This is a genomic window from Hydrobacter penzbergensis, assembly GCF_900106985.1.
GTDB classification, from domain to species: Bacteria; Bacteroidota; Bacteroidia; order Chitinophagales; family Chitinophagaceae; genus Sediminibacterium; species Sediminibacterium magnilacihabitans.
This window is the reverse complement of record NZ_FNNO01000008.1, coordinates 1-197,996: the sequence shown is the minus strand read 5'-3', so window position 1 is coordinate 197,996 and position 197,996 is coordinate 1. Positions and strand designations below refer to the sequence as shown.

The following is a 197,996-nucleotide window of genomic DNA, read 5'->3' as shown; positions in this document are numbered from 1 at the left end:
TATTGTATGATAACCTATATCTTTTTATTCACCTCCATTGTGCACAAACCCACCCTTAAAAATAAAAAGAGGCTGCCCTTTTGAGACAGCCTCTTTTATTTTTTCTATAGAGATTAGCATCAGCCAAGTTTGAAAAGGCTGTCTACGAATTCGTGTTTATCGAAGATGATGAGGTCATCTATTTTTTCTCCTACGCCAATGTATTTGACCGGTATTTTAAATTGGTTGGCAATGGCCAATACCACGCCCCCTTTGGCCGTGCCATCGAGCTTGGTAATGGAAATAGCAGATACATCTGTAGTAGCAGTGAATTGTTTGGCTTGTTCTACTGCGTTTTGTCCGGTTGAACCATCCAGCACGAGCATCACTTCATGCGGCGCCTGCGGAATAAGTTTTTGAATCACTCGTCTGATCTTACTCAACTCGTCCATGAGGTGGGCTTTGTTGTGTAATCGACCTGCTGTATCAATGATGGCTACGTCTGCGTTTTTGGCAATGGCGCTTTGCACAGTATCGTAAGCAACAGCGCTGGGATCTGAGCCCATGGCCTGTTTTACAATAGATACGCCTACCCGTTCGCTCCAGATGGTGAGCTGGTCTACTGCTGCGGCCCTGAAAGTATCGGCAGCGCCCAGGATCACCTGTTTGCCGGCTTTCTTGTAATTGTGCGCCAGTTTACCAATAGTGGTGGTTTTGCCTACACCGTTCACGCCTACTACCAGTATCACATAAGGTTTCTTGCCTTCGGGGATATCGAAATCTTTGTAGTTCTGTTCGGGTGCGTCTACCAGTATGGCTTCTATTTCCTGTTGCAGCAGGTTGTTGAGTTCAGCGGTATTTACATATTTATCCTGCTTTACTCTTTTTTCAATGCGTTCAATGATCTGTACGGTGGTTTCAATACCTACATCGGCGCTCACGAGCGCTTCTTCCAGGTTATCGAGCACTTCTTCATCTACCGTGCTTTTACCGGCAATGGCTTTGGTGATCCTGGAAAAGAAACCTTCCTTGGTCTTTTGCAGACCCTGGTCGAGGCTTTCTTTTTCTTTTTTACCAAATAGTTTTCCGAGAATTCCCATATCAATTTATTTTTTGATCGTCATCCTGAGCGCAGCCGAGGGATCTGTCCGAGTGTTCAACAGGTCCTTCGACTCGCTTCGCTCGCTCAGGATGACGTGCACTAAATACAAAAAGCCTTCCGTTGGCTCGGAAAGCTTTTAATATCGTTGATACCCGATCAATTATTTTGATGACAGGAAATCTTTTACTTTGTCTTTGTGGACAATCGTCTCTTTAAAAGTATAAGCACCTGACTTGGGGCTGCGGATAGCCTTGATCACTTTAGTCCAGTTCTTAGCTTCAGCGGCTGCCTTCTGGTCTTTTACTTTCGCGTTTTTAGAAGCTGCTTTTGCCATGGTTATTTGATTTCTTTATGAACGGTTACTTTTTTCAGAATGGGGTTGAACTTTTTCAGCTCCATGCGCTCAGGAGTGTTCTTTTTGTTTTTAACGGTGATGTAACGGCTTGTACCGGGCTGACCGCTGGTCTTGTGCTCTGTACATTCCAGGATTACCTGCACCCTATTACCTTTCTTTGCCATTGTAGGTAGTTTACGTTGTTAATTGTTAGATTTTAGCTCCCTGGGCTCTCATTTCTTTGATCACCGTAGCCAAACCATTTTTGTTGATCGTTCTCAAAGCATCAGTTGAAACCTTAAGGGTAACCCAACGGTCTTCCTCAGCAAAAAAGAAACGTTTTTTCTGTAAATTAGGTAAGAACCGGCGCTTGGTCTTAATGTTTGAGTGAGAAACAGTGTGACCACCAATCGGCTTCTTTCCGGTAACCTGACATACTCTTGCCATGACTCTATTTTTTTCGGGACGGCAAAGGTAATGAAATACCCCAGATTTTCAATAGAAAAAGTTCCTTTTTTTAATATTTTCTCAACAGGGTGGTAGAAATACCATTTGGAAAATCTGCTAACCATTGATTATCCACATTTCCTGCCGCCGTAATAATATTCCGGACAATGCAAATCCGGAATATTATTATTGATAATGAACCCTTTAGCATAAAGCGGCCAATGCCTCTCCTTTCTTTAGTTGCAGTATGGCCACTTTAGGGTCTACATCCACCGTATCGTGGTCAAAATTGAGCTTAATACGCCATTTTTGTAAAGTAGCCGCTCCAATGATGGCCTCCTCGCTCAAATTGGGAACTACCAGAAATTCATCACTCAACAATATGTCGTGAATAAAGAAATCAAGTGTAATTCTCTCTTTGATCTCAATAAAATGGCCGTTACTGGCAGTCCCTAAACGTTTTACGCGTGAAAAAGCAGCAGCTCCGCCTAATTGTGCAACAAAAGACGAATTAATACAAGACAGGTTGGCTCCGCTGTCAAATAGCGTTACTAAACGGGCATCTCCTTTGGTCCCTTCATACAATAAGGGCAATTTAATTACTGACATAGCAATCGGTTTTAAGGTAAAATTAAGCACTCGCTCATAAAAAAAGCCGCTTCACAGCGGCTTTGGGAAAATTTTCGGCAAACACCTAACACTTTCCTATCAGGAAGCATACATTTCTTCACGCAATTCTTTCACACGCTTGTCATCCAGGTACTCATCAAACGTCATCAGCCTGTCGATAATACCCTTAGGGGTGAGCTCAATCACACGGTTAGCCACTGTTTGCATGAAAGTATGGTCGTGCGAAGTAAGCAATACCACACCGGGGAAAGTATTACATCCATCGTTGAAGCTCTGGATACTTTCCAGGTCGAGGTGGTTGGTAGGCTGATCCAGCGTAACTACGTTGGGGTTCTGCAGCATCATTCGGCTCACCATACAACGCACTTTCTCTCCCCCGCTCAGCACATTGGTTTTCTTCATGATGTCGTCTCCGCTGAACAGCATCTTGCCCAGGAAGCCGCGAATAAATGGCTCATCGGCATCGGTTACATGTGAAGGCACGAACTGGCGCAGCCAGTCCATCAGGTTCAGTCCCTGTGTAAAGAACTCACTGTTCTCCAACGGCAGGTAAGCCCTGGTAATAGTGGTGCCCCACTCATACTTACCGGCATCTGCTTTTGCATTGTCGTTGATGATCTCAAAGAAACTGGTAACCGCCGAAGGGTCGCGGCTAAGGAAAGCGATCTTATCGCCTTTGTTGATGTCAAAAGTTACTTTATCGAACAACACCCTGCCGTCTACGGTCTTCTTCAGGTTCTCTACATTCAGTATCTGGTTACCCACTTCACGGAGGGGTTGGAAAATGATACCGGGGTATTTACGGTTAGATGGTTCGATCTCTTCAATGGTAAGCTTCTCCAAAGCCTTCTTACGCGAAGTAGCCTGTTTACTCTTAGAAGCATTGGCCGAGAATCGCGCAATGAAGTCGAGCAATGCCTGGCGCTTCTCCTCGGTTTTCTTGTTCTTGTCGTTGATCTGTCGGCTCATCAATTGCGATGATTCGTACCAGAACGTATAGTTACCGGTAAACACTTTGATCTTGGCACGGTCTACATCGGCCACATGGGTACATACCGTATCTAAAAAGTGGCGGTCGTGACTCACCACCAGTACAATATTTTCATAATCGGCCAGGAAATTTTCCAGCCAGCCGATGGTTTCTATATCCAGTCCGTTCGTAGGCTCATCGAGCAGCAAGATATCGGGGTTACCGAAAAGCGATTGTGCCAGCAGCACCCGCACTTTCATGTTGGAAGGAATATCTTTCATCAGGCTGCCATGCATCTCGTCTTTGATGCCCAGGCTGCTCAGCAAAGTAGCCGCGTCGCTTTCTGCCGTATACCCGCCCATCTCACCAAATTCCGCTTCCAGCTCGCCTGCGCGGATACCATCTTCCTCCGAAAAATCGGCCTTGGCATAAATGGCTTCGCGCTCATGCATTACTTCCCACATTTTTTTGTGGCCCATCAGCACCGTATTCAATACGGTGTAGTCATCGAACTCGAAATGGTTCTGCTTCAGGAATGACATCCTTTCTCCGGGCGTAATTTCTACAGATCCCTTGTTGGGCTCTATCTCTCCACTCAGTATCTTCAAAAAAGTAGATTTACCGGCCCCGTTGGCTCCTATCACTCCATAACAGTTGCCTTTGATGAAATTGATGTTCACCTCATCGAACAATACCCTTTTACCATAAGCCAGGGTGATATTTCTTGCGCTGATCATTGCTTGCTTGATTTTTCCGGCGGCAAAATTAAGGGTTCACGGCCATAATCAATATCTTTAGCCATAACTTAACCTGACATGAAAACGTTTGCTCACCTGTGCCTGCTGGCGTTATGCCTCAGCCTGATGGCCTGCCGCAACAACCAGCCCGGTCAGCGCCTCGCCAAAGCCAGCCGCGAAAACAAAAACGGATGGATCTATGTTCACCTGGAAGGTAGTCCCGCCGATATCGGCTACCAGCACGGTTATTTATTGAGTGATGATATTGATACCTCCATACAGGCTGTCAGTTACCTGCTGGCGCACGATACGCAGAAGGACTGGAGCTTCTATCGCAGCTGTGCCAGGGATTTTCTCTGGCCCCACCTCGACCGTGAATACAAAGACGAGATCAACGGCATTGTAGAAGGCTTGCAGGCCCAGCACAAAAACTACGACAGTCTCGACATCACCGCATTGAATGCCGTTGAAGAACTGGCTTTTTATTATGTTCCTTCTTTGATGGAACAGGCGAAAGCCGGTAGTGGCAACAACAAAGCCCCCGGTAATTGCAGCGCTTTCATCGCCACCGGCAGTTATACCAAAGATGGTAAAATCGTTATAGGGCATAATAACTGGACCGAATACATCATTGGACAACACTGGAATGTGATTGCCGATATTGTTCCTGCCAAAGGCAACCATATACTGATGGATTGTATGCCCGGTTTCATTCACAGCGGCGACGACTTCCTCATCACCAACAATGGATTACTCATCACCGAAACCACCATCACCCAGTTCAAAGGCTTTGACACCACTGGTATCCCCGAATTTATGCGGGCGCGTAAAGCAGCGCAATACAGCAACAGCATCGACGATGTGGTGCGCATATTCACTACCGGTAACAATGGCGGATACGCGAACGACTGGCTCATTGGCGATACCAAGACCAATGAAGTGGCCAAACTGGAGCTGGGGTTGAAACATTACCGTGTATGGCGCTCAAAAGATACGGCCATCATCGGCTCCAATTTCCCCAGTGATGAGCAGCTGATCAAAGACGAAACAACTTTCAACGTGAACGACCCAACCACTTCACCCAATGGCCGCAAATTGCGCATGGAACAATTGGCGCTGGACCTCAAAGGCAAGCTCGATATCGGCACTGCCCAAACACTGGAAGCCGATCACTTCGATGCCACACAGGGAAGAAAGGCCAGTAACAAATGCGTGGTATGCGGACATATCGATGAAGATGCCAAAGGTTGCAGCGAATGGGACCTTGCTCCTTACTATCCCATGGGCGCTGTACAAGGAAAAGTGACCACCGCCGCCTTGGCAGGCAAGATGCAACTCTGGGCGCATATGGGGCATCCGTGCGGACAAGACTTCATTGGTGAAACCTTTTACAAAGCGCACCCCGAATACGCATGGCAATCGAAGTACCTGAAAAACCTGCGCGCTTATCCCTGGACTTTATTCTCTGCAAAATGACCAAACACTGCTCTATGACAAAAACGCTTTTTACTGCCTTCTGCCTGGGGCTGGCTACGCTCGTGCAGTCACAGCCGCTATCGGGCACAGCTATCGACAGCCTGGTGCAACGTTCCATGAAAGCCTTCAACGTGCCGGGCATTGCCGTATCGGTGATCAAAGACGGCAAAGTAATCCATTGCAAAGGTTACGGCGTTCGTTCGCTGAACACTATGCAAAAAGTGGATGAGAACACCCTGTTCGGCATTGCTTCCAACAGCAAAGCATTCACTGCTGCTGCATTGGGCATACTGGTTGACGAGAAAAAATTGAAATGGGATGATAAAGTGCGTGATTATATTCCCGAATTCAAATTGTATAGTCCCTTCGTAACCGAAGAATTCACCATACGCGACCTGCTCACGCACCGGAGCGGAATGGGCCTCGGCGCCGGCGACCTGATGTTCTTTCCCGATTCCAGTGATTTTACCCTGAAAGATATTTTATACAATCTCCGTTTTCTGAAACCTGTTTCCAGCTTCCGTACCAAATACGATTACGATAACAACCTGTACATCGTTGCAGGCGAAGTGGTGCACCGGGTGAGCGGCGAAAGCTGGGACGATTTTGTAACCGAACGCATATTAACGCCCCTGGGTATGACGCATACGGCTACTTCGTTTGAAAGGCTCCAAGACAAATCGAATGTGATCGATGGCCATGCACCGGTGGACGGCAAAGTGCAGGTGATCGCACGCAACACCATCGGGGAAAGCCACGCCGCGGGCGGCATCAATTCCAGTGTTGCGGACCTGAATAAATGGGTATTAACGCAACTCTCACATGGCAAATATGGCGATCAGCAATTGTTTTCAGATATGGTGCATGAAGAAATGTGGACGCCGCAAACCATCATCCCCGTTCGCAATCCCGGCCCCTATAACACGCATTTTGCCTCTTATGGGTTGGGATTTTTCATCAGCGATGTAAAAGGATACAAACAGCTTAGCCACACAGGCGGGCTCGAAGGCATGGTAACACAAATTACCATGATACCCGAACTGAACCTTGGCATTATTGTATTGACCAATCAACAGGAAGGTGGCGCTTTCTCGGCCATTACCAACCAGATCAAAGATGCTTATTTCAATATCAGTGGAACCGACCGCGTGAAAGAATATGCTGCTTCGCGGAACCAGATGCTTGCTTCGGCCAATCACCTGACCGATTCTATCTGGCATGAGATTGAAGTTGCACAAAAAGGCAGTAATGGTAAGATGGATTTCAATCAGTATGCCGGTACTTACCGCGATGTATGGTTTGGTGATGTGATGATATCTGTTAAGAATGGCAAATACTGGTTCGATTCTAAGCGCTCTCCTAAATTAACCGGTGAACTCTTCCCTTATAAAGGCAACAGTTTTGTAGTGAAGTGGCGCGACAGGAGTATAGATGCCGATGCTTTTGTAAACTTTGGCCTCGACGTCAATGGAAAAGGCGCTAGCATTACCATGAAACCGATATCACCGCTGACTGATTTTAGTTTTGATTTCCAGGACCTGGAGTTTCATAAGATTAATTAATTAGTTCGTCATCCCGAGCAACGTCACCCTGAGCGAGCGAAGCGAGTCGAAGGGGCAGCCGAGGGATCTACCCGAGTGTTCAGCAGGTCCTTCGACTCGCTTCGCTCGCTCAGGATGACGTTCTTCGCCCGCTCAGGATGACGGTCAGGGCATTACCACTCTGCTCTTGCTGAGGGGCTCGCTTCCAAACCAGTGAACTGCGAAGCCTGGTATTTGTAATAAGCAGTGATAGCAATCATCGCGGCATTATCGGTGCAGTATTCGAACTTAGGAATGAAGGTTTGCCATTTGTGTTTAACGCCCAGCTCCTGCAAAGCAGTCCGCAGGCCGCTGTTGGCGCTTACACCACCGGCAATGCATACTTGCTTTACGCCGGTTTCCTGCACCGCTTTTTTCACCTTCTTCAATAAAATATTGATGATGGTATGTTGCACAGAAGCGCAGAGATCATGCAGGTTTTGTTCTATGAAGCCCGGCTCCTGCTTTTGCAAAAAGTACAATACCGATGTTTTGAGTCCGCTGAAACTGAAATCCAGTTCGGGTATCTGCGGCTCGGCAAATTTGAAACGCAATGGGTCTCCCAACTTAGCGTATTTATCTATCAATGGGCCGCCAGGATATGGAAGTCCCAACAGTTTGGCTGTTTTATCGAACGCTTCTCCTGCTGCATCATCGATCGTTTCACCGATCACTTCCAGTTCCAGCGGACTTTTCGCCAATACGATCTGTGTATGTCCGCCACTCACCGTAAGACACAAAAAAGGAAAAGACGGCCGGTTCTCATCTATCAGGTTGGCCAGTACATGCGCCTGCATATGGTGCACACCAATCAATGGTTTATTCAGCGATAAAGCCAGCGACTTGGCAAATTGGGTACCAACCAGCAGGCTGCCAATCAGGCCAGGCGCCTGGGTAAAAGCAACAGCATCTATACTGGTTAAGTCAGGCGCACCAGGAAAAGCAGTTTGCAAGGCCGAATGCACAACGGGTACGATGTTCTGCATGTGCGCGCGGCTGGCCAGTTCCGGCACTACCCCACCGTATTTTTCGTGTACGGTTTGATTGGCAATATGGTTGGACAATATCTTTCCATCCACACATATTGCGGCAGATGTTTCATCGCAGGAAGATTCTATGGCGAGTATGGTAACCGGGCGCATGAAAAGTTAAAAGTTAAAACGCAAAAGTAATAAATGCCCGTTCATCCTGTGCATAAAACAGAGATCACATTAACTTGCAGGTTATATGAACCAGCTGCGCATACATTACTTACAGCATGTGCCTTTTGAAGGACCCGGTTATATTGAAACCTGGGCAAACAGCCATCATCATACACTTAGCTCCACACATTTGTTTGAAGATTTTCATCTCCCTTCATTGGATGCGTTCGACTGGCTTGTCATTATGGGTGGTCCGATGGGTGTTTATGAAGCAGCTAAATTTTCCTGGCTAAAAAAGGAAAAAGAATGGATACTGTCTGCTATTGAAGCAGGCAAAACGGTGATAGGCATTTGCCTGGGCGCGCAATTGATTGCAGCCGCCCTGGGCGCCAAAGTTTATCCGAACAAACAAAAAGAGATCGGATGGTTCCCTGTTTCATTAACAGCAGCCGCACAAACCCATGCGTTGTTCAAAGACTTCCCGCATTCATTTACGGTCTTTCATTGGCATGGCGATACGTTCGACCTGCCCAACCAGGCGCTGCACCTGATGCAAACAAGCGCTTGTGCCAACCAGGCATTCATTTATCAAAACAAAGTGATCGGATTGCAATTTCACCTGGAAGCCATGCCCCGCAACCTGCGACACATGATCGATCATGGAAGGGAGGAACTCGTACCGGGCAATTTTGTGCAGACCGGCGATGATATCCTTCATAAAGCCGATCAATGCAATTTGACCAATCAATTGTTGGCAAATTTGCTGGATAAATTAGCTGCTGCTTTCCCGCTTACTTAGTCCGGATGGCCACCACCGCATCCATGCGTGCTGCAATAGATGCCGGGATGATGCCGGAAATAATACCCAAAATGATACAAATGCTCAGGGCAAGCGCAATAATATTAGGTGCGATATAAATGGGAAAAGGAAGAATATTGCTCAATACCAACGACAGCACCCATACCAGCCCCAAACCAATCAATCCGCCGATGATGCACAAAAAGGCGCTCTCTAACAGGAATTCAGTGAGTATGGTACTGCGTTTGGCGCCGATGGCTTTTTTCAGTCCAATCTGACTGGTCCTTTCCCGAACGGTTACAAACATGATATTGGCCACCCCAAATGCTCCTACGATCAGGCTAAGACCCGCAATAGCCCATCCACCGGCACTAACCTGGCCGAAGAATCCTTTTACCTGTTCGCTGAACGTAGCCACATCGTTACAAGAGAAATTGTCCTCATCGGCTGGACTCAACTTCCGTATCTGCCGCATCACCCCTACCAGTTCATCTGCCAGCGCTGAAGAAACCACATTATTTTTCCCCTGCACCATGATGAACGGATTGCTGTAATCGGGATTATACACGCTGGTAAAATAGCGGTAAGAAACAATAAATGCCTTGTCATAGTCGAACCCGCCAACAAAACTTTGGCCCTGTTTTTTGATCACTCCTACCACGGTAACCCTTTTGCCGTTATAGGAAATTTCGGCCCCTACTGCTTTTTCAGGGTTATGGAAGAGCTCTTCAGCCACCTGGTACCCTACAACAGTAGTGGGCGTGCCACGCAGGAACTCTGCATCGTTGAGGTAACGGCCATAGGCGATATCGATGGTTTGGATATTGGTGAATTCCTCGGTTACACCGTAAATGTTTACGCTGTTCAATTGTTCTTCCTGGTACAATACGGTTACATTATTCGAAACGAACATAGAGGCATTGGCCGCCAGCTGACTTTTGACCTTGATGAATTTCATCTCTTCAATCTTCGGAGGCGGGCGCTTGATGTATTTCCACCAGGGGTAAGCACCACCCTCCCCGCCGCCATAATTCCACTTGTCTATATAGATGGTATTGCTGCCAAAAGATTTGATGTCGTTCTGCACCTTGCGTTCCAGGCTGTCTACCGTAGCCAGCACGCCGATGATACAGAAAATACCAATGGTAATCCCGAACAGCGAAAGAAAGGTACGGAGCTTGTTCACCCGCAATTCCTGCATGGCCATGCGGAAACTATTCCATAAGATGCTTAATAATTTAAACATATTCCAAATGTAACCCGCTAATATTACTTGCGGAACTATTTTTATGTGGACGGTTTCTGTTTCTGGCTTACTTTTGCACCGATTACTTCAAACACAAACTAGCAGTATGACCTGGAAACAAGTCTTCACCTCTTCCATCGGAAAGAAACTGGTCATGGGTTTCACCGGTATTTTCCTCATCCTTTTCCTGATTGTTCACGTTGGATTGAATGCCACCATTTGGGCGAATGACGATGGCGAAATGTTTAATAAAGCGGCCCATTTTATGGGCGCTACCGTGGTTCCGAGGGTATTGGAGTTCGGACTTTTCCTTGGTTTCTTTTTGCATATTATTCAGGGATTTATGCTTACTGCCCAGAACAAAAGCAAGCGCCCGGTGGGTTATGCGGTAGACTATGGTAATAACGGCAGCAAATGGTACAGCCGCAGCATGGGTATTTTGGGTACCCTGGTGTTGTTGTTCCTCATCATGCATATTTATCATTTCTGGACGCCCAGCCGTTTAGGCGGTTGGTTCCAGATCCACGAATTAACAACCGTTACCTATAATGGCCAGGAATACCACAATCTTTTTAACGAAATGAAGATGGTGTTCACCAACCCGCTGATCGTGGTATTGTATATACTCGGTTGTTTGTCCCTGGCCTATCACCTGGCACATGGTTTCCAGAGCGCCTTCAGAACCTTGGGTGTACACAACAAAAGATACAATAACATGCTCACCGGCATCGGTTATGGTTTCTCCATCATCGTGCCCCTGGCTTTTGCCATGATGCCTGTTAGTTTTTATTTCAACTGGATCTGATGACGGGCCAAGACCTGTGAGCCCTTCACATATAGACAGCAACTGATTAAACCAATAAACTCTCTCGTATGTTTGATGCGAAAATTCCGGCCGGCACTTTAGATGAAAAATGGAGCGATTACAAAGGCCATTGTAAATTGGTGAACCCTGCCAACAAACGCAAGTTGGAAATCATTGTTATTGGTACCGGGTTGGCCGGCGCGTCTGCCGCCGCATCGCTCGGTGAAATGGGTTATAAAGTAAAAGCATTCTGCTTCCAGGATTCTCCCCGCCGTGCGCACTCTATTGCGGCACAGGGAGGTATCAATGCAGCCAAGAACTACCAGAACGACGGAGACAGTGTATTCCGTCTTTTTTATGATACGATCAAGGGTGGCGACTACCGCTCCCGCGAAGCCAATGTACACCGCCTCGCCGAAGTGAGCGCCAATATCATTGACCAGTGTGTGGCACAGGGCGTACCCTTTGCACGCGAATATGGCGGATTGCTGAGCAACCGTTCATTTGGTGGTACACAGGTACAGCGTACTTTTTACGCAGCCGGACAAACAGGCCAGCAATTGCTGATCGGCGCTTACCAGGCGCTCGAAAGACAAGTGGCGCTGGGTACGGTGAAAATGTACAGTCGCCATGAAATGCTGGAGATCGTGAAGATCGACGGCAAAGCACGTGGCATCATTGCCCGCGACCTGGTAACCGGTAAACTGGAAAGGCATTTCGGTCACGCCGTATTGCTTTGCTCAGGTGGTTATGGTAACGTTTTCTATTTATCAACCAATGCCATGGGCAGCAACGTAACTGCCGCATGGAAAGCACATAAACAAGGAGCTCTTTTCGGCAACCCTTGCTTCACACAAATTCACCCTACCTGTATACCGGTGAGCGGCGACCATCAGTCGAAACTGACCCTCATGTCAGAATCACTGCGTAACGATGGCCGTATTTGGGTGCCCAAAGAAAAAGGCGATAACCGCAAACCCAGCGATATCCCCGAAGACCAAAGAGATTATTACCTGGAGAGAAGATACCCTGCTTTTGGTAACCTGGTTCCACGCGACGTGGCATCGAGGGCTGCCAAAGAAAGATGTGATGAAGGATATGGTGTAGGTTCTTCCAAACAAGCCGTGTACCTCGATTTCGCATCGGCCATTGAACGTTATGGCCGTACCGAAGCCAACAAACATGGCGATGACCATGCCAGCCTGGAACACATCATTGCATTGGGTAAAGAAGTGGTAAAAGAAAAATACGGCAACCTTTTCGACATGTACGAAAAGATCACCGGTGAAAATCCCTATGAAGTACCGATGCGTATTTACCCTGCGGTACACTATACCATGGGTGGATTATGGGTTGACTATGAATTGCAAACTTCTGTTCCCGGCTTGTATGCTTTAGGTGAAGCCAATTTCAGCGACCACGGCGCCAACCGCCTGGGAGCATCAGCGCTGATGCAGGGCCTGGCAGATGGCTATTTCGTCATTCCTTATACCATTGGTAACTACCTGGCCGAAGAGATATACAGCAAAGCGGTGGGTACCGATCACCCTGCATTCGTGGAAGCAGAGAAAACTGTATCGGATCGCATTCACCAGTTGATGAACATCAAAGGAAAGCAATCTGTTGAAAGCTTCCACAAGCGCCTGGGTAAGATCATGTGGGAGAAATGCGGTATGGCGCGCAACAGCCAGGGACTCACAGAAGCCATCAGCGAGATACAGGCGTTGAAGAAAGAATTCTGGAGCGACCTGCGCATCCCCGGTGATATTAATGAAATGAACCCCGAGCTGGACAAAGCCAACCGTGTAGCGGATTTCATTGAGTTGGGCGAACTGATGTGTAAAGATGCTTTGCTACGGAATGAAAGCTGCGGCGGCCATTTCCGTGAAGAGTACCAGACACCCGATGGAGAAGCCCTGCGCGATGATGCCAACTACATGTATGTAGCGGCATGGGAATACAAGGGCGATCATAACTGGGACCTCCACAAAGAGCCGCTCCATTATGAAGTGATCAAACCAACTCAACGTAACTATAAATAATTCGGCAATTTGGCAATCAGGTAATTCGACAATGTAAGGAAGAATGCAGAATCAGGCTGAAAATATTATTCTTAAAAAGACCATTGAGTTTTCACTCAATGTGATTGAGTATGTTGAATTGCTGGAAGAAAAGAAGAAATACGTTATTGCCAAACAATTATTAAGATCTGCTACTTCCATTGGTGCATCAGTACATGAAGCGCAGAACGCAGAGAGTAAAGCAGATTTTATACATAAATTTAAAATTGCAGCCAAAGAAGCTGAGGAAACCCAATACTGGTTGACGCTTTGTCAGGAAGCAAAAACTTACCCCAGCTGTGACGATTTAATGTATCTGTTGCATGAAATAGATAAAATAATTACAAAAATTATTTCTACAAGCAAAACAAAAGAATTGTCGAATTAACTAATTATCGAATTGTCAAATTGAATCACATGGAACATTATAGTATGAATCTGAACCTGAAGGTTTGGAGACAAAAGAACAACAGCGAGAAAGGCGGTTTTAAGATGTACCGGGTGGAAAACATTTCTTCTGAAATGAGCTTCCTGGAAATGTTCGACGTGCTGAACGAGCAACTGGTTCATGGCGGCGAAGAGCCTATTGCATTCGACCATGACTGCCGCGAAGGTATTTGTGGTACCTGTTCTATGTATATCAACGGTAAGCCGCACGGACCCTGGCAGGCCAATACTACCTGTCAGCTGCACATGCGCGCTTTCAAAGACGGCGATACCATTGTAGTGGAGCCCTGGCGTGCCGGCGCTTTCCCTGTGATCAAAGATTTGATGGTAGACCGCAGCGCTTTCGACCGCATCATACAAGCCGGTGGTTATATCAGTGTGAATACCGGTAATGCCGTAGATGGCAATGCCATTCCTATTGCCAAAGACAAAGCCGATGCTTCTTTTGCAGCAGCTATGTGTATTGGTTGCGGAGCTTGTGTGGCCGCTTGTAAAAACAGTTCGGCCATGTTGTTCCTCAGCGCTAAAGTATCGCACCTGGCGCTTTTGCCACAGGGAGAACCGGAGCGCAAGAGCCGTGTACTGGATATGGTGGCGCAGATGGATAAAGAAGGATTCGGCGCTTGTACCAACACCGGCGCTTGTGAAGCGACTTGTCCGAAAGAGATTTCGCTTAGCAATATCGCCCGCCTCAACCAGGAATACCTGGTGGCAAGTCTCACTGCAAACAAATAAATACACTTTGCACTACCATAGAAATAAAAAGCCGCATAATTCTTATGCGGCTTTTTATTTTTGACCATCATTGATCTGATTATGGCCAATACTTATTTCGGTTTCAAGGAATTTATGGTTTACCAGGAGCACTGTGCTATGAAAGTATGCACTGATGCTTGTTTATTCGGTGCCTGGCTGGCCGACAAAGTACAAACAGGCGCTCTTGGCGAGATCAAGAGCGCGCTGGACATTGGCCTCGGAACAGGTGTATTGAGCCTGATGCTGGCGCAGAAATGTGACGCCGTTATTGACGGGGTAGAGATAGACGAACTTACCATCCGGCAAGCGCTGAGTAATTTCCGTACCAGTCCCTGGGAAAAAAGACTGAATGTTTTTCATCAAACCATACAACGGTTCATGCCGGCACAATCGTATAACCTGGTATTTTCCAATCCTCCTTTCTTTGAACAACACCTGAAAAGCAGCGACAGTAAAAGAAACCTTGCCTTACACAGCGAAGAACTGAAACTGGATGAATTGGTTACTTCTGCAGACCGCTTATTGAAACCCACCGGGCACTTTGCCGTATTGCTTTCTTATGCAAAAACAGCAGCATTCATTCGCATGGCGGGCGATCATGGATTATTCCTGCACGATTCCGTGACCGTTAAACAAACGCCTGCACACCAGCCTTTCAGGTCCATGCTGCTTTTTGGTAAAACGCAGGTCAGCGCCCCCGGCTCAACTACCATAATCATTAAAGAGGGGGATGAATACACAGCGCCATTCGCCACGCTGCTGGAAGATTATTACATTAATCTCTGATCAGTGGGCAGCATAATCGCTCAGGTACATAAAGCCTGGCGTCAATTGTCCCTTTTGTAAGATGGTGGCCTTTTCAATAAGCGCGCTCCCACCCTTTCTCACATCATCGAGCACATATTTAATTAACTGTTCGCCAAAAAATTTGCTGGCATCGCGGGGTAATTCGTTGGGAAGGTTACCTACGGCTATCACATCTACACTTCCCGGGAGGTAAGGCACAGTTTTGGCGCCTGTACGCTTGTCTACACCGTATACGGGCGATTCAATGGTGGCGTCGCCCAAGTTGCATGGTACACTCCCATTTTTATCGTCAGTGATATCAGCGATTGTTTGCAAGCGGAAATCGGGCCGTTGCAGGTCTTCCATGGAAAAAAGGCGTGGTATCTGCTGGTCCCAGTAAATACCATTCATCAAAATATCGGTATGCGCCAGGTATTGATTAAATACGCACTCGTAGGAATCGGGGTGGGTATGGAATTCAGTTCTGTCATAAGTGCCATTTTGCCGGTTGTGGTAAAGATCGGTGCCTTTGAGGTGAACATATACCGGATAATCGAATTCCTGGCGCAGGTATTCGGCAGGTTCAGCTTCCTGTACATCGAGCAGGTTCATGATTTCCAGGATACCATGCGCCACGCGGCCTGTTCCGGTTACGGCAATTTTAATATTTGGCAGTTTCATACCGAAATAGGTATGGATGAGTTCGCGGTAGTCATGCACTTCCCTTACCCTGCCCAATTGGTACGCGCCGGTACGGTTGCCGTAGGCCATAATGCCGTTGTGCGCGCCCACGATGCCGGCAAAAAAGCCGAAGCCAATGATGCGCTGACCGTCTTTGTGTTCCAGGCATTCGTAATCGATGAGGGTAATGTGCCGGTCAACCATGGCATGCATCAGCGGCTGGTTATAGGCTTGTTTTTTCTTCGTATGGGAGAAGAAAAAGTAGATTTTATTGTCGATCAGCATGTTCACCGGCACTTCCTTGATGCCGAATAAAACATCGCAGGCCGAGAGGTCTTCCGTTACTTCGATGCCCGCCTGCCGGTACTCTTCATCGCTGAAACAGCGGTGGGGCGAAGATTGTACCAATATGGACAGGCCGGAAAAATGTTTCACCAGCCATTTGCACTGGCCCGGCGTAAGCGCCACCCGGTTATCCGAAGGAACTTTTCCCTCTCTAATAAGTCCGATGACAAGCATTGGTTTACATTTGCAGGCAAGATAAGAGATATGAATTATTTCGAGTTATTTGATATCCCGGTGGCTTTGCAGGTGCCTTCAGCAGGACTCAGCGACAAATATTTCGCCCTGCAGAAAAAATACCATCCCGACCGCTTTGCGCAGGCGCCGGAAGCCGATCAATTGGAGGCCCTCGAACTGTCTTCCCAGGTAAACAAGGGCTTCAGGATATTGAAGAACCCGGAAGAAACCATACGTTATGTGTTACAGTTGAAAGGTTTATTGCAGGAGGAGGAGAAATACGAGCTATCGCCCGCTTTTCTCATGGAAATGATGGAGTTGAATGAGCTGGTTATGGAAGCCGATGGAGACGCCGGCGCGCTACAATCCGTGACCAGAGCAATTGATCAGTTTAAACAAGATATCTATGAACCTGTTAAAAAAATTATGGCAAATTATCAGGAAGGTGTTACTTCCGAAGAAGAGTTGCTGCAAGTGAAGGAGTACTATTTTAAAAGAAAGTACCTGAATCGGTTAACGTCATCCCGAGCGTAGTCGAGGGATCCCTCAAAAGATTTTGCCCGTACCAATTCCTTCCGTAATATTGCACCCCATTCCCAAGCCCAGATGGCGGAACTGGTAGACGCGCTAGACTCAAAATCTGGTTATCGCAAGGTAGTGCAGGTTCGATTCCTGTTCTGGGCACAACAAAATTAACCAAACTCTTGTAAATCAAATATTTACAAGAGTTTCTTATTTTAAGGGGAATGAGCAGGGGAATAAATTGTTTGCTAAAATTTTCCTCACTTTCTTATTTCCTTGATGAGTTTGACAAATTCATCATCCCCTAAATTATTTCGAGAAATCACTACGTTTTGATAACTATTCAACTTGAAATACTTCTCCTTTAATTCAGGAACCTCTTCTAACCAAAGTTTCTCAGAACGAAGAACAATAATCATCTTATTATTTTGAATAGCTTTTCTGAGCAAATCGAAAGTATATTGTTGTGAATCCAGAACCTTACCTACAGATTTGTAGCTTTTTGAATGGTATGGGAAATATTGTAGTTCGCATATCTTTTGAGATAGCAATAAATGATTATTGTTAGTTTCTTCAAGAAGAGGTTTCAAAATTTTCCTCCACCATTTAGCTCCCGGTGAGTCAGAAAATCGTTCTTCCAAAAAAAACAAAGGATAATTAGTATTTTGATGCACAAGATTATTTAGCAATGCTTGATACAATGCTGGATTATTTTGAAGATACCCCTGTTCTTTGCCATCATATCCGGGATTTAAAGCAAGCAAAAAAATATCAGCCGTAAGTGGATTCCCAATATATGGCTCAGGAGGAAGATCCGTGTATATTTTATATTCGGTTGAATTTTTGTTATTGAAATTTTCTACCAGTTCTTTATCACTGTTTAAAATGTAAGGGTCTCGTTTGCTTAAGATTTCACTCCAAGGGTTCTTAATTATACTTTGAGATACTATAGGAATAGAATCTTTTATAAATTCTGATTTTTTTTCTTGTTCACTTGCTGCCCGATGCATCCCTTCATTGATAATATTGTTTTCAAATTTAAAAAATGGTGAATACCGTGCAACCAACGCCAGCATATCTAATACGCCTTTTATATCCATATCACTTCTGTCAATTGGATCGATATTCTCAAATCCTTCAGATATACTATCTATTTCTTTTTTCAGTCTTATAATCGAATCTGTTATTTTTTTCTTTTCATCATCTGATATAATATTGTCTGCCGGTTTAATAGCGTTTCTTAAAAATTGTAATAAGTAAATTAAAGATTGAGGGATCGTTTCAATAACATACGGTTTCTCTACATTCCTAACATAATCTATCTTATACCCTTCTATTAATTCAAGTAAATCATACTCTGAATGAACTGCTTTCTTAATAATATCAAATCGATAATAATCATCCTTGCTTTTGTATTCAGCAGAAGAGAAATCTAATATATTTCTAAAGCTTGTACCGAATTGATTAGATGCTTGATAATAAACGTTTAAGGGTTCTTTCATACTAATACTATCTGTTTTTTGAATTGGGTTGTCTTCGTCAAACGCCATATTCTCGTCCATTTCTGTCATTGCATTGGGAACAGAGTAATTATTAGGTTCGCTTTCTATTGAGTACTTATTGATGTTGTCTAAATCCACCAATGGCGGCAGTTCCGGAAAATCGCTTGAGACAGGGCATAGAATAGGGAATGAAATTCTACTCCTAAAAATCAGGTAAGAGATAAAAAAAACAACGACTGACCAAAAAGTCAGAATTAGAATGGTATTTGGATTCGATTTCATTAAGGCCATATCTCTCCTATTCAAAAAAACTAAAAATATCCAACATACAAATCCACAAAGAAACCCATATTCTAAAGCGTATGTGTCTTTATAATTTCGAGAAGCACGCAACCAAATATTCTTAATATTATTCCACTCATTTTTTGCTTCTTCCCATCTTTGCTGTGGTACTTTTTTTAGTGATTCATTCTGCCTACCCAATTTTACTAATGTTTCTCTCTTAATAGCTAGATCGTTTTCAATCTCTCGACCTAAGCTATTCCTTTTATCAAAAGAGCCATCTTGATTTATTGGAACCTTGTTGAAATATCCTTTGTGAAATAAAAGCCTACATTCTTCAGCTATCGAATCAAATTTTTTTGAAGAAAACTGAAACCTATTCTTTTCATCCTCGGTAAGCCAAAAATCGTTTTCATTATATTGAGTTTGATTAAAACTATCAATAGAGAAAGTTGAAACTTTCTTTTTTTGCTTTGCGAAATCAATTCTTTTCCAAATAAATCCACTGAGCATAACGACTGGAGTGACAAACGATATGATCAAACTTAGGTTAGTGCCGGTATTAAGAAAAACAGAAGCAAATAAAAAGACAGCTACTGATAGTATGATTATAAATACCAAAAAGTCATCTATTGATTTATTTCTTTTTTGCATCTAGTATTATTTTCAATTTGTCAAGATCGCTCAAGTTTTCATCCAAATTAAGGTTGTTTACGTCTTCTATTTTATCTCTTCCGGGTTGATCATTTTTTGCTTTTGAAGAACTATTGATATATGATATTCCTGTTCCAGGAATTCCTATTGCAACCCTTTTCTTATTTTTCCCAACTGTATATCTTAAACCCCTTGCACCAAATGAAAAAGAAATTCCCTTTTTTCCAATATTCAAAGTTCCGCCGGAAAAAAGTTTAATTCTTCTCCAAAATCTCAAATACCCCATAATACTCCTATTTAGCTTAGGCAAATTGACAGAGAAAATCTTATCACATAAATATACACAAATTACAATATAAAAGTTCGCAAATCACCCCCCCCGAACAGAGGCAAAATGCGAACTTGAAAACCTTGTCAGTTAAGCACCTTATAACAGTGGCTCGATTTCGTCAAGCGGGTCAGGCAGTATTTTATACACTTTGCAAGGCTGACAATACAGGAGTATATGCTGCTCCCAGTCATAAAAGTCAAAATCGTACTTTCTGTCTTCCGGCAAATCCTCGAACTCGATGACTTTCGCGTTATAAACACAAGCTTCACATTTTTTCAAGTGTTGGCTTAAAGCTTCCATACAATTCATAGCTTAAATATTTAAGTAGGCTAATGCCTGTTTTCTAATGTTGATATACTCCGATGCCTTATAGGTGAAGGCATCGTCATGATCAGGAGCTTTTCGATAGTTTTCAATATCGAGTATGGCGGCCTTGAAGAACTCAAACACTTCGATATGCCGGTGCATCAATATGGTCATCATCAAAAACTCATCTTCACCCATATCGGTGTAGAGGAATCGGAACTCTCCCTTTTCATCCCGAAAAAAGGTCAAGACGTTTGTAGCGTTACGAATCAGGTCAAATACTTGATCAAGTTGTATCAGTGTTTCTATTTTGGAAATGGTCATTTTGGGTAAACTGAATGCGCTTTTCATAGAATCGTCTTTTAGTCTTGTTCCTGCCATACGGCTTTGTTTTTTTCATCAATGCGGTTGTATAAATTCATCGTTCGCCTGTTGAGTGGTACGATATGGATATTGCAGAACTCCTGCGGGTATATCTTTAGCTCCCCACCTAACTGCCCTGATTTTTCAAGGGCTTCCAGATGCCGGAGGAAGCTGAGGCCTGAATAGAACTCTGTATACAGCCGGGAAATCTTCTTAGAACAGTTCCATACCTGACAGTCAAACTGCCCTTGATTCTTGGTCACATACTTGGTGAGGTAGTTGACAATCCCCTTGATGTTATTGGAGCTTACATGCCGGACATCGAAGGCCGAGGAAGGCTTTGAACCTGCTTCACGGGGTAGAATCCCGAAACGAGCCTGCACGTCGAGCCAGTAGGGCCACCACTTTTCCAGCTTCCAGTATTTGTTCGTGATCAGGTGGAAGTGGATATTGTTTTCAAATACTGTGTTCTTGGTCTGTCTCTCGGCTACCCACAGGTATTGAAAATCCTTGCTTCGTTTCTTGGCATTGTCGAGGAATACCCGCAGCACTTTAACGGCGGTACTATCCTGCACTTCATTGACAAAAGTCAAGGTCAGGAAACTCAGGTTCTTATGTATCCGGGCAAAAGCGATCAATTTCTTTCTGATCTTTCCCTTTGTCCTTGATGACATAGACCTGAGCTTCTTTTCCTTTTTCTTTTCGGTCTGCCCAAGCGGCTGTTTGAGCAGTTCAGCCATAGGATCATTTATTTTCTCTTTAGGGGCTGTTTTCTTCCGGTTGAGCGAAGAACCCCCTAAAGTATTAAGCAGTTCAGGGCCAGCAATTCTGGGGGAAATAGACGCACTGATCCCAAATGTGTTCTTGACTACGATCATAAAACACCTCCTTTTTGAAGGTCAGAGGGTGTCCAAATCGTCGCAGAATTATTAAAACCATTAATAAAGGTGAGGGCGTGAGATGGAGTAGGATTATTAAAGGTTAAGAAAAAGGATTGGCCCAATAAGAAGATCAAAGCAAGAAAGCCAGGTATAGGATTGCTGGGATAGAAACGTTTGAGGTATGCAGCCGTTCTACGGTCGTATACATTGAAGTACTTCCAGCCGGGGTGTTTTTGATCTAAGAACTTAGCATACCGACCAGATTTAGTTAAACCTTTAAAGCAATAAAGAGTTCTAACGAGAGCCATCCAAATATGTATAGTTATTAGGTGTCCTATTAGTTTGTTTGAAGGAAATGTTTTCTCCTTTAAGTGTAAAAAATATATTCTCCGTAAGAAAATAGTTTAGATTAAATGTATTCTTTAATTGTTTTAGGTTTTGTAGGTTATGGGCTTGTGTAGGCTCCCCTTTTTTTTAATTTGACGTTGTAGTCCTTATTACTAGCCTGTTCTAGAATAATCTCTTTCTTTTCTTCAGGCCAACTGTTTAAGAATTCAGAAATTAGATCACGTATCATATTTCCTTAAAGAATAATGAGCAATTCTCATTAGTGTCCGGTAAAAATTATGATCAGTTCTTTGAAAATCTTTCTGGATAAAGGTTTCATCGGATTTTAGGTCGGTGACGATTTGAAAATGGCAATTTTATAACTTTCTGAAAATCAGATAAGTTATGAATCAGGGCAAGTACGTTTTTGCACAGGTTGTTGTATATGCAAAATTTTCTCCGTATCCTGTGGTACCTGTTATTAACTGTTTTATGAAAAAGACGCCTATTGCAGGTTACTGCTTTTTGTTCTTCTTTTTTACGTTGCTGTGCTGCACCACAATAAAGAATGTTACTGGTGTGGATCTTCAGAACGCAGGCATTAACTCTTCCCTGTTTAACGATGTCATTAAACAGCCACAACCTATCAGTACCGGTTTTGCCAATGCTGCAAAAACACAGGTACTGCCAGATGATTTTGGCAATGATAGGCAGGCCCGGAATCTCTCGGAACTGCGTCGTACTGCTAACGGCGCTTTTATTTTAAGGCCCGGTTTTTATGAAACCTATTGCAAAAGTTTTTGTCTTCATGCCGGCACACATGCCCCTTCTAAAGGAGATGGCTACCTGTATGCCCCGCTTCTGGGAACACGAAGCAATATTATTCATTCCATACTCAGCAAGTCCGCACAAAACCCTTCCATCAAACAGACCGATGTTCAATACCTGATTTGGGCTATCCTGGCCAGGGCCAATTTCAAGCAGCTATCTCCCGAACTGCGAATAGTAGCTGCGCAACTTTTAAACACCAAAGAACTTTTTGAACTCAACGGCGGAATATTGGGCGTGGTTCCGGACAAGCTCATGGCTGAATGGAAAAAGAATCTTTCTGCGCCATTACAACAGGCGCTGGATGCCGAAAATAAGATCAGGGCAATGTTTGCTAGCGGCCTGTCAACCTACCAGGCCTGCCAGGACCTGGCCATCATTCCAGGTAATGCGTTGGTAGATAATCCTGAATATAAAAGGGGAAGATGGAGCCATCACCCCGATGGTTATTATATCCGTTTCTTTCCCGAAGGCTACCAGAGAACAAAAGTTCAGGTATATTTTTTACCGCCGTCTGGCAGCAGTACAATAATAACAAACGTTTCATTCACGAACACCCATGTTCGCGCTGCAGCCATAAGACCGGTGATCGATCTCAGTAGTATTGTGGCCGTTCCTGCCAATACAGGCGCACAACGGCTTGCGCTTAGTCCGCCGCCGGTAGATGAAGTAGACGACAATTATGTGCGTAAAAAGCTACCCGATTGTTTCAAGACGGCCATGGTGAATTTAGGAAGGAACCTGGATACGGTAGTATGGTTTTTCAGGGACTACCACAATGTAAGATCGGGTAAACAATTTTTTAACGATGCGGATGAGATCATTGAAAACAATCCCCATGGATTGAATGAGTGTGATGTTTATGCGCTATGGGGTTATACTACCAGGCTGTTTTACAGAGAACTCAACCGCTGGCTCAGGGAAGGAAGCCACAGAGACGAAACCCGTGAGATCACCCGCCTGATTAACAATGCGCTTGATAAGTTGCCCAATTACTCCAAGCCCAATGTATACCGGGGAGTTGAGATAAGGGAAGACCAACTCCAGGAATTTCTTAGAGATTACCGCGCAGGCCGCAGGAATGTCTGGGACGGGTTTATCTCCTGCGGGGGCACACTGGATGGCTCTTTTGCCGGTAGACCCAGGGTAAACATAATCTTTGAAATAACGCATCTCACTGGTAAAGATATTTCTGAACTGGCAGATGGGGTACGCTATGGCGGTATGGAACCACCCGAGGTAATGATCCGTGAAGGCAGGAACTTTGAATCGGTTGCCGACCCGGTCTTCGACGAAACTAGAGGAAAATGGATCATCCGGGTGAGACAGCTGAATTAATCTGTTAATTTTAGCGTATGGCAAAGCGCAAAAAAAAAAGCCAGTCTTTCGGAAAGATGTCGTTTGATGATATCCTGAACCTCGCCCCGGAAAAATTCAGGGAGTTGATGAAAGCAGAAGAAACGGCTTACTACCATGAGTTGAAAGACATGGGTGATTCGTTATATCCTGGCTATAACTTTGAAGAAAAAGTACGCTTCTGGGAAGCAGTACTGAACAGGCAAATGCGTCGCCAGGCTGAAAGCGGGCTCGATGAATATGCTATCTACTCCCCCAGCTGGTATGTAGCCATAAAAAGAATTGAACCGGCTTTCGATGAGATCATGGATAAGGTGTTTGAGCAACCGGGTTTCCATGAATGGAGCCGGCAGGAATATTTTAAAAGGATACAACATACCAGATCATAGTGATCATTATAGAAGTAACTTCATAACATATTGAATTAATACACAGATTCCATGTTATTTGCATGCACCATGCAGGTTTTTTGTTGTCATAATGTCGGCTCCCCTTTATTTTCACCCACGATCAGTTAGAGTTTTCTTAAATAATGTTTTTTAGGTCTTCCATCATTTTCGCACACCTGGCCGGCAATTGCAATCATTGCAAACCGAAAATTTCTTTCGCTTTTTTCCAATTCTTTTTTAAAATTGGTTTGCTTACTGAAGTTTCACCATTGGATGGCTCACCTGAAAAATGGCAAAATTTTTCAGCATAATCCGGGTCGCAGTATTTACTCCATAATTTGAAGGCTTCGTAACTCATGGGCTTTTCAACATTAAATGGAATTGGTACATTATATTTCTCACTGAAGGCATAATAGAACTCGTTTCCCGAATTTATTTTAAATGAAGCGATTATTATAAAAATAATGATTCCAAATCCTAAAAATGAAAGTACTCTTTTCATGATATTTTATTTTTAGTATTATTAGTTCTTCGACTCACTCGTCCTAATTTCAATCAATTATTATAAACTTCTGCATCCGTGCTTAGGGTATAACCTCATAAGTGCTAATAATCTTAATTTATTTACCCTTAATATCGTGAATAAAATTTCCTAGATTAATATCACCAGTACAAGGGGGGTAGGTTTTCTCAAGGTCAGGAGTAGTTTCGTAGGAAAACTTAAATTTATATTTGTTGCGATATTGTAGGGGAAATAAATAATTTATTTGATAATTTAAAAATACTTCCGGCGGAATAACAAATATAGAAGGTAAATTATAAGTAGTTACAGTATCAATGATTGTGGAATTTACATTGATTGACAAGGTTTCAATTTTCAATACCAATCCTTTTTTTGTAAGATCTGTACTTAATGCAGTACAAGGGTCAAATCCGATAATTGTTGCTTTGAATCGAGGTAAATCGGGATTTGATTTCTTACATTTAGAGAAATTGATAATACCAATTATCAAAAAAAATGATAAACTAAAATATTTTAGTTTATTGAAAAAGCGAAAGAGATAACAGTGATTTCTCATAATGCCCTCCTTTAGATTTGAGAGATTATCGGTACTAAACTCTTATAAACTTAGAGCCTGTTTAAAAATGGGAAAATAAAAGAATTAAAGGGCAAAAGTTAAAGGTCGAAAAGTCGTTTTATAAGTGACCAAACTCAAAAAGCGATGTATTCGACGAATTTAACTGATGCCCAGTGGGGCAATATTAAGGACTATTTGGGCAGATCAGGCAGGAAAAGGAAATACAGTCTTCGATCAATATGGGATGGACTGATGTATTTACTGAAAACGGGTTGTCAATGGCGGATGTTACCAAAAGAGTTCCCAAGAGGGTTGGTTGTTATGGAAAAAATAGAATGCAGGTTTGCTGTTCTATTCAACCTGGCAGGTTTTACCAGTTATTGCATTTTTTGCAACAACTGAATCTCTGTCCAATTCACGCTCCTTGAATAGATTTTATAAGCTTTTCCGCATGTGCAATAGCAAAGCGAATTATCGACAAGTGGTACCAAGTTGGTTTACAGTGGCTTACGGATTAAAAAAACAGGTCGCCAGCCGCGCGGAAAACCAATAGATGCTGATTTTGGAAAGTATCAGTAACTTTAAGTTCCAGCCAATATTCCTAGTGATGATCAGTGCCGGTGAAAGCTATAAGCAGTTGTTTGAAAACAGTCCTGCTCCGATGTATATTTACGACAATGAAACTTTCCAATTCATTGAAGTGAACCATGCTGCGCTGGAACAATACGGTTACACCCGGGAGGAGTTCCTATCCCTGAGCGCTTTGGACATCCGGCCGCCGGATGAGGTAACGCCCTTCAAAGCCGCCAATATCGGTGTGCCGGACAGCTACTAAGATTTCGGGCGCTGGCAGCACAGAAGAAAAAATCTTGACATTTTTTACGTACAGATCTATGGCTACAGCACAGACCTGGAAGGCCGGAGAGCGACCGTTGTAATGGCCGTTGATATCGATCAAAAAGTAGCGACTGAAAAAAAACTTGCCGAAAAAAATGCGGAGATAGCGGGCATGCTGGATAGTATCGCCGATGGTTTTTATGCCCTTAACCATAAATGGGAAATTACTTATTTCAACAAAACGGCGGAGCAGGTGCTGTGTTGTAAAAGAGAGGATGTGATCGGTAAAAATATCTGGGATTATTTTCCGCGTTCAAGGGAGGGAAAGTTTTACGAAGAATACCACCGTGCAATGCGCGAAAAAGTGGTCGTACAGTTCGAGGAGTGCTACTGGCCATTGGAGGTATGGGGATCTATCCGGGTGTACCCTTCTGCCGATGGAATCTCCGTTTATTTCGTCGACATTACTGAACAAAAAAAAGTACAGGAAAAAATATACAACAACGAGCAGAACTTAAGCGCCATTATCAACAATACAAATGATGCCATCTGGTCTATCGACCGTGATTTCCGCTATATTTCCGCCAATACAGCTTTCTGGGAAAGGTTACGCGCCAAATTTGGTACGCAGGAAGGCGCACTTACCAGGGGTGATTTTGACAAAGACAGGTTCCAGGAGTGGGCAGTCTATTACCAGAGAGCCTTTGCAGGTGAGACTTTCAAAATAGTGCGCAGCACAGAAACGCCGGAAGGAAAGGTTTATGAAGAAGTAAGTTTTAATCCCATACGCAATAAAAACCAAGAGGTCATTGGGGTCAGTTGCTTTGCCAGGGATATTACAGCTGCTTACCTCCATATCCAACAGATCGAAACACAGAACGAGCAATTGCGGAAAATCGCATGGACGCAATCCCATGAACTCCGGCTTCCTGTTGCCAATATCCTGGGGCTGTCTGAATTAGTGGACCAGGAAAACTGCGGTAATCCTGCCAACAGGGAGCTCCTGAAGCTAATGATCAAGAGTGTTACCCAGCTCGACCAGGTGATCCGGAAAATTACCGGTTACACGAGTAATCCGACCAGCCCATCCTGATGGCGACCGCGAAATGTTGTGACAGGTCCTGGTTTTTTGAAAGCGGATTCCAGGTTTTTCAGTTCAGCCGAACCCTCACCCTGAGGGATGCATGAAATCCTACGCCAGACAAATCAAAATGTAGTCTTTGGGACGTGTCGTTTCAGGAATGACAATTTCCAAAGCCCCCTCTAACGCAAAGGTGGTTTCCACCAAACGGTCGGTGATGTCAACCAAAGAATCAATTGCTGGTCCAGCGAGAGATGCACTTCGTAACTGCCTTTACCCGTGATTGACCAGTGAATCAATTTTAAAGAGTTGCGAAAAGCGAAAGTGTCCCCGAAATTTGGATTGTACGTTTGGCAAACTTTCCAATATTGATATATCTTGGAAACAGAAACCAAAAGAATGTAAGTGTCAAACAAAGTACAAGCATTCCTGCCATAGCGATTGGTTTTGCAGGATTATGTTGTCCGTTAATAGCATTTTCGTTTAGTAGGTTGCACCAATAATTATTTATCCAGCTAAATCCGATTGAATTTTTATCCACTTGTGAACCACCTGGATAAAAAAATGTCGCAATAATGTAAACCATAACAAAAATTATGGTTCCTAAAACCGGTGCTAATACCCAGATATTGTTCGTTTTTTTCAAAGGCACTTGGAATGATTATTATGAAATAAAAAAGCAACTTATTTGTAATGGCTAATACAGGGAATACAAACTAAACTGCGTCTGGGTCATACCTGGAGCCAAGTTGGTGATTTTTCAGTTGGCTGATTGACCTTGATTTGCCGCCCGTCAGAATCTCTGAAAACAATGGTCATCATACCTAAATGAGAATCTTTAGGGCCTTCGAAGGTAACGGATAATGCGTTTAGCCGTTCAATGACCTGATACAGATCGTCCGTTATAAAACTAATAACTACCTTTTCATTAGGATAATGAGAAGAGATGTTGAAGTCAAGCCCGGGGAAACCCGTTTGGAAAACCTGCAATTGCCCTTGATCGATCGCGTTTTCAAGGCCAAGCGCAGATTCATAGAAGCGCCTGCTTTTTTCAGGATCAATGCTATTAAGCTCGATCTCTTGAAGTCTTAGTTTCATACAATTAAATTTTGTAAAATTAGATAGAGCTACTTCGCGGGCTACGCTATCCACTCGAGGTAGTTTTCTTTATGGAATGTAACAAAATCAGCCTCCGGATATGCTTTGGAAAAAGCCGCAGGGATTTTATTCTTCTGCGCTTGCCATTTGCATTCCAATGCCTGTAAATGTTGTTTGTTGTCTAACTCCAACAAATCAATTTCCTGGCCGTCGTAGGTGCGCCAAAAAAAATATTGAGGTTGATAGTCCTGGTAGCCATTATGCTTCATTCTTTCGCTTAGTACATATTGTTCCCATAACTGACCAGTACCATTACGGCTTTGTAAAGGGCTAAAGTTATTAATCAGCGCATTTCGAATGCCATTATCCCAAAAGTACCATTTCTTGCTTTTGGTTACTTCTTTGCGCAAGTTGCCGCTGTACCCTGTTAACGGGAAAATGATGAACACTTTGGCAAGCAGATCCAGGTACCGTTCAACAGTAAGTTTGTTCAGTTGAAGGCTATTTCCAAGTTCCATGGTACTTACCTGACTGCCTATCTGCCATGCAAGTAATTGCAGTAATTTAAATAGTATATCAGCCCTTTTAATATTCTCCAGGATGAGCAGGTCTTTGAGCAAATAACTGTTAACCAGTTGCTTTAAATAATTTTCCTGTTCCTGTTGGTTCTCCAAATGCCACAATTCGGGATACCCACCATAGATCAATCTTTGTTCGAGATGGCGAACTGTACTAAGTTTATCTTCAATAGCAGATAGTTCGCCCTGGGCAATGGGATATAAATGATAAACAATATTCCGGCCTACCAGGGGTTCCCCGGTATTATATACCAGGTCAAAGCTGCTGCTGCCAGTTGCAATAATGGTAATCCCTTTAATGTTGCCGATCATCAATTTTAGCACTTTTCCAATTTCAGGTACTGCCTGGGCTTCATCTATAATGATGATTTTTTTACCCTTGGTTAGCTGGCTGTAATTTGCCACCGTTCGCTGTTGCAGTAGATTGGCTACCTGCATGTCCTCTCCTTGTAACATCAGCACATCATCTCCATGCCTGGCGGCAATGTTTTCTATAATGGTTGTTTTGCCAGTGCGCCGGGTACCATATAGCCTAATGACCTTTTGCCTTCCAAGTTGGTGTTCAATCTTCGTTTCCAGGAGGCGGGGAATATTCATAATTTACGTAAATTAAGTCATTAGAGTGACGCAAATATGGTCACTATAATGACTTTTTTAACAAAAACACTTTAATCTTGGCAGTTAAAGCATTGACTTTAAGGTTCTGAAACCATATAGAGGAGTACCATGGCAAACATAAGGTCGTTTGTCTTTATGCGAAAGCTTTTGAGCGCCAGGCTCATTTTCTTTTCAACCGTTTTTATCGAGATATTCAATTCTTCCGCAATTTGCTGGTAGGTCATCTGCTGTTCACGATGCATCCTGAAAATACGTTGTTGATCCGCAGGGAGACCATGCATGATTTCCGGAATAAGGGATTGCAATTCTTTAAAAAGCAAAGGATCTGTGAATAATAATTCATGAGAGGCTTGTGAAACCCTATCGAAAAATTTCTGTTGTGCTTTTCCATCTTTGATCGCCTGAAAAACCAGGAAACGTACCGATTGATGAAGGTAGTTACCCAGGTGTTCTATTTGTGCAACTTTTCGTCGCTGCCATAGCGATAAGAATGCCTCCTGAACGATATCTGCTGTATTTCCTGAACGCTGGAGAATGGTTTTGGCCCGTACGAAAAGAGATTCCGAATACCGTGCGTAAATCTCCGTGAATGCCTGGCTGTCATCCAACCGCATCCTGTTAAGAAGCTCATGATCACTAAAAGATATATAGTCGGAATTTCGCATAAAAACAAGCTTAGTCGCCTACTTAAAAATATGACAAATAACGACCGTTTTAGGCTGCGGGATGTAGATTTATGAAAAAAACAGTCCGTAAAACATTGTCTTACGAACTGCTTCAAATTGCTTGGCTTTTTATATAAAGGTATTCCCTCCCCCACTCGTGTTTTATCTCATCTATTCCCCCTTTGATATGGTCATTGCACCACTAGTTTATATATTCCTGCCCTGCCGGTTTTATCTGAAATATCAACGAGGTATATTCCCTTTCGCAACCCAGCCTGTTTTAAATTATCGATCCGGATAGTATTGATCCCCTCTGCAAGCGGGCTCCGCTTTTCCATAACCAGCCGACCTAACATATCCCGCACCCTGATCAAAACCATCCCTCCGGTACTTCGTACTGCCCTGATCGAAACATCTCCGGTTGTAGGATTCGGGTACAGGGAATAAGTATCTTTCCCCAAGACTGTTGTTATACGAAGGGCATTGAGGGCAGTTACCACAGGGCCGGCAGTGCAAGTAGTTACAAATTCCAGCGCTCCTGCATCAATGCGGCAACCCATGATCCTGTCATTAAAAATATAATCTACAAGGCCCGACACTGAATAGGATGCGGCAGGGTTACCTATATTATAAGCTGTGGAGCCTGAAACCAGTTTGAACCTGTCGGGGAAAACAGTACCTCCCACAAATACCGGGTCTGGCGAAGGAGCGGTAGCCAGTTCTATCCCGATTGAATTTGAGTCAAGACCCACCGTAGCTTTATAATTGACAGTGTTATACGTATTCCCTGTAAAGCCGGCAGCAGCGAAATCATAGTTAATGGCATTATTATACCCCGGTTCTATATAGTATAAATTATAATTCCAGTCAAGCAAGGTATTAATGTTGGTATTGATCAGGGCCGCACCTGTATATTGATTTGTTTTAAAAGGCTGCAACGCAATAATAGGTTTCCCTTTCCTCGACCTGAAAATATTATTCTGCACCACTATCTTGGCTCCCGGTAAATCATTACTATTACTCAGTCTTTGCGTGGTGATTTCAGAAGCATTGGGAAAAGTGTCGATAACGGCCACGCCACCCTGAATGATAACAAACCCGTTGGCGTCCTTTTTAGGGATCAGTGTTTTTACGGAAGTATTATTTCTGAACAATGTATTGTTGAGCACTTTGGTATTTTCAACCCAGGCGCTGTCGGCGTTACTTCCCAATATCATCCCTGTCCATACATTGTCATAGATGATATTGTTCCGGATAGTATGTCCGCCGGAATGGCTGTTGCTGGTTTCGTTACCTACCGAAACACCCACATGATTGTCGTATAGCCTATTCCTTTCCACCAGCACTGTTCTGGCCCCGTCGAGATAAATACCCGCAGAAGCTGCAATAGGAGAAAGGCAGTTGTACACTGTATTGTCTGTAATGGTACCATTACGGGCATAATTTTGTGAGGCTGGTGTGCTGAATCCGTTGGCCGGGTCGAGCACCCACCTATAGTTTCCGGCAGCCACAATACCGATATTTTTTATATCGTACACCAGGTTATTGGTAATCTTAAAAGTGTCCAGGTAACCGTTCATGGTAATGGCTTCTGTCCATCCCGGTATACAATGATGCACTTCGCTGCCATCGATGGTAATATTTGTCATTACGGTAGCCGCTGAACCCAGTACGTTCACAGGCCCCGCATTGTCATTCGGCCATGCATTCCGCAGTATTTTCTTTTCAGCTTCTGTGAGCAAACTGTCGGCTTTAAAGGGATCTACATTTGAAGTCCATGAAATATCGCTGATATCACTGTTTAATACACTAACATAGCGGCAATTACTTGCTACCTGGATACCAAATTTTACATCCTTCTTGCATTCATATATAGTATCGCCATAAGGCGTTCTTACCGGCTGACCATTGTACATAGATATTACAGTGGGCCTCGTGGCAGTGTATGTTCCATCGGTATTTTTCCATTTTGTAGAGTCAGGATTGTTGCGCAAACCGGCAATGGTAAAGCTCTGCAGTTTTACATATTGAGCGCTGTCGGTAAAAGTTACAATAGCCGCAAAGGTTTTTTTATACAGGCTGTCGCCTCTTATGGTAGCGGCAAACGGCACATCCGATTTGATGGTAAGCCATTTTCCATTCCTGCCGCAATTGTACCGGTTAACAATAACCATATCATTAGGCCCGGGGTAATAGGTACCCGCTCTTACAATAATCACTTCATCTGTTACCATACCGGCCAAACCGTTGGCCTGTCTTTTGTCCAGCGCCTTTCGTATGGTCTTAAACGGCTGGGTGCTGGAACCGGTTTCAATGGCGCCGGTGTACGCTGCATCTACATAAATAGAATCTCTGGTCTGGCTGTTTGCGGTGATGGAGAAAAAAAAGAAATAAATAATATGGTAAAATTTCAGTTTCATGTTATTAGGTTTTAGTGGAGATCATTGTTTTAATCCTCCATATTGAGGAAAAAGGCGGGTGTTCCGGGATCGGGGAATATTCCCAGGGTTGCACTCCAGTCGTATTTGGTGGCAGTCATGGCAAGTTTCAGTCCTTTACCGGTCAGGTTTTTAATCTTGGACCGTATCAATCTGCCTTCAAATTTCAGGATACCGCCACTGTCCTGGACCGTACCTATTTCATAAAAATCTGTAATAGTCTGGTAATCGAAAGTGAAGCTGTTTTGAGGACCGGTATGATAAAACATATCGAACCAGTTGTTCAGCGGCTGGCCTTCCAACAACACATCAATGCCAGCTCCTTTGGCAACCCATGTGGTTAATCCGGTAGCTGGGTTGTTATCGGCATCTATGTAAACGTCAAGAATGTCATTATTTGCTTTTGAGGATGCCATTTCAATGTAGAAATAAATGTTCTCCGCGTCATAATCCATTTTCACCTTGCGAAATATGCCGCCACCCGCGCCAGGCGCCGATATCCTTATATTATGTGTTACGGTATCCCAATCAGAAAAACTGTTGTCGTGCAGGTTGATCGATGAGCTCTTTGATATCCGCAGCACGGTAGAAGCATCATTTGTTTTGCCATTTCCGGAAGTGGCATAAAGCGTGGGAACATATTTCCCCTTTCCTGCATAAGCATGGGTGGGATTGGCATCTGTTGAAGTAACACCATCGCCAAAGTCCCATTTATACGAAACGGCGCCATTCGTCTTGTTCGTGAACTTTACCGTGTAGGCATTTACAGAATAGGAAAATAAAACATCAGGTCCCGGATCAACGGCATCCTTCTTGCAAGATGGAAGTACCATCATAAGGTATAAGGGCAGTACTATATAAAGTAAATATTTTGAGTGTTTCATAAAATTCATTTATGGTTATTGATTCTGACGGCATAAAGCGTTCACCTGTATCTCGTCGACCGGCAAATAATAAATGATGCGGTTATTGGTATATGGGATCAGCATATTGGCATAGCCGCTCGGCTGCTGCGATAAATTAATATCCGATTCTTTCAAACCAGGCAGGTGATAGCCCCAGTAGGTACGGTTCAGCGTTTGCTTATTCCGGTACACATCAAACACACGATGTCCTTCAAATGACAGTTCCAGTCTTCTTTCTTTCAATACAATATCCAGCGCGGTCTTGCCTGCAGGAACTGTACCATTGTACAGGGATGCAGACAAGCCCCTGTTATTGCGGATGGTGTCCAGGTCGCTCAGGGCGCCTGCAACATTTCCCAATTTGGTTTTAGCTTCCGCCCGGTTTAAATACATTTCGGCCAAACGGAACATGATAGGAGAACTCAATGTTGGGCTATTGTTCTGGAAAGAAAATTTAGAGACATAGTATATTTCAATTCCATTTTTCTTTTGTACTGCTCCGGAACTATTTTTTAAGGGAACGATGTATTTTAAGCGAACGTCATTAGGCTGGTCGCTCATCGTGTCTCTTAATGATTTTGATGCAAACTCTTCGCCCCAGCCTGAATTGCCATCCGAATACAACATGGAAGCAATAGAGCCGAATTTTCCATAATCATCTATACTGTTGAATGCGATACAAAATATGGTCTCCCTGCCCGCGAGTGCATTGGCAAACAAAGAAGGAAAACTTGCCGCAGTTTCAAGACTGAACCTTCCGGAACCAATCACTTTATTGGCATAATCAATGGCTTTTGCGTTATCTTCTTTATAAAGGTTCACCCTCGACAATAAGGCCCACGCAGCTTCTTTAGAAGCGAACTGAATGCCTCTCGGCACATTCATCAGGGAGGCAGATTTTTCCGCATCAGCAATTACTGCGTCGTAAACTTCTTTTACTGTTGCCCGGGCTTTCTGGGAAGCATCACTGGTAGAAGTTCTGATGATCACTCCCGGCGACTGCGGGTCAACGGTATAGGGTTTGGCAAAAAGCCTCACCAGGTTAAAATGCGCAAAAGCCCGTAAGAAATAACATTCCCCGATCAATTGTTGCGTTGCCTGGTCCGGATTGGAAATTTTTGAGGCGGCTTCAATTACCGTATTCGCATCGTTGATGATCTTATACGAAATGTACCAGAAGTACCTGGTATTTGTCTGCGCAGGTGAATGGTTCAAAGTGAAGCTGCTCATAAACGGATCGGTAGTTACCTGTCCGCATGCAATATCGTCGCTGGCAAAGTCGGCCATCTGGAAATATTGCCGCAGGTACATATTGGTCATATCTTTTGTACCATTGAAAGGCACATGGTCCTTGAATAAAGAATAGGCGCCGTTCACCGCGCTGGTAAGACCTTCTTTTGTCTGCACCAGTGAACTGGTTGTAATCGTATCGCTTGGCGTAATTTCTTTAATACAACCCGAAACAAGCATGCTGGTAAGCGTAAGCAGGCTGAATATTTTTTTCATGGTCATATGGTTTAAAAACTAAGGTTAATATTGAATAAAAACTGCCGATTGTTAGGATACTTGAAATCAGATACTCCCGGCATGATATAAGTTCCCGGTGTGATGGTCGTTTGAGGATCCTGCCCTAAAAATCTGGTAAACGTGTACACATTGTCTGCACTTACAGCAACGGTAGCCCCTTTCAGTCTCAATTGCTGGATCCATTTCCCGGGTAAAGCATAACTGAGCGTAACATTCCGTATAGAGAGAAAACTTCCATCCTTCAAATACCTGCTTGATGTTTGTGTTGAGTTGGCCGAGTTCTGCGGACTGGGATTGGTAGCCATATCTCCGGGCCTGGCCCATATACTATAGTCTTTGGGCAACACGATCTGGTTGAGATAAGGCTCACTTCCATCATTCATCACAAAACGAAGGTTATTGCTGAACACCTTATTGCCCGACAAAAAATAAGCGTTTACGCTCAGTGAAAAGTTTTTATACCGCAGCTGGTTGGTAATGCCTCCCTGGAAATTCGGCAAAGCGGAACCCACTTCCTGGAAAGAAGCCTGCGCATAGTCTGAAGTCATTTCCGTTTTGGTTACATTTCCCTGTGCGTCCTTGGTTTGTTTTTCCCATTGCGGCTGTCCTGTCTGGCTGTCTACTCCCGCCCATTTAGGCATGTAAAATTCATACAGGTTTCCTCCATTGCGATATACCTGTGATATGGCCCATGGACCTGTTCGGATAATGGGATTTTTCAGCCCTTGTATTTTATTGCTGTTGAAATTAATGTTGAAATCGGTTGACCATTCAAAGTAGCGATGCCGGATATTAACCGTATTCAGGCTCAGTTCGATTCCTTTATTTTCAATCTCGCCTGCATTTTCCCAACGTTGTTCAAATCCAATGGAAAGAGGTTGAGACACCTGTAATAATAAGTTTTTGGTGATGTTACGGTAAACATCCACCGTAATTCCTACCCTTTTAAAGAGTGTTATGTCTACTCCTCCGTTAAACTGATACTTGCTTTCCCATGTCAGGTTCGGACTGGGCAATTGTAAAGGTGTGGCGGCGGTTTGTGAATTGTACTGGCTTGAGAGGGAATACAACCCAAGATAGCGCGAGGCGCCTATATCCTGTGTACCGGTTATTCCATAACTGGCGCGCAGTTTAAGATCGCTGATGATCTTGCTCCTGAAAAACGATTCATTGCTGATCATCCATGCACCGGAAACAGAAGGAAAAGAAGCATACCGGTTGGATTTCGGAAAATTAGATGACCCGTCAACCCTATAAGAAGCGGTCAGGAAATACCTGTTTGCATACCCATAATTGACTTGTGACAACAATGACTGAATCGCCGTTTCACTGTTAAAACCTGTAACCCTTATATTGTTCGACACAGCATTCAGCACACTCAAACCTGGCGGCAATCCCCTGCCTGTGCCTCCTTGTGATTCTGTTCTGCTTTTTTCAAAAGCAGCGCCCACCAGGCCGCTGATATTGTGGTTATTATGGTTGAAATTAAACTTGAAGAAGTTATTGGAAACAATACCATAATTCAAAACATTGTTCTCATCAAGGTAACCGGTACCATGATAAGAACCCGCCACATCAGGTGAATAATAATTACTTCCCTTGTTGTAGCCTGCCGCAAGACGATTACTGCTGCTGAAATTCAGCCATTTGGTAATTCCTATATTCAGCACTACATCATAGTTGGCATCGAACCCTTTATAAACATGGTTTGAGTTTTTAATGGTATGAATGGGGTTTACCTTGTCTCTGCTCCACCATTTAAAGGAAGCATTACCATCCACATACAACACATGGCCGGCGCTATCGTACGGATTATCCCAGGGAAGATTCAGGTACGCATAATAAATATCACTGTAATCATAGCTCTTACCTGTAAAGGCGCTCAGGTTGATATTATTGGTGATGTTTATTTTTTTATTGAACCGGTAATTGGTGTTGCCCCGCAGGTTCAGTCGTTTGAAGTTGGTATTCATGAAAGTACCGTCCTCATTGTAATAAGTAGCGCCGAAATAATAATCGATCTTTTCAGATTTTGCAGCTACAGAAACATGGTAGTTTTGTATGATGGCCGGTTTAAAAATGGTGGTAAGCCAATCTGCATTGCTGCTTTCCAGCGACCGGGGCCTTTCGCTGTAAAATTTCAACAGGTCAATTTTATATGAATTACCTGTATCGGTAGGAATATAATCGCGGTACAATTCTTTTTGATAACGATAGAGCTGGCTTCCATTCATCATTTTCATTTTACCAAAATCGGGTGTACGAAATCCCGTAGTGATCCTGGCTTCATAATGCGGTTCTCCTGACCGCGCTTTTTTTGTAGTGATGATGATCACACCGCCATTTGCCTGCGAACCGTACATAGCGGTAGCTCCTGCGTCTTTCAATACGGTAATATTTTCCACATCATTCGGATCGTAATTCCCGCCGATAATGCCATCCACCACAAACAAAGGAGTTTGTGCAGCGTTTACAGATGAAATACCGCGTAACCGGATCTCAGCTGCCGATCCCGGAACACCTGAACTGTTGATCACCTGCAAACCAGCCACCTTGCCCTGGAGCATGGCTCCAACGTCGTTTGAAGTAACATCGTTCAGCTTTTTAGCATCAATGACCTGTACCGAGCTGGTCAATTCACTCCTTTTCTTATCGTTATAACCCAGCACAATTACGTCATTCAATTTATTCGTACTCAATTGTAAACGGATAACAATGACAGACCGGCTCAATGCGGGTTTGTTAGCGAGATGGTATTCTTCTGACAGATAGCCGGTAAAAGAGATAACAAGTGTGGCATTCGCATCAATACCTGTAAGCTTGAAACGGCCATTGGCATCCGTAACCACTCCTTTGCTGGTTGATTTAACAAAAACCGAGGCTCCTGCAAGCGCCTGCCCCTCCTGCGCAAGGACAATGCCCTCGATATCAATACCAGGCGGATCGATAACAGTTGGCTCGTTCAGGGGCGCCAGGGAATGAGAAGCCTGGTTTTTCCGGCTGATCACGATCGTTTTATTCATGATGGAATAACCAACGGGCTGGTCTTTCAGGCACATGTCCAGCACCTCATTTACGGGCAGGTCCTTAACGTGTAAGGTTACGTGCTTTGCATTCCTGATGGAGGCTGCATCGAAGAAGAAAATATACTCCGTCTGTTTTTCAATTGCAGAAAAAATTTTCTGGAGCGGCACATCCTTTCCCTTAACAGTTACTTTTTGTGCAGTGCTTTTTGCATGTACATGGAGAATGGCAGCAGTGAGTAAAATAAATGTAAGCCGCATAGCTTTCACCATTTGTCGGGATACTGCTTTCTTTCTGGATCCGGATCTTCCTTTTCTATTACCGGGAGGTGGTAGAAAGCAGGGTTCCCAAGTCAATAATTTCATAACTTGCAGTGTTTGGGCCTGCCTGGCAACAGGCGGGTTTTGAAATGAATAATTCCTACAGGTTTTATTTTCAACTTATCCAAACAGGCCAGGAGCAGCGCAAATGCTCCTGGCTGTTTTTTATACTTAAATACCAGCGCTCATTTTGCCAGGTTACTGAGCAGCTGTTACTAAAAGTTTTTTTCCTTCTACCCTGAACTTTACATCCATTTTTTGAAGAATTTCCAATATCTGAGACAACGAAAGGTCTCTCTGCATCTGACCTCCAAATTCTCTTTCGGGAATAGCGCCCTCATAAACAACCTCCAGGTCGTACCATCTCGCCAATTGCCGCAATACGGTAGACAGGCTGGCATTGTCAAAATTGAACCTTCCATTCTTCCAGGCCATCACAGCATCGAGATCCACTTCTTTTGTTATATGGATGTTTTTAGATACCCTCGCCTGCTCTCCGGGTTTCAGCAACCCGCTGCCGGTTTTATTACTTATTTTAACGGCCCCTTCTAACAATGTTACCCTGATATCCTGCTCATCATCATAAGCATTGACATTGAAATGGGTTCCCAGCACAGTAACTTTTGTATCTCCATGTGTAACGACAAACGGCCATGTTTTTGCTTTTTCTACTTCAAAATACATTTCACCGGTTGCAGTCAACTCTCTTGAATGCTGATTAAATACAATAGGAAAAGTAAGGGAGCTTTCGGCATTGAGCCACACATGGCTGCCGTCAGATAAAGCAAGATCGATTACCTTGCTTCCTTTGGGATTGGTAATGGTATGATAAGTAACCTTGTCTGAACTGCCTGAATAAGCGATCTTGCCATCCGCTAATTTGATTAACTGCACATTTCCTTCTGTGGCAAGACTGCCATTGGCTGCACTGTCAAGGTAAACTGTTCTGCCATTACCGAGCGTGATCATAGCACGGTTGGTCACCGGCGCCTGGATATCACTGATTTTGGCAATGGTATTAACCGGCTTCGGCTTTTCATTCCATAAGAAATAGGTGGTTGCGGCCATCAGTAACAAAATTGCTGCGGCCGCGGCAGTTGCCCGGCGTTTGTAAAATGGAATGATCCTGGCCTTGTTCCCGGACGGCTTTTGTACCAGCTCACTAAGATTACGCCCCACTTTTTCCAGCAGCCGGCGGTCGGCTTTGCTCAAGTCGCCTTGCCTGGCCGATAATTTTTCATAATACGCTTCCACCAGTCTCCGCTCTGCGACAGTGGCAGTCCCGTCAAGGTATTTGTCAAGTAACGCCTGGAATGTCTGTTTTTTCATGGGCCGGACAGGTTTGTAAACTCCCTTTATCTTTCAGAGGTGAGAGAATCAAGGTCATACCCTACGATCCACATTATTTTTTCTTGAATTTTTTTTTAAGGTGTAAGTCAACAGGAAAGGCTAAACCGTATTTTTTTGTGAAATCTTAACAATGAAGGGGAAATTGCCCCTGTTTGGAGGTCACTTACGATCCGGCAGAAGACAAAACATTTCTAGCTTTCTTAATCAAGAAAAAATAGTAAATATGACTATGCTTACAGCTAAAACACATACACCTGCTGGGAAAGGAAAAGAGCCTTCGTTTACAAAGAGGCAGGTTAAAAGTTCGTCTTTTAAAGAAAAGATCGAAAAAGCCAATGAATTATTAAGTGCCACGGTTTTACTTAAGAAAAAGAAATAGGTTACTTAGCGCTGAAATCCTGGTTACTGAATGGAGGTGCAGAAGGTATTGTAATGACATTAAATGCATGCCCTGTTGCCTGGTGACAGGTATTGCAAGTTGTTGTAAGAATATGAAAGCTATTTTTAAATTGAAGACTGTTTTTTTGTTGAATGGCATTGCTTACACTTTGAAGCGATGAATCGATCATTCCGATAAACTTGGTCTCCGGCCGGTCTGTACAATACATTTTTATATTGTCCATGCTCTCTTTGATCTCATTGATTTCAAAATCGGCCAGCTTCCAGTTCTGATTGACTCCCGCAAACCAAAGCTTGTTGTGATGCACCTGGATGCCGCTCATAAACTCTCCGAATCCCGGTTTGTACGTTTTATTGATTTGCGCTTGCAAGCTATCTATTTGCCTTTGCAATGATTGCGTATTCGAGTTGGACGAATTACAAGCCCAAAGCAATATGACTATAGTTAATAACAAAATACATTTCATAGCTATAGATTTTGTTACACACCTAAAGTTAACCCGTCAACGCAAATCAAAGAAGCCGTGAGCCCTGTTTTAATAATGTGCTCTATAATATTTGCACATGCTGCTCGCCCGGTTTCAACGCCAGCGTTTTCCCGTTCCAATTAAATGTTCCGGAAGTGTTAGCGGGCAGTACTATTGTGCCCTCAATTCCGTTTGCACCTTTTCGTTGCAGGTCAACAGCAATGGTGCCGTCCGGATGCGGCATGGTGCCTTTTATGGAAGTCAGTTCCCCTGGCGCCGGCGCGATATTTATTTTTTTGAAGCCCGGTGCCGCAGGTTCAATACCACAAATGGTTGCCAGGAAATCATACACAGGACTGGCGCTCCACGCATGGCAATCGGAACGCGTGGGATCCGGGTTTTCAGCAAAAGTGGTCAATCCATTCGCCAGCATATCGCGCCAGGGTTTCAAATTGCTGTAATAACTGTTGGACATGCCTGCTGCTTTCATAGCGCGGGTAAGATAGAACCGGTAATAAAAAGTGGCCTGGCTGAGGCTCTTATCGGTTAAAATGGTTTGCAACACTTTTTGCATATCATGCTGCGGAATACTGCCTGTTAAGATAGCCATGATACTGGCATGCTGGCTGAATGTATTCTTGAGCGGCGTATTGGCCATTGCATTTTTTGTTGCATCAAAACAATAACGGTAGGTGTTTTTTATGAGCGCCGATGCTAATGATTCATAATGCGTCGCCTCTTCTTTCTTCCCAAAATAATTGAACAAACCGGCTGCCTGTTTTAATGTGTAAGCATACTGTAAAGAAATGATGGAACTGTTGCCATCAGTAGCCCCATCGGGAACACCACCGGGGAAACTGTTGTTCCAATCTACAAAGTTCCACCACTTCATAGGGCCTAGCATCTGTTTGCCGGCATCTATCTTTTTTTCATACCACCCTAGCACTGCACGTACCGCCTGCAGCTTGTCTTCAATAAACGCATCATCGCGCCGCAGCATCCAGTAATCATGGATCATGCTAATCCAGAAAAGAGAAAAAGTGGGGATGATCTGGAAACGACTGCTCGGATAACGGCTCTGCGTTAACCCCTCTGGTACCTGCGAGTTGTGAAAATCAATAATGGCTTTACGCATCAGCCGGTCGTCTCCGGTAATGTACAAAGAAATCAGGCATTGGATACGGGTATCCGCCGCATATTGTAATTGCTCATAATAGGGACAATCGAAATAATTTTCCCCGGCGCAGAGCCTTGCAGTGCGCCAGCCCACATCCCAAATATTTTTTAAAGAAGGGTCGTTACTGCTGAATGATGCTTTCTGCACAAAGGGATAGCCTGTATACTGTCCATATAAGTCTTCTATCGTAAGCGGCTCATTGCCCGTTGTAATATCCAGTTGCAGGTAACGGAAAGTGCGGAACCACAGCGGCCTGAAAAGCCTGTTTTGGCCACCATCAGGCAAGAAAATATCATAGTTGCCTGCTATGTTTTTACCTTCAATCTCGTTCCGGTTGCCCTTGATATGATTGGTATCAAACAATGCTTCTGCATATGTAAGTTTTACCGCACTCCCCTTCCCCCCGCTTACATTCAATTCAGGATAAGCCACCGTATTAAATGTTTGATCGAGTAAAATACTTACAGTGGCATTTGCCGGAATAGTTACCGGATGATTGCCCGCAATAAAACCTGCATCCTCGATGCCCGATTTCCTCCTTACACTAACGATGCGTTGCAACGATTCTTCCATCTGCGGAATGGAACGCGGCGCGAGCGTCCATAAATTATCCGTACCATAACCTTCGGGCTGGGCTCCGGTTACAACCACAGCCTGCTGCCATTTACTATCGTCGAAGTTCCGGGTCTGCCATCCCCAGGGGTAAGCGCTGGCATCTACTTTATCACCCGGACCAATGACCATATAAGTACGCAGCTTTGCACCATTTTCCAAAGAGCATGGCGAGTAAGCGCTGTCTTTACAGGCTTTCCAGGAATTATTCGTGTTGAGTATCTGTTCCGCATCACCATCTCCCTGCAATAAAAAGCCTGTCTGGTTGCTCATCTGCGGAACCGCCGCATATTCTGCCATATTCCAAACCTGTGCGGCAATGATATTATCGCCTTCGTGTAATTGTGGGGCGATATCAACCGTTTCGAAATTCCAGTGATTGAGGTCACATCTGGCCGGGCCGGCCGACACCATTTTTTCGTTCACAAACAAGCGATACCGGTTATCTGCAGAAACATGTATGATGAACTGTTGCGGCTTTTTGTCTACATGCAGCACTTTCCTGAAATGATATACGCCATAGGCCCTTTGCGCTATTCCGGAACAACTGATCCACCGGGCCTTCCATAAGCCGTTTAATAATTGGGGATTGATAGGTTGCTGAGCCTGGGCATGTAAGATGATGAATATACCCAGCACACCTGTAATTTTTTTCATATGGCAGCGGTTTTGCTGAAATTACACAAATATTAAAAACAACTATCCCGTACTTACCGGCGATCGCTATCATAGTTTAAAATAAAGCATCTTTGCGTCTCAAAAATCAGCAACAACTGATGATACACATTAATAAAAACCATTCATTTCCCCTGGAGAATGTACTGTTCTCATTTGCACTGGCATCGGAAGCTGCCGATGTTTTTGAAGGATATCATACACTGATCACCGGAATAGGAAAAGTAAATGCGGCTTATGAATTAACAAAAGCCATTCAACACAAAAGACCCGCATTGATCGCTAATCTTGGATCGGCAGGAAGCAATGTGTTTCAGAAAGGATCGGTTGTTTGTTGTACCAAATTTGTACAAAGAGATATGGATGTGCGGGGCGTGGGATACGCACAATACGAAACGCCTTTATCTGGTTTGCCTCCCCTGCTCGAATATGGCTTAACGATGGATGGTTTGCCCGAAAGCATTTGCGGAACGGGTGATAATTTTGAAATGGGGCATTCCGCTACAGTTTACAACGTGGTAGATATGGAAGCCTATGTATTAGCCATGATAGCTATGAAAGAGCAGATCCCGTTCTTATGCCTCAAATATATTTCAGATGGCGCCGATGATGATGCAGCAGAAGACTGGACTGTTCAGGTTCATAAGGCAGCCATAGCCTATGGGAAGATTTTGAAATTGAATTAGTTCAACAGGCACACACATTAATCAACTTTTGTATTTATCTTTATATGGATTTAGTGTTCACTTGCCGTTCCGGCAGACTGAACACTAATCTTGCCAAAGTACAAATGCTCTTCCGTTAGCAGTAACGGTACAACTGACCCCGCGAGTAAAAAATTCTTAGATGTCAATGGATCAAATCAGGCAAACAATAAGACAAATGATTGAAATTTCAGATAAGGAGTTTGAAAATTTCCTGAGTCGTTGTATTGTAAAAAAATTTAAACGTTATGAAGTAGTGAGCCGGCCCAACATTGTTCCCAATGAAATTTTTTTTGTCAACAAAGGGCTCATTCGGGTTATTGTAACAGACAAAGATGGTACAGAACATTCCTTGCATTTCGCTTTGGAGAATCAATTTATTGCCGACTATTCTGCTTTCATGTTAAAACAACCTTCACTGTACACCTTGCAAACCGAAGAAGAAACGGAAACAGTTGTAATGCCCAGGGCAGCGATTGAATGGGGATACAAAAATTTAAAACAAGGCGATAAGTTAGGCAGATTAATTGCCGAGGTTTTTCCGAACATACATGACCGTGTACCACAACATATGATTGCCTCTTACCTGGGCATTACGCCGATTCATTTGAGCAGGTTGAAAAAAGCAAGTATCAAAAAAATCTAAACATTTGTTATCGTTTTAAAATTGCTCTTCAAATAGTTTTGCTGGCAAATGCTCCGGCTGTTTGCCGTGCTTGTTCTTGTTCAGGCATTGCAGGCCAAGCCATTTGTTATGCCAAAATAAAAACATCATGCAACTATCAGCTAAGGAAAAAAAGAGATTGAAAACCAAATACGGAGATTGGGCCATTGTTACAGGCGCCACATCGGGAATTGGCCTGGAGTTAGCAACGCAATTAGCAAATGCAGATTTCAATCTCATCCTCAACTCAAGGCATTTAGAAAAATTAAAGTCAGTCCAATATAATTTGAAGTTTAAAAATAACATTCAAATAAAAATTGTCGACGCAGATATATCAGAGCCATCAGGTGTTGAAAAAATTATCCAGGCTGCGCAAAACCTTGGTGTTGGCCTGCTTATCAACAATGCAGGTGTTGGCACTTCAGGATTGTTTGTCGACGCTTCGCTTCATTCAGAAATAAATATGCTTCGTTTAAATTGCGAAACAGTGCTTTCACTGACTCATTATTTTAGCCAAAAGTTTAAACAACAACAACGAGGTGGAATTATTTTTTTGAGTTCTTTGGTGGCGTTTCAGGGAGTACCCTATGCGGCCAATTATGCCGCTACTAAAGCCTACATACAATCATTTGCCGAGGCATTATCAGTAGAACTAAAACCTTTCAATGTTGTGATGTGCTGGCAGCGGCTCCAGGACCCGTCGAAAGCGGTTTCGGTCAACGGGCTGATATGAAAATGAATAAAGCATTAAAACCATCCGAAATCGGGGCACCCATTTTATCAGCACTGGGAAAACAAAGAAATGTTATTCCAGGGTTGCTTTCAAAAGTATTGGTGTATTCATTGAGAATTCTTCCGAGATCTGCAAAAATAAAAATCATGCAAACAGTGATGGAAGGATTTACGAAACATCAGAGAGAATAAACCGCAGAAATATTATCCCATATTTTTGCAACAATCTCTCTGAACCAACAAGTAAACTGTTCAGGATGTTTTTCAATTTCAGTCCTCAAATCTTTCCTGGAAATCCATTTAAAATCCTCTACCTCCATAATATTAGGTTTGGGCTGTAAATCTGAATAACCAATAAAGACATGGTCAAACTCATGTTCAATCAAGTTATTTTCAACCTTTGACCTGTAAACGAAAGAAAACAAAAAATCCAGTTCACAGCTAAGCCCCATTTCAAACATTAATCGTTCTCTGGCACTTTGTTTCACATTTTCACCCAATTGGGGGTGCGAGCAACAGGTATTGGTCCATAGGCCCGCTCCGTGGTATTTCTGCTTGCCTCTTTTTTGTAAAAGCATTTCACCCTTGCTATTAAATATAAGAATTGAAAAAGCCCTATGAAGCGCTCCCTTTAAATGAGCTTCCATTTTGTCCATTTCGCCAATAGCATGGTCCTGGCGATTTACTAATACTACATTATCTCTTTTCATTACTTTACACATTGAATATTTTGAATACTTCAGCTGTTTAATTAGCGTATTGGTAATTTTGCTTTTGAAAAAGTTTAAAAAAGTAAATATTCAGTAGAAACTGGCTGTAACCATAAACAACATCTTCAATCGGAATGGTCAAAATTTTAATTCCTAAAAAATCACCCGGATTGTAATTAACGACAGGTGATTCAATACAGGTGCCCGTTAATACGCCATTCACAGGAATAAATCCCAGCAGTAAAACAAAAAAAACAAACGACGCCTGCCCTATCCATTCTTTTTTAGCTATAAAATGCAGAAAAATAAGCACACACAGCGTTACCAGCGCCGTAATCAATGTGTATGTTTTCTGATAATGCAAAAAGGCGATAACCACCAGTACAACAGAACTTGTAAATACAATTAAGTTGTTTAATGAGTTCGCCCAGCCGAGATCAAAGAATTTTTCCAGGCAGAAATAGGTGAATACGCAAGCAAATGGGATGCACCAAAAGAACAACCATTCTTCTAGCGGTAGCCCGGCAATTACTATACCCAAAGTATAATTTCTATCAAACCACCAGACGCCCATTTTGGTGAACCAAACATCCCATAAAATATAAAGAACAGCAACAATGGTGCTTGACAATAAAAAATCGCCAAAATATTTATAGAACTGAATTCTTTTATCAAAAGATGCAATAAGGCAAATAATGATAGTAAAGAAATTAACCAGTAGATATGTGTAAGATTGCATCATCTTTTTTCAGGGGTATATTTTTTGAAATATTTAAAATGTGCCCACAAAAACCCAAAGCATTCGCCGTTTTCTTTACCTAAATGTTTGTGATGTTGCTTATGAGCCCGCCTGATTGCCAACAGATAAGGATTCTGCGTATTGCTCAAAATCTTTGCTCTTTGGTGGATAAAAATATCATGTACAAAAAAGTACGCCATTCCGTACAATGTGATGCCCAATCCAATGAAAAACAAATAACTAAAATCATGCTTCGCTCCGGCATATAGCAACGCAATGGCAGGAGTTGCGAAAATCACAAAAAAGAAATCATTTCTTTCAAGAGACCCCTTGTTGCTATGGTCATGATGGTCTTTGTGCAAGAACCACAGAAAGCCATGCATTACATATTTATGAATGAGCCAGGTAGCCCCTTCCATTGAAACAAAAACCGATAAAACGATTAAGAAGTTCATTTTGACGAACCTGTTTGGTTAAAAATCTTTTAAAGCTTCATCTATATTTTTCAGTACAGTTCTAGATGTAATTTCATTCCGGTGCATTTTAAGAAAATCTTTGTCTGACTTGATGTTTGAATAGTAACCCAGAAAAAAAGGTGCATTTTTTTTGATAGAAAACCTGATAAATCTAACTTCTACATTATTCGGCTCCTTTAAGACCGCTTTTTCAATATTCTTCCGGCCTTCTCTGAATGTATTGAGTTTGGCAATGGGATTAACCACATGATTCGCCCAAATTGCCTGCAAACCTCCTAAATAAGCTAAATACAGCGGTTCACTTTTAACCGGTTTCAAATCTTCAATCATTCGTGCACACAAGTTTTTATTTGCAACGGCCTTGTTATAATTGCTCCTTACATAATCCAGGTCAATACCGCCTGCCGGCACATTCATGTGAAGTATTGCATTCCATATCAATATGCTCCAAAAGCTCATCATAAAAAAGCCGCTTTATAGCGCAAATAACTTTTCAGGGCTACAAATGCTTTTTGAGAATTTGGGATGCGGATTCTGTTTTTCAGAATTTCCTGCGAACTTGTATTTTTAATTTTTTCAAACAAAGAGAGGTAATATTTATAAGCCAGGTAAACGCCAAACATCGATGAATTGGGAAGCTTTTTAATGCCGTTTAAAGCCTCTGTAAATTCTGTTTCTATTTCTTTTTCAATCTGACATTTTACAGCGTTATCAAATACACAGATGTTTATGTTCGGAAAATAAGTGCGCCCCAAAATTTGATAATCATCTTTCAAATCCCTTAAAAAGTTAACCTTCTGAAATGCCGAACCCAGCTTCATTGCATATGATTTTAGTTCTTCATATTTCTCCTTATTCCCCTCTGTAAATACCTGCAAACACATCAAACCAACTACTTCTGCAGAGCCGTAGATATACTCATTGTACAGATCAGAATTATAATCCATTTTTTGCAGATCCATTTCCATACTGTGCAAAAAGCGGTCAATCAGCGTTCTGTCTATTTGATATTTGTGAACGGTTTCCTGAAAGGATTGCAAAATGGGGTTTAGCGAAATCTTTTCTTCCAGAGCAATATTGGTCTCAATTTTCAATCTATTCAACAATTTTTCTTTGTCATAACCGTGAAAGCTATCCACTATTTCATCTGCCAACCTTACATATCCGTAAATGGCATAAATGGCCGGACGGATAGAAGGTTTCAGCGCCAGTATACCAAATGAAAAACTGGTACTGTACTTTTTAGTAGCTCTTTTGCTCACTTCGTAAGACAATTCATCAAACAGTTTTTTCATATTTTTCGATATTTAAACTATTCACTTCGTTTGCAACAATTTTTCCGGAGATGATGGATGGAGGCACTCCGGGTCCGGGCACGGTTAACTGGCCGGTATAAAACAAGTTGCTGATTTTCTTATTGCGGATTTTCGGTTTCAATACCGCTGTCTGACTTAAAACATTAGCAAGCCCGTAAGCGTTACCGCCATAAGCATTGTAATCCGAAATAAAATCACGCACGCAATAACTTCTTTTATATTCAATTTTAGAAAGCAGGTCTGTTACACCTGTATGTTTTTCTATTCTTGAAAGCATTTCCCTCAAATATTTCTCTCTTGTTGTTTCATCGTCATTGATTCCTATAGCCAGTGGCATCAGCAAAAAAAGATTTTCACCGTATTCAGGCGCTACGGTGGTGTCTGTTTTTGATGGGCAGCAGCAATAAAACAGTGGGTTTTCAGGCCATTTTTTCTTTTCGTATATGCACTGGATGTGTTCATCCAGGTCGTTTTCAAAAAACAGCGTATGATGTTTTAGGTTAGGGATATTTTCTCCAAACCCCAGATAATAAATAAGGCTGGAAGGAGCAAAAACTTTGTTTCTCCAATATTTTTCATCATAATTTCTAAGCCTTTCAGGCAAAAGTGTTTCCGTATGATGATAATCGGAAGACGCAATCACAACATCAAATTCGTGGTTGATACCATTAACCTGCAATGACTTAATTTTTCCGTCCTCTACGTTTATCTTTTCAACATTTTGATTGAAATGAAATGCCGCTCCTTGTTTCTCAGCAATATTTTGCATGGCCAAAGCCAACTGGTAATATCCCCCCATTGGATACCAGGTACCTAAAGCATAGCCCCCATAGTTCATGAAGCTGTATAAAGCAGGGATATTTTTAGGGGATGCACCCAAAAAAATGACCGGGAACTCCATTAAAGACCTCAATTTAGGGTTTGCAAAATATTGGGCTACATAAGTGCGAAAGTTGCTCAGCAAATCTAGTTTCAATGCACTACCTGCTATTTTAGGCGATAAAAATTCCCGCCAATTGTGACAAGGTTTATTTACAAATTCTTTCATACTTACCTCGTACTTGAATTTTGCCGATCGCATGAACTGGTCCAATTTGTTGCCGGAACCGTATTCTAACTGCTCAAACAAATTCCTTAACGCTTCATATTTTTCGGGCACTTCAATATTCCCATCAGCGAAAACCATTTCAAACTGAGGGTTCAATGGCACGAGCTTATAGAAGTCTGAAGATTGGTAACCGAAATCTGTAAAGAAACCCTCTATGATATCGGGCATCCAGTACCAACTCGGCCCCATATCGAAAACAAATCCATTCTCCGTAACAAACTGCCTGGCCCTGCCACCTGGTTGATGGTGCTTTTCGAAAACATGTACATCGTTGCCCGCATTAGCTGCATATGCCGCGGCTGACATTCCCGAAAAACCAGAACCGATGACGGCTATTTTTTTCTTTGGTATTATACGTTTCATAATCCGCTTAAAATTATCCTGGCAACTGACTTAGCCGGCTATGCGCCAGCTCTAATAATTCAGGTATTCCCACATTCATGCAATAAATGGAGTGATGGAAATCGTCCAATTTGGAAAGCAACCGTATCAGATCCATTTTTTCCGCATGGGTAAGGTTACCGGTAACCACCTGTGAAGCTTTACGTATCTTCTCCATTTGCTTTTCCAAAACATTAATACCTGCCGGGGTAATCTGGATTACTTTACTACGTTTATCTACCTCAGAATGCGTTTGCTCTGCCCACCCGTTTTGTATCAAACGATTGATGATCTGAATGCCTGCTGACTTATCGTGCACGTTTTTCTTAATAAGTTCTATTTTGGACATGGCACCGAAAGCTTTCAGGTTAATGAGGTAAATAAAATCTTCCTGCGTAGAGAATGCAGAGCCATTGATGGCAGATTTAGAATAATACTTAGCATACCTATTCATGTGCACGATAAAAGTGTTGATAACACTATCTGAACTCCTGCCGTTTTCTTTACCCTCCCATTTGGGCTCCGCTATAATTCCAGGTTCTATAGTAGTGCTGCAAACCCATTTTTTAAATCCCGCTACATCGTTACTATAATCACCTTCTTTATGATTTTCCAGTTCAAATTGATGAACCAGATTCATTACGTCTATTACTAATTGGTATTCCATTTAATTGAATAATTGTTTGTAAATATACTATTTTGTTACTAGAATAGTACAAAATAATACTTTAACCTAGTATTAATTATCAACTTTTATACCTCTCATAACCCCCGGAGCAAGTGTTGACAGTATCATCCCGGGCGTACCAAGGTGTTTAAGAAACCAGGAAATAACGGTTACTTTTATGAAACCCATTATGAACATGACAACGGGCACATTTGCATTAACGATACATATGGTCGCAAGTCTTGATGGGATGGTTGCCAAAAAAGACAACAGCGTTTCGTGGTTTGAAACATCTGATTATTACGAAAAAGGGGTTACCGGACAAGACCCAACCGAATTCCTGAAAACAATAGATTGTTACGTAATGGGTTCCAGAACTTATGAACACGCCCTGGAACTTTCCAAATCTTATGGATGGGCTTACGGAGATACACCAACAATTGTAGTAACACATAGAAACCTGCCAATAGAAAGGACAAATATTGAAACCTTCTCAGGCGATCTTAACGAATTGGTGAATGAGCACTTAAAACCAAACTACAAAAACGTTTGGCTCGTGGGTGGACCCATGCTTGCGAAAGATTTTATTCGCCTACAATTGGCAGATGTAATAAGATTATCCATTCTGCCTATAATTTTAGGCTACGGAACACCGTTTTTTAACCACATAGAACAAGAACACGCATTGCACCTGAAAGAAGTTACAGCCTACAAAAACGGAATGGTGGAACTATGCTATGAAGTAAAGAAATAGCGGAACCTGTCATTGCTGTTGCTGTACACCCTGGGTGCCATAATCCGTATCGTACAAAGCTTTTTCTTCATTAGGCGTACGGGGAGTGCTAACATCATTCAATTCTTCAAACACGGTTCCATCTTCATACCCAATGGAAACAAATGCGGTTAAATGTTGTTTGGAAATACCCGTGAACACACCTTTCACCGGCGTGCAATCATTAAAATCCCGTCCTACAGACAGTTTCACGTGCTGGTTGGTTACCCAAACATTGTTGGTGGGATCTATGCCTGCCCATCCAAACTGCGGTACATATACTTCTACCCAGGCATGTGTAGCCCCTTCACCGCGCATGCCATTTTTATTCGGACAGATATAACCACTTACATACCGGCATGGGATCTGCAGTGTGCGCAGGATCTGCAACATCAGGTGGGCAAAATCCTGGCATACACCCGACCGGTGGCCTAATATTTCGTCAACAGTGGTTTCAATGGTCGTAATCCCTTTGATATATTTGAAGTTTTTGAAAATGTATTCACAGCACTTCTCTGCAATAGCTGCAACGGTCTGTTGCGGATGTTGCAATAAACCGGCTGCAATATCCTGAATCGCTTGTTGGTGTTCGATCTGTTTAACAGTAGAAAGCTCCACCAGGTAAATATCCTCGTTAACTTCAGTTTTCAATTGATCAAACCCTGAATGGAAATTTATTTTCAACTGCGACGAAGCAGTTGTTCGAACAACCAGTTTACTTTCTATCACCAATGACTGATGCGCAGCCAGGTTGTTGAACACACCGGCTTTGTTTCCCCAATAATCGTAATAAGTGTTCACCTCGGGTGAATCGGTGATGACGATTTCATGCACCAGCACTTCCTGTTCATTACAAGGATATGGATATATCTTAATCTCGTTGATGCTTTCTTTTACTGGCCTGTCGTATTCGTATTTCGTTATATGATGGATCTGAAAAACCGGCATTTGATTTTAAATATGAAAATTACAAACTGTTATATCTTTTGTTACAAGTCGCGGGCATTCAATGATACGAAAAAAACAGTTGCCCGAATTGGGTACTGAATTTTAAAAGCTCTATCCGCAATTCCATCAGGAATGTTTTCAGGTCTACCTTTTCTATGTCCTCCGGGTCCATATACCGTATCCGGCTGTGTAACCTGCAAAAACTATTTACCAGCAGCATGGTTTCATCTGAAGGATTATCCTTGACAATATCATTCAAATAACGGCGAATCCGCTTGAACGAATATAAAATAGAGCGCGGAAAATCTACATTGAAAATCACCTGATGTAAAACATTCAGATTGATGTTTCCTTTTCTGTAATTCTTCAAATGCAATTCATAGCCCGATAAAGACAGCAACAGGCTTCTCCATTGCATCACATCTCTCTCCTGCGCAAGATTATAACCAATATGCTCATATTCCTTCTCGGTAAGTGCAATGGTTTCCAGGCTGCGCTCTATGTATTTCCCCAGGTTCATAAAATTCCAGCCCTGTCCGCGCGGCATGGTAATATCGGTTATTCCTGCATAAGCAACACACTTGCCCGACAACATTTCCAATGTCTGCAATGCATTCAACTCTGCCAGGCGTTCTGGCAGGTCAGGCTGGTTTACCATATGATACAGCCCGTTCACATCTTCCCAAACTTCCTTGGTGATGTAATCCTGTACGCCACGGGCATTTTCCCGGGCATGTAGCACCATGTTTTTTACAGAGTTAGCGTTTTCTGTTTGTGTAATCAGCTTTGGCAATGCAAGTGCCGCATCATTTTCGAGGTGCAAAATTTCATCTTCGTCAAGATGAGCAAATATCTCCAGCACCGGCCGCCATGTGAGGTTATGATGGATGTTCTTATCGAGCGATAAAATATATCGAACATAACTTACGCGCAATACACCCTGCGCACGCTCCATGTACCTGTTCAACCAAAATAATGAATCCGCTATCCTACTTAGCATTATCGATAATTAAACAATTTTAAAAAACAGAAGGCATATCCACTACCCAGGTATCTTTGCTGCCGCCGCCCTGCGAAGAATTCACCACAAGAGAGCCCTCTTTCAAAGCAACACGCGTCAATCCTCCCGGTACAATTTGAACACCTTTCGGGCCATATAAAGCATAAGGCCGCAGGTCTACATGGCGGGGAGCCAATTTCCCATCCACGAAACAAGGCACCGTGGAAAGTTGGATAATCGGTTGTGCAATATAATTCCGGGGATGTTCTTCAATGACCTTCCGGGCATCCCGCCATTCCTCATCTGCTATTTTATTCCCCATGATCATACCATAGCCGCCCGACTGGTTCGTACTCTTGATAACCATTTTATGAATATTGTCGAATATATGGTTGCGCTCATCGGCATTTTGCAAATGATAGGTAGGCACATTTTGCAAAACAGGTTCTTCATTCAGGTAATACCTGATCATCGCGGGTACATAAGCATACACGGCTTTATCGTCTGCAACACCATTTCCTACGGCGTTTACAATAGACACACTCCCTTTCCGGTAAGCATCCAGCAGCCCGGCCACACCCAACATGCTGTCTTTTTTGAATACCAGCGGGTCAAGAAATTCATCATCTACCCTGCGGTATATGACATGAACCTGTTGCAGCCCCCTGGTTGTCTTCATGAATACCTTATGATTATCCACAATCAGATCCCGCCCTTCTACCAGTTTAATGCCCATCGACCGGGCAAGAAAAGTGTGTTCAAAATAGGCCGAATTGTAAATACCCGGCGTCAGCAGTACCACAGTAGGGTTTGAAATTTGTGCAGGAGCTAATTGCAATAATATTTCATGCAGCATCGGCGGATAATTGCTTACACCACGGACATGACTCGATGCCAGTATGTTGGGAAAAATGCGTTTGGTTACCTCCCTGTTTTCCAACATGTAACTTACGCCGGATGGTGTACGCAGGTTGTCTTCCAGTATGTAGAACTTTCCGTCGTCGCCTCTAATCAAGTCGATTCCCGAAATATGCACATATATATCATAAGGCACTTTGATACCGAATACCTCCCGTGTAAAATGCGGACAGGAAGCAATCAATTCCGGAGGAACAATTTTATCGTTGAGGATTTGGTGTTTGCTGTAAATGTCTTTCAGAAAAAGGTTAAGCGCTTTCAGCCGTTGTGCGATCCCTTTTTCAATTATTTGCCATTCTTCTCCGGTGATGATGCGTGGAATGATGTCGAAAGGAAAAATACGTTCAATGCCTTCATTGTCGCTGTACACAGTAAATGTAATGCCCTGGTTCATGAAAAGTTCACCTGCCAATTGTGCTTTTTGCAAAAGTAAGTCTGCGCCAAACTTCTGCAATTGCCTGTAAACCGCTTTATAGGGTTCCCGTATTGAATCCCAGCCACGCATTTCATCCCATGTACCAGCATTCGGCGTATAAGATCCAAATAATTCACTTGCTTCATACATAAACAATTATTTAATTTGAACCTGGCAAGCAAACCTGAAGCATTTCTTTCAATCAAAATGACTCTTCGATCATATGATTCCTATGAATATATGGTAATCCGGGATACAATCCAAATAATAAGTTAGTTTACCTCCAGTTCATCCTTGCCTGGAAGTTTAGAAAACCTGCCATGCGGTTCTGTTTGATACCAGAATACAACGCTGGCTATATCATCTTGTAGTGGCAAATACCGGCCGCTGTTATCATTGTGCCAGCCCAAATCCTGTATGGTTACTTTCAGGTTCTTTTCAAACCGGATGGGGTCGGTGATATGCCAGCGGTACAAGCCGAATCTTTGCTGCGAGTTATAATGCCCATCGGGACGTATTACCTGCACCAGCCCGGCATACGGTGTATTGAACGCTGTATAATTGCTTTCCGTAACCCCTGCTGCATTTTTAGTCCGGGTATCGAAATCATAGCTTCCGCAGAAATAATCTTCCGTTCCGGTTCCGCATATTGTCGGGAACTGGCTGTCGCCATCCATAAAGAACTTGATCTCTCCCTCACCCCACCAGCCGTTGGCATGCACACCAATGGCCATATAGGTTCCCACGTATTGCCCCTTACCCGTTACACTATCCAGCAACACATAATCTTTCTTATAAGGATTGGGGTTGATACGCTTATACTGTGCGTGAAAATACGCTGCATCGCGGGCAATCTCTTTTAGTTCATAATTGATGGAATAATAAAGGGTCATATCCTTATCATCGATATTCTCCATCGTGATCTTGCAACGATGTCTGAACGGCATGGGCCAGTAACAGTTGAACGCACTGCCCGGATTCACGCAAACGGCCAGGGAACTGAGCGGCGCATATTGTCCCCATCCCATACAAAAAAAGTCACCCACCGGGCTTTCCACGCTGGGTATACTTTCTCCGTCCCAATAAAAACGGATGATGCTATTGCGCCAGTTGCCGGTCGGCGTCATCCAGATATGATTGATACAGCCGCTTGAGTCAATATCGGCCAGTGTGAATGTGGTGTGTGATTTGATCACTACAGAGGGACTCAGCTTCCAGGTTTGTCCGAGCTCCCTGGCTGCAGAAGCGCCGGTACCGGTGGTGGCCATTCCGCCCATACCTTTTGCTCCTGTAAAATTCTCCGGGCTGATGCTTCTGCTTTTGGCATCGGATAACTTATACAAGTTTTCCATGCTGTTTTGGCCATCGGCCTGCATAAACAAAACAACAGCAAGACAACCCATAAAACAGCGCTTGATCGCAATCGGTAGCTTTATCATATCGTATGCATTTATACAGTTAAGGATGAAATATACTACTATTTATAAAGAGATCATACAGCGCAATAAAAAAGCAGGCCGCTCATGATGAACGACCTGCCAGAACCAACATCAACGGTAATTTATGGTATAACAATCATCTTCTGTGCGCTTCTTATCCTGCCATGCGCCACCTGGTTAACAAAGTATACGCCCGGTAATAGATCATGCACATCTGTTTTGATCCTGGTACCGGTAACCGGTAACTGTAATAATAGCACGCCGCCCCAGATTTGAGTAAAGAGATGGCATAAACAATCGTTTTGAAGTGATTAAAATGGGGTTTTAGTTCTCTTCAAAAATAAACGCCATTAAAAGCGAAGCCGGGAGAATATCATAAAAGATTAGGTCGAAAAACGTAAATGTTTTTATCACAAAAAAATCCCCATTGACTTCTGTCAATGGGGATCAGCGTACTACCCCCTATCTTGCGCTTATTGAACAACCGGTACTACCATCCGGGATTATTAGGAAGGATATTACTGTTCACCAGCAATTCTGCCTGCGGAATGGGCGTGTGATATACTGATTCGGAAGGTTGCAACAGATTCTTGGTAATACCGGCCGGTAAATCATCTGCCAGGCGTTCTATATTGCTGTTGGTACGCCTCAGATCAAATAACCGGTGCCCTTCAAATGCCAGTTCTTTGTATCGTTCTGTAAGAATGGCCCTGATAAGATCCGTATTACTGGCGAAAGACTGGCTGGTATAACCTTGTATCCTTGCGGCACGTAGCGTATTCAGATCATTGGTACCATCTGCCAGTCTGCCCATACGTGCATAAGCCTCTGCACGTATCAGGTACATTTCCGCTGTACGAAATACTTTTACGTCTGCCAGGTTGAGAGCACCCGGCTGTCCCGCATATTTGTTGATGGTATTTGGCAATTGCCCGCCTGCTATCAGAGAGGAATCTGTAGCAAAGTAACTGCTGTAACGCACATCATTGGCGCTGTCATACAACCGCATCAGTTTGAGCGCCGGTGCAAAATATACAATACCTGTAGCAACATTTTTCCATACATCCCCCGGACGAAAAGCACTGCGATTGGTACGCTTCAGTTTAAAGATCACTTCCGCATCGCTTTGGTCCTGCCATATGGCAGGAAAAACATTCGGTGTTGCCAATGGAATTTTATTGATCAGCAGGGAGGATTTATCAATGGCTCCTTGCCAGTCGCCCGCATACAGCGCTACCCGCGCTTCCAGCGATTGCAGTGCATTCAGGCCCATCCTGATATTGGTGCTGCTTGTCTGTTGAGCAAGCAGGGTTTCTGCATCGGATATATCCTGTTTCAATAACTTGAAAAAATCAGCGGTAGCCGGACGGGAAGGTTTGGAATCAAGATCCGTACGTGTAATATAAGGAACAGCCGCTGCATCAGGCGTGTACACCGGCGCATAAGCATAGGCCCTGTACAAATCGAAATGCTGAAAAGCCCGGATGGCCAGCAGTTCCCCCTTCAGCTGGTTTCTCTTTGTTTCCTCACTTACATTCTTTACCGGTACTGTACCAATATGCCCCAGTATACTGTTGGCCCTTCCTATGATCTGGTAAGCAGTGGCCCAGGGGCTGGCAATCTCTTTGTCGCCAAGAGAAAAAGTCCACCTGAACAATGACTGTGCACTGCTGTTCACACCCGCATTCTTCAACCCAATGCGGCATTCATCTGTGGGCACACTCCCCAATTGCATGATATACTCTTCCTGCCAGTCGGCATACACACCCAGTACGCCCTGTTCCAGTGTTTGTACAGATGAGAAAACGGACTGGCCGTCTACCTGGTCAACAGGTGTTTTTTCCAGTTGCTTTGTGCATGACTGCATACCGGATACCAGTATGATCAGGAAAGAAAATACAAACCATTTCTTTATTATAATGTTGTTCATTGTGTACATGATGCTTTTGATTTAAAATGAAATGTTGATACCACCTGTGATCATTCTGGGCATAGGATATTCATATTGCGCAATGTCATTGGCATCTTCCGGATCAAATCCACGCCATTTCATGAATGAGAACAGGTTCTGTCCGTATGCAAAGACCTTCAGTCCGTGTATGTATTTCGACAGGTTCGCACCCAAAGGAACATGGTAAGCAATGGACAAGTTCCTGAGCTTGATGTAATCGGCGCTCATGATATCCCTGGAAGTAAAGAAAGTAGGATACTGTGCTCCTGCATAAGCAGCATGATCGCCAGGTTTCTGCCAGATATTCAGCATATCGGCCGATTGATTATACTGCCTGTAGTTGGCATCGCCCGAGTGCGCATACAAGTTGGGATAATTCAGCCTATACATGCCTTTGATGAAACTCATCAGCAACGAAAATTCAAATTGTTTATAGGTAACATTCAGGGTAAAGCCGCCTTTGTAAGGAGGGTCATATACTTTACCTGCCATGGGTACTGCATCACCTGAATTATATGTGTTGGTGGTCTTTCCATCTTTTGTTAAATAAATCGGGGCTCCTGTTGCAGGATCAACACCTTGCCAGCGAACAGCATAAAAAGTTCCCAGTGTATAACCGGGCAAACTCATCGATGCTTCATCGGCAAATATCTTGCTCTCATTACCCAGTGTTAACACCAGGTTCTGGTTATAAGCCAGGTTCAAGCCGGCAGTCACTTTCCAATCCTTTTGTTTGATAATGTCTCCTTCTATCATCAGTTCCACACCCCTGTTCCTGATCTTTCCCTCATTGGATGAAATGGTAGCAAAACCGGTTGTGAGGGAAAGGTTCCTGTTCACAAACAGGCCATCAGTAATACGGTTATAAAAATCAAGTTCTGTGCGCAGCCTATTCTTGAAGAATCCAGCTTCAACGGCCACGTCTGCAATACGGTTCATCTCCCAGTTATAAGCCGGGTTACCTGGGGTTTGCAACTCGTAAGCGCTTTGCCCTGCATAGTTGGCCGGCGCATAAAGCTCCCTGTATCCGTAATCGCTGGCAAAGCCACCAGCATTGCCGGTAAGACCATAACTGGCCCTCAGCCGCAAGTAAGAAAAATGAGTTCTCAATCGTTCGGCAAAGGATTCAGAAAGCACATTCCAACTGCCGCCTACAGCATAGAAATATTTATACCGGTTCAAAGCAGGCACCTGCGAAGAACCATCTCTTCTGAGGCTTGCCGACAATGTGTATTTATTGGAATAAGAATAACGGGCAATGGCTATCTGCGACAACAACAGGTTATCGGGTGTGGTTTGTCCGCTTATAGCAGGAATAAAATTATTATCAGCCGTACCCTGCGATACACCGGCAGGTGTATTGAGCAGCAGGCTGTTCAATCCGTAACCAGTAAAGCCAAAGCCTTCTCCTTTGATCCGGTTCATTTCAGCCAACAGGTTGGCTTCCAGTTCGTGGTCGCCCCATTTTTTGTTGTAGCGGAGACCTCCGTTTACAATCAAACCCAACCTGGTTGCGAGGCTGCGCTGGTAAGATCCACGGTTACCATTCGGTTCCTGCGCGCCATAATAGGAATCGGGATTGAGATAGTTGGTAAAATTGGACTGCTGGTAATCGATGCCCACCGTACTGATCAGGTGCAGGTCTGAAGACAAACGAAAATCCTCATTCAGAGAAACCACCGCTTTGATCTGGTTGTCTTTACGCAGGCTGTTGCGATACACATCCAGGGCATTGGAACCAAAATTACCGGGTCGGGCAGAATCAGTGGGCGACTGATATGGCAATGCATAATACAGTGAGGCGATGGGATTCTTTTCTGTAATACCACCACCTCCTACCGCTGCACCGCCTTGTGGCGCCACACCTTCGTCCTGTATATAACGCACAGAAGCGGTAGACAATCCAACAGACAGACTCGATTTCAAACGGCCGCTTGTGTTCTGGATATTGGCCCTCAAACTATAGCGTTTCAGGCCGGAATTCAATGCAATACCTTCCTGGTTCAGGTAAGAAACGGCAATATAAAACAGGGTACGATCATTACCGCCCGACAAGTTCAATGTATGCGATTGTGTAAAAGCTTTACGAAGTAAGTATTTACGCCAGTCGGTATTGATGGTTTTCAGGCTATCGAGGTAGTGCTTGCCAAATGCATAATCAGCGGCTGTTTTCGGCGTGCTCACCCCATTTACGATCTTATTCGGGTTATTCGCCGAATAAGCCCATCCCGGCATGTTGGGATCCTGTAGTATCTCTTCAAACTGCAAGCGCTGTGAGGTATTCATCATATCCCATTTGGAACTGTTGACCGCAGAAAAACCCATCTGTGTTTTATAGTTGATGCGTACTTTACCATCCGGCAGGGCCATCCCTTTCCGGGTGGTGATCACGACCACACCATTGGCCGCCCTCGACCCATAAGGCGCAGTAGAAGCCGCATCTTTCAATACGTTGATAGACTCGAAATCGTCTGTATTCAATGCGGCGAAAGAAGCGGCAGCAATGGGAACTCCATCTACAATATAAAGCGGGTTGGTATCGCCGTTAATGGAACCCAGTCCGCGTATGGTAACACGCCCGGCTTCACCTGGTTGCCCTGTAGGCGTTCCTACATATAATCCCGGTGCACGTCCTTGCAGCATCACATCGAATGAACCAACCGGGTTGTTATCTATGGCAGCAGCTTTGATGGTAGACACCGCGCCCGTGGTCTTGTTCCTGCTCTGCTGTGTATAACCTGTTACCACCACTTCTCGCATCTCCTGTACATCTGCGGCCAATGGAATCACGAGATCATTGTCCGACGAGGTAACGGTCATTTGTCTGGTTTCATATCCCATCGATTTGATCACCAGTGTACATAGCTGGTTAGTTATTTTCAGCGTAAACCGGCCCGATGAATCTGTGATTACATTGGCATGGTTTTCTTTACAGGAAACATAAACTCCTGTTATAGGTAAATGGGATGTTCCGTCTTGTACGCGCCCTTTTAAAAGCCGTTCTTGTGCATGTAATGGCACAAATGACAATAAGCCCGCCAACAGGAAACAAATACTGCTCAACATCAATTTCATAATAGATTATTTTGCGTGTTAACTATTTCAGATTCAATAGCGACGCAAAACTAGAAGCGGCTTATTAAGAGCGTCTTAGCCCGAGATTAGCCGGGCATTAGTATATCATTAGAATCCTTTAATGTTGAGGGAACTCCATGATCATATCGGTTCCATTTCCAGGTTGCGACCGAACGGTCAATAAAACATTGTGCAAGCGGAATATTTTTTCACTGAGCGATAACCCAATGCCCACTCCTTCGTATTTTTTTGCATTGGCTGCCCTGAAAAAAGGCCTGAAGATATGCTCACGATCCTTTTCATTGATACCTATTCCGTAATCGCGGATGATGAGGGAGGTCTTATGGTTGTTGGCTGTGAGTATGCAGTCTACTTTTTTCCCGTCTGAAAACTTGATCGCATTCTTCAGTATGTTTCCAATGGCCAGAAAAAGCAGGTGCCTGTTGCAGGAAAATGTGTACAAATGTTGATCAGCGGATAAATGATAGATGAGTTCTACCTCATGATGAGCAGCATATTCATCTTTTACCTGCCACATCAGTTCATCCAGGCGAACATCCTGCCTGTCTTCATCTACAATGGTTGCCTGGGCCAGTTCCAGCAGGCTGTTCAATAATTCATTCAAGTGTTCCGTTTCATTCAGTACTGTTTCCAGTGTTTTCCGATAGTCATCTTCGCTTCTTTTGGCACGCAGGCTCACTTCCAATGAACCAATGATGGAAGTCAGTGGCGTTCGCAGTTCATGCGACGCATTGCTCACAAATTGTTTTTGGGTCTCGAAAGATTGTTCCAGGTGTTCCAGCATGTCATTGAAAGAACGTATCAATTCGCTGATCTCGTCTTTGCCGCCCGATTCATTCAACCGCTGGTCTAAACTGGTAGAGCGAACGATCCTGATGTCCCGGATCATCTTTTTAATCGGCTGAAGTGCCACTCTTGAAAAAAAGTGCCCGATGATCAGGGTAATCAACAGGGAGCTCAGGAAGAACAGCAACATCACACGGAACAACTGTTGCATGGCTTTGATACCATATTGATCTACCGCCGAAATCAATACACAGAAGTCTCCGGAATTATCCTGGTACAATATCCCAACCACTTGACGATTATGATCAAAATAACGGATGCTTCCCGATGAACGTACTTTATGAATGATTGCACGGCTCCATTCGTGTGAAATGCTGTCTCTTAAAAAAACAGGCTGGTCGCTGCTATCGTAAATGCGTACTATTTCACCCGGAATGGATTGAGGGTATTTTTTGATGATATCCTTAAACTTATCCGACGGCAGATTGTCTTCTGCCAGAAATAACTGTGCTACAACAGTTGCACGTTCTGTTAACCGGTTTCTGAATTCGCTTTTCCTGTTGCTGTCGGTAATGAAATAGATACCAGTAAGCACTCCCAATAAAAGTATGGCGAATAACACAGTGAACTGCATCAACAACCTGTCCTTGATCTTCATAACGGCTCCTTTTATTGATGTGTTATGGTTCTTTGAGGGTATAGCCCATTCCAATAACCGTATGGATCAGTTGCTGCTCAAACCCCTTGTCTATTTTACTACGCAGGTAATTGATGTACACATCAATGAGGTTGGTTCCCCTGTTGAAATCAATGCCCCAGACCATTTCAGCGATCTTTGTTCGCGACAATACCCGGTTCTTATGGATCACCAGCACTTCCAGTAACGCGAATTCCTTGGCGGTTAACTGGATCTCTTTTTTATTCCGGGTCACCTTTTTTTTATATCCGTCTACTTCCAGATCGGCTACCCTGTAAATGGTACCGGGAGCTATCAGGGTCTTACGGCGGGTGAGCACCCTCAGACGGGCAATCAGTTCTTCAAAATGAAAGGGTTTAACCAGGTAATCGTCTGCACCGCAATCGAATCCTGCCATTTTATCCTGCATGGTGCCCAATGCAGTTAACAGTAATACGGGGAGTTCAGGTTTGAGGCGACGGAGTTCTTTGCACACTTCCAGTCCGTTCCGCTGCGGCAGGATCACATCCATCACCACCACGTCATAATCATTTTCCAAGGCAAGCCGCTCTCCCGTTAACCCATCATAGGCAACGGTTACGTCATATAATTGTTCTTTGAGTCCTTTTCTGATAAAATCAGCCACTTTCAGTTCATCTTCTACCAGCAGGATATTCATGCATACAAATTTCCTGCAAAAATACAGGTCAGCCGCCGCGTTAAAGTGCTACATTAATAAAATCTAATGTCAGGTATACACTTAATATTTTTGCTTATTCAGACGTTCCCTACAAGCCTGGCTATCAAAAAGGCAGCCGCAGCAGCCACCAGCCCAATCATGGTCACTTTCAACGCCCCGGCAACGGGTGCCTGGCCTGTGACCTTACTTTTGAAATAACCGAATACAAACAAACTGATCGTGGTAATGACCACGGAAACCAACAAGCCCTCATGCGGCGTATGGGTAAAAAAATAAGCCGACAGCGGCAACAGGCCACCCACGCAATACGCCAGGCCAATGGTGAGTGCAGAATTGCGCGCCCTGTTGGGATCGGGCTTCTCCAGTCCCAGCTCAAATTTCATCATGAAATCAACCCACTTGTGTTTGTCTTTAGCCATTTCTTCGGCTAACAGGTGTTGCCCCTGTGCACCGATCCCGTATTCCTCAAAAATCTCTTTTACTTCCTGTTTCTCTTTTTCAGGCACCCTTTCTACTTCATCGTATTCTCTCTTCAATTCACTTTGGTAATGTTCCAGTTCGGTTCTGCCGGCCAGGTATCCTCCCAAGCCCATCGCAATACAACCGGCTACAATTTCAGCGATGCCCGCCGTGATCACTATGGCGTTATTGGCTACAGCTCCACTCAAACCCGCAGCCAGTGCAAAAGGTACGGTGAGTCCATCGCTCATGCCGATGACAACATCGGTGATGAAAGCAGAACTTTTTAAATGTTGTTCGGTATGCGGCATAGGATCATAATTTGGCCATCATTTTTTCTACCATCTTGAACGTTGCCGGACAGTAAGCCACATTCTGTTTGTGCACATGAATGTAATCGGTCATTTTTTTCTTCTTCAGGTGAGGGAAACCGGCACAGTCATCCGGACGCACTTCATAAATGCTGCACATATTGGTGCGCAGGTCCAGGAACTGGCAAGGCTGCTTCACATTCATCCAGTCGCCATCGGCCTTGTCAAAATATAGCCATTTTTCTTTGAATTCATCGGTCGACATTTCCAAATGGGCTGCAATGCGTTTGATGTCTTTATTATTGAAAGTAGGACTCATGGTTTTGCAACAATTGGCACAACTGAGGCAGTCAACTTCCTGCCATACTTCCGCATCAATAGCTTCGGCTATTTTATCGAGATGGCGCGGCGGGTTCTTTTCGATCTTGGTTAAAAACCTGCGGAATGAGCGTTGGTTGTGACGCACTCTTTGCTTGAATGAACGTAAATTGACTTGCATCTGGGAAAAAAGAAATTTGTCCTCGCAATATCATGTACCTTTCCCGCAATTCCAAATCCATCATGTGGGAAGCTTATAAAAAAGGATACAAAGCCTACCTGAGGCTGGAAAAATCGCTGAGCGAACACTCGGTGGAAGCCTATCTGCGGGATGTAGAGAAACTGACTCAATTCCTGCAGGCGACCGGCCAGCTCAAAGCGCCAGGAGAGGTTGAACTGAAAGAACTACAGCAGTTCGTAAAATGGATCCATGAACTGGGCATGACGGCCACTTCCCAGGCCCGTATTATTTCCGGCATCCGGAGTTTTTATAAATATTGCCTGGCAGAACAGGTGGCACAAAAAGACCCTTCCTTGTTACTGGAAGCTCCGCGTACCAAGAGGGCCCTGCCCGATACATTGAGCTTTGCAGAAATTGAGACACTCATTGCACAGGTAGATCAAAGCACGCCCGACGGCGGGCGCAACAAAGCTATACTGGAAACCATGTACAGTTGCGGACTGCGCGTAAGTGAATTGATCGGGCTGAAGATATCCTGCCTCTATCTCGATGTTGGCTATGTGCGCGTAACCGGCAAGGGCAACAAAGAACGCCTTGTGCCCATTGGCGATGATGCGATCAAATACATCAAACAATACAAAGACCTCATCCGTTCACACCAACTGATCAAAAATGGTTGCGAGGATATTCTTTTTCTGAACAAAAGGGGCACCGGGCTGAGCCGGGTAATGATCTTTTACATCATCAAAGACCTGGCCGCGAAAGCGGGCATCACCAAAAACATATCGCCGCATACGTTTCGTCATTCCTTCGCCACACACCTGGTAGAAGGAGGTGCCGATCTCCGTGCGGTACAGGAAATGCTGGGCCATGAAAGCATCACCACTACAGAGATATACACCCATCTCGACAGGGATTATTTAAGAGACACTTTGCACCAGTTTCACCCGGCCTTTAAATAACAACATCGTCATCCTGACTAAGCGAAGAACGTCATCCTGAGCGAGCGAAGCGAGTCGAAGGACCTGCTGAACATTCAGGCAGATCCCTCGGCTACGCTCGGGATGACGATCGTTGAGCAGTCGGGATGACGATCGTTGGGCGGTCGGGATGACGATCGTTGGGCATTCCGGGTGACGACAAATAGTTAATCAGCATGAACAAGCTCTTTGCTATCAGATAACACAGCTGCCTTATCAATCAACCCGATCATTTCTTTTCTATACCCTTCCGCATCTTTGCCTATTGCGCCTTCAGCAAGTGCTTTCACGAAAGTATAATTGGCACTACCCTTGTATTTTGATTGACGAAGCAGCATACCAAACGAAGCAACCGATGCGGCAAAGCGGAAATTTTCTGAAGCCTGCTCTATTGGTATTACTTGTGATTGCACCGGCATCGATAATAATTTACTAGTCTCCTGGCCAGGGTCTTTGTAACGGAGTTTAACAAACATCAATTCACTGGTGTACCCGGCAGGTACATGCTTCTGTTCTTTGACCTTCTGGTAACGCAACGGGTCTACACTGGTACTATCGGGAAAGGCAACGCCAGGAGGAACAATTTCATACAAAGCGGTAACCGTATGCCCGCTGCCCATATCACCTGCATCCTTTTGATCGTTATTGAAATCTTCTTTGGTTAATATTCGGTTTTCATATCCTATCAACCTGTAAGCCTGCACTTTAGCAGGGTTGAATTCCACTTGCAGTTTAACGTCTTTGGCAATGGTATACAAAGTGCCGCCGAACTCATGTATGAGTACTTTTTTAGCCTCTGCTATTCCATCGATATAAGCGTGATTGCCATTCCCTTTATCTGCCAGCTTCTGCATTTTGGCATCCTGGTAATTGTCGGTACCATAACCGAGCACTGTTAAATAAACGCCACTTTTGCGTTCTCCTTCAATCAATCTCTCTAAAGCATCATCACTCGAAGCGCCTACGTTGAAATCACCATCGGTACAAAGGATCACCCTGTTATTTCCTTTCTTGTTGAAGTTCTCTTGGGCCACTTTATATGCCAGTTGAATACCGGCGCCTCCGGCCGTAGAGCCGCCTGCTTCCAAACGATCGATGGCATCCCGTATGGCGGCTTTGTGTTCACCATCAGTTGAAGGCAATACCAATCCGGCATTACCGGCATACACCACAATGGCTACTCTATCTGCCGGCCGCAATTGATCTACCAGTAATTTAAGCGAAGCTTTTACCAGGGGCAACTTGTCTTCCGAAAACATGCTGCCGCTCACATCAATGAGGAAGGTAAGGTTAGAAGGCGGCAGCTCCGATACCTCCATCTGCTTTCCCTGCAAACCGATCAATACCAACTGGTGACTGGTATTCCAGGGACAAACCGCTGCTTCCGTATGCACAGAAAACGGGGTATTGTCTTTCGGCTGATCGTAACGGTAATGAAAATAATTGATCATCTCTTCAATGCGTACCGCACCTTCCTCCGGCAGTTCTCCGCTATTGAGTATGCGGCGTACATTACTGTAAGAGGCTGCATCTACATCGATAGAAAAAGTAGACAAGGGATTATCGCCCGTCTTTAAAAACGGATTTTCTTCAATGTGATCATATCCTTCCCTGTTGAATGGTTCACGGGTTATAGGAAACAGATGAAGGTTGTTTTGTCGAACAGAGACACCTGCAGCAGCTTTACCTGCCAGCCTCAACCTATCATTGAATGTCGAGTAGTATTGATGCGTATTGATCGCAGCCTTACTCAATGAAGAACCCATCACTATCATATCCTGCAGCGGTTCCGGTTCTTTCAGTTTTGCCGGTAATGTAACCGCCTGTACCACAGATTTCAAATGAACGGTTACCTGTGTGTGCTTTCCAACAGGCTGTTCCCGGGTCTCAAACCCAGCCGCTGTAATGATCAATACGGCCTGGTCATTGTTCACCAACAAATTGAAACGGCCGAGGCTATCGGCAACAGCCACCGTTTGCGTTCCTTTGATCGATATCCTGGCTTTGGATACCGGCTTACCCGATTCGTTCACGACCCTGCCGCTCACCTCGCGCGATGAGGAAACAAAGGCTGTTGCCATCACCAACAGCAGGCAGCCCAATAGCATCTTGTATTTCATAGTGTTTTTTCAGAAAAGATGCCGGCACGGAAAGAATTACACAGGAAGGCGAAAAAAAATTATCTTCATTTCACTTTCATGGTTCCGGTAAAGCACATAGAGAATATAACAGCCAGTTCAGATGAAGCACTGTTGAAACAGTACCAGTCAAACGGCGATCAGCAACTGCTGGCCGCATTGTATCTCCGTTATACCGACCTGGTATATGGAACCGCGCTCAAATACCTCTCTTCTCCTGATGCGGCCAAAGACGCCGTGATGGATATTTACCAAGAGCTCGTTAACAAACTGCAAACACATTCGGTAGACCGGTTCAAAAGCTGGCTGTACGTGGTAACCAAAAACCATTGCCTGATGCAGTTACGTAAGTATAAAAAAGCACCTCCAATTGCATTTCAGCAGGAGTTTATGCAATCGGAAGATTTTTCGCATCTGGATGATATACTGGAAAAAGAAAAAGAATTGCAAAAATTGGAAGACTGTATAAAAGCCTTAAACCCGGAGCAGAAAAACAGCATCCAACTATTTTATCTGCAAGGTAAATGTTACAATGAAATTGTAGCCATCACCGGGCATGACTGGAACAAAGTGCGCAGCCTGGTGCAGAATGGAAGGAGAAACTTAAAAAACTGTATGGACAGCCATGAATGAACAGGCGCCACATAACAGATCGTATACACTGACAGATATTGAACAGTATCTGCAAGGTAGCCTGTCACCCGCCGAAATGCATGCCATAGAAAAAGCTGCATTGCAAGATCCTTTGCTGGCCGATGCCATCGAAGGGTACCGGGGATCCAGTATGCATATCGCCAGGACACACTTACAAAATATTCAACAGCAATTGCTGCAACAAAAAAACAGGCAGGCAACTGTAATAAAAGGCGGTTTCGTTGCCAAACGCTGGTGGCGTGCTGCTGCTGTTATCATTGCTTTGGCGGGTATTGGTGGTACAGGATGGTATCTCATGCATTCTTCTGCTGTCAAGCAGGAAATAGCTGTTGCTCCTGTTACTGCAAAAAAAGGAGTTGCGGCCGCTCCTGTAGCTACTGATACTACCACTCAACCAGTAGAGCCTGCGTTGGCACAAACATCACCCGCAGATAGAAAAAGATTGCCAACCCACAACCAGAACACAGTTGCTCAACCTCCTGTTGCTAATGCCAGTGCTTCAACAACCCTTTCCTCTGCTAAAACAGAACCGCCAGTAACCGCACTTGCCGATATCCAGTCTGACAAAGCCATGAAACATGCTTTCGTTCCGCTGGCGGCAGCGCCTGGCAAAGCAGTAGCAGCTGCTGCCGGTCAGCAACAGCCTATGATGCTGCGCGGACGAGCAACCAAAGATGTCGACTCTTCAAAATCGGAACTTTCTGAAGTAGTGATAGTAGGTGCTGCGCGTCAAGCGCCAAAAGAAGCTGCCGGTCATGCAACGCAACGTTCTACAGCGCCGGTCGACAGCCTCAACTTAAGTCCCGATGGAGGATGGAACCATTTCAACGAATACTTCGCCGGCAAACTGGGTGCAGACACGCATGGCGAAGTGGTGAGCGACCTGGTGCTGGACGAAACAGGTAAAATCAAAGATGTCATTATTATCCGTGCTTTCGATCGCAACCTCGATTCATTTGGCCGTGTGATGACACGGAAAATAAAGCAGGCATTACTGGATGGTCCTGTTTGGCTGGCAGGCAATGTAAAAAAGCCCGGCACATTCCGTCTCAACCTGGAATTCTAGTATCGCAAAAATGACTAGGTTTGTTTCCTAAAATCAAGAACGGTTATGAAAAAAACTTTTCTGGCAATGCTTGGCTTTTGCAGCATACAGGCATTTGCACAGCCCATTAAAATGCCTGCGCCCAGTCCGGAACAAAAGATCACACAAGCTTTCGGCATGGGCACCATTGAACTCACTTATTCACGCCCCAACATCAAAAGCCGCGCATTGTTTCAAGCGAACAGTGAACTGGCTCCCCTGGGCAAATTGTGGCGCACAGGCGCTAATGCCGCTACCAGGATCCATTTCTCCGATAAAGTGACTATCGGTGGAAAAATGCTCGACACCGGCACTTATGTATTATACACCATACCAGGAAAAGAATTCTGGGACATCATCATCAACACCGGTGTGAACAATTGGGGTACCGATGGTTATAAAGAAGCAGAAGATGTGGTACGATTTACCGTTAAGGCAGAAAAGTTTGGTACACCCATGGAGACTTTCACCATGCAGTTTGCCAATATCCAGCGCGAGACCTGCGATTTGAGATTGGTATGGGGCAATACCACCGTACGCATTCCCATCAGCACCAATACAAAAGACCGTCTGAGGGCACAGATAGACAAAGCCCTGAATGCCGATCCCGTAAACCCGAATGTATACCAGCCCGCAGCCAATTTTTATTATGAATGGGATAAAGACCTGCCCCAAGCATTGAAGTATGCCACCAAAGCTACCGAAGCCAATCCACAGGCTTTCTGGCTCTTCCTCCTGAAAGCAAAAATCCAGAAAGAAATGGGTGATAAGATCAGCGCCAAAGCAAGTGCCGAAAAATGCATCGCATTAGCCACTACGGCTAAAAACGATGAATACGTGAAATTAGGAATTGAGCTAATCAAAAAACTCTGAAAAAATTCGACAATTCGGCAATTCGACAATTAGCCAATGATGTCCAATCAGCAATAAAAAAAGCCCGAATGGGCTTTTTTTATTGCAATGCTAATATTGTCGAATTGACTAATTGCCGAATTGCCGAATTGATTAATTGGCTTCTGCCATATCTGGAATAGCCTCTACTTTATACGCCCCTGCATCAAGTTTGGCTTTTGTTTCAGTGAATGCTTTCAGTGTTTCTTCGATATCCGCATCAGTGTGTACAGAAGTTGGGATCAGGCGATAAATGATATGTCCTTTAGGGATCACAGGATACACTACGATAGAACAGAAGATATGATAGTTCTCACGCAGGTCCATCACCATGGCAGTAGCTTCTTCAACCCCGCCCTTCATATATACAGGCGTAACAGGTGAATCGGTTTTGCCAATATCAAATCCTCTTTCCTTCAAACCTCTTTGCAGTTTAAGCGCATTGCTCCACAGTTTTTCTTTCAGCTCAGGCATGGTACGCAGCATATCCAGGCGCTTGAGGTTACCCAGTACAATGGGCATCGGCAAACTTTTAGCAAATATCTGAGAGCGGATGTTGTAGCGTATATAATCGATAATGATCTTGGGGCCTGCCATGAAAGCGCCGATAGATGCCATTGATTTAGCGAAGGTAGAGAAGTAAAGATCAATCGCATCCTGGCATCCCTGCTCTTCACCGGCACCAGCACCTGTTTTACCCAGGGTACCAAAGCCGTGCGCATCGTCAACCAGTAAACGGAATTCATATTTATTTTTCAGATCGGCAATTTCTTTGAGTTTACCCTGATCGCCCGCCATACCGAATACACCTTCGGTGATCACGAGTATGCCGCCTGTTTTTTGTTTTTCTACAAGTGCCGCAGCGCGCTGCAGTTGTTTATCGAGGTCTTCCACATCGTTGTGCTTATACACATAACGATGGCCGGGATGTAAGCGCAATCCGTCGATGATACAAGCGTGGCTCTCTGCATCGTACACGATCACATCGTGACGTCCGCAAATGGCATCGATCGCACTCATAATACCCTGGTAACCGAAGTTCAACAATATCGCATCTTCTTTCCCTTCAAATTCGGCCAGTTCTTTTTCCAGTTGCTCATGGTAATTGCTGTTACCACTCATCATACGCGCACCCATGGGCAATGCCAGACCATACTGTACAGATGCTTCTGCATCTATCTTACGTACTTCGGGATGATTGGCTAATCCGAGATAATTGTTAAGACTCCAGACAATCATTTCTTTCCCGCGAAACTTCATCCTGCTACCGATTTCACCTTCCAACTTGGGGAATGCAAAATAACCATGCGCTCTCTCGCGGTGCTGACCAAGCGGTCCGTGGTTCTTAACCAGCTTCTCAAAGATATCTGCCATATTATTAAATTATTACTTTGGTTATAAAATTGGTGCAAAATTAACCCATTAAAACTTAGTCAGCAAACGGTTTTACAGCACCAGTCTATTCCCCCGCAATATTTGCAGGTCTATTTTAACCGCCAGTTGCCGTTTTTTAAGGCTTTCATCACTTACCTTCACGGCCTGTTAAAAATCTTGTAAAGACGAGCGACCATGAGAAAGACCTTTTTAGCCCCTTTGCTAGCCCTATCGATCATTACCGGCGTTAGTTATGCACAAAAAACCGTCAAACCGGCAACTATACAAGGCATTGCCCGGCCCAAACTGGTGGTAGGCATTGTAGTAGACCAGATGCGCTGGGATTATCTCTATCGCTTTTATGACCTTTACAAAACCGGTGGCGGTTTTAAAAGATTGTTGGGTGAAGGCTTTTCCTGCGATAATACCTTCGTTCCCTATTTACCTACTGTAACAGCCTGCGGACATGCCTGTATTTATACCGGCACCACCCCAGCCATTAACGGTATCACCGGCAACAATTGGTGGGATAATAACCTGCAGCGCGTGGTTTACTGTACAGATGATAAGAATGTGTCTACTGTAGGCAGCAATAACGAGAGTGCCGGACAAATGAGCCCGGCGAATGTATTGGCTACTACCATTACCGATGAGTTGAAACTGGCCAGTAATTTCCACAGCAAAGTATGGGGTATTTCCATAAAAGACCGCGGCGCCATCATCCCGGCGGGACATGCCGCCAATGGCGCTTTCTGGTACGATAGCAAGACCGGTAATTTTATCACCAGCACTTATTACAGCAAATCACTGCCAGCATGGATGCAACAGTTCAACCAGCGTAAGCTCGTAGATTCTTTTTATGAAAAGAACTGGACACTGGCACTTGATAAATCGGTGTACGAACAATATTGCGACAGCGACGAGAACAGTTACGAAGCAAGGCCCTTCGGTGATAATGCGCGCCAGATGCCCTATACACTGCAATCATACAAGGGAAAAGATTATGGTAAGATAGCCAGCACTCCTTTTGGCAACGACCTCTTGCTGGAACTCGCCAAAGCTACCATCGCCGGCGAACAAATGGGCAAAGGCAATAACACCGATTTCCTGGCGGTTAGTTTTTCTTCTACCGATTATGTGGGACATGCTTTCGGCACCCATTCATGGGAACTGCTCGATACTTATGTACGGCTGGATGAAACATTGGGTAAACTGTTCAGCTATCTCGACAAAACCGTTGGCAAAGACCAGTATACTGTCTTCCTCTCTGCCGATCACGCGGCCCCGCATATACCTGCTTTCCTGCAAAAGAACAGGTTACTGTCTGCCTCCTGGGATGATGGCGAGATCAAAAAAGACCTCACCGATTTTTCCAAACAACAATTCAATGGCCTGAACCTGGTGCGTTTCGTTACAGAATACGATGTATACCTGGATCACACGCTGATGGATTCAGCCAAACTCGATGCATCAAACGTGAAGAAAGCCTTCATACAATACCTGTTGAAAAAAGACCAGGTTTACCAGGTGATTGATAAACCCCATGCCGCTACGGCAACCGTTCCTGCCAAACTGCGCGAAATGATCATCAATGGTTACAACCCGCAGCGGTCCGGCGACCTCCAGGTCATTGGCAAGCCCGGTATCATGGATGGCGGTAAAACAGGACTCAGTCATGGTGTATGGAATGCCTATGATGCGCATATTCCACTGGTATGGTACGGATGGGGTATTAAGAAAGGAAGTACCAGCCGGGAAACCTATATGACCGACATCGCCGTAACACTGGCTGCCTTGTTGCACATACAGATGCCCAGCGGTTCTATTGGAAAATCAATAGAAGAAGTGATCAAATAAGCCCCGGGCGCCTACCTTTGTAATGAAATTTTGTTCATGAAAAGGATCCTGGTCCCCACTCTTCTGTTCCTGGCAGCTTGCTCTCCCGTTGCAAAGGAGTATCCTGTTGCTGAAAATTCGTTTGATGCCGGCAGGGAATTCATCGATGCCTGTTTAAAGGGCGATTTTGAGAAAGCCGAATTTTATATGCTGAAAGATTCTGCCAATAGTAGCTATCTTAAGAACATTGAATCCCTGTACCGCAAGAACAGCCGGGAAGGCAGGCAGCAATTGCGCGAAGCGTCGATCAATATCCGCGAAGTAGACGACCTGAGCCAGGACAGTTCCATCATCAATTACAACAATTCATTCGATACCACTGCACATAAAGTAAAAGTGCTCCGGAAGAACGGACAGTGGCTGGTAGACCTCAAATACACCTATAACCCTAATCTTTGACAGTATGCAGAAAACAATCCAAGTGCAGCACCCCTGGCATGGCGTTCCGCCCGGAGACCATGCGCCCCGCATCATAAATGCCATCATAGAAATTCCGCAAGGTTCGAGGTGTAAATACGAGATCGACAAAGAAACAGGACTACTGAAGCTCGACAGGGTTATCTTTTCTTCTTTCCATTACCCCATCAACTATGGCTTCATACCCCAGTCTTACGGCGGCGATAAAGACCCGCTCGATATCCTCGTCATTACTTCACTTCCCGTGCAGCCCCTGACGCTGATGGAAGCCAAAGTAATTGGGGTGATGCAGATGATCGACGGCGGCGATGCAGACGACAAGATCATTGCCGTGGCCAATACCGACCCGGGCGTGAACCACTACAATAATATCGAAGAACTGCCCAAACATTTCTTCGACGAACTGCGCCATTTCTTTGAAGAATATAAAAAACTGGAAAACAAGACCGTGGTGGTAGAGGATTTTGGCGATAAAGCCAAGGCCCTGCTCATCGTGGAAGAGTCCATTTCTTTTTACAAAGAGACTTTTGTGAAATAAACCCCGGCACCTATCTTTGCCAAAATTTATACCATGGAAGCAAAATCTTCAACCGGAAAATATTGGGCCCTTTGTTTTTTGTGGCTCGCTATCCTGATCCTTTTAATGTTCGTTTACCGTCAGTTCTTCTGGTTGGCTTTGCCTGGCACGGCTACTTATTTTGCCAAGGCTTTGGACATCATGTAATCATTCAAAAGCTTTCTATAGAAAAGGAGCCCGGTACAAACCAGGCTCTTTTTATTTTTACTGAAAGACTAATATCGCTTGATGATGCGCAGGCGGTGGGTTCGCTCTCCGGTTTCTGCATTTACAATACCGGCCTGGTCAATCGGGTCGATACGCACCTTACCCGATGAATGGATGATGGTAGATGCATCAAGCATCAGCCCAACATGCGTGATCCTTCCCTCCTCATTATCGAAGAATGCCAGATCGCCGCAAACAGCTTCCTGCAAAAAGCCAATGACTTCCCCCGGTTCTGCCTGCTGGTAAGCATCACGTGGCAGGGGTTTATTAAAAAAACGGTATACCTGCTGCACATAGCCGCTGCAATCGATGCCAAAGACCGACCGGCCTCCCCATAAATAAGGTGTATTTAAAAAAGTAAGCGCCACTTGCTTGATCAACGCTTCTGTAAAAGATGCAGTAGCGGCATCCCATGTTTGCCCGGTGTATACGGCATGATAAGGTCCCAGTTGCAATGATCCTTTATCGAACAACGACAAAGGCGTACCCATGGACACCCACATTGTAGCATCATTGATGGTAAGTTTGTTGGCCCATTCTGCAGATAAGAGTTGTCCGCTTTTTTCGGGCAACCGGTTTGTTTGCTGCAACTGGCTTGTCTGGCACCAGCCTTCGTATTGGTCGTAGCAGCAGCGCACCCTGGTAAAGTCACCGCTATGATCCAGCACTTCTGCCTGTTCTCCAAACAATAATTGACTCACCATTTCACTGCGGTGGGTTGCTTCCCTGCGCATGGGACTGGCCGCAACCATGCAAACAACAAAAACCATTTGCTTTCTTTTCCTGCAAGTTAACTGATGAGGATCAGTTTCTGGGGCAATGAGAAATATTCTTCCTTGATCTTTTCCAGGTTTTCTTTCTTGTTGAACAATTCATAATACTCATCCACATCAATGGAAGTATTGTCTTTGCTCACATAAACAGGGCCCGATACAGAGCTGTTCTCTCCGTTTTCAAACTGGGCAGTGCGGATCACACCGTTCACCATTGCATCGGCATGCAGGAGGCATTTGCTTTTGCATACCACATTACCATCAATGAGTCCGCCTATCACGATCTCGTGACAAAGGATGTCTCCACTCACAGTGGCTTTTTTATCAATGATGACTTTGTTGGTACAGAAAATGATTCCTTTGAAATCACCTTCTATACGAATAGGCGAAAGAGTTTTGATGATGCCAAAATAGACACCACCCGAGACTACCTGCACAGCAGGCAGTATGTCAGTAGTATTGGTTTTTTTCTGAAATAGCATAGGATAGAACCGGTGGGATTTGTTACCGGGAGGACAATCAAGGTACAATTTTTAGTTCTTTAATCTCATTTTCGAAAAGATTAATCGGCAAAATTCATAAATACATAATAAATACTTATCTTGGACTACCTCAAAACCAGGTAATTTTCTCTATTACCAGTCATCTTACAATCATCTGTCATATCCTAAAACCACATTGCTATGAACAAATTCAGGGAACAAATACTACATGATCCCAACTCCAGTTATCAACCCCAATCGTCTATAGCAGACGATAAACAACTGTTTATTACCAAGTCCACCAATATTTCAGGTGTGCTTGATTCCGAGAACGACATTACACTCGATGGCAATTTCAGCGGCGTGTTGTACAGCAAAAAGACCATCCACATTACCCCTACCGGTGTTGTAAAAGGCGTAATCATTTGCAACGATATCAAAGTAGAGGGCGAACTGGAAGGATCTGTTTACAGCCTGCGTGTAAACCTCTTCAAGGATTCTGTATTGAAGGGCAATATTCATTGTACCATCATCAATACTGAAATGAACCAGTTTGTAGATGCTAATATCAAGCTGTTGAGCCTGGAAAATTCCATATTTGAAACCTCTTCGCTCGATCTCTTCAACCAACTCAAAGAGATATTCAGCAAAAACAACAAAGACAACAATTACCTGTCTGTCTTCCAGGAAAAACTAGACCAGATCAAACCTTCCACCAAATTCTATCACCAGACTATTTATGTAGCGCCGAGTCACGAAACCAAGCACAGCAATAGTGGTATAGAAGACATTACACCGGAAGAAGGTAATTGATCAATCAAAAACCGCAACATATCATTAAAGCAACACCTCTTGTGTTGCTTTTTTTATGCTGTCTATATGGAATAAAATAAATCATGCATCTCATGGTAAAATGCTTTAATTTAAGGCGTGAGTCAGGATAAGTACACACATATCAGCGACCAGGAATTACTCGAACGGTTTTACACAGATTATAACAACCAGTGGCTGGGCATTCTCCTGCAGCGGTACACATTTTTATTGCTGGGTGTTTGTATGAAATACCTCAAAAATGAAGAAGCAGCCAAAGACGCGGTGCAGCAAATATTCCTGAAAGCCATTACCGAACTGGCAAAATACAAAGTGGTATACATCAAAAGCTGGCTCTACATGGTTGCCAGGAATCATTGCCTCATGCAGCTGCGCGACCGGAACATTTTCATCCCGGTAGAAGAAAAAAATGAGCTGGCCGCCGAATGGAGCGATAAAGAGGAAATGCTGGCCAAAGAGCAAAGCCTCTCGCTGCTGGAATCCACGCTAAATGAATTGAACGAAGCGCAGAAAACCTGCTTAATTTTGTTTTACCTGCAAAAGAAAAGTTACCAGGAAATTGTAGACGCCACGGGTTATAATTTATTGCAGGTAAAAAGTCATATACAGAACGGCAAACGAAACCTTAAGATATTGGTGGAAAAGAAAATGAACCCACATTCATGAGCGACCTGAAAGATATATGGAGCCCGGAAGGGGATTTGGATCATGAGGCGCTGAAGCGTTACCTGCAAGGTAAGGCTTCGGAAGAAGAACGCTATGCTGTTGAAAAACAGATGGCCGGCTCCGATTTTGTCAATGACGCTGTTGAAGGGTTGCAGCAGTTTTCCAGCACGCGGGAGGTGCAACACCTGGCCGAGCAACTCAACCGGCAATTGCGCAAAGAGACTTCCGCTACACAATTGAAAAAACGCCGCCGGCGTATCAAAGACCAGCCCTGGACCATCATTGCTATTATAGTTATAGTGGTATTGTGCATCCTGGGATTTATTGTAATACGTATGATGATGCATACAGAATAAGCCATGTGATCTGGCCTACATTAACGACTAAGATCCGGAAGCCTGCGGCCATGTTGCCTGCAGGCTTCTTTATTATATGCGAATGTTAAAGAAATTTGAATAATGATGTTTGGGGTAACACCTGATTAAACCGGTCAATCTGATTCATGTCTTTTATTTGAAAACAATTAATAAACAAAAAAATCTAGACCCCATGAAACAGTTATTATTCATCGCCGCCATGGTATTGACAGGTTCAACCATCGCTTTGCAAGCACAACCTCACAGGAACGGTTCCGTGGCAAGAATGCACGACATGAACCACGACATGAGAGACATCCGCCACGATCGTAAAGACATTCACAATGATCGCAAAGACGTCCATCACGATCAGGCAGACATCAACAAAGACAGGAAAGATGCCAATGCCGATCGCGCAGATATCAACAAAGACCGCAAAGACATCAATGCCAACAACAGGGACATCAATAAAGATAAAGCCCAGTTGAACCAGGAAATCAAAGAGCGTAATGCAGATGCTGCCAAGCACGATTACGCAGATGCTCGGAAAGAACAAAATGAAATCAATGGCATTCGTAAAGACCTGCAGCAAGACAGAACCGACCGGAACAAAGACGCCGCTGATCTTCGTAACGACAAAAAAGACCTGAACAAAGACGTAACAGACATCAACAAAGACAAGAAAGACATTAACAAGGACAAGCGCGACCTGAAGCACGATAAAAAAGACCTGCGTAAAGACAAAAAAGACCTCAGCGACGACGCCAATCATTTCTAAATAAAGCAGCATTCTTCAAAAAGCGACAGCCTGTCAATTTTTACAGACAGTCGCTTTTTAGTATATTTGTATTCCCGGCCGGGGTCGTATTGGTTTTGACAGCATATGGCGCGGTTGGTGTAAGCATGCAGTGCGTTGGATAATTAGCACTTAAATCTGAATATTCAAACTTCAAATGGCAATACACAGTATGCCATGGCTGCCTAATCAGTGATTAGTTAGTCATTTGGGCCGCCGAACAGGTTGACCTGTTACCAGGTTCCGCCGCCGACTCAAAACAAACACAGGTTGCTGCTGCAACAGGCTGTGCCTGCAGCTTAAGACCATCCAGCTAAGCTTTGAATTGGTTTGTTCATTTCCTGTTCATCGCCTACAATTAATAATGAAATAAGCATGTAGAAAGCCAATGGTGACGATGTTTGGACAGGGGTTCGACTCCCCTCGACTCCACTTCCCTATTTTTTGAAATGGCTAATTCCTTGGGATTAGCCATTTTTTATCGCTTTCCAGCTCTCTTTTCCATCCCATTTTTTTGATCTATTTTTACATCAAATGATCTCTGATGAAATCAGGCAAAAACTTCAAAATATCGTTAGAGGAATTAGCCTCGAAGGGACATCCGATCGTTGCACAACGGTCAGAAGTATCCTTATCGAAAGCTTTGGAGCAAGTTCGACTGTTAAAAGAGAATTCGAAAGTAGGTCAATCATTAAAGAAAAGCAGGCTGAATTCTTAGAACGTTACGCTCAAAAATCAGGTATATGGTTGGAATCATTACCCTCCAACACCGAGTATATCACGAGGGGTGGAGAATCAATGATTTATTTAGCGGCCGACAAACTGAATGTTCTTAAAGTCAATGATGCTATTTACTATGCTACATGGACTGAATATTTCAATAGCCTGATCCTTCATAATTTACTATTTCCTAACACAGCTTATTCATTACTTGGATTTATAAAGAGCGATGGCAATCTGCATGCTGTGTTGCAACAGCCGTTTATTGAAGGTGAACAGGCAAAATTGTCGGACATCAAAGATCTATTATCTTTCAATGGCTTTGAAAATACCAAACGGCAAGACTATTATAGTAAAGAGTTTGGATTGGTATTGGAAGATATGCACGATGAAAATGTGATATCCAGGCAAGGCCTTTTGTTCTTTATTGATACGGTATTTTATATAATGACTGTTTAAACTAAAAAGCCCCGGAATTGAATATCCAGGGCTTTTTAGTTATTTATTCGTTACAGCCGATTATTTAAAGAGTCGCCAGAAGTCCAGCCCCAGCGCGTAAGCCATTAAACCCATCAATAGGATCATACCTACCATCTGCGCGTATTCCATGAATTTATCGCTTGGTTTTCTGCCGGTGATCATTTCAATTAACGTGAACAACGCATGGCCACCGTCCAGCGCCGGTATGGGCAAGATGTTCATGAAGGCCAGGATGATGGAGAATATGCCCGTAAGGGTCCAGAATTTTTCCCAATCCCATTTGCTGGGGAAAGTATTTCCAATGCTGATCACACTGCCCAGTGAATCTTTGGGATCCACTTTGCCGGTGAACATCTGCTTGATGGCCGTGACATAACGGTCGAGCATTTCCCAGCAACGATTGAAACCAACAGGGATCGATTGCATGAGGCTGTAATTCTTTGTAACCACGCCCAATAACTCATACGGACTTTTGGTGAAAAAGCCCAGCTTACCCTTGCTGTCCACACGCGCCCTGATGGTTGCTGTGTCAATGCCTCTTAAAACATTGATCGACACGATGGAGTCTTTATATCCTTGTTTGATCTGGTTGAATTCGTTGTAATATTCAAATGTTCTTCCATTGATCGACAGCAATTTGTCTCCTTTCTGCAATTGTCCTTTCGAGAACACGGCGTCTCTTGAAACAGAGTCTACAATGGCGGGGAAACGGGGAAACACCATCCCACTCATTTGTTTGTTCTTGCTGAGCTTTTTGGCGAAATCACCGGGCACAGCAATGTTCACTGTTTGTCCGTTGCGTTCTACCTGGATGCTTTTCGCTTCCTTCAATAGGATCTCCGATTCAAGGGTAGCGAAATTATCCAGCGGTCTGTTGTCAACACCCAGGATATGGTCTCCATCCTGTATGCCGATGCTCCGGGCCAGTGAATCGGTGTACACGCCGTATTTCATATTCTTGGCCGGCAGGTATTCTTCACCCCAAACCCAGGTAATGCCAATGAAGATCACGATGGCGAGCAACACATTTACCACTACGCCGCCTATCATGATGATCAGGCGCTGCCAGGCCGGTTTTGACCGGAACTCCCAGGGTTGCGGCGGCAACTTCATCTGCTCTTTGTCCATACTCTCATCCACCATACCCGATATCTTCACATATCCCCCAAAAGGTACCCATCCAATACCGTATTCGGTTTCTCCTTTTTTCTTTTTCCAGAGGCTGAACCATGGATTGAAGAAGAGGTAAAATTTTTCAACGCGGCATTTAAACCAGCGCGCCGTAATAAAATGTCCTAACTCGTGTAATGTGACCAGTATGGAAAACGACAAAATGAATTGCGCTGTTTTAACGCCCACGCTACTCCAGTCGATAACTAATAAGCTCATAGAAATCCCCTCAGATTTTAACTTTTAAATTTTACTGTTGATTTTCTCCTACATGTGTATCAAAGACGCAGCGAAGTTACGGGCCTCTCCATCGCTTTCAAAATACTCTTCCAGGGTGGGTTTTTCGATGAATGCAATTTTCTGCATGGTCCTTTCCACCAGTTCGGTCATGTCGAGAAAGCCAATCCGGTTGCGTAAGAAAGCGTAAACGGCTATTTCGTTGGCCGCATTCAGGATACAGGGCATGTTTCCCCCCTTCTTCAAAGCTTCGGTAGCCAGTGTAAGATTGCGGAAGGTCTTTATATCAGGCTCTTCGAAAGTAAGGGTATTGGGTTTGCGGAAATCGTACCGCGGAAACTGGTTGGGAATGCGCTGCGGGAAAGCTAGGGCGTATTGGATAGGCAGCTTCATATCGGGCAGTCCCATTTGTGCTTTGATGCTGCCGTCTTCGAACTGCACCAGGCTGTGTACGATGCTCTGCGGATGCACCAGCACCTGTATCTGATCGGGCTGCAGGTTAAATAACCATTTGGCTTCAATCATTTCCAGCCCTTTGTTCATGAGCGTGGCAGAATCGATGGTGATCTTGGCCCCCATGCTCCAGTTAGGATGCTGCAAAGCATGATCGCGTTTGACATTCACCAGGTAATTGGGTTTCTTACCCAGGAAGGGGCCGCCGCTGGCCGTGAGCACGATTCGTTCAATCTTATTGCGTCCTTCGCCTACCAGGCATTGGAAAATGGCCGAATGCTCGCTGTCTACCGGAATCACCGCCACCCGTTGTTCGGTGGCTTTGCGCATGACGATATCGCCGGCCACCACCAGGGTTTCTTTATTGGCCAGGGCAATGGGCTTGCCTATGGAGATGGCTTTCAGCGTGGGTCTGAGGCCTGCATAACCTACAATACCAGCCAGCATCATATCATAACAATCGAGTGCAGCCACTTCTTCAAGTGATCCCTCGCCTGCAAACACTTTCACATCAGTAGCCGCCAACGCCTCTTTTACTGCTTCATATTTTTTCTCATCACCAATGACCACGGCATTGGGATTGAACTGAAGAGCCTGTTTGATGAGCAGGTCGGCATTGGTTTGCGCCGTTAATATCTCGGCAGAAAAAAGATCAGGATTAGCGGCAATGACATCCAATGCCTGTGTACCGATAGAACCTGTTGACCCGAATATGGCAATGCGCTTTTGACTCATTCCAACTGATTATTATACAATTTAAAAATTATTTTTTAATGATCGAGGAGATAGTTGTTAGATGTTAGTTGTTAGAATATATTTTTGGGTTGAATTGTCTAACATCTAACAACTCACACCAGAAAGCGCTGCAGCGCATCAGCCAGTTGCCGGTCGTTGCTCAGACGGGGCACTTTGTTTTGCCCGCCCAGCTTACCCACCGAACGCATGTAATCGATGAATCCATTCTTCCTTACCCTTCGCAGTTGCAGGGTTTGCAGGATATTACCGGAGATCAGGTCGTCGTAATACACATTTTTGTTGCGCAGGTTATGCTCTATCTTTTCAATAAAGGCCCGCATATCCGATGGTTCATTTTCAAATTCAACGAACCATTCGTGGTAGCTCTTACCTGCTCCCTGCTGGATCATGGGCGCCACGGTAAATTCCGTTACTTCCACACCCATTTCCTGTGATGCCTGTAATAAAGCGTTCTCCACTTCTTCTCCTATCACATGTTCTCCGAAAGCGGAGATGAAATGTTTGATCCTTCCGCTCACCACCAACCGGTAGGGGTTGGCGCTCACAAATTTGACGGTATCGCCAATATTATAACCCCATAATCCCGCGTTGCTGTTGATGATCAGGGCATAGTTCTCGCCCACTTTCACGTCTTTCAGGCTCAACCGTGTGGGGTTGTCTGAAAATATTTCACCGGCCGGTATAAACTCAAAAAAGATGCCACTATTGGTATTGAGCAACAATCCTTCTGCCTCCTGCGAATCCTGGAAAGCGAAGAACCCTTCGCTCGCAGGAAACAGTTCTATCGTATCTACTTCGCGGCCGATGCTATTGTACAACTTAGATTTATATGGTTCGAAGTTTACGCCACCCTGTACCATCACATGGAAATGCGGGAACAGTTCGCCTACTCTTTTACCGCTCTTTTCCATCAGCCGGTCGAAATACATCTGCATCCACGGTGGTATACCGCTGATGAGGGTCATATCCTGCCGGATGGTTTCTTCTACTATCTTGTCCAATTTGGTCTCCCAATCTTCAATACAATTCGTTTCATAGCTGGGCAGTTGGTTGGTTCGCAGGTAACGGGGAACGTGGTGGTTCACGATACCGCTGAGGCGCCCCGTGGGGATATCTGCTATCCTTTCCAGCTCCGGCGACCCGCTGAGGAAGATCATTTTTCCCTGTGCGAAAGCTGTATTACCCGTTTCGGCCATATAGCAAAGCAGTGCGTTACGGGCCGTATTGATATGGTTGGGGATGGATTCTTTGGATATGGGGATGTACTTGACCCCGCTGGTGGTGCCGCTTGTCTTGGCCAGGTAAAGCGGCTTGCCCTTCCAGAGAACATTCTGTTTTCCCTCCTTGATCTGGTTGATATAGGGCTTGAACTGCTCGTAATCCCGTATGGGAACAGCCTGCCTGAAGGCTGCATAGCCATCCACCTGGTCGAGGTGATGGTCTTTGCCAAACACGGTACCCTTACCCGATTTGAGCAGGGATTTCAGTATAAGTTCCTGATCCTCAACAGCAGATGACATGCTTTTCCGGATCTTGTTGTATATATAGGTGGCAAACGGACGTGCCAGCAAGGATTTCAAATTCATGGCGTTACGCAGGTATTGAAACGATGGGCAAAAATAGGGAGTAGCCCCTACGAAGGTCCATAATAGACTTAATTTTGTGGTAAATATTCTGGCAGCAGAATTATTTGAAAAATCTTTGCATATTTCCCTTATAAATGCATACCTTTGCCGTCCTAATTTTGGATAGCTATGTTAGCAGTTGTAAAAATCGCAGGTCAGCAGTTTAAAGTACAGGAAGGACAAAGTCTGTACGTACCTCACCTGCAAGGTAAAACCGGAGATAAAGTAGAGTTCAGCGAGGTATTGTTTGTAGACAATGGCGGCGCTGTAACCGCAGGTAGCGCTGTAAAAGCCACTGTAAAAGCCGAAATCATCAGTGATCTGGTGCAAGGTGATAAAGTGATCGCCTTCAAAATGAAAAGAAGGAAAGGCTTCCGCAAGAAGCATGGTCACAGGACCCACTACACCAGGATCAAAATCGAAAGCATCGCGTAAGCAAACGCATCATTAAAAAAGTAGTAAACCATGGCACACAAAAAAGGTGAAGGAAGCGTAAAGAACGGCCGCGATTCACAAAGCAAACGTTTAGGTGTTAAAATATATGGCGGACAGCCTGCTGTTGCCGGTAATATCATCGTTCGTCAGAGAGGTACACAATACCATCCTGGTAAGAATGTTGGCGTAGGAAGTGATTTTACTTTGTTCGCACTGGCCGATGGTATCGTTGAATTCAAGAAAGGCAGAAACGACAAGAACACGGTCTCTGTTGAGCCGGTTGCCTAACTGCATAAAAAAAATTTTTTGTAGTTACAAATAGTTTTTTATTTTTAATGCATATTTACTAACCATTAAATCTAAAAAACATGGCAACTGCAAAGAAGGCCGCTAAAAAAGCTGCGCCTAAGAAAGCTGCTAAAAAAGCCGCTCCTAAGAAGAAAGCTGCAAAAAAAGCCGCTAAGAAAGCTGCTCCTAAAAAAGCTGCAAAGAAAGCCGCTAAAAAAGCCGCTCCTAAGAAGAAGGCTGCAAAAAAAGCCGCTAAGAAGAAATAAGCACCAGCTTTTTCAAGCAGAAATAGATTTAAGAAAGTCCCGCGAGATGCGGGACTTTTTGTTTTCTTTACAATCATGAACAACGCTTCCATTGCCGATAATTTTTCGCTGCTTTCCAAGCTCATGGACATCCATGGCGACAACAGCTTCAAGGCAAAATCCTATGCTATTGCCGCTTTCAATATTGAAAAACTGCCCATGGAACTGGAAGGGCTGCCGCACGACAAGATATTCGCACTCAAAGGCATTGGCGATTCGCTTGGTAAAAGGATCGTAGAACAACTCGAGACCGGACAATTATCTACCCTCAACGAATACCTGGCCAAAACACCTCCCGGCGTACTGGAAATGCTGAACATCAAAGGCATCGGCCCTAAAAAAATCTCTACCATCTGGAAAGAACTGGAGATTGAAAACCTGGGAGAGCTACTGTATGCCTGCAATGAAAACAGGCTCCTCCTCTATCGCGGCTTCGGCGAAAAAACACAACAAAACATCAAGGAGTCGATTGAATTTTATTTCGGCTCACTGGGCAGTTATCTCTACCAGCAAATAGAATCTTATGCCCAGGCGGTAGATGCCAAACTGAAAAACGTTTTCAAAGGGCAGGCTTTTTTATTCACCGGCGAATACAGGCGCCAACTGGAAATCATCGATACGCTGGAATGGGTAACCACCGTTCCCATGAATACCTTGCGTGATTTTTTTACAAAATTGGGATTCGATATATTGAAGGAGGAAGGCGATTACCTGAGTTGTAAAGGAAAAGAAAATGTGACGCTGGGTTTTTATTGCTGCCAGCAAGAAGCACTCTACAGTTGCCTGTTCCGCACCAGTTGCAGCGAAAACTTTTTGGAAGCATGGACCAACACTACCCAATGGAATGCGCAGCAGGCCTATGTTTCAGAAGAAACAATTTTTTCAGAGGCTGGCATGGCATTCATTCCTGCTTTCCGGCGTGAGCAGGCAAACGTTATTGAACAGGCCCGCAACAACAACCTGTCCGAACTCATACAACCAACCGATATTACTGCCATTATCCATTGCCATAGTAAATGGAGTGATGGGGCCAGTCCGCTGGAAGACATGGCACAAGCCGCGATAGACCAGGGCTATCAGTACCTGGTGATCAGCGACCACTCTAAATCGGCATTTTATGCAAGCGGACTCAACGAAGAAAGGATACTGGCCCAACACCAGCAGATCGATGAACTGAATGAAAAACTTACTCCTTTCAAAATTTTCAAAAGCATTGAAAGCGATATACTGAATGATGGAAATCTTGATTACAGTCCGGAGGTACTCAACAGTTTCGACATAGTGATCGGTTCCATTCACTCCAACCTCAAGATGCCTGAAGAAAAAGCCATGATGCGTTTGATGAATGCCATTGCCAACCCTTATACCAGTATACTCGGCCACATGACGGGCCGCCTGTTGTTAAGCCGCAGTGGTTACCCAGTAGATCACAAGACCATCATAGAAGCCTGCGCACAGCACCATGTAGTCATAGAGCTGAATGCACACCCACGCAGGCTCGATATCGACTGGCGCTGGATCGAATATGCATTGGAGAAAGGGGTGCTTATTTCCATCAACCCCGATGCGCATGCCGTTGAAGGCTATGCTGATTGCCGTTATGGCGTGCTGGTAGCCCAAAAAGCCGGGCTTACCAAAGAGCAAAACTTGAGCAGTTTTTCACTTGCGGCATTCGAGAACTTTGTGATAGAGCAGAAACGTAAAAGAAATTAATGGCTCAATTCATTAGAGGCAGCCGCACAAAAAAAGTACTCCCTACCCCTTCCGTTGTTTCAAACCATATCTGTCCGTTGGCGTTTTCCACAATGCCGCGGCAGATGGCCAGTCCGAGTCCCGTTCCGGATGATTTGGTGGTAAAATTGGGAGTAAAAATATCATCTCGCAAGGCAGCCGGCACACCACCTGAATTGTCCTGCACCGATATTAATAATTGACCGAATTCTACCTGCTGGTTGATATGTATCTCTATTTTGCTTCCCGGATCTTCGTTTGCCTCAATGGCATTTTGCAGTAAGTTGGTGAACAGACGGCTCATTTGTGTTTTATCTGAATACACCAGGTAATGTTCCCGCGGCTTTTGCCAGTGAATCTTTACACGCGGATTGGCTTCATACAGGCGAAGCAATGACGACAATACTCCCATGATATCCAGTTTCTCCATGCGGGCATTACCGATATTGGCAAACTGCGAGAAATCACCTGCGATCTTCGATAACTGATCGATCTGCTCTATGAGGGTAATGGCCATGTTGGCCGACAACTCCTTCACATTGGGTGCGCCACTCTGAATAGCTTTCTGCAGGTACTGGATACTCAGCTTCATGGGCGTAAGCGGATTCTTGATCTCATGCGCTACCTGCCGTGCCATTTCGCGCCAGGCGCCTTCCCGCTCGCTTTTGGCCAGTGACTGCGCACTCTGATCCAACTCTCTCACCATTTTATTATATTCCGATACCAGCATGCCCAGTTCGTCGTCACGATCCCACTGGATCTCTTCATTGGTCTTGCCCAGGTTCACCTCGCGCATTTTTTCACCAATGAGGTTGAAGGAATCCGTAATGCGACTGGTAAGGAAGAACGCGATGGCCCCAGCAACCAGGAAAATAAAGGCATTCAAATAAATGAGCGTAGCGAGGAAACCGGATATCTCCTGGTCCAGCTCATTTTGCGAGTTCAGGTAAGGAATGTTGAGGTAAGCATAGGTAGTGCCATCTTCATTGATCAACGGCACATAAATGCTCAGGTATTCAAAAGAGCCGATCTTTTCCGATTGAATATAGCGGATACTGTGCTCATCATGCATTTGTTGAAAAGCCGCGGGATCCATTTGTTCACTCAGCAACCGTTTATTATAAATGTATGGCTGGGTAGACACTTTTAAGTTGCCATTGACATCATAGAAATTGATATCAACATTGTGCAGGTCGGAAATATCCGATATGACCTTGTTCAACTGATCGCCGGCAACGCTCACATTGCTCGTATTGATCACATCGTCGAAGATCAGTTGCGGCGTCATTTTATTGTTGATCTCGTTGGCCATCACCTGGATCGACTTCGACAGTTTTTCCTCGTTGTTGTTATTGAACCTGAAAATGAAGAACGAAATAGTTGACACACCGATCACCAGGAATGAGAATACGCTTAGAAAAATAATCGTTGCCTGTATCTGTGAACGGATATTGAGCAGGAAAATAGACCGGATACCGCTCCACTTGAACCGCGCCCGCACCAGGTTGCTGCATAGATGAAACAGGAAAATGATACAAAGGAAAGAACAGAACAGGTAAGCGAAAAAGGTGATGAACTCGGTAAACCAGGCGCTTTTCTTCACTACCACCACTTCTTTATCGCCACCGGTATTATACCACAATTCGCTGTATCCGGGTGGTTTCTTATAGGTGAAGTCCAGTCCCGGCATCTCAGCCCTGGTAAGCTTTAAAGGAAAATTATAATTATTGAAATGGTTGATCAGCTTGCCTCTGTTGTATATGGCATAAGCATAGCTGGTATTGAGGTCTGAAGAAATATCCTGCGACTGGCTGAATAATTCCGGGTAAAGCGCCTCACTTTTGTATCGCCTCGATTTGATGGTTACATAAAGATATCCCAGTGTTTGATCGTTGTTTTTTATGGCCTTCTGGTAGAGATAGCTGAAGCCATTGGCGGCATTATCGTAGCTGTACAACCCTTCTATAGCCGTGGGTTTGGACTTATTGAGGATGATCGTTTTGATGGCCGCATAAGAAGTTGAATCTTCATTATATAATGGATGGAACAAACTATCGTACGTGTAAATGCGCGTATCGTATTTATTGAGATAGCCGGAAAAATTCTGATTGATCAGGCTGTCTTTGATGAATTTGTTGGTGTATTCGCTTTCAAACCGGTGAAAATTACTGAGCAGGAAACGGTCATTGAAACTATTCGCGGCAATATTCAACAGGCTTTCACCAGAAGGATCGGTTTGTACGGCCAGTTGTTCTGCAATTTTTTTTCTTTGTGCCAACTCCAGTACTTTATTCTGATACATCACAATAGCGGAAATCGATAAAGTGAAGATCATCACCCAGAAAATGAAAAAAGAAGACTGCAACAGTGGAATACCCATATCCGCTTTCCGTGCATTCAGCAGCAGCAGGTAAGCGATCAGCCAGGCCAGGATCACCAGGTCTACGGCTATATCATTAAGCGAAACAAAAGCCAGCAGGTATGCAAAGCCTGTGATGGCTACCGCCGCCATCTGGTAATAAAGCGGCACAGCTGCATCGGTGAGGGGTTTTACCACGATCTGTGAAAAATGATAAAAGCTGAGCACCAGTAAGCATAGAATTACAAAACAGATGACGCTGTAAATGGTGAGGCTGAAAAAGCTGGTTACGTCCATCGATATCTTGGAATCCTGTACCAGACTCTTGATGATGCCGGCCAGCAAAAGACAGGTTACAGTAAGCAGGGCCAACCCGCCATAATGACGAACAGGTGCAGGGAGAGGCTTTTTAAACCAGCCCTTGTGGTCGTTGTGGAATTTATAAAAGCTGAGCATCCAGAAAAGCAGGATGGCATTCACCAGCAGGTCGCCCAACGAAGGGTGCAGGAAGTTGGATGCATAGATTGTTGGATCGAAGAGTGGGAGTTTACTGTAATCCAGCGGGAAGTTGACCTGGTATGTGATCAGCCTGATCAGGAAAACCACTGTTAGCAGGAAAAGGAACCCGCTCCGGAAACCGATCCGATCTACCAGTTCCTGTGCAATCATATTAAAAAACACCAACAGTAAGATCACCGCCAATACCCGTAAAACAATGGTTACACTATCATAGGCGATGAAAGATCTTCCTGCTTTCATTTTGATGCTAAAGATCTCTTTGCCTGCACTATTCAGGATGGGGATCGCATCCTTATCAAAATTGATCTCATATTGTTTGCCAAGCCCCGGGTAATGTGCAAAATCCGATTTCAGGTACTTGTTCTCTATGAAATAAGCCCAACGAATGGGTACCAGCCCTAAAACCGTGAGCTTCTGCCCCTTCAATTGAACGGTGCGTTTGATCAATTCAAAGTCGCCATTCTGCTTCACTGAAAAATAATTTCCATCAGGCTGGTGCAGGTCCTCGGAGTTCACATACATGCGATTGGTATTCCAATAATGCAATGTCTGCGTACCGCCTCCATCTGTCAGGTACAAAAAAAGCCCGAAGCTTTCCTGCCTGGCCTTTTGTTTCAACTTTTCATCGGCAGAATCCTTTACGAGTTTAGTCAGCAGGTCTTTCTCCGATAACAGCTCATTCAGCCTGGCTTCCTGTTGTGCCAGCGATCCCTCCAGCCGGTGTTTTACTTTCTCGGGTGAAGAATTATAGTTCCAGTAATTGATGAAAATAAAAGAGAGGGTATACAGCCAGGCGGCTGTAATGATCAGGTATCCATGCCTGTATATAGCTTTTTTCAGTGTAGGGATCAACTATCGTGCTTTTGTTTTTTGACTTCATTCCAGATGGCGTCCATTTCGGCGAGCGACAAACCGGCGAGGTTTTTACCTTGTTGCGCGGCAATGGTTTCCATCTGCTGAAAACGCCGGATAAACTTCTTATTGGTCTTTTCCAGTGCGGCTTCGGGATCGATATGCAAAAACCGTGCATAATTTACCAGGCTGAAGAGCAGGTCGCCAAACTCCTCTTCTATCCGGTCCTGCTCGTTTTGTTGAACCGCTTCCTGCAACTCGTTCGACTCCTCCTCTACTTTCTTCCAGACATCTGCTTTGTTCTCCCATTCAAAACCCACCTGTTTGGCTTTCTCCTGGATACGAACGGCTTTAACCACCGAGGGCAGCGAGCGGGGTACCCCGCTCAGCACCGATTTTTTGAGCTCGCCCTGTTCGTTGCGTTCCTGCAGTTTCAATTGCTCCCAGTTCCTTTTTACATCTTCTTCATCTTTTACCTGTACATCTCCGTAAATATGCGGGTGGCGATGAATCAATTTTTCACATACGCTGTTGATGGCTTCTGATAATGTAAAGCGATTTTGTTCTGTGCCTATTTTAGCATAAAACAACAGGTGCAGCATGATATCTCCCAGCTCCTCTTTGATTCCCGGCCAGTTCTCATCGGTGATGGCATCGGCCAATTCATAGGTTTCTTCAATGGTCATGTGACGAAGGGTATGAATGGTCTGCTTCCTGTCCCAGGGACATTGCGCCCGCAATTCATCCATGATCTTCACCAGCCGCATGAAGCTGTTTGCTGTTTCCTCCATAATACTAAATTAAATCGTAAACATTGAAAAGGCCCCAAAGATCATAAATATGAATAGCATGATCACAAATCCAAGCAGTAATAGCAATAAATATTTGAGGAATGTTTTCCTAGGCGATTGCCCGTAAAACACACTCATCGCCTTGTATCCATAGAACAGGATGAGCAATGATACAATACCGGTGAACACTGCGTTCAGATGCCAGTGGAAAAGCTTGAAAAAGCTGCCCAGCAGCAATGCACCCAGTATCATGATGAAAATAGCGCAATACAAGTGGAGGGTGAATACCACGTGATTCACATAATAGAATTGTTTGCGCCTTACATATAATAACGATAGCGCCAGCGCGAAAAGGGGAAGTGATACGAAAAGCATCTGGGGAAACAAATGTGTGAACTTTTCACTCAGTACTTCTACAATGGCTTTTGGGTTATCGTGGTATTTTTCATTTAAGGCAATAGACCGGCGCATCATATGCCGTGCGCCCCAATCGTCTTTCTTAGCTTCAGGAAGGGTATTCTGCACAGAATCATATTGCTGAACAGAACGGTAGTTTGTGGAACTATGACTGCTCAGATCCAACGTATCTTCATCCGTATTTTTCTTGACCGTACTAACGGGTTGTGCAACGCTGCGGAGGGTATCGGCATGATCCTTATTTGATTCAACGTAATTAAAAGGGTTATACTGGCTGTAAAAACTAAAGAAGAGCAGAAAAAAGAGCGCTGAGGTAAACACATACATCTTCACGGGGTGCAGGTACCCGGAGCGCCGCCCCTTGAAATATTCCCTCGACAAAAATCCCGGCCGGAACAGCAGGAACTTGAGTGTGCTGAAGAACTTACCATCAAAATGTGTGAGATCGTATATAAAATGCGTGGTCAGGTGCCAGAAACTTTCTTTGGGCTCAATATTCTCCTGTCCGCATTCATGGCAATACCGGCCATGCAGCAGGCTGCCACAGTTCAGGCAAACTTTTTCCTTTCGTTCAGGGAAATGCGACACTTGTTAATGTTTAACTAAAAATACAGAACTAATTGATAGTTGCAAGGCCCCACCCATTTTCCTTTTTTTGAATGTTGATAACTGTCACTGTACATTTGGAAAAAAAAATCGGCAGATGAAAGGGCTCCAGCTACTGGCATTATTGGCTTTGATCCATACCGGCTGTTTCGCACAGTATTATTACAACGACCTCGTTTCGATACAGCAAGGCGCGGCTCAATACAAGATCCTCCGCAACAATAAAGTAAAAACCTTCAAGGTGGTGAGCTATGACGCCGACGACCAGCCGGCCGAAGGCTTTTCCCTGGAGCAGGAGATCAGCCTGGACGGCAAAAAGATCACCATCACCGATGCTTCCATCAGCGGGAAAAAGAGCGTTACTGTTAACACTTATGAGCTGGGCCGGCTGAAAAAAGCAGTAGCAAGCGGTAACCGGATTGAAAACAAGACCGATTACCAGTACGACGATAAAGGGCGGTTGATCAAAATAACCCTCACCACATCCGACACTTCCATGAAATATACCAGTGTTGAAACGCATGAATGGGTATACGATGAAAAAGGACAGCCCGCTTCTATGTTGCGTGTAAAAAGCGGGACAGACAGCACTTTCGTGAGTTTTGTGCGGGATGAGCAGGGCAATATAGCAGAAGAGCACTGGAAAAGAAAAGGGTCGGCACCCGAAGTCTATTATTACTATTACAATGCGAAGAATGAGCTCACCGATATTGTCCGGTACAACAGCAAACTGAAAAAATTATTGCCCGACTTTTTATTCGAATACGATAATACGGGCCGCCTCAGCCAGATGACGCAGGTATTGCTGGGCAACAATAATTATTATACCTGGAAATACACATACAACGAAAAGGGCCTGAAACAGAAAGAGAGTTGTTTTGACAAAAGCCAGAAGAAGGCAGGCACTATTGAATACGTGTACACTTATTAAAAAGACGTCATCCCGAGCGAGCGAAGCGAGTCGAGGGACCTGCTTGAACATTCAGGCAGATCCCTCGGCTGCGCTCGGGATGACGATTGATGAAAAAGAGATGACGGTCAATTAAAAATTTACCAGAATAAAGTATACAGGGCAACCAGTAACCCGCCAACGATCAGGGCGCCGGCAGCAAAACTTTTATTCATACCAAACATTTTGGTATCTATTTCCAGTCCCTTCATTTCTACTCCCCTTCTCCGGTCGATCATACTGATGATATACATACCGATAATGCAGAACAGGAATACAATGCCCATCCTGTCGAGGAATGGTATCTCATAAACCCCATCGGCATTGGCTTTGGAAAAGCCGGAGGAAGCGAGGAAAGAAAGATCCATGAAACCAGGCAGCTTCTTGAAAAGGATCGAGAGGCCGAACCCGCCAACTGTAGCAAACAAAGCGGCATTGGAGCTGGTCTTTTTCCAGAAAAAGCCCAGGAAGAACATGGCGAAAATACCCGGCGACACAAATCCGGTGTATTCCTGGATGAACTGAAACCCTCCTTTTTTATCGATGCCCAGCATGGGGGCAATGATCAAAGCCAGGATCATGGCAATGATAATGGTAGCTTTTCCTATCCATACCATTTTCTTCTCATCGGCCTCTTTATTGATCACTTTCTTGTAAATGTCGAGGGTAAAGATGGTGGAAATACTGTTGGCCTTACCCGCAAGGGAAGCTACCACGGCAGCGGTCAATGCTGCGAAGGACAATCCTTTGAGTCCGGCAGGCAGCAGGTTCAACAATACGGGATAGGCTTTATCGGGATTGAGTTCCCCGCCTTGCATCATTTCTGTTTGGAAGCTGCCTTTCTGGTGCAGTACGAATGCGGCAATACCCGGCAAACAAACGATCACCGGCATGAGCAGCTTCAGGAAGGCGGCAAAAAGCAAACCACCCCTTGCCGTAGGAAGCGATGCGCCCAGCGCTCTTTGTGTAATGTACTGGTTACATCCCCAATAGTTCAGGTTGGCAATCCACATACCTCCTACCAGTACCGTGAGTCCCGGCAGATCGAGGTAGTTGGGGTTGTCTTTTTTGAGGATCATGTGAAAATGATCATCGGCCGAATTCAACAGGTGATGAAAGCCTTTTACAATACCTGTATCACCGAATTTTTCAGATACCAGGTTCAGGGCAAGATAAGTGGTTACCAATCCGCCCAGTACCAGGAAGAATACCTGGATCACATCGGTATAACCGATCACTTTCATACCGCCCAGTGTAATGATCACGGCAAAAATGGCCAGTCCAATCATACAGGCAGTAATACTGATGCCCGAGATACTGCTGATGGCCAGGGCGCCGAGATACAAAATAGAAGTAAGGTTCACCACCACATACAATAACAACCAGAAAATGGCCATGATCATGGCTACGGTTGAATTGTAACGCTGGTTGAGGAATTGCGGCATGGTATAGATCTTATTCTTCAGGTAGATGGGCATGAAGAATACAGCCACAATCAATAAAGTAGCAGCCGCCATCCATTCGTAGGAAGCGATGGCCAGTCCCATTTTAAAACCCGAGCCACTCATACCAATCATCTGCTCGGCAGATATATTGGAAGCGATGAGTGAGGCGCCGATGGCCCACCATGTGAGCGATCCTTCGGCAAGGAAATAATCTTTTGAACTGGTTTGCGCTGATTTCTTTTTCTTGTAGACCCAGAAGCCATAAGAGGCCACTACCAGGAAATAAAAGAGAAAGACCAGGTAGTCCAGACTTTGTAATGTTTTCATTGGAGCGATCGAAGGTTTGATTGTTACGATTTGGAAATGTAAGCTGAAAGATAAGGATTCATGCTAAAAATAATGTGCAAAATTGCTCAATAGCTCAATTCTACCGGCATCCAATTAAGCTGTACTATTGCAGCATGAACAATCCCGAAATCATTGCTGCTACGGTTACCTATGTACAAAAAGAACTGGAAGGTGCAGAAGGCGGGCACGATTGGTTCCATATAGAAAGGGTATGGAACAATACCAGGCGCATTGCCCAAACCGAGCCGGTGGATCACCTGGTAGTGGAACTGGGCGCCCTGCTGCATGATATTGCGGATGCCAAATTCCACGGCGGTGATGAAAGTATTGGGCCGCGAAAAGCGGGTCAGTTCCTGGAATTGTTACAGGTACCGGTTGAAGTGATCGATCATGTCAAAAACATCATCGCACATATTTCTTTCAAAGGTGGCAATTTCGAAGCGGCTTTTCATTCACCCGAACTAGCCGTGGTGCGGGATGCCGACCGCCTCGATGCATTAGGAGCCATCGGCATTGCCCGTGCATTTCATTATGGAGGTTTTAAGAACAGGGAGATCTATAATCCTGCTATTCCGCCCGATCTCAATATGAGTCGTGAAACGTATAAAAAAACCAAGGCTCCTACTATCAACCATTTCTATGAAAAGCTGTTGCTGCTGAAAGACCGCATGCATACAGAAACAGGCAAGCGCATGGCCCTGGAAAGGCACCGGTTCATGGAAAATTTCCTGGAGCAGTTTTACCGCGAGTGGAATGGGTCCTTATCGGCATAAACCAGCGAATGAAAGTCAGTGCGTGAATGCACGTCGCCTGGGCAAACCATACAGTATCTTCGGAAAAAGAAAAATCAACCCGTTCAATAAAATAAATGGAACGAAACTGATCTTCATTAAAGGGCGCCCCAGGTGTATTGCTGCATATTTGTCTTCCATGGTATAAATCCAAACCGTTACTGCAAAAAAGCCTCCGAACAGTATCAGGCAAACAACAGTAAACAGGTATAACCACTGGATCACAATCTCCTTCAATTTCATCAGCACTTCATCTTTCCGCATCCATTTATACAATACAATACTCTGCCCTACTGCATAAATAAAAATATGCCCCGGCCGGAATAAATAATTCACCATAGGTGTAATGAACCATCCTGTTTTTACATACGGAATCATGCCGATATCGTTGGCCAGCTGGGTTACATTTTGCACTTTATATGCGTAGGGCGTGAAAATATAAGGCAGCGCATTCACCAGTTGAACAAGGAACGGGACAAAATGAAGCATATCCCATTTACGCAACCGCGGATCGTTACTCAATACACTTCTTACATAAAAAAAACCGGCAGGTCCCAGTAAAAAGAGCAAAGGTGCTATGGTACCATATAATGGGGCCAACAGCCTGGCCGATCCGGAGTGTGCCAGTATATAAGCACTAAGACCATAAATGGAATTCAGAAAAAAGAAAATGGCAAGGTAGATATTGCTCTTGCCGGAACGCTTGATGTAGTACAAAAGCAAAAGTGACAGGAGTATCCCGAATAAGGAGGCAAACAAAATAAAATCTCCAACTAAATGATTCATAATTGTAGTAGAACCAAATATACCTGTTATGATCTTGTTATTGAAATAAATTAAGTTGATAATATGAAACGGGGCATCTAATCTATGCACGAACAATGGATAACTTTATGTCGCTATCGCAACAATATTAATAAATTTGAAAATATCAAGATGAACACAATCGAGATCAGAAAAGTAACCATAAGCGACCTTGAAGCGTTACGAAATATCAGTATGCAAACATTCAGGGAAACATTTCTGGAAGTGAATACCGAAGAAGACATGCAGATATACCTGGATGGAGCATTCAATTATGACAAACTGAAAGAGGAAATAAATAATGATCATTCGGCGTTTTATTTTGCCACTGATACCGCGGACATCTTGGGTTACTTAAAGATCAATTTTGGTCAGGCTCAAACAGAAAAGAAAGACAACAACGCTGTTGAAATTGAACGGATCTATGTACTGAAAGCGCATCAGGGAAAACAGGTTGGTCAACTGTTATTTAAACAAGCGCTACAAGTTGCCCGGGAGCGCAATGCCGATTATTTGTGGCTGGGCGTTTGGGAGGAAAATGCAAAGGCGATCAATTTTTATAAGAAGAACGGATTGGTGCCGTTCGATAAACACATTTTCAAGCTAGGCAATGACGAACAAACAGATATCATGATGAAACTGGCATTGCATTAACCTGCATCATGACCATGCATTTCGCAAAAACTGTAACCAGTTATTGTGCATGATATTGTCGATATCCGTTTGATTATATCCTTTTTGTAGTAAGAGCGCAGGTATCTTTTGCAAATCAGCAATCGTTTCGAGGTCATAAGGACATTGCTCTTTTCCAAATGCACCATCCAGATCAGTACCAATCGCAACATGTGCAGTATTTCCTGCAATCTGACAAATATGGTCTATATGATCTATCATTTTTGCCATATTGCAGTTCATGCCCTCGGGTGTTGATTGGCCACGTACCCAGCCAGGAACCATCATCCAGGCGTCCAGCGCCGCACCGATAATTGCCTTTCTTTCTACCAATGCTTTGATCATCTCATCACTGAACTGCCGATTATGGTTCACCAGTGCACGGCAATTGTTATGACTCGCCCATACCGGGCCCTTATAGATTGACAATGCATCCCAAAATGCATCATCACAAAGATGCGTTGCATCCAGTATCATCTGCAGACGATCCATTTCTTTCAGCAATTCTTTTCCTGCGGCCGAAAGTTTCCCGGTGGCGTCTGTTCCGTTGGCATAGCGTCCGGGGCCATAATGTGCCGGCCCTATAGCTCTTAAACCCATGCTGTAAGCCTTTTCAAGATATGCCGGTGTAACGATGGAATCCGCTCCTTCCAGGCTTAAAATATATCCGATGGGCTTTTGATCATTGGGTTCATCGTTGAGCCATAAAGCAACATGTGCATCAAGCGCAGTTTTGTTTTTGATCATGACCATTTCTCCGGCATCTTCCATCGTCTTGTACCATGCAAGCTGCCCCTGCGTTTGAGCCCAGGCCTGCTCGGGTGAATGCCAGCCGGGCAAAGGATTATTTTCAGCTACATAACGCGCGATCTGCGTTGCCACTACCAGACCGATATTTCCTTCCCGCAAGGCAGGTAATGACACCGTTGCTTTCGCTCTGTCGGGTTTATCGGTCATTCCTTTTTCCCGTTGATTGATGGCCGCTACCGGCAAACGCAGGTTACGGTTCCATTCCAGTGCATTCATGCTTAGATCCAGGTGCGCATCTATGATCAATCGTATTTTTTTGTCAGACATACGGCAATTTTCAGTAATGAATAAATCGGTCTCGGGCTATTACTTTCCACTCCCCCACTTTTCTCCCATCTTCTATAACATGCACCCTTTCATACAAAGCCACCGTTGGACATATATGTACAGGAACACCATACAACACAGTGCCGATGGGATACTGTGCACTGTCCGGCACGCGCAACACCAAATGTTCCTCACTCTGACCTACCGGTGTTGCTTCCGGTGCATTCAGAAAATGTACACGTGGCAAGGGATTTTCTGCGGCAACGGATTTATGTCCGAGATCAACGCAAACGGTAACAGTATCAATCACAGACACTACTCTTGTGATCAGGATGGCGCCATATTCAAAGGGTTGTTCCGGTGCATGGTGCTTATAATTCCAATCCCAAAATATAAATGTACCGGGACTACACTCTACCCCACTCCTTTTGATATGTGTTGGATAAGTAGGCGAACCGCCTGCAACAATGGTGAGCGGATGATCGAACAGCGGATCAACCTGTTCTTTCAGCGTTTGCACCAGTGCAAAGGCAGCATCGCTTTTCATTTGCCGGGTTGCCAGGTCGGCATCACGAATATGCCCATCATAAGCATGCAAGCCCACTATTTGAATGCCTTTCAGTTCCTTCGCATATTTGATCAGGGCCACTGCCTCTTGTGGCTGAATACCCGTCCGGTTCATGCCCGTATTTAAATCAATGAATACCCTGATGACAATATTATTTTCCAGTGCTGCACGGGATAACTCCAAAGCGCTGGCCTGGTTATCTATCAGGCAGGAGAATGTTGTAGCCGGATAAACTTTTGAAAGCGCTATCAATCGCGTTATTTTTGGGCCGGTGGGTTGATATGCCAGCAATACATCGGGTGCATGCAGACTGCCCAACATTTCAGCTTCCGCAATGGTGGCGCATTTAAATTTGGCAACACCCGCATCCAGCATGAATTGATTTACTTCTGCTGTTTTATTGGTTTTAACATGCGGGCGCAAGCGATTAACATCACCAATCATTTCTTTGGCAACGCGAATATTATCCTTTACAATAGCCGGATATACGAGTAATGCGGGAGAATCTATCCCTGTTACATCTGCCAGGTAACGATTATGCATTTGTGGGGTTTTAAAAGAAGTAACAATGGTTTATACTAATTCAAACAAAGCCTCGATCTCAACAGGTATGTTATCCGGCAAAGAACCAAATCCAACAGCGCTTCTGACCCCTATGCCATTTTCTTCTCCCCAGATCGAAGCGAACAGTTCACTGCAGCCATTGACCACATAAGGATGCCGTTTAAAATCGGGTGTGCAATTGACCATACCCAATACTTTGATCACGCGCTTTACTTTATTCAAGCTGCCCAGTTCCGCTTGAATGGTAGCCAGCATGGTTAATCCTACCTGGCGTGCGGCCAGTTTACCGGCTTCCATATCCATATCGGCGCCAATGCGGCCAATGATCAATGATTTATCATTTTGAACAGGGCCGTGGCCAGACAGGTACAAATATTTGCCATCAACCAGGCAAGGTTTGTACACGCCCAGCGGCGACGGTGCAGGCGGCAGTGTGAGGTTTAGCGCTTTCAATTTTTCATCTGCATTAACGGTTGTCATATCAATGAGGTTTTATTTTATGAATAGGTTCAATACCAATACGCCTGTTAGTCCAACTACAGAAACAATCATTTCCATGATAGACCATGAACGTAAGGTATCTTTTACTGAGAGACCGAAATATTCTTTGAACATCCAAAAGCCCGCATCATTCACATGCGAGAACATCAGGCTGCCGGCGCCTACCGACAATACCATCAGGTTGGGGTTGATATGCGATTGCATCATGAGTGGTAAAATCACACCCGCTGCTGTTAATGCCGCAACCGTTGCAGAGCCAACACAGGCGCGTATCAACGCCGCAATCAACCAACCCAGCACCAATGGGTGCACCGGTAGTTTTTGTAATGCAGCAGCCAGCTCGGCACTTACACCACTATCGGTCATCACCTGTTTTAAGATGCCAGATCCCGCAATGATCAGCAAGATCATGGCTATATCTTTCACTGCATGGGCATAGATGTCCATCACATGTTTCATGCTCATGCCTTGCCTTATGCCGATCGCATAAGTAGCTGCAGCCAATGAAACGATCATCACCACAGACGGATCGCTGATGAAAGCGAAAAGTGCGCTTCCCGCAAAAGCGTTGCTGGCACTGTGTTGTATAATGGTAAGCAATATCAAAAGGAATACCGGCAGTAAAGTGGCAAAGAAACTGTTTCCAATGCCAGGTTCCTGGTACGCATCTTTTTCGTGCTGCTGAAACAACTCCAGCGGCGCGGTATCTATTTTCTTCAGCGTTCTTGCAAAAACAGGTCCGGCCATAATGATAGCGGGTATTGCTACCAACAAACCATACACCAGGGTAAGTCCCACATCTGCTTTGAATAAAGAAGCCAATGCTACGGGCGACGGATGAGGTGGCAAAAAGCCGTGCGTAACGGATAAGGCCGCCAGCATGGGCAGACCAATGTAAACAGCGGGTAATTTGTATTGATAAACGATAGAAAAAATAAGCGGTACCAGCAATATGAATCCAACGCCGTAGTATAATGGGATGCCCACAATAAACCCGGTGATCATCAATGCCCATTGGATATGTTTTGTACCAAAAGCAGTTACCAATACAGACGCAATCTTTTTAGCAGCGCCGCTTTCGGCTACCAGCTTACCCAGCATGGCCCCCAGTACAATGATCACTGTTAATGACCCGGCAGTATCTCCAATGCCTGTTTTAACAGAATTACCTAATTGATTTAACGGTATACCAAGTGTCATGCCAGCAAGCAAAGACACTACCAAAAAAGACAGGAATGTATTGACCTTCATGATTGTAATGAATACGATCAGTAAGGCAATAAAAAATACAATGATGAATATCTGCATTATATAAGGAAGTGATCATCTGATGGCACTCCTTCAAAAGTAGGACAGACAGGCTGATATTCAACCAGAAATAGCAATATCATTTCAACTGCAGCAGCAATTCATTTTTTACAGATGCGTTGTTAAAACGTCCTCCATAAAAAGAGCTAACGGTGCTGCACCCGTCCTGCCTGATACCCCGCATGGAAACACACATATGCTCGGCATCAATAATAACAGCTACGTCCTCGGTGGAGAGTGCCTGCTGCAACTCCTGCCCAATCTGTACTGTTAAACGCTCCTGCACCTGCGGACGCCTGGCAAAATAATCTACGATCCTGTTGAGCTTGGATAAACCAATGACCTTATCGCCGGCAAAATAGGCAACGTGCGCCTTGCCGCGAATCGGCACAAAATGATGCTCACATTGACTAACAAAAGGAATATTTTTTTCGAGCAGGAGCTGACCGTAACCATAGCTATTGTTAAACAGCGAGATGGCCGGCTTATTTACCGGGTCGAGCCCGGAAAACAGCTCCCGCACATACATCTTAGCTACACGCATGGGAGTATCCTTCAGGCTGTCATCACTCAGGTCCAATCCCAACGTATGCATGATAGATCTGAAATGGTAGGCAATATCGTGCACTTTTTCCTCTGCACTCATGGCAAACGCATCCGGACGTAATGGCGTTTGAGACCCGCTGGAAAAATGATCTTCTTCACCGGAAACGGACGCCATTTGACCGGCTAAAGCTCTTTGATACTGAATTTGCATGATGTTTTGGGTAATATTAAAGCATAAAACTAGCCCTATTTTGTCTAACTAAAAAATAAAAAAGTTAGTCATAAAAAAATAACAAGCCATTAAAAAATAATTTTGTCTTACTTTAGTGCCGTATGAGCGTTACAGAACACTACTCCATCAAAGAGGTTGAATACCTAACCGGCATCAGCGCTTACAGTCTGAGAGCGTGGGAGAAACGCTACCGTGCCCTTCTGCCACACCGTACGGTAACCAATATACGCTACTATGATGGTACCCAGCTACGCCGCCTGCTCAATATTGCTACCCTTCTGCCACTGGGACATAAAGCTTCCAGGCTGATAGCATTGCCTGAAGAAGAACTGCAAAGTCTTGTTCTGAAAGCCACTGAGGCGCAGATTGACGCACCCATGCAGGCGCATATCAACAATATGGTAGCTGCTATGTTGTCTTTTGATGAAAATACGTTCGATAAAATCATCTCTTCGATGATCATCAAATTCGGACTGTATGAGGCTATGTTGCAACTTATTTACCCCTTCCTGCGCAAAACGGGCGTACTATGGACTACCAGTAACACCACCCCTGCGCAAGAGCATTTTGCCAGCAATCTCCTGCAACGAAAAATCCAGTCCGCCCTGGACGCCCTTCCATGCGCAAGTGATCTATCCAAACGTTTCCTGCTGTTCCTGCCACCCGGAGAAATGCACGAGATCGGACTTCTACTGAGCGATTATATCATCAGAAGCAAGGGGTTATCTACCATCTATCTCGGACGCGATTTGCCTTATGATAGCCTCGACTTTGCCGCGCAGCATGGCCGCGCTACGCACATGCTGACCTTTCTGACATCTGTAACAGATGCCCTGCAGCACGCGGAACATCTTGGTAAAATAGCGCACAAACAGCATTGTCAATTGCTCATCTGCAGTACCCTTAACTCCAACACAACACCTGTCAGTGATCATATACATTGGTTAAAAGAACCCGGCGATCTGTTTACTTTTTTATAAGCTCTTTTTACCTCTGAGCTTACGGCACGCATCACTGCAATATTTGACCTCAGTCCAGTTATGCTGCCATTTTTTTCGCCAGGAAAAGGACGCCTGCAAACGATACATAACTTCTGAGGCAGGAGCTTTCGATCTTTCAGCGGCATGGTGGACCCTTTAAATTTTATTGTCTATTAAATTTATCATAAATTTAGACAAAAAATAATACCCCTTTAAGCGCTCTCCGGCTTACCCCCAATTAATCAATCAATATAAAAATATCATTCATGGAACTTGCACTCATCACCGGCGTCAGCAGGCAACAGGGCCTTGGCCTGGAAACGGCAAAACAGTTAAAGAATAAAGGCTTTGAAGTAATTATTACGGCCAGGGACCTGGAAACAGCCAGGCAACTGGCTGCGCCACATGATCTGAAAGCGCTTGCCATCGACGTCCGCAACGAGCAAAGCATTGCAGTAGCTGCCCGGCAGGTGGAGCTGGATTTTGGAAGGCTTGATGTGCTTGTGAACAATGCAGGAGGCTATTATGACCAGGGAGGAACAGTGCTGGGTACAGATATGGAATATGTAGCAAATGCACTCGATACCAACCTGATGGGAGCCTGGCGTATGATCAAAGCTTTTAAGCCCTTACTCATCAAGAGCCCAAACCCTCGTATTGTAAATGTGTCAAGCGGCGCCGGATCTTTCTCAGATGAAGTTTTTGGGATGGCAGTCAACCCCGGCGGCGTACCTGCTTATGGAATTTCCAAGCTGGCACTCAATGGGCTTACGATAAAATGCGCCCGTGAATTCACCGCAGACAGTATCAAAATAAATTCGGTTTGTCCGGGTTTTGTGGCCACCTACCCCGGTACCGAAAATTGGGGCGCCAGGCCTGTTAGCGAGGGAGCTGCCGGCATCGTGTGGGCTGCCTCATTGCAGGCTGACGGGCCCACCGGTCAGTTTTTCAGGGATGGGAAAGTAATTCCCTGGTAACGCAGAGAACAGCAGAATTAACGCTTACAGGCAGTATGTCTTTTTAAAGGTTAAAGTGCTGCCATGTAATCAGGGAAGCGCAATAGCCGATAAGCCTCCGTCAACATGCATGGTTTGGGCAGTGACCCAACCGGCATGATCGCCCAGTAAAAACATCGCCGCCGCCGCTATATCCTGCGCTTCGCCCACACGTTGAAGCGGATGTCTGCCCGAATGCTGCCTCAATTTTTCCTCTGAATTCAACAAGCCTGCGGTAAGCGGGGTGTTGGTGAGCGACGGAGCTACACAGTTAACCCTGATCACAGGTGCCAGCTCTGCGGCCAATGCCTTCGTTAACCCTTCAATGGCTCCTTTGCAGGCTGCAACACTTGCATGAAAGGGAAAACCCCGGCCGGCAGCCACACTGGAGAACAATACCACTGACCCTCTTCCGTTCTCTTTCATCAGGGGAACCACATGCTGTAGTACTTTCAAGGCACCCACTACCTGCAAACGATAGTCTGCCTCATAGTCGGCCAGCGCTGTACGGTTGAATGGTCTCAGTCTCAGGCTACCGGGACAATATACCACGCCATCCAGCCTGGCGGGAAGAAAAGCAAAATCAACCTCATCGGAGGTAACATCCAGGTAATGGTAGGATAAACGATCCTTACTTTCTTTTTTATTGCGGCAGTAAGTGGCGAAGACCCGATGCCCTTCCATGTAGAGCATCTCTGCGATCTGCTTGCCAATGCCGGAAGAACCCCCAACGACTAAATAAGATTTCATAAATGTGATTGAACCATTGTTTGATTGTAGAACAGAGTTGTTGCCCCTTGCAAACGGTCTAACAAATTTAGCTAATTCTTAGACATTTTTACATAATTTGTGTAGCCTTCCGTGTTGCTGCCTATATCCAGATAACCTATCTCTTATGGGTAAGTTTTGCTTCTGTATTGAATCATGCACTGATACAACTCAATCATTAATGCCAGGGGATACTTTTGTCTAATTTATATTAAAAATAAATTCTACTAAATTAGTTTATTTTGGCTATAATGTTATTTCTGTCTAATTTTACAAGCGAAAATAATCATCAAAAAAGGCGCACCCCAACCTTTCCGCAGCTTCATCACCTGAAAAGTTCATCCCGGCTTCCGGAAAATTCACCTGAGCGCCATTAAAAAAATGCGCTATGAAAAAGAAAACAATTGACAAAAAAGAGCTGATGGAGCACTACAGCGATCATTTGTTAACAGAGGGCAAACCACCGGTAAATGTTTATCAGTTCACAAAAAAGCTGGGGATCAGCGAAGACCATTTTTATCGCTATTTTACCAGTTTTGAGTCTCTGGAAAGTGAGTACCTGGTGTACTTCTTTCAGCAATCCCTTGAACTGGTAATCCAAACCGATGGCTACGATGCCATGAGCCCGAAAGAAAAACTACTTCACTTTTACTTTGTATTTTTCGAAAACCTGACGCTGAACCGCTCCCTGGTATTACACCTGCTCCGCGCTCCCCTGACCAATAAACTGCAGCAACTGCGACCTTTACACCGTCAATTCAATACTTATATTCAGTCGCTTGGATTCAAGGAGCAGGGGTTCATTGCCAACGCGCCCGGAAAACTCAAACAGGTAAGCGAAAAAACAAGAACAGAGCTCATATGGGCGCACTTTCTGTCGGTCTTGCAATTCTGGAAAAATGACCGGTCACCCGGCTTTGAGAAGACAGACATGTACATAGAAAAATCCATAGAACTTGGTTTTGAAATCATCAATACTGCTATACTGGGTAAATTCTTCGACCTGGGAAAATTTCTTTGGTCTGAAAAAGTCCCTGCCATTTAACGAGCAACACCAGCCAGGAGAACGATATGAAAACACTAGATAAGATACCGAAAAGAAAAATAGAAAGGGTAGGCAACTTATTAAAAGCCGGCGCTAAAGTTGGTATCAATTACCTGCAATATTACGGCAGCAGGATATCTCTCGAAGATGAAGAAACAGCAAAAGAGCAACTGCACAAAAACAACGCACTCGATATTTACGACAGCCTGAAAACACTTAAGGGCTCTGCATTGAAAATAGCGCAGATGCTCAGCATGGAGAAAAACATCATGCCCCAGGCCTACGTTGAAACGTTTTCTTTGTCGCAGTTCTCTGTGCCGCCGCTTTCAGGCGCCCTTATAAAGAAAACATTCCGTAAATACTTCGGTAAAAATCCGGAGGCGCTGTTCGATACATTTTCTGTGGAAGCCATAAATGCTGCCAGCATCGGACAGGTGCATCAGGCCGAGAAGAATGGCCGCCGGCTCGCAGTGAAGATCCAGTATCCCGGCGTGCGGGAAAGTATCTCGTCTGACCTGGCCATTGTAAAACCCATTGCCATGAAGATGTTCCACATAAAAAAAGAAGGCTCTGCAAAATATTTCGAAGAAGTGGAACAAAAGCTTCTTGAAGAAACAGATTACCTTCTCGAATTAGAGCGCAGCAGACAGTTCGCCCACGATTGCCGGGAATTACCCGGCCTTCGTTTTCCCGGTTACTATCCTGAGTACTCCTGCGATAAGGTTCTGACAATGGACTGGATGGAAGGCGTACATTTTTCTGAATTTGTACAACGCACCAACAATGAGCCGGAATGCTTGCATGCTTTGGGACAGACCTTATGGGATTTTTATATGTACCAGATGCACGTACTCAAAAGACTCCATGCCGACCCCCACCCCGGCAACTTCCTGGTATCTGCTTCGCACGAACTGATTGTCATTGATTTTGGCTGCATCAAAGAAATACCACCCGAATTTTATATCCCTTACTTTGAATTGGCCATAAGCAGCCATCTCAACAACCCTCGCTTTTTTGAAGAAAAACTCTATGAACTGGAGATTCTTTTGCCGGGCGACACGAATGAGGAAAAAGCTTTCTTCACCACACTTTTCCATGATATGCTGACTTTGTTTACCCGCCCTTTTAACGAAGAGTTTTTTGATTTTTCCGATGAGCGTTTTTTTGAAGCGATTGCTGCCATGGGGCAGCGCTATGCAAGCATGAGCCAGGTTCGGTCTATGAATACCAACAGGGGTTCGAAACATTTCATCTACCTGAACAGAACCTTCTTTGGTCTTTATAATATGATGCATGCCTTGCGCCCGGGCAGGATAACCATTCGGAATTATGAGCGCCTGAACAGGCCTGCTTCCCAATAATCTTTATGTATCCAACATTTTACGCTTAACTACCGCTGCCATCGTATTTCCTAATAGCTTTTCACCGGGCATCGATGAAGTATTATGAAGTTTATCTTCGATCAAACGGTTACCAGGTAGAGTATATCGAAGCAACGCAGGATATATCGGACATCAGGAGCCTCTTACAAACCTTCAAAACGATTGGTAATACACCTGTACGACCCGGTAGATGACTGGCTACACAAAAGGATCCAACTTTCGGCGAAAGACTTTAGGTTGCACTGGTATGACAACCGGCTTTTCCTCAGTTTATTCCTTAATATTCTTAACAATACAATTGAGTTATTTTTCCCGATACGGCAAATTTGTTTAACATCTCCCGAATCTTACCAGGATGACCGACTTCGAGATGCTATGCGCGTTTAAAGGAACAAAAGAGGAAGTTTTGCACGGTGTGAAAGGGCGTCTCATGGTCTTCGGTGATGCATTTGATTTTGTTGAAGCCATTGTGTAGTTCCCCGGACAGGGTTTCCTCCGTGTATCGGTGGACAGGAAGACCACTGCATTTGTCCGGTCCTTTGTCCGAGAAGGTGCCAATGACGAGGTAGCCGCCTAAAGGGAGGGCGGTGCGAGCATGGTCAAGGTAGTTGGATACTTGGGGTGCAGTAGTAAGGAAGTGGAAGGTGGCGCGGTCATGCCAAAGATCATAGGGGTGCGGCGGCTCGAAGTCGGCAATGTCGGCAACGATCCATTGTACAAGAGCGGCTTTTTCACCGAGCCGGTCTTGCGCGCGTTTGATGGCTTCTTCCGAGATATCCAGGACAGTGATATCCTTGTAGCCCTTTTCTAATAGCAACTCGGCGAGCCGGCTTTCGCCTCCGCCTATGTCGATGATCCGGGCATTTCGGGGGAGCCGGAAAGTGTCGATGAAATCGAGGGAGGTGGCGGGCGTTTCCTGGGTCCAGCTGAGCTGAGCCGGTGTCTTGTGCCGATAGATATGATCCCAATGGCTGCGCTTATCCATACAACAAAGATAGGCCATCCGGGTCAAATTTGGACTTGGAATGGGCATCGTCAGCGGACTTGTAGCCTTCCGTTCATCATTCCCCCGAAATACAAAGACTCTTGTAATTAATTTATTTACAAGAGTCTTTATTGATGCGATGTGCCCCAGACGGGAATCGAACCCGTACTCGCGTTTCGGCGAACAGGATTTTAAGAATTTTTCAGGGCCTAATTCGGCTTAATTCAACCTTATCAATTTTAGCTTATAAGCCTCAATATCAGGCTATTGTGAAGATACTGCTTAATTTCGTCTTTCGTGAAAAATGCCGGTTTACTCTCCGTTTACCTGCAAACGACCTGCAAATTTTTGATGTGAATGTGACAGGGCGAAAACGAAAAACGAAAATTATGGCAGCCTCACCAATTATCATTCTTGACAAAAGAAGGATCAAGAAAACGGAAACCTACCCGGTTAAACTTCGCGTAACCTACAAAGGAATAAGCCGGGATTTCCAGACTATTTATGACATGACCGAAGAGGATTTCAACAAATGCGATGCCTCCCATCCCGGCAAAGAAATCCGTGAGATACGCGACCGGCTGAACACGTTACGAAACCGAGCCGAAACCCTTTGCAGCGAAATGAAAGGCTTCACCTTTGAAAAATTCGAGTTTGAAATCTACGGCGGTAATCACTGCCTGAAAGCTAGGAAAAAGAAGCAGGAAAACTACGAATCGCTTGATAGCCAACTGAATATAGAACCTTATAAAAAACGATTCAGTATTCTGACCGAGATACATCCCGATAGAGATCATATCTCTTACACTTATTCTCAATACATCCAAAACCTATTAAAACAGAATCGTATTGGATCGGCTTTGAAATATCAGGACAGCTATAACCGGTTGAAGAAATTCGGCGGAAACGTCACCTTCGAAGAAATTACAGTTACCTACCTAGTGAGATTTGAACACTGGATGGTTGAAAAAGGTTCATCTAAATCAACCGTTGGCGTGCTATTAAGGTCGCTGCGAGCTGTATTCAATGAAGCAATCGACAAAAAAATCATTCGGCGTGAGGATTGTTATCCTTTCGGAAGAAGGCGGTATATGCTGCCAACATCAAAAAAAGTAAAGAAAGCTTTGCCTCTCCATGTTGTAGAAAAAATCTTTAACCATCACCCCGAAATGTACAAAGCGAGAAAAGCTAAAGCATATTGGATGTTCTGCTATCTCGGTAACGGCATGAATACCAAAGACATGATCCACATGAAATATAAAAATATTGATGGAGAATACTTGACTTTCGAGCGTTCCAAAACAGAGCATACGACCAGGGGCAACCCGATGCCTATTACGGTGTATTTATCAGAACCGATGCAGGCAATTATCAATGAATGGGGTAATCCAGGCAAAGACCCCGACAATTATATTTTCCCCTTAATGCGGAAAGGATTGAATATTCTGGAGCAATGGGATCTGTGTACCATGATCCGTACATATATCAATGAAGGGATGGAAATTATCACCAAAGAATTAGGAATTGAGCAAAGAGTGACCAACATCGTTGCCCGGCACACGTTTTCGACTGTGCTAAAAAGGTCAGGGGTAAGCACTGAATTTATTCAGGAATCATTGGGTCATACCGATAAGAAAACAACTGAAAACTACCTGGATAGCTTTGAAAAAGAAATGAAAAAGGAAGTGGCTGGCAAATTAACCGCCTTCCAGACCACCAAAGTTGTGAAAATGCGGATCGTCAACTAACCTATCACCTATAAAAACACAAAAATGAATCTTATAAGCATTCAACAAAGAATATTTGAAGTACGAGGCCATAAAGTAATGCTCGATTTTGACCTGGCGGCACTCTATGAAGTAGAAACCAAGGTATTTAACCAATCTATCAAACGAAATGTCGATAATTTCCCGGACGACTTTATGTTCCGGCTAACGTCACAGGAATGGGATGAAATAACGATTCAATTAGACCACAGTCCTGGTGATCCGGACACTAACCGGTCACAAATTGTGACCGGTTCCCAAAAACACCGCAGTTCGGCATTTCTACCCTACGCTTTTACCGAACATGGGGTGACGATGCTGGCAAGCGTCTTGAAAAGTCCAAAAGCCCGGAAAATGAACATTGCCATCGTCCGAGCCTTCATTGCCCTTAGAAAATTTGCGCTCGACCACCGCGGAATCACAGAACAATTGAGGGATTTGCAGCAAAAGATAAGTGAGCACGACGTCCAGCTAAGCCAGATTTATGATGCCATCGAGAACCTGCTAGATCAGAAAGCCGAAGAGAAGAAGTGGCAGGATCGGGAGCGAATCGGCTTTAAAAAGTGAAAAATATCCGATGTGGTCACAGATTGTGACCACATGCTAGAGCAAAACTGCTCAACGAGACCTAGAAATGGTTAACTTGGATATTCGCCCCAGGTATCACATAATCTAACTGCTGTTCCAGAATCTATGATAGGACGCCTGACTAATGAAAATGAGCTCGTTGATCGGAAAGCCAATTTCTTCGTCGATTACTTCTACCTATATCTTTCCCAATTGGGTAGAAATATCGATTTTGAACTCGAAACGCCGCTTGCACTGACGGACAAAATCCTCTACCAATTAAAGAACAATTTTAGCAATTGCGAAATAGCAGTCCGAAGTTATCTTTTGCATCCCATGCTCGCGGATGAAGACGTTTACTTAAGCCAGTTCCAAACGTACGCTCCGGTTAGGCAGCTATTTAATGATTGGCTCAGTATTGAGAAAAAAGGGGGTAAACCCAAAAAGGCTCTCACAGACAATTATCAAAATTGGGTTTCTTTGATCAGTGCGTTCCGTGAAGAGTTAAACGCAGCCATGTTCACCTACTCGCTGAACTGCATCATCTCTTATTTAGTTTGTCCCTGTCCTTTGGAGAAACACAGAGAAGGTATCAAAGCATACACCCGGATACTTGTATCCGAATGCATTTTTTTGGGGAGACGAAAAGAATTCGTCGGCTCGGTATTCGGCAGGATATTGGACAGTGATATCAACACCTACCCATTTCCCAGCCACATCACAACGATAGAAGAAAAACAGAGCTATTTGCAAAATCGAACGCTTCAACAACAATTTTCAGCTATCGAAGACTTTATGAAACTGCCGGTTTATAAAGTCAGCTACTATTACAAAGTGTTTGGCATGAGCCTCGCGCGAAATGTTAAATTCAGGTACAATGAAGTGGAGTTTTTCAGTCGTGGACACAAGGATTTAACAAAACATAGAAAAGAATGCCCCTATTTTTTTAAGGGTACTTCTAATTTTTTTATTACCAAAGTAACAGTTGACTATTATGACTCGGAAACCGCCATTGTAGATGTCAGAAGTCAAATCAAGCAGGAATTGAAGTTTGTGACGATGAAATTGGATCGGGAATTTGCTCTCGATTCCCAATACAATTATATAATTGAGAACGGGGAATATATCGCAGATGCATTTAGTTCGCGTAACTTCAAAGCCCATGAGAGTAAAACAATTTTAGAAAAGATCAATCTAAACCCATTTCAAGCACTCGCAAATGTCAACAGTGTAGCGAAGGGGCATTTCCTGAGTTTTGAATCACTTTATGTATCGGCTCATGCTGAGAATAGCGTGCCCGGCTACTGGCACTATCTGGAAACGCTGATGCAGGATTACAAGCGGGAAAATGAGCTGATGGAGAAAGTATCTGTGATAATGCTGACTGGAGATTTGCCAACAAGGACTGGAATCTTTATAGAGGAAATGAGCAAGGCAATTCATTTTTTCAATATGCCGTTCAATAGGGTGACTTTTACCCTGCAGGAAAGCCAGGCTATGATTAAAGAAATTCTGGATGGGAAAGTACCAGATCAGCTGCGACTGGAGAGCTATCCTTTTATTCAGGAACTGATTGCCTACTACGATTATAAATTGACGGCGAAAGATTACGAAAAATCAGCACAGTATTATAAACAGATCTTACAAGAAGCATACTCACAGCGAAATTTCTATTTGCATCAGGGTTCTTCAAGCGTCAAATCGCAGATGAAGCTGAGATATAGTTTTGTAACACTGATTCAACGCTTTCGTCTTTTGCTGATCGAAGAACTGAAAGAGAACGCAGGACTGGAATTTTCAACCCTTATCGACAAGTTGTACCAGAGGGGATCTTTGCTATTGAAATATCGTGCTAGTAACGCATAGATTATATCCAGTCATACCTTTTCTTCGGTTTCTTCTTCGCAATATATTCCATCACTTCGCTGTACAAGAAGTAAACGCGTCCCTGTTGTTTATGTGAAGGAAGGCCTTGCTTAACCCATCCTGTTAATGTTACCAATGATATCTCCAGCCGCGTTGCTATTTCCTTACGGCTTATCAATGCCTCCTGTGTATTGGTAACGAGCACCTCCTTTGGCTTAGCCATTTCCAGTGATTCTTTCACCGCTTCCTTTACCCATTTCCTGATATCCGATTCGCTCGGAATAACAAAGGTTTCCATACGCACTTCTTCTTATAGCTTGTTAAAATAAACTTTGCAGCCTCCCTTGGGATTAGTAGATGGCTCGTATCTGAGATAACCGTATTCGCACAGGTCGTTCATACATTTATTAAAAGTCTTTCGGCCCATCCTAGCTTCCTGCATGACCAGGCTACGGTAGACCGTGATCATATTTTGCCAGCCAGCATGGCTTCGCAGGCGCACGAGTGTAATATATAGGCTGATATGATAGGCTCCTATACGGTTGTCTTCTGCGATGGCTTCATAGAACGCCGATAGTTGTTCAAACTCACTCATCTTTCCTGCCCGATTCTTTTAATTGTTGTCTTTCTCTTCTTACTGGAAAACTGTTTTCCACGTTCTTCGCCGGGCGATGCCACTTCACCATCTTTGGACTCGTTCGCCCGTTCCCTGCGGTTCGCCTGCATCTTCTTTTCCATCCACCGGTTGAGCAGGAAGCGGTGTACCTCATCTATCGGAATACCTTCTCCGTCAATAAAATACACGCGCTGGCTGATCTCTATCCTCGCCCTGATTACGTTCAGGTTACCTACCAGGTCTTCGAGCCCGGCGTCCATCCAATGTTTCAGCCTGAGCGCGTCGGCAAAATGCTTTCCTTCGACGGTCGCAGATAATTTTGTCAGCTGACTCACGATCTGGGAGATATTTTTCTCCCGCGCCCAGCTGTCAGGGTCGTCCAGCCGGAATTGAGATCCGTCCGCCTGGCAACACCAATCGATCTGCCCCATCGCCTTATCCAGTTCTTCCAAATCAATCCCATCGATCGTTCGCTCCGGCAACACGATCCCTTTGATCAAAGAAACATCATAATACCCGCAGACGTATTCCATGCCCTGTCGCTCGAAATGCAACGAACAGGTCAGCGTATCCTTATTTTTTTTCAGCCGCTCAAAAAGGGTAAAACTGGACGGGGTGAAACAGACTCTTTGCAGCAACCTGTAACCGATCCCTTCCTCAAAACCAGCCCGGATGAGCATCGCAGACAAGGTGGCTATGTTTTGTGTATTCATACTACTTGATTAATTGTTCTCTCACATTTCAATCGCCTTTCCTTTATCAGTCTTCTTTGCCCTGCCCTGCTTGACGTTTTTTCCGTGAATAGCCTTTTCTCCTGTTTGCTTCTGGGCCTGTCCGTTCATCTGTGTGTTTTCGTGCGCCGATTGCTTCTCTGTCAGCCGCTCTATTTTAGGCAAGTTCTCATGTTTCATCATTTTGAAATGTTCATCATACACGTTCACAGACTTGTATTTCGGGTTGGCTTCTAAAAATACTTTTAAAGGTTCCCCGTCCTTATCAATGGATACTGCCTGGGCATTGCCGCGTTCCAACGAGCGAAGCAGTTCTTTCTCTTTTTCACCACCGTCCAGTTCCAATACAGGGAACTTTGCTACGGATTCGCGCAAATCGTATCCATAATTATCCGTGTATTTGTTGACCGCATAATTCCCTTTTTCATCTTTCTTATCAAAATCAAGCTGCATCCAGGCTCTGTAATCCCCGCCCTTAGAATTGGTTAGTTCCTTATAAACGGCACGTCCTTGTAACAGATTATACGCTTCTTTGGCTGTCACGCCTTTGCCCTTGTCGATCGAAAAGCTTTGTTCTAGCTTCTCACCATTGGCTTTTTCAACCGATGCAACGTAGCGATTAAAGAAATACATCTCGGAAGTGTTCGATTTTCGAAAATGCAGGATGGCATCAAAAGGCCGATTATTCACCTGCGTAGCAAAATGCAATTGAAAATCATTCTTTTTTGACTGGATGTTTTTTTCCAGTTCGCCGTATAGGGCTTCTCCAAAGCCACTGTACTTAATGTTGTCTTTCAAAAATTGTAGGTTTTCCATGTTCATAACATATTTATTATGGTGTTAAATAATCTGTTTTTATTATCTAATTAGGATTGCATTGATGATGTATCGATGAGGGATTCGTAAAAACAAATGCCGATCACCATCTTTTTCTTTCAATAGGATTTGCAAGGCTTGATCAGTGCCCAACGCCGCCTTTGGAAGAATGACTACGAGCACACTGGATTGCTTCTCTCTGATGAGCATCCCCATCGATCGCTCCAACAAGGGTACTATTTCCGATTCCTGCACCACTCCTCTTTTGCTGATGTGATGCTGGACAACAGTAAAAATCAGGCGGCTTACCACATAGGAAAGTGTTGAAGCGTTCTCGATTCTAAGCTTGCACGCAATCACTTCGCCAGTGGTATAAATACCAGCAACAGAGAGCCGTACATTACCTGAGCTATACCGTACCCCATAAAGGTGACTGGGCATTTGTAGTACTTTTTCGGCAAGGGCCTCCCATGCAGTATCTATATTAGCCAATGCTCCTGTACTTAAATCCAAATTGAGTGTGTCAGGAGCAGCGGTATAGTTTACCAGGAAAGAATAGAGCTTGCCATCCGATGTTATCACCGTTAGATTAGTGGTATCTCTAAATATGGAATCCGCTTTCACACGAAGAATATTCGTGGTTGATTTTTGCACCAGGATCCGTTCACTGCCACGATCAACCGAGGCAATGGCTGCCGGGAAAATCAGGTTGGTTGTTTTGTTAACCGTCACCTGTAAACTCCTGGATGGAATAGAGGATTGTCCCCTTACTGCAAGAAAGACCGCCAGAAATAATATAGTTACAATAACTCTCATCTTATAAAGCGTGATGATCCTGGAGCAGTACCCGGTAACCAGCAGCTACCGTTACACGCACCTGTTTTACTTTTTTGCACAATAGGTTTTTCGCAGCACTAATACCCGTGGCGGCGGCCTGTGTTTTCAATGAAAAGTCTAATCCAGCAAATCCGTTAGATTGGATAGCATTGTCCGCTGATTGCTTAAGCACTTCACACTCTTGCGAACCAGGTGTGCAGATGCCTTCCAGCCCATCCAAGTCATACACCGACAAGGATACATGTAGTAGTTGATCACCATACCTGATGGAAGGGATATGAATCCGTAACCGCTCCCCCTCAATAGTCGCAACGCCATAGACAGTTGCCCCAGCAGGCAAACGAATACCCTTGATTACAACAGGTACGTTCAATTCCAGCTTTACGACAGTCCCATTTTGTACCGCCTGCGTACTGGCCAATACAGCAGGAATAGCGGTAACGTGGAGCACTGCTTTTATCTCATCGCTGTAAAAAGAAGGCTTCATAATAGTCGATGGTGACTTGCCAAAATAAGTAGCTTCATTTTCCGTTGCAGGTAGTACAGTAAGTCCTTTCTCATTGTCGGTCTTGACAACGCTTTTATTCGATTGCTGTATAGCAAGCAATTTGTCTAGTGTAGCGTTGATGGATTCTATTTCCGGATCCGGGATAAAATTATTGACCGACTGTAGCTTACCAATAGGCAAGGTCGGTCGATCCATTCTTTCTTCCTCTTTCTTAGGCGAGATGCTCAATTGTCGCTGGATGGCCGCTACCTTTCTGTCGTAGATGCTTTGATCTGGCGTTGACCTATCAAATGGTTTTGCAGCAACTATCTGTGAAGGGCTTAAGGCGCCTCCTTCTATGGTAGAATCCTTCCTATAAGGATCCATCCGCAATTGCTCCGATCGCCTGGCAGCTTCTCTTGCCGCAACCGCATAAAAACTCATTTTATCAGCAGCATCCTCTTTTGCAAGTGCGCCGGGAAGCCGCGTATTAAATCCACCCTTGCGGCCTGCAACAGCTGGCTGAACGCCTGTTCCACCACCGAGCAACCAAAAAACAAGCGTGATAAAGGGTGCTATCAATAACGGCAGTATCAGCAAAAACCGCTGCCTGCGCTGATAAGCTTGGAATCGTATGATCTGGTTCATCTGTTTTCGATTTTAAGGTCCTTGTTTTCGGTGATCTCCCATCTTTCGATAAGAAATCCATGCGGGTTGTGATCGCTTCGGGAGATGCCGCGTAAGCTGCCCTGCGTGATCAGGTTACGCGTAGCAATGGATGTAGGCCGGATAATCTTAAGTGTTGAAAAACACTTGAACACATAAGGCTCCGCAATGGTATTTAGCGTAATGCTGTCCACAGTGATTTGCTGGCTGACATTGCCAGAGATAATGCCTGCGATATATCCTGTTTCCGCTAGGTCATCGTACTGATGCTTGGCAGAAGCATCTGCCAGATAGAGGGCCCGTTTGATATTGGCTTGAATGACCTTCTCATCCGGATCAAGACTGAAAAACCAGGTATGGAACATCGCAACATGATCCCTTGCTTCCACCCCCAGGTTGTCTTTGCGATTACCAGCCAGGGCTTCCATGGCTTTACCACTCGCGAGCACATATACGCGCTCCTGCATCCGGGCAGCGAGCCGGTTAGACTCATGGATCGCATAAACATTGACGAACAAGCTGGCAATTACAATCACCATAGTCAGCAGGCGCATAGCACGAAAAGCCGTATCGATATTTTGTGTAGGCTTGAACATTTATTTGCCGCTCAGTTTGTCTTTGAAATAGCCGTTGGACACACCATTGTCGCTCATACTGTTATTCATACGCGAAGCCTGGTCACCAAAGCTGTCAGCACTGATGCTGGAGCTGACGCTGTTGAAGGTGGCTTTACCTGCGGTAGCAACAACAGAGCTCACTTTATTCAGCAGCGCGTTACCACCGCCGGCATTCACGATATAACCAGCCACAGAAGGTACCGTACAATAACCAACGATCGCAATAAGCAGGAAAGCCATATACGCCCAATCTGTCATGGTAAGGGGTTGCCCGGCAATAGGCACACTGAATGTGTTGCCCGCAATCATATTCTCCTGCACTTTGGCGATGATAGCGCCAAAGATGTTGGCCACGGGCAGCCAGAGAAAGACATTGATATAACGGGCCAGCCAGACGGTAACCAGGTGTTGAAATCCGTCATAAATAGATAGCCCGAACACGATGGGTCCGACAATAGCGAGCACGATGAGATAAAAAGTGCGGATAGTATTGATGAGTAGCGCAATGGTCTGGTACACGAATTCCAGTAACTGTTGGATGGCAGCCCTGATCCAATTGGCAGGATTGAGCGCTCCGAAACCCGAAGTGCTGCTGTCTTGTAATTGCAGGTATTTGTAAATCGCTTCGTTTGATCCTTTGACCATCTGGGCCGTGCCTTTCACGGTAGGTTGCAAGATGCCATTGATCAGGTCAATCACCGAAGGAAAGATCAGGATGCAAAAACCTAGTACAAAGGGGCGCATGAGCCCATATACATCCACCGACTCCGCATTGGCAATGCTCCTCCAAATTCGTAAGCCAATGTACCAGAGCGCCCCGAATCCACCGATCAACCGGGCCGAACTGATGAGCCCTCTGCATAGGGGCATCATATCCTTGTACAATTGGTTCAGTATGTACTGCAAGCCCTCTCCATTGGAAATGCCCTGCGCATGCACACATAAAGGCAAAAGAGCCACGCTGAGTATCCCGATACACCGTTTCATACGTTTTGTTTTCTATTGTCCATACAATCGCCGCATCGCTTGCAGGTCTCTTTTTTGCTGCGCCTTTCGAACCGCAACAGATGTTTGATCTTTCATCAATTGTCGTAAAGCCACCAACTGCTCATCGGATTTCGTAGCCAGTGTTTCTATGGCTGACAACCTTTCTGCATCACTCATTCGAAGGGATTCGGGTCTGGTCAGCAACTGCAACTGAACCAGTTGATCGGACACTGCTTCTAATATCTTTTGATACGAGCGTTGTACATCCGACAACTCTTGCGCAGTAAACAATCCCAGCGGCTGCACCTGTTGCAGCCATCGTCGGTATTCCTGCTGGATTAATCCGTGATTGGTTAACAGCTTTTGCAGGGCAGGGCTGCCTTTTACTTGCTCACTGACCTGCAAAAGCCCATCCAGGTAGGCGCGATGCAGATCGTAGTTACCTCTCGCTGCATCACGGACACTGTTATAACCATTAGACAGGGTCTGGTAGCCCTGTTTCATTTGTTGAAGCATCAGCTTAAGCTGCACCAGCTTTTCCAGGTTGAGTTTCAATTGCTCCATCTCCTGTGATTGCGCAAACCCGGTTGCATGTAAAAGCAAGATCACAATTACAGCTATTATCTTTTTCATTGTATACCGTGTAAGCGTTTGACAAATTGCAAGTCGGCCTGCATCCGGGTCCGGCCCAGGGTAATCTCTATTTGTTGTCGGTTGAGCGACTGCATATTCTCAAGGCAATGACCCATGGCATCTTTCAAGGTTTGTATCATGCAGAGTCGCTCTGCATCTTTCATCGAAAGCGAACTAGTGAGCACCGTCTGCAAGGTTTGTAGTATCTCTATGCTCGTGTTCAGCAGGGCATCGTACTGCGATTTAACAGCAGGATCTTTACCCAACCTGCCATACTCCAGGACAACCTCTTTTTGCATGGTGAGGATCTTTTTTACTTGTGTACTTCCGGCAATAACAGGTCTTGCTCGTCTGAGTTCGGTAAAATATCCTTCATAGAGAGTGGCCAACTGCGCTTGCCAACCGGTGATCTCCGCCAGTTTTGTTTTCGAGAGCGCCTGCTCCGCCGCCTGCTCGGCTCTTTGCATGACCAGGGTTTCGTTCTGTAACCTCTGCACCTTAAGGTCAATCACTTTAATTGCTTTACTGATAATGAGTGAAACCGGGTTGAAGGATTGCGCTTTTAACACGCCACCTACAAAACAACCCAACACGATCATCAAGGTATATTTTTTCATAACTAGTCTTTAATTGGTTAATGACGCTATCGCTACTTCCATACCACCATATTTTTCGGCAGCCATGGTTACCTGTAGCTTTTCTTTTTCCTCTGTAGTATATGCCAGGTATTCTTCCGGGGAAACTTCTACCCGGTAGACTTTTGAGTGTCGACTGCCCAGTGAGATAAATACTTCTTTGTATTTTCTGAGCGGATCATTGGCCTTATTGAGTGACAACACCTGCGCTTTTTGCTTATCGGTCAGCCCCAGGAGTTGCTGTACCTCATCGAACTGTTGCTGGTATTTCGACTGATCAAACAATATTTTACAATCACTCATCGCTATGATTGTCTTCTTTACGATCTCTGATGAAATAATGTCTTCTATTTCCTGCGTAACTACAATGGGTTCACCAAAATGCTTGCGGATGGTTTTAAAGAGGTACCGGATATATTCAGCCATTCCCGCTTTAGCGATCGCTTTCCAGGCCTCTTCAATCAGGATCATTTTACGTACGCCCTTCAACTGTCGGATTTTGGAGATAAACATTTCCATGATAATGATGGTCACCACCGGGAAGAGAATAGGATGATCCTTAATGGTATCCAGTTCGAAGACGATGAAGCGCTTATTGAGTAAGTCCAGGTTTTCAGCAGCATTCAGCAGACAATCGTACTCTCCTCCTTTATAGTACGGCCGAAGGACATAGAGGAAATTGGAAAGATCGAAATCCTGTTCTTTCACCCGGTCTTCCTTCACTGCTTTAGTAAAATCTGTTAGAAGGAACTCATAAAAGGAATCAAATGACCGAAAGGGTATCTCCTTTTCATAGTACAGCTGTAATGCATTAGAGAGTGCCACATACTCACTGCGGCTGAACTCCACGCTGTCTTTCTTCCATAGCGTAACCAGAAGGGTCTTGATGCTTTCTTTTTTTTCTGTGCCCGGCTGCCCTTCCCCATCAATGCGAAAAGGATTAAAACTGATGCGTTCATCTTCACTATAACTGAAATAATAACCACCGACAAGTGTACACAAGCCCTTATACGAATGCCCTACATCCACCATCACGATATGTGCGCCTTGCTCATAATAAGAGCGTAAAAGATGATTCGTGAAAAAGGATTTTCCGCTCCCGGACGGTCCGAGAATGAACTTGTTCCGGTTGCTGGTGATGCCGCGCTCCATAGGTTCGTCAGACAGATCTACATGCAAGGGTCTTCCGCTCAGCCGGTCGCCCAGTCTCAACCCAATCGGACTCTGCGAACTTTGGTAATTCGTCTCCAAGTTCAAGAAACAGCAGGCCTGGTGTGAGAAGGTCGCAAAGGTTTCGTTGATGGGCAGATCAGCGGCATTACCCGGAATGGCTGCCCAATAAATCTGGGGCGCTCCGACAGTTTCTATTTTAGCAGTGGCATCGATCTGCGCGAGCGCCGCTGTACACAGGTTGCGTATCTCCTGAACGCGCGCGCCATCATCCGTCCAGGCCAGTACATTAAAATGTGCCCGGACAATGGTTCGTTGCTCTGCTACCGCTTCATTTAGAAACTGATCCACTGCTTCACGTCCATAAGCGTTCTCCCTCGCGTAAGTAGCAAGTGATTGCAGGCGTTTTTTCTTTGCCTCAAGCCCCTTGATAAACGCCGCATTGTCTTCAACAAAAAGATATTGGTTGTAAATATGATCGCAGGACAAGAGCTGTCCCAGCGGTGAAACAAATCCGATCGGGAACTTACCACCGTCGGTACCATACTTTTCATAATCCATCCGCGCACCACAATAGCCCGGCAAGTCGTCGGTATTAGCAAGCGTAAACAGTTCGCAGTGCTTCTCTCCCACCCGGATGCCTCTATCAAAAGCCAAATCACCCATCACGCTGTCATCGCTCAGCAAAAGATATCGGTTAACCAATTGGATTAGCCCGTCACCTGTCAGTCGTTTAACCCCAACAAATTCACTATCACTTAATACCCTGATAAATTGCGAGCAAACACCTTCAAAAGTCTTGGCAAATGCGGGATCAAGCGTTTCTTCCGGTACGATATGCCCTCGCAGTAGTGTAGAACCAAACGATGTAACAAACTTTCGATTCCTGGGTCGTAGGGTCAGCATCAAATAACACTGGTGTGCGAGATACGGTCGTTCATGAAAAAAGCGTTCACTAGCGAGCGACAAAAACGAATGCTCTTTTTCAAAATCACCACCGTAGTTCTTCTGCACGTACCAATCCTGCTTATGTAACACGTATCCTTCGGGCAATAGTTTTACCGCTTTCACCCAGCTCTGGTGAAAAGCCTCGTATTCAGCGCTGGACATCGTAAATATCTCCGGCAGCTCCAACTGGTAGCAGATGGTTATGTCTCCCATCTTGGAAAGAAGCATATCCTGCTCTACGCCGTACAGGGGTAATATGTCTTGCAAATTTTTCATTGGAATAGTTGATTGCATCGCACTATTTTCGGCGTTGCCGACGAAGCCATTTTTTTCATCCAACCATGCCTCCCATATCTGTTGTTTAACCGATAGACCAAGGCAAACAAGCAACCTCCTAACAAAAGCACGAAGACCAGACAAATAATAAGCGGCACACCAACTAGATAAGAGAACACAAAAAGTAGCAGCAGGCATAATAACCCTATTGCTAACCAGGCAATCCACTGCCCTTTGAGTCCCTTGAAGACAATCGGTCGGTTAACCCCCTTGTTGATGGAATAAACGCTGCTCATATACCGAAGAATGCCCGGATGACGGTAGTTACTACGACGAGAAATACACAGGAACCAAACCAGGCAGCGGCTACTTTGCCCGTGTCATGGTCACCTGCATTCCACTTGTTGAATACTTTGACGGCACCGATCAGTCCCACGATCGCACCTACTGCATACATAAGTTGAGTACCGGATTGAAAGTAACTGCGCACTTTCTGGTTGGCATCCTGAATACCGGCATTGCCATCCTGCGCCCGCACTGCGAGCGCGCATAAGACGAACAGAGTCGTCCACTTTATTTTCTCTCTCCACTGTTTCATACTACACATATTTATTGTAAAGAACATGGCCGCCGCCCCTTACCCACGCAATCGGTTCTCCTGCACTGGCGTCGGCACATGTAGTTTGCTGCCTGCTGGACTGCTTATCAACTGCCATTCTTTCGCTTCCACCAATGCAACAAGTCTTTTCTGTACACGCACCCTATCAGCAGGTAATAAAGACATAGTATGACGAGCATACACACCGCATAATCACTCCAGCTAACCTTACTCAACATGTTGCGCTGTTTTATTTATTGAAAACTGCCGATATTGATCGACAACGTCAACCCAAAACCATGCTGGTAAGGTGAGCCGTTCATAGATGATCCATAAGGCACCAGGTATTGAACATCGAGCCCCCAGCTTTGATCATTAACGAACCCTTTATACCCCACCCCCAGCGAAAAATATTTCCTGCTGCCTCTGTCGGCACGCTCCCAACTGATCCCACCGCGCAGATAAAACTGTTCATCAAAGCCGTATTCGACACCTCCAGTTAATCGAAGCCCCTTCCAGTCGTCTTTGAGCAGTCTGGTTGCATCAAGCGCCACCGTCCACTGGTTACTCGACGCTGTTACTGTTGAATAAGCGATACCAATGCTGGTGCTAGTGGGCAAGTTGATATTGGGTCCGACATTACTCAGTGTAGCGCCCAGGTGCAACGTGCGCATCGTGCCTCCCAAATTGATCCTTCCATAATAACCCAGATCGCTGCAAACACTATACACATTCACCGGCGATGGGCCGAACTGGTTTTGCCCGATGAATTTGAGCTGAACAGAAAGGGCATGATCCGTAGCCACCTGCAGTGCATAAGCCGCACCGAGATTAAAATCCCGGGACTTGTAACTGGCCAGTGTAGCACCATTGTCATCCCGCAGATCAATCTGTCCCATATCCAGGTAATTCAGATTGATGCCCAGGGCGCTAGTTTCACTGAGACTCGCTACATAATTAGCTCCCAGCATTCGGGTATCTTTACTGATGCCCATCAACCAGGGCATATAAGAAATAGATGCCTGATGAAAATGCTGGGTGAAAGCGATGATAGCAGGATTGTACAAAAGCGATTGATTTCCCATAGAAGAAGCGATGCCTGTTTCACCCATCCCCATACCACGACTGCTGGCTTTAACGGTCAGGCTGGGAAAGCGCGTCACCAGCGGCTGCCCGACCACGTTGTCAAAACACACACCAATCAATACGATATAAATTAGCCGCCTCATTGTACATTGATTTTTTGATACACCGTATCGGACGCTTGCCCTAGATCATCTGTAACTGATAAGCCAACCACCTGCTCTCCCTTCGCGTGGAATATCCATTTGAACACAGATTGAGTAGAGCTCATCCACTGCCCATTGACGGAAAAATCGTAGCGAGTAATGAGGCCGTCTGGCTTACTGGAAGTGGAGGCATCAATCACATAAGGCCAGCTTTGCGGTTGTGTTTGCGCCTCGGCCCACCACATGAAATGCGCGGCCGGCCGCTGATTAGATCGGCAGTCCACGACCACCGACTTCTGCATCGTTCGCCCCAATCGATCAGTGAGCAAAAAATCAAGAAGACACATCCCTGGTACATCTGCAAAAACAAATACCTGGATGCTATCCATAAGAGGCAGCGATTGACCCGCTTTGATCTCGTTACCACGATACAGCACGTGTACACTGGAACAAGTGTCGTCGCGCAACAGGTTCAACTGATGATCCGGGTCCTTACAGTAAATAGTAAGTCTGCCACGATCTGTCCAAAGTGCATTTGTAGTATCACGCTCGCGTATGCGCACTGTATCTTTGTTAAAAGATAATTCCTGTTTCGGCGCACTTGCTTTGATCGACTCATACTTATTGCTGCAGGCTGCCACAAGAAGGAGCCACCATCCACACAAAATCATTTCTTTCATCGCTTAATATTTATACACTTTATCAAAATGTTTTTCGCCGTTATAAACCGCGGTCATAAAATAAAGCACACCTGCTGTCAACTGATCCGCACCTTCCAGGTTGAACAGGTGCTCACCTGGTCCACCACTTTTTATCCAGCTTCTGATCCTTTTACCATCTGCACTGAACAGGTCAATGCGCACCTCTTGTTTTCTTTTCAGCACCACCGAGACGTTCAGGTGATCGTGAAATGGAATCGGAAATACATTCCAGTCCTTGACACTACCCGTTACAAATAGTTCCCGCTTGAGTGGGGTGGATTCGGGCAACACCCGCAGCCAGGTGGAAAAATGCGTGATGCAATTGCGGGGACTAACGGCATCTAATTGCACCAACACGGAATCTCCTGTTTTGTAATAGCGCTCCCGAATGGTGTTACCAGTGGTTACTGCCTGATTGCCATTACCAAAATCCCAATGAAAAGAACTTGCGTTTACTACTACTCCGGTAAGCTCCACTTCGCCGCCATAACTCGTTACACGTTTGCTCAGTTTGATTTCGCCGGCCGGGTACTCAGTATCGTCTGCTGTCACAGTCACCTGTGTACTGTCAAAGCATCCCTCTCTCATCACCCATACCTGATACTGCCCGGCCTGCGCGAAAAAACTGCTGTCGCGGCTATACTGCGCCCTGGGCACTGGTTTGTCTGGCGGATCAGTCCACCGCCATATAGAAAAGCGCTGATCACGGTTATTTACTGTCAGTAATGTTTTTCCCCCTTCGCATACTTTCCTGTATCCAAGGATTTGAGGAGTAGCCACAGAGCCGATGGTGATGATAACGGTATCGGACAGGCTGGCAGCGTTGCAACCATCCGCACTGATGGAACGCACGGTGAACTTACCGGCTTTGGTATTGACAATCGTATCAGCAGTAGACGTTTTAAATGCGGTACTGTTCAAATACCACTGATAAGTATTGCCGTTTACCCAGTTCAGGATTGTAAGAACACCGCTCGAACCGTTACACAAATGCAGGTCCGCTGTGGTAATAACAGCAGGCTCCGGTTGTGGATGCACTGTCATCATTACCGATGCGGTAGCGGACGCACTGCATGCAGTTGCGCTACCGTCCTGTACACTCACCAGGCTATAGTTGAAATTACCTGCCACACTGGTTGGGACACTGAGGTTCACACTGCTTCCTGCGCTGCTAGTGATGGTTTGGTTCGCACCCCCATTGATGCGATAAGTAAATGTGTAAGGCGCAGTGCCGCCAGCACCCGTAAAGCTGATGATGGGGGCCATACTGTTTTGACAAACCGTGGTAGCGCCGCTAAAAGAAGCTGTTGGTAATGGATTAACCGTAACGACTGCCGATCCACTCGCCACATTACTACAGGTAGTACTGCTTCCATCTTTTACACTGATCAAAGTATAAGTGAAGCTTCCAGCAGTAATAGTAGGCGTCGCAATACTGGCCGTGTTGCCATTACTGGTAACGGTTTGATTGGCACCACCGTTAATCGAATAGGTGAAGACATAAGGCGCGACACCACCCGAACCCACAAAGCTGATCACCGGTGACGCGCTGTTCTGACAGACGCTCGTAGTGCCACTGATGACAGCAGTGGGTAGTGCATTCACCGTAACCGTCGCCGATCCGCTGACTGCACTCGTGCAGACAGCGGCACTCGCATCCTTAACGCTCACCAGGTTGTAAACAAAAGAGCCTGGGGTATTAGTCGGTACTGAAACGGAAACACTATTACCACTGGTAGTTGTAACAAACTGGTTAGCGCCACTGCCGATATTATAAGTAAAAGTATAAGGTGCTACACCCCCACTGCCTGTGAACGTGATAACCGGTTGGTTGGTATTCTGGCAAACAGCAACCGTGCCCGCAATCGTTGCAGTAGGCAGAGGATTAACTGTTACTATTGCTGATCCCGAAGCCGCATTGCTGCACGCTGTATTACTACCATCCTGCACACTGATGAGTGTATAAGTATAATTGCCTGGCGTGCCGGTAGATACGGGTACCGTCACACTGCTTCCAACAGAGGTGGCAATTGTCAATGGAGTACCACCATTCACCCGATAAGTGAAAGTATAGGGCGCCGTACCACCACTACCGCTGAAGTTGATCACAGGTGAGGCTGCGTTTTGACATACGGTAGCAGTACCCGATATCGCGGCGGTTGGTATTGGATTTACAACGATGGTCGCGGCACCACCCACTGTATTACTGCAAGCAGTACTGCTGGACTCCTGCACACTGATCAGCCGGTAATTAGTACTGCCAGCCGAGGCAGTAGGAACCGCAACACTGATATTGTTACCGGTAGTGGTAGTAATAGTTTGTGCCGCACCACTTCCGACTTGATATGTAAAAGTATAAGGAGCTACGCCACCACTGCCACTGAAAACGATCATGGGTGAACTGCTCCCTTGGCAAACAGTTGCAGATCCTGAAACCGTAGCGGTGGGCAAACTGCGAACGGTGGTCGCGAGCGGGCTGGAAGGTGTCTGACATCCATTACCATCCGTTGCGGTAACAGTGTAGGTGCCGGATGTGCTGACATGGATGCTGTTGCCTGTTTCACCGGTATTCCACACATAAGAAACGGCACCGCTGGCTGTAAGGGTAACACCTCCGCCCTGACAAAATACTGTAGATCCCGAAGGACTGATTACAGGAGCCGTCACCGAAAAATAACTCACTGTCACGCTGCCAGACAGCGCCGTGCAACCTTCTTTGGTAACGGTAACAGAATATGTGCCCGGTCCGACACTAATGGTTTGCGTCGTAGCACCAGTATTCCAATGGTAGCTTTCATAACCCGCACCCGCATCCAGGGTCTTTAGCATGCCAGGGCAAATCTGAAAAGAACTGCCAGGCAGTGGTGTCGGACAATTGCCCGTTGTAACAACTACCGGATTGGAGTTGGAACTGTTGCCGCAACTGTTTTTATCATAAGCATAATAAGTACCTGCGGTGCTGGTCGTAACTGTGTTACCTGTGGTGCCATTCGACCAGGTAATTTGTGAGCCGGTTGCACTGAAGCTGGTCGAAGTGCCGTTACAAAGCAACACATTATTGGAGGGTGCTACAACCGGCGCGGGGGGGACACTGCCGGTTGTAATGGAAACAGTATTGCTGTTATTACTGTTTCCGCACCCATTCGATTCATAGGCATAATAGCCACCCGTACTGCTTACAGAGATCGCATTACCCGATTGTCCCGTGTTCCAGTAGATCGTGCCGCCTGCGGACGCTAAAGTACTCAAAGTAGTAGATACCCCATTGCACAAAAAAGTCCCATTACTATTCGACACCGTCGGTGCAGCTGGTGTTTGGCCCACGACGATCGACACTGAATTACTGTTGCCACTTGCACCACAACTACCCGTCTGATAAGCGTAATAAGTACCAGCACTGCTCACGGTGATGCTACTACCCGTCTGTCCCGTGTTCCAGGTAACAGTTCCGGTGACATTGGAAGCCACCAGGTTAGCGGCGCTGCCATTACAAAGCAGTGTTGCATTCGTACTGACCGAAGGAGCAGCCGGCGTAGTTCCCGTTGTAATCGCAATCGTATTACTGTTCCCACTGGTTCCACAACTACCAGATTGGTAGGCATAATAACTGCCCACCACGCCGACGGTGATGCTGTTACCGATCTGCCCATTGCTCCAGGTAACGGGCCCACTGACGCCAGTTGCAGTAAGTATAGTGGTCGCTCCATTGCAAAGCAAACTGCCATTACTACTACTGATGGATGGTGCCGCAGGTGTACTGCCTGTTGAAAGCACGACTACATTGCTCGCCGCGCTGGTACCGCAAGTATTGGAAGCCGTTGCATAATAACTACCCGCTGTAGTTGCGGTGATGCTGCCACCTGTTGCGCCCGTGTTCCAGGTGATGGCGCCTGCGCCCGAAGCAGAAAGTGTCGTTGTAGCGCCGTTGCAGAGCAACGTCCCTGCGCTGCTGCTCACGGAAGGAGCCGATGGCGTAGCAGAAGTAGTAATTGAAACCGTGTTACTGTTTGGCCCTTGTCCGCAACTGTTCACTTCCCAACAGTAATAATTACCTGCCGCACTTACCGTAATACTATTACCCGTGGCGCCGGTATTCCAATAGAGTGTACCACCTGCCGTTGGACTCGCACTGAGCACCGTAGAAGCTCCGTTACAAAGCATCAAACCACTGGAGGAACTAACAGCCGGTGCAGCAGGAACTGAACTCGCATTGAGCGCTACGGTGTTGGACTGAACCGATTGACAGATGTCTCTGACTACCGCATAGTAATTGCCGGGTTGATTGGTGGAAAGAGTTCCACTCGCATCACCGGTGACGAGCAGCACACCGTCTTTATACCAGTCGTACAAAAATCCATAAGGCGCATAATTGGGACTCGATGTGATCTTACTGGATGTGCTGCTGCAAATCGTTGCAGGCGACGCCGAAATCGTTGGGCTGCTTAAGGTGACGGCATTAGTGTACAAAAGCGGAACAGAATACTGGGTCTTGCTGGAGTTTGTTGTAGTACTATTGTATTGATCCGTCCCAACAATATCGACTGCCAGTTGCTGTCCGGTATTATTATTATTGGGAAAAGCGGAGTACGGCACATCGATGTCAATCCATAGTGTAGCAGGAAAATACCGGGTGCTGCCTGCAAAACTAATTTGTGCTCCATTAAAATAACTTGGATCAATATTGGTGTAGTTGGTGGAGAAAGTTCCGCCGGATTCAGAGCAGATAAAATAACCAATGGTGTTATAGTATCCGGCCGAAGGATTATAATAGTAGAAGTAAAACGTGATTCCCTTGAACTGGGTACTCGTAAATGAAGTCACTTTACCCGTGATTCGGACGCTTTGAGAAGTGGTACAGTAGTTGAAGCGTGCAACCGATTGGGAAACCGTATAACTCCCTTGAGCCATTACGGATACGGCAAACAGCATAAGCCCCCACAAAAGAAAAATGGTTTTCATGGATATTGGATTTTAAACGCTCGGGCTAAAGTGAGGGGAATAGATAGGTTAAGCCCAGACCAAAACAGCTTCGAAGCGAGCCCAGCTTGGTATTGAACAGAAGCTTTTGTTGTATGAACGCGTTCAGCCGAAAGGCGTCGGAAATAAAGCATTCACCCGACAATTCACACACGGCGCCATAATTCATACGACTACGGCCCGGCAAATCTTTATATACCCAGGGATCATTTTCGATTTGCCACGTCGCCCCCAACCCTGCTCGCCAACCCCAGAGGGGCAAAGCATCACTGTTTCTGGAGCTGGCATATTCCGCCTGCAGGTCAGCACCGTAGTTTGCGTAATTCAGCGAATGATTCTTTGACCGCTCAGCAAATCCAGCGAGCGTAAAGTTGATGGTGCCGTTGGTCCAGTGCTCGTAGCGAAGAGAAAGATAATCTGCCGGCGTCAGGCTGTGCCCTAATCTGATACCAAAGGATTGAGCGCTTGCAGTCATACTCCACAAAATCAAAACCCACATTACAAACGTCTTCATGGTGTATTCGTTTTAATACACCAAAGCTATCGCGGCAAAAGCACGCTGAAAAGGTGGGGACTACTCTAATACCGGTGGTTTCTACTCTATTTAATAGAGCGCGACTCCAAGATATTCCATTATTTATGACCAGGTAACGATGCTCAATCGCGGTCGATCCTTACATCCACAAGAATTCCAGAAATTTCAATCCGGATTATACAACCCGTTTCTAATGGCATAAATAACTACGCCTGCCGGTGATCGCACATTTAGTTTCTCGTAGACCCTTGCACGGTTATTTTCGATGGTCCGGATAGACAAACATAAATCAAAAGCCATCTCCGGATTCGTCTTTTCTTCACAGATCATCCGGATGATCTTCAGTTCGATATCACTGAACTGCGGATTGGGTGCTGTTGCGTAAGGATTAAAAGAGCTCTTGCTCAAAAGCCGTAACATCTTGGTGTTCGTTGTTAAGCAAAAATAAGGATAGCCCTTAATCAGCTGATCCAGGGCGGTAAACAGATCCTTCTGGGGCATGTTTTTGGTTATATAACCATTAGCGCCTGCCTGTAAAGCCTCTATGATGGATAAATCGTTGTCGTAGCTGGATAAAACAAGACAATGCGTAGGGGGACTGATCCGCTTGATCTCCTCCACCGCCTTGGCACCACTGAGAATCGGCATACGAAGATCCGTAATGACAATATGCGGGAGGTGGGTTTTAACCTTTCTGACGAGTTCTTCCCCATTGTACGCTTGGTCCACCACTTCGTAAACGTCCTGGTCGTTGAAAAGTGCTTTTAATCCGCCTACATAAATCTCGTGATCATCTGCAATGATCACTTTAATGGAATAGTTTTCAGACATCCTTTGCAAGCATTTTTTTAATCGGTACCTGGATTTTCCATATAGTAAGTCCCTGTTTCGAATAACTGATGTCAATCACTTCAGCCCTGTTTTTAATATTCTGAAGTCCGTTGCCCGCCACGGTCAACCGGCCGGCGGGCCAACTGAATCGCTTACCGTCATTTTCTATTTCCACCATCAGCCACTTGGTGCTATAATAGGCTTTGAACCTGATAAGACCGGCTCCTGCATGTTTCAATATATTCGTCAGCACTTCCTTCGCAATAAGAAAAAGATGCATGGAGGGAACCATGTCCAGATTTTTGTTGTTCAGCCTTACCTCATAGTTTAGTTTGCCCGCGTGAAGCGCCCGCATGTCTTCGAGCAGATCGGCCAGCGCGAGCTCGAGCCCCTGGGAGTGTAACAGCGGCGGCGCCCAACCATACACAATCTCTTTTAGTTTCTGACGTTGTGCGTCAAGCAGGTGAATCATTCGGTGCTGGTTCTCTTCAAAATTAACCGAATCGGTCTTTTGAAGCAGGATCGCAATGGTTGCCAGGTTACTTCCGACCTCATCATGCAGATCAGCGCTCAGCCTTCCCCTCTCTTTATCTACCCATTCAATTTCCCGTTGCAATCTTTGCTTGTAACTGCGTATCCGGTAGTCAAGCAGTCGATACAGCGAAACAATAAACAGCAGCAATAATACCGTGAAGAAAGCCAGGCTGATGATCAGATAGATATTATGGGTCGATGTTTGGGTATCCATAGGATGGCGAACATGAAAATCAGGTTAGCAATCAGGTTAACAATACTCAATATTAGCCACAATTGCATATAAAACGAAATATGCAAACCCACTGAAACAACGTAGAAGCAGCGCAGGAAGGCGCTATACGCAAAAAAAACAAACAGCCCGATCCCAAGCAGCAGATCTGTCTTTCGGTAAGCTGTGATGCGATCACTAAAAACGGTCCTGTTAATATGCTCAATGCTCAACCAACTGATGGTAAGGCAGGCGAAGATTCGGAAGTAACTATTATCGTTCCTGATGCTATGCAAATAAAAGTTATCCAGGAGCCAGATGACAACGCCCGTCGCAGCGTATAAAAGGCGCCAGGATAACTTTTGCGGTGTAAGGCGAAAAAACAACCAGAGTAATAAACCGTATTCCAGGAGCGAATAGATATTGGAATTAACGATGTTGCCTTGATGATTTCGGATGAGGTAGAAGCTCAGCCATTCATTGGCGGCGCCAAGGGTAAGGTAAAACGCGAACGGCATGTACCTGTTTCCTATCCGGCGTGCGTGAAATAAGATCGCGACAAGTGGAATGCCAATGGAGGCAGCCGAAACAATCGTAACAACCCAATAATAAGTCATAGGCTTATTGGTTTAACGGAGAAGCCGGCGGGCAAATCGGCGGGCAATGGAATGCATCCTCCAGTAAAATGCCGTTATCATTAGCTGGTAATTCTTGCAGTTGCGCTGGAAGCATGTCTCTTCCCAGCGCATCCACTCCTACCAATACCGAACAGATCTGGCCGTTTTCCTTTCTTCCCAAATATAAGCGAAGTGAGGTACATGCGGGTTGGTTCAGCAAAGCCAGCACAGAGGCTGCTTCATAGGTTTCACAAATGGGCAAATCCGAGCCTGGTCGTTCGCGAAAACGTTTGGTAAAATCAATGGCCGCCTGGAGCGTAATTTGATGTGTAAGCATATAAAATGATTTAGGATTGCAACATAAGGGCAATTAACGGCCTGGGCAATGTGGTAACTACTCTATTTAGTCTCTTTGGTTTGATCTTTGGATAAAACAACCCATCCACGATAGATTTTTAGGCCATGGAAATTCGTTTGAATCAACGACCGATACATTTGTCCGACGCCATCCCTCCGGGTTGGGAGCAGTACCACCTGCCGCGCGCCCACCGGCAGGCCTGGGAAGATTCGGCTGGCTTAATCTTTGTCCAAACAGTGCAGTTGCAAAATCATTATTTCAAACACCTGATGATTACACCGGGCAGTCATCATTCATTATGCATAGACAGCAAGGCAGAAGGACTCAATGTATTGATCGCACTCAGGGGGAACTGGGAGCTTAACAACAAATCCGGTACATCATGCCGCCTGAAAACAACGGAAGCCTGCATTTGTTGGGGGACGCGGATGCTGCTCTACACCATGACAGAACCCGGCAGCGACATCATCTTGCTGAATATTTGTTTTCGCGCTGTGGAAGCGCTTCAGTGGGTGCATCATGAAAATCCCTTCCAACGAACCGGGCAAATGGGGCCGCAGGTCTTGAACTTAGCTGCACTAGACCTCATTGATCAATTGCTGCATGGAAACGACCAGCGGGATCAGCAGTCCGTTCATGCAAAAATGAGTTGGCACATACTTCGGGAAATTTACAGGTCCTTTGAAAAAAGCGCAGACCCGTATTTCCTCCTCGGCCAGATAATTGTGGAACAGGTACAAAAAGTCAAAGCCCACATAGACCAGCATCCGGAGAGCCATCTCTCCTTGAGCGCCCTGTCCGGGATGGCAGGCATGAACAGGCAAAAATTGCAGGACAGTTTCAAGAAATTATTCGGCGTAAGCATTTATACCTACGATCTGCAAAACCGCATGCGCATCGCCCAACAAGTGCTCAAAACAACCAACAACCCCATCAAACAGATTGCTAAGCAATGCCGCTACAAAAACCTCAGCAGTTTTACCGCTGCATTCGCGAAGTTCACCGGCCTCACCCCTACACAGTACAGGCGACTGAAAACATAAATGTTACTGCATATTTAATAAACGGAGCTGGATAGCTTCGAGGCATGCAAAAGATATTTATAAAAATCATCGTCGTACTTCTTGTCGTGCTCTACACATACACCGCATGCAGTAAATGGTTTGACTTCACCCGCTTCAAAGAAGCAATGCTGCATCAGCCATTAGCAGATTGGATCGCCTGGCCCTTAATATACACGTTGCCCGTCTTAGAGCTCGCCATCGCACTGGGATTATTGTCCGATAGATTCAGAAAAGCGGCCTTGTTAGGCTCCGCTTGCCTGCTGGCGGTTTTCACCGCTTATGCCGCCCTCATCATGCTGGGCGGGTTTGGCAGGATTCCCTGCAGTTGCGGCGCAGTCATCAGCGGTATGGGCTGGAAGGCACATCTTGTATTCAACACATCATTTTTAATATTAAACGCCTATGGTATATCCCTTTTAAAAAAGCAAGGCGCCTACGATCAGTGATCGTAAGCGCCAAGGGTTGGTCGGCCAAAAGACCGTTGAACAGTACTTATTTCAAAACCAAAGTTTTTTAAGGCAATCTTTTTTTGATTCAAAAAAAGGCCACAAAATGCAAATCAAACTTTTTTCAAAAGCAAACCTGGTTGCTGTAGCCGCACTGATGATGGCAACCGTAACCATGTCGTTCAAACTCTCCGGTCCAATGCGTGGCAATCTGCCTACCGATTATCATTACAAGATCGCCAGCACCGTTATTGGTGACCTGAGAAATATCGATAACTGGGAAGTTGGCACCGGTAACGATTGCGGCACAGGAACAGATGTCCCCTGTGTGATTCCTTACACTGCATCCCCGTCGGAACCAACCTTCCAGGATTTTCTGAACAACCGCACGCTGGATCAGTTAAAAGCAGCCGCTTCATCTCAAAAGATGTCTTAGTAATAAAGCGGTAACCCTATCTCGGGTTTTGCTGCATACCGGAGATAGCAATAATGTCTTCCGGAACAGGAAGCGCAAATCTTGGGTCATTAGGGGGCAAACTATACTTAGCGGCGCCAATCGTTCGCTGAAGGGTAATGTTTGCCCCTTCCTTATTGAGTCTTTTTACGTCCATCCACCTAAGTCCCCTCATGAGCAGTTCTTTCCTTCTTTCAGTAAGAATAAATTGAAGCGCCTGTTTTTTATCAGTAAACTGCGATCCAGTATAACCCGTTATCCGTTTTTTTAACAGTTCATCAATATCTTTTCCCGCCGTTATCAGATCTTCATTCCTGGCAGAACATTCTGCGTGTATCAGCAACATTTCATCGGTGGCCGGCCCGCAGAAAAGAGCCGGATTCCCATTGTAACTTCCCCGGAAGCCCACAGAGCCATCCGGGTTGGGCCTGAAGAACAATTGCTTTCTTACATCATTACTGCCATAAGCGCTGTATAGCTCGTTAACAATTTTTGCTTTGACTATGCTCAAAGGCCGGGGTGGCGGCGCCATACTGCTGTAAATCACCTCGCTGTTAAACGGCGGCAATGGATAAGTTTTAGAGGCGGATAAACTGCTGTAATCCAAAATACCATTTTTTATTTTTAAGCAGGAATCGGCATACTTCAGCGCTTCGTTGTATTTTCTCATCCATAAATAGGTCCTTGCAAGCAATCCATGGGCAGCAGCCTTTGAAGCCCGCATTGCGTGGAGTGGTTGTTCGGGGAGCAGCGATGCGGCGGCCTGTAAATCGGTTGTAATTTCATTGTACGTTTCACGAAGGGGTGCGCGTACCGACTGCTCGTTAAAATCCGTTGTATTTCGCAATGGTAAACCCAGGTCTGCGCCTGAACTGCTGGAATCATAGGCAAGACAGAAAACAGCCGCTAATTGCAGATAAGCCTTTGCTTTGATAAACAGCGCCTGTCCTTTAACGTTATCCCATACTGCTGCGTTATCCTTACCCCTTTTGATATCGCCTATCTTTTCCAGCACAGTGTTGGCATAATAAACCAGCGAGAATCCATTCGACCAGTCATTAAATGCATAGTCAAACAAATAATCGCTGGTCCAGGTGTACATTCTTCTGTCTCCCTGATTGGGCATGGCCATCCAGTCATTTTCTGTCAGGTAGTAATCATCAGCGCTTACCTCGCCCGAAAGTATATCCCGGCTATTGATCGTTCCGTAATTATCCATCAACGCTTGTAAATCTTCCAGCTTATGAGGAATAGCAAGCGTGTTGTCCGATTTTTTATCGAGAAATTTTTTACAGCCGGATAACGGAAGGAGTATCATCCCAATGATGATCGTGGCACTGAATACCGAATGAATATATTTTGACATAATAGTTGAGTTTAAAAAGTTCCTTTAATACCTATCGTAACACTTGTTGGTTCCGGGATACTGCCCATAAAGTAGTCCGGGTCTAACCCGTCTTTATTAGACCGCCACAGGATGCCGATATTATTGACGTTGAAATGCAGACTGATCCTCTTCAGCGGCAATCCGCTCCTTATCCAGTCGTAGGAAAGCGCAATGTATTTGAGGCGGATATGATCCCCTTTATCAATCAGCGCTTCAGAATTCGTATAAAACCGGTCGCGGCTGCTGTTAGCAGGATAGACCATCGAAGGGACATTTGTCGTGCGCTCATCTCCCGGCTGTTGCCACCGGTTGGAGAAATCGGCATGCCCTATTTTGTAGGCAAACAGTGAAGTGTAATTGATGGAACTTTTCTTGAAGTAATGCCCGAATTTTCCCATCAACCGAAACGATAGCGATACATTTTTCCAGCTCACGGTATTCCCCAGGGTAGCTATCATCCTCGGCATAGCAGGACCGTTATATTGCAGGTCGGTAACCTGCACGGAAGAACCAGTCAGCGCCGTATAGTCTTTGCTAACGGCTCCCTTAAGATACCCCCGCGGGTCGCCGGTTGCAGGGTCAAGCCCCGCCCATGGGTAAGAAAAAATGGAATAAACCGGTTTCCCCTTCAGCCCCGCAATCTGTGCTCCGCCGTTAAGAAAGCTGCTTGCGTCGTTTGAGCTCAGGTAGTAGTCCGTCACTTTGTCCTGGTAATAGTTAACATTCAAATCCGAATACCATTTCACTGTCCTGTTCACATTGATGCTACTCAGCGAAATGTCCACGCCCGATGCGCTCATGGAAGCAACATTCTTTAAAATAGTAAATGCCGCCACACTGGTATAATCCACCGGCACAGTTCCAAAAAGATCAGCGCCTTTTTTCTGGTAGTATTCCACGCTGCCCGTCAGGATGTCCGATTTGAGTTTAAAGTCGATGCCCAAATTCAGGGTAGCTACTTTTTCCCACCTCAAATCGGGATTGGGAAAGTTTTCAAACCTCGCAAATGGAAGCAAAGTATAGGGTGATACGCCATTATATATGATGGTGGTAACGGCAGCTCTGCGTGTATCCACATTGCCACTGTATCCATAAGTAGCGCGGAGTTTTAAGAATGGGAATAACCGGCTATGGTAAAAGCGTTCGCGGGACAAGGTCCACGAAAATCCGGATGACCACAGCAGGTTCCATTTGTCATTGGCATGCACACCGAAAAGATTAGAAGCATCTTTGCGCCCGCTGGCGGAAAAACTGTACCGGTTACCCAGTGTGTACGCAGCATTGGCGTACAAAGAAACAAACCGGTTAGATGATTGCCTGTTTGCCGACGGATCAGCAATAAAATCGGGGCCGCCGCCAAACCACGAGGTAAAGGGCCGCGTATAGTCAACCGATCCATGTGTAAGCAAATCTTCATCAAAGCCGAATAAACGATAGTTTCCGCCCACTGATGAGATATCTCTCATTTCAGCGCCCGCAATGGCCGACACACTGTGCCTGCTCCAGGTGTTGTGATAGTTCAACTGTCCCCTCACCTGGTGAGAACTGATTACATTGTTCGATTGATCCCTGATCGCCCCCACCGGGATATGACGTACAAAAGCACCGGTGGCGTCAATTTCAGAAAAACGGTTTATCAGGTTTCTTGTAAAGTAACTATTCAGCCCCTGGGTGTTTACCGTTTCAAGGGATTGCCTTCCATATTGGTATTTTATTTCTGCCGAAAGGGTGTTGAAGACCTGATACCCCAAATCAAGATTGGCTGTGATGTCCTGGCGCGTGGCCGTCATGTGCTGAAACAAATAATCTTCCGCCGGGTAATAGTTCCAGTTCAGCAGCCTTCCTCCCCCGGCGCTGTCAATATAGGGTTGCCGGTAGTCCTTCATGATGGAAAGCGGCGCACCACCATCATCGCGGAACCGGGCGTAGGGATATAAGGCACCGCTGGCGGTGAAAATGCTTCCGTAACCGGGCCTGCCGTTGGTTTGTGATGCCAGCGTATAAAGCAACGAAGTGGTGAATGTCCATTTTTTAAATGGTTTGTACGTGTGGCTGAAGCGAAGGTTGATACGGCTATCTTTTGCATCCAGATTGCTGATGTTGCGGTCAACACCGGATGAAAATATCCAGCTATGATGGGAGTCTCCACCCGAAAGATTCAAAAAATACTGCTGGTTAAAAGCCTTACGGTACATGTACTTCGCAAATTCGTTTCTCACATCAATCTTACGGAGCGCAGCGGTTTTTTGCTGGTAGTCATCCGCCGTGATGGCTCCGTTTTCTTTTTGTATCAGCAGCTCAATAACCGGTGTGAGCGCCGGCCTGTCCGGAGAATTGATCCAGAAATTGTAATAACCTTTCTTATACAATAACTCCTCTACATCAATAAAATCCGAACTACTAATCGGTTTCTGATAAAAAAGATCGGGCTTCGCAGTTGTCGTCAGGTTGGCGCTGAAATCTATTTGCAGCGGCTTGTTAAAGCTTCCCTTTTTGGTGGTAATAACAATGACGCCGTTACCGGCCCTTGTTCCCCATATGGAGGCCGCTGCGGCATCTTTCAGGATGGTGATGCTTTCTACCATATTCGGGTTAATGTTTGCCAGGTCGCCCTCGTAGGGAAAATTATCTACGATAACCAGCGGATCGGTCATACCCTTGATGGTGCTCATGCCCCGCACCATATTGCGTTGCTGCCCGTTCTGTCCCCTGTAAACGGAATAGCCGTTAGCGATCGCTTCCAGCCTGTCCATCACGTTGGTGGTTACCTGTTGATTGAACAGTTGCTCGCCGATCGTGGTAAAAGACCCGGTGGCGCGTTCTTTGGGAAGTTTTTGGTAGCCGGTCGACACGGTAACTTCTGAAAGCAAGGCAGTTCGTGGTTCCAATAAAATGTCTATATGCTTCGGATAAGGAGCCCTGTAGGTTTTTTCCCAGGTAGTGTACCCGGAGAAAGACAGTTTTAAGGTAAAGCTGTCCTTATGTACAGCGATGCGGAAATTCCCCTGGTCATCGGTGAGGGTGTTCTTTGTTTCGCATTGTACGGTGGCGCCGGTTAACGGCGAGCCTGTTGCGTAGGATAACACGGTTCCCGTAATGGATACCTGCCCGCTCGTGATGCTGCATACAAAGAGGCAGCAGGCTGTTATGATACAGTATATTCTCATTGGTAGTTTTTAAAAGTTTAAAAAATGGATCACTGGCGCTCTGGTCATTGAGCGTCCTTATCAGCTAAAACAAATACACGCATTGGTCTTTTGCCGGTAACGATTTCCAAACCATATGCTTGCAGTTGCTTTTTGATTAATTTAAAATCGAGCGGTTCACGCAAGGGTAAATCCAGCTTGCCGCTGAAACCGGAAGCATTCACCGTCGGCAGTTTAATAGCTTCGGACTGGTTTAATATTTTCACCACTTTTTCGATGGCAACCCCGGTGGCGGATGTTTTAACTGGCACCCCGCTTTTTTGAATAATGAAGCAGGGGATTGTTTTCGTTTCAATGCTTCCATGATAGGCCGAGTAGCGATTTAAATCCTGGAGCATGTACGCAAATAAATTGCGGGCATCCCTTACGGGGACGATCAGATCATAATTGTAAAAGTTCCTCGCCTCACCCCGGGCATTGCAAAGGCGTGCATAAACTGCGGCTGTATCTTTTATTGTAAGGATGAGCAGCTTCCGGTTGTATGTCAATCCCGCTTTTTCAAACAGCGGATATACGGCAGCTTCGTAAAGCGGAAGTATTTCCTCATTGGTCACAGCCCTGCCTCTCAGCACCTCCCCTGTTCTTCTAAAGCGGTTCCCGCTGGGCAGGCCTATATACCGCCCTTTGTAGAAAATGGAATAGAAGCTGTTGCTGTCCAATTCTATATTGTTATCAAAAAACAGGGGCTTATTACCGTCCAGGTCAACCTTATTGGTAATACCATTGGCGGTTTCGCCGAGTGCTGCTTTTATATTAGCGGCATTGATTTCATCCGGGCCTGTAGGCGCCAGGAATCGTCCTTTGGGGCTTATCCAAATAAAATGAGGCACAGTGATGTGAGGAAAATAGCGCCTGAGCACAGTGTCGTTTACAATAGAAACCGTATTGATTTCTTTGACGATGGCGTTGGTCTGTAAAAAACCGGCAATGGTATTGTACGGCTCATCTGTAACGGGCAGCACTACCATATCATGTTGAAACACGGTTTGTAAACCGTGGATTCTGGGCATGGCCTTGATGCAGGCGCCGCACCAGGTAGCCCAGAAATCCAGTATGATTAATTTGCCTTTATAATCGGCAAGCCTGATGGTTTTCTGTCCCTGTGGGTGGTTTACGACGGATAATATCTGATGCCAAAGTGTATCGGGTATGGTGTCGCCGGCGGTCAGTTTAAATGGCCCCAGCTCACCAACAGAGCCGGGGCGTTTGCCCTTAACCGGCGACATATGCACGTCAGTGAGCAGCTGAAAGGGAGTCACAGCTGAGTGGATAGTACCGGAAAGGGTGTGGGGGGTATAGTTCGTTCGGGCTTGGCTTTGCCATGGGCAAAGCAATAGCAGTAAGCAAAAGTAGCGCATATTTTTGCAGTTAGGTAAATGAGGAAATCAGATGACTAAAATGAATGGGAGCACCCTGCTATACCGGGTTTTTCGGCTTTTTTGCGTATTGGGATTTCAGGCGCGAGAGCGCTGCGCCCTGGGGGGAGATCAGGATGATCCTGTTGGTTTTTCGGAAGTCTTTTGTAAAGGGGCAGACTTTAAAATGATAGCGAGGAAATGAAATGCCTTCTTTTTGAGCGCGAAGATGCCTTTTAACAAAATGGCACAAAACGATATCTAGTGCCTCTTTGGGGATGAGGCCCTTTCGTATCAGCGCTTCTAAATCAAATCGTATGGCCATAACCAGCTTTATTGGTTAGAATTTACTATTGATCAAAAGTCTTTGTAAGCGGAGAAAAAAAGGGGGCGCAGCACTCAACTTACCGTCTTAGAGGTCCTAGGAGACCCATGGAACAAATAAGAGAGCCCACGCCCTTGAGCGTGAGCTTTCAACTTATTGCCTTGTTCCATCTCGAAATTTCCTAGGTTTCTAAGACAAGACTCTAAGCGAAGGCTTCAAATAATCTATGAAGGATCGCAAACTTAATTCTAAGCTACCAAAAATAAGGAATTTTTAATTTAATTGTCCAATTGGACAATTTTATTTTTTGAGGTTAGCTCACTTTCATAAAGTGAAAGTTAGAAATCAGGCATATCTCATTGCGTTTGGCAACAATTTGAAGAAATTGATTGCTGTAAAGAAGAAAACTCCAGAGGAAGTGGCGGCTATTGGTAATATTGAAACAAAGCAAGTCTATAGGGTCATAAATGCCGAACGAAGCATAACACTTTCAACTCTTCTTGCTATTGCAAAGGGATTGGAAGTTCATCCAAAAAAATTGCTCGATTTCGACTACGACTTTGAAGAATAGCATAAATCACAAAGGCAAAATAGACCGGTATATCCCAAGCAGTCTGCGCGAGCTCCATGTAATAGCTAATATTAGTAGGTCTTTTATATCTTAGTTTTTCACTTTACCTGTCCTACAAGTCAGGTACATCATAGAAATATTGGCTAAACTACTAATTACCATACTATGAATGCAGTCAACATCTTCGCTTATGAAGCATCTGTTGGAGGTTTAGAGAAGCTACGAGAAGAAATATATAGAAGAATTGGGCACAATATTTTCGCTCCTAGCTACCAAACCCTGTGTTCTCACATACTAAACTGTATCGACTATCCAAACAAGCCTAATGTATCCGAAGGCGAACAAACCGTTTTGAAGGCCCTTCAACAGGTGAAGGATATCTTTACCGATCATTTTGGATATTGGGAACAAGATTTCCCGTCGGTTAGCGTCCCTTCTGAGTATGAACTCTTTTTATTGAATCTACTCGATCTGATCAAGCTGCCAGGTATTGAATATAAAAGATTGGACACACTGGTTAAGGAAGATCTCTCAAAACGAAACCAAACAATTCAAAAGTATCTTAGGGAAAGATACATTCAAAATTATAAAAATAATGCCGAACAACCGCGTAACCAAGAGGAACGAACCTTACTGGCATTTTATACCCGTAATATTGAAGAGCAACAGATTATCGTAGACTATCTGGTCAACGGTGTTAAGCGAAAATCCATCGAAATGAGTACATCTTATTATGATGCGTTTGGGTGGGTCACTAATTTGGGTGAGCGGCCGTACTTAACAGCATCGCCTATTTCGGAAAAATACTTTGACCATGAACAAATAGACCGCGTTTCACATCGTCTATTAGATATTAGCATAGTAGAAGGTAAGGAATTGAAGGAGCTATATAACACAGACAGGCCGGAATTTTATAGACGACTATTTACTGTTGCACCTGCTACGGAGGTAATTGAAGTAATAAAATTCTATTTACAAACGCTTGCCCCACTTACTGACAACCGTAGATCATTATTTGAGGAAATGTTTGAATTATATAACACGGGTAAATTTTATGGTTTTTATGGATTAGCTCTGGGACAAGTGGAGGGCCTTTTTTCCGAAATGGTGGCGAAAAAATATCCTCAATTAAACAAGTCTTCACTTCCCGACAAGGTAAGGGCGTTACGTTCCGGACAAAGTAATCATTATTTGGCTCTTGATTATTATGAGTATTTCATTCCTCTTCAACGAAACAAATTCATGCATGCTGGCATCGACGATGAAATAGAAATCAAAGCACATGATCTACTCCTTGACCTTGCCAATGTGCTTTCAATTTATGCTTCTCTGGATGCACCCATTGTAGTGCTTACTCAGATGATAAAAAAAAGAATCCCAGATGAATTCATTGACGTAGAGGGATTCAATAAATTCTTTGAACTGATTGATCTTTCTACAAGGCATAAAGACTTTACATCGTTGAAAGTCGAAATCGACGATTTCGAGAAAAATTTCCTTATTAGACGCTTGGAAGACGCCGGCATTTTAACAGATCTCGAAAACCATATTCCTGAAACACTGAAACACTTAACTGATACCGTTAAACTACATACATCCTACGAAGGCGCACTACCAGTTAACCTTGACCAATGGACAAATCATTTGATTAATACCCAAAAGAAGAAATTGATAGAGCGACTGTCTCTTTTCTATGACGTTCACTACGATATTTTACAAAAACTCCTCAGCTGCCTTACATTTTTAAGCCAATCATCTAAAAATATGCCTTCAATGGATCGATTGACCAAAGACAAAATTCAAAAACTTAAACGGGATCATGAGGATGATCTAAAAAAGATCGCATTAATTACAAAAATAATGGAAGAGGCCAAATCGAAATTGGTTTAAACTATTTTGACTCTCCCACAAGCTTTATTTTTTTGCTATCCAACAACCTGTTAGTTTCTTTATATGCTTCTACTAACTGGGCTGGCGATAATGCTTTAGGCGTGGTAATATTGATTGAATAAGGTTCAATTACGATCTCGTTAATTGAATTCGAAAATATTATCCTTACTCGAGAAGTATCATTTGGATTGTACTCCAATTTAACTTCTTTCGCTTTTCCGCCGCTCTCTATACGGTCAATGAGTTCATTTGTATTAATCCGTCTATCGAATGTGAAGCTTAGCCGACGAAACTGTCCGTCAAAAATTCTATTGAAGTTATCATCATTAATAATAGTAGGGCTTCTTATATCTATAAGGCTACGCTTGATAATATATTCTTTAGGGTTCTCATCAGATTGATAAATCTCAACGGCATAAGAAAAATCCGGCGTAGTGATAGAGCCTTCAGAATCGCCTTCGTCACACGAAACTTGTATTTGCTTACGGGTATAACCAAGTGTATCCTTTATTTTTTCGCACATCTCGTCAATTTCATCCTTAACAAGGTTCCCCACTTTAGACTTTACAAAGTCTCTCTGAGCCCTGCCCACTTTATCCGGCACATGATGGCGACCTTTGACAAAATCTGGTAAGTCTTTAATGTCTCCTTCTTCAATATCGAGAATTTCGATGGAGGTCATGTTAAATGCAGCCGCGCGCATAGCTGCTTCACGAGCTTCAAATAGCATTGTAAGATCTTCGATAACAAAACGGTCACTGTAACTACCAAACGCCATCGGGGTCTGTGCATGACCGGTAACCGTGTTTGCTTTTACAAAGCCTGCAGTTTCTTTCCGCAGATAAGATTGAAGCTTGTCACTAACAAGGGTATTACCATCATAGGTTTCTTCTTCCGCATTTCCGGATAATGCTTGAATAAGGAAATGTGACCATATACCATGCTTCACTTTGGGGTGTCCCATTGATTCCTGGTTTGATTTACAGGATGCAAACCCAACGCAATAAATTTCGTCCTTTAATTCTACGACCAGATCATCTATACGAAAGTCAGTAGCCATTCTTCTAATATGTTCTCCTGGCTCAAATCCACTATGGCAGCAATCCAGGAATAGAATGTTTCGTTCACTTTCCGCCTTTTTTAAATATCCCAGGATTGTGTTGATCGATACACAAGTATCTTTCAGCATACTGATATCCGCATCTACCGGTACAATCATGTTGTCCCCGTGGACAGCACAACCATGCCCCGCAAAAAATATGACAATGCGTTCATCTTTTGATGCTTTTGTACTGATCTTTTTGAGGTGCGCTTCAATTGTCGTCTTTGTTGCAGCGCTATTCAGCAAAACGACAAAATCATCCTTGTCGTAACCGAGCCCCTGCCACGCTTTTGCCAATTCCTCTGCATCTGCTTGAGCGTATGCAACCTGTGAAATTTCTCTACTGTTGTAACGCTCGACTGCAATGATCAAAAAATGAGTAACTATTGTCATATCTTATATCGTTAAGCTTTCAAAATTTGAACCCTTAAGTATCCTCGTCACTTTCGTATAAGAGATTGTGTCACGTCGCCTCATACACAATCACACAAACGACATCATCCTCATTTTCCATCTTTCCACTTATCGTTAAAGTGATATATACCTGACCATATCCATTTTTAATTATTGGGTTTATTCCTTCAAGCAAATTAAGACCAACGGTCTTACAATCGCCAGTCAAATATGCCTTGTCTCCTAATATGATCGAGAAGGTCCTGAATTGCCCATCTGGATGACTCATCTCAATAAATAATGAAAATTGATGCGGATTATGTCTCGGCGTGGTCGCATTCTTTATTAGAAACTTGCTTTGGAAAAGCCGGGTAATTTCTTGCCTTTCGCCAAGCCCGAGAATGAGCGTACCAGAAACTGGTTGGGACGAGTCGTTTGTATTTGCCACTGTTGTCATGACGTTATTGAAATTGAAGTTACCATTAGTTACGATACAGATGAGTTATTTAAAAAAAGATTTAGCTCTAATCAAGGCCCATTAAATCTATTTAAAAATCTAAAAAAATACTACATCTGTGCTGTATTCCTGGTATGCCGCTGTTTAGTCTTTGGGCTAATTGTGCTACCAGGTTAATTTTTTAAAGAGGTCATTTTTATGATCCTCTTTTTTATGATTACGCTGTCGTATTAGTTAAATGGAAAGTTGCTTTTCTTCTCAACTAACGTATAAAATTCAAATGTAAATAGCCATTTCTAATATACAAAAGGCAAAAAAGCTAAGTCATATTTATTATTTTTTGTAATTTGTTCTGATCGGTAACCTGTTGAGGGGGATATTAATACCAAAGTATCGGCAACGCACAAATAATATGGAGTATGCTAAATTATTTTCTATCCATTACGAAAGATATTCTAAACGAAGCATCTAACTTATCAAAAAAGGAAAAAGAGTTGGTTTATGACCAAGTTTCCTACGCCGTTAGACAAACCAAGTCTCATATCAATGCAACCCGGACAAATGGCAAAGACAAATCTTCTCCAATTATTTCAAATGCTTGGCAGAGGGCATCTCAAAGAATTAAAACAGTGAATAATCCAAATATTAAGAGGTTTGCAGAAACTATTGAAGAAAAAAGCAAGTATTGGGCTGATCCTATTAGCTATAATACGGCGCAATTTGATGATTTTGAAATGAGAATTTTTCAAGTAGAAACCACGCTAGAAAAACTTTGCAAATGAAGAATCAAATCACAACGACTATCCTAGCCCTTTTTTGTGTGTCTGTGACAATCGGGCAAAACAGAAAAGAGAAATCGGCGGTAATTAAGAATGTCCCTATCCTTAGAAAAATAACGAACGATTTGGTCGTGCCGGGTGTAAACCGGAAGGACTCGATCGTTATCTCTATAGAACAGTTTGATAAGCTGACTGCACTATTGAAAAAAGACAACAACAAATGGAAAGACCTTCTCCCTTCAGTTGCCGCCTTCTTTGTTGTCTTAATATCTACCGGTGGCACCATATATTTAGGAAAAAGGCAAATGCGTATCCAGATTCAGACTGCTGAGGATACGCTTCGAAGCCAAGAAACTCAATCGCTAGAACAGTTAAAAGTTACAAGGGAGCAGATTAAAGAAACTTCGAGCCTTGCAATCAAACAGATCAGCGCAAACAACACCCAGGATTGGAAGACTGATACCAGAAAAACCGTATCGGAGTTATTGACGCAGGCGAACTTACTCAATATCGAATTCCAGGATCGCTATGTAAACATGGACAAGCGAAAAGCAATTTATGAAAAGTTCGCTTACTCAAGGAATAACCTCTACCTGCTTCTTGTACCCGAAAAAGAAAAGCAAAAATTGTTGTTGAAATCGTTAGATGAACTCCTTAAAATTCTGGATACCCACCTATTAAATAGTAATACTAACAACGACCCCAATTCGACAGTTGGATTTATTCCGTATGACAACGCCATGTTTTTTTCTCGAGTGGATGAAATTATTCGAAACGCAGGCCTTGTACTTCATGAAGAACAGGAAAAAATCCAAACTTAGTTTTGAAATATTTTAGCTTCCGTCAAAATCGAGCATCGGTACTTTGTTATTACCTAAATCTTGCCCTGGGCCAATTTGATAACGCATTAATTTCACTAATGCCTTCGAAGTTACAAGACATTATTACTTATCAATCTCTTCTCTCATACGCAAAAGCATGTATCCAGCTAAGTGACCAACTATTATATTTAAAGGAGAAGGGTTTCTCCAAAGTGATTATTCCCAGTCGGGGAGCCTATCCATTTTGGCATAGGGCGCTCCACATTTATCTTGAGAAAGGCCTTAAGGGCGCCAAGTTCACAAGTATTCACCATCATTTTAAGGAATGGTTGGTTCCGTTTACTGCTGACTGGGGAGGGGATGCTACCATGGGATTTGCTTCGAAAGAGATAAGAAGATTTTGGGTGAAATTAGTTGCAGACTACCTGAACAGAATATCTTCCCCCAACACTACATTCTATCAAAACCTTGTGCAATATGTGGGAAAAAAACTCACCTTAAACCCCTCCAATTTATTGCCTAGCACAAAGTTTTTGGCTCCCGATTCTAACGACGGATTTATTTTCCTAGATACAGCTATTACAGGGCAAGCGATATATGAAGTGATTGAAGCATTTCAGGACTTCGGTATCAAGGAGTATTTTGTGGTATTGATCGTTGATGAGAACGGATCGAAACTTAAAAGTAAATACCGGGCAAAAATTTCAAAGGAGGAATCAGCAGGACGTTTGAGGGTGATTTATACAGATAAGATCTTCTCTGAGGATACTTCACCTTTACTCAATTCCGGCATTTGCACAGTTGTGTTCCCATCGCTGATCGAGCAGGCGCTAAGTACCGTCCCATCTTTTAGAGTGGAAAAAGCTTGTGGAGCAGGACTGTGGTTCATCGACGCTACGTCGCATTTATATAGCAAACCATTAAATGGCATTCGTGGTGGAGTGGCAACTTTACAGTCCATGATGGAGAAGAACTTACTCGCAGGTAAAGAGATATCTGATAAAATGCTTATTGATGGAACAATCGAAGAGATGGATTTAATAGCCCCTTCAATTAATATCTTTAGCCCAGAAACTACAAAAAGTATAATAAGCGAAAGAATAGGCGCGCATAAATTATTTCCAGGAGGGGTTGGCGTTACTGGTACCCATATAGTCAGAATAGAATTGCCACCTGAAGTTCGTAGTAAAGTATTAAAAGGCATTTAGGCATCTCGATCCGGGGCCAATTAATCAATGTAATCAGATTTTGCATTCAACTGATTTGGATTATTCGGTGAACAACATATTCTGTCCCTTCCTGGATAAACTCCACCCGAAATTGCGCAGCAGTATTCAAAGGCCCTAACGGCTGACCTGCCTCCACCTTATAAATTACATGAGATACTAGAAATTGGCCTTCTTGATTGGCGATTAACTCAATGGCTTTTGCAATAATGTCATCTACAGTTCTTTTCTGTTTTTTGGCGATTAACAGCAGGTTTAGTTCGCGAAGCCCGGATAGCATGGTATCAAAATCGGGTACATCGCCAAAGATCATTTCCGGTCTCATTTTTTCGTAGTCCCTGCGGAATTGCTCTAGCAGTTCGAAAGGTGGAATAAAGGCGAGTCCTGTCAAATGCATCGTCGAATAGTCAATGCCTTTTAGTCTTACATAATGCTGTCTGTGCGTTTGCAGAGCACTGTACAGCTCCTCATCATCCAATACCTGGTCCGCTATTCCCTTGCGCGACAGACTGAACAAATCATAAAGATGCCGGGACTGGCGCTCTCCTGCATCCGGTTTTATTCCCAAAAGATATTTTTCGTGCAGGAGCATCATTTTTTCCATGAAGGTTTTGCGCGGCTCTACCGCAGGCACTTCGAAACTTTCTTCAGAATAGGTGGGACTTAATGTTTCACGTCCGAGAATAGATTGAATCTTAACAGTTGAGAATGGTTCTCTCAACGCCCTGACCCCAAATTCGATTTTTACAGGTTCAACGATATAGCCGCTGGGCTCATATAATGACAAGAATCGTACATATAAGGTTTGTGGATCTTTGTCTCGCATATCATCACGGACGGCCTCTGCCTCCACTGTTATCATATTTGATGGGACGCCCATTTCAATAAGACTCTTATGCAGCGCATCTTTTATAACAGAACTTGTATAAGTGCAGCCCTCACGCTTGAGTGTCTTTACATAGCTATGGCTGGGGGCTGGTCGATATTCACGGCCAAAGGCTTTAGGAGATAAAGCGATGTCTATGTCTTCTGAGAACCGGTCGATCAACTGCCATCCTTTACTAAGTGAAGTACCTCCCTTAAATATAAAATGCTCGCGCATCGGCAGCGAGAATAGGGCCTTCAGTACCAGGGTAACCCACCAGTCCTTTTCTATAGCTTGGACACGCATGCCATCGGTAATGGTGCTGACTTGAGCAATCAACTGCCGCCTATTCTCTTCTGTGAACTGTAGGAATTGAATCATTGGTTGTCGAGTTTATCTGCTAACTGGTAAAGCATTCGTGTGATGAACTGAGGTGCGTACTTAGCGTCTGCCCGGATTTCAGCCGTGGACACGTTTTCTAATATCTGTAACAGTCTTGATAATACCTCATCGGTGACATTAGATTCGCCCAGTTCCTGTAATGCCTGTATGACCAGGAATACCTTTTCATTTTTAGCCGACAGCTTTTTAGGAGTTGTTTTTTTGAACGTTAATGTTCCCCGGCCGATCCTGATGGACCGGGAGTTGCCATTTGTTAAAAAAACCACCTTCATAGGTACCTGCGTGGACAACCCGAGCCGATTTAATGCGTACGCTCCGGTCGGGCGAATGGTTACATTTTCTTTCTCCGCGATTGCGCGGGCAATCTCTTCCAGTGATGGTACAACTTGTCCGATAATAGGGTCATTTTTAGGTTTTATATAAATGCCTTTACCCAGGCGTGTGATCACTTTTTCCTGCGCCAGTCTGGACAATGCCATATGCACCGCTTCTGCACTTCCTAGTTGCAGAAATTCATCCGGAAAAACGAGCTGCCCTGTTTTTCCTTTAATAAGGTCTTTTACCTGGGTTTGTACACTGGTCATTTGTTAGCTTTTTTACTAAAAACCTAACAAAGATAATTGTCTTGTTAGGAAAATAGCAAAAAACCTAACAAATTTAATTACCTCATCATTGAACGAGCCCAGCCGGAACAGTAACACCAACAAATACACATTGAATAATTACAATACGTTTTAATTTAGCAGGGTTTTAAATAAAATGTTGTCTCCATTAACTCCTGCAGCGCCTGTGGACAAGATATGGATAGCATCGCCCATTTTTTACAAAAAAATGGGTAACTTCATCACCATGACTTTTGGCACTATAATTCCAAAAGTCATGGTGATGAAAAGGTATCAGGAGCAGCGAAGATGATGGAAAAAAGTGCTTTTTACTTTAACTTGTGCTGTCACAAGTTAAAGTAGCAACCATGGTACACAAAAGTAGAACAGCCCACGAGGGCTTTTTTTGTGTACTAAGATGATCAAATAAACCAAACTTGCAACCAAGAATGAACATCACCAACATCATTACAGACTATGTCAGCTCCGTGGACATTAGTGGTGCTATCATGATCAACGGGCCATGGGGAATTGGCAAAAGTCATTATTGGAGGAACCAAATTGTACCCAAAATTGAAGCAATAGCTGTTCCAAACAAGCAAAGGAATTTTAAGTGTCTGTATGTATCGCTCAACGGAATTGATGATATTGAGGAACTCATGACACAATTAACTCTTGAAAAATTACCTTCCTCTACAATTGGTTCGCTCATTAAATCAAAAGCGCTCGGGACCGTCAAACTGACGGCTCAAGCTATGAACAAAGAGAAATTGTATCAATCGGTGGTAAAATTTATTACTGAAGAGGTAGACAATTTTAGTTATAACGTTATTTGCTTCGATGACTTTGAAAGGAACAAAATCCAGGAAAACATCTTAGGATATATCAATACTAATTTCGTTGAACGAAAAAACATAAAAGTCGTAATCATTGGTAATGAAGCAGAGATAGAGCCGAGCCTCCCCTATTTTAAGATCAAAGAGAAGCTGATATTTAGAACGCTGCAATTTGACCAGGCCATCGTTCCAATAGCCGATATTTTCAAAGTTTATAACGCAGATGCATCCTTTTACAAGTTGCTTCTTGCACAGGAATCTTATATTAAAAATATCCTTGACAAATACAGACAACAAAATTTAAGAACACTAATATTTTCGCTTCATTGCCTGAAGAGACTATTCAATGCTTATCCCACTATAGAGAATGAAGAAAATGAAGAGCTTGCAAAAAGTTTATTTCTATTTACATTTCTAATTTCTTTTGAGTTCAAATCCGGCAAGCTCATTACTAACGACTATCTTGATTGGAAAAACTTAGACAAGTTACTGCAAACAGATTATGCAATACTTCTTTCCTTAAAAACACGCAGGAGTTCAATCGATCCATCGGAGACAAAAAAACAAAAATCGGAAGAGCAGGACTCGTATGAATTTGATTTTTATCAGAAATACTCAATCTGGGAGAACAAAGAGTATTATTTTTTCCCCTCGGCATACTCCTTGGTTCTATCGGGGGATTTCCAAAGCGAAAGTTTCATAAAGGAAATATCCGATTTTAAAGAGTTTGTCCAACAAAGAGATGGTTCAAGCTCTCCGCAGAAAGAAGCACTTAACGCCCTCCAGTATAATTTCAACCTGAAAACAGATGAGGAATTAAAAAGACATTATGCAGAATTTATGCAATTTGCTGAGGCCGGCAATTACTTTTTTACAGATTACCCCTTTCTGTTAGATTTAGCCGGATTGCTAATAGATCAAGAACTTATAGATGCGGATATAAGCCAGATCAAACAAAAAATGCTGGCAGGATGCTCGGTTGCAAGTCGGAAGCATATCGACCCATCTTTTCTTCCACAATTTGAGTTTCAGAGCAAACAGCGGGAACAAGAAAAACAGAAGGCTGATCCTGATCTAATGAAGATAATTAATGCTAAAATAGAAGAACTTCGTTCGGAACTAAATGCCAAGAATAAAAATCGGTATTTAGAAATTATTTTGGAAGATTCAGATGCCTTTAAGAACACGTTCAGAGATGTAATTCCCTTCCAGCACGCAACTGAAGCTGACATACTTAACGTATTATCAGAAAGCCCAATTGCCAATCAACATTTTCTGGAAATATTGGTCGACCATATCAGGTTCTTCGACCTCACAAGTTCAACAAAGTACAAAGAGTCCTACCAGGAGTTACTACGGCTTTTATCTGGCGTCCATCCCTCTATGGCAAGTGGATTGATAAAAAGCAGAATGGGAAATATCATTCGACAACTTAAGAAAATACTCGAATTAATTCAAGCCTCAGTTTCCTAATTTTTTGCTTAAATCATATAGCTCACGAAGCTGCAATACAATAATTGACGCGGCTTTCTATTTTGAGCTGAGAATAGACATTTTTGTGTCGCAGAATTTTTTACCATTGAAAGCCGATTTTCATGAGATTGCTGTAAGAACTATCTTTAAAGGGTATGGAACCGAAACTAACAAATAGGGTAATCGTCTTGGAACGCCAGGAAGACCAGATTTTCTTCGGCTGGGGTCTGTCCTTACCCATCAGTTCTGTATCAGGTTTTGTAGCCGGCCAACTCTACCGAATAACCGGCTTTGATGAACAAGAAAGGATTTTGCACTTAAAAGCCGATGGCAAGGCCCCTCAATCGGCATATAAGCTCAGTTTTGCGGACAATACCTCGCTCCTACAGCCGCTGGATATCCGCAGGATTGCAATCCAACAGCGTGGCTTTTACGGCCTCCAGCAGAGTGATACACAATATACCCAGCCCGCTTATACGACACCGCCACCTTCGCCGCCAACACCGCCAGTTTACCAACCAGTCCCGTCCCGCCAGCCCCCTGGCCCGGTCACTTTTAGCGAGGATCTCACCTTTGATATTCGTGACGCTATTTTTGACGATGGTACCATCAAATTCGACGTGAAATTAAAGTTCCCGGTCACAGTTGTTTCAGTAACGCTGAATAATCCATCGGTAAAAAAGCATTTCGATGCCGTAAAGAACTATATCTGGAAGCTATTGGGTAAAAGAAAGACACCCTGCAACATAACTTTTGAAATGACTGGCGGTAAGGTCACTGTAAAATCGGTAAACAGCTGTGAACTGCTGCATTTGAACGAAAGCATTTTGGTGCAGATCAACGAAGGCTGGGTCGAAGAACATATTTTAGGAAACCTTGCAAACGAAATTTACCCGATCGCGGATGTTGTCGAACCGCTAAGTGATGATGTGATCACTCCTGAATATGTATTTGAATATCTGGTTAAGGAATCAAAAACAAAACACTATAACCACCTGCGCTACCTCTCCGCCCGGCAGTCTATTGATTTGCAGAAACTGTCGATCACGGGGAAGCCGCTATCCTTTGTATTTCTGGTTCGTGTGAATGAAAATGTATACCTGATTTGGGAAACCTATACCACTTCTGAAGCAACTTACATTTGGAAACTTCCTGCTGGGGTAAGTGACATAAAGAACCGTTATTCACTCATCCTCACACTTCGCAAGAATAATCGTATGATTTATCGCCGCATAAAAGAGCCCGATTTTTATTTTATTGAACACGACTATCAGGCCGATCTCAACGGGTTCCTCAAATGGAAGCAGGAACTGGAAAAGATCCTTGTTTAGATACCCTGCCAATTCAGTTTGGCCATCGTGAATCTTTCCATAAGATAAGGACGCTCGAAACTGCCGCCAGCGCTTCGGATCAGATCCAGGAATTTATCAATCAGGTGAAGTAGGAAGGGTAGCAGGCAATAATTTTCACTTTTCCCGCGTGTCTTCCAATCGGCTGCGAATTTTATCTCTCCTCGCTTTCATAGGTCAACCGTTTAGCCAATAACCCCGATGGCGTTTGAGCATGCTTATTCAGTACCGCGGTGTCTGCAAATACAATGAAGTGATCTTCTGCCCTTGAAACCGCTACGTTCAGCATGTTAGGCTTTCCATGCCGATCAAAAAACATAGTTCCCACGTCTCCCTTCCCGTACACCATCGAAAAGAGCACGATGGGCCTTTCAGCGCCTTGTAAAGCATGTACGGTCCCAATTTTCATAGAACTGGTATTAAAACCGGCCCGCTTCAAGGCAAACTGCAACCTGGCTTTTTGGCCGGTAAACGGCGTGATGATCCCCACGGCCTGTTCAATACTTCCATATTTCTCTTCAATGCTTTGACGGTATTTCGCCAGCCAGTTGACAATAAATTCAACCTCTTGTACATTGTAGCGGGAGTTGTTAGCAGCTGTTGAGCTACCTTCTACATGGATACAATACATCGCAGGAAAGAGCAGATCGGGTCCCGCTTTCCCTTTTAGGGGAATCAGCTTATTTTCATAAGCCAGTTCATTGCAGTATCGGATGATTTCATCATAACAGCGTCTGTGCTCCAGCAGCATGACGCCTTTTTCAGAATTGTTCTCTTCTTTGAAATAACAGGCGTTTTGGGCCATTTTCATAATACTGCCAGAGGAGGCGAGAAATCCTTTGGAGTCAAATTTCTTTTCATACACCATATCCTCGTAGTTTTTGATCAAACCACTTTCTCTCAGATTGCCCAGGTCGATTTTGGAATTGATGTTCCAAACAGGTTCAATCTGTTTGACATCGCCTACAACAATAGCCTTTTTCGCGAGTGCAAATGTGGCAACTCCTACTTCAGGAGAAACCTGGCCAGCTTCATCTACGATAAGCAAATCGATAAAATCAAACAAAGCCTGTTCATCGTATAATTTTTTCCCATTTTCTCCCTTGGTTAAGAATTTATACGAGTTAAAGAATTTAGGCGCCATAAAAAAAGTGCTCACAAAGCAGGGCATTAACATGGATTGCCGTCTCCACCTCCTTTTCATCATTTCCTCCGTCTTCTTTTCAAACTTTGGATCCATAAGGTCAATCTCAAGTTGAGACAAATATTCACCTTCCCAGTAATGCAGTGCCAATTGAAACGCTTTATGTCTGAGGGATACATCCAGCTCATCATAGAAACAATTGGCAGTTAACTTCTTTTCTATCTTCATCCTTTCAAATGCCCAGTACGCTTCTTCGCTTCTCGGAGGATCACCAACAATTTTATGCGTCTGCTTCCAACTCTTCCATGCCTCTAAAGACTTGATCGACGAATGGACGATCGAAATGTCTTGGTTGATCCTGTTCAGTACCCCACTGAGGGTAAAATGAAAGCGATCTCCCGATTCCAGCCAGGAATCTCTTAATATAATGGTTAATTCAGCTGCGCGATTCTTTTTAGCTGAACGGATACCCAGAAAACAAAACAGCTTTCTGATTGCTGGCTCTTTTCTGAAATATTCAACCACTTTTTCCTCCAGCTTTTTTAAATCTGCCAGCTCTTTATGTAAAGCGGGCATACTCAATAGCGGGCCGTCATAATATCTGTCTGTTGCCTTACCCTCAAATAAGTAATCCTTCAGAAACAGCGCTTCATTTGCTAAATAGTCATTCCAATAGTGACCTGCCAGTTGAAGGGTCTCCTGTATCTGAACCAGTTCCTCACGCAGAGCAGTCGTGGCGTCTTTGATACGAAGTACCGGCCGTTCCAGGTATTGGGAAGACTGCCCGATGAAATGTTTTTGGGCATCCTCCAAGTATGACCTGTTTTCAATTAAGCGGAACAAGCCTTCTCCATCCAGTTTTTTATAATTTAAACCTCTTAATTCATGTTCTTCTTTGCCACTGGCAGGTAAATAGCAGGCGTAACCTTCTATGCCGGGAAGCCATCTGCCTTCCAGCAGCCCTTTTTGGGTTTTAGCCTTTGTAAAACTGTCCATGATATTGGTAACGGCCTGGTTATTGGTAGAGCAGGCCAGTATGACGGCCGGTTCTTTTCCCGCAATGGCCGACTGAACAACCGCGTTCGCCACGATACTTTGCAGCAGCGTCGTCTTCCCCGTGCCCGGCGGCCCGTTCACCGCAAATACCTTGCTCTGAGCATTCAGGAAAGTATAAAGACTTTTTCGCTGGGATATAGACAGCGGAAACTCAAACCCCATCTGGCCTAGATGAAAAGAATTTGAGTTGATCAGCTCGGAGACTTCGGCCGGCCGCTGATTCACGTTGTTTTCAATGGTGATCAATTCACGTAGGAGTGAATGATCTCCATGAGAGCGCAATATTTTTTCGTACAGCTCAACAATCCCAATGGCAGCCTGCTTTTCCTCATCCGGAAGCAGGACGACAGCGGTGTCAATCGTTTCATAGCCTTCCGCCTGATACAAGTCAATCTTCTGTTTTGTAGCCGACCGAAATATCTCTTTTACATAATCAATATACTCACTGTATTGTTCCGTGCGCTCTTTTCCAACGGTTGACAGGTAGTCGATGTTTTCCAGTTCGGCAAAGATGAAATCAGTCTTCTCGTCCGCTATGGGAGAAAGATGTTTGCGTTGAAAAATGGGAAAAGTAGTCTCGGGTACAGAAAGGACCCCTTCTCTGTTGAGCGTGGCATAATACCAGAATGGCGTTATCGGTTTGGGGTCTTTAAAATAAACCAGATGCTCCGTAGGAGCCTTAAATCTAATGGGGGCGATAAGGACGTCCACTCTATCAATCTGTTTCCAGTTCTTACTTTCTCTGTCAGACACTCTCTGCTTTTCGTTGACCCTTCGTTCTTGCTCATCCATCAACGCCTTTACTTTATCCAGGTCATGAACATACGCGGGATCAATTTGAAAATGTTCAATTTCAAAAACATCCCTTTTCTTTTCCTTGATCCTTTTTACAAACTCTAAATCCGCGTACAAAGTATCGGCCAAGCACTTTTTCCAATAATCCAACCATTTTTTATGCTCCATTTTGTTGCCTTTCTTCAGGTAAGTAACTAAATCTACGAAAATAGTTGCATCAATCATTTTTCAAAAGATCCAGAGTGCCTCCTACTTTGTATAGACGATATTTTAATCGAAATAATTGACGTGGGGCTGGTAAAACTGGCCAGGGTAATACTGGGTGCATATCAGCGGTATGTGCAATTTTACTACTTCGCTGGCTACAATACTTTGTACTAACGTAGTCTTTCCCGTCTCCCGGTGAACCATTGACGGCAAGCATTGGCGACGTGGAGTGTTAAAGGTGGTAGAAGCTCCTGCGCTGGGAAAACGATAACGGGTGTTCACATCCCATTTGTCCGCCGTGGTCGCTGCTGATGGCCACCATTTCCTTTTGTGTAATCAGCGGAGAAAGATATTCCCTGGGTATATAGGGAAACCCATTGTCAACCGGTATCAGGGTTCCATCTCTTTTGAGAAAAGTGGAGACCAGAAAGGGTGGAACTTTCTGGTCTCCACTTTCGCTTTGAGATGTTCGGGGATCGGTACAACGGATAAGGGAGAGATCAGCACGGGCAGCTTATCCTCACTGTCGTCGCTTTCTCGTGGGAAGGTCTCCTGCTTCTTCGCTGCCACCTTCGCGAACAATTCTTCCGCCTTAGCTGCGGGAATCTGACCTTTATGGTAGTCCATTACAATGTCCCAAAGACGAATCACTTTGCGCAGATCAAGTGCCGTTCGATCCGCATCCGCCAAACTGTGCGTCAATACATCAGGAGTCGTAAGCAAAATAATTCGTTCATTTCTTTGATGTATGCCCTGTAATTCGAATAGAGAACGACTCATTCCTAACTTGATCCTTCTATTTAGACTGTTAAAAATAATTGCAGCCTTTCCGATTAAACATAATCCACAAAAGGTTGCAATAGGGGGATAGAGCAATATACGAACAAAATTTGAAGGCGTTCATCTGACAACAACCATGAGAAATTTTTGCTTTCATGCTTCAGATCAACTTCGATAAAATTGAATTTTCAGACTTAAACAGGGAAAATAGACAGGAACTTGCATGGCGATACCGCAAACTGCAAGACATTCCCCTCCCGTGGCTGCTGGGGAGGTGCCATTGGCAATTGATTCGTCATCCAATAAAAAGAATGCAAACATATTAACATTCATTAATATTTATTTATTATATTCGCGGACAATTATTGACAAATTAATGAATTGAATTCTCAGGAAGCTTTGAATCGGCAATAGCTAAAAGTAATCAATATTAAGTATAATCTAAAAATTGAACTGGGGTCGTACCATGTATACACATTTTTCAAAAGTATTACTTAGAAGTCCATTACAATCGCTTTTAAAAGTTCAGAATATTGATCCGGTCGATAAGCTAGGTGAGTTATTTAAAATAGGCCTCTATCTTTCTTCTCCGGAGTTTCTATCAGAATTTGAAGGAATTTCAGGAAGAGATGATAAGAAGAAAACAAAGCTCCACTTAAGCTTAATCAAGTATTGGATTCGCAGCTGCATAAGGCCAACTCCGTACGGGACGTTTGCTGGTTGTTCGCTGGTGGATATTTCGGATGCCAATACAGTTATTAAGGTAGCGCCACAGGAAAACCATATAATCAAGGTCCGCCTTGATATGAACTTCGTGGTGATGATGGTCAAGGCCATTACATTAGTTCCGGAAATTCAATCTAATATTCTATATCACGTCAATAATAGCCTTTATGAATTGGATGGTGAATATCGCTTTGCGGAATACCATTTTGCCAAAGAATCTCGGATTTATTTTTTGACTGAAGTTGAAAAGAGCCCTTCGTTAAAAGTATTATTAAAGAAGGCGCAAAACGGGGCAACTATAAATGAGTTAATGTCCATTGTAACTGAATGCGATCCCGAGCTGGAAAAAGAGGAAGTTTTCATATTCATAATGGAATTAATAAATGCTCAGATTCTCATTGCCGACATAGAGCCTTGTGTAACGGGAGATGAACCACTTGCGCAGCTTATAAAAAAACTGGAATTATCAGCCAACAATCATTCTATATGTAATAAATTGAAGGAAGTTCAAAATCTGACCGCTAAACCCATTATATCTTTAGATTATTATCATAAAATAGAGAATCTTCTGAAAGGGCTTGATCTGAATTTGGAGTTTCCAAAAAACACAATTCAGGCTGACCTCTATTTGGCGTTTCATGAGTCCAACTTCAATTCCGCCTTAATGAATCAACTTTGTTCGCAAATTAACGACCTTAAAGGTCTTACCAAGTCGAATTCTAACGCCGACCTAAATACTTTCAAAGAAAATTTCAAAAAAAGATATGATGAGCAGGAGATTCCGTTAGTAATTGCACTGGACTCAGATTTAGGAATAGGTTACAGCGCGTCTGTCGATAGAAACAATGGCGGAAGTGAATATATAGACGACCTGGCAGTAACAAATGCAGAAAAAAATCGTCCTCAAAGATCTTGGGATGAAAGCCAATATTTCTCACTAAAACTGTACGAAAAATATATACGATCTCAGGCAGACTCAATTGAAATATCAGAAGAAGACATTAAAGCCCATAGGTTTCGTAAGGACAGCAGCGACTTCGCCAAAAGTCTTTTTATAATGGGACATATATTCAGAAAAAATGAGGAACATTCTGTCGATCCGGAAAATTTTATGTTTTGGATTAACGGTATCGGAGGCTCTTCGGCAGCAAATCTCCTAGGCAGATTTGCACATGGAGACAACCAAATAGAAAATTTCGTGAAAACAATATTAGAAGAAGAAGAAAGACGAAACCCTGACTGCATTTATGCCGAAATTGTTCACTTACCAAATGCAAGAACAGGGAATGTACTTCTTCGACCGGTCTTGAGAAATTATGAAATTCCTTACGTTGGGAAGTCGGGCGCGTCACTTGAAAATCAAATCCACATTACGGATCTGTATGTATCAATTAAAAGGGACAAAGTAATCTTGAGAAGTAGGAGATTAGATAAGGAAATTATACCACGGCTAACTACTGCTCATAACTTCTCTGCAAATAGCTTGCCCATATACAAGTTTTTGTGCGACATTCAGCTGCAAAATGAACTCTATCCTGCAATTTGGAGCTGGGGAGGGCTAGAGGAATTGAAATACCTACCGCGAGTGACTTACAAAAACATTATTCTGAAAAGGGCCAGATGGTTGTTGGACGACAATCTTATCATTAATCTAAGTAGTAACGAAGTTGAATTTTTTAGAAAAATTCGTAATAACCTATCCTTACCTCAAGTAGTAGTTCTTGCTGAAGGTGACAATGAACTTCTAATAGACTTCGAAAATATTGACCACATAAGATTGTTTATACAATCTTTAAAGAAAAATAAGCAGGTTCGCTTGGAGGAGTTTTTATTCACAAACAAAAACTGCATAGTTACTGATAATATGAATCAGCCCTATACAAGCGAAATCATACTACCATTGATAGAGAGCAGGGAAACTATCCTACCAATAATGGACTTAAAAGGGTTGATGCCCCCCAAAAAAATCAACGAAAAAATAATACGCTCATTCTTTCCGAATGAAGATTGGCTCTATTTAAAAATATATGCTGGGAAAAAATCCTCTGAGAAAATACTTGTCGACTTCATACTACCCTTTATTCGAACAAATGACCAACTATTTCATAAATTCTTTTTTATTCGTTATCAGGATGAAATTGGCAGTCATATAAGATTGAGATTTTTAAAAATGAACTCTAAAAACAGTTCTATTCTTTTTCAGAAGTTAATGGAGACTCTCAGACCTCTCATGCACAAAACAATTTATAAAATAACAACCGACGTTTATGAAAGAGAATTGGAAAGGTATAGCTCAATTATGATTGAAGAATCCGAAACCATCTTTTTTAATAGCAGTTCATTGATCTTGAAGCTAATATCTCTTTTAGAAGAAAACGAGGAAGGTGACAAATTCAGGATATTTTTTGCACTGAGAATAGCAGATGCATTACTGAACGATTTTAAAATTCCTCTGTCAGAAAAATATCTATTGCTCTCAAAAATGAGGGATTCCTTCGTTCTGGAATTTGATGGTGACATCAATCTAAACAGGGAATTAAACAATAAATACCGAGTACTTCAAAAAGAGATATGCTCCGCGATGGATGAAAAAAATGATGAATCAAACGGTCTACTTACAGTAAGAAAATTATTACAAACACGTTCTGCCAGCGACGAAATAGCAATAAATAACATCATCAGCAAATCAGGCCGTAACAAGGATATATTATTTCATTTACTTCCTAGCTTCATCCATATGGAAATGAATAGATTATTTCCTGGACAACAAAGGAAATTCGAACTTTTGATTTATGCTTTACTTGAGCGATACTACTACTCTTTAAGCGCACGGATCAAGCAAAACGATTCACTTCCCACGTAAATTTCGAAGACTATACTGAAAAGGTTTTTGTACAATGAAAAGTCTAATTATTTGCCATTGAAATGCCCATCATTCCCTCAAAGATCCGTCGCAGGATACTTTTTTGGCTAATTATAATATCGACGTTTCCGGAAACTTCAGCCTGCACATTTAGTTGGATATTTTTTGTTGTAGTCAATCCTCTCATTAGCGTAAGTTGACAGCTATAAAGGTTATCGACAGCAATATTAGTGAATTGGCTTACTGTTGCTCTTATCGTGCCAAATTCGCCAGACGGATATCCATTCAGCTTAATAAACCCAAGCTGTCCCTGCTTTATTTTACCAACCTTATGCGCAGGGAAAACTGCCCTTGCAATAAATTCTGAAACTTTAGGTGCAACGAAGAATAACTGCTCACCGCTGGCAATTTTCTCATTTAGTCTAACAGTTTTAAAATAAGCCAGCTTCCCACTAACCGGCGTCCGGATCACATATTGTCTATCCCATTTTGTAATTTCATTAGCAATCTTTGTTGCTATTTCTCGTATGGCGTCACCCCTCCTCTCTCTAGTAGACGCTTTAGCCTTATCTCTGAATTGACTAAATGAATAGCCAGTCCTATTCTTGCTTATATCATCCATAAAGGCAGAATATTTAACTTCATTTATTGCATGAAAAAGCATAAGGTAATCCGGCTGAATATCGCCGACCTGTAAATTATTAGGCAATGCAATTGTGGAAATTCGGCTAACAAGATTTGAGCAAGTATCTAAGTAATCAACTACTCTTTTTAGGGAAAGTATGTCTCCCGTGTTGGCTGGGTTAGCTACAATCGCTATAATTTGGTTTGAACTCACAATTTGTCCTTCTTCCACTTTTATCTCACTTATCCAACCTGAAATTTGTGAGATCAGGATAACTGGTGACTTCGAAGGGGAGATAACGACTTTTCCGGAAATTGATTCCGGATATTTGATAAACAAAGCACATATAAACAATAGCAATGCACAACCAGCTATTATAGTAGTCCCATGTCTGGTTATCCAGGAAGGGACACGTCCAATAATAACCTGAATATCTTCTTCAATTGGCAGATTTGAGCTGCTGTTTTGTTCTGGCATTTTTACAAATTAAAAACTCAATTACCTAACTCTAATTGATTCTTTATTAAGTCAAAGTACTTCCCCTTAATATTGATTAATGACTCATGATCCCCAACCTCTGCTATTCTGCCCTCATCCATCACAACAATTTGATCGGCATGTTTGACGGTACTTAGCCTATGCGCTATAACAACTACCGTTCTCCCTTCAAAAAACTGATTTAAATTCTCTATAATTTGTCTTTCATTATTTGCATCCAATGTACTAGTAGCCTCATCTAAAAATAAGAAATCCGGTTCCTTATAGACTGCTCTTGCTATTAATATCCGTTGCTTTTGTCCGGAACTAATTCCATTGCCAGTATTTCCGATCTTTGTAGAAAACCCTAATGGAAGGTCGAAGATAAAAGATTCTATATTGGCCGTTTTTACTGCGGATAAAAGCCTTTTTTGATCTGTCTCTTCCTGAACCGAAATATTTCTTGCAATCGTCGATGAAAAGATAAATCCATCCGACATTACGACCCCACAATGATTGCGCCACCATTTCGCGGATACAAGGTTAAAAGGCGTGCTTCCTAAATATAAAGTCCCTCCAGTCGGGTCATAAAATTTAAGCAAAAGCTTCATTAACGTCGTCTTACCGCTGCCGCTTGCCCCAACAAGTGCGGTAATTTTACCGTAGGGAATCGTCAAATTGATATCATCGAGCACCTTGGGCGAACTCGGGCCAGAATACTGAAAAGAAACATTTTTAAGAACGATACCTTGTGATTGTAAATAAGCCTTTCCATCGATCTTGGGAGATAATGCATTCTCTATTTCATGAGCTGGTTTCAATTCCCCTTCTTTTTCCTCATTTTCTATATCGTGTATGTCGCTCAATCTTTCGACACTGATTTTCGCATCTTGAGCTGCCCTAAAAAACTGCAGCAGTTGTTCAATAGGAGAATTCATTTGACCCGTAATATAGGATACACTTAACATCATGCCTAAAGTTATCTCCCCATGTAATACTTGCTTTGCCGCTACAAACGAGATAAGCAAATTTTTCAACTGATTCAAAAAGGAGGAGCCGATATTCTGATACTGCGTAAGAGTAAGCCCCTTTACATTAATATGAAAGAGTTTGGCTTGAATTCGCTGCCATCCCCAGCGATGTGAAGTTTCTGAATCATTCATTTTAATTTCCTGCATCCCGGTAATGATTTCAAAAAGACTGTTCTGGTTATCGCTCATTTTCTGAAATCGTTCATAATCCAAGTCCCTTCTTTTCTTAAGAAAAAAAAGCATCCATCCTACTGCGAGCATAGATCCCACAAAAAAAATCATTAATATAGGAATACTGTATATCCCAAGTACTACTGCAAAAACAATTAAATTGAGGATCGAAAACAACGTCGTTAGTGAAGAACCGGTAAGGAATTGCTCAATTCTGTTATGATCAGATATTCGCTGAGTGATGTCCCCAACCATTTTTGTATCAAAAAAGCGGATCGGAAGCTTCATTAACTTAATTAGGAAGTCCGATATTATAGAAATATTTACCCTTGAACTCACGTGTAATAATATCCATCCGCGAATCGCCTCAATTGTAGTATTCCCGATAAACAACGCAATTTGGGCCAATAGAAGCAAATAAATGAACTCGATATTTTGTTGATTAATACCATAGTCCACCATACCCTGCATAAGAAATGGAGCAATCAGTGAAAATAAACTCGCAACAAGCATACCAAGCAGCAACTGACCGGTATATTTTCGGTAAGGTTTTAAATAATCGAGCAAAAAATAAATTCCCTTTGTTTGCTTTCTCTCCTCTTCTAAATCAAAAAAAGATGGGGTTGTTTCTAGCAACAATGCTATACCCTTACCATCATCTGACGTAACCCATGAGCTCAAGAACGTTTGTTTATCTAACTTGACCAACCCGTGTACCGGATCGGCAATTATTATCTTTTCTCCTTTCTTGTTCTTATTATAATTCTGCGGTGGCAGAACGACGAAATGTTGTTGGTTCCACAGCAGAATACATGGTAGCGGTGCTTCCTCATCTAATTGTTCAAAGCTCAATTTAGAAGCTAACGTACTAAAACCAATTTTAACGGCAGCATCATTGATACCTTTTAATGAAACTCCCTCTCGTGTAATATAAGAATACTCTCTTAATTTTTGTAGGCTAAAATGCTTCCCATAATATTTAGCTACCATTCTAAGGCATGTAGGTCCACAATCCATTGCATCCATCTGGATATATATGGGGAATCTTTTAAACATTTATATGATTGAAGTGTTTAAATATCTGCTCAAACATAACAAAAAAAAATTATTTAGTAGGCTTGAAATGCAGATATTCGATCACAGAGCCTTCTCAGGGTTTCCCTTTTGACTGTTCATGCAACTCCCCTTCTTAATCGCCAAAAATTAAGCACAGTTAGATCGAATAATTCAGCACCAAAAGAATCACTTAATATGACACAGCAGGCAATAAATCATTTATCGGGTGGGTAAATATTTTTTTTATATTTGTTATAAACTTCTCAATATCAATAATTCGTCTTATTATGAAAAAAAGAAAATGGCTAATTCCGGTATTAATAATCCTTATTTCCTGTTCTAATATACCTACGAACGCCGACGCTCTTCAAAAGCTCAATATGGCTGCTAATCCAACGAACAAAAGTTTATTTAAGTTTTCAGACCTGACAATCTTAAAAAAGACCGAGTCAAAAAGAAATGATCGTCGGTGTTACTTTATCGATTATTCAGCAATTCGAAAAGCCAATAAAGATTTAATAGAGAGAATCAATGCAGTGGGCCAAAGAGAATATATCGATCCCCCCATTCAAAAGGAAAATAACAACTATAATGGAAATGTTAGGAGCGTTAAGAAAGGGCAAATAATAGACACGCTTTTCGCATCAATGATCCTAGTAAAAGGAGTTCATGGTTGGGAATAGTCATCTATGTCAGCCCAAATTTATTGGAAATCAACTCGATGCTTTTAAATTTTGATACGTGATGTTGAGCCATGTTTAAAAAAATAAATTCATCTATCCCCAATAATTCCTGATATAGTGTTAGTTTCTCGTGAAAATATTCCGGCGATCCAAGCAGCACATTACTAATTTCGAAGCCTATTTTATTTTTGAGGCCATCTAAAACTCGTCTGGCGGAAGAAAAGTCCTTTGCACAAATGCCAGCAATTCCTAAATTAATTGATGGGTTCAAGCCATTTTTATTAAAATATTCCGCTCTAAATTCTTTTATTTTTTCACCCGCAGATTTTAAGTTTTCTTCATCAAATTTCTTGTGAAACAACGATATTGAGCAGTTGATCCCTAATTCCGAAACTTCTGCCAGATTTTCAAACCCTGATTTAAGTCCCCAGATACTAGGGATTGCTCCTCTAAAAGGTGGGACAAACGGGGTCCCATTTTCAGCTAGTTCGTCACTTCTTACTAAAGAGATCAATGATTTTATTTGCTCACCAATAAATGTTGGATCATGAAGTTTCTCTTGGTTGCTCTCATTTAGTAGCGAACTAATTTCCTTAGGGGCCTTTCCCTTTGCTATACCCATGTCTATTCGATCGGGAAATAAATTACTAAGTAATTTATACTTTAACGCAACATCATACGGCACATGATGCGAAAGAAGAACACCTGCCGACCCAACGGAAATTCGATTTGTCTGCCCAGCTATTATAGGAATTAGTATTTCGGGATTGTACCATATACTATTTACTAAATAATGTTCTCCTAACCAGAATTTTGAGAATCCGAGATTATCTGCTTCAATAGCATACTCAAAAAGATTTTTAAGAATCTTATTCAAATTCAACTGCCCGGCTCCGAACTCCAGAATACCAATCTTTATTTTTCTCACGATTATAAAATGGGTTAACTATTAACACTTCTAAATTGTAAGCTATCCGATAATTCCTAAAAAATGATTTCTATGTAATCACATATTATAGCCTCTTTCTTTCTTCAGCGCTCCCATTTTCCATCTTATCTGATTTGAATGCTTTTCCGCTTTGAAAGCGATATATCAAGTTAATAAATACCACTCTCGTTTGAGCTTTTCGTGTAAGATTTATATTCCCGCTGTTATAATAACTCACTTCTCTGGTATTACCAGCACTCGAATAGAATATATCACTGACACCAATTTTAGTAATTAGTTTGTTCTCGATGAATTTTCTCTGACAGCTGATATCCAAACTTCCAAGGGGTGCAAATATTATATTTGCCCAAACTGTATGGTATCTATAATACCCACTAATATTTATAGAAAACCTGTTAGTAAAATTCAAGTCCTGGTATGTCTGGAAAAAAAAATAATTTGAGTTAATCGAATAATCAGGAGCTTCCGATATTATTTTTCCGGCGCTTATAGTACTGTTAATTAGCCACCATTTTGTCACGTCTACTGGAAAGCTAAAATTTAGTCCAAAATTCTTTGAATAACCACTATTTCTATTTTTCATAACCATCACTGGATTACTTGTATTAGATTCTAAGACTTGCGAAATGATATCTTTCGTAACAGCATAGTTGATACTTAGGCTATATTTATTATGCAAAGTGTAACTAAGTTCACATGAGTTAGTAAACTGCGGGGTCAATAAAGGATTTCCTTCCCTTGTTGTGTAATTGTCGATAAAGTATCTAAACGGATTTAACTGAGAATAAGATGGCCGGCCTACTCTCTTATTATAAACAAAAGTTAAATAATTAGACCCACTATTGTTTACCTTCTTTTTGAAAAAAATCGATGGAAAAAGGTTAAAATATTTTCTGTTATTTGCCGTATCTTGCTGACTAGTACTAGTCAGCAATCCATTTACTTCGCTTTGTTCCCCTCTTAATCCGATTAAATACTCAGTCTTAAAAATACTCCCCTTTAGTTTAAAATAACCGGCGTAAATCCTTTCTCTGTAACGAAAGTCGAAAGCTGTTGCCAGATCTTTTTTCCACGCATTATTGAAAAATATGTCGTAATAATTATTTGTAAAAATATCTGTAAACGTATATTTTCCTCCTACAGAAAATTCTGTCTTTGTCTTGAATACCTTGTTGTAGTTGAGCTGAGCTGTAAATATTTTAGCTGAGCTCGGATAACTAAAATTGAACGTGGTATCTGAAATTAAATTGTTGTTGGAATCATATTTCTGATTATGATTCCCAGAAAACGCATTCTTATTACTGTATGTATAATCTGAAATAATCTTAAAAGTAGATCCTATACTATCCGTTTTAATACTATAATTTAATCCCAGGTTTGAGAAATCTGTCGGCAGATTACCGGTAAAATACCCAACCGAGTATATACTTTTATGCGGATCCGCATAAATAATAGACGTATTTGCATTACTGAAACTCTTATTAGCGCTTGAAGAGTGGGAAAAATCGATCGCGAAGTACTGATCTTTATTAATATCATAGTATAGCCCCAACCTTTCGCTAGCCAAATGAATTTTTGAATCTATTGTAGTATTAGATACAAAATTACCATCGTCCTGATTAATCTTTCTGTCCATTCCAATAGTTAAAAAATCTTGCAGATTGTCATAGGTAAGACTGCCAGTTATACCGATTTTATTTCTATGAAAATTAATATTAGCAGACGGGATATAATCAGGGTATTTGCCCAAACCCTGAGAGAAATTCATTGCTAAACTTCCATTGAGTCCATCCTTTTTGCTTCTCTTCAGAATTATATTAATCAACCCTCCGTTACCTGCGGCATCATACTCAGCTGGGGGGTGCGACATTATTTCAATCGATGAAATCTCAGTGGATTTCAAGTTATTTAGATAATTCTCCAAGTCCACGCCTGTCAGGTTCAACATCCTTCCGTTAATCATTACTCTAGCAGGTTGCATACCACGCAGAAGAACTTCCCCATTTGTAACAAGGACCCCTGGTGCCAAATTCATCAAATCTAACGATGATCGATTTCCTGAAATTGGACTATTTTCAATGTTCATCACAAGCCGATCAAGTCTCCGTTCAATAAATGGCCTCTTAGAAATAACCGTCACAGCTCTAACCTCTTTAATCTCTAAATCCATCATTTTTATTTTTATAATACTAACCGAATCACTTTCAAGGCTGACATTAATTGTTGTATCTGAATACCCAAGGCTTTTAACTCCTAATAAATACTTTCCCCCGTAATTCACTTTAATAGCAAATTCCCCTTTCTCATTTGCCACTTTCTGTAGTATGGCATTACCGGATGGCTGATCCGTTTTACGTAACTCTATTATGGCGAACTCTATTGGCCTGTCTTTGAAATTTAGAACAGTACCCCTAATTTGATATTGAGCATACAAAGAACAAAAAGTCATTAATATTAAAATTCCTATGCCCAATATTCTATAAAGTCTATTCATTTAAAGATTTGATTTCAATTTAACCGACAGTTCCTTAAAAAAATCTCTATTTAGACACAGGCCTCATTTTTGTTCGGAAACAATTTGCCAATATTTATCATGCTATTTTATAATAGCGTCCTGTCAAATATCACGCTACAAATGCTAAAAAATAACTATCGTCAGATGTAATCTTCCGTTTTATTCACATTCTAAGTAAGATGGTGGCATTAAAAGCAATGCCACCATCTGAAATAAGCTACATTATTCAACTCTAATCACCCTATTGTCGCGATGCATTAGGGAAAAAAGAGGATAGCCTAAATTGAGATTTTGCAATTTCCAAAATCTCCCTACGGAAACGCTGTCTTATAAAGCTGCGCAGCATCCGAAGGTGTCCGTAGGATCGCAAGCAGTAGCACAACCTCTGGTGGTAGGATCAGTTGTAGCTCCACCTACAATTGAATTCATTTCTTTTGAATTCAGTTTAGCAATTGCCTTTTTGTTCAACGTCAATTTCTTGATTGAATTGAGTTTTTTGTTTTCTTTTTTCATAAAATGATTTTAGAAAACAAATATATTATATTCATATAGATTTTGAATTATAATGCGTTAATTTATTTACAAACAACTATATATAATTATAAGTCAATAAATTATATATTTATATTTAAAAATTATTTATAAATTTCGATCCTTATGTTCGCATCATGGCGATCAGAATTGGAGTACTCAAATATCGATAGGTTCGTGCCCATGTACACGTTCTAACTAATTGCAGTCAAATTTTTGCCAATTATGTAATTGAATGTTTGGCATCAATACTTTTGCCGGCAAATAGCCGCATTAAACATGAAATCAACGATTGAAATACCGCAGCCGTTGTAGAATTTAAGCTACGTTAAAACTATAGCACATCAGATTGAAGATGTACATTGTTTACAGTATTTTCTAAACTCTCTTCTAAGTAATATTCCCATTACATTCCAGTCAAATATTAAGAATAAATTTATCAAAAAAAATGGTATGCATTACTTTTGGCATCGTATAAAAGCCCATTAGCTTTCTACCCATTTAACCGCCACAGATACATATAAGACAACTTAAATAACCTATAAGATTAAAGCTATGAATGACAAAATATACGATCTCGTTTATTCTTCCTCGTCAGTCGTAAAAACAGTACCGTTTAAGAACTTAACGCTTTTAAATGGAGGCGAGCTCGGCCTTATTTTATATTGGTCCTACTTAGGCAAAATTTCAAACTCAAATGAATTTAAAGACATAGCGGTAGAAAAATTGAATTCGGTTTTTGATAAAATTAGCAGGGATCCTTCAACTATATCCAACGCTAAATTGTTTTACGGCGTGCCGGCTCTTCTTTCTGTTTGCAAAATTTTAAAACAGGATGCACTTCTGAATATAGAAATTGATAAGGAAACTGAATCCGCCTTGATTTATCAGTTTATTTTAAATATAGAAAAAGACCTGGACATCGATAACACCGACTTTTTATATGGGTTTTCAGGAACAATTCAATTTTTAGCTACTTATTTTAAAGATCGAGAACATGACTTGACAGAACTAATATCGACCGTAACCCTGAAACTTATAAAAAAAGCGAATATTACTAAAAAAGGATCATTTTATTTCAATAGTTACTTTTCAAAAAAAAATGATACAGTTTCATTGGGGATTTCCCACGGTCAATGCGGTATACTCTTGTCACTATGTTCATTATTGGAAATGGGAATCTGTGAAAAAGAACTTTCATCGCATATCCCGCAAGGGATTGAATATATATTGAGCCTAACCGCCGACAAAGACCAAAACCTAGCGTCAATTTTTCCCACAGTAACTAGATATACAGAAGATAAACATTCTCCCTTTAATAATGTATTCTATGGGCCGAGAGTGGCATGGTGCTACGGTGATATTAACATTGCATTGTTATTATATAGGGCAGGACGTCTATTAAGCAATAACGACTACATAAAAATAGCCGATAGTATTGGGTTGCATTCCGCTAAAAGGCTGTCTCCAGAAAATATGCTTATTGACAGTGCAGGATTTTGTCATGGAGCGTCGAGCTTAGTGCAATTTTATAAGTCTTTGTTTAAGGAGGGACAGAAAAGTTACTATGACGATGCGAAAAAATTCTGGCTAGCTCAGGCAATCTTTTTTTACGAAAAAGATTTGGAGTATTGCAATCAGAGGGAAGAATCTAAGGGAGACCTCCTTAATGGTATAGTTGGTTCCTCTATCGTGTTAATGTCAGAGTTGCTAAACGACCGAACCAGCTGGCAGGAGTTATTTACATTATAATGTCTGAGTAACGCAACGATCAAAATGCTTATCGTTTGGTTGAACATACTTTAAAAATATTTAGTTAAAATATACATTATTAGGTATATTTGTCTTATGATAAGGCTTCATACAGAGTCACTCTAAAGTTACGCCATCTAACACTTGCAGTATATTGCAAACGCAGGTGATATCTTCACCCTTTTTTATTAGTATTTATTTGTCTTCCGACTATAACAGAAGGCTATTTTTGCTGACCTGCATTCATAAAAGGAAAATCGGGGCCACTATAAATAATAACAGGCGTCTGCAACAGTTTATTATTTTCTGCTGCTGCAATCGATCGGATCTTTTCGATGATTTGTTTAAAGCTGACCTGTGAGAAAGTGCTGGTCTCTCTGAATGCCTCGGAAATAATCTTTACCAACAAGCTCTCTGTTGAGAACTGGTTTGAAGACTGGATCGGTAAGGAAGAAGCAACTGCCGCGCTGACAGATGGATATGGGCTCGGGCATGAGTGACCAGCCTCGCCCACTTTGCTAAAACTATCACCAATACCACCTGATTGACATGCGTCTACAAAAACGATGTTACGCATTGAGACTGAGCCAGATACAATGTCAACCAACTGTGCTGTATTAAATGTACTCGCATTGATTTGACCAGTGTTACCATTGATACCATCGTAACCAAAAAAATGAAAAAGTTCTGTTTGTGCTGGTATGATCCCGTGGCCATTCAGGTAAACAAAGAGCATATCCTGTGGACGTAATGTGCTTGTTGTCTTGGCAAATAGACTATAAAATCGCGCTCGTGTGGCATTTGAATCCAGTAGCGGTGGAAGAATTATCACATCCTCAAACACATTTTTGAATCTATTTCTGTTTACCTTAAACATATTTATTAACGAATCAACAGAGCCTTTACTGCCACTAAGCGACGGCAGGTTTGAAGATCGAGGATAATCGCCTACCGCAAGACAAAAAACATAAAGATTGCCTTTGATATTATGAGTAAAATAGTAAGTTGAATCTATGTCAGGTTGTATCATTTCTTCAAGTTCGTTGCTACTCACATCCTTCGGAAGACGAACATATAATCGGCAATCAGGGTCATCAGAAACCTCGTAGATCGAGTCGGTCATAGGGCCATCTAACACCGGCGCGTTCTTGAAGCAAATTATCTTTTGAGTACCCTTATTGGTGATACTCGCCTGTCTTGTGGCAAGCATATTGCTTAACCCTGGTAAGCGAAGGAACAGATTTATCGACGGCAGTGCATATGAAAGTTTATTATTGAATGCTCTACTTAAGAGACCCGGCTTGAAAAAGCTACTATAAAAATTATCATAGGTATAGTACCGATCTTTTGCTCGCCAATAAAATTGGTCTAGCACCCTGTTATTGCCATCGAAAAAACCATAATTAGAAACAACCAGCAGATCATTGTATTTGTCGTTGGACCCTGGATAAGTCACAAGATTAAGTCTACGCTCCGAGAAACGCCCGTCGCGAAGTTCCAGTATGCCGGAGCCTGTCAGTGAAAAGAACCTGTCTCTATCAACTACTGCAACTTTGCCCTCAAGGTTAAATGCTCCCTCGACTCCTTGGTCGAAAAAGTCCCGTAAAGGCACTTGTTTAGTACTATCTGAATACAGGGTTGTGGTGGTAGGATCGAACACAAGGTTTGAGTTTTCAAGGCCAATTTTGTAGTTGCCTGAAAACGACACTACATCCGCAGATACCAACGATAGATCTTTTAAAGAATAGCTGTAAGCAAAATTTTTTGAAAACCCTCTTAGAATATGGTCGGGGCCGGCCGAAATATAATACAGTTCAGAGTATGATTTTGTATACCTTCCTTTGGTATCGCGACCAGGTGCAAACCAATTCGCTTTGGCGCTTTTTATTAGCCTACCAGATCTGGCATCATAAAAGTCCAACACAGAATAATAACCTGACGAAATAGTATCTTTTGGCCCTTCAGTATCAAAAACAGAAATCCCTTTTCGGCTGTTCTCCGCATGTACATATGCAAAAACATTTCCGCTGCATTTTATCAATTGAGTGGGATGAAAACTGTAATCTTCAGGGTCGAAAATATTTATTTTAGTTTTCTGCTTAGTAAGCCAGGGCCTTATACCACCTTGAAAAATATTCAATCGGTAAACGACTTCCGCTGATCTTACCAGGAAGATGCTATCTTCATCTGTCGGCTGAAGATCATTTGCAAACGGTGCTGTCATTTTAGCCGTGAGGTATTGTAATGAATCTCCTATGCCATATATCCTGATTTCATTATTAGTATAACTGACCAAGTACTTTCCCGATGCTGAAAATTTTAAAAACTTCGAATTAAATAGTGCGTCGGAAGAAATACCTCCTGGTGCTTTAAGATTTGCTAACGTTAGCTGCCAGCCGTGAGTAAGATCAATTACCAATATATTTTCATCGCTGGTTTGAATAGCCAATCTCTTCGCTGTCTGGCTATAATCAAAGCAGCTGATATGCCTTCTGTTGGGTAAAGCTGAAGATAGTATCCAATTACCTTTTTTAGAAATAGGATTGAATGAGGCTAACAATATTTCAGGGAGAGGCTGAAGAGCCGATTGCGAAGGTTGTTCTTTAAACTGGTAATACAAAAGATTTCCATGCCAATCGAATTTCATAGGCATTTCGCGATCCATTTTTCTTTTCCCGATCATCATACCAGTACTTACGTTATAGAGATATAGGTACATAACACTGTCCGCTTCATTTTTCCGCAATCCATTTTGATAGTAATCAATTTTTTTGGTTATTGCAAGGAATCTCCCGTCTGGGCTTAAAATAGATGAGCTGTCGTTAGCGTTAAAAGCGATAGGAACTGTTTTAGCTGGCGCTACACCAATCGTCTGGCCAGTCAATTCAACCCTGGAAACAGATATGCTATTTTTTTGCCGCTGGTAGATAAACTCTCCGGCAACTTTTACATAATCACCGATGATCTCTTTTTCCGCGATTATCTTACCGGCGCTGTCAAGAAAAACGACGCCATAGCTGCCTTTTTTTTCGATCACTACGGTAAGCAGATCCTCCTTTTCTATCCAATAAATGCTCTTAACGGGAAATGAAAAGATGCACAATTGCTCGGAGCGGTGTCTATTGACAATACGTTTGTATAGCTTATTCGATGAACTATAGAAAATGCAGCCAGCCCCACCACCAAAGCTGATATGTGGCGACCCTATGTCCATGACCGTATCGATCGTCAATCCTGTTCTCACGGATTTGATTAAAAGGATGCTGTCCCCAACGGCAGCAAGAAGTTGCTGTGATTTGTCGATCAACGGAGTTTCAATCGAAAATATACCATCCGGAAAAAAAACATTATTGAACTCCATACCAGTAACCCGGTCAATAAAGAGCAGATTCTTGTTTTCGGCCACTATAAGTGTATCGCCTGCCGGGAATAAATATTTTGGGGAAAAATCTCTGTTAGAAATACCGTGACGGAACAGGATTTCAGGACGCGTAGGCAAATCCTGTGCAGCGGCCGTTGCAATGAATAATGTATAGGCTAGAGTTGCAAAGAACTGTCTATATGATATAGCTAACCTACTTCTCATTCTTTCCAAAAAGGTAGGTTAGAAGACCCGAGATAAGGAATGAACCCACCTCAGGAATATCCTTAATAAAAACTATTACATCGGAAATGTCATCACTACTTGAGAAAATATTGACAATATAAATCATCGCACGTCCGATTATCAATAAGTTCCATATGGAACAAAGGACAATTGCAACCGTGAACGCTTGCTTGTTTAGGAAAGGTCCATTTTTCTTTTCTGAAATAAAAAAACCAGCGATAATACAACCGAGCGGGACCGAATATATTTTCAATAATTGGGTAAGCGCTTTTTGATAGTTAGAATCCTTAACGAGATCCTCAATTCTTGCTATAGTAAATAGGATCGAGCAAAGGCAAAGTGATCCGACAAAAACGAATAAGAGAGTCTTTTTTGCTGCCTTCGGATTCATAGTTTATGGATTTAGTTCACTTTTGACATTGTCCATTAATTCCCTTGTTTTTTGTTCCGCCCCTTGGTTGCCCGGCGTTTCCCATTCCTTATCACCATTACGATTCATTCTGGATACAAACTGAATGCGATAATATTGCGACTTCCCTCTTTTGTAGCTGTATGATAACCTAAAAGACGCTTCAAAATTGTATTTGACATCCTTCCCTACCGAAACATAGTTGCAGCTATACGAGATCACCGACGTCGACTCATCTACACTCCGAACGTAACCACGTCGGAAATATTTACTCATAACGCCGGAGATCTTTTTTTCAAAATCCGATGGGTTGTTTATCCTGCCCTCCAAGTAAGTATCGGGAAATCGATCGGGCATCTCAAATGCGGCAGGATTCATTATTTCCGTAACGTCGCGGATTGGAAATGATGCCAGAAAATTCGTAGGCCTATAAAAATTAATAGCAGAACGATCGTAAAGCTTTATTTCAGGTTTTAAAGTCATGAATTGTATAGTAGTGTTGGCCTTGAACTTGCCATACTCAGGAACGAATAATGTAGTGGTATCTTGTGGTTCGCCTATTCTCAGGGATATAATAAATACAGCACTGTCTTTACCTCCGATGATTGCCTTTTTTCGGATAGCAGTAAAGGAAACAGGATTAATCTGGGCATATGTGGCAATGCAAGAAACCAACATCGCCAATATGCAACAGGTTTTTTTTAATTGTGACATAAAATATCTAAATGACAATGTGATTGTACATCATCAAAACAATCTGAACCTCTCGTTATGATAGTTTTGGCACCTCAAGTTATGTTTTTTAGTGCTGATAATTGTCTTTTATTCGGTGTATCTTGTTTCTAGGAATGGTAAGGCTGATGACAGCGAAATAATCATTTTCTGGTCAGGCCTCTTTATGACCATTGCCTGGGCAGTCTTTATTATATGGCCCTTCAACCACCTTGACCACGCAAAACCGGTCTTCAAGCCGTACATCTTCCCATTGTGTTTGCTTTATATGGAGGGCTCTGTTATGCCATTATTGTTGGCGGGCTTTTCCGCAGCGTCAGGTTGGTGTTGATGTTTCTGCCATTAGCGCTGCTGACAGGCCTGTTTTTTGGTCTCTCCTATGCACTGCTGATCAGGTGGGACAAACTGGTTGGAGTACTCGCTCATCGGCCGTTGGTGAAAGTCATCTTCTTTTTATCGCCGTCCATGATCCTCGTCTTCTTCATGTGGCTCCTACCTATGGTTATGCCAGCGCAGGTATTTCGAAACGTGCCGGACGAGATCCGGAGCAAAATAGTAGCCCGAATCATTCCCAAATACAAGGCGGGTGACCGCATCGACCCATTAAAAGAGCCCTGCCCGGCTATTTAGACAACATCCAGGGCGGCTCCGGCAACGTGTCTGCAACCATGGAGAATTTCGCTTTCGTGCTGCAGGTGAATTGCGACAAAATCATCAGGCTGGAGTACGAAAGGCAATCTTCGGAAATAGACATGACAATATATCGCAAACTGCAAGAGCAACCCTGCCCATAAATCTAGATTACTTCCAGTCCGGATCTTACTGAAGATTTACACTTGGTTTATTTTGTGATCCACTTAACAACGAAAAGCTGGCAAGTTCCGCTGCAAAATCTTTCCTGATCAATATTGTTAATTACACCGGGGGTCTAGAAAGATTAGTCGCCCCTGATTGCTACATACAGTTCCTCTTGAAATTTCCACTTAATATAACCCTCAATACCTCGCTCATAAAAGGATGGATTTCTTTGGTGAGGCCTCGGTTATCGACATATACTTTTGCGAACACTTCAAAGGCGCAGTCCTTGTAGGTCCATTGTTGGATATGACTAATATATGCTTCAATAAGTTCAAAGAAGTTTAGTTTATCGTTCACCGAAATCTGCTTGTCAATTGTGTGTTCCACGTTATTAAATAATTTTTTTGCAACATCAAAATCAACTACACAATACAGTGAACCTCTGACAAATTCAGCATTATTCAGAAAGCGGCCGTTGTAGGCTTCCCTATTCCGCTTGCTCCGTGACAAAATCCTGGGTCGTCAACTTTTGTTGCACTATTTTCCGTTCTTTGAGAGGTTATCAGTGCGTATTAATTACCTGATATTCAAGTGTTTCATTATTTACCTGGCGCTTCAGCGCGGTGACAATCTGCATCTCCGTAAATCTTGTCTTTTTCATTTTCAGTTTAAAATTAGACGTTTATCCCTAATTCTAAACTGCTTGTGATTTACGGATACTTACACCTGGATATGGAATTTATTCGTTGCATTTTATTGGTTTCTGGCAAGAGAAACATTTAGTATTTTGTAGCGAAGTTTTTTCTTCCGAGAAATTCAATCGCTTATTTGTTTTACTATGCGGGCATTAAAAAGCATTCGTGAGTTTATTGAAGAAGGTGGCAAACTGTTCCATCCCGGCATTTCGCTGGATTGTGTGATCTTTGGTTTTCACGACAACCAATTAAAAGTATTGTTGCTCAAAATGGAGCATACCGATGATTGGGCTCTGCCGGGAGGATTTGTGTATAAGGAGGAAGATCTGGAAGCTGCTGCAACAAGAGTTTTACAGGAACGCACCGGCATCAACAACATTTTCCTGCAACAATTCCATGTCTTTGGTAACCCATCAAGGTCTGATCGTGAATACCAATCGAACTGGCTGAGAAAATGGAATATACCCGCCGGAAAGGGCAGTTGGCTATTGAATCGTTTCGTTACAGTAGGTTTTTATGCACTGGTAGAATTTTCGCACGTTACTCCCACTCCCGATAATATATCCGTTGCCAGCGAATGGCATCACCTCCATAACATAGATAACCTGTTTATGGATCACAGGAAAATTTTAGACACGGCATTGGAAACGCTGCGATGGCAATTGAACCACCAGCCCATTGGTTATAATCTGTTACCCGATAAGTTTACAATGCCTGAGCTGCTAACCTTGTACGAAACCATCTTAGGTAAAAAGCTGGATCGGAGAAATTTTCGGCGGCGCATGAATAGTTATGGCATATTACGCAAGCTGAAGGAAAAACGGAAAGGCTGCGCACACAAAGCACCTTATCTGTATTCTTTTGATCTCCGTAAATACCAGAAAGCGTTACAGGAAGGATTACAAGGCAGATGGTAATAAGTTCGACCACAAAAACGCTTTAGTTTCTTACCGACTTCGACATCTATATCCTACAAAGAATTCATCTTTGCGATCCTTTCAAATGATAATGATAAGAAATATAGGAAGTAGTTAATAGCATAGTTGCTATTATTGGCATCATTACTATCCAAAATGCATCCTTAGAGACAATATGAGAAATCAATCCACTTAATAACTCAAAACTAAAACCAGCATAGCACCATTCTCGTAGTTTAGGCATTTTTGGAATCAGAAATAGAATAACCCCAATTATTTTACACCATCCTATCCATTCAATGAAGTAGGGAGGATACCCGAGATGTTTTGCGTACTCAATTACTGCGCGATTGCCAGAGGCATCATAATATCCTGCAATAACCATTAAAAAAAGAATAATTGTTGTGCTACTATAATATGTGATTTTTGTCGCGCTCACTACATTTATGCTTTTTTTGAATGAATTGCGGCAAAGGCTATTGTAATATAATAATTAACTCTTTTCCACTGATCACATTCATCTGTGTCAAGATATCTTCCAAGTTAAAGCAGCTATTTATCGATTGGAACCCAGTCTTAATCCTTTTTGTTTTCAAGCATTCTACACATGCTGCGACAAAAAATCCCGCTGCTGAGAATGCATCATTAACACTCAACGTATGAAAAGATCCCTCATTCAAACGAAGAGACATACACAAATCAGTCCTTGTTTTTTTGAAGGCCCTCCCCCTAATTAAATAAAACCATCTTTCCAACATGACCTGTGACCATTTAGTTCGAGGCATCCAATTGAAGCAGCTAGATGTCCAGGATATCCACCGCGGTTTTACAGACAGAAAAGTCTCTATGTTTGGAATGTTGTAAAACTTTCTTATATACAGAAGGTCCGGTAAAAAGGCTCTGAATCCCTTTGCCCGCTCACCTTGCCACTCCATCCAATACCCGCTTCCGATCGGCGGACCCATTCTTTCCTCATTATTCTCAATCCAAAGCGATGGTTCCAAAATTGTAGACGCCATTAGATGGCACATCGCTCTCCCTGCCCCAGACAAAATTTTATATCGTATACCCAGCCTTAAATGCGTGATATCCAATCGTCTTTCAAGGAAATGCTTATAAAATAGATTACTCAGCCCTGGAAAGATACCGGCGCTGTGAATGAATAGCCCTCCTGTAGGAGAAGAATTGAGTGCACTCCATTCAGGCATTTCCTGCCAGGCAAGAAGGCGTGCAATGTCTACCGGATCAGCGGTTGTTTCGATAAATACTCTGTTTGAGGATAATATCGACCTGATGCAGGTAAGATACTGTTCATCAGAAGGGATAGGGGCTGCGTTGATTATAACATCAAATGAAACAATTTTTTGTAGGAAATCTGTATTACTCCATTGGATAGGAATAATATTTTTTCCAATCACGCTATGTGATCCGATCCATACATCGTTTGCTGGATTCCGGCTAATCGCCTTTGTTATTTCATTACCGAAGTAACCTCTCCCTCCCAACAATAGTATTTTCATTTTTTGCTTTTAAGAATGATAGTCGCTTTTCTCCAGAATAACTTCTTAGGCCAGAAAGCCCCCACTTTTTTTTGATATAACATGTACTCCTGCCCATATATGTCAATCAACCTGGTTTCTTCCAAATATTTGTATATTGGTATAAACGCAGTATTGATCAACGGGAAAAGAAAACATTCCAGATTACTAAACACCATACTCAATCCAACCGAACCAATCAAACTGCCCATATAAAGTGGATGGCGTATCAGGCCATAAATAGAGTGAGCAACAAGTTTCTTCCGGTTATTCGTTGAATAATCATTTTCAAAAGCTGCGCCACTTATGCCGATTACTCTAAAACTCTCAATGATGATATATAGTCCCATCAATCCAGTGCATATTCCGCAACTGAGCTGAATAAAATTAGTGGCAAAAGGAATTTTATAATAAAAGCTATACAAAACGGGAAAAGACATCATGGTAAAAAAGAAAGAGACGCCTGGAATTACCTGTGTAAAGACTATAATACCGAAAGAATCTTTCAGGTTGAGCATACAAAGCAACTTGGCCACTTTATCGAAGATAACACTATGCCAGAAATACCAAGAAATCCAACCCAATAGCTGGATCAGTATCCAATTTATATGCAGGTACCTGACCACCAATATAATAGCAAATGTATATGTTATGACGCAAAAAGATACCAGCAACAGGATTAGCAGAATTCGGCCAATATTAAAGAAACTCATAAATATATGGTTAGAGTCTGATCTAATTATTTCAGTTCGGCAGCTTTAATTTCAATAATATCAGCAGCTGCAACTACTCCGTTTTCATAATATAATTTTCGGTATAACGAATCAGCATTTTGATGATAAGAAGGTGTCGAAATAACTTTTTTCAAAGATGACTTGAGTTTGCTAACAGAAATTTTATGTCTATAGCATATCTCTGAAACACCTAGTTTTTTTAGCCTGTATGCATTATCAGGTTGGTCGTGGCTGTATGGCACAACTACCGAGGGAACTCCTGAATGCAACAAATGAGCAGTCGTGCCAATTCCTCCATGATGGACGACTGCACTTGAGAATGGGAAAACTTTGGAATAAGGCAAATAATCAAAACAAAATACGTCCTCATCATTTTGAAAGACAGGAGTATTCTCAGGAGGATATCCGGTAAGCAGGATAGCTCGCAGTTTTAACTCACGTGCCACTTCAAGACTATAGTGATAAAATGAATCTGGATTAAGAACAGCCGCAGTCCCTAGGGTAAAAACGACAGGTTTACGCTTATTATCAAGGATATGTCTTATTGCCTCCTCTTTTTCATCGGTAATCGGTTCTTCATATCTTGGGAATCCTGTTATGATGGTTTGGGGAGGCCAGTCAGGCTGTCTTTTGGCGAAAGCAGAGGAGAAAAGAGCCAACACTGCATGTGGTGAATGCATCCCTTCGAATAGCGGATTTCCATTTCTAGATAATCCGAGTTCTTCCCTTAAAACATACGCTGCTTCGATCCATTCCCTTGTCGCAAACTTCGCCATTCTGACAATGAGCCTATTTACTCTCGGACCAAAATGTTTCCAGTAAATCAAGAATGGTGCATTAGGGATGACTGACGGATCATAGCTAGACCAAAAATTATTGGGAGACAAAACAGCCGAAACCCATGGCACCTCCAGTTTTTCAGCCACAAGAGAACTAGCAAAACAAAGTGTATGCGTCAGTAGCAAATCTGCTCCCCTTGCAACCTTGCTTAGATCATCATAAGTATCTCTTAAATTTCCGAACAAAATATCTTTTATCACGTGCTGGGTTCCCTTTGTTAAATCCATGGATATACGTGCCAGTTCTTTATCTTCATAATCAATATTGGGCCTTATGCCTGCAAATTCGATACCCATGTTCTTCACATAACGCTCATAAGTTGGGCTTGTTGCAATAATTACCCGATGATTCCTGGATTGTAATTCTTTAGCAATTGCCAGATATGGATGCAGGTCTCCTTTAGTTCCAATAGTTGAAATCACTATCCGTGCCATAAATTATTCGTTACATTTTGTTATACATAAGATCGCGTTAAGCCAGGTTTTTCAATCGTATACAAATATGCTTATTGGGGTTTAACGTAAACAATGGCTTGGGGTAAATCGGACTTTGGTCAGCTAGCTCAATCCTATATTTTAACAAAAAAGAACACAGAATGATTTTCATTTCTGTCATTGCAAAATGCACCCCAAGGCATCCTCTAGGGCCAGCACCAAAGGGCATGAATTTAAATTTATTGATTCCACTATAATCAAACTTCTCGAATCGCTCCGGCATGAATTCATGTGGGTTGCTCCAAAATTCCGGATGCCTGTGAAGACCATAGAGATTAATTACGACATTCTTTCCTGCTGGAACATAGTAATCCCCTAAATAATCCTCATTAATGGCTGTTCGGGCAAAAAGATACGCAGGAGGATACATACGCAAACTTTCATGGATCACACATGTAAGATAAGTTAATTTATTTAGCTTTTCATAAGTAAGATCCTGTGCATCCCTTACAATACTGGTTAACTCGTCTCTGCAGGCATCCTGAACATGCTTATTCTTGGACAACTCAAAAAATGTCCATGCCAACGCTAGCGTAGTTGTTTCATGACCTGCAACAATAAGAGTTAGTACTTCATCTCTTATTTGTTTGAAGGACATTTTCTCATTCGTATCTTCGTATTTTAGTTCCATCAATAACTCCAATAAATCATTCTTTATCCCCATATTGGCATTTCGTTCCTCAATAAAGCTGTCGATAGTTGCATGCACATTCTTCAATGCTTTGTCAAGTTTCTTGAAGATTGGGATGTCGAGTATCCATTCAGGATAATTAATAGGCATCCTTAACAAGGAGTGCCCATGTTTTTGACAATTCTCAAGCTCCTGTCTCAACTTTCTGACACGATCCTGTGTATCCATTCCAAAAAATGATTTTCCAACGATGTTGACAGTAAGAATTGCCATTTCAGTATTCAGATCTATTACCATTCTGTCACCAAATGATTTGATGAGTGTTTGCGTTTCCATCAGCATTACTTCCCATGCATAACCCATGCTCTTCTGATGAAATGAAGGTTGGATAATCCGGCGATGTTTTAACCAATCGTCACCATTATTTGTTAGTAGCCCATTCCCAAGTAAAAAACGTATAAATCCATATTTCCCTCCCTTTTCATAGTTTTTATGATTTTCTTGTAACACATGCTTCATAAAAAAAGGATTATGAATCACATAGGCCGAAAACCACAATAGGCTGGAAGAAAATATGTCTGGATATAACCTTTGGTTGACTTTATAAAATGGCATTGGGTTTACAACTGCTGTCAAAGCAGTACGAAGGGAGGCCTTACCAGGTAATTTAGGAGACATATAGTAACTCACCAATTATTTTATTAAATGGCATAATAAATATATATCATCTCTGGTAGTATATAAAATATTTTTATCTACATTGGTAGGTTATATAAATCTATCTATATTTCCCTATATTTGAAGGTTTCAGACAGATAAAGCTAAAATCGCAGAAGCCGCTTTAGAATGACCACCTGAACTTTCTAGAGATATAGCCAATTGTTCTATGTTAGAACGTAGCTCTGCATTATGTAATAGTACGTTCACCGATTTGCGAAGATATTCCGGACTAAGCTTTCCTTTTTTCAGCAAAATTGCAGCCTTAAACTTGACCAATCTTCTGGCAATCACTACTCTGTCGCCAACCTGCGGATACATCAACATTGGCACCCTGCTAATTAATGCTTCAGTTGTACTATTCATTCCACAATGACTGATAAATACAGATGCTCGTTTCAGTACCTCCATTTGTGGGACAATGTTCTTTATGATAAAATTGTCAGGTATCGGTCCCAAATCTCCGACGCTCATTCCATTTCCAATAGATACTATAACAGTAAAAGCCGTATTTTTAAATGCTTTAATGAATTGTTGGAAAAATGCAGGCTTCTTATTAATTACTGTGCCCATTGAAACATAAATAATTGAGCTATTATTAGTCCGTAGCTTGTTGTTTAGTTCTTTCCTGAAATCCAGATTCTCCTCCATTTCGATCAAAGATGCCCCAACAAAGAGATACGAGTCGTCAAATACTTGGTTTTTAATTTGAAATATCCTAGACGTAAATACTATCTTCAGATTACTTGGGAGCATAATCACATCTAATATATTACTCCCTATATATGCATACTTTTCATTGATTAATTTCAGCATCCGGTTAAATTGTTTCAATGCTTTGACACCTGGAAAAGCTTTTCGAATTCCACCAGAAATAACAATAAAAGGAATAGCAAGTTTTGGGAAAAACGATTGATGTAAAGCAAAAGTTGGGATGAGACAAACGGATGGTACACTCAAACATTTGCTTAGTACATAACCCCAAAAGCAAAATGAATCAAATACTATAGATGCAGGTGGGTCGTCTTTCAATCGTGGCAAAAGATAAGGGACTACTTCTAATGTTGTTTCAGCTAAAAAAGCACACATGGTTGGGAAATCAGGTTCTATCAACTTATTAGGATTCTCCTGTTTTGTCGGCAGTTCATAAAATGTTGCCCCAAACAGTTCGATCTTGGTCTCTATTGCTTCGTCCCGGAAACAATAGAATCTTATTTCCACACCTTTACTAGTCAACTCCTTAATGATAGGTAAAGAAGGGTTCAGATGTCCCGCAAATGGCATGTTGAAGAAAAGGATATAGCTCATAATTTCAGATTCAAAAGTTAATAAATATTAACCCAATAACCTAATCGATACGTATCCATTTCTGGAAAGGAATCTTTATAAACATATATAGCGATCTATGTTAATTCGGCTTTGGGTTTTGCTAATTTTTTTAGACATACAATATGGGTCTGTCTCCCAAAAACTCTTTTGTGATATAAAGAAAAAAAAAATAAATAATCAAATAATATTTTTATTTTAGATGACACGCCTTACCTTACCATTAACATTCTCCTGTATGAGCGAACCACTGCATCCCATCCGTTCATTGATTTCGGAAGACCTTATCAATTTTGAAAAGTTGTTCAACGATGCTATCCAAAGTAGGAACAAGTTGATGAATCTAGTAATGAATTATATTATTAAAAGGAAAGGCAAACAGATGCGCCCCTTATTTGTCTACCTATCAGCCGCTGTCTTTGGGAAAATCAATCCCTCAACACACAGAGGAGCCGTATTAATCGAGTTATTACATAATGCTACTTTGATTCACGATGATGTAGTGGATGAGGCGAATTATCGACGTGGTTTCCTTACACTAAATTCGATATGGCAAAATAAGGTATCTGTTTTGGTTGGCGATTATTTATTAGCTAAAGGTCTGCTGCTATCAATTGACAACAATGATTTCGCATTATTGAAGATTGTATCACAGGCAGTACAAGAAATGAGTGAAGGGGAGTTGTTACAACTGGAAAAATCCAAAAAATTAAATATTACGGAAAATATATATTTCCAGATTATCCGCCAGAAAACCGCAATCTTAATAGCTTCTTGCTGTGCTATTGGTGCACACACAGCCGGATCTTCGGAAGAACATGTAAGAAAAGCTAAATTATTTGGAGAAAAGATTGGAATTGCTTTCCAATTAAAAGACGACCTATTGGATTTCAGCCGTTCTCATACCGGAAAACCAACAGGCATTGACCTTCAAAGCAAGAACTTATCGCTTCCACTAATTCATTCCTTGGATAAAGCTGACGCCTTTACGCGGCTTAGGATGTATAACCTAATCAGGAAAAAAAATAAAACACATCGCCAAATAACTCAATTGATCGAGTTTTCAGAAAGAATGGGAGGCATTCAATATACGGAAAAGAAGATGAAGGAATTTCTAAATGAAGCTAAGGAAATACTCAATTCATTCCGTCCGTCTCTATACAGGGACGCACTGGATAAATTAATCGCTAATGTAACTACAAGAACCTATTGAAATCACATTATGTTAGATATTCCTTCATTAAAAGAACCTTTTTTAGTGGGAAGTACTTTTAAGTTCCTAAAGGCCCCCCTTGAATTCTGCAATAAATTAGTTCGACAAGACGAAGGGATCGTTACATGTCGCATAGGAAGCAGTCGTGTCGTTGTTATTTTAAATCCAGACTATATTAAATATGTGTTGCAAGATAATCACACCAATTACAAACGAACTGGTACACATAAGATAATAAGCAACTTTCTTGGAAATGGATTACTGACCAGTGAAGGGGAATTCTGGAAACGGCAGAGAAAATTAATCCAGCCGGCTTTTCACTGGGATTATCTTAAACAAATGTCCATTATTATGAGGGAAGAGTCCATCAACTTTATGGACCGATTGAGAAAAAATGAAACAGTATTGCAAGAACGCCCCGTTCTCTTTTCTACAGAATTAATGAACACAACATTCCAAATCGTTCTACGAACACTTATAGGAGGAGAAAAGAGCAGGAGTTATGATGAAGTAGCCGGTTCTCTGGATAAGGTTATGACTTTTTTTTACTATTACACCCAGCAATGGATTAAGTTTCCCATATGGTTTCCTATTCCTTCGCATTACAGATACAGGAAGGCCAAGAAAAAACTGGATAAATGGATATACGAAATCATATCAGATCAAAAAGAAAAACTGTCTTCTTCTGGCAGTTTGCTCAGCCTTCTTTTGAACGTCCGTGATGAAGAAACAGGTGAGGGTATGTCAGACCAGCAGATACATGATGAAATACTTACTCTGGTCATGGCAGGGCATGAAACCACAGCCAATGCACTTAACTGGACAATCTGGCTTCTTGCTGAGAATCAGGACAAACAAGATAAACTTCGAAGAGAGATTATTGATACTTGGGACAAAAGCCAGGATATTCCTTCACTGGAAGGTCCAGAATATCTTAAACATGTTATCAATGAATCTTTACGGCTATATCCACCTGCATGGATATTCGGAAGACAGGCAATTTCTGGAGATAATATCGACGGCTATATCGTTCCGCCAAAAAGTTACATAATCATCAGTCCCTATATTTTACAACGTCATCCGAAATATTGGGAGAATCCGGACGAATTCATACCAGATCGTTTTGAAAACTCAACAAAGAAGTATCATAAATATGCGTTTATTCCGTTTGGCGCAGGTCCTCACTTCTGCATTGGACACCGGTTTGCAATGATTGAAATGCAGATATTACTAATGGTGTTACTCAAGCACTTTCGATTCATTCCCTCCAAAAATACTGTTATCCCCGACCCTTTTGGTACGTTGAAACCCAAAGGAGGGCTATTTATTAAAATCAGGCCATTAAGCTAATAAGAACTCTTACCCCGATCATTTTTTAAATGTCGTTATATGAGGCTGAACATTAACTTATCAGAAATGATTCGATATTTCGAAGGAGCTTTCTTCAGAGGTCTTATCGGGATATTACCACTTGTAACATTGTTTTACCTCATTTTCTGGGTCTTATTAAAAAAACGGTTAAGCCGCAGACGTATCCAGCATCGAGTTAGAAACTACAAAAAACGTATTAGATATGAACTTGTTAATACAATAATCGTCATACTTATGTTTTCTTTGGCGGATCTTATTCTCTATCTTTTTTCACAAAAAGGGTGGATAAAAGCTTATTTGCATTTCAATGAACGCCCTTTCGGGTATTGGTTATTCAGCATATGCTTCTTATTCGTTTTTCATGATGCTTGGTTTTACTGGACACACCGTTTGCTCCACAACCCATTTTTATTCCGACGTATTCATTATATACATCATTACAGCAACGACCCAAATCCATTTTCGTCATTCTCAATGCATCCAGCAGAAGCTATTGTATTGAATGGATGGGTATTTGTAACTGCCTTACTGATACCAATTCACTTTTTAACCTTTGCCGTTTTTCAAGTTGTCAGTACAATTTTGAATATTGTCGGACATTTAGGATATGAAGTTTATCCTAAAGGGTTTTTGGATAGCTGGTTCTTTTGGAAAACAACATCTACTCATCATAATTTGCATCATTCGACTTCCAACAGTAATTACGGGCTGAATTTTACTTGGTGGGATAAATGGATGAGAACGGAAGCAAAAAATTACAAAGATCTTTTTAGAAAAATAACAGAGGAAGCAACCAAATAAGGATTTAAATAATTTAATAACTTTATTTTAAAAGTACCGTTACAATCGGTGCCATCTATATGAATATAAAGATCCGAGGGATGATTCCCTGCCGGTAGTATTCGTCAGTAATGAACGGTATTCCACAACATCAAAAAAGGCTCTGCGATGGCCTCCTAAAAGGTAATTATCCCGAAGAGTTGTGATTATACGGACACTCAAAGCACGGGAACTAGATAGAGGATATTAGTAACTATGCTTAGGCAAATAAGCACATAAATATTTTGTATGTATAATTTCCTTTAATAATCAGATAAATGTAGGCTCCACCTTTGAGTGTGCAGGCCGCGATGTATTTTAAATTCAAAATGGAAGGAGTTCATATCAACAAGAATTACTATCCCCTTAGATTCTAAAGAAACATAATTTGAAGTTCCAAAATGTCTATAACGAAATGCTAAATTGTTTTTATGTCATAAAGTTAAATTAATTCATTATGTGTTTTAAGATAATTTTGTTTGATGGTGATTGTAATTTTTGTGACTCTGCTGTCAACTTTGTTATTGACAATGATCCAAAATTTATATTTCGGTTCGCTTCACTTCAATCTGATATTGGCAAGGAGATATTAAAAAGCAAAAACATCTCTATTGCTGTACTTGATACAATATATCTCATTACTGATGAGAGAGTATATACAAGGTCAGATGCGATCATTGAGATAGGAAAAAACATCGAATGGATATGGCCCTTTGCATATGCGCTAAAAGTAGCACCTAAATCCCTGAGAGATTTTATGTACAGCTTTTTTGCTAAAAAAAGGTATAGATTTTTTGGAAACAAAAATAAGTGTCGCTTATTAACTGAAGAATTGAAAAAGAGGTTTTTAGATTTATGAAAGAAAGACCGAATTATATAGGACGGCATTTTATGTTCAAAATTCAACAGTTTTCGAAATCCCAAAGGTTCTTTTTTATAGACCACCATGGCCTTCTTCGCCAGAGCAAAAGTCTCAGCACCGATCTCTGGAGAGACCTCGCCTGCCTCGTCCACCATGAGTAGATCAATAAAATCAAGCAACGACATATCAAAAGCCAATTTCCAGTTCTCTCCTGCCACAAATTGGACTACCGAAACCGTGAGCTTCCATAGCATGCTTATCCGGCGCGGGAAACGAAGTATTGTAACAACTCCGTCATTTGTTACTTTCCGTCGTATTCGTAAAAACTTACCCACGAGCGATTGATCGGAACAATCACTTGACCTACATTGGTCTGGCATAAATAACGAAAATGGAAAAAGACAAAATTGATCTTTACGTGATTGAGAAAGTCAAAAAGAGAAGACTCGAACTGGGCGTGTCCCAAGCGGGCCTTGCCGATGCGCTGGGCATGTCAGTCGGTTTTATAGGGAAAATCGAAAGCCCCAACTACCCTACTCATTACAACCTCAAGCACCTGAACGACATCGCAAAAGTGCTGAAATGCAGCCCACAGGATTTCTTCCCGAAAAGGCCGTTATGACGTTAGCAACCATTATTTCGCCAATTACTCTTGTGGCAAACTCTTTCGTTGTAAGTAATCCTTCTGTTCTTAGTAATTTATTATATCCCCATTTGGATGAAGTATATGGGTACATGAAATTACGTCACTATTATGAACTCTGTGGCTACACTGTCCAATATCTCCATAGGGATGACAAGGAATAGGTCCGTATGGTCCGGGGCAAGCATGCGAACAAGGATAAACGTCACCATTCGGATGAAGAATATGTGAACATGGTATTATGTCTCCATTTGGGTGAACTAAATGTGTGCATGGTACGACCCTTGTTCTCTGCGGTTGCTGCTGTTGAGGATTAGTTGTGCCACTACCCAAACCACCACCAGTTGTTAAAATTCTGTCACCTCGAACATACGATAATCCTGTCATATAAGCACTGCTGGCTGAACTGTTTCTAACTTGAAAACCGGCAAGCATTGCGGCTACTCTTTCTTCTGGTGTTCCATGATGATCTGGCGCCCAGAAATCATAATCGCCAATTGAATATAAATCATTTGCAAACGCATTAATTCCGTTCTGAGGAAAACCTTGTGTTCCAATAAAATAACCAGCCATAAAATCCGCATGCAGTTCTTTAAGTTTTGTAACACTATAGTAAGTTCCTTTTTTTATTTGTATTACATGTGCACATTCATGAGCTAGAATTCCAGCAACAGCAAACTCACCTCTTTCAATGTTCCATAATCGTTGCACTAGCATATTTCGTCCAAAAGCAACTAATCCATCGTAATTTTGATCATCACTACGTTTTGCATATGCGTTTGGAGATTGTCCATCATCATAAATAAATAGATTTACAGAAATGTTGAACAAATTTTCTAAAGTAGTTTTTGAGATATTGAATTTCTGGTCTAACTGATAATTTCCGGTAGACTTAAAAAGTGTCCCAAGTGACCCAAAGCTAGTAACATAACATTGACTAAATAGCCTCGAAGTGGGCAAAAACAGAAATACAAGAAGTATTAATTTTTTCATAATTATTACGTTTATGTTTATGATCTAATTTAAATCGAGCACAACTGAAGAAGGAACTGTCCATTTAAACGAAAAACAGTTAATTTTTTCCAAAGGTTGCGACATGGGTGTAACCTCGAATATTTTTTTTTCTTGTTCAAGTTAATATTGGATGACATAACAACTATATACCGCTTAACATGATTGCAAATTAATGTCCTATAATATCGATCTCTTCCTGTTTTCTATTCCTGCCCATTCTTTGACGCCGGATGCCGAAACTAAGACAACAAGAAATTGCTTCATACGATTTGCCGTTAATTTTGGCACATCAATAAAACAGGGAATCATCACAGTTTTTGTACACACATAGAAATAGCTAGTTTATACCAAACGGCAATGGAGTACTGTTAGATATAAAACACGTACGTTTTAATGATTCAATAAATGAGGGGAGAAGACCAAGGTAAAAACAATTGTCTGAAAATACAATAGTCGGAAAATATTTTAATCAATAACCGACATCACTACCTACTTGTGTATCGACCACTTAATTGTTAGCCAATACCACCCGTTATTGGCTACAGAACAATTTTATAGGCTCATAGAGGTGGAGTTAGTACGGAACGATAACCCGACCTATGCCAGAAGCTTGTTGAGAGTTGCCTGATCCGTCAAAGCCATTTGGGAATTGCCTGATTCAGAATGTCTGGTATATCATCGCTCCAAAGTATGCGCTTGTATTCATTCAATTGTTGTTCATCCGCTCTCAATAAGACCACGACGATAGTTCGTAGATCAAATAAAAAACGGTCAACATGTTTTTTAGCTTCCAGGTAATGCTGCTTGGAAAACACTGATGGCAATAATACCTTGTTTTCATAATCAACATAAAAACAGTGTTGTTTATGATCGTCTGCTGCCTTCCACCATGAATGATTATCTAAACTCTCTAGGAAGCCTTTTGCGACACCACTAAAGACGTTCATCCAATGACTTGGGCTGCTTTCCCCTTGCTTTTTTGATGGTATATCAAACAGTGTCCTGACTGCCATCCAAATAGAATAAAAATCGCTGATGATGATATGTCGCGCAGAATGGTTATAAAATAACTTGTTGTATTTTTTCATAGCCCTGAGTGAAAAACCTTTGCTTTCTAAAAGCAAAACGACTGCTTTAATAAACTCTTCAGAACCTAAGATTAGATGTGCAATGGCATTAGCATACTCCTCATGTTTTTCCAACAAGCGGGCTACCCGTAAATGGGTTGCTGCATTATTTCTTACATGGTAATATACAACACCGCATTCGACAGCAGTAAGATTAGCAAACGTTATCATTGGTTTCATACAACACAAAATAGCAACTTTCAACCATTATAATTAATTGATAATCAATATATCAATTGGACTGTTTTTATTTTACTAATTTTTTTAGTAAAATTGCTCTGAATCAGTTAGCCGACCGCAATTATGCTTACCAAAAAAGCAGATAAGTTTTCGCAACTGCGAAACGACATACTCATTCGACAGGGTCTGAAAAAAGCCGCTGGTACCGTTTCTATGGATATGGAGCTTGGAGCCATCAATGACTCATTTCCCGATGGGTGTTTTCCCTTATCTGCTGTTCATGAATTCTGTTGTGTGAGTGCAGAAGACAAAACCGTCACAACGGGTTTTATAGCAAGACTTCTGTCTTCCTTAATGAAACGAGGCGGCATCACGCTCTGGTTGAGTCCTGCCCGCATGCTCTTCCCTCCTGCCTTTACCACCTTTGGTATAGAGCCCGACAAGATCATCTTTATAAACCTGTCACGAGAAAAAGATCTCTGCTGGATGATGGAAGAAGCACTGAAATGTGAAGGCCTTGCTGCAGTCGTGAGCGAAATACGCAACCTCGATTTCACTGCTTCCAGAAGATTGCAACTGGCAGTGGAACAAAGCAAAGTAACCGGATTGGTGATTCGGCAAACAACGTGGCTGAATACTACCGCTTCTGTTTCCAGGTGGAAAATCACCAACCTGCCAAGCCAAACTCCGGAGGGCTTGCCGGGCATGGGCTTCCCCAGATGGAATGTTGAATTGTTGAAAATTAGAAACGGCCGCCCGGGAAGTTGGCAGTTGGAATGGAATCAAAATGGGTTCCGCGAAATACCCAAAGAACAGCTACCAGCTCACGAACTGCAAAGAGAAGCCAGTTAACCAGCAGCCATGAACAAACGTTTTGTATCGATAGGATTTCGCTACCTGAAAAGCGATTGGGCGACCATTCGAAAAAAAGAATTGGGCAGCATTCCTTTTGTACTCACGGCCGTTGATCATGGACGCAAAGTAATTGTAGCTGCAAACCCTTTGGCCCATGCAGGGGGCATTCGTCCCGGTATGGTACTGGCCGATGCTAAAATTCTGGTGCGTAATCTGGAAGTATTGTACGATGATCCGGCGATTGCGGAGAAAGTCTTGTCAAGACTGGCAAACTGGTGCATTCGTTTCACGCCTGCTGTTATGCTCGACGAGCCAGATGGTTTATTGCTGGACGCAACGGGCTGCGCACATCTCTGGGGCGGAGAAGAAAAATATTTAGGAGATATCCTGGCCCGTTTACGCGGATTCGGATTTCAGGTACACGGAGCCATGGCAGACACCATCGGCGGAGCCTGGGCTGCGGCTCGTTTTGCGAAATCACCTGTAGTCGTCCCACCAGGCGAACAAATAAGTGCATTACTGCCGCTTCCCGCTGCTGCGCTTCGTTTAGATGAATACACCTGCGAACGCCTGCATAAATTAGGCCTTCGCCAGATCAAAGATTTCGTCGGTATGCCGCGCAGCAGTCTGCGAAGAAGATTTGGCGACGACTGCATCCGCAAAATTAACTATGCGCTGGGCCATGAAGCAGAAATCCGTCCACTTGTTTTTTCTCCCGAACCTTGGCAGGAAAGACTGTCCTGCCTGGAGCCCATCCTGACATTGACAGGCATTGAAATCGCTTTAGAAAAATTACTGGATGCACTTTGTTCTCGTCTGTGCCGTGAGGGCAAAGGCTTACGTATAGCCACCTTCAAAGGCTATCGCATCGACGGCAAAATGGTGTCCGTAAGTATTGGCACCAACAGGCCATCTCACAACGAAACGCACCTGTTCAAACTCATCTCTCTTAAATTCGAAAACTTCGAGCCGGGTCCCGGCATTGAACTCTTTACCCTTGATGCGCCGAAAGTGGAAGATGCAATTGCAGCCCAGTCTGGGTTATGGAACAGCACTTCTGGTTTGCAGGATCCCAAATTAGCAGAACTGCTGGACAGGTTAACCACCCGGTTCGGCGAAGGCCATTTTCATCGTTACCTGCCGGATGAACACTACTGGCCGGAAAGATCCGTGAAAAAAGCCTTGTCACTTACAGAGAAACCAACCACTCCCTGGACGCTAGACCGGCCACGTCCTTTATACTTACTTCCGCAACCTGAACCGATAACAGTAACCGCTCCTATTCCCGACTACCCGCCGATGAATTTCAGGTACAAAGGAAAGTTGCACAAAGTGATCAAAGCCGATGGACCTGAGCGGATTGAGCAGGAATGGTGGTTGCAGACGGGTGAGCACCGCGATTACTACTGCGTGGAAGACGAAAAAGGTCACCGCTATTGGGTATTTCGTTTGGGTCACTACCAGATTAACGGTCAGGTCACCTGGTTTCTCCACGGGTATTTTGCATAACAGCCCTCATATTTTAATTGACTTCCTTGTAGTTGTATCCAATAATTTCAAACTTGTAATAGCCCACAAAAAATGTGGCTACTGCTACTAAGAAAAAGGATACATACAAAAAAACGAACCCAAATGTGACAAGGAGTAGGCATTCAATAAAAAAGATTGCGAATAATATGGCAATGTATTCCTTGACTTTAAAATTTTGTATAAACGTGATACTGTTCATCAACAGCAATAAAGAAAAACCGCTGAAAATAAAGTTGGCCGCTTCCGTATATTGTAGGTATTGGGGTGTTAGAATCGAAGCAGTGATTATCTCTGGAATTAACAGACCAAAGTACAGTCCTAAATATTGCAAAAGCCTGCTCAATAAAGACAGAGGAAGCCCCTTCCAGAAACTTAAATAAGTTTCTTCAAATACGCGTATCCGAAAAACCAAAACCCCATTTGCTAGTATACCCAAACTATAAAACAAAAAAAGCATACTCATATCTCGGTCAGTTGTATTATTGTTTCTAGCGATTAAGTAAAGTATTCCGCAGGTAAAGGCTTTTGCTCCCAACCAGATATTAATTTGCGTATTAATAACGAACCGATATAAAATAGAGCTGTAAAAAGAGGGTACTTTTTTTCCAACCCGCATAAAATACGGCACCTTCCATCTTTTGTTCAAGTTATCTAAACGATAAATATGCCAGGCCGCAGCGATCAGACAAAGAAACAATAAATAAACATTAGTTATAATAACCGGTATCAATAAGCCCTGCTCTAATCCTACAAAAGAGAAAAAAATATCGTACAGCCATATTGGCATTAACAACAAAACATCGGCCATAAAAAACAGAAAAAAGCGACGACGATGTGAAAGCTGATTATAGACCTGAAGAAATGAATAATGAGGGTTGGTATAGGCACTGGAAACATACACAACATATCTTCGAACATATAAAAACCAAATCAGGAAAACTATTGACAAAATAGTGTTGCTCTTTAACATGCTTACAGCCAGAGAATGATGATATTCGTACAATCCTGCGCCGTCTACCTTACTCACAATACATAGCATTATGGTAAAAATAAAAACAAATACTCCCGCATTTTCCTTATAGTAAGTTTTTACATACGTCTTAAACAATATTGTAAAGAGCGGACTCATTCAAAAGCAAGATTTTGATCGCGAATACAAAGTCTGGTCCCAGGATCGTATGCCGCACTATGCAGGTCTTGGTGTGAGCTGATAAAAAAATTCGTATTAAAGTTTTGACATCTTTCTGCAAATAAAGACAATGTCAAACGACACGAAACAGCATCCAGGGTAATGAATGGTTCATCTAAAATAATCCAACTGGGATTGCCAATAAGAGCTAGAACCAAAGATAATTTTTTAATCATTCCTGCCGAATAAGTTCCAACAGTATCATTAATAAAGCTATTCATAGCATAAAGCTCAAGTAAAGGGTTGACCTCTTTAGGCTGTACCTTACGAACAGAGTAGTAAAAATGTATTAGCTCAATTCCGGTTAAAAATCTGGGAAACAATGGTTCTGTTTCTGCCAAGCTTATTCTCTGCCGATAGGTAACAGGCTGTTTTTTTAGACTGATTCCGTCAATCTTGACATCTCCTTCAAAAGGCAATAAACCTGCTATCATCTTAAACAAGGTTGTTTTGCCAGATCCATTAACTCCTTCAAGCCAATAAACACCCCCTTCAAGTTTGATGTACGGTATGTTTAATAACAACTCAGAATGGAAGCCCTTCTTAATATTCAAGATTTCAAGCATGCATGAATATATATAAGTCCATAGAACGGAATACCTAAAATAGGATTATTAACATAGCTTTTAACTAGAATTTAGTTAGTAAAATGCTAATAATTTTAGTATTTTCGAGGGTGGTTTATACAGAATTACAAGTCACAACCAATTTCAGCTTCCTTCGCGGTGCCTCACACCCGCACGAGCTAATGGAGCAAGCGGCAAGCCTGGGTTATACTTCAATTGCTATCACTGACCGCAATACGCTCGCAGGTATCGTGCGGGCCTATAGTGCTGCAAAGAAAAATGGTATTCGTCTGATCGTTGGCTGCAGGTTAGATCTGGTCGATGGCCCAAGCCTCCTAGCCTATCCTGTGAATCGAAAAGGATATGCTGCACTCTGCACCCTACTCAGCACAGGCAACCTGCGCACCGAAAAAGGCAAATGCGAACTGTACAAAGCGGACGTTTTTACGCATGCCACAGACATGAAGTTCATCGCCATTCCCCCTTCTACCCTTACCCGTTCTTTTGAGTTAGATCCAACATTTCGTGAAGCCTTGACAGAATACCACGAGCATCTTGGCAACAATTTATACTTGGCCGCTACACGAAATTACCGAGGCGATGACAGCAAGTATTTATACCGGCTGCATGAATTATCCATGTTGCTGGACGTGCCAATGATTGCGACCAACGACGTTCATTACCACGACCAGCAGCGTCGGCAGTTGCAGGACATCGTTACCTGTGTACGCGAAAAGTGCACGATCGAAAACGCTGGTTTCAAATTGCACTCGAATGCTGAGCGCTATTTAAAAGACGCAGCGGAAATGAACCGCATCTTCCGTGCACATCCGGATGCCACCCAGCGAACACAAGAAATTGCAGACGCTTGTAAGTTCTCTTTGGATGAACTCCGTTATGAATTTCCGGATGAAATCGTTTCCGATGGCCGCACGCCACAAGAGCAACTCACTGCACTCGCCTGGCAAGGCGCACACGAACGCTATGGTGATGGGTTGCCGGAAAAGATCAGTGCGAACATTCGCTATGAACTCGCGTTCATAGAAAAAATGAATTATGCTCCTTTCTTTCTCGTAGTAGACGACGCTGTTCGGGAAGCGCGAAGACGAAACATTCTATGCCAGGGTCGTGGTTCCGCAGCCAACTCGACCGTTTGCTATTGCCTGGGGATTACTTCGGTGGATCCTACCAAGCACGACCTGCTCTTTGAACGCTTCATTTCAGATGCCCGCAATGAGCCGCCCGATATTGATGTGGATTTTGAACACGAGCGCCGCGAAGAGATCATCCAGTACATTTATGAAAAGTATGGCCGCGATCGCGCCGGTATCGTGGCCACCGTCACTGAGTTGCATTACAAGGGCGCCGTCCGGGACGTGGGCAAAGCCATGGGCCTTTCCGTCGATACGATTGATGCACTCGCTGATGGCCAACTGACCGACCCGCACCTGAAAAAAACACTGGAACTCACAGAGCAGTTCATTTCTTTTCCTCGCCAGTTAGGACAACACACAGGTGGCTTCGTGATCACCCGTGGCAAGCTGCACGAATTGTGTCCCATCCTCAACGCAAGGATGGAAGACCGCACCTGTATCGAATGGAACAAAGACGACATCGATGCGCTGGGTTTTCTCAAAGTAGATATATTAGCCCTGGGCATGTTGACCTGTGTCCGCAAAGCTTTTGATTTGTGCAGAGCGCACCACGATTTGGAGTTGACACTTGCCACCGTACCCCAGGACGATCCCAAAGTCTACGACATGATCTGCGAAGCGGACACCATCGGTGTCTTTCAAATTGAAAGCCGTGCACAACAATCTATGCTGCCACGTTTACGCCCCCGCACTTTCTACGACCTGGTAATCGAAGTAGCAATCGTACGCCCCGGCCCCATCCAAGGAGACATGGTGCATCCCTACCTGCGCCGCCGCAACGGCCAGGAAAAAGTGGAATACCCTTCACCTGCTCTCGAAGAAATTTTAAAGCGAACCCTCGGTGTCCCCCTGTTCCAGGAACAGGCCATGAAGATCGCGATCGTCGCAGCCGGTTTCACGCCCGCCAAAGCAGATGAACTCCGCCGTGCCATGGCTACTTTCAAGTCAACCGGTCAGGTAACCAAATTCAGGAACAAACTCATCAAATATAATGTACCCTTAAAAAAGGGCAGGTAGTTAAGAATGAATTTTTCATCCTAAATTACCGAATATGACAAAGAAAACCAGGCGCAAGTTCAGCG

184 protein-coding genes, 1 tRNA gene and 1 other RNA gene are annotated in these 197,996 nt (G+C 43.3%); 72 read left to right on the top strand and 114 right to left on the bottom strand.

The window, feature by feature from the left end; all coding sequences use genetic code 11:
• Positions 1 to 119 precede the first annotated feature (119 nt).
• The 6 genes from ftsY to BLU98_RS10595 all read right to left on the bottom strand — a co-directional run bounded on the left by ftsY (position 120) and on the right by BLU98_RS10595 (position 4,199).
• Complete coding sequence (gene ftsY / locus BLU98_RS10620; RefSeq protein WP_092724001.1) at positions 120 to 1,079, bottom strand: signal recognition particle-docking protein FtsY; 960 nt, start codon at positions 1,077 to 1,079, stop codon at positions 120 to 122.
• A gap of 162 nt (positions 1,080 to 1,241) precedes the next feature.
• On the bottom strand, positions 1,242 to 1,415 hold the full coding sequence (locus BLU98_RS10615) for a DUF4295 family protein (protein ID WP_084220435.1): 174 nt from the start codon (positions 1,413 to 1,415) through the stop codon (positions 1,242 to 1,244).
• A 2-nt stretch (positions 1,416 to 1,417) separates the two neighbouring features.
• Complete coding sequence (rpmG, locus tag BLU98_RS10610) at positions 1,418 to 1,600, bottom strand: 50S ribosomal protein L33 (protein WP_092724000.1); 183 nt, start codon at positions 1,598 to 1,600, stop codon at positions 1,418 to 1,420.
• A gap of 25 nt (positions 1,601 to 1,625) precedes the next feature.
• Positions 1,626 to 1,862, bottom strand: coding sequence for a 50S ribosomal protein L28 (gene rpmB / locus BLU98_RS10605; RefSeq protein WP_026770222.1), 237 nt, complete (start codon positions 1,860 to 1,862; stop codon positions 1,626 to 1,628).
• Between the two features lie 204 nt (positions 1,863 to 2,066).
• Entirely contained in the window at positions 2,067 to 2,471 is a 405-nt protein-coding gene (locus BLU98_RS10600) for a retropepsin-like aspartic protease (protein WP_051347753.1), read from the bottom strand.
• Positions 2,472 to 2,570: 99 nt separating this feature from the next.
• Positions 2,571 to 4,199 carry an ABC-F family ATP-binding cassette domain-containing protein gene (locus tag BLU98_RS10595; protein WP_092723999.1) on the bottom strand — a complete coding sequence of 543 codons (1,629 nt, stop codon included), beginning with the start codon at positions 4,197 to 4,199 and terminating at the stop codon, positions 2,571 to 2,573.
• Positions 4,200 to 4,277: 78 nt separating this feature from the next.
• Between BLU98_RS10595 and BLU98_RS10590 the strand changes: the two genes are divergently transcribed.
• A complete protein-coding gene (locus BLU98_RS10590; RefSeq protein WP_092723998.1) occupies positions 4,278 to 5,675 on the top strand; it encodes a C45 family autoproteolytic acyltransferase/hydrolase in 1,398 nt (465 codons plus the stop codon).
• A 14-nt stretch (positions 5,676 to 5,689) separates the two neighbouring features.
• Entirely contained in the window at positions 5,690 to 7,237 is a 1,548-nt protein-coding gene (locus tag BLU98_RS10585) for a serine hydrolase (RefSeq protein ID WP_092723997.1), read from the top strand.
• Positions 7,238 to 7,389: 152 nt separating this feature from the next.
• Here the strand turns inward: BLU98_RS10585 and tsaD are convergent, their stop codons facing one another.
• Positions 7,390 to 8,397 carry a tRNA (adenosine(37)-N6)-threonylcarbamoyltransferase complex transferase subunit TsaD gene (tsaD, locus tag BLU98_RS10580; RefSeq protein ID WP_092723996.1) on the bottom strand — a complete coding sequence of 336 codons (1,008 nt, stop codon included), beginning with the start codon at positions 8,395 to 8,397 and terminating at the stop codon, positions 7,390 to 7,392.
• Positions 8,398 to 8,482: 85 nt separating this feature from the next.
• Here tsaD and BLU98_RS10575 point away from each other — a divergent pair, with 85 nt between their 5' ends.
• Positions 8,483 to 9,196 carry a type 1 glutamine amidotransferase gene (locus BLU98_RS10575; RefSeq protein ID WP_257574898.1) on the top strand — a complete coding sequence of 238 codons (714 nt, stop codon included), beginning with the start codon at positions 8,483 to 8,485 and terminating at the stop codon, positions 9,194 to 9,196.
• Here BLU98_RS10575 and BLU98_RS10570 read toward each other — a convergent pair.
• Positions 9,189 to 10,442 (bottom strand): ABC transporter permease, encoded by a 1,254-nt coding sequence (locus BLU98_RS10570; protein WP_092723995.1) that lies wholly within the window; start codon positions 10,440 to 10,442, stop codon positions 9,189 to 9,191. The two genes, BLU98_RS10575 and BLU98_RS10570, sit on opposite strands and share 8 nt — an antisense overlap.
• Positions 10,443 to 10,548: 106 nt before the next feature.
• Between BLU98_RS10570 and BLU98_RS10565 the strand changes: the two genes are divergently transcribed.
• The 5 genes from BLU98_RS10565 (at position 10,549) to BLU98_RS10545 (ending at position 15,296) form a co-directional block, all read left to right on the top strand.
• Complete coding sequence (locus BLU98_RS10565) at positions 10,549 to 11,247, top strand: succinate dehydrogenase cytochrome b subunit (RefSeq protein WP_092723994.1); 699 nt, start codon at positions 10,549 to 10,551, stop codon at positions 11,245 to 11,247.
• 68 nt (positions 11,248 to 11,315) lie between these two features.
• Positions 11,316 to 13,289 carry a fumarate reductase/succinate dehydrogenase flavoprotein subunit gene (locus tag BLU98_RS10560; protein WP_092723993.1) on the top strand — a complete coding sequence of 658 codons (1,974 nt, stop codon included), beginning with the start codon at positions 11,316 to 11,318 and terminating at the stop codon, positions 13,287 to 13,289.
• Between the two features lie 43 nt (positions 13,290 to 13,332).
• Complete coding sequence (locus BLU98_RS10555; protein WP_092723992.1) at positions 13,333 to 13,695, top strand: four helix bundle protein; 363 nt, start codon at positions 13,333 to 13,335, stop codon at positions 13,693 to 13,695.
• Between the two features lie 29 nt (positions 13,696 to 13,724).
• Positions 13,725 to 14,489, top strand: a complete 765-nt coding sequence (locus tag BLU98_RS10550; protein WP_092723991.1) for a succinate dehydrogenase/fumarate reductase iron-sulfur subunit — start codon at positions 13,725 to 13,727, stop codon at positions 14,487 to 14,489.
• 81 nt (positions 14,490 to 14,570) lie between these two features.
• Positions 14,571 to 15,296 carry a tRNA1(Val) (adenine(37)-N6)-methyltransferase gene (locus tag BLU98_RS10545; RefSeq protein ID WP_139173894.1) on the top strand — a complete coding sequence of 242 codons (726 nt, stop codon included), beginning with the start codon at positions 14,571 to 14,573 and terminating at the stop codon, positions 15,294 to 15,296.
• Here the strand turns inward: BLU98_RS10545 and BLU98_RS10540 are convergent, their stop codons facing one another.
• Positions 15,297 to 16,496, bottom strand: coding sequence for an NAD(P)-dependent oxidoreductase (locus tag BLU98_RS10540; protein WP_092723989.1), 1,200 nt, complete (start codon positions 16,494 to 16,496; stop codon positions 15,297 to 15,299).
• 30 nt (positions 16,497 to 16,526) lie between these two features.
• Here BLU98_RS10540 and hscB point away from each other — a divergent pair, with 30 nt between their 5' ends.
• Together hscB and BLU98_RS10530 are read left to right on the top strand one after the other, a co-directional pair.
• Positions 16,527 to 17,030, top strand: coding sequence for a Fe-S protein assembly co-chaperone HscB (hscB, locus tag BLU98_RS10535; protein WP_257574897.1), 504 nt, complete (start codon positions 16,527 to 16,529; stop codon positions 17,028 to 17,030).
• A gap of 66 nt (positions 17,031 to 17,096) precedes the next feature.
• Positions 17,097 to 17,180 (top strand) — tRNA-Leu (locus BLU98_RS10530).
• Positions 17,181 to 17,278: 98 nt separating this feature from the next.
• Here BLU98_RS10530 and BLU98_RS10525 read toward each other — a convergent pair.
• From BLU98_RS10525 to BLU98_RS10505, 4 genes are all read right to left on the bottom strand, one after another.
• Positions 17,279 to 19,456, bottom strand: a complete 2,178-nt coding sequence (locus tag BLU98_RS10525; RefSeq protein ID WP_092723988.1) for a hypothetical protein — start codon at positions 19,454 to 19,456, stop codon at positions 17,279 to 17,281.
• Positions 19,440 to 19,742, bottom strand: a complete 303-nt coding sequence (locus BLU98_RS10520) for a DUF4236 domain-containing protein (protein ID WP_092723987.1) — start codon at positions 19,740 to 19,742, stop codon at positions 19,440 to 19,442. Before BLU98_RS10520 ends, BLU98_RS10525 begins: the two co-directional genes overlap by 17 nt.
• Positions 19,743 to 20,099: 357 nt before the next feature.
• Positions 20,100 to 20,474, bottom strand: a complete 375-nt coding sequence (locus BLU98_RS10510; RefSeq protein ID WP_092723985.1) for a hypothetical protein — start codon at positions 20,472 to 20,474, stop codon at positions 20,100 to 20,102.
• On the bottom strand, positions 20,456 to 21,196 hold the full coding sequence (locus BLU98_RS10505) for a rolling circle replication-associated protein (protein WP_139173892.1): 741 nt from the start codon (positions 21,194 to 21,196) through the stop codon (positions 20,456 to 20,458). The genes BLU98_RS10510 and BLU98_RS10505 overlap by 19 nt, the downstream gene beginning before the upstream one ends.
• A 960-nt stretch (positions 21,197 to 22,156) precedes the next feature.
• On the opposite strand from BLU98_RS10505, the gene BLU98_RS10495 reads away from it, so the two are divergent.
• Positions 22,157 to 23,830 carry a hypothetical protein gene (locus BLU98_RS10495; protein ID WP_139173890.1) on the top strand — a complete coding sequence of 558 codons (1,674 nt, stop codon included), beginning with the start codon at positions 22,157 to 22,159 and terminating at the stop codon, positions 23,828 to 23,830.
• 17 nt (positions 23,831 to 23,847) lie between these two features.
• Positions 23,848 to 24,237, top strand: a complete 390-nt coding sequence (locus BLU98_RS10490) for a hypothetical protein (protein WP_092723981.1) — start codon at positions 23,848 to 23,850, stop codon at positions 24,235 to 24,237.
• Positions 24,238 to 24,430: 193 nt separating this feature from the next.
• On the opposite strand, the gene BLU98_RS17830 is transcribed toward BLU98_RS10490, so the two are convergent.
• Positions 24,431 to 24,739 (bottom strand): hypothetical protein, encoded by a 309-nt coding sequence (locus tag BLU98_RS17830; RefSeq protein ID WP_257574896.1) that lies wholly within the window; start codon positions 24,737 to 24,739, stop codon positions 24,431 to 24,433.
• A gap of 118 nt (positions 24,740 to 24,857) precedes the next feature.
• Positions 24,858 to 25,250, bottom strand: coding sequence for a hypothetical protein (locus BLU98_RS17575; RefSeq protein WP_257574895.1), 393 nt, complete (start codon positions 25,248 to 25,250; stop codon positions 24,858 to 24,860).
• A 210-nt stretch (positions 25,251 to 25,460) separates the two neighbouring features.
• Between BLU98_RS17575 and BLU98_RS18085 the strand changes: the two genes are divergently transcribed.
• From BLU98_RS18085 to BLU98_RS10465, 3 genes are all read left to right on the top strand, one after another.
• Positions 25,461 to 25,718 carry a transposase gene (locus BLU98_RS18085; RefSeq protein WP_092723979.1) on the top strand — a complete coding sequence of 86 codons (258 nt, stop codon included), beginning with the start codon at positions 25,461 to 25,463 and terminating at the stop codon, positions 25,716 to 25,718.
• Between the two features lie 205 nt (positions 25,719 to 25,923).
• Positions 25,924 to 26,151 (top strand): PAS domain S-box protein, encoded by a 228-nt coding sequence (locus tag BLU98_RS10470; RefSeq protein WP_257574894.1) that lies wholly within the window; start codon positions 25,924 to 25,926, stop codon positions 26,149 to 26,151.
• Between the two features lie 102 nt (positions 26,152 to 26,253).
• Entirely contained in the window at positions 26,254 to 27,246 is a 993-nt protein-coding gene (locus BLU98_RS10465) for a PAS domain-containing protein (protein ID WP_092723977.1), read from the top strand.
• Positions 27,247 to 27,535: 289 nt separating this feature from the next.
• On the opposite strand, the gene BLU98_RS10460 is transcribed toward BLU98_RS10465, so the two are convergent.
• The 9 genes from BLU98_RS10460 to BLU98_RS10420 all read right to left on the bottom strand — a co-directional run bounded on the left by BLU98_RS10460 (position 27,536) and on the right by BLU98_RS10420 (position 39,736).
• Positions 27,536 to 27,880, bottom strand: coding sequence for a hypothetical protein (locus BLU98_RS10460; RefSeq protein ID WP_105471373.1), 345 nt, complete (start codon positions 27,878 to 27,880; stop codon positions 27,536 to 27,538).
• An 86-nt stretch (positions 27,881 to 27,966) separates the two neighbouring features.
• A complete protein-coding gene (locus BLU98_RS10455) occupies positions 27,967 to 28,332 on the bottom strand; it encodes a VOC family protein (RefSeq protein ID WP_092723975.1) in 366 nt (121 codons plus the stop codon).
• A gap of 41 nt (positions 28,333 to 28,373) precedes the next feature.
• Positions 28,374 to 29,507: an ATP-binding protein gene (locus BLU98_RS10450; RefSeq protein WP_092723974.1), complete on the bottom strand. Its 1,134-nt coding sequence runs from the start codon at positions 29,505 to 29,507 to the stop codon at positions 28,374 to 28,376.
• Positions 29,508 to 29,605: 98 nt separating this feature from the next.
• Positions 29,606 to 30,136 carry a sigma-70 family RNA polymerase sigma factor gene (locus BLU98_RS10445; RefSeq protein WP_257574893.1) on the bottom strand — a complete coding sequence of 177 codons (531 nt, stop codon included), beginning with the start codon at positions 30,134 to 30,136 and terminating at the stop codon, positions 29,606 to 29,608.
• 248 nt (positions 30,137 to 30,384) lie between these two features.
• On the bottom strand, positions 30,385 to 32,613 hold the full coding sequence (locus BLU98_RS10440; RefSeq protein ID WP_092723972.1) for a right-handed parallel beta-helix repeat-containing protein: 2,229 nt from the start codon (positions 32,611 to 32,613) through the stop codon (positions 30,385 to 30,387).
• A gap of 29 nt (positions 32,614 to 32,642) precedes the next feature.
• Positions 32,643 to 33,515 (bottom strand): PKD domain-containing protein, encoded by an 873-nt coding sequence (locus BLU98_RS10435; protein ID WP_307777215.1) that lies wholly within the window; start codon positions 33,513 to 33,515, stop codon positions 32,643 to 32,645.
• Between the two features lie 15 nt (positions 33,516 to 33,530).
• Entirely contained in the window at positions 33,531 to 35,042 is a 1,512-nt protein-coding gene (locus tag BLU98_RS10430; RefSeq protein ID WP_257574892.1) for a RagB/SusD family nutrient uptake outer membrane protein, read from the bottom strand.
• An 11-nt stretch (positions 35,043 to 35,053) separates the two neighbouring features.
• Positions 35,054 to 38,452: a SusC/RagA family TonB-linked outer membrane protein gene (locus BLU98_RS10425; protein WP_257574891.1), complete on the bottom strand. Its 3,399-nt coding sequence runs from the start codon at positions 38,450 to 38,452 to the stop codon at positions 35,054 to 35,056.
• A gap of 153 nt (positions 38,453 to 38,605) precedes the next feature.
• Positions 38,606 to 39,736: a FecR family protein gene (locus BLU98_RS10420; protein ID WP_092723969.1), complete on the bottom strand. Its 1,131-nt coding sequence runs from the start codon at positions 39,734 to 39,736 to the stop codon at positions 38,606 to 38,608.
• Between the two features lie 151 nt (positions 39,737 to 39,887).
• Between BLU98_RS10420 and BLU98_RS10415 the strand changes: the two genes are divergently transcribed.
• A complete protein-coding gene (locus tag BLU98_RS10415) occupies positions 39,888 to 40,136 on the top strand; it encodes a hypothetical protein (RefSeq protein WP_092723968.1) in 249 nt (82 codons plus the stop codon).
• 1 nt (position 40,137) lies between these two features.
• On the opposite strand, the gene BLU98_RS10410 is transcribed toward BLU98_RS10415, so the two are convergent.
• Together BLU98_RS10410 and BLU98_RS10405 are read right to left on the bottom strand one after the other, a co-directional pair.
• Complete coding sequence (locus BLU98_RS10410) at positions 40,138 to 40,527, bottom strand: hypothetical protein (protein WP_092723967.1); 390 nt, start codon at positions 40,525 to 40,527, stop codon at positions 40,138 to 40,140.
• Between the two features lie 178 nt (positions 40,528 to 40,705).
• Positions 40,706 to 43,069 (bottom strand): alpha-L-rhamnosidase-related protein, encoded by a 2,364-nt coding sequence (locus tag BLU98_RS10405; RefSeq protein WP_092723966.1) that lies wholly within the window; start codon positions 43,067 to 43,069, stop codon positions 40,706 to 40,708.
• Positions 43,070 to 43,161: 92 nt separating this feature from the next.
• On the opposite strand from BLU98_RS10405, the gene BLU98_RS10400 reads away from it, so the two are divergent.
• The 4 genes from BLU98_RS10400 (at position 43,162) to BLU98_RS17825 (ending at position 45,379) form a co-directional block, all read left to right on the top strand.
• A complete protein-coding gene (locus BLU98_RS10400; RefSeq protein ID WP_257574890.1) occupies positions 43,162 to 43,773 on the top strand; it encodes a 5'-methylthioadenosine/S-adenosylhomocysteine nucleosidase family protein in 612 nt (203 codons plus the stop codon).
• A 196-nt stretch (positions 43,774 to 43,969) separates the two neighbouring features.
• Positions 43,970 to 44,437: a Crp/Fnr family transcriptional regulator gene (locus BLU98_RS10395; RefSeq protein ID WP_257574889.1), complete on the top strand. Its 468-nt coding sequence runs from the start codon at positions 43,970 to 43,972 to the stop codon at positions 44,435 to 44,437.
• Positions 44,438 to 44,564: 127 nt separating this feature from the next.
• On the top strand, positions 44,565 to 45,188 hold the full coding sequence (locus tag BLU98_RS10390; RefSeq protein WP_257574888.1) for an SDR family NAD(P)-dependent oxidoreductase: 624 nt from the start codon (positions 44,565 to 44,567) through the stop codon (positions 45,186 to 45,188).
• A complete protein-coding gene (locus BLU98_RS17825) occupies positions 45,185 to 45,379 on the top strand; it encodes a hypothetical protein (protein ID WP_257574887.1) in 195 nt (64 codons plus the stop codon). Before BLU98_RS10390 ends, BLU98_RS17825 begins: the two co-directional genes overlap by 4 nt.
• Here the strand turns inward: BLU98_RS17825 and idi are convergent.
• From idi to BLU98_RS10355, 7 genes are read right to left on the bottom strand one after another with little or no spacing between them, the layout of a single operon-like run.
• The gene (idi, locus tag BLU98_RS10385) at positions 45,367 to 45,897 is read right to left on the bottom strand and encodes an isopentenyl-diphosphate Delta-isomerase (protein WP_092724008.1); all 531 of its coding nucleotides are present in this window, start codon (positions 45,895 to 45,897) and stop codon (positions 45,367 to 45,369) included. The two genes, BLU98_RS17825 and idi, sit on opposite strands and share 13 nt — an antisense overlap.
• A 37-nt stretch (positions 45,898 to 45,934) precedes the next feature.
• Positions 45,935 to 46,639: a lycopene cyclase domain-containing protein gene (locus BLU98_RS10380; protein ID WP_257574886.1), complete on the bottom strand. Its 705-nt coding sequence runs from the start codon at positions 46,637 to 46,639 to the stop codon at positions 45,935 to 45,937.
• On the bottom strand, positions 46,636 to 47,055 hold the full coding sequence (locus tag BLU98_RS10375; RefSeq protein ID WP_371937854.1) for a sterol desaturase family protein: 420 nt from the start codon (positions 47,053 to 47,055) through the stop codon (positions 46,636 to 46,638). Before BLU98_RS10375 ends, BLU98_RS10380 begins: the two co-directional genes overlap by 4 nt.
• 54 nt (positions 47,056 to 47,109) lie before the next feature.
• Complete coding sequence (locus BLU98_RS10370) at positions 47,110 to 47,574, bottom strand: hypothetical protein (RefSeq protein ID WP_257574885.1); 465 nt, start codon at positions 47,572 to 47,574, stop codon at positions 47,110 to 47,112.
• Positions 47,571 to 48,407 (bottom strand): phytoene/squalene synthase family protein, encoded by an 837-nt coding sequence (locus tag BLU98_RS10365; RefSeq protein WP_092723962.1) that lies wholly within the window; start codon positions 48,405 to 48,407, stop codon positions 47,571 to 47,573. The genes BLU98_RS10370 and BLU98_RS10365 overlap by 4 nt, the downstream gene beginning before the upstream one ends.
• Complete coding sequence (gene crtID, locus BLU98_RS10360; protein WP_092723961.1) at positions 48,391 to 49,899, bottom strand: bifunctional phytoene desaturase/3,4-desaturase; 1,509 nt, start codon at positions 49,897 to 49,899, stop codon at positions 48,391 to 48,393. The genes BLU98_RS10365 and crtID overlap by 17 nt, the downstream gene beginning before the upstream one ends.
• Positions 49,900 to 49,912: 13 nt before the next feature.
• On the bottom strand, positions 49,913 to 50,584 hold the full coding sequence (locus BLU98_RS10355; RefSeq protein ID WP_092723960.1) for a MarR family winged helix-turn-helix transcriptional regulator: 672 nt from the start codon (positions 50,582 to 50,584) through the stop codon (positions 49,913 to 49,915).
• 178 nt (positions 50,585 to 50,762) lie between these two features.
• Between BLU98_RS10355 and BLU98_RS10350 the strand changes: the two genes are divergently transcribed.
• Entirely contained in the window at positions 50,763 to 51,338 is a 576-nt protein-coding gene (locus BLU98_RS10350; protein WP_257574884.1) for a dihydrofolate reductase family protein, read from the top strand.
• A 9-nt stretch (positions 51,339 to 51,347) separates the two neighbouring features.
• Here the strand turns inward: BLU98_RS10350 and BLU98_RS10345 are convergent, their stop codons facing one another.
• From BLU98_RS10345 to BLU98_RS10300, 11 genes are all read right to left on the bottom strand, one after another.
• A complete protein-coding gene (locus BLU98_RS10345; protein WP_092723959.1) occupies positions 51,348 to 52,304 on the bottom strand; it encodes a transglutaminase family protein in 957 nt (318 codons plus the stop codon).
• Between the two features lie 58 nt (positions 52,305 to 52,362).
• Positions 52,363 to 53,304, bottom strand: coding sequence for an alpha-E domain-containing protein (locus tag BLU98_RS10340; protein WP_092723958.1), 942 nt, complete (start codon positions 53,302 to 53,304; stop codon positions 52,363 to 52,365).
• Positions 53,305 to 53,323: 19 nt separating this feature from the next.
• Positions 53,324 to 54,787: a circularly permuted type 2 ATP-grasp protein gene (locus BLU98_RS10335; RefSeq protein ID WP_092723957.1), complete on the bottom strand. Its 1,464-nt coding sequence runs from the start codon at positions 54,785 to 54,787 to the stop codon at positions 53,324 to 53,326.
• A 122-nt stretch (positions 54,788 to 54,909) separates the two neighbouring features.
• A complete protein-coding gene (locus tag BLU98_RS10330; protein ID WP_257574883.1) occupies positions 54,910 to 56,076 on the bottom strand; it encodes a glycoside hydrolase family 172 protein in 1,167 nt (388 codons plus the stop codon).
• A 122-nt stretch (positions 56,077 to 56,198) separates the two neighbouring features.
• On the bottom strand, positions 56,199 to 56,336 hold the full coding sequence (locus BLU98_RS17820; RefSeq protein WP_257574882.1) for a hypothetical protein: 138 nt from the start codon (positions 56,334 to 56,336) through the stop codon (positions 56,199 to 56,201).
• A 230-nt stretch (positions 56,337 to 56,566) separates the two neighbouring features.
• On the bottom strand, positions 56,567 to 58,015 hold the full coding sequence (locus BLU98_RS10325; RefSeq protein ID WP_092723955.1) for a RagB/SusD family nutrient uptake outer membrane protein: 1,449 nt from the start codon (positions 58,013 to 58,015) through the stop codon (positions 56,567 to 56,569).
• A gap of 12 nt (positions 58,016 to 58,027) precedes the next feature.
• A complete protein-coding gene (locus BLU98_RS10320; protein WP_092723954.1) occupies positions 58,028 to 61,102 on the bottom strand; it encodes a SusC/RagA family TonB-linked outer membrane protein in 3,075 nt (1,024 codons plus the stop codon).
• A 118-nt stretch (positions 61,103 to 61,220) separates the two neighbouring features.
• On the bottom strand, positions 61,221 to 62,567 hold the full coding sequence (locus BLU98_RS10315; protein WP_092723953.1) for a sensor histidine kinase: 1,347 nt from the start codon (positions 62,565 to 62,567) through the stop codon (positions 61,221 to 61,223).
• 22 nt (positions 62,568 to 62,589) lie between these two features.
• Positions 62,590 to 63,264: a response regulator gene (locus BLU98_RS10310; RefSeq protein ID WP_092723952.1), complete on the bottom strand. Its 675-nt coding sequence runs from the start codon at positions 63,262 to 63,264 to the stop codon at positions 62,590 to 62,592.
• A gap of 98 nt (positions 63,265 to 63,362) precedes the next feature.
• A complete protein-coding gene (locus BLU98_RS10305; RefSeq protein ID WP_092723951.1) occupies positions 63,363 to 64,055 on the bottom strand; it encodes a VIT1/CCC1 transporter family protein in 693 nt (230 codons plus the stop codon).
• A gap of 4 nt (positions 64,056 to 64,059) precedes the next feature.
• Positions 64,060 to 64,554 (bottom strand): YkgJ family cysteine cluster protein, encoded by a 495-nt coding sequence (locus BLU98_RS10300; RefSeq protein WP_092723950.1) that lies wholly within the window; start codon positions 64,552 to 64,554, stop codon positions 64,060 to 64,062.
• A 32-nt stretch (positions 64,555 to 64,586) separates the two neighbouring features.
• Here BLU98_RS10300 and xerD point away from each other — a divergent pair, with 32 nt between their 5' ends.
• A complete protein-coding gene (xerD, locus tag BLU98_RS10295) occupies positions 64,587 to 65,516 on the top strand; it encodes a site-specific tyrosine recombinase XerD (protein WP_257574881.1) in 930 nt (309 codons plus the stop codon).
• A 185-nt stretch (positions 65,517 to 65,701) separates the two neighbouring features.
• Here the strand turns inward: xerD and BLU98_RS10290 are convergent, their stop codons facing one another.
• Positions 65,702 to 67,654 (bottom strand): YfbK domain-containing protein, encoded by a 1,953-nt coding sequence (locus BLU98_RS10290; protein WP_092723949.1) that lies wholly within the window; start codon positions 67,652 to 67,654, stop codon positions 65,702 to 65,704.
• 18 nt (positions 67,655 to 67,672) lie between these two features.
• Here BLU98_RS10290 and BLU98_RS10285 point away from each other — a divergent pair, with 18 nt between their 5' ends.
• Genes BLU98_RS10285 through BLU98_RS10275 form a run of 3 tightly spaced genes read left to right on the top strand, consistent with a single transcriptional unit; the run spans position 67,673 to position 70,283 of the window.
• Entirely contained in the window at positions 67,673 to 68,305 is a 633-nt protein-coding gene (locus BLU98_RS10285; protein ID WP_257574880.1) for an RNA polymerase sigma factor, read from the top strand.
• Positions 68,298 to 69,392: a hypothetical protein gene (locus tag BLU98_RS10280; RefSeq protein WP_092723948.1), complete on the top strand. Its 1,095-nt coding sequence runs from the start codon at positions 68,298 to 68,300 to the stop codon at positions 69,390 to 69,392. The genes BLU98_RS10285 and BLU98_RS10280 overlap by 8 nt, the downstream gene beginning before the upstream one ends.
• A 45-nt stretch (positions 69,393 to 69,437) precedes the next feature.
• Positions 69,438 to 70,283, top strand: a complete 846-nt coding sequence (locus tag BLU98_RS10275) for a DUF2911 domain-containing protein (protein ID WP_092723947.1) — start codon at positions 69,438 to 69,440, stop codon at positions 70,281 to 70,283.
• 132 nt (positions 70,284 to 70,415) lie between these two features.
• Here the strand turns inward: BLU98_RS10275 and BLU98_RS10270 are convergent, their stop codons facing one another.
• Complete coding sequence (locus BLU98_RS10270) at positions 70,416 to 71,675, bottom strand: aminotransferase class I/II-fold pyridoxal phosphate-dependent enzyme (RefSeq protein WP_092723946.1); 1,260 nt, start codon at positions 71,673 to 71,675, stop codon at positions 70,416 to 70,418.
• A gap of 195 nt (positions 71,676 to 71,870) precedes the next feature.
• Here BLU98_RS10270 and pafA point away from each other — a divergent pair, with 195 nt between their 5' ends.
• From pafA to BLU98_RS17815, 4 genes are read left to right on the top strand one after another with little or no spacing between them, the layout of a single operon-like run.
• Complete coding sequence (gene pafA, locus BLU98_RS10265; protein WP_092723945.1) at positions 71,871 to 73,532, top strand: alkaline phosphatase PafA; 1,662 nt, start codon at positions 71,871 to 71,873, stop codon at positions 73,530 to 73,532.
• A 36-nt stretch (positions 73,533 to 73,568) separates the two neighbouring features.
• Positions 73,569 to 73,970 (top strand): hypothetical protein, encoded by a 402-nt coding sequence (locus tag BLU98_RS10260; RefSeq protein WP_092723944.1) that lies wholly within the window; start codon positions 73,569 to 73,571, stop codon positions 73,968 to 73,970.
• 4 nt (positions 73,971 to 73,974) lie between these two features.
• Positions 73,975 to 74,526: an inorganic diphosphatase gene (locus BLU98_RS10255; RefSeq protein WP_092723943.1), complete on the top strand. Its 552-nt coding sequence runs from the start codon at positions 73,975 to 73,977 to the stop codon at positions 74,524 to 74,526.
• 33 nt (positions 74,527 to 74,559) lie between these two features.
• A complete protein-coding gene (locus BLU98_RS17815; protein ID WP_157576833.1) occupies positions 74,560 to 74,712 on the top strand; it encodes a hypothetical protein in 153 nt (50 codons plus the stop codon).
• A gap of 68 nt (positions 74,713 to 74,780) precedes the next feature.
• On the opposite strand, the gene BLU98_RS10250 is transcribed toward BLU98_RS17815, so the two are convergent.
• Positions 74,781 to 75,542 carry a C40 family peptidase gene (locus BLU98_RS10250; protein WP_092723942.1) on the bottom strand — a complete coding sequence of 254 codons (762 nt, stop codon included), beginning with the start codon at positions 75,540 to 75,542 and terminating at the stop codon, positions 74,781 to 74,783.
• A gap of 20 nt (positions 75,543 to 75,562) precedes the next feature.
• Positions 75,563 to 76,027, bottom strand: a complete 465-nt coding sequence (locus BLU98_RS10245) for a bactofilin family protein (protein ID WP_092723941.1) — start codon at positions 76,025 to 76,027, stop codon at positions 75,563 to 75,565.
• Between the two features lie 201 nt (positions 76,028 to 76,228).
• Here BLU98_RS10245 and BLU98_RS10240 point away from each other — a divergent pair, with 201 nt between their 5' ends.
• The 6 genes from BLU98_RS10240 to BLU98_RS17565 all read left to right on the top strand — a co-directional run bounded on the left by BLU98_RS10240 (position 76,229) and on the right by BLU98_RS17565 (position 79,855).
• A complete protein-coding gene (locus BLU98_RS10240; RefSeq protein ID WP_092723940.1) occupies positions 76,229 to 76,840 on the top strand; it encodes a bactofilin family protein in 612 nt (203 codons plus the stop codon).
• Positions 76,841 to 76,957: 117 nt separating this feature from the next.
• A complete protein-coding gene (locus tag BLU98_RS10235) occupies positions 76,958 to 77,524 on the top strand; it encodes an RNA polymerase sigma factor (RefSeq protein WP_092723939.1) in 567 nt (188 codons plus the stop codon).
• Positions 77,521 to 77,880, top strand: a complete 360-nt coding sequence (locus BLU98_RS10230; RefSeq protein ID WP_092723938.1) for a hypothetical protein — start codon at positions 77,521 to 77,523, stop codon at positions 77,878 to 77,880. The genes BLU98_RS10235 and BLU98_RS10230 overlap by 4 nt, the downstream gene beginning before the upstream one ends.
• Before the next feature lie 193 nt (positions 77,881 to 78,073).
• Positions 78,074 to 78,658, top strand: coding sequence for a hypothetical protein (locus BLU98_RS10225; protein ID WP_092723937.1), 585 nt, complete (start codon positions 78,074 to 78,076; stop codon positions 78,656 to 78,658).
• 80 nt (positions 78,659 to 78,738) lie between these two features.
• Positions 78,739 to 79,111, top strand: a transfer-messenger RNA (tmRNA) gene (ssrA, locus tag BLU98_RS10220).
• 99 nt (positions 79,112 to 79,210) lie between these two features.
• On the top strand, positions 79,211 to 79,855 hold the full coding sequence (locus BLU98_RS17565) for a putative polyvalent protein kinase domain-containing protein (protein WP_139173886.1): 645 nt from the start codon (positions 79,211 to 79,213) through the stop codon (positions 79,853 to 79,855).
• Positions 79,856 to 79,915: 60 nt separating this feature from the next.
• On the opposite strand, the gene rseP is transcribed toward BLU98_RS17565, so the two are convergent.
• From rseP to BLU98_RS10200, 3 genes are all read right to left on the bottom strand, one after another.
• On the bottom strand, positions 79,916 to 81,265 hold the full coding sequence (gene rseP / locus BLU98_RS10210; RefSeq protein WP_092723935.1) for an RIP metalloprotease RseP: 1,350 nt from the start codon (positions 81,263 to 81,265) through the stop codon (positions 79,916 to 79,918).
• Between the two features lie 48 nt (positions 81,266 to 81,313).
• Entirely contained in the window at positions 81,314 to 82,471 is a 1,158-nt protein-coding gene (locus BLU98_RS10205) for a 1-deoxy-D-xylulose-5-phosphate reductoisomerase (protein WP_092723934.1), read from the bottom strand.
• 113 nt (positions 82,472 to 82,584) lie between these two features.
• On the bottom strand, positions 82,585 to 84,078 hold the full coding sequence (locus BLU98_RS10200; RefSeq protein ID WP_092723933.1) for a GH3 auxin-responsive promoter family protein: 1,494 nt from the start codon (positions 84,076 to 84,078) through the stop codon (positions 82,585 to 82,587).
• Between the two features lie 168 nt (positions 84,079 to 84,246).
• Here BLU98_RS10200 and rplU point away from each other — a divergent pair, with 168 nt between their 5' ends.
• The gene (gene rplU / locus BLU98_RS10195; RefSeq protein ID WP_026770311.1) at positions 84,247 to 84,552 is read left to right on the top strand and encodes a 50S ribosomal protein L21; all 306 of its coding nucleotides are present in this window, start codon (positions 84,247 to 84,249) and stop codon (positions 84,550 to 84,552) included.
• Positions 84,553 to 84,582: 30 nt separating this feature from the next.
• Positions 84,583 to 84,840 (top strand): 50S ribosomal protein L27, encoded by a 258-nt coding sequence (gene rpmA, locus BLU98_RS10190; RefSeq protein ID WP_092723932.1) that lies wholly within the window; start codon positions 84,583 to 84,585, stop codon positions 84,838 to 84,840.
• Between the two features lie 58 nt (positions 84,841 to 84,898).
• Here rpmA and BLU98_RS17810 read toward each other — a convergent pair whose 3' ends face one another.
• On the bottom strand, positions 84,899 to 85,198 hold the full coding sequence (locus tag BLU98_RS17810; RefSeq protein ID WP_157576835.1) for a hypothetical protein: 300 nt from the start codon (positions 85,196 to 85,198) through the stop codon (positions 84,899 to 84,901).
• Between BLU98_RS17810 and BLU98_RS10180 the strand changes: the two genes are divergently transcribed.
• Complete coding sequence (locus BLU98_RS10180; protein WP_092723931.1) at positions 85,182 to 86,858, top strand: DNA polymerase/3'-5' exonuclease PolX; 1,677 nt, start codon at positions 85,182 to 85,184, stop codon at positions 86,856 to 86,858. The two genes, BLU98_RS17810 and BLU98_RS10180, sit on opposite strands and share 17 nt — an antisense overlap.
• A gap of 4 nt (positions 86,859 to 86,862) precedes the next feature.
• Here the strand turns inward: BLU98_RS10180 and BLU98_RS10175 are convergent, their stop codons facing one another.
• The 3 genes from BLU98_RS10175 to BLU98_RS10165 are packed head-to-tail and all read right to left on the bottom strand — an operon-like array spanning position 86,863 to position 92,402.
• Positions 86,863 to 90,606: an ATP-binding protein gene (locus BLU98_RS10175; protein ID WP_092723930.1), complete on the bottom strand. Its 3,744-nt coding sequence runs from the start codon at positions 90,604 to 90,606 to the stop codon at positions 86,863 to 86,865.
• Complete coding sequence (gene mazG / locus BLU98_RS10170) at positions 90,603 to 91,397, bottom strand: nucleoside triphosphate pyrophosphohydrolase (protein ID WP_092723929.1); 795 nt, start codon at positions 91,395 to 91,397, stop codon at positions 90,603 to 90,605. Before mazG ends, BLU98_RS10175 begins: the two co-directional genes overlap by 4 nt.
• Before the next feature lie 9 nt (positions 91,398 to 91,406).
• Entirely contained in the window at positions 91,407 to 92,402 is a 996-nt protein-coding gene (locus BLU98_RS10165; RefSeq protein ID WP_092723928.1) for a DUF3667 domain-containing protein, read from the bottom strand.
• A 115-nt stretch (positions 92,403 to 92,517) separates the two neighbouring features.
• On the opposite strand from BLU98_RS10165, the gene BLU98_RS10160 reads away from it, so the two are divergent.
• Positions 92,518 to 93,351, top strand: coding sequence for a hypothetical protein (locus tag BLU98_RS10160; RefSeq protein WP_092723927.1), 834 nt, complete (start codon positions 92,518 to 92,520; stop codon positions 93,349 to 93,351).
• 119 nt (positions 93,352 to 93,470) lie between these two features.
• Here BLU98_RS10160 and BLU98_RS10155 read toward each other — a convergent pair whose 3' ends face one another.
• Positions 93,471 to 95,141 (bottom strand): sodium:solute symporter family transporter, encoded by a 1,671-nt coding sequence (locus tag BLU98_RS10155; protein ID WP_092723926.1) that lies wholly within the window; start codon positions 95,139 to 95,141, stop codon positions 93,471 to 93,473.
• A gap of 134 nt (positions 95,142 to 95,275) precedes the next feature.
• On the opposite strand from BLU98_RS10155, the gene BLU98_RS10150 reads away from it, so the two are divergent.
• Positions 95,276 to 95,935 (top strand): HD domain-containing protein, encoded by a 660-nt coding sequence (locus tag BLU98_RS10150; RefSeq protein WP_092723925.1) that lies wholly within the window; start codon positions 95,276 to 95,278, stop codon positions 95,933 to 95,935.
• A gap of 15 nt (positions 95,936 to 95,950) precedes the next feature.
• Here the strand turns inward: BLU98_RS10150 and BLU98_RS10145 are convergent, their stop codons facing one another.
• Positions 95,951 to 96,739: a hypothetical protein gene (locus tag BLU98_RS10145; protein WP_092723924.1), complete on the bottom strand. Its 789-nt coding sequence runs from the start codon at positions 96,737 to 96,739 to the stop codon at positions 95,951 to 95,953.
• 150 nt (positions 96,740 to 96,889) lie between these two features.
• On the opposite strand from BLU98_RS10145, the gene BLU98_RS10140 reads away from it, so the two are divergent.
• A complete protein-coding gene (locus BLU98_RS10140) occupies positions 96,890 to 97,411 on the top strand; it encodes a GNAT family N-acetyltransferase (RefSeq protein ID WP_092724002.1) in 522 nt (173 codons plus the stop codon).
• A 6-nt stretch (positions 97,412 to 97,417) separates the two neighbouring features.
• Here BLU98_RS10140 and BLU98_RS10135 read toward each other — a convergent pair whose 3' ends face one another.
• The 5 genes from BLU98_RS10135 to folE all read right to left on the bottom strand — a co-directional run bounded on the left by BLU98_RS10135 (position 97,418) and on the right by folE (position 102,168).
• Positions 97,418 to 98,506, bottom strand: coding sequence for a dipeptidase (locus BLU98_RS10135; protein WP_092723923.1), 1,089 nt, complete (start codon positions 98,504 to 98,506; stop codon positions 97,418 to 97,420).
• A 10-nt stretch (positions 98,507 to 98,516) separates the two neighbouring features.
• Positions 98,517 to 99,617, bottom strand: a complete 1,101-nt coding sequence (locus BLU98_RS10130; RefSeq protein WP_092723922.1) for a D-TA family PLP-dependent enzyme — start codon at positions 99,615 to 99,617, stop codon at positions 98,517 to 98,519.
• 30 nt (positions 99,618 to 99,647) lie between these two features.
• Positions 99,648 to 100,118, bottom strand: a complete 471-nt coding sequence (locus tag BLU98_RS10125) for a RidA family protein (RefSeq protein ID WP_092723921.1) — start codon at positions 100,116 to 100,118, stop codon at positions 99,648 to 99,650.
• 12 nt (positions 100,119 to 100,130) lie between these two features.
• The gene (locus BLU98_RS10120) at positions 100,131 to 101,447 is read right to left on the bottom strand and encodes a gluconate:H+ symporter (protein WP_092723920.1); all 1,317 of its coding nucleotides are present in this window, start codon (positions 101,445 to 101,447) and stop codon (positions 100,131 to 100,133) included.
• A 79-nt stretch (positions 101,448 to 101,526) separates the two neighbouring features.
• Positions 101,527 to 102,168 carry a GTP cyclohydrolase I FolE gene (gene folE / locus BLU98_RS10115; RefSeq protein ID WP_257574879.1) on the bottom strand — a complete coding sequence of 214 codons (642 nt, stop codon included), beginning with the start codon at positions 102,166 to 102,168 and terminating at the stop codon, positions 101,527 to 101,529.
• Positions 102,169 to 102,326: 158 nt separating this feature from the next.
• Here folE and BLU98_RS10110 point away from each other — a divergent pair, with 158 nt between their 5' ends.
• Positions 102,327 to 103,205: a MerR family transcriptional regulator gene (locus BLU98_RS10110; RefSeq protein WP_092723918.1), complete on the top strand. Its 879-nt coding sequence runs from the start codon at positions 102,327 to 102,329 to the stop codon at positions 103,203 to 103,205.
• On the opposite strand, the gene BLU98_RS18080 is transcribed toward BLU98_RS10110, so the two are convergent.
• Positions 103,200 to 103,313, bottom strand: coding sequence for a DUF2256 domain-containing protein (locus BLU98_RS18080; protein WP_371937845.1), 114 nt, complete (start codon positions 103,311 to 103,313; stop codon positions 103,200 to 103,202). The genes BLU98_RS10110 and BLU98_RS18080 overlap by 6 nt on opposite strands.
• A gap of 158 nt (positions 103,314 to 103,471) precedes the next feature.
• Between BLU98_RS18080 and BLU98_RS10100 the strand changes: the two genes are divergently transcribed.
• A complete protein-coding gene (locus BLU98_RS10100) occupies positions 103,472 to 104,182 on the top strand; it encodes an SDR family NAD(P)-dependent oxidoreductase (RefSeq protein ID WP_092723917.1) in 711 nt (236 codons plus the stop codon).
• A 69-nt stretch (positions 104,183 to 104,251) separates the two neighbouring features.
• Here the strand turns inward: BLU98_RS10100 and BLU98_RS10095 are convergent, their stop codons facing one another.
• The gene (locus BLU98_RS10095; RefSeq protein ID WP_092723916.1) at positions 104,252 to 104,950 is read right to left on the bottom strand and encodes an SDR family NAD(P)-dependent oxidoreductase; all 699 of its coding nucleotides are present in this window, start codon (positions 104,948 to 104,950) and stop codon (positions 104,252 to 104,254) included.
• Between the two features lie 406 nt (positions 104,951 to 105,356).
• Between BLU98_RS10095 and BLU98_RS10090 the strand changes: the two genes are divergently transcribed.
• From BLU98_RS10090 to BLU98_RS18075, 3 genes are read left to right on the top strand one after another with little or no spacing between them, the layout of a single operon-like run.
• Complete coding sequence (locus BLU98_RS10090; RefSeq protein WP_092723915.1) at positions 105,357 to 106,013, top strand: TetR/AcrR family transcriptional regulator; 657 nt, start codon at positions 105,357 to 105,359, stop codon at positions 106,011 to 106,013.
• A 26-nt stretch (positions 106,014 to 106,039) separates the two neighbouring features.
• Positions 106,040 to 107,374, top strand: coding sequence for an ABC1 kinase family protein (locus tag BLU98_RS10085; protein ID WP_092723914.1), 1,335 nt, complete (start codon positions 106,040 to 106,042; stop codon positions 107,372 to 107,374).
• Positions 107,375 to 107,409: 35 nt separating this feature from the next.
• Positions 107,410 to 107,589, top strand: a complete 180-nt coding sequence (locus BLU98_RS18075; RefSeq protein ID WP_371937863.1) for a cryptochrome/photolyase family protein — start codon at positions 107,410 to 107,412, stop codon at positions 107,587 to 107,589.
• A gap of 179 nt (positions 107,590 to 107,768) precedes the next feature.
• Here the strand turns inward: BLU98_RS18075 and BLU98_RS10080 are convergent, their stop codons facing one another.
• Positions 107,769 to 108,380, bottom strand: coding sequence for a class I SAM-dependent methyltransferase (locus tag BLU98_RS10080; protein WP_092723913.1), 612 nt, complete (start codon positions 108,378 to 108,380; stop codon positions 107,769 to 107,771).
• A gap of 134 nt (positions 108,381 to 108,514) precedes the next feature.
• On the opposite strand from BLU98_RS10080, the gene BLU98_RS10075 reads away from it, so the two are divergent.
• The 3 genes from BLU98_RS10075 (at position 108,515) to BLU98_RS10065 (ending at position 112,579) form a co-directional block, all read left to right on the top strand.
• On the top strand, positions 108,515 to 110,128 hold the full coding sequence (locus tag BLU98_RS10075) for a tyrosine-type recombinase/integrase (protein WP_092723912.1): 1,614 nt from the start codon (positions 108,515 to 108,517) through the stop codon (positions 110,126 to 110,128).
• Positions 110,129 to 110,152: 24 nt separating this feature from the next.
• Positions 110,153 to 110,713: an ORF6N domain-containing protein gene (locus BLU98_RS10070; protein ID WP_092723911.1), complete on the top strand. Its 561-nt coding sequence runs from the start codon at positions 110,153 to 110,155 to the stop codon at positions 110,711 to 110,713.
• A gap of 126 nt (positions 110,714 to 110,839) precedes the next feature.
• Positions 110,840 to 112,579, top strand: a complete 1,740-nt coding sequence (locus BLU98_RS10065) for a hypothetical protein (RefSeq protein WP_092723910.1) — start codon at positions 110,840 to 110,842, stop codon at positions 112,577 to 112,579.
• 1 nt (position 112,580) lies between these two features.
• Here the strand turns inward: BLU98_RS10065 and BLU98_RS10060 are convergent, their stop codons facing one another.
• The 21 genes from BLU98_RS10060 to BLU98_RS09960 all read right to left on the bottom strand — a co-directional run bounded on the left by BLU98_RS10060 (position 112,581) and on the right by BLU98_RS09960 (position 132,568).
• Positions 112,581 to 112,877: a helix-turn-helix domain-containing protein gene (locus BLU98_RS10060; protein ID WP_092723909.1), complete on the bottom strand. Its 297-nt coding sequence runs from the start codon at positions 112,875 to 112,877 to the stop codon at positions 112,581 to 112,583.
• 293 nt (positions 112,878 to 113,170) lie between these two features.
• Complete coding sequence (locus BLU98_RS10050) at positions 113,171 to 113,908, bottom strand: hypothetical protein (RefSeq protein ID WP_092723907.1); 738 nt, start codon at positions 113,906 to 113,908, stop codon at positions 113,171 to 113,173.
• 21 nt (positions 113,909 to 113,929) lie between these two features.
• Positions 113,930 to 114,742, bottom strand: a complete 813-nt coding sequence (locus BLU98_RS10045) for a hypothetical protein (protein ID WP_139173883.1) — start codon at positions 114,740 to 114,742, stop codon at positions 113,930 to 113,932.
• Between the two features lie 42 nt (positions 114,743 to 114,784).
• Complete coding sequence (locus tag BLU98_RS10040) at positions 114,785 to 115,558, bottom strand: DUF8473 domain-containing protein (protein ID WP_092723905.1); 774 nt, start codon at positions 115,556 to 115,558, stop codon at positions 114,785 to 114,787.
• A 1-nt stretch (position 115,559) separates the two neighbouring features.
• Complete coding sequence (traM, locus tag BLU98_RS10035; protein ID WP_092723904.1) at positions 115,560 to 116,714, bottom strand: conjugative transposon protein TraM; 1,155 nt, start codon at positions 116,712 to 116,714, stop codon at positions 115,560 to 115,562.
• Positions 116,711 to 117,328 (bottom strand): conjugative transposon protein TraK, encoded by a 618-nt coding sequence (traK, locus tag BLU98_RS10030; protein WP_092723903.1) that lies wholly within the window; start codon positions 117,326 to 117,328, stop codon positions 116,711 to 116,713. Before traK ends, traM begins: the two co-directional genes overlap by 4 nt.
• Positions 117,329 to 118,336 carry a TraJ family protein gene (locus BLU98_RS10025; protein WP_092723902.1) on the bottom strand — a complete coding sequence of 336 codons (1,008 nt, stop codon included), beginning with the start codon at positions 118,334 to 118,336 and terminating at the stop codon, positions 117,329 to 117,331.
• A gap of 12 nt (positions 118,337 to 118,348) precedes the next feature.
• The gene (locus tag BLU98_RS10020) at positions 118,349 to 118,969 is read right to left on the bottom strand and encodes a hypothetical protein (protein ID WP_092723901.1); all 621 of its coding nucleotides are present in this window, start codon (positions 118,967 to 118,969) and stop codon (positions 118,349 to 118,351) included.
• On the bottom strand, positions 118,966 to 119,586 hold the full coding sequence (locus BLU98_RS10015; RefSeq protein WP_092723900.1) for a hypothetical protein: 621 nt from the start codon (positions 119,584 to 119,586) through the stop codon (positions 118,966 to 118,968). The genes BLU98_RS10020 and BLU98_RS10015 overlap by 4 nt, the downstream gene beginning before the upstream one ends.
• 9 nt (positions 119,587 to 119,595) lie before the next feature.
• Positions 119,596 to 121,998 (bottom strand): TraG family conjugative transposon ATPase, encoded by a 2,403-nt coding sequence (locus BLU98_RS10010; protein WP_092723899.1) that lies wholly within the window; start codon positions 121,996 to 121,998, stop codon positions 119,596 to 119,598.
• On the bottom strand, positions 121,995 to 122,294 hold the full coding sequence (locus BLU98_RS10005) for a DUF4133 domain-containing protein (protein ID WP_092723898.1): 300 nt from the start codon (positions 122,292 to 122,294) through the stop codon (positions 121,995 to 121,997). The genes BLU98_RS10010 and BLU98_RS10005 overlap by 4 nt, the downstream gene beginning before the upstream one ends.
• Positions 122,291 to 122,596, bottom strand: a complete 306-nt coding sequence (locus BLU98_RS10000; protein WP_257574878.1) for a DUF4134 domain-containing protein — start codon at positions 122,594 to 122,596, stop codon at positions 122,291 to 122,293. Before BLU98_RS10000 ends, BLU98_RS10005 begins: the two co-directional genes overlap by 4 nt.
• Positions 122,597 to 122,703: 107 nt before the next feature.
• Positions 122,704 to 122,835 (bottom strand): hypothetical protein, encoded by a 132-nt coding sequence (locus BLU98_RS17805; protein WP_257574877.1) that lies wholly within the window; start codon positions 122,833 to 122,835, stop codon positions 122,704 to 122,706.
• Between the two features lie 15 nt (positions 122,836 to 122,850).
• Positions 122,851 to 123,825 carry a PorV/PorQ family protein gene (locus BLU98_RS09995; RefSeq protein ID WP_092723896.1) on the bottom strand — a complete coding sequence of 325 codons (975 nt, stop codon included), beginning with the start codon at positions 123,823 to 123,825 and terminating at the stop codon, positions 122,851 to 122,853.
• A complete protein-coding gene (locus BLU98_RS09990; RefSeq protein ID WP_092723895.1) occupies positions 123,822 to 124,505 on the bottom strand; it encodes a hypothetical protein in 684 nt (227 codons plus the stop codon). The genes BLU98_RS09995 and BLU98_RS09990 overlap by 4 nt, the downstream gene beginning before the upstream one ends.
• A 3-nt stretch (positions 124,506 to 124,508) precedes the next feature.
• A complete protein-coding gene (locus BLU98_RS09985) occupies positions 124,509 to 129,485 on the bottom strand; it encodes a beta strand repeat-containing protein (RefSeq protein WP_092723894.1) in 4,977 nt (1,658 codons plus the stop codon).
• Between the two features lie 25 nt (positions 129,486 to 129,510).
• The gene (locus BLU98_RS09980) at positions 129,511 to 130,017 is read right to left on the bottom strand and encodes a hypothetical protein (RefSeq protein ID WP_092723893.1); all 507 of its coding nucleotides are present in this window, start codon (positions 130,015 to 130,017) and stop codon (positions 129,511 to 129,513) included.
• A gap of 186 nt (positions 130,018 to 130,203) precedes the next feature.
• Positions 130,204 to 130,869: a response regulator transcription factor gene (locus tag BLU98_RS09975; RefSeq protein WP_092723892.1), complete on the bottom strand. Its 666-nt coding sequence runs from the start codon at positions 130,867 to 130,869 to the stop codon at positions 130,204 to 130,206.
• Entirely contained in the window at positions 130,862 to 131,617 is a 756-nt protein-coding gene (locus BLU98_RS09970) for a sensor histidine kinase (protein ID WP_092723891.1), read from the bottom strand. Before BLU98_RS09970 ends, BLU98_RS09975 begins: the two co-directional genes overlap by 8 nt.
• On the bottom strand, positions 131,581 to 132,231 hold the full coding sequence (locus BLU98_RS09965) for a hypothetical protein (protein ID WP_139173882.1): 651 nt from the start codon (positions 132,229 to 132,231) through the stop codon (positions 131,581 to 131,583). The genes BLU98_RS09970 and BLU98_RS09965 overlap by 37 nt, the downstream gene beginning before the upstream one ends.
• A gap of 4 nt (positions 132,232 to 132,235) precedes the next feature.
• Positions 132,236 to 132,568: a hypothetical protein gene (locus BLU98_RS09960; protein WP_092723889.1), complete on the bottom strand. Its 333-nt coding sequence runs from the start codon at positions 132,566 to 132,568 to the stop codon at positions 132,236 to 132,238.
• Positions 132,569 to 132,693: 125 nt separating this feature from the next.
• On the opposite strand from BLU98_RS09960, the gene BLU98_RS09955 reads away from it, so the two are divergent.
• From BLU98_RS09955 to BLU98_RS09945, 3 genes are all read left to right on the top strand, one after another.
• A complete protein-coding gene (locus BLU98_RS09955) occupies positions 132,694 to 133,632 on the top strand; it encodes a helix-turn-helix transcriptional regulator (RefSeq protein ID WP_092723888.1) in 939 nt (312 codons plus the stop codon).
• Positions 133,633 to 133,676: 44 nt separating this feature from the next.
• Positions 133,677 to 134,099, top strand: coding sequence for a MauE/DoxX family redox-associated membrane protein (locus BLU98_RS09950; protein ID WP_092723887.1), 423 nt, complete (start codon positions 133,677 to 133,679; stop codon positions 134,097 to 134,099).
• Between the two features lie 106 nt (positions 134,100 to 134,205).
• On the top strand, positions 134,206 to 134,535 hold the full coding sequence (locus BLU98_RS09945) for a hypothetical protein (protein WP_092723886.1): 330 nt from the start codon (positions 134,206 to 134,208) through the stop codon (positions 134,533 to 134,535).
• Between the two features lie 16 nt (positions 134,536 to 134,551).
• On the opposite strand, the gene BLU98_RS09940 is transcribed toward BLU98_RS09945, so the two are convergent.
• The 4 genes from BLU98_RS09940 to BLU98_RS09925 all read right to left on the bottom strand — a co-directional run bounded on the left by BLU98_RS09940 (position 134,552) and on the right by BLU98_RS09925 (position 140,826).
• The gene (locus BLU98_RS09940; RefSeq protein WP_092723885.1) at positions 134,552 to 135,919 is read right to left on the bottom strand and encodes a RagB/SusD family nutrient uptake outer membrane protein; all 1,368 of its coding nucleotides are present in this window, start codon (positions 135,917 to 135,919) and stop codon (positions 134,552 to 134,554) included.
• Positions 135,920 to 135,930: 11 nt separating this feature from the next.
• Positions 135,931 to 139,107: a SusC/RagA family TonB-linked outer membrane protein gene (locus BLU98_RS09935; RefSeq protein WP_092723884.1), complete on the bottom strand. Its 3,177-nt coding sequence runs from the start codon at positions 139,105 to 139,107 to the stop codon at positions 135,931 to 135,933.
• A gap of 44 nt (positions 139,108 to 139,151) precedes the next feature.
• Positions 139,152 to 140,405, bottom strand: coding sequence for a TlpA family protein disulfide reductase (locus BLU98_RS09930; protein WP_257574876.1), 1,254 nt, complete (start codon positions 140,403 to 140,405; stop codon positions 139,152 to 139,154).
• 157 nt (positions 140,406 to 140,562) lie between these two features.
• The gene (locus BLU98_RS09925; RefSeq protein WP_092723882.1) at positions 140,563 to 140,826 is read right to left on the bottom strand and encodes a hypothetical protein; all 264 of its coding nucleotides are present in this window, start codon (positions 140,824 to 140,826) and stop codon (positions 140,563 to 140,565) included.
• Positions 140,827 to 141,157: 331 nt separating this feature from the next.
• Here BLU98_RS09925 and BLU98_RS09920 point away from each other — a divergent pair, with 331 nt between their 5' ends.
• Positions 141,158 to 141,397: a helix-turn-helix domain-containing protein gene (locus BLU98_RS09920; protein ID WP_257574875.1), complete on the top strand. Its 240-nt coding sequence runs from the start codon at positions 141,158 to 141,160 to the stop codon at positions 141,395 to 141,397.
• Positions 141,398 to 141,562: 165 nt separating this feature from the next.
• Positions 141,563 to 143,287, top strand: a complete 1,725-nt coding sequence (locus tag BLU98_RS09915; RefSeq protein WP_092723880.1) for a hypothetical protein — start codon at positions 141,563 to 141,565, stop codon at positions 143,285 to 143,287.
• A gap of 1 nt (position 143,288) precedes the next feature.
• On the opposite strand, the gene BLU98_RS09910 is transcribed toward BLU98_RS09915, so the two are convergent.
• Both BLU98_RS09910 and BLU98_RS09905 read right to left on the bottom strand, forming a co-directional pair.
• Complete coding sequence (locus BLU98_RS09910) at positions 143,289 to 144,782, bottom strand: caspase family protein (protein ID WP_092723879.1); 1,494 nt, start codon at positions 144,780 to 144,782, stop codon at positions 143,289 to 143,291.
• A gap of 70 nt (positions 144,783 to 144,852) precedes the next feature.
• Positions 144,853 to 145,239 (bottom strand): hypothetical protein, encoded by a 387-nt coding sequence (locus tag BLU98_RS09905; protein WP_092723878.1) that lies wholly within the window; start codon positions 145,237 to 145,239, stop codon positions 144,853 to 144,855.
• Positions 145,240 to 145,658: 419 nt separating this feature from the next.
• Here BLU98_RS09905 and BLU98_RS09900 point away from each other — a divergent pair, with 419 nt between their 5' ends.
• From BLU98_RS09900 to BLU98_RS09890, 3 genes are read left to right on the top strand one after another with little or no spacing between them, the layout of a single operon-like run.
• A complete protein-coding gene (locus BLU98_RS09900) occupies positions 145,659 to 146,021 on the top strand; it encodes a hypothetical protein (protein WP_092723877.1) in 363 nt (120 codons plus the stop codon).
• Entirely contained in the window at positions 146,018 to 146,839 is an 822-nt protein-coding gene (locus BLU98_RS09895; protein WP_092723876.1) for a hypothetical protein, read from the top strand. Before BLU98_RS09900 ends, BLU98_RS09895 begins: the two co-directional genes overlap by 4 nt.
• 2 nt (positions 146,840 to 146,841) lie before the next feature.
• Positions 146,842 to 148,047: a hypothetical protein gene (locus tag BLU98_RS09890; protein WP_092723875.1), complete on the top strand. Its 1,206-nt coding sequence runs from the start codon at positions 146,842 to 146,844 to the stop codon at positions 148,045 to 148,047.
• A gap of 46 nt (positions 148,048 to 148,093) precedes the next feature.
• Here BLU98_RS09890 and BLU98_RS09885 read toward each other — a convergent pair whose 3' ends face one another.
• Together BLU98_RS09885 and BLU98_RS09880 are read right to left on the bottom strand one after the other, a co-directional pair.
• Positions 148,094 to 149,311 (bottom strand): nucleotidyl transferase AbiEii/AbiGii toxin family protein, encoded by a 1,218-nt coding sequence (locus tag BLU98_RS09885; RefSeq protein ID WP_092723874.1) that lies wholly within the window; start codon positions 149,309 to 149,311, stop codon positions 148,094 to 148,096.
• Positions 149,308 to 149,916 (bottom strand): DUF6088 family protein, encoded by a 609-nt coding sequence (locus tag BLU98_RS09880; protein WP_092723873.1) that lies wholly within the window; start codon positions 149,914 to 149,916, stop codon positions 149,308 to 149,310. The genes BLU98_RS09885 and BLU98_RS09880 overlap by 4 nt, the downstream gene beginning before the upstream one ends.
• Before the next feature lie 467 nt (positions 149,917 to 150,383).
• Between BLU98_RS09880 and BLU98_RS09875 the strand changes: the two genes are divergently transcribed.
• Both BLU98_RS09875 and BLU98_RS09870 read left to right on the top strand, forming a co-directional pair.
• Positions 150,384 to 152,243 carry a hypothetical protein gene (locus tag BLU98_RS09875; RefSeq protein WP_092723872.1) on the top strand — a complete coding sequence of 620 codons (1,860 nt, stop codon included), beginning with the start codon at positions 150,384 to 150,386 and terminating at the stop codon, positions 152,241 to 152,243.
• A 155-nt stretch (positions 152,244 to 152,398) separates the two neighbouring features.
• Positions 152,399 to 153,574: a hypothetical protein gene (locus tag BLU98_RS09870; RefSeq protein WP_139173881.1), complete on the top strand. Its 1,176-nt coding sequence runs from the start codon at positions 152,399 to 152,401 to the stop codon at positions 153,572 to 153,574.
• A 172-nt stretch (positions 153,575 to 153,746) separates the two neighbouring features.
• Here the strand turns inward: BLU98_RS09870 and BLU98_RS09865 are convergent, their stop codons facing one another.
• Positions 153,747 to 156,812, bottom strand: coding sequence for an AAA domain-containing protein (locus BLU98_RS09865; RefSeq protein WP_092723870.1), 3,066 nt, complete (start codon positions 156,810 to 156,812; stop codon positions 153,747 to 153,749).
• A gap of 372 nt (positions 156,813 to 157,184) precedes the next feature.
• Entirely contained in the window at positions 157,185 to 157,574 is a 390-nt protein-coding gene (locus BLU98_RS09860; protein WP_092723869.1) for a hypothetical protein, read from the bottom strand.
• A 466-nt stretch (positions 157,575 to 158,040) separates the two neighbouring features.
• Here BLU98_RS09860 and BLU98_RS09855 point away from each other — a divergent pair, with 466 nt between their 5' ends.
• The gene (locus BLU98_RS09855; RefSeq protein ID WP_092723868.1) at positions 158,041 to 161,163 is read left to right on the top strand and encodes a lantibiotic dehydratase; all 3,123 of its coding nucleotides are present in this window, start codon (positions 158,041 to 158,043) and stop codon (positions 161,161 to 161,163) included.
• Positions 161,164 to 161,206: 43 nt separating this feature from the next.
• Here BLU98_RS09855 and BLU98_RS09850 read toward each other — a convergent pair whose 3' ends face one another.
• Positions 161,207 to 162,265, bottom strand: a complete 1,059-nt coding sequence (locus BLU98_RS09850) for an HlyD family secretion protein (RefSeq protein ID WP_092723867.1) — start codon at positions 162,263 to 162,265, stop codon at positions 161,207 to 161,209.
• Between the two features lie 17 nt (positions 162,266 to 162,282).
• Entirely contained in the window at positions 162,283 to 164,523 is a 2,241-nt protein-coding gene (locus tag BLU98_RS09845) for a peptidase domain-containing ABC transporter (protein WP_092723866.1), read from the bottom strand.
• A gap of 287 nt (positions 164,524 to 164,810) precedes the next feature.
• Between BLU98_RS09845 and BLU98_RS09840 the strand changes: the two genes are divergently transcribed.
• Complete coding sequence (locus tag BLU98_RS09840; RefSeq protein WP_092723865.1) at positions 164,811 to 165,206, top strand: hypothetical protein; 396 nt, start codon at positions 164,811 to 164,813, stop codon at positions 165,204 to 165,206.
• Positions 165,207 to 165,210: 4 nt separating this feature from the next.
• On the opposite strand, the gene BLU98_RS09835 is transcribed toward BLU98_RS09840, so the two are convergent.
• From BLU98_RS09835 to BLU98_RS09825, 3 genes are all read right to left on the bottom strand, one after another.
• Complete coding sequence (locus BLU98_RS09835; protein WP_257574874.1) at positions 165,211 to 166,134, bottom strand: LLM class flavin-dependent oxidoreductase; 924 nt, start codon at positions 166,132 to 166,134, stop codon at positions 165,211 to 165,213.
• Between the two features lie 85 nt (positions 166,135 to 166,219).
• Entirely contained in the window at positions 166,220 to 168,649 is a 2,430-nt protein-coding gene (locus BLU98_RS09830) for an outer membrane beta-barrel family protein (RefSeq protein WP_092723863.1), read from the bottom strand.
• Between the two features lie 348 nt (positions 168,650 to 168,997).
• Positions 168,998 to 169,183 carry a class I lanthipeptide gene (locus tag BLU98_RS09825; protein ID WP_092723862.1) on the bottom strand — a complete coding sequence of 62 codons (186 nt, stop codon included), beginning with the start codon at positions 169,181 to 169,183 and terminating at the stop codon, positions 168,998 to 169,000.
• A 573-nt stretch (positions 169,184 to 169,756) separates the two neighbouring features.
• Here BLU98_RS09825 and BLU98_RS09820 point away from each other — a divergent pair.
• Positions 169,757 to 170,953, top strand: a complete 1,197-nt coding sequence (locus BLU98_RS09820; protein WP_092723861.1) for a lanthionine synthetase LanC family protein — start codon at positions 169,757 to 169,759, stop codon at positions 170,951 to 170,953.
• 223 nt (positions 170,954 to 171,176) lie between these two features.
• On the opposite strand, the gene BLU98_RS09815 is transcribed toward BLU98_RS09820, so the two are convergent.
• From BLU98_RS09815 to BLU98_RS09805, 3 genes are read right to left on the bottom strand one after another with little or no spacing between them, the layout of a single operon-like run.
• A complete protein-coding gene (locus BLU98_RS09815) occupies positions 171,177 to 174,548 on the bottom strand; it encodes a caspase family protein (protein ID WP_139173880.1) in 3,372 nt (1,123 codons plus the stop codon).
• A complete protein-coding gene (locus BLU98_RS09810) occupies positions 174,529 to 174,951 on the bottom strand; it encodes a hypothetical protein (RefSeq protein WP_092723859.1) in 423 nt (140 codons plus the stop codon). Before BLU98_RS09810 ends, BLU98_RS09815 begins: the two co-directional genes overlap by 20 nt.
• A gap of 3 nt (positions 174,952 to 174,954) precedes the next feature.
• Positions 174,955 to 175,683, bottom strand: coding sequence for a hypothetical protein (locus tag BLU98_RS09805; protein ID WP_139173879.1), 729 nt, complete (start codon positions 175,681 to 175,683; stop codon positions 174,955 to 174,957).
• 273 nt (positions 175,684 to 175,956) lie between these two features.
• Between BLU98_RS09805 and BLU98_RS09800 the strand changes: the two genes are divergently transcribed.
• Together BLU98_RS09800 and BLU98_RS09790 are read left to right on the top strand one after the other, a co-directional pair.
• Entirely contained in the window at positions 175,957 to 176,331 is a 375-nt protein-coding gene (locus BLU98_RS09800; RefSeq protein WP_092723857.1) for a hypothetical protein, read from the top strand.
• A gap of 1,006 nt (positions 176,332 to 177,337) precedes the next feature.
• Positions 177,338 to 178,111 carry an NUDIX hydrolase gene (locus tag BLU98_RS09790; protein WP_092723855.1) on the top strand — a complete coding sequence of 258 codons (774 nt, stop codon included), beginning with the start codon at positions 177,338 to 177,340 and terminating at the stop codon, positions 178,109 to 178,111.
• Positions 178,112 to 178,175: 64 nt separating this feature from the next.
• On the opposite strand, the gene BLU98_RS09785 is transcribed toward BLU98_RS09790, so the two are convergent.
• From BLU98_RS09785 to BLU98_RS09760, 6 genes are all read right to left on the bottom strand, one after another.
• The gene (locus BLU98_RS09785) at positions 178,176 to 178,550 is read right to left on the bottom strand and encodes a DoxX family protein (RefSeq protein ID WP_257574872.1); all 375 of its coding nucleotides are present in this window, start codon (positions 178,548 to 178,550) and stop codon (positions 178,176 to 178,178) included.
• A 37-nt stretch (positions 178,551 to 178,587) separates the two neighbouring features.
• Positions 178,588 to 179,631, bottom strand: a complete 1,044-nt coding sequence (locus BLU98_RS09780) for a hypothetical protein (protein WP_092723853.1) — start codon at positions 179,629 to 179,631, stop codon at positions 178,588 to 178,590.
• Positions 179,628 to 180,167 carry a methyltransferase family protein gene (locus tag BLU98_RS09775; protein WP_257574871.1) on the bottom strand — a complete coding sequence of 180 codons (540 nt, stop codon included), beginning with the start codon at positions 180,165 to 180,167 and terminating at the stop codon, positions 179,628 to 179,630. Before BLU98_RS09775 ends, BLU98_RS09780 begins: the two co-directional genes overlap by 4 nt.
• Positions 180,168 to 180,388: 221 nt before the next feature.
• On the bottom strand, positions 180,389 to 181,657 hold the full coding sequence (locus tag BLU98_RS09770) for a glycosyltransferase (protein WP_092723851.1): 1,269 nt from the start codon (positions 181,655 to 181,657) through the stop codon (positions 180,389 to 180,391).
• Between the two features lie 37 nt (positions 181,658 to 181,694).
• Positions 181,695 to 183,026 carry a cytochrome P450 gene (locus tag BLU98_RS09765; RefSeq protein WP_092723850.1) on the bottom strand — a complete coding sequence of 444 codons (1,332 nt, stop codon included), beginning with the start codon at positions 183,024 to 183,026 and terminating at the stop codon, positions 181,695 to 181,697.
• Positions 183,027 to 183,155: 129 nt separating this feature from the next.
• Complete coding sequence (locus BLU98_RS09760; RefSeq protein ID WP_092723849.1) at positions 183,156 to 184,373, bottom strand: macrolide family glycosyltransferase; 1,218 nt, start codon at positions 184,371 to 184,373, stop codon at positions 183,156 to 183,158.
• A 256-nt stretch (positions 184,374 to 184,629) separates the two neighbouring features.
• On the opposite strand from BLU98_RS09760, the gene BLU98_RS09755 reads away from it, so the two are divergent.
• From BLU98_RS09755 to BLU98_RS09735, 5 genes are all read left to right on the top strand, one after another.
• Entirely contained in the window at positions 184,630 to 185,604 is a 975-nt protein-coding gene (locus BLU98_RS09755; RefSeq protein WP_092723848.1) for a polyprenyl synthetase family protein, read from the top strand.
• 9 nt (positions 185,605 to 185,613) lie between these two features.
• Positions 185,614 to 186,954, top strand: a complete 1,341-nt coding sequence (locus tag BLU98_RS09750) for a cytochrome P450 (protein ID WP_092723847.1) — start codon at positions 185,614 to 185,616, stop codon at positions 186,952 to 186,954.
• A gap of 39 nt (positions 186,955 to 186,993) precedes the next feature.
• Positions 186,994 to 187,776 carry a sterol desaturase family protein gene (locus BLU98_RS09745; protein WP_092723846.1) on the top strand — a complete coding sequence of 261 codons (783 nt, stop codon included), beginning with the start codon at positions 186,994 to 186,996 and terminating at the stop codon, positions 187,774 to 187,776.
• A gap of 475 nt (positions 187,777 to 188,251) precedes the next feature.
• Positions 188,252 to 188,653, top strand: a complete 402-nt coding sequence (locus BLU98_RS09740) for a thiol-disulfide oxidoreductase DCC family protein (RefSeq protein ID WP_092723845.1) — start codon at positions 188,252 to 188,254, stop codon at positions 188,651 to 188,653.
• Between the two features lie 394 nt (positions 188,654 to 189,047).
• Positions 189,048 to 189,278 (top strand): helix-turn-helix domain-containing protein, encoded by a 231-nt coding sequence (locus BLU98_RS09735; protein WP_092723844.1) that lies wholly within the window; start codon positions 189,048 to 189,050, stop codon positions 189,276 to 189,278.
• Positions 189,279 to 189,347: 69 nt separating this feature from the next.
• Here the strand turns inward: BLU98_RS09735 and BLU98_RS09730 are convergent, their stop codons facing one another.
• Positions 189,348 to 190,292: a M48 family metalloprotease gene (locus tag BLU98_RS09730; protein WP_092723843.1), complete on the bottom strand. Its 945-nt coding sequence runs from the start codon at positions 190,290 to 190,292 to the stop codon at positions 189,348 to 189,350.
• Between the two features lie 653 nt (positions 190,293 to 190,945).
• On the bottom strand, positions 190,946 to 191,620 hold the full coding sequence (locus BLU98_RS09725) for an AbiV family abortive infection protein (RefSeq protein WP_092723842.1): 675 nt from the start codon (positions 191,618 to 191,620) through the stop codon (positions 190,946 to 190,948).
• A gap of 123 nt (positions 191,621 to 191,743) precedes the next feature.
• On the opposite strand from BLU98_RS09725, the gene BLU98_RS09720 reads away from it, so the two are divergent.
• Together BLU98_RS09720 and BLU98_RS09715 are read left to right on the top strand one after the other, a co-directional pair.
• Complete coding sequence (locus BLU98_RS09720) at positions 191,744 to 192,472, top strand: ImuA family protein (protein ID WP_092723841.1); 729 nt, start codon at positions 191,744 to 191,746, stop codon at positions 192,470 to 192,472.
• Positions 192,473 to 192,481: 9 nt separating this feature from the next.
• Entirely contained in the window at positions 192,482 to 193,984 is a 1,503-nt protein-coding gene (locus BLU98_RS09715; RefSeq protein WP_092723840.1) for a Y-family DNA polymerase, read from the top strand.
• A 13-nt stretch (positions 193,985 to 193,997) separates the two neighbouring features.
• On the opposite strand, the gene BLU98_RS09710 is transcribed toward BLU98_RS09715, so the two are convergent.
• Entirely contained in the window at positions 193,998 to 195,134 is a 1,137-nt protein-coding gene (locus tag BLU98_RS09710; RefSeq protein WP_092723839.1) for a hypothetical protein, read from the bottom strand.
• Positions 195,131 to 195,760, bottom strand: coding sequence for an ABC transporter ATP-binding protein (locus tag BLU98_RS09705; protein ID WP_092723838.1), 630 nt, complete (start codon positions 195,758 to 195,760; stop codon positions 195,131 to 195,133). The genes BLU98_RS09710 and BLU98_RS09705 overlap by 4 nt, the downstream gene beginning before the upstream one ends.
• A gap of 83 nt (positions 195,761 to 195,843) precedes the next feature.
• Between BLU98_RS09705 and dnaE the strand changes: the two genes are divergently transcribed.
• The gene (dnaE, locus tag BLU98_RS09700) at positions 195,844 to 197,931 is read left to right on the top strand and encodes a DNA polymerase III subunit alpha (RefSeq protein ID WP_257574870.1); all 2,088 of its coding nucleotides are present in this window, start codon (positions 195,844 to 195,846) and stop codon (positions 197,929 to 197,931) included.
• Positions 197,932 to 197,996 lie beyond the last annotated feature (65 nt).

Bases quoted from the DNA above. Each gene is read 5' to 3' on its own strand.
- ftsY (WP_092724001.1), bottom strand. From the start codon at position 1,079: ATGGGAATTCTCGGAAAACTATTTGGTAAAAAAGAAAAAGAAAGCCTC.
- BLU98_RS10615 (WP_084220435.1), bottom strand. From the start codon at position 1,415: ATGGCAAAAGCAGCTTCTAAAAACGCGAAAGTAAAAGACCAGAAGGCA.
- rpmG (WP_092724000.1), bottom strand. From the start codon at position 1,600: ATGGCAAAGAAAGGTAATAGGGTGCAGGTAATCCTGGAATGTACAGAG.
- rpmB (WP_026770222.1), bottom strand. From the start codon at position 1,862: ATGGCAAGAGTATGTCAGGTTACCGGAAAGAAGCCGATTGGTGGTCAC.
- BLU98_RS10600 (WP_051347753.1), bottom strand. From the start codon at position 2,471: ATGTCAGTAATTAAATTGCCCTTATTGTATGAAGGGACCAAAGGAGAT.
- BLU98_RS10595 (WP_092723999.1), bottom strand. From the start codon at position 4,199: ATGATCAGCGCAAGAAATATCACCCTGGCTTATGGTAAAAGGGTATTG.
- BLU98_RS10590 (WP_092723998.1), top strand. From the start codon at position 4,278: ATGAAAACGTTTGCTCACCTGTGCCTGCTGGCGTTATGCCTCAGCCTG.
- BLU98_RS10585 (WP_092723997.1), top strand. From the start codon at position 5,690: ATGACAAAAACGCTTTTTACTGCCTTCTGCCTGGGGCTGGCTACGCTC.
- tsaD (WP_092723996.1), bottom strand. From the start codon at position 8,397: ATGCGCCCGGTTACCATACTCGCCATAGAATCTTCCTGCGATGAAACA.
- BLU98_RS10575 (WP_257574898.1), top strand. From the start codon at position 8,483: ATGAACCAGCTGCGCATACATTACTTACAGCATGTGCCTTTTGAAGGA.
- BLU98_RS10570 (WP_092723995.1), bottom strand. From the start codon at position 10,442: ATGTTTAAATTATTAAGCATCTTATGGAATAGTTTCCGCATGGCCATG.
- BLU98_RS10565 (WP_092723994.1), top strand. From the start codon at position 10,549: ATGACCTGGAAACAAGTCTTCACCTCTTCCATCGGAAAGAAACTGGTC.
- BLU98_RS10560 (WP_092723993.1), top strand. From the start codon at position 11,316: ATGTTTGATGCGAAAATTCCGGCCGGCACTTTAGATGAAAAATGGAGC.
- BLU98_RS10555 (WP_092723992.1), top strand. From the start codon at position 13,333: ATGCAGAATCAGGCTGAAAATATTATTCTTAAAAAGACCATTGAGTTT.
- BLU98_RS10550 (WP_092723991.1), top strand. From the start codon at position 13,725: ATGGAACATTATAGTATGAATCTGAACCTGAAGGTTTGGAGACAAAAG.
- BLU98_RS10545 (WP_139173894.1), top strand. From the start codon at position 14,571: ATGGCCAATACTTATTTCGGTTTCAAGGAATTTATGGTTTACCAGGAG.
- BLU98_RS10540 (WP_092723989.1), bottom strand. From the start codon at position 16,496: ATGCTTGTCATCGGACTTATTAGAGAGGGAAAAGTTCCTTCGGATAAC.
- hscB (WP_257574897.1), top strand. From the start codon at position 16,527: ATGAATTATTTCGAGTTATTTGATATCCCGGTGGCTTTGCAGGTGCCT.
- BLU98_RS10525 (WP_092723988.1), bottom strand. From the start codon at position 19,456: ATGCAAAAAAGAAATAAATCAATAGATGACTTTTTGGTATTTATAATC.
- BLU98_RS10520 (WP_092723987.1), bottom strand. From the start codon at position 19,742: ATGGGGTATTTGAGATTTTGGAGAAGAATTAAACTTTTTTCCGGCGGA.
- BLU98_RS10510 (WP_092723985.1), bottom strand. From the start codon at position 20,474: ATGGCAGGAACAAGACTAAAAGACGATTCTATGAAAAGCGCATTCAGT.
- BLU98_RS10505 (WP_139173892.1), bottom strand. From the start codon at position 21,196: ATGGCTGAACTGCTCAAACAGCCGCTTGGGCAGACCGAAAAGAAAAAG.
- BLU98_RS10495 (WP_139173890.1), top strand. From the start codon at position 22,157: ATGAAAAAGACGCCTATTGCAGGTTACTGCTTTTTGTTCTTCTTTTTT.
- BLU98_RS10490 (WP_092723981.1), top strand. From the start codon at position 23,848: ATGGCAAAGCGCAAAAAAAAAAGCCAGTCTTTCGGAAAGATGTCGTTT.
- BLU98_RS17830 (WP_257574896.1), bottom strand. From the start codon at position 24,739: ATGAAAAGAGTACTTTCATTTTTAGGATTTGGAATCATTATTTTTATA.
- BLU98_RS18085 (WP_092723979.1), top strand. From the start codon at position 25,461: ATGTATTCGACGAATTTAACTGATGCCCAGTGGGGCAATATTAAGGAC.
- BLU98_RS10470 (WP_257574894.1), top strand. From the start codon at position 25,924: ATGATCAGTGCCGGTGAAAGCTATAAGCAGTTGTTTGAAAACAGTCCT.
- BLU98_RS10465 (WP_092723977.1), top strand. From the start codon at position 26,254: ATGGCCGTTGATATCGATCAAAAAGTAGCGACTGAAAAAAAACTTGCC.
- BLU98_RS10455 (WP_092723975.1), bottom strand. From the start codon at position 28,332: ATGAAACTAAGACTTCAAGAGATCGAGCTTAATAGCATTGATCCTGAA.
- BLU98_RS10450 (WP_092723974.1), bottom strand. From the start codon at position 29,507: ATGAATATTCCCCGCCTCCTGGAAACGAAGATTGAACACCAACTTGGA.
- BLU98_RS10440 (WP_092723972.1), bottom strand. From the start codon at position 32,613: ATGAAACTGAAATTTTACCATATTATTTATTTCTTTTTTTTCTCCATC.
- BLU98_RS10435 (WP_307777215.1), bottom strand. From the start codon at position 33,515: ATGAAACACTCAAAATATTTACTTTATATAGTACTGCCCTTATACCTT.
- BLU98_RS10430 (WP_257574892.1), bottom strand. From the start codon at position 35,042: ATGAAAAAAATATTCAGCCTGCTTACGCTTACCAGCATGCTTGTTTCG.
- BLU98_RS10425 (WP_257574891.1), bottom strand. From the start codon at position 38,452: ATGAAATTATTGACTTGGGAACCCTGCTTTCTACCACCTCCCGGTAAT.
- BLU98_RS10420 (WP_092723969.1), bottom strand. From the start codon at position 39,736: ATGAAAAAACAGACATTCCAGGCGTTACTTGACAAATACCTTGACGGG.
- BLU98_RS10415 (WP_092723968.1), top strand. From the start codon at position 39,888: ATGAAGGGGAAATTGCCCCTGTTTGGAGGTCACTTACGATCCGGCAGA.
- BLU98_RS10405 (WP_092723966.1), bottom strand. From the start codon at position 43,069: ATGAAAAAAATTACAGGTGTGCTGGGTATATTCATCATCTTACATGCC.
- BLU98_RS10395 (WP_257574889.1), top strand. From the start codon at position 43,970: ATGATTGAAATTTCAGATAAGGAGTTTGAAAATTTCCTGAGTCGTTGT.
- BLU98_RS10390 (WP_257574888.1), top strand. From the start codon at position 44,565: ATGCAACTATCAGCTAAGGAAAAAAAGAGATTGAAAACCAAATACGGA.
- BLU98_RS17825 (WP_257574887.1), top strand. From the start codon at position 45,185: ATGAAAATGAATAAAGCATTAAAACCATCCGAAATCGGGGCACCCATT.
- idi (WP_092724008.1), bottom strand. From the start codon at position 45,897: ATGAAAAGAGATAATGTAGTATTAGTAAATCGCCAGGACCATGCTATT.
- BLU98_RS10380 (WP_257574886.1), bottom strand. From the start codon at position 46,639: ATGATGCAATCTTACACATATCTACTGGTTAATTTCTTTACTATCATT.
- BLU98_RS10375 (WP_371937854.1), bottom strand. From the start codon at position 47,055: ATGGAAGGGGCTACCTGGCTCATTCATAAATATGTAATGCATGGCTTT.
- BLU98_RS10370 (WP_257574885.1), bottom strand. From the start codon at position 47,574: ATGATGAGCTTTTGGAGCATATTGATATGGAATGCAATACTTCACATG.
- BLU98_RS10365 (WP_092723962.1), bottom strand. From the start codon at position 48,407: ATGAAAAAACTGTTTGATGAATTGTCTTACGAAGTGAGCAAAAGAGCT.
- crtID (WP_092723961.1), bottom strand. From the start codon at position 49,899: ATGAAACGTATAATACCAAAGAAAAAAATAGCCGTCATCGGTTCTGGT.
- BLU98_RS10355 (WP_092723960.1), bottom strand. From the start codon at position 50,584: ATGGAATACCAATTAGTAATAGACGTAATGAATCTGGTTCATCAATTT.
- BLU98_RS10350 (WP_257574884.1), top strand. From the start codon at position 50,763: ATGAAACCCATTATGAACATGACAACGGGCACATTTGCATTAACGATA.
- BLU98_RS10345 (WP_092723959.1), bottom strand. From the start codon at position 52,304: ATGCCGGTTTTTCAGATCCATCATATAACGAAATACGAATACGACAGG.
- BLU98_RS10340 (WP_092723958.1), bottom strand. From the start codon at position 53,304: ATGCTAAGTAGGATAGCGGATTCATTATTTTGGTTGAACAGGTACATG.
- BLU98_RS10335 (WP_092723957.1), bottom strand. From the start codon at position 54,787: ATGTATGAAGCAAGTGAATTATTTGGATCTTATACGCCGAATGCTGGT.
- BLU98_RS10330 (WP_257574883.1), bottom strand. From the start codon at position 56,076: ATGATAAAGCTACCGATTGCGATCAAGCGCTGTTTTATGGGTTGTCTT.
- BLU98_RS10325 (WP_092723955.1), bottom strand. From the start codon at position 58,015: ATGTACACAATGAACAACATTATAATAAAGAAATGGTTTGTATTTTCT.
- BLU98_RS10320 (WP_092723954.1), bottom strand. From the start codon at position 61,102: ATGAAATTGATGTTGAGCAGTATTTGTTTCCTGTTGGCGGGCTTATTG.
- BLU98_RS10315 (WP_092723953.1), bottom strand. From the start codon at position 62,567: ATGAAGATCAAGGACAGGTTGTTGATGCAGTTCACTGTGTTATTCGCC.
- BLU98_RS10310 (WP_092723952.1), bottom strand. From the start codon at position 63,264: ATGAATATCCTGCTGGTAGAAGATGAACTGAAAGTGGCTGATTTTATC.
- BLU98_RS10305 (WP_092723951.1), bottom strand. From the start codon at position 64,055: ATGCCGCATACCGAACAACATTTAAAAAGTTCTGCTTTCATCACCGAT.
- BLU98_RS10300 (WP_092723950.1), bottom strand. From the start codon at position 64,554: ATGCAAGTCAATTTACGTTCATTCAAGCAAAGAGTGCGTCACAACCAA.
- xerD (WP_257574881.1), top strand. From the start codon at position 64,587: ATGTACCTTTCCCGCAATTCCAAATCCATCATGTGGGAAGCTTATAAA.
- BLU98_RS10290 (WP_092723949.1), bottom strand. From the start codon at position 67,654: ATGAAATACAAGATGCTATTGGGCTGCCTGCTGTTGGTGATGGCAACA.
- BLU98_RS10285 (WP_257574880.1), top strand. From the start codon at position 67,673: ATGCCGGCACGGAAAGAATTACACAGGAAGGCGAAAAAAAATTATCTT.
- BLU98_RS10280 (WP_092723948.1), top strand. From the start codon at position 68,298: ATGAATGAACAGGCGCCACATAACAGATCGTATACACTGACAGATATT.
- BLU98_RS10275 (WP_092723947.1), top strand. From the start codon at position 69,438: ATGAAAAAAACTTTTCTGGCAATGCTTGGCTTTTGCAGCATACAGGCA.
- BLU98_RS10270 (WP_092723946.1), bottom strand. From the start codon at position 71,675: ATGGCAGATATCTTTGAGAAGCTGGTTAAGAACCACGGACCGCTTGGT.
- pafA (WP_092723945.1), top strand. From the start codon at position 71,871: ATGAGAAAGACCTTTTTAGCCCCTTTGCTAGCCCTATCGATCATTACC.
- BLU98_RS10260 (WP_092723944.1), top strand. From the start codon at position 73,569: ATGAAAAGGATCCTGGTCCCCACTCTTCTGTTCCTGGCAGCTTGCTCT.
- BLU98_RS10255 (WP_092723943.1), top strand. From the start codon at position 73,975: ATGCAGAAAACAATCCAAGTGCAGCACCCCTGGCATGGCGTTCCGCCC.
- BLU98_RS17815 (WP_157576833.1), top strand. From the start codon at position 74,560: ATGGAAGCAAAATCTTCAACCGGAAAATATTGGGCCCTTTGTTTTTTG.
- BLU98_RS10250 (WP_092723942.1), bottom strand. From the start codon at position 75,542: ATGGTTTTTGTTGTTTGCATGGTTGCGGCCAGTCCCATGCGCAGGGAA.
- BLU98_RS10245 (WP_092723941.1), bottom strand. From the start codon at position 76,027: ATGCTATTTCAGAAAAAAACCAATACTACTGACATACTGCCTGCTGTG.
- BLU98_RS10240 (WP_092723940.1), top strand. From the start codon at position 76,229: ATGAACAAATTCAGGGAACAAATACTACATGATCCCAACTCCAGTTAT.
- BLU98_RS10230 (WP_092723938.1), top strand. From the start codon at position 77,521: ATGAGCGACCTGAAAGATATATGGAGCCCGGAAGGGGATTTGGATCAT.
- BLU98_RS10225 (WP_092723937.1), top strand. From the start codon at position 78,074: ATGAAACAGTTATTATTCATCGCCGCCATGGTATTGACAGGTTCAACC.
- BLU98_RS17565 (WP_139173886.1), top strand. From the start codon at position 79,211: ATGATCTCTGATGAAATCAGGCAAAAACTTCAAAATATCGTTAGAGGA.
- rseP (WP_092723935.1), bottom strand. From the start codon at position 81,265: ATGAGCTTATTAGTTATCGACTGGAGTAGCGTGGGCGTTAAAACAGCG.
- BLU98_RS10205 (WP_092723934.1), bottom strand. From the start codon at position 82,471: ATGAGTCAAAAGCGCATTGCCATATTCGGGTCAACAGGTTCTATCGGT.
- BLU98_RS10200 (WP_092723933.1), bottom strand. From the start codon at position 84,078: ATGAATTTGAAATCCTTGCTGGCACGTCCGTTTGCCACCTATATATAC.
- rplU (WP_026770311.1), top strand. From the start codon at position 84,247: ATGTTAGCAGTTGTAAAAATCGCAGGTCAGCAGTTTAAAGTACAGGAA.
- rpmA (WP_092723932.1), top strand. From the start codon at position 84,583: ATGGCACACAAAAAAGGTGAAGGAAGCGTAAAGAACGGCCGCGATTCA.
- BLU98_RS10180 (WP_092723931.1), top strand. From the start codon at position 85,182: ATGAACAACGCTTCCATTGCCGATAATTTTTCGCTGCTTTCCAAGCTC.
- BLU98_RS17810 (WP_157576835.1), bottom strand. From the start codon at position 85,198: ATGGAAGCGTTGTTCATGATTGTAAAGAAAACAAAAAGTCCCGCATCT.
- mazG (WP_092723929.1), bottom strand. From the start codon at position 91,397: ATGGAGGAAACAGCAAACAGCTTCATGCGGCTGGTGAAGATCATGGAT.
- BLU98_RS10160 (WP_092723927.1), top strand. From the start codon at position 92,518: ATGAAAGGGCTCCAGCTACTGGCATTATTGGCTTTGATCCATACCGGC.
- BLU98_RS10155 (WP_092723926.1), bottom strand. From the start codon at position 95,141: ATGAAAACATTACAAAGTCTGGACTACCTGGTCTTTCTCTTTTATTTC.
- BLU98_RS10150 (WP_092723925.1), top strand. From the start codon at position 95,276: ATGAACAATCCCGAAATCATTGCTGCTACGGTTACCTATGTACAAAAA.
- BLU98_RS10145 (WP_092723924.1), bottom strand. From the start codon at position 96,739: ATGAATCATTTAGTTGGAGATTTTATTTTGTTTGCCTCCTTATTCGGG.
- BLU98_RS10140 (WP_092724002.1), top strand. From the start codon at position 96,890: ATGAACACAATCGAGATCAGAAAAGTAACCATAAGCGACCTTGAAGCG.
- BLU98_RS10135 (WP_092723923.1), bottom strand. From the start codon at position 98,506: ATGTCTGACAAAAAAATACGATTGATCATAGATGCGCACCTGGATCTA.
- BLU98_RS10130 (WP_092723922.1), bottom strand. From the start codon at position 99,617: ATGCATAATCGTTACCTGGCAGATGTAACAGGGATAGATTCTCCCGCA.
- BLU98_RS10125 (WP_092723921.1), bottom strand. From the start codon at position 100,118: ATGACAACCGTTAATGCAGATGAAAAATTGAAAGCGCTAAACCTCACA.
- BLU98_RS10120 (WP_092723920.1), bottom strand. From the start codon at position 101,447: ATGCAGATATTCATCATTGTATTTTTTATTGCCTTACTGATCGTATTC.
- folE (WP_257574879.1), bottom strand. From the start codon at position 102,168: ATGGCGTCCGTTTCCGGTGAAGAAGATCATTTTTCCAGCGGGTCTCAA.
- BLU98_RS10110 (WP_092723918.1), top strand. From the start codon at position 102,327: ATGAGCGTTACAGAACACTACTCCATCAAAGAGGTTGAATACCTAACC.
- BLU98_RS18080 (WP_371937845.1), bottom strand. From the start codon at position 103,313: ATGTATCGTTTGCAGGCGTCCTTTTCCTGGCGAAAAAAATGGCAGCAT.
- BLU98_RS10100 (WP_092723917.1), top strand. From the start codon at position 103,472: ATGGAACTTGCACTCATCACCGGCGTCAGCAGGCAACAGGGCCTTGGC.
- BLU98_RS10095 (WP_092723916.1), bottom strand. From the start codon at position 104,950: ATGAAATCTTATTTAGTCGTTGGGGGTTCTTCCGGCATTGGCAAGCAG.
- BLU98_RS10090 (WP_092723915.1), top strand. From the start codon at position 105,357: ATGAAAAAGAAAACAATTGACAAAAAAGAGCTGATGGAGCACTACAGC.
- BLU98_RS10085 (WP_092723914.1), top strand. From the start codon at position 106,040: ATGAAAACACTAGATAAGATACCGAAAAGAAAAATAGAAAGGGTAGGC.
- BLU98_RS10080 (WP_092723913.1), bottom strand. From the start codon at position 108,380: ATGGATAAGCGCAGCCATTGGGATCATATCTATCGGCACAAGACACCG.
- BLU98_RS10075 (WP_092723912.1), top strand. From the start codon at position 108,515: ATGCGATGTGCCCCAGACGGGAATCGAACCCGTACTCGCGTTTCGGCG.
- BLU98_RS10070 (WP_092723911.1), top strand. From the start codon at position 110,153: ATGAATCTTATAAGCATTCAACAAAGAATATTTGAAGTACGAGGCCAT.
- BLU98_RS10065 (WP_092723910.1), top strand. From the start codon at position 110,840: ATGATAGGACGCCTGACTAATGAAAATGAGCTCGTTGATCGGAAAGCC.
- BLU98_RS10060 (WP_092723909.1), bottom strand. From the start codon at position 112,877: ATGGAAACCTTTGTTATTCCGAGCGAATCGGATATCAGGAAATGGGTA.
- BLU98_RS10050 (WP_092723907.1), bottom strand. From the start codon at position 113,908: ATGAATACACAAAACATAGCCACCTTGTCTGCGATGCTCATCCGGGCT.
- BLU98_RS10045 (WP_139173883.1), bottom strand. From the start codon at position 114,742: ATGGAAAACCTACAATTTTTGAAAGACAACATTAAGTACAGTGGCTTT.
- BLU98_RS10040 (WP_092723905.1), bottom strand. From the start codon at position 115,558: ATGAGAGTTATTGTAACTATATTATTTCTGGCGGTCTTTCTTGCAGTA.
- traM (WP_092723904.1), bottom strand. From the start codon at position 116,714: ATGAACCAGATCATACGATTCCAAGCTTATCAGCGCAGGCAGCGGTTT.
- traK (WP_092723903.1), bottom strand. From the start codon at position 117,328: ATGTTCAAGCCTACACAAAATATCGATACGGCTTTTCGTGCTATGCGC.
- BLU98_RS10025 (WP_092723902.1), bottom strand. From the start codon at position 118,336: ATGAAACGGTGTATCGGGATACTCAGCGTGGCTCTTTTGCCTTTATGT.
- BLU98_RS10020 (WP_092723901.1), bottom strand. From the start codon at position 118,969: ATGAAAAAGATAATAGCTGTAATTGTGATCTTGCTTTTACATGCAACC.
- BLU98_RS10015 (WP_092723900.1), bottom strand. From the start codon at position 119,586: ATGAAAAAATATACCTTGATGATCGTGTTGGGTTGTTTTGTAGGTGGC.
- BLU98_RS10010 (WP_092723899.1), bottom strand. From the start codon at position 121,998: ATGAAAAATTTGCAAGACATATTACCCCTGTACGGCGTAGAGCAGGAT.
- BLU98_RS10005 (WP_092723898.1), bottom strand. From the start codon at position 122,294: ATGAGCAGCGTTTATTCCATCAACAAGGGGGTTAACCGACCGATTGTC.
- BLU98_RS10000 (WP_257574878.1), bottom strand. From the start codon at position 122,596: ATGAAACAGTGGAGAGAGAAAATAAAGTGGACGACTCTGTTCGTCTTA.
- BLU98_RS17805 (WP_257574877.1), bottom strand. From the start codon at position 122,835: ATGTTGAGTAAGGTTAGCTGGAGTGATTATGCGGTGTGTATGCTCGTC.
- BLU98_RS09995 (WP_092723896.1), bottom strand. From the start codon at position 123,825: ATGAGGCGGCTAATTTATATCGTATTGATTGGTGTGTGTTTTGACAAC.
- BLU98_RS09990 (WP_092723895.1), bottom strand. From the start codon at position 124,505: ATGAAAGAAATGATTTTGTGTGGATGGTGGCTCCTTCTTGTGGCAGCC.
- BLU98_RS09985 (WP_092723894.1), bottom strand. From the start codon at position 129,485: ATGAAAACCATTTTTCTTTTGTGGGGGCTTATGCTGTTTGCCGTATCC.
- BLU98_RS09980 (WP_092723893.1), bottom strand. From the start codon at position 130,017: ATGAAGACGTTTGTAATGTGGGTTTTGATTTTGTGGAGTATGACTGCA.
- BLU98_RS09975 (WP_092723892.1), bottom strand. From the start codon at position 130,869: ATGTCTGAAAACTATTCCATTAAAGTGATCATTGCAGATGATCACGAG.
- BLU98_RS09970 (WP_092723891.1), bottom strand. From the start codon at position 131,617: ATGGATACCCAAACATCGACCCATAATATCTATCTGATCATCAGCCTG.
- BLU98_RS09965 (WP_139173882.1), bottom strand. From the start codon at position 132,231: ATGACTTATTATTGGGTTGTTACGATTGTTTCGGCTGCCTCCATTGGC.
- BLU98_RS09960 (WP_092723889.1), bottom strand. From the start codon at position 132,568: ATGCTTACACATCAAATTACGCTCCAGGCGGCCATTGATTTTACCAAA.
- BLU98_RS09955 (WP_092723888.1), top strand. From the start codon at position 132,694: ATGGAAATTCGTTTGAATCAACGACCGATACATTTGTCCGACGCCATC.
- BLU98_RS09950 (WP_092723887.1), top strand. From the start codon at position 133,677: ATGCAAAAGATATTTATAAAAATCATCGTCGTACTTCTTGTCGTGCTC.
- BLU98_RS09945 (WP_092723886.1), top strand. From the start codon at position 134,206: ATGCAAATCAAACTTTTTTCAAAAGCAAACCTGGTTGCTGTAGCCGCA.
- BLU98_RS09940 (WP_092723885.1), bottom strand. From the start codon at position 135,919: ATGTCAAAATATATTCATTCGGTATTCAGTGCCACGATCATCATTGGG.
- BLU98_RS09935 (WP_092723884.1), bottom strand. From the start codon at position 139,107: ATGAGAATATACTGTATCATAACAGCCTGCTGCCTCTTTGTATGCAGC.
- BLU98_RS09925 (WP_092723882.1), bottom strand. From the start codon at position 140,826: ATGGCCATACGATTTGATTTAGAAGCGCTGATACGAAAGGGCCTCATC.
- BLU98_RS09915 (WP_092723880.1), top strand. From the start codon at position 141,563: ATGAATGCAGTCAACATCTTCGCTTATGAAGCATCTGTTGGAGGTTTA.
- BLU98_RS09910 (WP_092723879.1), bottom strand. From the start codon at position 144,782: ATGACAATAGTTACTCATTTTTTGATCATTGCAGTCGAGCGTTACAAC.
- BLU98_RS09905 (WP_092723878.1), bottom strand. From the start codon at position 145,239: ATGACAACAGTGGCAAATACAAACGACTCGTCCCAACCAGTTTCTGGT.
- BLU98_RS09900 (WP_092723877.1), top strand. From the start codon at position 145,659: ATGCTAAATTATTTTCTATCCATTACGAAAGATATTCTAAACGAAGCA.
- BLU98_RS09895 (WP_092723876.1), top strand. From the start codon at position 146,018: ATGAAGAATCAAATCACAACGACTATCCTAGCCCTTTTTTGTGTGTCT.
- BLU98_RS09885 (WP_092723874.1), bottom strand. From the start codon at position 149,311: ATGATTCAATTCCTACAGTTCACAGAAGAGAATAGGCGGCAGTTGATT.
- BLU98_RS09880 (WP_092723873.1), bottom strand. From the start codon at position 149,916: ATGACCAGTGTACAAACCCAGGTAAAAGACCTTATTAAAGGAAAAACA.
- BLU98_RS09875 (WP_092723872.1), top strand. From the start codon at position 150,384: ATGAACATCACCAACATCATTACAGACTATGTCAGCTCCGTGGACATT.
- BLU98_RS09870 (WP_139173881.1), top strand. From the start codon at position 152,399: ATGGAACCGAAACTAACAAATAGGGTAATCGTCTTGGAACGCCAGGAA.
- BLU98_RS09865 (WP_092723870.1), bottom strand. From the start codon at position 156,812: ATGATTGATGCAACTATTTTCGTAGATTTAGTTACTTACCTGAAGAAA.
- BLU98_RS09860 (WP_092723869.1), bottom strand. From the start codon at position 157,574: ATGAGTCGTTCTCTATTCGAATTACAGGGCATACATCAAAGAAATGAA.
- BLU98_RS09855 (WP_092723868.1), top strand. From the start codon at position 158,041: ATGTATACACATTTTTCAAAAGTATTACTTAGAAGTCCATTACAATCG.
- BLU98_RS09850 (WP_092723867.1), bottom strand. From the start codon at position 162,265: ATGCCAGAACAAAACAGCAGCTCAAATCTGCCAATTGAAGAAGATATT.
- BLU98_RS09845 (WP_092723866.1), bottom strand. From the start codon at position 164,523: ATGTTTAAAAGATTCCCCATATATATCCAGATGGATGCAATGGATTGT.
- BLU98_RS09840 (WP_092723865.1), top strand. From the start codon at position 164,811: ATGAAAAAAAGAAAATGGCTAATTCCGGTATTAATAATCCTTATTTCC.
- BLU98_RS09830 (WP_092723863.1), bottom strand. From the start codon at position 168,649: ATGAATAGACTTTATAGAATATTGGGCATAGGAATTTTAATATTAATG.
- BLU98_RS09825 (WP_092723862.1), bottom strand. From the start codon at position 169,183: ATGAAAAAAGAAAACAAAAAACTCAATTCAATCAAGAAATTGACGTTG.
- BLU98_RS09820 (WP_092723861.1), top strand. From the start codon at position 169,757: ATGAATGACAAAATATACGATCTCGTTTATTCTTCCTCGTCAGTCGTA.
- BLU98_RS09810 (WP_092723859.1), bottom strand. From the start codon at position 174,951: ATGAATCCGAAGGCAGCAAAAAAGACTCTCTTATTCGTTTTTGTCGGA.
- BLU98_RS09805 (WP_139173879.1), bottom strand. From the start codon at position 175,683: ATGTCACAATTAAAAAAAACCTGTTGCATATTGGCGATGTTGGTTTCT.
- BLU98_RS09790 (WP_092723855.1), top strand. From the start codon at position 177,338: ATGCGGGCATTAAAAAGCATTCGTGAGTTTATTGAAGAAGGTGGCAAA.
- BLU98_RS09780 (WP_092723853.1), bottom strand. From the start codon at position 179,631: ATGAAAATACTATTGTTGGGAGGGAGAGGTTACTTCGGTAATGAAATA.
- BLU98_RS09775 (WP_257574871.1), bottom strand. From the start codon at position 180,167: ATGCTCAACCTGAAAGATTCTTTCGGTATTATAGTCTTTACACAGGTA.
- BLU98_RS09770 (WP_092723851.1), bottom strand. From the start codon at position 181,657: ATGGCACGGATAGTGATTTCAACTATTGGAACTAAAGGAGACCTGCAT.
- BLU98_RS09765 (WP_092723850.1), bottom strand. From the start codon at position 183,026: ATGTCTCCTAAATTACCTGGTAAGGCCTCCCTTCGTACTGCTTTGACA.
- BLU98_RS09760 (WP_092723849.1), bottom strand. From the start codon at position 184,373: ATGAGCTATATCCTTTTCTTCAACATGCCATTTGCGGGACATCTGAAC.
- BLU98_RS09755 (WP_092723848.1), top strand. From the start codon at position 184,630: ATGAGCGAACCACTGCATCCCATCCGTTCATTGATTTCGGAAGACCTT.
- BLU98_RS09750 (WP_092723847.1), top strand. From the start codon at position 185,614: ATGTTAGATATTCCTTCATTAAAAGAACCTTTTTTAGTGGGAAGTACT.
- BLU98_RS09745 (WP_092723846.1), top strand. From the start codon at position 186,994: ATGAGGCTGAACATTAACTTATCAGAAATGATTCGATATTTCGAAGGA.
- BLU98_RS09740 (WP_092723845.1), top strand. From the start codon at position 188,252: ATGTGTTTTAAGATAATTTTGTTTGATGGTGATTGTAATTTTTGTGAC.
- BLU98_RS09735 (WP_092723844.1), top strand. From the start codon at position 189,048: ATGGAAAAAGACAAAATTGATCTTTACGTGATTGAGAAAGTCAAAAAG.
- BLU98_RS09730 (WP_092723843.1), bottom strand. From the start codon at position 190,292: ATGAAAAAATTAATACTTCTTGTATTTCTGTTTTTGCCCACTTCGAGG.
- BLU98_RS09725 (WP_092723842.1), bottom strand. From the start codon at position 191,620: ATGAAACCAATGATAACGTTTGCTAATCTTACTGCTGTCGAATGCGGT.
- BLU98_RS09720 (WP_092723841.1), top strand. From the start codon at position 191,744: ATGCTTACCAAAAAAGCAGATAAGTTTTCGCAACTGCGAAACGACATA.
- BLU98_RS09715 (WP_092723840.1), top strand. From the start codon at position 192,482: ATGAACAAACGTTTTGTATCGATAGGATTTCGCTACCTGAAAAGCGAT.
- BLU98_RS09710 (WP_092723839.1), bottom strand. From the start codon at position 195,134: ATGAGTCCGCTCTTTACAATATTGTTTAAGACGTATGTAAAAACTTAC.
- BLU98_RS09705 (WP_092723838.1), bottom strand. From the start codon at position 195,760: ATGCTTGAAATCTTGAATATTAAGAAGGGCTTCCATTCTGAGTTGTTA.
- dnaE (WP_257574870.1), top strand. From the start codon at position 195,844: ATGCTAATAATTTTAGTATTTTCGAGGGTGGTTTATACAGAATTACAA.